Raw genomic sequence first — 227,419 nt, 5'->3', positions numbered from 1 at the left:
TGCGCATGGCGACCCTCGCAGGCGATCTGCGCGCGGAGTCGGGCGTCGCCGATCTCGTCAGTGCCGACCTGCGCCCGCGCGCGTACGGTCACGCCGCGGCCGAAGTGCTCGAGCGCGCACTGTCAGGGGGACCGGAACGGCTCGATCACGTCACTCACCGCGCCGAGATCGTCGGCCCCCTCGGTCACGGCCACTGAGTCCACGGGACCCCGGTCACGACGCCTGCTCCCCCGCCACCGCGATGAGGGCTCGGCGCAGCGCCGAACTCGACGTGTGGGCGGTGTACGGGAAGTAGACGACCTCGACACCGACCGTCGCGAACTCGCGCTCGAGCCTCACCCCTTTCTCCGTGCCCCGCCAGTCGTCGCCCTTGAAGAAGTGCGTGAACCCGACCTGCCGCCAGGCGTCGATCTTGTCGGGTGCGTCTTCGACGAAGACCTCGTCGACGAAGCTGATGTGACGCACGATCTCGGCACGCTCGTGGGTCGGGATGAACGGTTCGATTCCTTTCACGAGCCGCAGCATCTCATCGCTGACCACACCGGCGACGAGCACGTCGCACTGCTGCTTGGCGTGCCGCAGCAGGTTGAGGTGCCCGATGTGGAAGAGATCGAACGCCCCGGCGGCATACCCGATGCGCTGCATGCCGCGCGGGCCCATCACCGCTCACCCCCGTGATGCGAGCGATCGTGCGGGTGCGGTACGGAGAAGGCCTCACCGGTGCTGTGGGACCGCAGTCGACGTGCGGGGACAGCGAACGCGAGAAACAGCGCGGAGGCGAGGGGAAGCGCCCCTGCGACTGCCGCCCCGGTGAGGCCGGTCGGGAACCCGGTCGCCGGTGCACCGACGATCGGAAGATGGGGGTGGGGATCGACGGAACCCGTGCGAACGGGAACGCCGATGCGAGCGGAGCGGGACATCAGTACGCTCCCTTCGGTCGGAACATCACCTGGGCGGTGCGCCACATGATCTGCAGATCCTGCATGAGCGACCAGTTCTCGACGTAGCTGAGATCGAGGCGCACGCTCTGCTCCCAGGTCAGGTCGCTGCGCCCGCTCACCTGCCAGAGACCGGTGATCCCCGGTTTGATGAACAGACGGCGGTACACGGTGCCGTCGTAACTCGTGACCTCGTCGGGCAACGGCGGACGCGGACCGACGACGCTCATGGCACCGGTGAGCACGTTCCAGAACTGCGGCAGTTCGTCCAGTGACAGGCGGCGCAGCGTCCGCCCGACGCGGGTGACGCGCGGATCCTCGCGAAGCTTGAACAGCGGACCGGACCCCTCATTCTGCGCGAGCAGCGCGGCTCGCTGAGCCTCGGCGTCGACGTGCATGGTGCGGAACTTCAGCATTCGGAAGCGCCGACCATCGCGCCCCACGCGGTCCTGCCAGAAGAGCACCGGACCTCGGGAGTCGAGTTTGATGCCGAGAGCCACCACCGGAGTGATGAGCGCGATCATTCCGAGCGCGACGAGCGCCACCACGATGTCCAGCGCCCGCTTCAGCAGATGCTGCCCGCCCTCGTACCGGGGGATCTTGATCTGCAGGAGGGGCAGCCCGTCGATGGGGCGGAACGAGATGCGCGGACCCACGACGTCGGTCACCCGATGCGAGAGCACGAGCTCGGAGGCCGTGCCCTCCAACTGCCAGCTGAGCGCCTTCACGTAGTTCGGGGAGTTCGCCGGCAGGCTCGCGATGATGATCTTGTCGGCGCCGATGCGTGTCGCCGTGTCGGCGACGGCCTCGGGGGCTCCGAAGACCGGGTAGTCGTTCTCGCCGACGGCCAGGGTGCGACGTGCGGGCGCAGCGTTCGCGCCATCCACGAGCGCGGTCCCGCGCTCATCGGCGGCGAACAGACTGAGCCCGACCACGAAGATCGCGTTCTCGCCGCCCTCGCGCAACGCCCCGAGCACGTAGCGGACGTCGTCCTCGGTACCGACCACGAGCGTGCGACTCAGGAAGCGGCCGCGGATGCGTTGCCGGCGCAGCCACTTGCGCCACAGCCAGCGCCCGAGCAGCACGCCGAGGGTGCCGAGCGGTGCGACGACGATGAGCAGCAGGCGAAGGTCGATCCAGTCGACGAGGCTGCCGATGAGCGCGAAGACCCCGAGCGCGAGTCCGCTGGCGTGCATGACGCCGCGATACTCTGCGACGCCGGCGCCCATGATGCCTGGATCCCGCGTCCGCAGTGCCGCCAGCATCGCGAACCAGACCGCCCCGAGCACACCGGCCTGAGCCGCGGAGGCGGCGCTGCCTCCGGTGAGGACGACCACTGCGGCTCCGACCGCGGACACCGCGAAGACGATGGCGGCGTCGGTACCCACGAGTCGAGCGTGGTAGCGACGCTCCCAGCGTCTGCGGTACTCCAGCGCGGGAGTGGCTCTGGGCGTCAGAACCTCGGTGATTGAACGCAACGTTACCCCTTGAATGCGGCGATCGGATGCCTCATCGTAGGGACGCCGATCTCGCCTCCCGGGGGAAGTTACGCAAGCCGTACGTAGGGCACTTCGCGCGCCGCTTCGCCCCGCGGTCAGGCCGGTGCGCGGCCGCTTCTGAAGTACGCGCGCAGCTCGTCGCGGTTCGTCGTGCCGAGCTTCGTGAACACGTGCCGCAGGTGCGTTTCGACCGTGCGGGTGGAGAGGTGGAAGCGCTCGGCGATCCAGCGACTCGAATAGCCGAGTGCCGCGTGGAGTGCGATCTCGCGTTCGCGTGCGGACAAGAGCGACGTGCGCGGGAGGGGCAGCCACACCCCGAGATCGGCGAGCACTCGCGTGGCCGGGCTCTCCCACGCGGGCGTTCCGGCAGCGATCTCCTCGAACGCGGCGAGGAGGGCCTCCCCCATCGGCGCGTCCACTGCCGGCGCGATGGCTCTCACCCGCGACAGTTCGGCCTGCTCGATGTGCCCCTCCGCAGTCGCGACCACGCGGAAGGCGCGCAGCTCGATGAGCGGAAGCGATTCGGCAGCCGCCCAGGCGGCCAGTCGTGCAGCGTGATCTGCCGCATCCGGATCCCCGTTCCACTGCCGGGCCTCGACCGTGAGCAGCCGCACGAGACCGCGCAGCATCTGCCCCGTACCCGGCTGCGCGACCTCGGCGGCCCGGATCGCCTGCCGCGCACGCTCCCGCTCCCCGAGCGCGGCCTCCGCGAGTGCGAGGATCGCGGCCGAGAGCGGCCGCATGCCGAACCCGTCGTGCTGAGCCAACCGATCCCGGACACGCGTGGCGCGCTGCGCCGCCTCACGCCACTTGCCGTCGTTCAGCGCGAGCATGGCCATGCCGTTCTCGATGAAACCGGTCTGGTTGAGGTCGGTGATGGCGCGCTGCTGCAGGCTCTCGATCGTTTCTCGCGCGGCCTCGGTCGCACCTGCGAGCAGATGCGTCATGCAGGTGACGAGCGTCAGCAGGTCGGCCACGTGGTGCTGCGCGCGCTCGCCGAGCACCGCGAACATCCTGGCCTCGTCGGCGACTTGGATCGCGTCGTCGAACCGTCCCTGCTGAGCCAGCACGAGGGCGGACATCACTCGGGAGTTGCCGCGCACCCACTCGAGCTGCATGCGTCCGAGCGGCTCGATGGGCGGGCACTCGCGCATGGCGCGCGACAGCTGCCCCGTGCGCCCGAAGAGCTGCGCCCGCGCCGTGACGATCATCTCGCGCGAGAGGTCGTCGTCGGCGTCGACTTCTTGGTCGAGTCGCGAGATGATCTGGAATGCCTGACCGTACTGCTCCTGGTCGAGGGTGAGGTGCGTCACCAGTTCGAGGTGCAAAGAGACCCGCAGGGTCGCTGGGAGGTCGTCGATGTCGTCTCGGCGCAGGATGCCTCGGATCACCTCGGCCGACGCGAGGAGCGCGCTCCGATCGCCGAGGAGACGAGACGCCTGGCTCGCCCGCGCGCCGGCGACGGCAACCTCCCGCGGCGACGCTTCGTCGTGTGCGGCGACCGCGAGAGCGACCCGCATCGAGAACGTCAGGTCGCGCCCCCCGCTCAGATAGGCGAGCGCGCCGGTCAACCAGGCAAGCGGCAGTGATTGCCCGGCTTCGAGACCGAGCGACACGATCCGAAGCAACCGCTGCGGGCTGCCCGTCGGGTCCTCGCCGGCCAGGTCGGCCAGGAGCGCACGGAAGAAGTCATCGCTGATGCGCGTACGCTGCGTCTGCGGCAGTCGCGACGTGAGCGCCTGCGCGAGCAGCGGATGGCTCACGGTGAGTGCCGTCTCGCCGGTGCGCTGCCGACGGGCGACCACGAACCCGAGCGACTGCAGCGATGCGAGATGCTCGGTGTTGAGATTGCCGAGCAGCACCGACTCGGACACCGGCTCGGCGAGCGCCACCGACTCGAGGGTGAGCAGCTCCTCGGGCGAGCAGGTCTCGCTGAGGTAGGTGAAGAACTCTTCCGGAACGCCCGCGAACCCGATCTCCTCCCAGATCATGCCGCGGTCCCGCTTCACGAGCCCCTGGCGGTCGAGGGCCAGCGCCAAAACGGAGAGCGAGTTCACGTTCCCGCCCGTGATCGCGTACCAGCGCCGCAGGGTCTCGAACTCGACGCGCTCCCCGTCGAGCAGGCGCGAGAGGAATGACGCCGCCTCCGTGGAGGTGAGCGGCCCGACGGTGATCCGCTGCACCCGCGGGTGCCGCACGAGTCGCTCGGCACCTCCGCTCAACCGACGGGCAGTGGCGATCACGCGCACGCCGGTCGAGCGCACGAGACTCTCGATCACCTGTCCGGTGGCGGACGCGTAGCGATCGATCGCAGCAGCGATGATGATCGGCTCGGCGCCCTCGACTGCGGCCTCGGCGGCAACGGCATCGAGCACGCGGCGGGCCAGACCCGCATGAGACCCGAACCCCTGGCTCGCGGCCACCGACGACACCTCGGTGAAGAGGTCCGGAAACACCGCGCCGAAGATCTCCGTGGGCAACGCCTGCTCGCTCGTCGGTGCCGGGAGCACGATGACGGCGGCCGGCGCGTCCGCCCGATCGGCGACGGCATAGGCCGCTTCCTCGGCCAATCGCGTCTTGCCGCTGCCCGGCTCCCCGAGCAAGAGCACCGAGGCGCCGTCGGACTCCATCGCTGCGATGATGCGCTCGAGACGATCGGGCGCGCACTCGGCAGCGCTCACCCAGGTCCCTGGTTCCTCGCCGCTGCTTCGAGCAGAGACGCGATTCTCGTGCGTCTTCATGGTCCCCACACTCACTCACACTCGTCGCTCACTCCGCTGTGGGCGACTGATCGTGAGTGGATCATATCCCCGTCCTCTGGAGGTCGGACCGGCAGTTACGTGATCTTCACGTAGGTGTTTCCTACCCACAGCCGACGGAGGATGGACATCACGATCCTGTGCCGGGGGCCGCGAAGCGTTGGCGATTCATCGAGGCACGGCTAGCCTGAGTATCATGAGCGAGCTACGACTGGAAGAACTGTCCGCAGCGACGATCGTGCACGTGAACGCGCTCGGACTCAAACCGGGACAGGAGCAGTTCATCACGCCCGTCTCGTACGCCGCGGCGGCGGCGGTGACCCCCGCCGATTCGGCGTGGCAGCGCGTCGTGCTGCGCGGCGACCGCGTCGTCGGGTTCATTCACGCGAACTTCGACCCTGAAGCGACCCAGGAGGAGTTCCGGGCCGCACTGTGGCGCATCAACGTCGACGCCGATGAACAGGGGTCCGGCATCGGATCGTTCGCCGTGGAGGCTCTCGTGCAGGAGGCCGGCCGGAGGGGTGTCGATCGCCTGACGGTGCTCTGGGAGCGCGGCGAAGAGGGCCCGGAGGGCTTCTTCCTCAGGCAGGGATTCACTCCCGTCGGGGAGACTCCCTACGGTGAGGTCATCGGCGCCATCGAGGTCTCGCGCCCCTCCCACTGATACCCCTCGGGGGTGTATGATGCTCCCATGGAAGCGCCAGCTGAGACCCACGTCGGGCACGGGTACGTCAACCACAAGGACGACCTGTTGAAGCGCCTGCGCCGGGCCGAAGGCCAGGTGCGCGGTATCCAGCGGATGGTCGAAGAGGACACCTACTGCATCGACATCCTGACTCAGGTGTCGGCAGCGACGAAGGCGCTGGAACGCGTGGCGCTCGCGCTGCTCGACGACCACCTGAGCCACTGCGTCGCCGCCGCGGCCGAAGAGGGTGGCGCGGTGTCGCAGGAGAAACTCACCGAGGCCTCGAACGCGATCGCCCGACTGGTCGGCTGAGCGGGCCGCGCCCACTCCGCGCCGTCAGTCCTCGTCTGGCACGAGGACGGGCGTCTCGCGGTTCAGGCTCTCACCTCTGAAGAACGGACGCGATGCGGGCCGCAGCCACCAGATCCCCATGAGCACGAACCCGACGAGGATCGCCCCGATGCCGACGACGAACGCACCGCCGATGCCGAGGAGCACGGTCTCGCTGTAGTCGGTGCTGATCATGTCGAAGGCCGACTGCACGAACGCGTACCCCAGCATGAGCCCGCCCAGCGTCGGGAAGATTCCGCGCATCCACAGGTTTCTCGCGCTGTCCCGGAGCGTCGAACGGAAGTACCAGACGCACGAGAACGAGGTGATCGCGTAGTAGAGGGCGACGGCGAGCCCCATGGAGGTGAGCGAGTCGGCGAGCACGTCCTCCGAGATGATCGACATCGCGACGTAGTAGACGATCGCCGCCGCTCCCATGACGGTGGTCGAAAACCATGGGGTCTTGAATGTCGGGTGCAGCTCGGAGAACTTCGCCGGTAGCGCTCTGTACACGGCCATCGACAGCGTGCCGCGCGCGGTCGGCAGGATCGTGGTCTGGGTCGACGACGCCGCCGAGAGCATGACGCCCAGCAGCAGGAACCAGCCCCAGGGTCCGAAGAGCACCCCGCCCAGCACCGAGAAGACGTCGTCGAGATTCTCGGGGTTCGTGAGCCCGGTTCCTGAGCCGCCGAATCCCGCGAACATCATCACCGCCACCGAGACGCCGACGTACGCCACGATCAGCACGGCGATGCTCGACAGTGCGGCGCGACCAGGGGTCTTCCGAGGATTCTTCGTCTCCTCATTCAGGGCGAGGCACGTATCCCAGCCCCAGTAGATGAACAGTGCGAGCAGCACCGCCTCCATGAACCCCGACCACGAGGTGAGCTCGGCGGGATTGAACCAGTGCCAGTCGAAAGCGATCGAGTCGGGGTTCGATCCTGACAGCGCGTTGACGAGCGCCAGACCGCCGAACAGGGCCATCGCGACCATCTGGATCGTCATGAGCACCATCTGCAGGCGCTCGCCGATCTGCACCCCGATGGTGCTGATGAGCGTCATGATCGCCATGAAGATCACCGAGGTCACCACGACGATCACCCGGTCGTCGGCGAACTCCTCGTTGCCGAGCAGCAGCCAGAAGTACTGCCCGGTGATCTCGCCCACGTTCGCCAGGACCATGACGGAGGCGACCGCCACCGACCATCCGCCGATCCAGCCGACGACCGGACCGAACGCCTTGGTCCCCCACACGAACGTGGTGCCGCAGTCGGGTGCCTCCCGGTTGAGCTCCTGATACGCGAATGCGGCGAAGACCATGGGGATGCACGCCACGATGAAGACCAGCGGGGCCTGCGCACCCACGGCCACGATGACGTACCCGAGCGTGGCGGCGAGCGAGTAGAGGGGCGCCGTCGACGCCAAACCGATCACGGTCGATCCCACGACGCCGAGGGCGCCCGAGTTCAGACCTTTGCCGCTGTTCACGCGGGTCGGTGCGCTGCTGGTCTCCTGCGACATGAGCGTCTCCTGGGGTGAGTTCCGAGGTGTGCCTCGCCAGCATATCCCCGTCGACACCGCCCCTTCACCGGCACCACACCACCCGTCGCTCTTCGACTATGCCGTGTGACGTGTGAAATACTACTGACGCGTCCCGGTACCGATGCCGTGACGTGGAAGGAACCGGTTCACATGGATGTGACCTCGCTGCTGCAATCGATCTCAGACCACCTCTGGGAAGGCCTGGCCTATGGCGCACTCGCACTCGGGCTGCTCTTCTCGATCCTGTTCAAATTCACCCAGGTGCGCAGGATCCCCGACATGGTGCGGCTCATCGCCGGGAAGGGGCTGGCGCGCAAGCCTCGTACCACCGAGCACACCGACACCCCCGCCGCCTCCCGCGCAGAGTCAGCGATACCGACCACCGAAGACGACGACGGGGGCGTCTCGTCGTTCCAAGCGCTCGCGCTGACGCTGTCGAGCCGCGTCGGCGTCGGCGCGATCGCCGGTGTCGCGACCGCGATCGCCGCGGGAGGCCCGGGAGCGATCTTCTGGATGGCGGTCACCGGCCTGCTCGGAGCGGCGAGCTCGTACGCCGAGTCGGTGCTCGCGCAGGTGTACAAGCGCCGTATCGACGGCGAGCATCGAGGAGGCATCCCGTATTACATCAAGTTCGGTCTCGGGTGGGGCCCCGTCGCGGTCATCGCCGCGATCATCGCGTTCGTGGGGTACGGTTTCCTCTTTCCCGGCATCCAGTCGAACAACATCTCCTCGAGCGTGCAGCACGCCTTCGGCATCGAGCCCTGGATCACCGCGACCGTCGTCAGCGCCATTCTCGCGTTCGTCATCATCGGCGGAACCCAGCGCATCGTGAACGTCGCGCAGATGGTGATCCCATTCATGGCTGGCGGGTACATCCTGGTCGCGCTGATCGTGATCCTCGTGAACTTCGCGCGGATTCCCGACGCGCTCGTGCTGATCTTCTCGAGCGCCTTCGGCGCGCACGAGATCTTCGGCGGCATCTTCGGGTACGCGGTGGCCTGGGGCGTGCGCCGCGCCATCTTCACCTCCGTCGCCGGCATCGGTGAGGGCACGTACGGCGCCGCCGCGGCCCGGGTCAGTCACCCCAGCAAGCAGGGTCTCGTCCAGGCGTTCAGCATCTACATCGACGTGCTCTTCGTGTGCATGGCGACGGGACTGCTCATCGTCGTGACCGACTCGTACGACGTGATCCTCTCGACCGGCGAGGTGGTGAAGCAGTCCCTGACCGCCGGTATCCAGGCCGGACCCGAGTACGCGCAGATCGCGATCGACGCGATGATCCCCGGATTCGGATCCCCCTTCGTCGCGGTCGCGATCTTCCTGTTCGCATTCACCAGCCAGATCGCCTTCTACTACATCGCGACGTCCAACCTGCTCTTCCTCACGCACCAGCGCACGAACGCGACGGCGATGTGGATCCTGAAGATCGGCGCCCTCGCGATCTCCTTCTTCGGCGGCGTCGTCCCGGCGCAGGCGATGTGGGCCGCGGGAGACATCGGCTACGCGACGCTCGGCTGGGTGAACATGTTCTGCATCCTGATGCTGCTCCCGGTTGTCATCAAGGTGCACCGCGACTTCGAACGGCAGCGCAAACTCGGCATCGAGCCGGTCTTCCACCCGGAGGACCTCGGCATCGCGAACGCCGATTTCTGGCTGAATCCGAGCCTCACCACACCGATCCCCGTCGGCGAGCGTCGCGAACCGCGCGACTGATCAGGTCTCGGGGGTGACCCGGCTGCGGCACTGCACTACAGCTTGTCGTACCGCGCGCGGAACGCGCAGAACACCGCGTAGGCGAGAAAACCGATGCCCATCGCGGTGACGATGGCCGTGCCCGCCGGGAGATCCTTCAACAGGCGGATCGCCGCGTCGAGCGCGCCCGCGGCATCGGGATCCTGCTTGATCGCGGCGGTGATGACGAGTCCGCCGACCACGCCGAGCGACGCTCCCTTCGCCACGTACCCGAACGCGCCGAGCGCCTCGATGGCACGACCCGCTGGCCCCTTCGGCAGCTGGACCCGCTTGCGGAACCCGCGCCGCACCCCGATGACGACGAACACGATGCCCGCGATGCCGATGGCGAGACCGGCGGCGCCGAGCAGGACGGGGCCGCCGGGTACCTGCAGCAGGCCGCCGCTGGCCTGTTCAGCGCTGTCCTCACCGTCCGACCGGGATCCCGCTGCGAATTTCCCGGCGATCGATCCGAGAACGATGTAGATGACGGCCCGCCCCCACTCGGCGACACGCCACGACCAACGCTGCTTCGTGTCGCTGATGCGAATGGAGAACCCGTTGATCGCGTAGTAGATGCCCAGCGCCCCGAGCACCGCGGCGAGAAGCCAGAGCGCGAACGCGCCGAACGGAGCCTCGGCGATCGTCTGGAACGCCTGAGATTGGTCGCTCTGCCCGCTCCCCGTCCACGCGAGCATGAGGGCGAAGACACCGATGATCCCGTGCACCAGTCCGTTTGCGAGGTGACCGCAGCGCGCTGCGACCCTGAATGAGGGGTGCTGCTCCGCGCGCTCCGCTGCGGCCTTCAGACGTTCGTCCACACGGGAAGCGTATCGGGTCTCCCGGGCGAACGCGGCGCCGTCAGCCCTCCGCCGCGGGGACGAACGCTTCGGCGACGGCGCGGGCGGGGTCCGAGAGTTCGCACGCCGGGTCCGAGCAGTGCGTCACCCCGGGAATCACCACCGACGAGGTCTTCGGCATCGTCAGACCGTCGGGCGAGACGGTGACCGCGTCGGCCCCGCATTTCGAACACACATGCTGCTGAGACATGTCGCTAGGGTAGGCAGGCCGTCATCGACCCGCCCACCCCCTTGACGCACCCGCGGCCTCGCCGCGAACTGTGCATCTGCACGTTACTCGCAGGTCACCTTCACCTGGTCTGATGAGGGCATGAAGCACCTCATGGACACGGTCAGGAAGATGCCCGATCTCGTCATGTCGGCCCTCGTCACCGCGCTCGAAGGGACCACGGAGCGTGTGCGCATCTGCCCGTCATGCGGGTTCGAACTCGTCGACCCGTTCGCCGAGCCGTCACCCGACGGTGACGACTTCGGCTACGGACACGACATGGACTACGCGGAGTTCGACGAGTACGAGTGCCTCAACTGCGGCAACGGGTACTGACCGACGATCAGCGTTTCGGGGGCGTCTGCAACGACGACGCTTCCCTCGACCCCGACGTCGGCTCAGGGATCGGCTCGACCTCGGCTTCCGCCTCCGATGCATCGCCGTGCCCGTCACCGGACACCAGTGACTCGTCGAACGGGATCTGGCCCGACAGCACGCTCTGCACGCGCTCGATGTCGATCTGCTTCGTCCACCGTCCGATGAGCAGGGTCGCCACCGCGTTGCCGGTGAAGTTGGTGAGCGCGCGACCCTCTGACATGAACCGGTCGATGCCGACGATGACGCCGACGCCGTTCACGAGGTCGGGGCGATACGCCTGCAGACCCGCGGCGAGCGTCGCGAGACCGGCTCCGGTCACACCGGCCGCGCCCTTTGACGCGATGATCATGAAGACCAGCAGTCCGATCTGCTCGGGGATCGACATCGGCTGCCCGAGCCCTGACGCGATGAACAGCGAGGCCATCGTGAGGTAGATCGCGGTGCCGTCGAGGTTGAACGAGTATCCGGTCGGCACCGTGATGCCGACGACCGGCTTCGAGACTCCGAGGTGCTCGAGCTTCGCGATGAGGCGCGGCAGTGCCGACTCGGAGGACGACGTGCCGACGATCAGCAGGTACTCGCGCGCCAGGTACTTCATCAGGCTGAAGATGTTCACGCGGGTCACGACGTAGAGCAGGGTGCCCAGCACGCCGACGATGAAGACGATGCAGGTGATGTAGAACGCGATCATGAGCACCCCGAGGCTCCAGATCGCTGCGACGCCGGTCTTGCCGACCACTGCGGCGATCGCGCCGAACGCCCCGACCGGTGCCACCCACAGGATCATGCTGAGCACGCGGAACACCAGCGTCTGCAGGTGCTTGATGCCGGCCATGATGGGCGCGCCCTTGCTCTTCAGCCCCTGGAGCGCGAACCCGACGAGCAGGGCCACGAACAGCACCTGCAGCACGGACTCACCGGTGAACGCCGAGAAGAACGTGGTCGGGATCACCCCGAGCAGGAACCCGGTGGTCGTGCTCGCCTCGCCCTCGGCCTGGTATTCGGCACCCGCCATGTTGAGGCCCTCACCCGGGTGGATGATGTTGCCGACGACGAGTCCGATCGCGAGCGCGAAGGTGGACATCGCCATGAAGTAGAGCAGCGCGAGGCCGCCGATCTTTCCGACCGTCGCGGCCTTCGCGATGGACCCGATGCCGATCACGATCGTGCAGAAGATGATGGGCGCGATCATCATCTTGATGAGCGCGACGAACGCCTTGCCGAGCGGCTCCAGCTGTGTCGCGAAGTCGGGTGCGACGAGGCCGAGTACGGCGCCCGCGACGACCGCGAAGATGACGCTCATGTACAGCCAGGTGTGCTTGTCCCACCGCTTGCCTCTGCGCGGCAGTCCCGTCGCCGTCGTTCTGACTGGATTGGTACTCATCATCGCGCTCCTCTGCAACGCCCTTGTTACGTTCGCGGTGGTCACCGCCTGAACCACCTTGGCTCCGGAGTGCTCGCGCACCATGTTTTTGGTCGTATTGATCGCGGACGATCGAGGCATCCCTCGGTCGATTTCCGCGCTGATGAGCCAAAATGGATGCTGGATCACAAGGAGGTGCGATGTCACGGATCAACAGCCGGAGTACGGCGACGAAGGTGTTCATCGCCCTCGGTCTCACCGCGATCGTGCTGGCCGCTGCGGTCGCCGTCTTCCTCGTGCTCGATTCGCAGCGCACCGTCCGCGCGGAAGCGGAGCACGTCACCTCCGCCGTCGCCGGTGCCATCAGCGCCGACCCCGGCGTCGTCGCCGCGCTCGACAGCGATGATCCCACTGGAGCACTGCAACCGGTCGCCGAACGGATCATGGTGAGCAGCGACGTCGACTTCGTCACGGTGATGACGGTGGAGGGCATCCGAGTGACGCACGCGGAGACCGAGAACATCGGCAAACCCTATGTCGGCACCATCCCCGACGCACCCCGCATGCTCACCGAGGAGTACACGGGCACACTCGGGCCGTCCGTGCGCACCATCACCCCGGTCTTCGACGGCGACGAGCAGCGGGGGTGGGTGTCGGTCGGGGTGACCATCTCGAGCATCACCGAAACGGTCGCCGCGCGCTTGCCCATCGTCATCGCGTGGTTTCTCGGCCTCGTCGTCGCAGGCCTCATCGGGGCGCTGATCGCTCGTCGAGCCACGCGACGCGTGACCGGTGATCTCGAACCCGTGCGCGTGCAAGACGCCGTGCTCGCCTACGAATCCATCCGCACACTGGGCGAGGCGCTGCGCGCGCAGACCCATGAGCACGGCAACCGGATGCACACGGCGATCGCCCTCATGGAGCTCGGCCGCACCGATGAGGCCATCGAGGTGCTCGCGGAGACCTCGCGGCAGAGCCAGACGCTCGTGGATCACGCGGCGTCCGGCGACGGCGACCCGACCGTGGGGGCGCTGCTGCTCGGAAAGTCCGCGCAGGCGCAGGAGCGCGGGGTCGTGTGGATCTCGGACATCATTCCGAACACGCCGAGGTCCACGCTGCGCGCGATGGACGCGATCACCCTGCTCGGCAACGTCATCGACAATGCGATCGACGCAGCCGCCGCGGGCCCCGAGCCGCGCTGGGTCAATGTCCGCCTCGGTCCGGGCACCCCGAGCGGCGTGCGGTTCGTGGTGCGCGACAGCGGCACCGGGATCCCCGACGAACTCGCCGATCGCGCCTTCGACTTCGGCGTCTCCACCAAACCGTCCGACGCGGGCGGGCGCGGGGTCGGACTCGCGCTCGTCCGATCGATCGTCGACCAGGCCGGCGGACAGATTCAGATCTCGGGGTCGCCGACGACCGTGCTCATCACGCTGCCGGAGCAGGCGACATGATCCGGGTACTGGTGGTCGATGACGAAGCGCTCACCCTCGAGTTGCATCGCGGGTACGTCGAGAAGGTCGACGGATTCGCGGTCACGGGCGAGGCGAACTCGGCACGCGGGGCGTTCGCGACGGTGACGCAGCACCCGGATCGCTTCGATCTCGTCCTGCTCGACATGACCATGCCGGATGGGACGGGTCTCGACGTTCTGCGCCATCTGCGGAGCCGCGGCATCACGATCGACGTGATCGCGATCACTGCGGTGCGCGACTCCGAGATCGTGCGTCAGGTGCTCGCGCTCGGGGCCGTCAACTACCTCGTGAAGCCGTTCACGTTCGCCATGTTCCGCGATCGTCTCGAGGCCTACGCGCGCTTCCGCGCGCAGGCGGAGCAGTCGCGCGGGTCGAGCACGCAGGCGGAGATCGACGCGATGCTCGGGATGATGCATCCGGCCGTGCCCGCAGAACTCCCGAAGGGGCTGTCTGCTGAGACGCTCGCGCTCGTCAGCGCGGATGTGCGCGAGCACGGCCCGGTGTCCGCTCGAGAAGCGGGCGCCAGGCTCGGCGTCTCGCGCGTCGTCGTCCGACGCTATCTCGAGCAGCTGGTCACCGAGGGTCGGGTCACTCGCTCGCCTCGATACGGAGCCCCCGGTCGACCGGTCTCCGAGTACCATTGGGCGGGAATCGGAGCGGACGGAGACACCTGGTGAGTGCGTGGATGAACACCGAACTGCCGCTCGTCGCGGCCCCGATGGCCGGGGGTGCGACCACCGATGAGCTCGCCGCGGCGGCGACGAGTGCGGGGGCCTTCGCGATTCTCGCCGGCGGTTACCTCAGCGCCGCCGCGCTCGACGAGCGGATCCGGGCGGCTCGCGTCTGGGGCGACTTCGGCGTGAATCTGTTCGTTCCGGGAACCGACACCGTCGATGGGACCGCGTTCGCTCGGTACGCCGATGCGCTCGAGGGCGAGGCGCGGGCCGCAGGCGTCGAGCTCGACCCGGTCCCGCGCACCGATGACGATGCGTGGCACGAGAAACTCGCGCTGCTCTGCGCGCAGCCGGTGCCCGTCGTCTCTCTCACCTTCGGACTCCCCGACCGCAGCGATATCGGGCGGTTGCAGCGCGCCGGCACCGCCGTACTGGCGACCGTCACCACGTCGACCGAGGCGCGGGCCGCGGTCGAGGCCGGAGTCGACGGGCTCGTGGTGCAGGGCCCCTCGGCCGGTGGGCACTCGGCGACCTGGGATCCGAATCGCCGGATTACGGACGGCCAGACGGCGCCGCTCGTGTCGGCGGTGCGCGCGATCACGGCGCTGCCGCTCATCGCCGCGGGAGGGGTCGACGGACCGGCGTCCGTCACCGAGCTGCTCCGCGCGGGCGCCGACTCCGTCGCCGTGGGTACACTGCTGTTGCGCACCGATGAGAGCGGCGCATCGGCGACGCACCGCGCGGCACTCGCCTCTCCCGCGTACACGGACACGACGATGACGCGGACGTTCACCGGACGTCCGGCACGAGCGCTGCGGAACGGGTTCATCGCGCGCCATGAAGCGCACGAAATCACAGCGTACCCCGCGGTCCACCACCTCACGCGCGAGCTGCGACGACGCGCTGCAGAGGCCGGCGACGCCGATCGCGTGCATCTCTGGGCGGGCACCGGCTATCGGGCCGCCCAGACCGGACCGGCTGCGCACGTGATCCGCGCGCTGGCCGCGGCACTGTAGGCGGCGAGCGCCGAGGCTCAGACCGCGCGGTCTCCGGCGCCATCAGCGAACTGCACCGAGGCCGCGGGTCGCGTGTTGACACTGAGGGAAAAGACGTCAGGGCGCGAATAGTGCCCGACTGCGTCGAAGTCGAGGTGCGCCCGGGTCTTCACCGAGAGATCGACTTCGGCGTAGAGGACGCCTGATTCCCCGAATAGAGGACCGGCGAGAACAGTGCCTGACGGATCGATGATGACGCTGCCCCCGCGCATCAAGATGTCACCGTGCGGCGACTCGACATCCATGGGATGGTCGTCGGGGAGCATGTCTCTCGTCAAGAACTGGCACGCGGATAGGACGAAGACGCGTCCCTCCAGAGCGACATGCTGCATGGTCGCCTGCCAGCTCTCGCGGTCGTCTGCGGTGGGAGCGCAGTAGATCTCGACGCCCTGGGCGTACATGGCTTGCCGCAGGAGAGGCATGTAGTTCTCCCAGCAGATGACCGATCCCACACGGCCAGCTGTCGACTCCATCGTGTCGAGCGTCGATCCATCTCCGAAGCCCCAGACCAACCGCTCGGTACCCGTCGGCATGAGCTTCCTGTGGGCCCCGACGACCCCGGTTTCGGGGGAAAGCATGAGCGCGGTGCAGTACAGCGTTCGGCCGAGGCGCTCAATGACGCCGATGACGACCGAGACTCCGTGCTCTCTGGCCGCTTTCGCGAGCCTCTGCACTTCGGGGCCGTCGATCGCGACGGCCCCGTCGGCGTACCTTTCGTATTCACGCCGACCGTCCTCCGTGCGCAGACCGATCGCTGCACCGAACGCCGTTCCCTTGGGGTACCCGCCGATGAACGCTTCGGGGAAGAGCACGAGTTCAGCTCCGCCGTCACCCACTTCGGCGATGTAGCGCACTGCCCGTTCGGTCGACGCCTCCGCATCGAACGGAACACCTGCACTCTGCACTACTGCGACTCTGGTCACGTCCAGTTCTCCTCTTCTGTTCTCAACTCTTACGGGCTGGCCGACATCATCCGTGGGTGATGTCGACGTGGCGCGTCTCCTTGAGCAGCGGGACCAGCACAAGAAGGGCGACCACTCCCACGGCGATCACGTAGAAAGCGGGTGAGATCAGCGAGCCGGTAGTCGCGACGAGCGAAGCTGCAATGAGCGGTCCGGGGCCCGCGAGGATGGCGTACGCGACGTTGTACCCGATCGCTGAACCCGTGGAGCGGACCGAGGCAGGGAACACCTCTACCAGCAGCACATTGTTCATCACCGCGCAGCATGCGACGAAATATGAGAAGACCACGAGTCCGATGAAGGCGAGAAAGGCGCTGCCGGTGTTCATCAGCAGAAACGCTGGGATGCTCCAGACGATAAGGCCGATGATTCCGGTGAGGAGCACCGGCTTCCGGCCGATCCGGTCCGAGATCATACCGACAAGCGGGTTGAACGCAACGTAGATGACAATCGCCGCACCGGTCGCGAGAAGCGACTGCATCCGCTCCATACCGACGGCGCCCGTGAGGTGATTGTTCGCGTACGTGACGAAATAGTAGAGCGCCACACCGAAGATGCCGGAGAAGGCGAGGGTCATGAAGAACGCCCGCGCCTTCACTCCGGCGCTCGTCACCTCGACGGTATTCGCAGCTCGCTTGCGCTCGAGCTCTTGGTAGACGGGGGTGTCCTCAAGCTTCCGCCGGATGTAGACCGCGACGCCGGCCATCACGATGGAGAAAATGAACGGCACGCGCCATCCCCATGATGAGAGGGCCTCCTCGCTGATGACCGCCTGGAGTACTGCGGCGGTCAGTGTGCCCACGAGAAATGCCAAGCCTGCGGTTGCGGTGACGATACTGGCGAAGAGCGCTCGCTTCGCTTTCGGGGCGCTCTCGCCGATGTATGCCGCAGCACTCGTCCACTCACCGCCCACCATGGCGCCCTGGAGCAGTCGCAGCACTACCACGATGACCGGAGCCGCGACTCCAATCGCGGCGTATGACGGCGTCAACCCGATGAGCGCGGTGATGATCCCCATGCCAAGAACCGTGATGATGAGTACGGTTCTCCGTCCATATCGGTCTCCGATGGGTCCGAGGAAGAGGGCGCCGAGCGGCCGCGAGATGAAGCCGACCGCGAAGACCGCGAGAGATGAGAGCATCTCGGCGGTCGGATCGCCAGACGGGAAGAACTGTGCCCCGATGATCGCGGCGAAGTAGCCGTAGATGGCGAAGTCGAACCACTCCATGAAGTTGCCAATGCCCACCGCAGCCATCCGCTTCTGTCGATCGCGGCGGGGCAGGTCGAGGAGCTCAGTGTCGCTGCGCTGCGACGTCGACGTTTCTGAGTACTGCATGACGAGATCTCCTTTGTTCACGGTGCAGTCGCACGTATCCGCAACCAGATTGACAACGCCCTGGGATTTCGTCAAATTCATAATTAATATGAGTATTATGAACTCAATCGATCTAAGACGCATCGACCTCAATCTCCTGGTGGTCTTCCAGGCCCTCATGCAAGAGGGCAACGTCACCCGAGCGGCGGTGAAGCTCAGCCTGAGTCAGAGTGCGGTGAGCGCCGCACTCTCCCGTCTGAGAAAACTCTTCGGGGACCCCCTCTTCGAACGCTCACGGACCGGCGTGCTGCCGACCTGGCGCGCGCTTGAGATCTCGGCCAGACTCGCCCCCACCCTCGCATCGATCGCGGATGTGATCTTCGAGGAACCCGAGTTCGAACCCACATCGAGCACCCGGGTCATCCACCTTGCGATGTCAGACGACATCGAGATCGTGCTCGCACCCTGGCTGGCTCAGCGCAAAGCGGAGCGGGGGTGGACCGTGGAGTTCGCCATCCACCAGACGAACAGCACGCTGTGGGAGAGCAGCGTCGCAAACGATCGGACCGACATCGCGCTGGCAATGCCTCCGACCCACATCTCATCGACGTTCCAATCGGAGACGCTGTTCTCCAGCGGATATCTCTGTCTGTACAACGCGGATCTTCTCGCCGTCTCGAACCCCATCACCGCCGAGGAGTATGTGAATGCCGACCACATTCGCGTCTCATACGACGTGCAGCGCGGGTGGGTGGACGACCTGATGGCCGCGCGGGGGCACAAACGCAAGACGCTCTGCGCAATCAGTCACTTCTCCGGCCTCGCGGCCCTCTTGCCGACAACGCCTGCGATTGCGACGTTCCCGGCGTATGCGGCTCGAGCACTCGCACGGGTGACGGGACTGACTCTGAGCCCGGTGCCGATCCAAGCACCACAGTTCGCGATCGCGGCCATCTGGAGCACGCAGTCAGACGGGTCATCGGAGAACGTCTGGATCCGTCGGATTCTGGCCGAGTTCGCGCAGAGCATCTGATTCTCAGTGCGATGCGGCCCCACAAACGCGCGGCGAAACGTGCTTGTCTCCCGAGATTTTTCGTACTACCGTAATACGGCGAAGGGAGGTCAATCATGCTGAGACAAGCCGCGCCATTGCGCGAGCAGGCCGTGATCGAGCTCCGCCACCGGATCATTCGCGGGTCGTTCAGGCCCGGCACGCGACTGAAGGAGCGCGTACTCGTCGACGAACTCGCCGTCAGCCGAACGGTCGTGCGCGAGGCGCTTCGTCAGTTGGAGGCGGAGCGTCTCATTCGCATCGAACCTCAGGTCGGCCCGGTGGTCATTGAGATCGATGCTGAGGAAGCCAGGCAACTCTACGAAGTCCGCGCGGCACTCGAGAGCACCGCTGCACGGCTCGCTGCCACGCATCGCACTCAGGCTGAGCTGCGGTCCCTCTACGACGCACTTCGCTCAATCGACGATCGCCACACACCGTCGGACGACTTGCTCGAAGCGAAGCAGCAGTTCTACGAAGCACTCATCGCAGCGAGCCACAATCCCATCATCGGCGAACAGCTGGCCGGCGTCCAAGCACGCATCAGCCAACTCCGCCGAGTGACGCTCTCACAACCCGGTCGCGGCCGAGCAATGGTCCAGGAGTTGCAACGCGTCGTCACCGCGGTCGCCGAACACGATGCGGATGGCGCCTACGCCGCCAGCATCGCCCACGTCCACGCGGCGGCAAACATCGCCGCCGCCCACTTCCATCAGCACTCGGAGAACTCGTGAGCAGAACGTTATTCATCGGATTAGGCCGGATGGGGGCTCCGATGGCCCAGCACATCGCACGCCGATTCCCCACCGCGGTCAACGACATCTCGGCCGACAACATCGCGGCCGTCGTCGCGGACGGGTCGGCAGCCCCGCTTCACGACCTTGAGCGCATCGACGACTTCGAGACCGTGATCCTGATGCTTCCCACAAGCGCGCATGTCGAGGGGATTCTGTTGGAGAACGGGTTGCTCGAGCGCCTGCCGAAGGGCGCCCTCGTCATCGATATGGGATCGAGCGTTCCGGCGAGCACGCAGGCCATCGCTGAGCGCGCAGCCGCCCGCGGCATCGACTATGTCGACGCGCCCGTGTCGGGAGGTATCACGAAAGCGGCGTCAGGTGAGCTCGCGATCCTCGTCGGCGGAGGCTCCGCAGCGATCGAACGCGCCAGGCCGTACCTCGATACGCTCGGATCCGCGGTCGTGGTGGTCGGCGGAAGCGGCGCAGGTCACGCAGCGAAAGCCATCAACAACCTCGTGAGCGCCACCAACATCGCAGTCGCAACCGAGGCGGTGCTGCGCGGTCGGGCCGCCGGGATCGCCCCTGACCGAATGGTCGAGGTACTGAACTCCTCTACGGGCATGAGCCAGGCCAGTCAGGTGAAGTTTCCGAACCACATCCTCACCGGCACGTATGCCTCGAACTTCGCATACGACCTCATGCTGAAAGACCTGGGCATCGCCATGGGCATCTCGGTTCCCGATTCCGCGACACCGCTCACCCGATCGGCGTACACGCTGCTGAGCGAGGGCCGCACGCATCTCGGTGAGCACCCGGACCATACGGAGATCGCGCGGGTGTACGAAGCGCTGTCAGAGACATCGATCAATCAGGAGGAATCATGACCCAGCACGATCCACAGAGCTATATCGACGAGATGGCGCGCAAACGTGGGTATGTCCTCGACTATCACAAGGTGATGGCGAAGCAGGACTTCCCGGTGCTTGAGGCGGCCAACGGTCTCGTATCCGCGGCATACCTGGATCAGCGCACCCTCGATCGCAAGACGAAAGAGCTCATCTTCATCGTCTCGCTCACCGTCATGCGTGCGTCCAAGGGGCACATCCAGTCGCACATCAGGGTCGCCCTCGACCTCGGCGTCACTCCGCAGGAGATCCTCGAAGCGATCGAGATCTCACTCCCCGAGGCGGGGATCGTCGCCTTCCAAACCGGCTTCGAAGCCTGGCGTGAGGTCGTGGATGCAGACGGTATCGAGCCCAGCGTGCAGGTCCATCAGGGCGGTTCGGGTTCCGACTGATCGCGGCGATCACGGTGAGCGGAGGATACATGGCAGCGGACCAGTGGGAGATCGTCGTCGTCAGGCACGGCACGCGACACGCGAGGCGCAGCGACGTCTACATGAACTACGGGTTCTACGGCGAGGCGGACGACGACTTCACCGTCGACTACTACCTCTGGGTGCTGCGGAACGGTGAGCAGATCATTCACGTCGACACCGGCTACTCGCAAGCGGGTGCGGCGAAGCGCGGGCGCACGGTCTTGATCGACCCGCTCGAGGCGCTTCGTCGGCTCGGCGCGAGCGCCGAGAGCGGAAACCCGTTGGTCGTCACTCACGCGCACTACGATCACATCGGAAACGTGGCGGCCTTCGCGAACTCTCCGATCTACATGAGTGGCGCGGAGCTGGAGTTCTGGACGAGCGACATCGCCACGCGACCCTTGTTCTCGCACTACGGCGATCAGGATGAGATCGCGGACCTTCTGGCGGCGGAGCATGAGGGACGACTCGTCGCGTTCTCCGGGCGTCTAGAGCTCTCGCCCGGCGTCGAGCTCATCGAGATCGGTGGTCACACCCCAGGCGAGCTCGTCGTCAGTGTGCAGACCCGCGCCGGAGAGATCATTCTGGCCGGTGACGCCGCACATTTCAGGGAAGAGCTGGATCGGGACATGCTGTTCCAGTCAATGGCCGACGTTCCACAGTCGTACCGTGCGCTCGACTGGCTCCGTTCTCAGACGGATGCCTGCATCATCACCGGTCACGACGCGGGAGAGCTCGATCGCTTCACTCCTCTGGACGGAGCGCTGGCCGGACACGCGGCCGTCGCGGGGCGGGCGCCGTGATCAGCCGCCTGCGCCGCGCAGCAACTGCAGAGAGCGTCACAGTGCTCGCTCCGGGGAGCGACACCGCGTTCACACTCATCGGCGACGACTGGAGCGCTGGGTTCTCGGTCTCGGACGGGTCGGTCGTTCCGCACGACGACGTCATGGCAGAGTTCACGCTTGCCGCGACGGACGAGCTCTGGGACGCCCTGATATCTCCGCGTCCTCGTCGAGATGCGCACAGCCTGATTCAACTCGTGCGTGCGGGGAGCATTGCCGTGCGCGGTTCCGTACTCGCCTACGAACGTTCGATCCACGTCGTGCGCGCACTCATCGACGCGGCTCGCGCCACCGCCGGTCACGCGGATACTGGCGGGCCGCTGACCGCACGAGGCAGCTATCACCGTGTGACGACGTCGCTCGGCACGAGCGACGTGTATGTCGAGCGAGCCGGCTCGGGCGCGCCCCTGCTCACGTTCGCGACCGCGGGGAGCGACACCTCGCAGTGGCACGGAATGATGACTCACACGAGCATCACCGACCACTACGAACTGATCACCGCCGATCTGCCCTGGCACGGCAGATCGTCACCCGCGTGGGGGCGGCCGGTGGGGAGCTACGCACTCACTCCTGAGACGTATACCGAGTGGATCGTTGCGGTCGCCGACGCACTCGCACTCGAGCAGCCGATCATTGTCGGGGTGTCGATGGGCGGGGCTGCCGTCGTCCACGCGGTCGCCACGCATCCGCATCGCTTCGCCGGGGCGGTTTCGTGTCAGGCCGCGGTCTCAGTGGCCGCGCGGGCGCACAAACACCTGCGAAGCACCGAAGTGAACTCGTCGCTCTTCATTCCCGAGTGGGTATCTGGACTGATGAATCCGGCGTCGCCTCGAGAATTCACCGATCGGGTCTGGTGGGGGTACTCTTCGGGAGGTTTCGGCCTGTATGCAGCGGACATCGACTCATATTTGAGTTGGGACTTCGAGCACATCGAGCAGTCGCTCACCTCTGAAAGTCCGCACATCGCCGTGCTGAGCGGGGCCTTCGACACGAGTGTGCCGAGCGAGCGCTCCCGAGAGCTGGCCGACCGCATCCCGAACGCATCATTCGCGCTCATGCCCGAACTCGGGCACTTCCCTCACGCCGAGAATCCACCGGTCTTCGCGCAGCACCTCCGCGAAGCGCTTGGCCGCGTACTGGTCTCCCGTTCAAAGTGACGGCCCCTCAGCCGGCGGTGCGCTCGTCGATCTGCGTGTCGAACGTCGCACCGTCGAGCTCGAGGTAGAGCTGCCCTTCGGTGACGGAGACGGTGAGGTCGTTGCGCCGGCCGATCTCGGCGGCGACCGCGTCGACGAATCGGCGGTCGAAGGCGCGCAGCACGATCGCGTCCGCGCGATGGATCGTCTTCCCCTGCCAGGCGGCGAGCAGCTTCTCGGGATCGCGGTGGGTGTAGACGGCGGCGCGATCGGCGATTTTGCTGCCGTGGTGCAGACGCTGCGCATCGGGAGCACCCACCTCGATCCACGCCGTGATGCTGCCCGTCAGGTCGCGCACGAGCACCGCGGGCTCGTCGGTCGAGGAGATCCCACCGGCTCCGAACGCGATGCCCTCCGCGTACTCGAGGCAGTAGGCGAGAATCCGGGTCACCATGAACGGGACCGTCTCGGACGGGTGCCTGGCGACGCGCAACGACAGCTCCTCGTAGACGCCGCGATCCACATCGGCCAGGTGGATGTCGAAGGTGTGGATCGTCGCGCCGGTCGCCATGGATCACGAGCCTAGTCGAACGTCTCGGCGACGCAGGTGAACGGCGCGGCGCGGAGCGTTCACCCGGGACACACCTGCGCGTCGCCTGCGCGCTACCCGGCATCAGCATGATGAGTGCGCAAGGTATGCCCACGACAGGAAGACACTTCAGTGCCTCACACTCCCTCCCGTTCCATTCGTACCGTCGGCCTCCTCACGCTCGCGTTCGCGGGCCTCGGCCTCGTCGGCTGCGCCTCCGCCGGCGCGACCGCCGACTCGGACGCCGCGCTCGGTTCCTCGCTCGAAGAGATCACCGCCCTCGCCGAGGAGGAGGGGAAGGTCCACCTCATGGCCTACCCCGAGACCTGGGCGAACTACGGCGAGTCCTTCGACCTCTTCACGGAGAGCACCGGGCTCGAGGTCGAGGTCTCGAGCCCCGACGCGTCCAGCGCGGAAGAGCTCGAGGCGGTGCGCAACCTGCGCGGTCAATCCACGCAGCCGGACGTGCTCGACATCGGCGCCACGTTCACGCAGCAGGCGATCGACGAGGATCTCGTCACGCCCTACACGCCGTCGACGTTCGATGAGGTGCCCGACAACCTGAAGGATCCGGAGGGGAACTGGGTCGCCGCCTATTACGGCGTGATGAGCATCGGCGTCAACGCGAACGAGGTCGACGCTCCGGAGACCTGGTCCGACCTCAAGGATCCCCAGTACAAGGGCAAGATCTTCATCGGGGATCCCCGCTCGGGTGCCTCGCAGCTCGCGGCGGTCTTCGCGGCGAGTCTCGCCAACGGCGGTTCGACCTCGGACATCGGGCCGGGGATCGAGTTCTTCGCCGAACTGGCGGAGGAGGGCTACCTCGTCTCGGGTGAGTCGGGTGCGCAGGCGCTCGCGACGGGAGAGGCCGCCGTGACGCTCGACTGGAACTTCAACTACCCGGGCATCGTCGAGGACATGGATCAGGCGGGGGTCGACCTGCAGGTCACGACGCCGAAGGACGGCATCTTCGGTACGTACTACGCCCAGCCGCTCGCCGTCGACAGTCCGCAGCCGAACGCCGGTGCGCTCTGGATCGAGCACCTGCTGAGCGACGAGGGGGCGATCTCGTACGCGAAGTCGGGTGCGATCCCCGCCAGGTACCAGGCGATGGTCGACGCCGGAACCCTGCCCGACGACGTGACCGAAGCGCTGCCTCCCGCCGAGATCGTCGAGCAGATCACCTTCCCGACACCCGATGAGAACGATGCCGCCACCGAGGCCATCACCAGCGAGTGGGGTGCGAAGGTCGCCGGGAAGACCGGGTTCTGATCTATGACGATCAGCTCGCTCGACCGCGCTCCCGGGGGGCAGCATCCGAGTACCGGTGCTGCCCCCCGGGGCCGGTCCCCGCGACGCGATACGGGTGAACCGCGCCGCGGACGCTTGATCGCCGCGCTCGGCACACTCCCGTTCTTCGCGTTCATCGGCCTCTTCCTCGTCGCCCCGGTCGCCATCACGGTCGCCGGTGCCTTCACGAACGCGGACGGAGCGTTCACGCTGGAGAACTTCGCCGCCCTCGGGCAGGAGCAGTACGTCAACGCGTTCATGAACTCGCTCACGCTCTCGGCGGTCACCGCGATCATCGGTGGTGTGCTCGGCCTCGTGCTGGGCTGGGCGCTCATGACCGCGACGCGACCGGCCGCCCTGCACCGACTCGTCACCTCGCTCGCCGCGGTCGCGTCCCAGATGGGCGGGCCTCCGCTCGCGTTCGCGTTCATCGCCTTCATGGGCACGCAGGGACTGTTGACCGTCTGGTTGCAAGGCGCGTTCGGCTTCGAACTGAATCAGGTGCTCCCGATCTCATCCTTCTGGGCGATCGTGCTGGCCTACCTGTACTTCCAGGTACCGCTCATGGCCCTGCTCTCGCTCTCCGCACTCCACGGCGTGCGACGCGAGTGGCAGGACGGAGGAATGAGCCTCGGGGCCGGGCGAGTGCGGATCTTGGCCACCATCACGCTACCGATCCTGGCCCCGTCGCTCGTCGGCGGGGTGCTCCTCCTCTTCGCGAACGCCTTCAGCGGGTACGCGGCGGCGTACGCCATGGCCGGGAGCGGCGCGAACCTGGTGCCGATCCTGATCGGCTTCTTCCTATCGGGCAACGTGCTCGTCAACCAGGGCCTCGCCTCGGCGCTCATCACGGGCATGATCGTGGTCATGGTCGTGGCGATGGGCGCGCGTGCTCTGCTGCTGCGCCGGTCGGCGAGGTGGCAGCAGTGACCCGCGGCGCGACCCTGCAGCGGACCCTGCCGCATGCGGTACTCCTCACCTTCCTGGTCTGCGCGCTGCTGCCGCTCGCCTCGGTGGGCGTGTTCGGGTTCACGAACGTCCGCGACGGCTTCACGATCGAACCGGTGCTCGCGCTCCTCGCGAGCGATACGGCGGTCCGCCCGATCCTGAACACCGTTGTTCTCACGCTGCTCACGGTGCTCGTCGGATACGCGCTCGTGATCCCGAGTCTCGTCTGGATGCATTTGCGGGCGCCGCGCGCGCTGCCGATCGCGGAAACCGCGTCGCTGCTGCCCTACGTGATCCCGGCGATCGCGCTCGTGGGCGGCGTGAATCTTGTGCTCCGCCCCCTCGCACCGGGGTTCTTCGTCAGCCTGTTCAGCCTCGTGCCGTTCTACGTCTTGATCACGCTGCCATTCATGTTCCGCACCATCGACTCCGGACTCCGTTCCCTCGACCTCCGCACCCTCATGCGCGCGAGCGAGAGTCTCGGCAGCGGAGCGATCCGCACGTTCTGCGCGGTGGTGCTGCCGAACCTGTGGCCGGCGATCCTGTCAGGCGCCCTCCTCGTCATCATGATGGCATCGGGCGAACTCGTCATGGCGCAGCTCATGCTCCACCGCACGTTCCCGACGCTCCTCATCGAGCTCGGTCAATCGCAGGTGCGCCTCGCCGCCGCGCTGAGCTTCCTGTCGATCCTCGGCTCCTGGGCGCTGATCGGCCTGCTGCTCTGGATCGGTCGACGCCGCACCACCATCGACTCGACACCGTTCGCACTCTGAAAGGCTGATGATGCCGCATTCCCACGACCACGATCCGCGTGGCCTGATCCTCTCCGATCTCACCAAGACGTACGGAGGCAAGACCGTGCTCCACGGCGTCGACCTCGCGGTGCAGCCCGGTGAGTTCGTCAGCCTGCTCGGCCCCTCCGGCTGCGGCAAGTCGACCGCGCTCAAGATCATCGGCGGATTCGAACCCGCCACGGCCGGCTCCGTGCGCATCGGAGGCGTCGATCTGACCCGGGTTCCGGCGAAGCGGCGCGGCACCGGAATCGTCTTCCAGCAGTACTCGCTCTTCCCTCACTTGACCGCGGCTCAGAACATCGAGTTCGGTCTGAAGGTGCGCCGCGAGCCGAAGGCCGCGCGGCGTCGCACTGTCGACGACCTGCTCGCGCTCATCGGACTGGAGCCGCACGCTGCGCGGTACCCCCATCAGCTCTCGGGCGGACAGCAGCAGCGCGTGGCTCTCGCTCGAGCACTCGCGGTCGAACCGAACGTCCTGCTGCTCGATGAGCCGCTTTCGGCGCTCGACGCTCGCGTGCGCGAGCGTCTCCGCGACGAGATCACTCGCATCCACCGCGAGCGCGGCACCACGACCATCATGGTGACCCACGACCAGGAGGAGGCTCTGGCGATGGCCGATCGGGTCGCGGTCATGCACGAGGGGCGCATCGCGCAGTTCGCGACGCCCGAGACGATCTACTCGTCGCCGGAGGCGGGGTTCGTCGCCGGGTTCATCGGCGTCATGAACCGCGTCGCCCCCGATGAGGTGACCGCGGACACGGTTCACGTCTTCGGCAGCGGGATCCCCCGCGACCGGGTCACCCTCGACGAGTTCGGACAGGCACTCTTCCGACCCGAGAACCTCACGGTCGAACCGAGCACTGCCGGCCGCTCGATCATCACGGACCTCACGCTGCGCGGAGGGCTGACCAGCGCAACGGTGCTGCTGTCGGGTCTCGAGCAGAGCGTCCGCGTCGACCTCCCGACGGGGCAGGCCGCACGCCTGCAGCGCGGCGACCGCGTCGATGTCGGGATCGCGTCGCACGCACGACCGACGTCAGGTGAGCACCGCGACCTGCGGGTCTCGGCATCCGAGACCGACGCGACGGGTGGGGATCGCCGCGGACCGCAGGGAGGCGTCGCGTGACCGCCCCCACCGCCTCGCTCCCCCGACTGCTGCTCGTCGGCCTCGACGGCCTGCGCATGGACCGCGCGTTCGGCACGGCGCTCGCCCCGACGCTCGATCGTCTCCTGGCCGACGGTCACCTCATTCGGTCCGAGGTGGAGGGCCCGACGATCTCCGGGCCGAGCTGGGCGACGATCCTCACGGGAGCGCGCACCGAAGAGCACGGGATCACCGACAATTTCATGCGCGGTCACCGGCTCGCCGATCACCCGGACTTCCTCACCCGCGCCGCGGCGAACGATCCGACGGTCACCACCTATGCCGCGGCCGGCTGGCCCAACCTCACCGACCCGGCAGGACCCGGTCCCATCATCCGGCTGCGCCAGGACGACATCACCGACGGCCGGCATCATGTCGTGAGTCTCAACGGCGAGCTGTACGGCTATCGCGCGATCGATCCGGAGATCGCCGCGCGCGCTCGCCTGGCGCTGCGGCACGCCGGACCGGACCTCTCGTTCGTGTACTTCTGCGAGATCGACGACGCCGGTCACTACTTCGGTGTCGACTCCGACGAGTACGCAGCGGCGATCACCCACTCGGACCACCATCTCTCGACGCTGCTCGACGTCGTCGACGCGCGCGTGCGCGAATTCGGGGAGACCTGGATCGTCGCGGTGACGACCGATCACGGCCACATCGATGCGGGCGGGCACGGCGGGGATTCACCCGAGGAACGGCAGACGTTCCTGGTCACCGCCGCGCGCGGCACGGACCTTCCCGCGTCACTGCCGACCCGATTGCAGCCCGCCGAATTCGTCACCTGGCTGACCGGAGTGCGGCGGGAGCTCGGCGGGTAGCGGATTCCGGCCACGCCCCCGCAGCGTCGCCTCGGCTCAGACGCCCCGATCGACGGCTGCGATGATGGCGGTCAGCTCATCGCGGAGCGCCATCAGGCGTTCGACCGGCACCCCGAGCCGATCGACGACCGCGGGAGGCACCTCGAGCGCGCGCTCGCGCAGCGCCTGTCCCGCTTCGGTCGGGGCCAGGCTGAACGTCCGCTCGTCGCCCTCCACCGGGGTGCGCGAGACGTATCCGGCCTGCTCGAGTCGCTTGACGATCGGTGAGAGCGTTGCCGCATCCATGCGCAGCATCTCGCTCACCTCACGGAAGCGGAGGGGGGCATCGCCCCACAGCGCCAGCATCACGAGGTACTGCGGATGCGTCAACCCGAGCGGCTCCAGGATCGGGCGGTACACCCCGATCACGCTGCGACTGGCGACGGCGAGCGCGAAGCAGACCTGCCGGTCGAGCTCGAGCGCATCCTCTCGTTGTTGACTCACACCGGCATCCTATCTCGTTCGTGCACGAACAAACCATGCTAGGATTTCATTTGTGCGCGAACGAAAAAGACCTAAGCGTCATCTCTGGCACAAGACGCCGTGGGATGGACAGCCGGGATTCTGGGCCGCCGTGAACCGCTTCTTCTACCAGTTCGAGGGCCCCGCCCAGCTCGGCGACCGCAACGAACCCGCCTACGTTCCGCCGGCGGACCCGAAGTGCCCGATCTGCGGCACGTCGATGCGGGAGCATCGGATCGACCGCGGAGGCCCGGGCAAGCCGACCCACATGAAGTGCCCGCCTGCGGCGACCGAGCGCGATGACGAGGAGCATCCCGCCTAGGCTGAGAGGGTGCACGACGAGCAGGCGGCAGACCCGATCGCGATCCGAGCCCGACGCCGGGAGGCTCTGTCGGGACTCGCGCACGGCGCGCTGACCGCCCTGATCGGCGCCGGCATCTGCGCGGTGTTCGTGCTCGCTTGGACTCGCGCCACCGCTGCCGTCGCAGCGACCGACGCCGGCGCGTACGTCGCGTTCCCCACCGAGACCACGGACACCCCCGGCCGGATCGCCCTCGTCCTGGGCTGCGCGGTCGGCCTCGTGCTCGTGGCGGTCGGCCTCGCCGGCGTGATCCGTGGCGCGCTCGCGATCGCCACCGCGACGCGCGGACCCGCACGTCGCCGGACGACGAGGTCCGCCCCGCAGGCGGGCGGTTCGATCGCCTCGCACGTGCTGCTCGGCGTCCACCGCAGGCGGGGCATGCTGCCGCCACGCCTTGCCCGCGCCCTCTCCACGGCACTGCCCTGGGTGCTCATCGTCGCGGTGACGCTCGCCACCGAACCCCGCATGATGTTCGCAGCACCCCTGCTGGCATTCCTCGGTTCGCTGCTCGGCCGGGGACTGTACGCGGTGCGTCCCGCCGCGCGCTGGGCACGACCGCTGATCGTGACCGGCATTCCTGTCCTCCTCGCCGCACCGCTGCTGCTGGGATCACTGCGTCCGGGCCAGTGGACGATCCCCGTCGCCTTCCTCTTGGGTGCCGAGATCGGAGCGCACCTCGGCGAATTGCGCGAGCGCGTAGTCGGCGCGCGTCCCCGCATCCTGGCGCGTGAGTTCGCGGGCGTGACGCACGCCGGTGATCCGCGAGGGGTGCACTTCGACGTGCGTCCCCTGCTGCACACCCCGACGCGCGCCGAGCGGCAAGAGTTCCTCCGCTCGGCACCGCACCTCTCGCGCACCGACGACGTCGTCCGAGTGCGTCTCATCGGCGTCGTCACGGCGCTGCTGCCCATCGGCGCGCTCGCGATGGGCTACGGCATGGTGCAGGAAGTGCTCGAGGGCGGAGAGGATCGGGCCTCGCAGTTGCTCGGCATGTCGGCCTTTCTGTCGCTGATGCTGCTCGGCAGCGGGATCCTCATCTGGTGGACGACCCGGCAGCGCGCGCGACTCACGTCGGCGAGAGACCACTTCGCGTTCGCCCACTTCGCGGAGGCCAACGGACTCGACTACTCCGCGCGCCCCACCAGGTCGCCCGACGGAGCGGACACGCTCACCCGGACGATGCGCGCCCGCGACACTCCGCGCGAGCTGCTCTTCGCGAACCGCGAGTCATCGCAGTCGCGGGGCGTCGGCGACGGTCGCACCCACTTCGGCGGCGTGTGCCTGCTCGAGGTCGCCGCACCGCTGCCGAACATCCGCCTCCGATCGCGACGGCACCGCACGCCGGCGTTCTCCGCCTACGCGGCCCCCGCTCGCGATCAACGCCTCTCGCTCGAGGGCGACTTCGACCGCCACTTCGAGATGAGCGTGCCGAGGGGGTATGAGCGCGACGCCCTCTACCTCTTCACTCCCGATGTCATGGCGTGGCTCATCGATGACGTGCAGAGCTTCGATGTCGAGCTCATCGACCGCTCCGTCGTCCTCCACTCGCGCAGCGACGTCGTCACGCGGAACCCAGCCGACTGGAATCGTCTCGCGATCGCGCTCAGTGCGATCCGGCAGCGGATCGTGCAGTGGGAGCGGTGGCGCGACGATCGCGCCGCCACCTCGCCGGGCCCGCTCCTCGAAATGGAGACCCGGGGCCGAGCTACGACCGTCGGCGCCCGCGGCCGACGCCTCAGACTCGGCATCGGCGCCGGAACGATCTTCGCCGCCGCCTTCATCGGCGTGTACCTGATGCTCACCGTGCTCGCGAACACGCTCTGAGCCCACGTCGCATCGCCTGCGGACGACTCGGGCCAAACTCGCAGCTTACTCCGCACGAACCTGACCCTATAATCGCGCTATGAACGATCAGTCCAACGGTTCGGCGGTCCTCGCACGTGTCAGCGAGCGCGAGTACCAGATCATCCCGCCCGAGGGCCCGCGAGCGTGCACGGTCGTTCGCAACGACGCCGGCGAGTGGTGGATCGAAGTGCCGCCGAATACCCCGTGGCGCGGATCAGCACTCGGACCGCACGAGAGTCTCGAAGCCGGCATCGCGGCCACGGGCTACACCGTCGAGCGTTCGGAGTAACCCACCGCCAACGGGGCGAACCGGCCGACCAGGCACACAAAAGAACCCCCTCCATGTAGAAGCTAGGAGGGGGTTCAGTGGCTCCGACGGGCGTCGATCCCGTGACCTCACGATTTTCAGTCGTGCGCTCTACCAACTGAGCTACAGAGCCGGGCACTCACCGGATGGCGATCGCCGGAGACGAAAGAACCCTTCCGGAGAAGGGCTCTTCCACCTGGCGACCCTGACGGGACTTGAACCCGCGACCTCCGCCGTGACAGGGCGGCGCGCTAACCAACTGCGCTACAGGGCCATGATTATTCAATTATTGGTCCGCCGAAGTGACCCCAACGGGATTCGAACCCGTGCTGCCGCCGTGAAAGGGCGGTGTCCTAGGCCGCTAAACGATGGGGCCGAAACACTTTTCAGCGTTTGCTACCGAGAAAGATCATATGCTGCGCTCGGCACGCAACGCAAATCGGGGCGCCCCGACGGTGCGCTCGGCGTGTCGCGAGCGTCGACGCTCCTACGCCCCGATGGCGCGCTGCAACCGCCGCATCGAGATCTCCTCGTGCAGCATGACACCCGTGCTGGTGCGCTGCTCGAAGGTGTACCCGATCGCGCCCTGCCTGAGCACACCGATGAGGTACGGCTCCGTGGCGTTCCACAGGATCCAGGTCGGCTGCCCGTGCGTGTTGTTGCCCAGGAAGGTCACTTCGATCTCGCGGCCGCCGATACGCTGCACCCGCGGCACCAAACGCTGGGTGGAGAGCACAACGTTGCCGTCGACTGACTGTTGCATCTCACTCATACAGACGATCCTACTCAAATGCAAACCTCGGGTCTCGGGATCGAGACGAATTCGTCGCAGGAATGTGCGCGGGACGCTTAGGCTGAAGTGGTGCATCCGCTCGTTCGTCTCGCCCTCGTCTTCGTCGGCGGTACCTGCGGAACCGCCCTGCGTGCCGCGCTGCTCCTGATTCCGCACGATGCCGGGGCACGCGCCGAAGTCGTCGGCCTCACCGCGATCAATCTGGTCGGGGCGTTCCTGCTCGGCCTGCTGCTCGGGCGCGTCCGCGCCGCCGAACCGCGCTCGGACGGCCTCATGGCGCTTCTCGGCACCGGGGCTCTCGGCGGCTTCACGAGTTACAGCGCCCTCGTGCTCTTCACGCTCCCGACGGGCGGCGATCCGATGGTCGGCACGCTCCTGGCGCTCGCGTCGCTTCCGATCGGCGTCGCCGCCGCGATCCTCGGCCTGCGACTCGGCGGCCGCGGTCCACGGCCCGCGTCGACGACGGGCGGCATCGCATGATCGGCGGCCCGATCGACGTGCTGTTGCTCGCCCTCTCGGGCGGAGCGGGTGCGACCTGCCGGTACGCGCTCGACCGCGCGCTCACCCGCCGCCGCGACGCCGGCCCGATCGGCATTTTCGCCGTCAACGTGCTGGCGTCGATCCTCATCGGACTCCTCGCGGGCCTCGGCCTCGCCGGGGAGCCGGTCGACGCCGCTGCCGGATCGCTCGGTCCGATCCTCGCCACCGGCTTGATCGGCGGGTTCTCGACCTTCAGCACGGTCGCCGTCGACTCGGCTCGCCTGCTGCGCGCGCGACGGCTCGGATGGGTCGCCGCGAACACGCTCGGCATGCTCGTCATCTCGGTGGCCTCCTGCGCCGCCGCGATCGGCATCGCTCGCGTGCTCGCCTGAGCGCGGCGGACTAGGCGTCCCCGGGCGTCACGTACACCTTGCGAATGTGGTCGGGCACGACCCACCGCGTGCGCGTTCCCGCCACCAGACGCATCACGTCCCCCGCCTGCACCTCGACCGTGCGGCCCTCGTCGAGCAGCTCGATCGTCGCTTCGCCCGAGAGCACGATGAACAGCTCATCCGTCTCGGTGTCGATGACCGTGCCGCCGCGGAGCTCCCAGATGCCGGCGTCCGCCCCGCCGATGACCCCGAGGTCTTTGATGCCCTGCCTCGGGATCCCCGAGACGACCTCATCCGCCGGAACGGGCTCGAGCGGCACGATCGCGCCGCGCGCGTGCGCGAGTCGGTTCTCGCCCTCGGGGAGCAGTGCAGACATGGGGGTCTCCTATGAGTCGAAGCCGAGGCCGAGCGCGTCGAGCGTCTTCAGCAGGGGGTTGCGCTTGCCCTGGTTATGGTCCGCCTGGTCGAGGGACCACCGAGTGAGGTTGATGCCGATCGAAGCGAGGGGTTCGGGCGGGAACGGCAGCGGCACATCACGGACCATCTGCAGTTCGGTGCGCTCGGTGATCCGACCCTCGAGCCGGTCGACCATCACGTCCGCGGCGAAGTGGGTGGCTCCCACGCCGAGGCCCGTGAACCCGGAGACATACTGCACGCGACCGCCGTGCGCCTCGCCGAAGAACGCACAGAACCGCGTGCTCGTATCGATCACGCCGCCCCACCGGTGCGAGAACTTCACTCCGGTCAGTTGCGGGAACGTGGTGAAGAAGTGGCTCGCGAGCTTCCGGAAGCTCTCCGTGCGATCCTCGTACGCGCGCTTGATGCGGCCTCCCGCGTGGTACACCGCGTCGTACCCGCCCCAGAGGATGCGGTTGTCGCGGGTGAGTCGCGAGTAGTGGAACTGGTTCGCCAGATCGGCGAGCCCCTCGCGTCCCGCCCACCCGATCGACGCCATCTGCTCATCGGTCAACGGTTCCGTCACGAGCACATAGTCGTACACGGGGACCGTGTGGAAGCGGTAGCGCTTCAGCAGCGAGGGGAAGACGTTGGTGCACAGCGCCACGCGCTCCGCGACGACGCGACCGCCGGTCGTCTCGAGCAGGATGGGCTCGCGGGCATCACCCGACAGGTTCGTCACCCGACTGTCCTCGAAGATCTCCACCCCGATCTCGGTTGCATGGCGCCCGAGTTCTAACGCGAGCTTCGCCGGGTGCACGTTCGCGCTCTCGCGCGGCGCGAACTCGCCGCCGAGAAACGTCGGCGAGTTGATCCGGCCCCGCACGCCCTCGGCGTCGAGCGTCTCGACCGTCGGGTCGTCGCCATCGCCGAGCCACTCCACCTGATAGGGCTCGTTCGCCACCGACAGTTCACCGGTGCGCTCGAACTCGACATCGAGGTCGTGCTCGCGGACGAACGCTTCGATGGCGTCGAGGTTCTCGTACCCGAGGCGGGCGAGCGTGCCGGTCTCATCGGGCCATCGCGACTCGGCGTTCGGCTCGCCGTGCGTGATGCTCGCCTCGCAGAATCCACCGTTGCGACCCGACGCCGCCCAGCCGACGCGCTTCGCCTCGAGCACGACCACTCGGCGTTCCGGGTGCTCCGTCTTCAGCTTGATCGCCGTCCACAGCCCCGCGAACCCCGCACCCACCACGGCGTCGTCGACGGTCTGATCACCGGTGAGCGCCGGGTACCGCGCCGCCGACTCGGCGACATCCTCGATCCAGAAGCACGACAGTTTCGTGTCGGCCAGTGAGTGATCGATGATCTCCTCGGCGGGTCGGTGCGTCTCGAAGATGGTCGGTTCCATACAGTCCTCATTACCCGTGTGCGATGATCCTTCTTGATCTTCGCACACGCCACCGTGAGGCGGCTACGGCACTGCCGGCGAGCGGATCAGCGCTCTGGCGGCTTCATGATCGCGCCGGCGGCGAGCCCGACCGCGATCCCCGCGGGCAGCCACAACCAGAACTGGGTGAGGGCGCTGATCACGACCCCCATGACCACGCCCATGACGATGCCGACGATGATCTGCTTGCGCCGCGCTCCGGGGTCGGTCTCGCTCATGCGCTCCACGATATCGCGTGCACATGAGACCACGGTCTGACATCGACGGCACCGCGGGCCGATGCGACGTGTGCGCGGCCTCTGCAGAGTAGAAAGGTCGCCATCGCGACGCTCGCACGCCTCGACCAGAGAGACCACATGACGCTCCTCACCCGCGCCAGTCTGGCCAATCGTCTCATCGCCGGACTCGTCACCCTCGGCGTCGCCGCCTTCGGGCTCATCGCGATGACCTCACTGAAGCAGGAGCTGATGCCGCCGATGGCGATGCCGATGGCGTTCGTCTCGGCGCAGTCCGCGGGAGTGTCGCCGGAGGATATGGCGGACACCGTGACCGAGCCGCTCGAGCAGGCCCTCGAGTCGGTACCGGGCGTGACGGGGGTGACCTCGAACACTTCCGCCGGCACCGCCGACATCACGGCCGAGTGGCCGTTCGAGGCCGACGCGGACGAAACGCTGCGGGCGATCCGTGCGGCGACCGATACGGTGCGCTCGGGCTTGCCATCCGGCACCGAGGTCGAGGTCTTCTCGGGGTCGACCGACGAGACGCCCGCCATGATGCTGAGCGCGGGATCGACCGAAGACGCCGGTCACTTCGCCGATGCGCTTGCCGGCACCGTGGTCCCGGCACTCGAGAGCGTGCCTGGGGTGCAGCGCGTCGACCTCGCGGGACAGGAGGAGCAGCGGATCATCATCGATCTGCGCGCCGACGACATCGAGAAGCTGCGCGTGGATCCGTCGGCGGTCGCACCCGCCCTCGAATCGCGCGGCGCGGCGCTGCCCGCCGGGCAGGCCGAGTCGGACGACGGTCCCGTTGCCGTCACCGTCGGCGGGGGCATCGCGTCGGTCGACGCGGTCGCCGAACTCCCCATCGAGACGGAGCGAGGCGTGGTGCGCCTCGCGGATTTCGCCGACGTGCACGCCGAAGCGGAGCCTGCGGGATCGCTCTCGCGGGTGAACGGCTCCCCCGCCCTGACGCTCACGGTCATGCCGGCGTCGGGTGCGAACGTCGTCGAGATCTCTCACGGCGTCCAGCAGCAGCTCGATGAACTCGCCCCCGGCCTGCACGCGACGTTCGTGACCGTCTTCGATCAGGCGCCCTTCATCGAGCAGTCCGTGCACGATCTCTCGGTCGAGGGCGGTCTGGGTCTCGTGTTCGCGGTGCTCGTGATCCTGGCCTTCCTGTGGTCGTGGCGCTCGACGATCATCGCCGCCGTGTCGATCCCCCTGTCATTGCTCATCACGATGGCCGGGCTCTGGTGGACCGACAACACGCTGAACGTGCTCACGCTCGGCGCACTGACGATCGCGATCGGCCGCGTCGTGGACGACTCGATCGTGGTCATCGAGAACATCGCGCGGCGGAAGGGCGACGGCCCGTTGACGGTCGACGGCATCGTCGCCTCGGTTCGGCAGGTGGCCGGCGCGATCACGGCGTCGACTCTCACGACGGTCGCGGTATTCCTGCCGATCGCATTCGTCTCGGGCACCGCGGGGCAACTCTTCCGGCCCTTCGCGGTGACCTCGTCGATCGCGCTCCTCGCCTCGCTCGTCGTCGCGCTCACGATCGTGCCGGTGCTGGCCTACTGGTTCATGAATCGGCGCGCGCGAGGTTCAGGATCGTCGCTCCCCGTGACGGCTCCGAGCCGCACGGACCACGACGAACTCGACGAACTGGCGACACCGCAGGATCGTCTGCAGCGCACCCTCATGCCCGCGCTCGCGGCGACGCGGCGGCACGCCGTCTGGACCGTCGTCGGGGCGAGCCTGCTCCTCATCGCCACCCTGCTCATGAGCTCGATGATCCGCACCGACTTCCTCGGCGCATCGGGTGCGGCGAGCCTCGAGCTCACGCAGACGACGGAGACCGGAGCGACCGCCGATGAGCTCATCGCCGCTGCGGAACCCGTGGAGGGCGCCCTCGCGAAGGTCGACGGTGTCGACGACGTGCTCACCACCATCCCGGTCGCCTCGCGCGTCGCCGGAGAGCCGACGCGCATCTCGTACAGCCTGCAGCTCGCCGACGGCGCCGAAGTCGACGCGGTCGAGTCCGCCGTCGCGCGTTCATTCGACGATCTCGGCGATCCCGACCGTTTCACGATGTCGACGATGGATGCGGCGGTGAGCGACGGCGGCGGCGGGATCGCCCTGCAGATCCGCGGGTCGGACTCGGCAGCGTTGCGACAGGCGAGCGAACAGCTCGCCGATCGCCTCACCGGCGAGTCGGGCGTGAGCGCCGTCGAGAGCAGCATCACGGGCGAGCAGCCCATCGTGCGCGTGACGCTCGACGAGGCGCGGGCGGCGAAGCTCGGCTTCGACCGGACCAGCGTCTCCGTAGCGATCCAGCAGGCGCTCGCCGGCACGCCGATCGGGTCGATCGCGGTCGAAGGCCAGGAGCGCGACATCGTGCTGCGCACGGCAGGCGCCGACCGCACCGTGACCGGACTGTCCGACCTGCTGCTTCCGGTCACTCCACAGCAGAACGCCGAGGCCCAAAAGCGCGCGAGCGACGCGCTCGAGCGCGAGGCCGAAGCGGAAGCCGAGCAGGCACGGCTCGACCAGGCCGCCGAGTTCACCCGCCAGTTGGACGAGGCCGGAACCCAGCGCGCCGAGTTAGGCGCCCAGATCGGTGAGATGCGCCAGCAGCTCACCGCGCTCGAACAGGCACCGGTGGTGCCCGACCGCCCGCGCACGCCGAGCGAAGAGGCCGAGGTGCGGGCGCAGGAGGAGCGCGCCGAGCAGATCTCCGGACTGCGCGAGGCGATCTCGGCTGCGGAAGCCGGCATCACAGCGGCCGACGAGCAGGCCACGCAGGTGCGCGAGGCACAGACCGAAGCCGCTGACCAACTCGCCGAGCAGCAGGAGGCCGAGCAGCAGCAGCGCGAGGCCGGTGAAGCGCGCGCTGCGCCGGTCACGCTCGGGCAGGTCGCCGAGGTCACCGAGACGGAGACCGCGCCGAGCATCGAGCGTTCGGGCGGCGAGCGGCAGGTCGTGCTCACGGTGACGCCCGAGGACGGTCAGCTGGATCGGGCCAATGCCGCAGTCGCCGCAGCCATCGACGAGGAGTCCCTGCCCGCCGGGGTCAGCTTCGCGGTCGAGGGCGTGAGCGCAGAGCAGTCCGACGCGTTCGCCCAACTGGGTGCCGCGATGCTTGCAGCGATCGGACTCGTGCTCGTCATCATGGTCGCGACGTTCCGCAGCCTCCGGCAGCCGTTCGTGCTGCTGATCTCGATCCCGTTCGCGGCGACGGGCGCGCTGCTCGCCCTCTGGATCACGGACACGCCGCTCGGGCTCCCGGCGCTCATCGGGTTGCTCATGCTCATCGGCATCGTCGTGACGAACGCCATCGTGCTCATGGACCTCATCAATCGTCTGCGCGGGGCGGGCGCCTCACTCGAGGACGCGATTCACCACGGCACCCGTCTGCGCCTGCGTCCGATCCTCATGACCGCCGCGGCGACGATCTTCGCGCTGCTGCCGATGGCGTTCGGCCTCACGGGCGGCGGGGTGTTCATCTCGCAGCCGCTCGCCGTCGTCGTGATCGGTGGGCTCGTCTCGTCGACGGCGCTGACCCTGGTCCTCGTGCCGGTGCTGTACGGGCTCATGGAGCGGGGTCGGGAGCGCGGGCGCTGGCGTCGCGCCCGGCGCTCCGCACGACGCCGCATCCGTCGCGCGGAGCAGCGCTCGCTCGCCGGGCGCGCCTGAGCGCGGAGCGGTGGACCCATCGCTCAGCTTGCGGGCGGCGCGGCCGACACGAATCCGGCGATCGTGCGCAGCTCGTCGGAGCGCGCGCGGTCGCCGGTCGCTTCGAGTCGATCGGCCAGGTCGAGCACCGAGAGCGCGGCGAGCACCCGCGCGTCGGCCCCCGATTCCACGGCGAGCGGAGTCAATTGGCCGGTGGCCCTCGCGATCTTCGCGAAGCTGAGCGAGGTCGCCGCGCCGCGCGCCAGCAGGAGCGGCTCGATGAGGTCCAGCAGGCCGGGGTCGGCGTCACCGAGTCGCTCGGCCTCCCACTCGTGCCAGGCGCGGTCGATGCCGAGCGTATGATCGTTCGCGAGCACCCGATCGTCGGCCAGTTCGATGACCGCGATGCCGTCGCGGTCGAGACGCACGATCGTGCGTTCCGTCCGGAGCGAAGCGACGGGCTCGACCGCGTCTGCCGCTGCCGTTCCCACCCGCTCGCGCAGCGTCTCGCGCAGCGCTTCGGGAATCTCCTCGGAGACGGGCCAGGAGTACTCGCGCACACCCTCGCTGCGCCGTTCCTTCAGATGCCATCCCTCGTCCGCGCCGCCGAGACGCACGCGCATCGCCCAGCCCGCTTCGGCCAGCGCCCGATCGGCGGTGTCGAAATAGCTCGCGGCGAGGCGCACGAGCACCGGATCCGCCGCAGCGAACCCGAGCGAGGCGAAGGCTGCCGCGTCGGGCAGCGGAGCGTCACCGACCACCTCGTACTTGCGCTCGATCTCAAGGTTCTCGCGGGGCTCGTTGGCGCTCATCCCGTCAGCTTACGCCGTGCCGGAACGCGCCGCGCCGCGCACCGGCTACCCTGAGGGCATGGATGCGGAAGCCGAATCCGGCAACGCCGAACGCGAGGCGCACGACGCCTGTCGGCGCGCGGTCGAGCGGCTGCGCGCGGCCGACGTGCGCACCGAGGCGCTCGCGGAGTTCGTGCCGTCGGAGCGCAAGCTGCTGTGGCGGAAGGCCGCGACGATGCGGGAACAGGGCGAGGTGTGGCGCATCGGCCCGCTGCTCCTCGACACCGACGGGCGGCTCTACGTGGCCGGTCGCGCGACGCGGGCCGCCGAGCGACCGCGGCCGAGTTACCAGTCCGAGTCACGCGAGGAACGGCGCGACATCGCCGCCGCGGCATTGAAGGGCGGGTTCGCCGCGGGCACGGCCGTGGACTTCGACGCCGTGCCGATCCCGCTCGACGGCAGTCCGATGCCTCCCGATTCCCCCGTCGTCCGTGCCGGCGATGCGTACCGGGTGCGCTGGCACCCGACTGCGCCGATCGCCACGGCACCGACCCTCGCCGCATTCCTCGAGGATCGGGTCGGGCTGCTCGTGGACCCGCCGATCGGATCCACATAGCGCGATCCCGGCGCTCCGGTTACTCCTCGGCGTCCCGATCGCGTCGGCGCTCCGTCTCCGGCGGCGCGGTCGCGGCGCCCGGCCCGCCGGCGGGGGTCTGCGGTCCGTCCACGCCGTCGAGGGCGAGGATCTGCTCCTCGACGTCGCCGCCGTATCCTTCGCGCTGCGGATCGCCGTGCAGACCACCCGAGACCGCGTACTCCTCTTCCGGGGAGAGGATGAGCCGGTGTCGCCCGTACAGACCGAAGATGAGCAGGCCGATCACGTAGACGATGATGATCGCGATGATGGCGGGCTGGAAGGTTTCGTTCAGCAGGAAGCCGACGAACGTCACCGCCGCGATCGCCGCGGCCGCGTACGCTCCGAAGAGCCCCCACGGGCTGCGGTAGGGGCGCTTCGCGTTCGGGAACTTGCGACGCAGCACGATGAACGACACCATCTGCATGAAGTAGGCGAGCACGGCGCCCCAGACGGCGATGTTCAGCACGATGGCGCCTGCCACCCCGTCCGCGCCGCCGGCGAAGTCGACGACGACGAGCGCGGCGAACCCGATGAGGGCTCCGGCGGCGAGCGCGACCCACGGGGTCGAGCGCTTGCCCGTCAACGAGAGGAACCGCGGGTAGTACCCGGCGCGTGAGAGCGAGTACATGTTGCGGCCGTAGGCGAACATGATGCCCTGCAGCGACGCGAAGAGTCCGATGAGCGCGAAGAGCGCGAGCACGGCGGCGACCTGGTCGCCGACGATGGCGCGGAAGCCGTCGAGCAGGGGCTCTTCAGAGACGCCCATGGCTTCGGCGCCGATGACGCCGGTGTTCAGGAAGAGGACGAGCAGACCGGTGATGATGAGGGTGCCCCTGGCCCAGAGCCCGGCGCGCGGGATGTCGCGGACGGGGTTGTGCGATTCTTCCGCCGCGAGTGGCAGCTCTTCGATCCCGAGGAAGAACCACATGGCGAACGGCAGGGCGAACAGGATCGGCATGACGCCGTGCGGCAGGAAGGCGGTCTGCCCCGCATCCGGGGCGATGTCGAACAGCGAGTTCCAGACGAACTGACCGCTGAAGAGCGCCATCGCCGAGAAGAACAGGATGATGGCGATCGAGATGATCGAGACGATGATCGCGAACTTGAACGACACGTTCGCTCCGGCGGTGTTCAGGGCTACGAAGAGGGCGTAGAGGATCAGCCACCACGCCCACGCCGGGAGCGAGAATCCGAGCAGCTCGCTCGTGATGCTGTCGGCGTAGGACGCGGAGAAATACACGATGACGGCGGTCGTCGCCACGTACTCGATCGATTCCGCGAGGCCCGTGACGAACCCGCCCCACGGGCCGAGTGCCGCTCGGCCGAACGAGTATGCGCCACCCGTGTGCGGCATGGCCGACGCCATCTCGCCGATGGAGAAGATGAGGCCGTAGTACATGACCACGAGTACGGCGAAGGCGATGAGCATGCCGCCGAAGCCGGCCGCGTCGATCCCGAAGTTCCAGCCGGAGAAGTTTCCGGAGATCACGGCACCGACGGCGAGGCCCCAAAGGCCCCAGATGCCCGCGGCGCGTTTGAGCGTCCGCTTCTCGAAGTAACCGCTGTCGGCGGTGGTGTACGTGACCCCGCTCACGCGGAGGGTGTCCTTGGCCATGTGCAGTGAACCTTCCACATCGTCGTGAAACCGAGGGCCGAGGTCCTCGCGTGCGGTTCACGGGTGCAAGCCGCACGAGGTGACTATAACCCTGCAAAGGTAGGTTTGCGCAACCTTTTCTTGTTGATTTCACACGCGCGAAACGTGATTCTCGCTTCTGAGGCCCCTCAATGGCGGGGGGCTACGCACACGAAAGGATGGTCATTCGACCAAAGAAGCGCACTATACGACCTCCTCGTCCGGGTGCAGCCGGATCACCTGCGCGGTGTGCTGGGCGATCGCCTCGTCCGAGAACAGCAGCGGGAAGCTCTCGCCCTCCGCCCACCCGGCGAAGAGATCGCCGTAGTGCTCCGACCGCGGGTCGCCGCTCTGACCCGGACTGTTCATGGCCACGCTCCGGTCCCAGTCTCCGACATCGAGCACCATGCGGAACGTCGACCCGATCGACTGCCGGAACGCGGCGTCGTACCCCGCGTTGCCCACCGTGTCACCGCTCCCGCCGCGCGGGATCGGCCCCTGACGCACCCACTCCGCTGGCAACGTCGATGTCACCGCCAGAGCGGGATGGGTGACGGACGCGTGGTGCAGACGCCCCCAGGACCAGGGCGACGCCTCGGTCTCAGCCCCGAGCATCTGCTCCAGCTCATCGAGCGCAGCGCACAGGGTGCGCTCCACGATCGCGGCGACACGCGCGCCATCGACGTGCGCTCCCAGCCACGCGGTCACGCTGAGGTCGCCGCGCAGGTCGCCCCCGAACGACTCGTCCTTGAGCACGAGCGGCAGTACCGCGTCGATCCGCTCTGCAGGCACCCCTTCGGCGGCGAGCCGCTCCCGCATCGTGGCGGGCCTGAGATGCCTGCGCACCCAGATCTCGAACACGAGCGCCTCGCGGGAGTCGACACTCTCGACCCCGCTCCAGTCGCGCAGTCGCGTCAGCTCAGCGTCGACACGCGGGTCCTCGACGCGCACCGCTGCGAGGTTCGCGAGAACGGCGCGCGCGTGGACGCTGAGGAAGTCGTTCTGCATCCGGTCCGACGTGGCGACGCTCACCCGGTCGTCCGTCTCGAGCCATTCCCGCAACCGCAGTGCCCGGGCGTCCGAATACCAGTCGTGGGTCGCCGTGATCCCGCGATCGATCCAGTCCTCGGGCAGGTTGCACTCGTTCGCCGTCGCGATCCAGCCGCGCTCGGGCCGCCGCTCTCCGGGCAGCTCCGGCGCGCCCACGAGACCGCGCCACTCGTACGCGCCCGTGCCCGGCACCGGGAGACTCCCGTCCCACCCGTCGCGTCGCGGCACCTTCGCGGCGACCTGCCACCCCCAGTCGCCGTCCACCGTGGCGAACACCTGGTTCACGGCGGGAGCCCCCCAGTGCTCGAGTGCGGCGATGAAGCTCTCGCCGTCGGGGGCGTCGCCGTAGCCGAGGCTGGCGACGTACGGCGCCATGCCCGGCTCCAGCCACGCGGCGCGCAGCGCGATCACGATGCCACGATCGTGATCGACGTGGATCACCGGCCCGTGCACGGTGAACGCGAGGGTCACCGTCGCATCCTCGGCGCCGCGCACGCCGATCGTCTCCTCGACCGTTGCGAAGCGCGCGGGCCCGTCGGGGCCGACGTAGTCGCCCGCGCCGGTGTCGTCGCACCGGTACACGTACAGGTCCTCCACGTCGGCCGGCCAGATGGTGAGGCCGAAGGCGAGCGTCTCGTTGTGACCGATCGAGATGCCCGGCAGTCCGGGCTCACCCGCACCGACGACGTTGAGTCCCGGCGCGCGGAGGTGCGCGAGGTAGCGCAGCGACGGCAGCGTGATCGCACGGTGGGGGTCATTGGCCAGGATCGGGCGGCCCGTGCTGGTGCGCGATCCGTCGACCACCCAGTTGTTGCTGCCGCTCACGCCCTCGACCGCGGACTCCGGGGCCGCAGCCTCGGCGAAGGCGGCAGGAGCGAACGCCAGCCGGTACGTGCGCAGCATCTCCTCGGTGAACTCGGTCAGGTCGACGCCCTCCGGCACCTGTCTCGGGTGCGCGGGCTCCCGCTTCTGGCGGAGCTCATCGGCCACCTCCCCGCCGGCGACCAGCGTCTGCGCGCGGGCGATCTCCTGCTCCACGTTGTAGAAGAGCCCGTGGGTCCGGAATCGGACCACATCCTCGGCCTTCCAGAAATCGGGCAGGTAGTCGTGAACCGCGAACTCGGGCGGCAGACGATCCGTGTCGTCTCTGGCCCACGCGACATAGGCGTTGATGCCGACGACGAACGCCTCGATGGCCGCGCGCGCACCGGGTCCGTACGCGGCCCACTCCGCCTCCATCTCGCCGCGGTACAGCATGAGGCGGTTGGCGCGATCCTGCTCGACCGCTGCCGCACCCCACACCTCCGCGAGCCTGCCGTGCCCGCGTCGTCGCCAGAGATCGATCTGGAAGAGGCGATCCCGCGCGGCGTTGAACCCCTGTGCGACGAAGACATCCGCCCGGTCCTCCGCGACGATGTGCGGGATGCCCCAGTGGTCGATGCGGATCTCCACGGACGCCCGCAGCCCGGCAACCGTGAACGCGATATCCGACGTGTCCTGCGCTCGGGTCATGATCATCCTCGCTTCCGTGAGCGGATGACCGCGTCGACGGCCACCGCGGTCACCACGATGACACCCTTCGCGATGAGCTGCCAGTGCTGGGAGACGTTCAGACTGTAGAAGACGTTCGTCAGCGTCGCAAGGATGAGGAGGCCGACGGCGGACCGCCAGATCGCTCCCTCGCCCCCGCGCAACGACGTGCCGCCGACGACCACGATCGCGATCGCATCCAGCGCCATCGCCGCGCCGACGTCCGCCTGACCGACGCCGAGACGCGAGGCGTCCATCATGCCGGCGAGTGCCGCGAGCACCCCGGTCATCAGGTAGACGCTTCCGTTCAGCCCGCGCACGCGCAGCCCGGAGAGCCACGCCGCCTCGTAGTTGCCGCCGACCGCGTACACGTTGCGGCCGTAGGTGGTCTTCGCGAGGAGCAGCGCGGCGAGGATGAAGGCCACGATCAGCACCCAGATGGGCAGGAACACCCCGGCGATCCGCGTCAGCGCGAGGTCCTGGAACGCCGGATTGCCGTTGACGATGAACGGCGACGAGTTCGAGTAGATGTACGCGACACCGCTGAACACCGACGACGTGCCGAGCGTCGCGACGAACGGGTTCACCCCCAGCCTGGCGACGATGAACCCGTTGATCGCGCCCGCGATCAGGCCCGCGGCGAGCGCGCCGATGCCGGCGATGAACACGGATCCCGTCTGCAGCGTGAGGCCGGCGAACAGCGTGGCGCCCAGCGCGTACGTCGCGCCGACCGAGAGGTCGAACCCGCCGCTGATGATGACGAAGGTCATGCCGATCGCGATCAGCCCGACCGCGGCGTTCTGCGTGAGGATGTTCCCGATATTGGCGGGGTTCAGGAAGCCGGGATAGATGATGGTGGCCACGACGATGAGGGCGACGAGTGCGCCGAGCATGCCGTACTTCGCCGCGAAGGAGCCGATCGAGCGATTTCCGCCCGCCGAGCCGTCCGATACTTTCGGCGTGGCTCCGGTGGCCGGAACAGACGCCGTGCGCTGGTCATTCATGCTGCTGCTTCGCTTTCTTCGAATCCGTACTTGACGATCTGCTCGACCGAGTATTCGCTCGTCGCGGTGTCGAACTCGTGCACGATCCGGCCGTGCGCGAACACCAGGAGGCGGTCGCAGACCGCGAGCACCTCCTCGAGCTCGGAGGAGGTGACGATGACCGTCGTCCCCTCCGACGCGAGTCGCGTGAGCGACTCGAGCACCTCGACCTTCGCCCCCACGTCGATCCCCCGAGTGGGTTCGTCGACGAGGAGGAGCTGGGGCCGGCGGCCGGCCCACTTCGCGAGGAGCACCTTCTGCTGGTTGCCGCCGGAGAGCGTGCCGACCGGGTCCGCCATGCGTTTCGCGCTGAAGCCGAAGAACTCGCCGTACTCGGCCACCGCCGATTTCTCGCGTCGCGGGAACACGAGGAACGGCACCGGTGGCCGGCGGCCGAGCCAGTAGTTCGCGGCGCTGTCCATGCCCATGACGAGCGCCGCTCTGCGGCTCTCGGGCACCATCGCGATCCCGGCGCGGATGGCGTGCCGGGCCGACCTGGGCCAGCGTACGCGGCGTCCGCCGATCGTGATCCGGCCGCTGGAGCGCGGGATCATGCCGAAGAGCGAACGGAAGAACGTCGTCCGCCCCGAGCCGACCAGCCCCCACAGGCCGACGATCTCCCCCTCCCTGGCGGTGAGGGTGATGTCGTGCAGCGCGCCCTTCAGCTGCACATCGCTGATCTCGATGGCCGTCGATCCCAGTTCGTGGCGCGCATCGCGGCGGACGATCGCGGCATCCTTGCCGACCATCGCCCGCACGATGGACGCCTTGTCCCACTCCGCGCGAGCGCCGCTCGCGACGATCTCACCGTCGCGCAGTACCGTGACGTGATCGCTGAGCGCCAGGACCTCATTGAGGTTGTGGCTGACGAACACGATCGTCGTTCCGTTCTCCCGCAGCTGGTGCAGGATGCGGTACAGCACCTCGCGCTCCGATTCGGCCAGCGCCGCTGAGGGCTCGTCGAGCATGAGGATCCGGCCGTTCGCCTGCACCCCGCGCATGATCTCGACGATCTGCTGCTGCGAGATCGACAATTGACGCACCGGCACATCGGGATCGATCCGCACACCGAACTCCGCGCAGAGCTCGAGGTAGCGCTCCCGCATCTCGCGATCCGACTGCACCCCGAGCTTCGACTTCGACTGACCGAGGAACACGTTCTGCACCGTGGTCAGCGCCGGGATCATCGTGAGCTCCTGGTACACGACCATGAGCCCGTGATCCCGCGTGTCCCGCGGACCCGCGGCGCGCAGGTCGTCGCCGAAGACCGAGATGGTGCCCTCGTCGTGCGCGACCCGACCGGAGATCATGCCGAGGAGCGTCGACTTGCCCGCTCCGTTCTCGCCCACCAGAGCGTGGATGGTGCCGGCCCGCACGTGCAGGTCCGCCCGGTGCACTGCGTACTTGCCCGAGTACTTCTTCGAGACCGCCTGGCACACGATCGCCTCGTGCGTCTCACTGCTCATCATTCGTCCCTTACGTCGTCGTGGATCCGAGGGGCCGCGGATCGCGACCCCTCGGCTGCGTCAGGCTCAGTACTCCGCGGTGAACTCGTCGACGTTGTCCGGCGTCACGAACGGTGTGCCGCCCGGCAGCATGTCGAGCTCGGTGAGGTTCACGAACTTCGGCGTCTCCTCGCCGTTCACGAGATCGACGAACCCCTGCAGCGCGTACTTCGTCTCCTGCCGCGGCAGCATGATGATGCTCGAGGCGAGTTCGCCGGCCTTCACGTTCTCGAGCGCCCACTCGTCCCCGCCGAAGTCGTACACCGCGACGTCGGATCCGGCTGTGGCCTGCACGACTCCGCGGGTCATCCCGGAGAAGTTCGACATCACGATGTCGAGATCGGGGTTCGCCTGCATGAAGGTCTGCGCGGCCTGGAACGCCTGCGCCGTGGTGTAGTCGGTGCTCTGCTGCGCCACGATCTCCCAGGGCCCATCGCCGAATGCCTTCGCGGCCTCGAAGAAGACGATGCTGTTGGCGTTCAAGTCGGGGCCCGAGAGCAGTGCGATCTTCGCTCCGTCCGGGTAGTCCTGCTTCACCTGCTCCACCCACTGCTGATACACGTCAGCGGTCTGCCCGCCGACGTAGTTCACCGTGCCGGGCTCCCACGTCTCCTCGCCGAGGTTCTCGGCCCTGCCGCAGATCGGCAGGTTGAACACGGCGACCATCACGCCGGCGGCGGGGGCATCCTGCGTCAGCAGGTTGCACACGAGGTTGCCGTCGTTCGGCTCGACGGCGAACGCGTTGTACTTGCCGCTCGTCAATGCCGTCTGCATCTGGTCGAACTGCACCTGCGCGTCGAACTCGCCGTCGAACACGTCGAGGTCGAAACCCTGCTCGTCCGCGTACGTCTTCGCCTCATCGATGGCGGCCTGCAGATACTGGTTGCTGCTGCCCGCCGAGAAGTAGGCGACCTTCAGCTCATCGACGGACGCGATGGTCGTCTCGGGCTGCGCTCCCGAGGCTTCGGATTCGGTGCTCTCGGCGGCTTCCTGGCTCGGACTCGAGCAGGAGGTGAGCAGCAGCGCCCCCGCTGCCAGGAGCGCGAGCAGCGCTGATCGGGATCGGGTGTTCATGAAATACTCCTTCGTATTCAAGAGGGGTGGCGCGGACCGCTACTCGGTCCAGGTGTCGTAGATATCGCTGAGCGGCGCGAACCACGTGCCGGGGAACGACGCCATGTAATCGATGAGCTTCTCGAACCCGATCATGTGGTGCGCCCGGCCGATCGTCTGCGGGTGGACCGTGATCGACAGCACTCCGCCCGGAACGTGCTTGTAGGCGTAATCGAAGTGCTCCTTGAAACGCTGGAACATGACATCGCTCGAACCGAGTCCCGGGTTTGAGCCGGGAATGTACTCGCCGACCGGGAAGTCGTCGAGATACCAGGAGACGGGGAACTCGAGGATCGGGCTCGGCTCGCCGAACGTGCTGCCCTCCTCCCAGCCGATCTGGACGGGACGCGGGTGGTACGGCTCGAAATCGCGACCCATGAGCGACGAATCCCACTCGAAGCCGAACTCCTCGAGCAGACCCAGGGTGCTGTCGGTGAAGTCCCATGCCGGCGAACGGTAGCCGCGCGGCCGCTTGCCGACGAACTTCTCGTGGCTCTCGAGCGTCCGCTCCATGAGCCGACGCTCTTCGTCGGCGTCGAGCGTCGGCACCGGCTCGTGCCAGCAGCCGTGAGCCGCGATCTCGTGCCCGGCGTCGAGCACGCTCTCGAAGCGCTCCGTGAACGTCATCATGGTGTGCGCCGGCGTGCACCAGGTCGCGCGCACGGCGTACCGATCGAAGAGGTCGAGCAGTCGCGGAACGCCGACCTCGGCACCGAACTCGCCGCGCGACAGCACGCTGGGGCTCGTCTGCCCGAACGTCCCCATCCAGACGCTGTGGGCGTCGAAGTCGGCCCCGATGCTCACCGCGAGCGTCTTGCCTTCGGGAAGCTGCAAACTCATTGTGTCTCCTTTGCTGTGGTGTGGTCGTGCGGTTCAGACCGCGAGAAAACCGCCGTCGATCACGAGGTCGCTCCCCGTGACGAATCGGGCGTCGTCCGATGCGAGGTACAGGCACCCGAGAGCGATATCGCGGGGCTCCCCGCCGTGGCCGACGGGGGTCGACCCGACGACGCGCTCGTTCGCGTCCGCCGGCTGCCGGTCGGTGAGCGGGGTCCGGATCCAGCCGGGCACCACCGCATTCACGCGCACGCCCTGCTTCGCGTAGGTGACCGCCGCGTTCTGCGACATCGAGCGCACCGCACCCTTGGCCGCGTTGTAGGCGGCGACGCCCACGCCGCCGACGACGCCCCAGTCGGAGGAGAGGTTGATGATCGATCCGCTTCCCCGCTCGCACATGCCGGGCAGCACCTCGCGCATGCCGAGAAAGACGCCTGTCTGATCCACCGTGACGATGCGGTTCCACTCCGCGAGGGAGAGGGCATCGATGGCGTCGTAACCGATCACGCCGGCAGCGTTCAAGAGGATGTCGATGCGACCGTACGTGCCGAGCACCGACGAGACGACCTCGGCCCACGACGCCTCATCGCTGACGTCGAGACGCCGCTGATCGATGTACAGGGAGCCCGGCTGATCGAACGGAGCGACGTCGCAGGCGATGACCCAGGCCCCCGCGTCGGCGAACACTCTCGCCGTCTCGGCCCCGATCCCCATCGCCGCACCGGTCACGAGCGCGACCTTGCCTTCGAGTTTCTTCACGGTCGGCCTCCGATCAGCGTGCCAGGTAGCCGCCGTCGACGGGCAGGTCGACGCCGGTGATGAAGTCCGCCTCGTCCGAGGCGAGGAATACGACCGCTCCGGCGATGTCCTCCGGTGTTCCGGGTCGTGCGAGCGGTGTCGCGTTCAAGAAGACGTCGTTCACCGCGTCGCTCTGCCCCGCCGTCATCGGGGTGGCGATCCAACCGGGCAGGATCGCGTTCGCCCGGATGCCATCGGGTGCGTAGGTCACCGCCGCGTTCTTCGTCAGCGTGCGCACCGCGCCTTTCGCGGCGTGGTACGCGGCGATACCGGGCACCGCGACCGCCCCGCAGATCGAGGAGATGTTGATGATCGATCCTCCGCCCGCGGCCCGCATCTCGGGGATCACCGCGCGCATGCCCAGGAACACGCCCGTCTGGTCGACACCGGTGATGCTCTCCCAGAGTTCGAGCGAGGTCTCGGTGATGCTCTCGGGCGACGTCACTCCCGCGTTGTTCACGAGGATCCGCGGGGCGCCGTGGGTTTCGGAGACGGCGTTCACGAGGTCCATCCACCCCGCCTCGTCCGTCACGTCGAGCTGACGGCATTCGGCGAGCGCTTCAGAGGTGAACGCGTGGATGTCGCATCCGACGACCGTGGCGCCCTCGGCCGCCAGTGCGGTGGCGATCGCGCCCCCGATCCCGCGTGACGCCCCGGTGACGATCGCGACTTTCCCGTGCAGTCTGTTCATGTCCGCTCCGTTCGGTGCCCCCGCCCTGTTGAGGGGACTCGGGATCATGCTAGGAACGGAGCCCCTCGCGGGGGATCGTCAAAACTACGTATTCGTGCAGCGGCGAGATTCCGGGCGCTATCGACGCTCGACGACGGGCGTCATCCACGGCGGCAGGGTGAACGCCGCGTCCGCGTAGGGGGCCGGATCGATGATGCGCTGCTTGCCCTGCTGGATCTGGAACACCAGGTGCGCCTGCCCGAGCGACGGGTCGGCGGTGCGACCCGGGAAGGTCAGCGTCGTCTGGGACGCGTCACCGAAGTAGTACACGCCGTTCACTCCGCGGTACACGGTGTCTCGCAGGGTCTGCGAGACACGGCGCGGGTCTCGGGGGTTCTCGGCGAACGCCCACGCCTGCGTGATGAGGTGCACGCGGTCGTAGGCGATGCCCGCGTGCGATCGCCCGGGGTTGACGCCGAAGCGGGCGCGGTACCGTTTCGCGAATGCACGGGCCCGCGGATCGGAGTAGGTGCCGGTCACCGTCGCCCAGAGGATCCCGTCCCCGCGGGCCCCGATGCGCTCCCGGAATTCCGGCACGCTCGGAGAGTAGAGCGCGTACACGAGCGTGCGACTCGGACTCGACAGGAAGCTCTCGAGGAATGCGAGCGTGTCGTCGACGAGGTAGTTGCCGATCATGACGGCCGCCGGTTCCATCGCGGTCACCTGCTGCACGATCTGCGCCCATCGGCTCGCGTCGCCGTCCGGCAGACGGATCGTGACGAGTTCCCACCCGTCGCGTTCCGCGTCGGATGCCGCCGCGGCGAGACCGAGGTCGGTCGTCGTCCACCCCGACTGCAGCACCACGAGCTGACGAGATGCGGGCGCCCACTGCCGCCGATCGCGGAGCTGGCTCATCATCTCGACGAAGCGAGGGGCATAGTTCGAATCGTTCGCGCAGACCTGGAAGATGTTGCCGTACCGATCCGGATCCTCGCTCACCCGTCTGGCCATGACGTCGAGCGTCGCCGCGTGCAGGTAGGTGATGCCGCTGTCCGCGACGAGCTCGTGCGCGCGCTCCTGATGGGCCAGGTACCCGGAGGTGAGCACGTCCACGCCCCGTTCGATCAACGCGCTGACCGACCGGGAGACGCTCTCCGGTTCCATGATGTCGACGTCGACGACGTCCAGGGCCACGCGCCGACCGTCCACACCGCCCCTGGCGTTGACCTCGTCGATGGCGAGCTGGCTCGCGCGCACCATCTCGGCGCCGTCGGCGGCATTCGATCCGGTCACCGGGATCGCGGCTCCGATGACGAGCGGTTTGCGCGTCACACGAGTGGATGCCGCCGGCGGTGCCTGCGTGTCGCTCAGGATCCGGCCGATGCGGAGCAGCTCGGTCGAATCGTCCAGCAGATGAGGGAAGGGCACCCGCACCAGTCCCTCGTCCATCGCGATCGTCGCAGCGGCCGTCCGGCTCTGCGCACCCAGTTTGCGCATCACGCGGTCGATGTGCGTCGTCACCGTGCGCGTGGCGAGGAAGAGCTTCTGCGCGATGTGCGCGCTGGAGATGCCGAGGACCAGCAGGGTGAGCACGTCGAGCTCACGATCCGTGAGACCGAAAGGAAGGTTATCCACCCATTCACCCTGCACGTACGCCGTCGCGCCGCGGTCCACGAACGGGTTCGCCCGCGTGACCTGCACGATGCAGCGGCCGGTGCGCCCGTCGGGGTGCCAGATGAACTTCGCGCCGAACGCCCCGGAGTCGACGATCTTGCCCCCGACGGCCATGAGGGCACTCGGAACCCGCGCGATGTCTCCTGACTCAATGGAGACAACGGCACCCAGCGCATCAACCTCGACGAGGAACTGCTCCTCCATGGCGGAAGTATAACCCCGCGCCGATACCGCCTCTCAGAATCGTGACCGGACCGTGCGCCCCGCACGGTCTCGCATCCGCACTTCGCCCGAGCACCTTCCGTCACATCGGAACTCTGTGCTTTAATGGCCGAGTGGTCGTCCATTACGTCGACCACGATCTCGAAGGCGAGCGAGGAGACCAGAGCAGATGATTCCTGAGAGCGGCAACCTGACACCCGACGAGCTGCGGGCCGCGGCGAGCGCCGGTGACATCGACACCGTCATCGTGGCGTTCACCGACATGCAGGGCCGCCTCGTGGGCAAACGCGTCTCGGCACGCCTCTTCCTGGAGGAGGTCATGGAGGGCCACGCGGAGTGCTGCAACTATCTGCTCGCCGTCGATGTCGATCTGAACACCGTCGACGGGTACGCGCTCACCAGCTGGGAGAGCGGGTACGGCGATATGGCGATGATCCCTGACCTCGGCACGCTCCGCCGCACCCCCTGGATCCCGGGTACCGCCCTCGTGATGGCCGACCTCGTGCGCGCCACCGACCACACGCCGATCCCCGTCGCCCCGCGACAGATCCTCCGCGACCAGGTGAACCGCCTCGCCGAACTGGGGCTCTCCCCCGTCGTCGCCACGGAACTCGAGTTCATCGTGTTCGACGACGACTACCGGTCGGCATGGAAGCAGCGGTACCACGACCTCACCCCGGCGAGCGATTACAACATCGATTACGCGCTCCACGCGTCGACCCGAATGGAGCCCCTTCTTCGCGACATCCGCAACTCGATGGACGGCGCCGGCATGTACAACGAGGGCGTCAAGGGCGAGTGCAACTTCGGGCAGCAGGAGATCGCGTTCCGCTACGCGCACGCCATCAACACCTGCGACAATCACTCGATCTACAAGAGCGGGTCGAAGGAGATCGCCGACGCCCACGGCAAGTCGATCACGTTCATGGCCAAGTTCAACGAGCGCGAAGGGTCGAGCTGCCACATCCATGCGAGCCTGCGCGACTTCCACGGCGCTCCGGTGTTCGCCGATGATGACGACCCCGACGGCATGAGCCCCATGTTCCGGCACTTCATCGCGGGGCAGCTGAAGCTCATGCGCGAGTTCACCCTGCTGTACGCGCCGAACATCAACTCCTACAAGCGGTTCGTCGACGGCAGCTTTGCCCCGACCGCTGTCGCGTGGGGCTTCGACAACCGCAGCTGCGCACTGCGCGTCGTCGGCCGCGGCCACGGGATGCGCGTCGAGAACCGCGTGCCGGGCGCGGATGTGAACCAGTACCTGGCCGTGTCGGGACTGCTCGCTGCCGGCCTCTACGGCATCGAGCACGAGCTCGAGCTCGAGGACGCGCTCACCGGCAACGCCTACACGAGCGATGTCGACCGGGTGCCGACGACGCTGCGCGAGGCCGCCGACCTCTTCGATCGGTCCGCGATCGCCCGCGAGATCTTCGGCGACGAAGTGGTCGATCACTACGTGCACGCCGCGCGCATCGAAGTGGCGGCCTTCGATGCGGCGATCACCGACTGGGAGAGGATCCGCGGCTTTGAGCGTCTCTAGTGCGAGCGAGCGGCCACCGCTCATCGGCATCACCACCTACCTCGAGCAGGCGCAGACGGGGGTGTGGGACGTGCGCGCCTCGTTCCTGCCGAAGGTGTACATGGACGCGGTCACCGATGTCGGCGGCGTCGCGATCCTACTGCCGCCTCAACCGGCGACTCCCGACGTCGCGACGCACGTGCTCAGCGCGCTCGACGGCCTCATCGTCTCGGGCGGCGCAGATGTCGACCCCGCCCTGTACGGGCAGGATCCGCACCCGATGACCGGCGCCCCGCGCACGGATCGCGACGCCTGGGAGACGCTGCTGCTCGACGCCGCGATCGCGCTCGAACTGCCGTTCCTCGGCATCTGCCGCGGTGCCCAGATCCTGAACGTGGCGCTCGGGGGCGACCTGATCCAGCACCTCCCCGACATCGTCGGCGACACCCGGTATCAGCCGGGCGCCGCCGTCTTCGGCGCCTCCGAGATCGAGGTCGAGCCCGACACGATCATCGCCGCGATGCTCGGCGACGACCGTCGCGCCAGCGCACCTCTCTACCACCACCAGGCCATCGGCACCGTCGCGGACGACCTCGTCGTCACCAGCCGGACCCCCGATGGGATCATCGAGTCGGTCGAGCTCCCCTCCGTCCCGTTCGGTGTCGCCGTTCAGTGGCACCCGGAGGAGTACGCCGAGGATCGCCGCCTCTTCGCCGGCGTCGTCTCGGCCGCACGCGAGTACCGCGCCGCGCGCGACGGCGCCTCGGCCGGATCCCCGGCCGCCGCACCCACCGACCGTTCGCCCTCCGCCACGAGCACGAAGGAGCCCGCATGAGCTACACCGTCATCAACCCCGCAGACGAGACGCCCGTCATCGAGATCGCTCGTGCCGACGAGGCCGAGACCGATGCCGCGATCGCCCGCGCCGAGATCGCGCAGCGCGAGTGGGCCGGGTTCGCGCCGGCCGATCGCGCTCGACTGCTGCGCCGATTCGCTGCCTCCGTTGACGGCGACCTCGAGCACCTCGCACAGCTGGAGACCCGGAACTCGGGGCATCCCATCTCGTCGTCCCGCGGTGAAGCCGGCATCGCGCGCGACGTCATCGAGTACTACTCGGGCGCACCCGAGCGCCTCATCGGTCAGCAGATCCCCGTCTCCGGGGGCATGAACGTCACGTTCCACGAGCCGATCGGCGTCGTCGGCGTGATCACGCCGTGGAACTTCCCGATGCCGATCGCATCGTGGGGCTTCGCGCCCGCGCTGGCCGCGGGCAACGCGGTCGTGCTGAAGCCGGCCGAGTGGACGCCGCTCACGAGCCTCCGTCTCGGAGAGCTGGCGCTCGAGGCCGGCCTGCCCGAAGGACTCTTCCAGGTCATCACCGGGCGCGGGTCCGTCGTCGGCGAGCGCTTCGTCACCCACCCGGGCGTCGGCAAGGTCGTCTTCACCGGGTCCACGGCGGTCGGGTCGGGAGTCATGGCCGGCTGCGCGGCTCAGGTCAAGGACGTGACGCTCGAGCTCGGCGGCAAGAGCGCGAACATCGTGTTCGCAGACGCCGATATCGAAAAGGCCGCAGCGACCGCCCCGTACTCGGTCTTCGACAATGCCGGCCAGGACTGCTGCGCCCGCAGCCGCCTGCTGGTGCAGCGCTCGGTCTACGACCGGTTCATGGAGCGCTTCGAGACCGCCGTGCAGAACGTGGTGGTCGGCGACCCGACGAACGAGGCGACCGAGGTCGGTCCGCTCGTCACCGCGAGCCACCGCGACAGCGTCGCCGCGTTCCTCACCGACGACGTGCCGATCGCCTTCCAGGGGTCGACTCCCGACGGGCCGGGCTTCTGGTTCCCGCCGACCGTGGTCACGCCTGACCCGAGCGCCCCGATCGCCCGCGAAGAGGTCTTCGGACCGGTCGTCAGCGTGATCCCCTTCGAGGACGAGGCCGACGCCGTGCGCATCGCCAACGACTCGCCGTACGGGCTCAGCGGATCGATCTGGACCCGCGACATCGGTCGCGGCATCCGCGTTGCGCGCGGTGTCGAGGGCGGCAACCTGTCGGTCAACTCGCATGCATCGGTGCGCTACTCGACCCCGTTCGGCGGCTTCAAGCAGTCGGGTATCGGCCGCGAACTCGGCCCCGACGCCCCCTTCAGGTTCACCGAGCTGAAAAACGTCTTCTTCAGCGACGACTGAGCCCTCATCCCCTCTCCACCACACTCAGACCGAGGACACCCCATGAGCGACCTTCCCCCCATCGACCTCACCCAACGCCTTGCCGGCCGCGTCGCCGTCATCACCGGTGGCGCCAGCGGCATCGGCCTCGCCACCGCGAAGCGCATGCGCGCCGAGGGCGCCCGCATCGTGATCGGCGACATGGATGCCGCCAGCGGCGAAGCCGCAGCCGCCGCAGTGGACGGCCTGTTCGTCCAGGTCAACGTCACCGACGAGGCACAGGTGAACCACCTCTTCGACACCGCGGCAGCCGAATACGGTTCCGTCGACATCGCCTTCAACAACGCCGGCATCTCCCCGCCAGACGACGACTCCATCGAGACCACCGAACTGCCCGCGTGGGAGAAGGTGCAGGACGTCAACCTCAAGAGCGTGTACCTGTGCTCGCGCGCGGCGCTGCGGCACATGACGCGGCAGGGCCGCGGATCCATCATCAACACGGCCTCGTTCGTCGCCGTCATGGGTGCCGCGACCTCGCAGATCTCGTACACCGCGTCGAAGGGCGGCGTGCTCGCCATGAGCCGCGAGCTCGGCGTGCAGTTCGCCAAGCAGGGCATCCGGGTCAACGCCCTCTGCCCCGGCCCGGTGAACACACCGCTGCTGCAGGAGCTGTTCGCGAAGGATCCCGAGCAGGCGCAGCGCCGACTCGTGCACGTGCCGACGGGTCGCTTCGCCCAGCCGGAGGAACTCGCGTCGGCCGTCGCCTTCCTCGCGAGCGATGACGCATCGTTCGTCAACGCGACCACATTCCTGGTCGACGGCGGCCTGAGCTCGGCGTACGTCACGCCTCTCGACCCGGATACCCTGTAGAGCGGAGACGGGCCGCACGACACCGCGAGGAGGACACATGCCCACACGTGAGGGGATCGAACTGCTCGCGCACGCCGTGCGGCCCGCGAACGCCTACGAGGAGACGGTGCAGCGACTGCTGCAGTCCGTGCGGCTCGGCCTCATCATGCCGGGCGACCGGTTGCCATCGGAGCGCGACCTCTCGACCATGCTCGGCGTGAGCCGCGACACGCTGCGGGACGCGATCTCAACCCTCGCCGAAGCCGGATACGTGGTGTCGCGCCGCGGTCGGTACGGCGGCACATTCGTGCAGGACGAACTGCCGGTCTCCGACCGCTCCTCCGGCGCCGGAGCGGGCGCACCCGTCGACGACGCCGAGGTCGACGACGTCACGATCCTCCGCCGCATCGTCGAGGTCGGGGCCGCGCGCGAAGCGGCGGATCGCGAGCTCCCCGCTGCGGCCCGCGCCTCGCTCGCCACCGCGCTCGAGGACTGCGGCTCTGCCAGCCTCGCCGATTATCGGCGTCTCGACTCGCGGCTCCACCTCACCATCGCCGAAGTCTCGGGGGCGCCCTCACTGGTGCCCGTCGCCGCGAACGCGCGCACCCGCCTGAACGCGCTGCTCGACAGCATCCCCGTCCTCGCACCCAACATCGAGCACTCGAACCAGCAGCACGAGCGCATCGTCGCCGCCATCCTCTCCGGCCGCTCCGACGAAGCCGCCGCCGCGATGAACGAACACATCGCCGGCTCCGAGGCGCTCCTGCGAGGGTTCCTCACCGACTCGCTCTAATCGACGTTGTCCACCCCGAGCTCGGGCGGCTGTCTGCGGAATCCGCGGGTCACGAACCCGAGCACCACCACCCCGACACCGAGCCAGATCGCGCCGAGGGTGATGGCATGACTGTCGAGCTGCGACAGCAGCACCGCGATCACCAGCATCCCGATGACCGGTGCGACGACGTAGAGCAGGGGATTCAGGCGTTCGCTCGCCCGCCGCTCGCGGACCCAGTACACGACCACTGACAGGTTCACCATGATGAAGGCCACGAACGCGCCGAAGTTGATGAACGACGTCGATGTCGCGACATCCATGAACATCGCGATCAGACCGACGACCGCGATCGCGAGGACACTGAACACCGGGGTGTGTAAGCGCGCGCTCACGACACCGAAGACCCGTCGCGGGAGCACGCCGTCGCGTCCCATCGCATAGAGCAGACGGCTGCCCGCGGCCTGCGCCGCGAGTCCCGAGGTGAACTGCGCGATCACCAGCGCAGCGAGGAACACGGCACCGAACACATTGCCCCCGATCCGGAGCGCGATCTCCGCAGCCGCGGCGTCACCGTTCGCGAACACCCCACCCGGGTGGACCAGCTGAGTGACGTACGACACGAGTACGAAGATGCCGCCGCCGATGAGCGCAACGAGCAGGATCGCCTTCGGCACGGTACGCCTGGGTTCGATCGTCTCTTCCGTGAGCGTGGTCACGGCGTCGAATCCGAGGAACGAATACGCGGCGATGGCGGCGCCACCCGCGACGCCCGCGAACCCGGCATCGGTCCCGAGGAACGGGGCCGCGCTCACGAGGCCCGTTGCACCCTGACCGCGCAACACATCTGCCACGGAGAGCGCGACGAAGATCGCGATCACGAGGATCTGGAAGGTCATGAGGACAAGATTCGCCCGATCGGCGACCTTGATGCCGATGATGTTGAGGATGCTCGTGATGAGGATGAACCCCAGGATCCAGACCGGCATCGGGATACCGGGGAACTGCGCCTGCAGGTACGAGCCGCCGATGAGCCAGATCACCATCGGCAGAAAGAGGTAGTCGAGCATGATGGCCCAGCCGACCAGGAAGCCGACACGGCCGTCGATCGTGCGCCGGACGTAGGTATAGGCCGATCCGGCGACCGGGAAGGCTTTCGCCATCCGGCCGTAGCTGTTGGCGGTGAAGAGCATTGCCAGGAGCGCGATGAGGTACGCCGATGCGCTCGCGCCTCCGGTCTCCCCGGCGATGACCCCGAAGATGCCGAGCACGATGAGCGGGGTGAGGTACGCGAGCCCGAAGAGCACCAGCGACGGCAGCCTCAGGGTTCGGACGAGTGTCGGGAAGGGATGGGGTGATGACACGGTTGACTCCTCTGTCAGGTGGGTCGGTTCAGGGGAACTCAGGGGGTTCGCGGGTTTCGGGGCGCCCAGTTCGTCGGATCGATGCGGCCGGCATAGGCGGGGAGCGGGATCTCGGCATCTCCCGGCTGGAACTGGGACCATACGCGGTTGGTGCCCATCGTGCCCGCGGCGCGAATGGCGGCGATGCGATCCGAGTCCACCGTGGCGATGAGCGTCTCTGCGCCGAGGCCGGCCTCGGCCATGACGAATCCCTCAGGTCCGACGACGATGCTCCTGCCGCGTCCGATCGGGCCGGCGCAATTGACGCTCACCACGACGTTCTGGTTCACGATGGCGTTCGCCCGCGCCAGCACCAGCTCCTGTTCTCGATCGGGACTGGTCGTCTTGACGATGTTCAGGATCGTGTCCGCCCCCAGCCAGGCGAGCTGCCTGCTGTGCTCAGGGAACCAGGCGTCGTAACAGATCGACAGACCAAGCACACTGTCGCGACCGTCCATCGGTTGCACGACGAACTCGGTGCCCGGACGGTGCGGTTCGAACGGTCGCCACGGGAACATCTTTCGATATGCGGCGCGGAGTGTTCCGTCAGGGGCGAAGAGCAGCTGGGTGTTGGCGAAGGCTCCGTCTGGCGTGATCTCACCGATGCTCCCCGGGCACAGCCAGATGCCGTGCTGCCGAGCGATATCGCCGAGCGTTTCGACGAACACCGATTGCAACGGCACGGCCGCAGCTTCGAGCGCCACCGCACGATCCGCTTCGGCGAGGTGCTCGGTACCGGAAAGATGCAGCTCGGGATAGACCAGCACCTCGATCTCCGGGTGCGCGGCGAGCGTCGCCCGAACGTCCGAGGCGAACGGTTCGAGTGGATCCTCGCACGCCAACGGCGCGCGCTGCGCTGCTCCGACGATCAGCTGTCCCATGGAACCTCCTCGTTCTGCGATGCCCACCTCTATGAAGTGATCAATATGAACATGATCAACGTGATCACTATAAGTGGATCACTCGATAGACTCAACTCATGCCGCAGAAGGATGCCGAGCACGCCGCGCCCGAACTCGCGCTGCTCGACGCGCCGGGATCTGCCGCGCTCACGCGTCTCTCCGCCGTCGAAACCGTACGGGCGCGCGTGCTCCTCTCGATCGAGCACGGCCTGCTCGCCCCCGGCGTCCGCCTGCCGCGCACTGAACTCATCGCGTCGGGCCTCGAGGTCAGTCCGATCACTGCGCGTCGGGCGCTCGAGAGCCTCGTCGAGGACGGCGTACTCGTGCGCGTGCCCGGCCGAGGCGGCGGCACGTTCGTCGCCGAGCACCCCCCGCGGCTGCACGACTCATCAGTCACCGCCTACCGTGCCGACGCCGATGCAGTGCGCCGCCTCATCGACCAGCGCAGCCTCATGGAGAGCGCCATCGTGCACGAGGCCGCCCGTGTCGCGACCGCAGCGCAGTGCGACGAACTCGACCGCCTGATCGAACAGTCGCAGCACGCCGCCGACTGGCACGAGCACCACGTGCCCGATAGCCGCTTCCATCACCTGGTCGGCGAGATCAGCGGCCTCCCCGAGCTCCCCGCCTACCTCACCTCCTACGAGGCGCTGCTGCGCTACTTCGTGCCCTATCCGATGGACCAGCTGGAGCACGGGCGCGATGAGCATCGCGCCCTCGTCGCCGCATTCCGCGTGCACGATGCCGAAGCCGCGGTCGCCGTGACCCGCGCGCACGTCGACGCCCTGCGGCGCGAGATGTTCATCGCCCTCGTGTGAGGTCAGAATGGCCGCTCACTGCGCTGCCCCGTGCACCGCAGAACGCCGAGTCACCGAGCGACGCCGAACTCCGCCTCATACGCCGGCTGTTCGGGGCACGCCTCGAGGACACCGCGCATCGCATCGCGCTCGGCCGGAGTCACCCACAGCTCGTAGGCGGCCTTCACCGAGATCTGACGTGCGACGTACTCGCAGCGGAACCCCTTCTCGGGCGGCAGCCACGTCGCCGCATCACCGTCGCCTTTCGCCGAGTTCGTCGGGCCGTCGACGGCGATGAGGTTCAGCGGCTCGTTCGCGAGGTACACGCGCTCGTCCGCCGAAAGCTGCTGCGCACCTTTCTGCCACGCATCGGAGAGAGCGACGATGTGATCGATCTGCACTGCTTGCGAGGTCTGCTCACCGCGGACGAAGTCGATCCGATCACCCGTGTACCAGTCGTCGAGCGTGCCGGTCATGACCCTGCACTCCCCCTCAAGGGTGAACGCGACGAGGTCGCGCTGCAGCACGTCGTTCCGAGTGTCGCACCCGTTGCGATCCGCGTCGATCCACGCCGTGCCGAACTGTCCAGTCCGGTCGTACCCCGTCTTCGGCGACCGCCCCTTCACCTCCAAAGTCGCGAGCGTGGCCTCGGCGTCCAGCGCCGACACCCGCTCGTACTGCGCGCCGGCGGCCGGCGGACCAGCGACCCCGCCCCGGGCACCCCCAACGAAAAGCTCATCGAAGCCGCCGTCATCGAACGCCTCGACGGCCAGTCCGACGAGCACGGCAGCCGCAACCGCACCCCCGAGCCAACCTCCCACCGCTTTTCGACGCATAGAGTCGAGCCTAGCGTTGAGCGGCTGGGGACGTGCCCGTGCCGCGGCACCGAAATCGATCCGGTCTCAGTACGCGCCAACCGGCTTCACGACCGTCTTGGCCGTGCGCATCAGGATCAGCAGATCCCCGACCATGGACCAATTCTCCACGTAGTAGAGGTCGAGTCGCACGCTGTCCTCCCACGAGAGATCGCTGCGACCGCTCACCTGCCACAGACCCGTGATTCCGGGTTGACCAGCAGTCGACGATGCACCCAGCGCTCATACTGATCCACCTCGCGCGCGATGGGCGGACGAGGCCCGACCAGCGACATCTCGCCGCGCACCACATTGACCAGTTGCGGGAGCTCGTCCAGCGAATGCCGACGCAGGAATCGTCCCACCTGGGTGACTCGCGGATCCTGCGTGAGTTTGAACAGCACGTTCCCGCTGTCGGGGCGATCGAGCAGACCCGGAAGCTGGTCCTCCGCTTCCATCGCCATCGAGCGGAACTTGAGCATGGAGAACGGCCGCGACCCGAGACCCACCCGCTCCTGCCTGAAGATGACGGGGCCCCGGCTGTCCACGCGCACCGCGACAGCGACCGCCGCGAAGATCGGACTGAGGAGCACGAGGAGTAAGGACGCACCGACGAGATCGAACATGCGCTTCGCGAACTGCTTCCGACCCACGAACTCCGGGTACTCCACGTGAATGAACGGCAGCCCCGAGACCGGTCGCATGTGAATGCGCGGACCGGCGATGTCGGTCAGAGATGCGGTCACGATGAGGTCGATCTTTCTCGCCTCGAGCTCCCAGCCGATCTCACGCATGCGGACGGGATCGATCGCATCAGCACTCGTCATGATGAGCGTGTTGATGTTGAGAGAATCCACCGATTCGAGCAACCGGTCATAACTTGCGACGACCGGGACTCCAGGGAGCAGCTGACCGTCGACTCCGTGCTCCGTCACCGCGCCGAGGATCCCGAACCCTGAATAGCGGTTCTTCGAAATCTCGCGCGCCACATGCGCGCTCTTCACCCGCTCGCCGACGATCAGCGTGCGATAGATGTTCCGGTGCCTGCGGCGCTGACGGTGGAGTCGCTTTCGCCACATCCAGCGCGTCACCAGCAGGAGGAACAGGCCGAGCGGGAGTGCGAGGAACAGGTACCCACGGCCGATCCTCGCTTGAACTGCGAACGCGAGGATCGCGTAGACGCCGAAGGTCATCAACGTGAGATTGATGACTCGTTTGTATTCAACCGGCCCGAGTCCGATGATCTTCGAATCCCGTGAGTCCCCGATGCCGAGCGCGAGCAGCCACGCTGCGGCGAGCGACAGTGAGACGAGGGAATACGCGACCTCGAGGTCAGCCTGGCCGAAGAGCGGTATCTCGAGCTCCGTCGGCATCAGACCGAAGCGCACATACTGGGCGCCGAAGACGCTGAACACCACAATCACCGAGTCTGAGAGCAGCAGCTTCCAGGCGTACCTGCGCTCCCAGGCGGGCGTGCTGACGACCATGCGTCTCCCACACCCCCTCGCGAGTTCCCACCGGCGCGAACTGCCACTTCAGTTCCCGTTCCCCGCTCGCGGGGCTGCACTAAAGTCTAAGCGAACGATCAGGTTGCTCGAAGCGAATCCGACCCGAAATCTGTGCGAGCACGTTGCGCGCGCTTATTTTCGAACAACCCAGGAGGCGGCACCCGCACCGAGCCAGCCGCCGATCGAGTTCGCTAAGACATCGAGGAGAGTCGCGAAGCGGTGCTCGAGGAATATGAGCTGCGTAACCTCGACCGCGCCCGACGCGAGCGGAGGCACGATGAATGCGAGCCACCGCAAGCGGCGCGGCAACGCCAGCATCACGAAGAACCCGAGCGGCACGAACATGATGATGTTCGCGGAGAACTCCAGCTCTCCGTACCCGAACCAGGCGGGCACGCCCACCGCGTGCAAGGCTCCGAGCACACGCTCAACCGTGCCCTCTCTCCCCTGATCCACCGGGTGCGGCCAGAGAGTGATTGCGAGGATGATCGCGCTGAACACTGCGAGTCCGGCGAGCGCGATGCGCTGTGCGCTCCGCTGGCGCACACGCTGGGTCACATGGCGTTCCGGCTCGAGGGACTCGCGGTGCACTGCTCCCGCTGCGGCCGGCAAGGTCCGGTCGCCCTCGATGGTCCGCGAATCCGTCACCGACTCAGAGCCCTGAATACGCGTGGAGTCCCTTGAAGAAGACGTTCACGACGGTGTAGTTGAAGATGATCGCGGAATACGCGATGATCGACAGCCACGCGGACCGGGTCCCGCGCCATCCGCGCGTCGCACGCGCGTGGATGAAGCCGGCATAGAGGACCCAGATCACGAAGGTCCAGACCTCCTTGACGTCCCAACCCCAGTAGCGGCTCCACGCGGCCTCGGCCCAGATGGCTCCGGCGATGAGCGTGAATGTCCAGAAGACGAAGCCGATGATCGCCATCCGGTACGAGAGATCTTCGAGCCGCACGGCATTCGGCATCGTCGTCATCCACCGCATGCCGCTGTACGGTCCGTTGTCGGTTGCCGTCACGAGGCCCTCGCGACGCGTCTGCAGCAGCTGCAGGATCGAAAGACCGAACGAGAGCGTCAAGAACGCGATCGCGAGCACCGCGACGAGAATGTGGATGACCAGCCAGTACGAGTCGAGCGCCGGCATGAGCGGCACGATCTCGACGTAGTAGTTGACCTTCGTGACCGCGAGGAACAACACGGTCATTCCCGTGACGAGCGCACCGAGGAAGCGAAGATCGACGAAGAACTGCACCACCAGGAAGATCAGGATGATCGCGAGCGTCGCCGTCAGCGCGAACTCGTACATGTTGGCCCACGGCACGCGCTCGGCGCCGATGCCGCGCATCACCGTGGCGGCGAAGTGCAGCAGAAACCCGAGCACCGTGAGCGAGAACCCGATCCGCAGGGTGCGCGACCGGGCGCGATCCCCCGATCCGCCCTGGGCTGCCGCGGTTTTCGTCGCGGGGCGCGTCAGCACGTCGGTGCTTCCGGCCGTTCCACTCACCGCGGCGGACGGAGTCGTTTCCGCGGTTTCCGCGGATCCGACACGCGGCGCGGGCGTCGCGACAGCCGCAACGTCACCGCTGCGGTTCGCAAGATCGACGACGTAGAACACGAACGCGATCGCGTAGACGAGCATCGCCGAATAGAGCGACAGCGTTGAATATTCCTCGAGCACCACGGTTACTCAGCCTAACTGCTCTGAGACGAAAGTCGCTGGGAATCCGGCGGCGCCAAACGCTCGTCCGGGTGGGCGCACTGGGGCCGGTGTCGCGCCGCTCTCGCCCCGCTCTTGTCGAGGTTGCGCGAAGTCGCCTTTCACCTGCCCCGAAACAAGCGTTTCTGCGATCTCGACGCGGATCGGGGGCCGCGGGCGAGCGTCACGTGCCGGCCCGGCCGACCCCAGCGCACCGGGCGCGCCCGCCGCACCCGGCGCACCCGCCCTTCGACCCGTCGAGATTGCACTTATGCGTCTCTCACCCGCCTCGAAGGGTGATTTTGCGCAATTTCGACATGGGTGGCAGGCCGAGCTGGTGGCAGGCCGAGCGGGTGGGACGCGGCGCGGGCAAGGGCGCCACGAGGCCGCACGGACGCGGCGCGGGCCCGGGCGGAACCCCGCCCCGCCGAGCGCACCGCCCCTAGAGGCGGTCGCGGTGCCGGTCGCGGAGGTCGTTGACGGCGCGCTCGAGCACGGGGTCGTCGCCGCGGGCGAGGGCGGCGTACTGGAGGGCGATGCCGTCCTCGGTCTGCACCGCTTTCACCCACATGCGACGTCGGGGTACGAAGAGCGACCACATGAGTCCGCCGAGCGAGCTGAGCGCGAAGATCAAGACCCAGATCTGGGTGGGGTTCCGCATGACGTCGAACGAGGCGTATCGCGGGACCGCGTCAAAGGACACGGTGCCCATGCCGTCGGGCAGTTCGAGGGTGTCCCCGGGTGCGAGCTCGAGCGACTCGCGTTCGACGGCGCGGCCGGTGAGCTGCTCCATCTCGCCCGTTTCGAGCGTGTAGACCGACTGCGGCAGGCCGTCGTCGAGACCGAGGTCCCCGACGAATGCGTCGAGCGTGAGCACCGGGTTCTCGAGGTCGGGGTAGCTCGAGGTGTATGCACCGCTCTCGAGTTCGGTCTGTGTGGGGTAGAAGAATCCGCGCAGTCCGAGCTGGGTGTCGGAGCCGTCGGCGGTCGTGATGCCGTGCGGCACTTTGACGACGCCGAGGGAGGTCATGGTGTTGTCCTCCTGCGGAATGAACGGCATCGACTCGCTGTACACGATCTCATCGTCGGCGTTGCGCACCGTGATGGTGGGGGCGTAGCCGTTGGCGATGAGGTAGATCGGCGATCCGTGGGTGCGGAGCGGCTGGTTGACCTTGATCGTCTGCTCCGACGTGGATCCGTCGGTTTCGATCAGCGTCATCGAGGCGTCGAAGTCTTTGACCTGTCCGATGGCGTTGAGGTTGCCGTCCTCGGGGGTCATGTACGAGACGTCGAAGGAGTCGAGTTTGAGCGCGAACGGTTCGAGGGTCGAGTCGTCGAAGGATCGGCCCGAGTTCACGGTGTCGTAGTCGATCAGCTGGTTCACCATGGTTTCGCCTTCGACGAGCACTTTCTGCCCGTTGAAGGTGATGGCGGTGCCGATGCCGACGGCGATGAGCACGCCGAGCAGCGAGATGTGGAAGATCAGGTTGCCGGTCTCGCGCAGGTAGCCTCGCTCGGCCGACACCGAGACCTCGGTCACGCCGCGCCGGGTGACGCGCTGCACGGACGTCCGGTAGCGCTGCTGCTTCAGGATCCGTTCGGCCTCGGCGACGGCGCCCTCCGCGAAGGCTTCACGCTCCTCGGGCCCGGCACTCGGGTTCGAGATGCGGGTCTCCTGGAAGCCGACCATGCGCTGCAGGCGCGCCGGGGTCTTCGGCGGCTGACCGCGCCAGGCTTTCCAGTGGTGCATGATGCGGGGGATCACGCAGCCGATGAGCGAGATGAACAGCAGCAGGTAGATGGCCGAGAACCAGACCGAGCTGTAGACGCCGAACGCCTGGATCGGGAAGGCGTCGAGGATCGGGAAGAGGTCGGGGTGATCCTGCTCGTACTGCAGCACACCGTTGGGGTCGGCCGCGCGCTGCGGGAAGAGCGACCCGGGGATCGCGGCGACTGCGAGCAGCAGCAGCAGGATGAGCGCCACCCGCATGCTCGTCAGCTGCCGCCAGAACCAGCGCATCCAGCCGCGCCAGCCGAGGTCGGCTCCGCGCGCTTCGGCCGGGGCCGGAGCGCCCGATCCGTCGTCGTAATCAGAGGGCCGGGACAAAACCGTCAATCACCGCCTGCATCGCATACATCATCTTCGTCCAGAGACCGGTGGCCATGAGCGCTCCGATCAGTATGAGCAGCACGCCGCCCGTCACGTTGATCGCGCGGATGTGCCGTTTCATGAATCCTGTGGCCTGGGTCATCCAGCCGAACCCGAACCCGGCGAGCACGAACGGGAGGCCGAGCCCGATGCAGTACATGACGCCGAGGATCGCGGCCCGCCCCGCCGACTCCGACTGCAGGCCGAGCCCCATGATGACGGCGAGGACGGGCCCCATGCAGGGGGTCCACCCGATACCGAACACGATGCCGAGCAGGGGCGCCCCGGCGAGTCCGAGCCGGGGCTTCAGACGCAGCTTCGCGCTGCGCTGCATACCGCTGAAGAGTCCGATGAACACGAGTCCCATCACGATCACGACGATGCCGACGACTCGCGTGATGAGCTCCTCCCAGCGGAGCAACCAGACGGCGACGGTGCCGGCGAGGGTGATCATCGAGATGAAGACGGCGGAGAATCCGGCGACGAAGAGCAGCACACCGGCGACGGTGCGCCATTTCGTGCCGGCGGGTCGCACCACGGTCGCCGTGGCGTTCCCGCCCGCATCCGGAGTCGTGGCAGCGGGCGCCGAAGCCGGCACCGGGGTCGCGGTCGCCGAGACGTAGGCGAGGTATCCGGGCACGAGCGGCAGCACGCACGGGGAGAGGAAGGAGAGGAGTCCTGCGGCGAGCGCGATCACCGAAGCGACGAGCAACTGCCCGTCGGCGACGAGATCTTGGAGGCCCACGCGTGTCTACGCAGACTCGTCGAGCGTCTCGGTGATGAGCGTCCGCAGTTGCGACGCGTCTGCGAGCTGACCGAGTACGCGGTGCGCGACGCGGCCCTCGGTGTCGAGCACCAGCGTCGTGGGGACGGCGTTCAGCGGAACCTGGCCGGCGAACGCCTGCTGCACGGCACGCCCGCCTGCCGCATCGAGGATCGACGGGTACTCGATGCCGAACTGCTCGGCGAACTGCTCGGCCTGGGCCTGCTGGTCGCGGGTGTTCACACCGACGAACTGCACGCCCTCCGGGCTGAACTCCTCGTAGGACTCGACGAGGTCGGGGGCTTCGGCGCGGCACGGAGCGCAGCCCGCGTACCAGAAGTTCACGACGGTGACGCTGCCGATGGTGTCTGCGGAACTCAGGGTGCCGCCGAACTCGGTGTCGCCGTCGAACTCGACGGGCTCGGTGCGCTCGTCGGGCGCGATGCTGAGTGTGGAGCCGTCACCGGACACGTAACCCTTGTCACTCGCTTCGTCCCACTGCTGTGAGAGATCGTCGTTGCCGCCGCTGCACCCGGCGATAGTGATGGCGGCGACGAGTGCGACCCCGGCGGTCGCGATCTTGCGGTACTTCACACGGCTCCTACGTCGATCGAGTCTTCCAGCAACCCGGATGCGGGACTGCGGTAATCGACCTCGAACCAGCGCCCGCCGCGCCGTTCGAACGTCGTGATGCTCGACAGGTCGCAGCGCCGCTTAGACGGGTTGTGGGCGAGCGGTCGGCTCGCGATGTCGAGGTGGGCGATCCAGATGGGCGACTGATGGCTCACCATCACGATGTCGCCCTCCCGGGTCGCATCCCAAGCGTCATCCATCGCCTCGCGCACGCGCGACGCGATGCTGCGGTACGGCTCGCCCCAGCTGGGGCGCAACGGGTTCCAGAGACGGTGCCAGTATCGGGGCTGCTTGAACGCGGAGTCGTCACCCGAGTTCGGCTTGCCCTCGAAGAAGTTGGTGGGTTCGATGATGCGCGGGTCGGTGGCGATCTCGAGGCCGATAACGCTCGCGATCGGTCGCGCGGACTGCTGGGCGCGCTGCAGGGGCGAGGCGATGAGCTTCGTCACATCCCGGTCGCTGGCCGCGATCTCACGTGCGGCCGCTTCGGCCATCTCGTGTCCGCGTTCGGACAGGCCGAACCCGGGAAGACGCCCGTAGAGCACACGGTCGGGATTGTAGACCTCGCCGTGGCGCACCAAATGCAGGAGTTTGTCGCTCACGCCTCCAGTCTACGGGCGCGTTCTGGGGAAACCCCTTGGCACTCAGGCGACCGGCTGCCAGCCGAGTGCCGGGCCGATGCGCGTCGCCAACTGGTCGAGGATCTGCCGCCAGTCGGCGAGTGCGAACTCGAACGGCAGCTCGAACAGGTAGTCGTCCGCGGCTTGGAAGGCGGGGTCCGCCTCGATGAACGCGACGATGTCATCGAGCGAGCCGACGACATCGGGGGCGACGATCGTGTTGTGTCCGTGGATGCGCCCCACGCGGTCCGCGCGTCCATCGGCGTAGGCGCGGTAGCGGGCGACCTGATCGGCAGAGGCGCCGTCGGTGGGCACGATCACCCGCGCCACGGCTACTCGTCGCGCTCCGCCGTCGAGCGTCTCGGCCGATGCCGCGCGGAACGCCGCGATCTGGGCGCGCTGCACCTCGGAGAAGTCGGTGTTCCCGTCGGCGGTCGAGCTGATGTTGCTCACCAGCCAGTTGAGTCCGGCGCTTCCCGCCCACTCCGCCGAGCGCAGTGAGCCGCCGCCGTACCAGATGCGGTCGGAGAGGCCCGGGCTGTGCGGCTCAACCCGTTCCGAGTCGAGATCGCCGCCGATCCCGGCGTACGGCGGGACCCCGCGCACGCGATCCCCGGCCAGCAGGCTGCGCAGGCGCTCGATGCGCCCGTACCCGTAGTCCTCCTCGCGCCATCCGGTGTCATGCACGATGTCGTTCACCGCTGCGTCGTAGGCCGGCGGGTGCACGCTCACGCCCGGACTCACGCGCCCGCCGGAGAGCACATCGGCGGTGGCGAGATCTTCGGCCAGGCGGAACGGATTCTCGTGCCCGACCGGGATCACGGCGGTGCCCAACCCGATGCGTTCCGTGCTGCGGGCGAGTGCCCCGAAGAGCACGGCGGGTGACGGCAGGCCGTACTGCAGGTGCCGGGTGCGCAGCCAGCCGCTGTCGAGCCCGAGTTCCTCGGCGAAGCGGAACAGCTCGATCGTCTCGTCGAGACCGCGTCGCGGATGATCCCGAGACATCGGTCCGAGATGAATGAACCCGAGATGCTTCGGTGCCGTCATAGTGCGTCGCCTTTCGAGGTGGTCCGTCGAGACCACGATACGGTCCTCGTCGAAGGTTCGGCCGACCGTGTCGCACCGTGACATCCGACATCACTCCCCTGTCAAGATGCGACTCGAGCGCTGTGTGCCTGCCGACCGGCCACGCCACCGCGCAGATATAGACTGAAACGATGACTGAGCGAGTGATGATCAAGGATCTGGCCGCCCGTGAGGACGGCTCCGTCAGCGTGTCCGGGTGGGTCGAGAAGGTGCGCGACCAGCGGTACGTGCAGTTCGTCGTCCTGCGTGACGAGACCGGTGCGGTGCAGCTCGTGAACGGCGGCGTGCTGCGCGAAGCCGATCCTGAGAACCCGCGCTCCGACATCCTCCTCGAGCGGACCACCACCATCTCCGAGTTGTCGCACGGCAGCTTCGTCACGGTGAGCGGTGAGCTGCAGCACAACGAGCGGGTGAAGCTCGGTGGGGTGGAGATCCAGATCGAGCAGCTCGAAGTCGTCAGCCGCGCCCTGCCCGACACCCCGATCGCAAAGGACTCGGGCAGCGAGCACCGTTTGGACTGGCGCTTCCTCGACCTCCGGCGTCCTGAGCAGAACCTGGTGTTCCGGGTGCAGACGACCTTCTTGAACGCACTCCGTCAGGTGTGGGTGGAGCGCGACTTCATCGAGGTGCAGACCCCGAAGCTCATGGCGTCGGCCTCCGAGTCGCGTGCGGAGCTGTTCGAGGTCGACTACTTCGACGGACAGGCCTACCTCGCGCAGAGCCCGCAGTTCTTCAAGCAGATGGCGCAGGCGGCCGGCTTCGGCGGCATCTTCGAGGTCGGGCCGGCGTTCCGGGCCGACCCGTCATTCACCTCGCGCCACGCGACCGAGTTCACGTCGATCGACTCCGAACTCAGCTGGATCGACTCCCACGTCGACGTGATGGAGCTGCACGAGGAACTCATCGTCGCTGGACTCACCGCGGTCAAGGAGAAGCACGGCGAAGCGATCCAGAAGCTCTTCGGCGTCGAGGTGAACGTCCCCTCGCGACCGTTCCCGCGGATCCCGCTCGCCGAGGCGAAAGAGATCGTGAAGGCCGAGGGGTACGAGGTACCCCGCGCCGACGCCGACATGGACCCGGAGGGCGAGCGCCGCATCGCCGCGCACGTGCAGCAGAAGTACGGCAGCGACTTCGTGTTCCTCACCGACTACGACGCGTCGATCCGCCCGTTCTACCACATGCGTCACGACGACGATGCGCAGCTGACCCGCAGCTACGACCTCATCTACAACGGCACCGAGATCTCGACCGGAGCCCAGCGCGAGCACCGCATCGACGTCCTCGAGGCGCAGGCTCGCGAGAAGGGTATGGACCCGAAGGAGTTGAACTTCTACCTCGACTTCTTCCGCTACGGCATGCCCCCGCATGGCGGCTTCGGCATGGGCCTCAACCGCGTGCTGATGCTGATGCTCGGGCAGTCCTCGATTCGTGAGACCACGTTCCTCTTCCGCGGACCGAACCGTCTCACGCCGTAACGATTATCGGCGCTCCCGCGAGCGGGCGCGCGCACCCCCGTGTGTTTCCCCGCGCCCCCGCCCGCCGCGCCCCCCCTCTCTATGGGTCGGGGCCCCCCCCGCTCGCGTCTCTGCAGACCGATGATGCGCACGCATCGGATTCGCGACTACTGAGACCCTTCCGGCACCGCACTGAGACCCGGCGAACACCCTCCTGAGGCCCGGAATCATGCGGCTGAGAGACATTTGCGGCTGCGAAAACACCAGTGTTACTCTCCCGCTGCAGGGCCGGTGGTTATGGGGAGCACCGGCCCTCACACTCGGAGACATCAGCGTCACAGGGACGCTGCGGCACACACGCCGTTTCTCGTCTTCCGGGCGTCCAGGGGAGTAACGCAATATGTCGAATCAGAGCCAGCAGTCATCCGTCGCAGAGAGTCGGAACCGGAGAAACCGGAAGATCGCGGCGATCTCTGCCGGAGCCCTCGTCGTCGGACTCGGCGCCGCGTACACGCTCGCGTCGTGGAACGACTCAGAGTGGGTCTGGGGTGGCGCCGACGGGGATCCGAATGTCGGCACGAGCACGTTCGAGGTGAACCAGAACACCACATCACCCTTCTCGAACGACGCGGCGAACTGGGTGGACGCCGAGACCAATCCGGGCGGAGAGCTGACCTTCAGCCCGGGATCCCTCTCCCTCACCCCGGGCGACACGATCTACGCGCCCGTGTCCCTGCGTACTGAGGCAGACTCGGACGGTGCCGCGGTCGCACTGCAGGGCGCCGTGGCCGCTACCGGGATCACCGTGACCGATGCGGGGCAAGGCCTCTGGAACGCGATCCAGACGTCGGTGTACACCCAGTCGGGTGCCGCGGACTCCACCCCACCGGCCTGCACGGCTGCGGGCATCGGGGGATCGGATTGGTCGCAGGTGCTCGATACCGCCGCGCTCGGTACCGCGGCGACGGGACCGCAGAACCTGTCCGCCGACGCGGGATCGACCCAGCACTACTGCTTCGCACTGACGCTTCCGACGGGATCGAGTGACGAGCTCCAGGGACGCACCATCGCGCCGGCCTGGGAGTTCCGCGCAGAGTCGGTTTCCGACTAACGCTCCCTCACCCGGTTCGGGTCCGCTCGCATGGTCAGGAAGGTGCTCGGCACCGCCGTCACCACGGTGCTCGTGGTGACGGCGGTCGGTCTGGTCTCCTGGTTCGCGTACGCGCAGGTCGCGAACGCCACCCTCATCACGTTCCGCACCGGGTCGATGAGCCCATCCATGCCGCAGGGGTCGCTGGCCGTGACCCTGCCGACCGCCGCCGCGGCAGTCGAGCGCGGCGATGTCGTGACGGTGCAGCGCGTGACGGCGGACATGCCCGTCACGCATCGCGTCGTCGATGTTCGCGAAGCATCGCCGCGCGAACCGAACTCGGCCGACATGCGTGCGGCGGCTCCCGACGGTGCACCACCGGATCCGACGCAGCCGGGTGAGCCCGTCGACCCTGCCGCACGAGAGCTGGTGCTGCAAGGGGACGACAACGATACGGCTGACACCATGCCGTACGTCGCGAACGATGTGCGCACCGTCGTGTTCTCCGTGCCTCGCCTCGGCACCGCACTCATGCTGGTGCAGACTCCGCTCGGCATGGGGATCCTGGTCCTCGGCGTCGGCACGCTCGTCACCTGGGCGTTCTGGCCGAGACGCGCCGGCTCGGGATCGCCGGTCACGGACGCGGCAACGCACGAATCAACCGCCGAGCCGCCCCTCCAATCGCACCTCACGAAAAGCTGACATGACCCTCTCTCGCACGACCATCGCGCCTCGCCCCCTCCGGCGACCCCGGCGCACCATCGTGCGCGCCGTGCTCGCGACGCTCAGTGTCGCGGTGCTGGTGAGCGGGGCGCTGCTCTCGGTGACCCGGGCGTCCGCGATCTACGCCGAACTCACCGAGACCGGGGCCCCGGGCATGCTCCAGCTGCGGGCGGATTCCTCCATGCCGCTCTGGACGACGCTGGCGCCGGGCGAGTCCATGCAGTGGCTCGTCGAGGCTTCGCTCGCCGACGCCGACCGCGGCACGCTCGACCTCGAACTCCGCTCGACCGGATCCCTCGTCGACACTGCGGGCCTCACCGCGGCGGTCGTATCGTGCGAGCGGGCGTTCGCAACCGATCAGCCCGGAGAGCCGCGCTGCACGGCGGGCTCCCGAACCGAGCTGCCTCCGACGCCGCTTGCCGCGATCTCGACGATGGACGGGGGCACGCTCCACTCGCTCCTCGATCTCGATCGGAATCACCCCAGGCATCTGCTCATCACCCTCTCCCTCCCTCGCGGCGCCGCAGTCGACGACGGAGCGCAGGCAGTCGTCGGACTCGGGTTGCACGCTGCCGGGGACACCCCCGCGAGGCCACCCGAACCCGGAACACCGCCCGGCGATCCCGGCCCTCGCGGACCCCTCGCCATGACCGGCGACGATCTCCTTCCGCTGCTCCTGCTCGCTGCCGGACTCTGCGGTCTCGGCGCGCTCGCGCTACTGAAGCGCCGTGCCCCCGAACGTGTCGCCGGAGGATCCTCGTGAACCTCGCTCGGAGACGCCTCGCCGGCGGGACCGCCGCCGCCATGCTGGTCTCGGTGGCACTCCTCGCGCAGACGAGCGTCACCTCGGAGGCGACGTGGAACGACACCGAGTGGACGCACGGCGCGGCCATCGGCACCGTGGGCTGCGAAGATCCGGATGGTGCGTTCGCGACCCGGGCCGAGGGCCGAGCCCTGAGCGGCTCGATGCTCGGGATCGACCTCGACAGCGTCGCGGAAGCGGAAGGCGTCACCGTGACCAACAACGGCTCACGCGATCGCGCGAGCGCTGGGCGACCGGTGAGCGGACTCGAATCCGCATACGCCGACCCGCTCAGCGTGAACGCGCTCTCCGCGATCCAGGTGCCCCTCACCGGACTCGTCGAGCTGCCGACGAACAACAGTACAGGCGTTGTCGGCCAGTTCGGCCAGGCGCGCGACGACGGGCTGGCCCACGGTGCCGGCGGGTATGTGACCGACTCCGGGGGCATCGACCTCGCGGACGAGCAGACCGGGGCGTACCCCGACCTCGCAACGCTGAAGCTGTCCGACCTGCTGAACTCGCCGGCGCTCGGCAACATCGGTCTCGGCAACACGTTGAGCGGCGTCTCCGACCTCGAGCTCGAGGTCGGCGCGGTCGCGGCCGAAGCTCAGCTCGACGGATGCGCCTCGGCATGGGGCGACTCGGGCGCACCCGAGGCGCGAGCGATGGCCGCAGCCGCCGCGGATGACATCGTCGACGGGCTCGAACGTCGCTACCTCACCGCGTCGGCCGACCTGACCTTCCGATCACCCGCGGTCGGTGCGCTTGTCTCCGCGGTGGGAGGGGCCCCGGGTGAGACCTGCGCCAGCGCCAACCGGAGCACCGTGAAGACGCTCGAGTGCACGGTGAATGGTCTGGCAAGCCAACAGAGTCTTCTCTCCGCCATCCAACAGGGCGTTGTCAGGTCACTCGGCCAACTCACGGATGGGCTCGGACTCGGAACGATCAACGTCCAGCTCACCGCGACCGCGAATCTCTCAGCGATTCAGTCCCTGCTCACTGAGACGTTGACGGACAGCGGCGGTGTCATCGCCGTTCATCTGAGCGACGGTACAGTACGCATCAGCACTGACGCACTCCTCGCTGCGGCATACCCAGACGAGTATTCGGACGGCCTGAACGGTCTTCCACCAAACTTCAACCCGTTCGACGACCCCGTTGCACTGCAAGTGCTGACCGAACGTCTGACGGAGATACTCGCGGAGTGGGTCGACAAGGTTGCCACCGCTTTGGTCCAGAGCGTGAAAGACACCGTGGTCTCGGCGAACGTCACGGTCAATCTCACGCTCCGTGCTCTCGGATCAACGACACGCATCGGCCACATCGAGGCGATCGTCGGTTGCACGCCGGCGGGCTCCGCTCCGACCGGTTGTACGCTCGGCACGCTGCTCGACCCCTCGCGGAACGCTGGCGTCACTCAAGCCAAATTCGTTGTGCTGCCTGGACTGAAAGACATCCCCATACTCGGACCCGTACTCGACGGGCTCATCAACGGTGTGGTGGGAACGGTGATCGCGGGTCTCGTCCGCGTGCTCGTCACCGGACTCGGAAGCGTAGTGGGTACCGCGGTCGATACCGCTCTCGGAGCCGTGAAAACTGTTTCACCGACGGTCACTGCGCTCACGGAACCTATCATCTCGACGGTCTCGCGCCTGTACTCGGGCTTGTTCCTCTCGAACATCCTCTCCCTGACGGTGAATGCGCAGAACGCTCCAGCCTCCGGTGGTCCCCCTCCGCCCGACTGGCGTCCCGGCCAGCCTGGCGCGCCCCCGGAGGGGCAGTACGAGGTCGCTGCACTCAGGATCGGCGTGCTCGATGGACTCGGTCCCGCGGGCGTGCGCCTGTATTTGGGTCGCGCGTCCGTCGGGCCGGGCTGCTCGACTGCGACGTCGTCGCAGCCGGAGAGTGCGTGCATCCAGTATTGAGCGGAGTGGACGTGAACGGGGAATCGCGCGAGCTCGCGCGGGTCCCCGGTCTGCGCACCATGAACGGGCTCCGGGCCTCGGTGGTCAGGCGACGCGCTGCGCGACGACCACTGTGTCATCGAGCGTCGACGCCTGGCCATCGGGGCCGACCGCTTCGCGCGTGCGCACCTCCGCGGTGATGACGCGCCACCGGTTCGGGTCGAGGTCGAGCGTCGCGAGTTCCCCCTCGGGGCTCGGGAAGTCCCCAGGACCGTGCCGTCCCTCGGACCACGCCGGTGCCGCCGCGTGGGCGATGAGCACCAGATGACCGTCGACGCCGACGCGTGACGCCGCCGCGCGCAGCACCTCGCCCCGCGGAAACTCGACGGGTGACTGGAGGAAGCTCGCGGTCACCAAATCGAACGGCGCCTCGCTGCCATCGATTGTCGACGGATCGGCGGCCCACGCCCCCAAGTCTGCGGCCACGAACCCTGCGCGGCCGGGCACGCGATCCTCGGCGGTCTTCTTCGCCCGCTCGACCGCGGTCGATGACAGGTCGATGCCCGTCGCCCCCCACCCGTTCTCGGCGAGCCAGATCACGTCGCCGCCTTCACCGCAGCCGAGATCGAGGGATCGCCCGGGGGTGAAGTTCTGGACCACCTGGGCGAGCGAGGCATTGACACGGCCCGACCAGATGGCGGGCGCGTCCGCATACCGACGCTCCCAGAAGTCGGCGGGCGATTCGCCCGCACGGGGCTCGCGAACCGAGTTCGCGGGCGTATGGGCGTGGGCGGGCGTATCCGTGCGCGACGCGGCGGCGGGGCGATCCGCGACCGCTCGGGCGAAGTCCTCCTCGACCAGGATCGCGTTGACGGCGGCACCCGCCATCGTTCCGGCTCCCGCGACGATCGGCACGGACGCCATGGGGTTGGTCACGTTTCCGGCCGCCCAGATGCGCGGGTGACTGGTCGCACCCATGGCGTCGACCGCGATGAAGCTGCCCACCGGTGTGTCCGCGCGATCGAGGTTGAGCCCCTCCAGGAAGGCATCGTGTGGCACGGCGGCTCCCATGGTGAAGACGGCGTCCACGGCGTGCTCGTGGCCGCCCTCGGTCCGCAGCCGCATCGGGGCGTCGAGATCGTCCGCGTCGCCCGTCGAGTCGGCATGGCCGCTCACCTCGAGAACGCGACTCGGATCGAGCCGCACGTTGCGAGCCGCGAGCGCCGCCGCCGTGGCGTCATCGAGCGGCCCGAGGTCGGCGGAGCACACGAGCAGATCGTCGGTCCACTGCCGCAGCAGCTTGGCGTGGTGCATCGAGAGCGGCGAGGTCGCGAGCACCGCGATGCGTCGTCCGCGCACCTCCCAGCCGTGGCAGTACGGGCAGTGAAGTACGGTTCGTCCCCAACGTTCGGCGAGGCCGGGAACCGTCGGGAGCTCATCGGTGATGCCGGTCGCGACCACCACGGCTCGTGTCACGTGCACCTCGACCGCGCCCTCGTCGTCGGCGGATGCGCCCCGAACCTCGACGACCAGTCGCGGCGCTGCGGCGGGACGCTGCTCCGCGTCACGTACCGAGACCACGTGTCCCCTGGCGAACTCCACGCCGTACGCTTCGGCCTCGGCGCGTCCGCGCGCGACGAGTTCGAGCGGCGGGGTGCCGTCGATCCCGACGGCATTGTGCAGGTGCGCCGCGAAGCGGTTGCGGGGGCTGCCCCCGTCGATCACCAGGGTGCGTCGCAGCGACCGGCCGAGCGCCTGCGCCGCACTCAATCCGGCTGCCCCTCCGCCGATCACGATCGCGTCCCATACAGGTTCTGCTGTGTGTGTCATACCACCAGCATCCGCGTTGCCATGCTACATGCGCAATCGACCTTGCGCATTCAGCAAGATCATGCTGGGATCATCTCATGGATGAACTCGACCAGCTGGGCCCCCGCCTCCGGTCTGCCAGACAGGATCGCGGGTGGACCCTCGACCACCTGGCGGATCTCGCCGACATGTCGCCGAGCACACTCTCACGGCTCGAGTCGGGCAAACGGCAGGCGAGCCTGGAACTCCTGCTGCCGCTGACGCGTCAGCTCGGCATCACGATCGACACGCTGCTCGCACCGCGCGACCGCGACCCCAGGGTACGGCGCGCGACCGTGCAGCAGAACGGCATGACGGTCGCACCACTCACTCGCGAAGAGTCCGATGTGCGCGCATTCAAGATCACCTACTCCCCCGCCGCGCCCACGATTTCGCCGCGGACGCACGAGGGCCATGAATGGTTCTACGTGCTCTCGGGGATCATACGCCTCACGCTGGACGGGCAAGAGCACCTCTTCTCCGCAGGGGAGGCCGGCGAGTTCGACACCCGTCGACCGCACCTCATCCGCGCAGCGGGACCAGGCCCCGCCGAGGTCATCAGCCTCTTCAACATCGTCGGGGAGCGCATGCACCTGCACTCGCTCACGGCAGACCTCGACGAGGCGAGTGGCGGAGCGTCGTGACGCGCGTTACAGCGTGAAGTCGGTGGCGACCCTGCCGCTGGCGTTCGCCTTGATGACGGCGCCGGCCTCGACGTGATCGGGGTGGCTCGCGTACGCGGCGAGACCCTCCGCGTCATCGAAATCGGCGATGAGCGTCACGTCGAAGTTGTCCCCGTCGAACAGCTCGTTGCGATGCACGCTGAGCGCACGAAGACTCGGCACGGTCTCGCGGAGAGGCAGGAGCGCGGCGATCACGTCGGCGGCCTGCGCATCGCGTTCCGCTCGGTCGGCTCCGCTCATCTTCCAGCTCACGATATGGCGCAGGGTCACGGTGTCCTCCTCAACAGGCCGCGGCGTGACGCGGCCTTCTCGATGGCGGCGGCGAGCTTCGTCTCGTCCACCGTCCAGATGGCATGCTGCTTCTCACCCACGCGCACGACCGGGATCTTCTCCGAGTACCGGCGCGCCAGCGATGCGTCCTCGAGGATGTTCAATTCGCGAACCTCGACCTCGATCGGGCCGCCCGATCGATCGGCGCGCCCGACGTGCGCCACGACGCGCGAGACGGCCGCGCGCGCGTCGTCGCACAGATGACAGTCGGGCTTGCCGATCAGGGTCACGTGCACGGTCACCGGCTCAGTCTATCCCTGCCCGCGAACGACGAAACGCCGACCTCAGGAGATCGGCGTTTCCGGACACTGCGCAGCAGCGACTACTTCTTATTGCGACGCTGGTGACGCGTCCGACGCAGCAGCTTGCGGTGCTTTTTCTTCGACATCCGCTTGCGGCGCTTCTTGATTACTGAACCCACACTCACCTCACAAAGTCTCCCGGGTACACGCGTCGTGCCCCACAGATCCCCTATATTACCGCGGGTCTGCACGCAACGCGAAACGCTACCCGCGGAGTCGGAACCTCGCGACGAGTTCTTTGACCCGATGCTCGGCGATCGCGGCGGCTCGACCGATGCGACCGGCGGCCGCAGCCGCCTCCTCCGGCAGCACCTCGTCGTCCCCCGTGGCGTCGGGGTCGGGCAGCATGTTGCCGTGCTCGTCGCGGTACTCCACCGTCACCTCGGTTTCGAAACCGACGGAGAGGAACGGGATGACGAAGTCTTCGATCATCTCGAGCGGCTCGGGATCGAGCGAGTAGTAACGGTGCTGCCCCTCTTCGCGCACCGTGACGAGTTCGGCGTCGCGCAGCACCTTCAGGTGCTTGGAGACCGTCGGCTGGCTGATCTCCAGCTCGGTGACGATCTCGGAGACGCTGGCTTCGTCTCCGCGCTCGTGACGCTGCAACAGCACCTGCAGGATGTCTCGTCGGTTCGCGTCGGCGATGACCCCAAAAATATCAGGCATGTATGCCAGGGTAGCGATGTTCGGGTGATCCCCCTAGTCCTGAGGCGTAGGATGGTCGCGATCGCAGGCCGGACGGTCTGCACATGCTCCGAGGCGAATGCCTGAGAAACCCGGAAGGTGGAGAGGTGAGGACTGTTCGCGCCGCGCGCAGGACCGGTTTCTCGGGCCACCATCGGGGATGGTTTCGGGGTGCGGTGCAGTCGTCACCCGCGCGAACCGCTCTCCTCGTCTTCACTGCGCTGATCCTGGTCTGGACTGCGCTGCTGACTCTGCCCGTCTCCTCGCGGTCCGGATCGATGACGCCCCTCTCGGACGCGCTCTTCACGGCGGTCTCGGCGATCTGCGTGACCGGTCTCTCCACCGTCGACATGGGCACCCACTGGTCCCAGTTCGGCGACCTCGTGATTCTCGCGGGATTCCAGATCGGCGGCATCGGCGTGCTCACGCTCGCCAGCCTCCTCGGCCTCACGGTCACCCGGCGTCTCGGGCTGCGCCAGCGTCTCCTCGCCGCAACCGATTCGAACCCGCTCCGCACCGGACGAGAGGCGAGCGAGAGCCAGGCGGTCGGCCTCGGCGAAGTCGCGAGTCTGCTCCGCGCTGTCGCTCTCAGCCTCATCGTCATCGAGGTGGGACTCACGGCACTGCTCACTCCGCGCCTCATCGCCGAGGGGTACGGGTTCTGGCAGGCCCTCACGGACGGCTTCTACCTCGCCGCTTCGGCATTCACCAATACCGGCTTCGTGCCGCTCGAGACCGGTCTCGAGCCGTTCATCAACGACCCGTACACCTTGACGATCCTCGCGGGAGGCGTCTTCCTCGGCGCCATCGGTTTCCCGGTGATCTTCGCCCTCTACAAGTTCGTCGTCGGACGCGGGTGGCGCACGCACAAGCGTCTCGGCCTGCACGCGAAACTCACGCTCGCGACCACGCTCATTCTGGTCATCGTCGGGTGGATCGCAATCGCCGGACTCGAGTGGAACAACCACGGCACACTCGGCACCCAGGGGCCGGGTCAGAGCCTCATGAACGCCGGATACACGTCGGTCATGACCCGCTCGGGCGGCCTCGGGATCCTCGATACGAGCGAACTGCAGGGATCCACGCTGCTCGTTATGGACGTGCTGATGTTCATCGGCGGAGGTTCCGCCTCCACCGCCGGTGGCATCAAGGTGACGACGCTCGCCGTCCTCTTCCTCGCGGCGTACGCCGAAGCACGCGGGTTTCAGGACATGCAGGCGTTCGGCCGCCGGATCCCGATCGATGTGCTGCGCGTCTCGATCTCAATCCTCATCTGGGGCATCAGCATCGTGGTCACCGCCAGCGTGATCCTGCTGCAGATCACCGGCGAATCCCTCGATGTCGTCCTATTCGAAGTCATCTCCGCCTTCGGCACCTGCGGCCTCACCACCGGGCTGTCGGCCGAACTGCCCGACGCGGGCAAATACGTGCTCGCCGCCACCATGTGGGCCGGACGCGTCGGGACCGTTACGCTGGCCGCAGCGGTCGCGTCGACCAGTCGTTCCCGCATGTTCCGACTCCCCGAAGAAAGGCCGATCGTTGGTTAACATTCGCAGCGACGCCCCCGTGCTCGTCATCGGACTCGGACGCTTCGGCGCCGCGACGGCCGGTCAGCTCGACCGGCAGGATCGCGAGGTGCTCGTCATCGAGATCGACCAGATGCTCGTGCAGAAGTGGGCCGATCGTGTCACCCACGCGGTGCAGGCGGACGCGCGCTCCATGGAGGCGCTCGAGCAGATCGGTGCGAGCCAGTTCCAGGTCGCCGTGGTCGCCACGGGTGCATCGATCGAGTCGAGCGTGCTCATCGCGGCGAACCTCGTGGATCTCGGGATCCCCCAGATTTGGGCGAAAGCGATCTCGAGCTCGCACGGCAAGATCCTGGAGCGGATCGGCGTGCACCACGTGATCTACCCCGAGCGCGAGGCGGGTGAGCGCGTCGCGCACCTGCTCTCGGGCGCGATGCTCGACTTCATCCAGTTCGACAACAACTACGTCATCGCGAAGATGCACCCGCCCCGATCGGTGCGCGGCATGAAGCTCTCGGAGAGCGGGGTCCGCACCCGCTACCACGTCACGGTCGTGGGCGTGAAGTCGCCGGGCGAGCCGTTCACGCACGCCACGCAGGACACGGTGGTCTCACCGCACGACACCATCATCGTCTCGGGGACCGCCGAGAACGTCGAGCGGTTCGCCACGATCGGCTGAGGTCTACTCCCCCGCCGCGATCTCCTGCGAACGCCGCACATTCGCCGCGAGCGCCCGGTCGAACAGCTCGTCCCAGCCGCCCTGTTCCAGGACCAGGATCGCCTGCTCCGTGGTGCCCTTCGGGCTGGTGACCCGCCGTCGCAGCTCGGTGGGATCGTCGTCGCTCTGCCGCATGAGCTCGGCGGCCCCGGAGATGGTGCCCTGCACCAGGCGCCGCGCCTCGTCCGCGGTGAATCCGAGGCGCTCAGCCGCACCGGTCATCGCCTCGGCGAAGAGATACACGTACGCCGGACCCGACCCCGACACCGCGGCGACATCGTCGATCTGCGATTCCCGTTCGACCACGATGACATCGCCGACCGTGGCGAAAATGCTGCGCACCCGCTCGACGTCGGCCTCGCTCGCCGCGGGTCCGCCGTAGACGCCGGTCACGCCGCGCCCGAGATGGGAGGGGGTGTTCGGCATGGCTCGGCTGACGATGACGCCGTCGGGCACGAGCTCCTGCATCCCTTCCGTGAGCACCCCCGCCGCGACGCTCACGACGATGGTGCCGGGGTTCAGCGCCGATGAGAGCTCTCCGAGCACATCGTGCACCATCCAGGGCTTCACCCCGAGCACGACCACATCGGCATTCGCGACGGCGCGGCGATTGGCCTCGGAATCGTCCTCCTGCGCGTACGCGACGACTCGATCGTCGCCGGAGAACTGCTCAAGACTCGCCCGAGACCGCGTGGTCACCGCGATCGGACCGTCGCTCGACCCCTCGCTGACGAGAAGGCCCGAGAGAATTGCGCCGCTCATGGAGCCGACGCCCACCATTGCAATTCGAGGTGCTGCTGGTTTCGTTGCCATACCGTCCATCCTAAGGTTTGGAGGTTTCCTTACCCCTTCGGCCATCCATCGCGATCTAGGATGGGATCAATCACACACCGGCCAGCGGGACAGGCTGACGATTTCATGGAGGATCTCGGCATGAGTGCGAGCGGAGGGAGCAAGGCCGTCGTCGCCGCGCTCCTCGCCAATATCGGTATCGCGATCACCAAGTTCATCGCGTGGGCCTTCTCGGGCTCGGCGGCGATGCTCGCGGAGGGCGTCCACTCGCTCGCGGATTCGGGGAATCAGGTGCTCCTGCTCATCGGCGGGAAGCGCGCGCAGCAGGCACCGGACCGGGAGCACCCGTTCGGCCACGGCCGGGTGCGCTACGTGTACGCATTCGTCGTTGCCATCGTGCTCTTCACGATCGGCGGCGTGTTCTCCGTGTACGAGGGCATCGCGAAGATCCGAGAGCCGCATCCCCTCGAGGTGTGGTGGCTTCCGCTCGGCGTGCTCGTCGTCGCGATCGTGCTCGAGTCGCTGTCGTTGCGCACCGCCGTCCGCGAGAGCCGACCGCACAAGGGTGATTCGAGCTGGTTCGAGTTCATCCGCCGCTCGAAAGCCCCCGAGCTTCCCGTCGTACTGCTCGAAGACCTCGGCGCGCTCGTCGGCCTCGTCTTCGCCTTCTTCGGCGTCGGCCTCACAGTGCTCACGGGCAACGGACTCTTCGACGGCATCGCTACGGTCGCCATCGGCATGCTGCTCATCGCCATCGCCTGCCTCGTCGGTGTCGAGGTCAAGAGCCTGCTCGTCGGCGAGGGGGCGAGCGACGAGGACGTCACCCGGGTCGAGGCCGCGATCCTCGAGGGCAGCGACATCGATCGCATCATCCACATGAAGACGCTGTATGTCGGCCCCGACGAGTTCATGATCGGGGCGAAGATCAGTCTCTCACCGCAGTGCACCATGCACGAGGTCTCGGTCATCGTGAATCTCGCCGAGCGGCGCATCCGCGAGGCTGTGCCTGCGGCGACCTACATCTACCTCGAACCCGACATCTACTTCGATCCCGACGCGAAACAACCGACGACGAGTTCGATCGTCACGCTCTCCTACGACTGAGCATCGCGCCGACGCGCGGCGAAGAATTCGCGCAGCAGTTCGGCGCACGCGTCTGCGCTGACGCCGGCCACCACCTCGGGAACGGGGTGCGGCAAGCGTCCGTCGCGCAGCAGGTCGTAGACGCTTCCGGCTGCGCCGGCCTTGTCGTCCCACGCGCCGAAGACGACGCGCGACAGTCGGGCGGCGAGGATCGTACCGGCACACATCGCGCACGGCTCGAGCGTGACCACCAAGGTACAGCCCTCGAGGATCCGGTCTCCGAGCACGCGAGATGCGGTGCGGATCGCCAGGATCTCCGCGTGCCCCATGGGGTCGGGATCGCTCTCGCGGGCGTTCCGAGCCGCAGCGAGGATCTCACCCGTCGGTCCCACCACGACGGCTCCGACCGGGATCTCTCCGGCCGCCGCAGCGCTCGCGGCCTGGGCCAACGCGGCGTCCATCGCCGCACGGTCGCTCGCGCTCGGCGACGGGCCCGTTTCGCCGATCATGCGCGGTCCCCTCTCAGCCGAACTAGAATCGTGAGTATGCGTGTCTTCGTTGCCGACCACCCACTGATCACCCACAAGCTTACGGTTCTGCGCAACGCGGCGACCCCGCAGCCGACGTTCCGTCTGCTCATCGAAGAGCTCATGACGCTGCTCGCCTACGAAGCGACACGCGAGGTACGGGTCGAACCGCACCAGATCGAGACGCCCGTCGCCCCGACGACCGGCGTCAAGCTGTCGGAGCCCCTGCCCCTCATCGTGCCGATCCTGCGCGCGGGTCTCGGCATGCTCGAGGGCATGGTGAAGCTCGTGCCGACGGCCGAGGTCGGTTTCTTGGGCATGGTCCGCGACGAAGAGACCCTGCAGCCCACGACGTACGCGGAGCGTCTGCCGGATTCGCTCGCCGGCCGCCAGTGCTTCGTGCTCGACCCGATGCTCGCGACCGGGGGTTCCCTCGCGGCGGCCATCAAGTTCCTCTTCGACCGCGGGGCCGATGATGTCACCGCCATCTGCGTACTCGGCACCCCCGAGGGCGTCGAGGTGATCCGCGAGGCCGCGGGCGATCGCGACGTGACGCTGGTGCTCGGCGCGCTCGACGAGGGGCTCGATGAGAACGCGTACATCGTTCCCGGCCTGGGCGATGCCGGCGATCGCCTCTACGGCACCGCGTGAGTCGCGTGGCGGAGACTTGACACTCCGCCACTTTTACTATTAACTCATGCTTATGACTGACACCACGAGACCCCAGTCCGCCCTCGAGGTGAACTTTGGGAATCACGGCATGATGTGCCGTCGTGGTGTCATGCGCTGTCGAATGTGCGCCTGACGAGAATCTGGTACGCCGCGCCCTGTGCGCCCGCCCTCGCTCAGAGCGAGAGCTCCCGGCCCGCCTGCTCGCTCTGAGCAGCGTCGGCCTCATTCTCTGCGGCTCAGCCGCACACCCGCACCGCTCGCCCCGGCCCTGACCCGCGAGCCACGCACGTGAGGACACGCACCATCATGACCACCATCACCACCGCCACGAAGCCCGCAACCGATCTCGCATCGGCCCGCCCCGACCTGACCGCGAAGCTCCCTCAGCACAACGCACCCGTTCGCCGGGTGCCCGAAGGCACGGAGGTCAGGGGGTTCGCGTTGTACGTCGGGCTGTCGGAGGACCGGCTCGACGCAGCTCACCCGCGCTTCGGCGAGATCGTCGCTCAGATCAAGGATCTCGTCGGTCAGCTCGCACCCGCTGCCGACACCTACGCCGCCGTCGCCCTCGCACCGGAAGGCGCGGGCGGACGCGACATCGACGTGGTGCGTCTCGCGCTCGGGGAGCCCGCGGCCCACGCGCGCCAGAAGCAGGAGACCGTCTCCGAGCAGGACCGCGCCGCCAGCGGCGTCGTGATCGATCTCACGCGGAAGCGCGTCCTGCTCGACAACGTGTCGGCGGCGCTCACCTTCCGCGAGTTCGAGCTGCTGCAGTACTTCGTGCTGCGCGAGGGACGCACGGTCAGCCGCGAGGAGATCATCGAGACGCTGTGGTCGGATGCGCCCGAGGAAGAGGTGCCGAGCGAACGCACCATCGATGTCCACGTACGTCGCCTGCGCGTGAAGCTCGCCCATTACCAGGACATCGTTCGCACGGTGCGGGGCGTCGGCTACCGGTTCGACCGCCACGCCGATGTCGCGATCCTGCACTCGAACTCGCCGAGCCCCGACATCTTCTGATCGTCCCTGCCGAGCAGCCGGAGGGCGGCTGCGGTAATCTGGCTTGCAGCTGATTGGAGGAGGCATCATGTCGACACTGCCCCCTGAGGGAGCCCCGAACACCGATCCGGAAGATCCGCAGCGGAACGCCGAGCCGGGAGCCCCCGGTCCGGAAGACCCCGCGGCACCGGATGCGACCGACTTCGGCACCGCCGGACCGGGCGGCACCGAACCGCCCGCATACGCCCCACCACCCCCCGGCGCATACCAGCCGCCGCCCCCGGGCGCACAGGCTCCACCCGCCCCAGGGCAGCCGGGACCCGGGCATCCGCAGCAGGAAGCCGGGCATCCGCAGAACGGATACGCGCCGCCCGGGCCGGGTCAGCAGAACCCGAACGAGTACCCGCAGCAAGGGTACGCGCAGCCCGGGTACGGTGCGCCGCAGAACGGGTACGCCCCGCCGAACGGATACGCCCCGCCGAACGGATACGCGCCGCAGAACGGGTACGCCCCGCCGAACCCCGGCTACGCGCCTCCCGGTCAGCCCGGTCAGCCCGGACAGCCGGGGCAGTACCAGCAGCCCTACGCCTCAGATCCGGCGCAGAGCAACATCGTGCTGAACTACTGGCTCTCCGTGTTCTTCAGCTGGATCCCGGCGCTGATCTTCTACATCGTCGACCGTGACAAGCAGAATCCGCGCCTCTACGCGCTGCAGACCGCGAACCTGAACTTCTCGCTGCTGCGCATCGGCGTGGGGGTCGCCACGTGGATCCTGGCGCTCATCCCGTATCTCGGCGTCCTGGTCGCGGTCGTGGGGTGGCTGTTCTCGATCTTCCTGTTCGTCTGCCACATCATCGCGGCGACGAAGGCCTCCGAGGCCTACCGGAACGGTGATCCCGACCCGTTCATCTTCAACATCCCCCTGGTGAAGTAACCGGGTCGAACCCCAACGGGCGCGTGCCTCCATCTCGGAAGCACGCGCCCGTTGTCATGCGTAAGCACCGACCCGCGACCCTCAAAGACCCTCGCGGGCGATGCGCTTCGCGCGCTGCTTCGCCACCTTGCGCGTGCGACGGCGACGACGCCACGCGCGCCACCAGTACCAGAACCTCGCGAGCATCATGCGCAACCAACTCGTGAAGCGCCGCGCCCAGTGATACTCGGACCCGAGGATCGTCATACCGATGAACACGATGAGCCACCCGGGACCGGGCAGCGGGATCAAGATCACCCCGATGATCACGACGGCGACGCCGATGATCGTGATGAGGGTCTTGTAGACGATGTTGAGCCAGGGCCGCTTGCGAATCACCGTGCGCCAGCGCTCCATGAACCGGCCGATCGGGCGACCAATGCGGTGTGCCCGCTCCCAGTCGTCTCCCCCGTCGCTCATAGCGCAAGCGTACTGGAGAGTTCCCGGGGCGGAGCTGGGCTTGTGCATAGACTGGAACGGTGACAGCACGATGGAGCACCGTCGCCACCGCAGCCGGACTGGTCGCGCCCGACGGCAACACCAGGCCGACGATCTTCGCCGAGATGACGGCCCTCGCGACCGCCGCAGGAGCCGCGAACCTCGGGCAGGGGTTCCCCGACACCGACGGTCCGCTGTGGGTGCGCGAAATCGCGCGTGCCGCGATACTCGACGGCGCGAACCAGTACCCGCCGGGCCGCGGGATCCCGGAACTCCGCTCGGCGATCGCCGCGCACCAGCTCCGCCACTACGGCATCACGGTCGATCCCGAGAGCGAAGTGATGGTGTCGGCGGGCGCCACCGAAGCCCTCACCGCGACGCTGCTCGCGTTCGTCGGTCCGGGCGACGAAGTCGTCACGCTGGAACCGTTCTACGACTCCTACGCCGCGGCGATCGCCATGTCCGGAGCCGAGCATCGGACCGTTCCGCTCCGGGCAACCGCGGACGGGTTCCGCCTGGTCGAGGCCGACCTGCGGGCCGCAATGAGTGCTCGGACCCGGATCCTGCTCATCAACTCGCCGCACAACCCGACCGGCACGGTGCTTCGCCCCGATGAACTCCGCATGATCGCCGACGCCGCACAGGCATCTGACGCGATCGTCGTCACCGACGAGGTCTACGAGCACCTCACGTTCGACGGCGCCGTGCACACGCCACTCGCCACGCTGCCGGGCATGGCCGAGCGGACGATCTCCATCTCGTCAGCCGGGAAGACGTTCTCGCTCACCGGCTGGAAGATCGGCTGGGCCACCGGACCGGCCGACCTCATCTCGCACGTGCTCACCGTCAAGCAGTTCCTGACCTACTCCGGAGGAGCCCCGTTGCAGCCGGCGATCGCCCGCGCACTGAGCGACGGCGACGCCGACATTCGCGAGCTGCGCGATTCGCTCGCCGAACGCCGCGACGTGCTCGTCGCAGGTCTGCACACGGCGGGATTCCCCACATCGCAGACGGAAGGCACCTACTTCGTATGCGCGGACGCCAAACCGTTCCTCACCGACGCGACGCCCGATGGCGACGCCTTCGCCCGCGCGCTGCCCGAGCTGGCAGGCGTCGCGTGCGTGCCGCTCTCAGCATTCTGCGCGCCGGGTTCCGAAGCGGCACGGTCGGTCGCCTCATGGGTGCGCTTCACGTTCGTGAAGGATCGCTCTGTGCTCGACACCGCCATCGACCGGCTCCGCGCGTTCGCCGCCGAGTAGCGGACCGGCTCGCACTCGCCTCTCGCTCGCGTCTTACTCGGATCGCCCCCGCCCCGCTGCTCCACCTCTTCCCTGCCCCGCACTCACTCCGCCGAACGGAACCTCGCATGCACGCCGCATCTCTGCCCCGCACTGACACCCGCATCTCCTACCCCGACGGCGCGACCTCATCGATCGGACGCGTCGTGCACGTGGCCGGGCTCGCGGATGGACGGACCGGCGTGATCCTCGATCAGACCGCCTTCCACCCCGTCGACACGGCGTGGCCCGATCAGCCGGCGGACCGCGGCACCCTGCACTTCGACGGCACCGAGGCAGCGGTCGTCGATGCGGTCATCGGAGCCGTTCACGACGGTGCGCTGTACGTCGGCTCGGACGTGCCGGTACGGACGGGCACGGCAGACTGGACGTTCACGGTCGTCCATGTGATCGCCGAGGAGGGTCCGGCGGTCGGCACCGAGGTGCGCGTCGAGGTGGACACCGAATACCGGCGGGCGCTGTCGGCCGGGCACACCGCGTGCCACCTCGCCTCGCTCGCACTGGACGCCGCTCTCACCGACGCTTGGACCAAGACAGTCCCGCTCGACGCGCTCGGCGCACCCGCGTTCGACGCGCTCGCGATCCAGACGTCCCGCATCCACCCCGACGGTTCGGTGGACACCTACCGTGTCGGCAAGTCGCTGCGGAAGAAGGGCTTCGACACGTCGGCGTTCGACGACCTCGCGCCCATCGAGCAGCTCGCCAACGCTCAGCTCGCCGACTGGGTGGCGTCGGCAGCCACGGTCCGCATTGATCGCGACGACGAGGCCATCACCGCGCGCCGCAGGTGGGTGTGCGAGCTTCCCGATTCTGGCGCCTCGATTCCGTGCGGCGGCACTCACGTATCGAGCCTCTCCGAGCTCGGAAGCGTGACCGTCAGCCTGTCAACCCAGTCCGTCACCGGAGGGATCGAGCTCGAGATGCGCACGACGATCTCGTGAACGCTCGCGGCCCCCTCGTCGCTTCAGCAGACAAAAGGTCCTGAGCGGCGCCACGTTCGTGAACGTGATCGCTACTCAGGACCTGTGGCGGAGATAGGGGGATTTGAACCCCCGGTCGAGTAACCCCGACCCTTCATTAGCAGTGAAGTCCGTTCGGCCGCTCCGGCATATCTCCGTGAACCATCCTAGGGGACAAGGCCCCGCCTGTCGAAATCGGGCGCTCTCAGCACCCGCCGCGTTCGCACGCCGCCCCGCCGCGCCGCGCTCCGTCGCCCCGCCGCGCGACGCCCCGCGCCCCGTCGCCCCGCCGTCGCCCCCGTTGCCCCCGTTGCCCCGCGCCCCGTCGAGATTGCAGTTGTGCTGGCTTCACTGCGCACGAAGCCAGCACAACTGCAATTTCGGCAGCGTTCGGGCAGATCGAGGCAGGGCCGGTGGATGCCGCGAGTCCGTGCGACCTCGGCCACCCGGCGTCGACGCACGTCCCCCGCCACGACTCCGCCCAGGCCCCGCTCACGCTGTCGCTCGGGGCGCCGCTCATCGAGATTGCGCATGACCTGGTATCAGCGCCCCGGAAGCCAGTTAGAGCGCGCTCTCGGCGTAGGTTCGGCTCGGCGTAGGTTCGGCTCGGCGCAGGTCCGGCTCGGCACGAGCCGTGCAGGCCAACCCAGCACCAATCCAGCACCGACCCTGCGCTCACCTCAGACGGATCAGTACACGGTCCGTCCGGCCGAGCAGGTCTCGGCAGCGGCGCCCTGACCCGTGATGTTGTCGGGCAGCTGCACAGGCTCGTCGTTCGCCTCCTCGGTGGGGGCCGGCGTCTCCGTTCCGTCTGCAGGCGCCTCGGTCTCGGCCGGCGCCTCCGTCTCGGCGTTCTCGGCGACGGGGTCGTCACTCGCCTCTTCTTCGACGGCCTGGCCGCGCCCCGTCACTTCGAACGGCTGCCCGCTCTCGATGAGGTCGAGCACGATCTGCGCCGAGTCGCGGTCGGGCAGCAGACGCCCTTCCTGGTACGGGTGCTCCGTTGTCGGGTACTGCACGAAGTTGATGCGGTCGAGGTCGATGTCCTTCACCGTGCCGGCGAGCGCCTGCATGAACTGCACGGATGCCATGTTGCTCGAGAGCGTCATGTTCTCGACGCCGGCCTTCGCGAGGCCGTACACCTTCACCGGGTCGGCGAGGGTCTCTGCGCTCTTCAGCTGTCGGATGAGCGCAGACATGAAGATCTGCTGGTTGCTGATGCGGCTCACGTCGCCGCCGTCACCCACGCCGGCGCGCGTGCGCAGGAACTGCAGCGCCTCGGTGCCGACGAGCGACACGTCACCGGCGGGAAGGTCGAGATCCGACTTCGGGTCGACGATGGGCTGGGCGAGGCAGACGTCGACGCCGCCGATCGCCTTCGAGACACCGATGACGCCGTCGAATGTGACGAGGCCCGCGTAGTCGATATCGAGGCCGGTGAGACTTTCGACGACCTGCGCCGTGCAGGGCAGACCGCCGTACTGGAGCGAGCTGTTGAACTGCTGCTCGCTCATCGCCGGGTAGTAGCCCTCTTCGCCCTTCGGGCCGGGGCATGAGGGGAACGGCACCATCAAGTCACGGGGGAAACTCATGACGGTCGCGTTCTGGTGGTCCTCGGAGACGTTCAGGACGAGCGTCACATCGTTGAGCTCACCCTCTTCGCCGTCGTCGATGGACTGGCCGGCGCGCGAATCGGAGCCGACGAGCAGGATCGTGAACGCACCGTCGATGGACTGCTGGCCCGCACCGATCGCTTCGGCGCTCTCGGTGCCGAGATCGACGGTGTCGACGTCGCGCACGAGTCCCCACACGGCGTACGCCGCGACCGAGACGCCGCTGAGTACGCCGACCAGCGCGGTGGTCACGAGTACGCGGGCGACGTTGCGCCACGCGCTGGAGCGGCGCAGCCTGCCGTGGCGGCTGGTCACCCGCTGCGTGTTCTGCTCAATCTCCTGGTCGGTCATTCCGCCCCTTTAATACTTCGTGCGACCGCGGGTCGGACACCCGCAGCAGGGGCGTGCGCCCGCTCATATCTTCACGAATCTACCGGAAAGTGCTGGAGAAGGTCTTGGAAGGCCGTGAACGGCACCGTTCGAAGCTCGGCACCGAGCATCGTTCGCGCGCCTCGTCGAGTGAGAAAAATCTGGCGGTGAGTGCGGGATTCGAACCCGCGGGACGGGATTACCGCCCACTTGTTTTCAAGACAAGCTCCTTCGGCCGCTCGGACAACCCACCGCGGACCAGCCTAGCGGATCGCTTCCAGCTCGGGAAAACGCGCGACGAGCGCCGACAGCAGACCGCCCTCGGACACGGTACCCGTCACTCGAGACGCGACCGCCTGCACCGTCGCGTCGGCCTGCCCCATGGCCACGGCATCGCCGTGCTTCGCGGCCCACTTGAGCATGTCGATGTCGTTGTGGCCGTCGCCGGCGGCAAAGACGCGACTGCGATCGATGTCGACTCTGGCGGCGACGACCTCGAGCGCGCTCGCCTTGTTGACGCCGAACGGCGCGATATCGAGCCACGACGTGAAGCCAACCGAGTAGGCGACGTTGTCGAGTCCCATCGACTGGACGACGTCGAGGAAGTCTTGCAGGTGATGATCGGGCGAGACCACGACGACGCGGGTCGTCTGCACGCCGAGCAGATCCTCGAAGGCGACCCGCTTCTGACGGGCGGGCAGGGTGCCGGATTCGATCTCTTCGGTGTAGAGGAAGCTGCCGTCGGGGCGTTCGAGCGCGAACGCCGCCGTGACGAGGTGAGTGCGAATTCGCTGCAGCACCTCGGTCGGATCGAACGCCTCGATGTACTCGCGGCGATACGAGCGCTCGGCGAGCGGATCGCGCTGCAGGGTGACCGCACCGTTGCAGCAGATCACCCACTCGGGTCGGATGCGCAGCTCCTCGACGATCGGCAGCGTCGCGTCCACCGACCGACCGGTCGAGATGACCACCTCGTGACCGGCACGGTGGAGAGCCTGAACGGCTGCGGCGAGATCGGGAGCGATGAGACCCGCGCGCGATTCGGGATCGTGATCGAGCACCGTCCCGTCGAGGTCGAGCGCGATGATGTGCCGGTCGGCTCCGCGAACGCGCTGCACGGTTATGCCCGCGCGGCGGGGCCGGAGGTGATCGGCTCGAAGACCTCGAGTCCGCCGAGGTAGGGCCGCAGCACCTCGGGCACCGTCACCGAGCCGTCGGCACGCTGGTGCGTCTCGAGGATCGCGACGATCCACCGCGTCGTGGCCAAGGTGCCGTTCAGCGTTGCGACCGGCGCGGTCTTGCCGGTCTCGCCGCGGTATCGCGTCGACAGGCGTCGCGCCTGGTAGCCGGTGCAGTTGCTCGTCGAGGTGAGTTCGCGGTAGGTGCCCTGCGTCGGCACCCAGGCCTCGATGTCGAACTTGCGCGCCGCACTCGAGCCGAGGTCGCCCGCGGCGACGTCGATGACCCGGTAGGCCAGGCCGAGCGACTGCAGCATGCCCTCCTGCCAGGCGACCATGCGCTCGTGCTCGGCTTCCGCGTCCGCCGGGTCCGTGTAGACGAACATCTCGAGCTTGTTGAACTGGTGCACGCGCAGAATGCCGCGGGTGTCCTTACCGTGGGATCCGGCTTCGCGTCGGTAGCACGTCGACCAGCCGGCGTACCGGAGGGGACCGTGGGAGAGATCGAGGATCTCGTCGGCGTGGTAGCCGGCGAGGGCGACCTCGCTGGTGCCCGTGAGGTAGAGGTCGTCATCGTCGAGGTGGTAGACCTCGTCGGCGTGCTCGCCGAGGAACCCGGTGCCGCGCATGATCTCGGGCTTCACGAGTGTCGGCGTGATGAGGGGGGTGAACCCTGCGGCGAGCGCCCGATCGAGGGCGAGGCTCATGAGCGCGATTTCGAGGCGCGCACCGACGCCGCGGAGGAAGTAGAAGCGGGCGCCGGAGACCTTCGCCCCGCGCTCCATGTCGATCGCTCCGAGCATCTCGCCGAGTTCGAGGTGGTCGCGCGCGGCGAAGTCGAATGCGGGGATCTCGCCCACTTCACGCAGCGTGACGAAGTTCTCCTCGCCACCGGCAGGGACCCCGTCGATGACGAGATTCTCGATCGTCATCGCGAGCTCGGTGAACGTGCGGTCGGCTTCCTTGGCGCGGGCCTCCGCGTCTTTCACCCGTGCGGCGAGCTGCTGCGCCTGTTCGATGAGCGCCGCCTTCTCGTCTTTCGCGGCACCCTTGACCTGGAGGCCGAACTGCTTCTGCTCGGCACGGAGGGTCTCGAACTCGGCGAGTGCCGTGCGGCGGGCCTCGTCTGCGGCGAGCGCGCGATCGACAGCGGATTCGTCGCTGCCTCGTGCTCGCTGCGAGCGCTTGACGGTCTCGGGTTCGGTGCGGAGCAGAGCTGGATCGATCACCGCTCCAGTCTAGTCAGCCCCGACGGCTACCCTGTGGGTATGCCTGAGTCAGCGTCGCGGGTGCTGCCGAGCGCGGCCGTCGTCTTCCACCCGGGAAAGCCGGGACTGATCGCGGTCAGGCGTGCGGTCGCGCGGGCCGAACAGCTCGCCGGTTGGTCGCCGACGCGCTGGTACGAGACCGATGCCGTCGATGGCGGGGTGGCAGCGACGAATCGCGCGCTGGCGGACGGAGCGAGTGTGGTCTTCGCCGCGGGTGGCGACGGCACGGTGCGGGCGGTCGCGCAGGCGCTGCGCGGTTCCGGTGTGCCGCTCGCGGTGGTCCCGCTGGGGACGGGCAATATCCTCGCACGGAATCTCTGCATTCCGCTCGCGGATCCCGAGGCCGTCGCGCGCGCGGGTTTTCACGGAACGAATCGTGCGATCGATCTCGGGGTCGTCTCGATCGTGCGCCCTGATGAGACGGTGGATCGGCACGCGTTTCTCGTGCTCGCCGGGATGGGCCTCGATGCGCGTGCGATCAGCGCGACCCGTGCGACGCTGAAGCGCCGCCTGGGGTGGTTGGCGTATGTGGACGCGGGGATCCGGACCATGATGCGCGACGGACCGCTGCGCGTGCACTCCTCCATCGACGGCTCACCGTCGCGATCGATGTCGGTCTACACCGTGATGATCGGCAACTGCGGGCTCATGCCCGGCGGCGTGCTGCTGATCCCGGACGCGCAGGTGGATGACGGGCGGCTCGACCTCGTCGCGCTGCGGCCGCTCGGTGCGTTCTCGTGGCTGCGCATCTGGAACCGGCTCGGGTGGGAGAACGGCGTGCTGCGCCGGACGCGCGCGGGTCGCCGCATGATCGACCTCGCTCGCGACACCCGCAACGTCACCTACGTGCAGGCGAAGCGGTTCGCCCTCTCCGTCGACCGGCCGGAGCCGGTGCAGCTCGACGGCGACGACCTCGGGGTCGCCGTGGCCATCACCGGCGGCGTCGATCCCGGTTCGCTCATCGTGCGCATGCCCGTCGGGTAACCGTTCCTCGTTCGCGAGTCATCGTCGGACGCGCGACTCGGCGCGGGGTGACCGGGCTCAATCCTCCGCGTCGGGGCTGCCGTCGAGCACGCCGCGCAGCCAGTCCCTGGCATCCCGGAAGACGTCGTCGCCGTAGACCTTCTGGGTGGTGGCAGCGACACGGTCGGCACGCGGGTACGACCCGAGGAAGACGAGGCGCGGGCTGAAGCGCTTCACGCCGAGCAGGGCGTCGGCGACGCGCTCCTCTTTCACGTGCCCCTCGGCATCGATGACGAAGCGGTAGCGCCCCATGCGATCGCCGATCGGGCGCGAGGCGAGCAGGGTGAGGTTCACGCCGCGCGTCGCGAACTGCTCGAGCAGCTCGAGCAGCGCGCCCGCGCGATCGTTCGGCAGTTCGGCGACGACGCTCGTCTTGTCGGCACCGGTGGGTTCCCCGACTGCGGCTGTGCGGCTGACGAGCACGAAGCGCGTTTCGGCGTCGGGGTTGTCGGCCAGGTGCGACGCGAGCACCTCGACCGGGTAGTGGTCCTCGATGCCCGGGGGTGCGATCGCGGCGTCGACCGATGCCGCGGAATCCGGATCCGACGCGAGCAGATCGACGACCGCCTGCACGTTCGAGGTCGACGGCAGGTGCTGGTGCCGGGGTACCTGGTCATCGAGCCAGGCGCGGCACTGCCCGTAGGCGACGGGGTGCGCCGCGATCACGCGGATGTCTGCGAGCCGCACACCCGGCCGCACGACCAGCACGAAGTTCACCGGCACGAGGTACTCGCCGACGATGCGGAGCCCGGGAACGGTGGCCAGCGCGTCCTGCGCGACCGTGACGCCGCCGTCGATCGAGTTCTCGATCGCGATCATCGCGGCGTCGCTCACCCCCGAGGTGACGTCGTCGAGCGCCTCGCCGATGTTCGCGACGGGCGCCCAGTCCATCCCCGCCGCCTCGGGCACCTGCTTCAGTGCCGCTTCGGTAAACGTGCCCGCCGGACCGAGGTAGGAGTATCGGCGGAGGCGGGCGGCGGTCTCTGGCATGGATCCAGCGTACCGCCGCGCGCGGCACTTATTCGCTGAGCGCGCGGTCCACGAGGGCGCGGGCGGCGAGCTGCACCTCGGCGAGGTGCTCGGCACCGCGGAACGACTCGGCGTAGATCTTCATGACGTCCTCGGTGCCCGACGGTCGCGCCGCGAACCACGCGTGCTCGGTCCGCACCTGCAGACCGCCGATCGCGGCCCCGTTACCGGGGGCTTCGGTGCGCACCGCGGTGATGGGATCGCCCGCGAGTTCGGTGTCGGTGACATCCTCGGGTGCGAGTGCCGCGAGGCGCGCCTTCTGCTCCGCGGTCGCCGGTCCGTCGACGCGGGCGTACGCCGGATCGCCGAAGCGCGCGACGAGCTCGCGATACCGCTCAGATGGCGACTGGCCCGTGACGGCCTGGATCTCTGCGGCGAGCAGGCAGAGCAGGATGCCGTCCTTGTCCGTGCTCCACGCGGTGCCGTCGAACCGCTGGAAAGATGCGCCGGCGCTCTCCTCGCCGCCGAAGGCGACGGACCCATCCGAGAGACCCGGCACGAACCACTTGAATCCGACGGGCACCTCGAGCAGTGTCCGCTCGTGCGCGGCGACGACGCGGTCGATCATGCCCGAGGAAACGACCGTCTTGCCGATGCCCGCGGAGACCGGCCAGTCGGGCCGGTGGGTGAGGAGGTAGTCGATCGCGACAGCGAGGAAGTGGTTCGGGTTCATGAGCCCACCGTCAACGGTGACGATGCCATGGCGATCCGCGTCCGCATCGTTGCCGGTGACCAGCGGGAACTCGTCGCGGTACGCCTCGACCGTCGCCATGACGGAGGCCGAGGAGGGATCCATCCGGATCTTCCCGTCCCAGTCGAGATGCATGAACGCCCACTGCGGGTCGATGCCCGGGCCGAGCACCGTGATCTCCAGCGCGTAGCGATCCCGGATCGCCGCCCAGTACGCCGTGCTCGCACCGCCGAGCGGGTGGGCGCCGATGCGAATACCGGCATCCCGAATCGCCGCGATGTCGATGACGTTCTCGAGGTCGTCGACATAGTTGCCGAGGAAGTCGTAGCGACCGACCGCTTCCCCGCCCATGCCGTCCTCGGAGGCGCGGGGGATCTCGGCCACCCCGGAGGCGAGGAGCTCGTTCGCACGGTCGGCGATCCACGTCGTCGCCTCCGAACCGGCGGGTCCGCCGTGCGGTGGGTTGTACTTGAAGCCGCCGTCCTGCGGGGGGTTGTGGCTCGGGGTCACGACGATGCCGTCCGCGCGATTCGGGTCGTCGCCCGCCCGATCACGGTTGTGGGTCAGGATCGCGTGACTGACCGCCGGCGTCGGCACGTAGATCTCGTCTCCGCTGCCCGACCGCGCGAGTACGCGCACCCCCGCGGCGGACAGCACCTCGCGCGCGGTGAGCTCGGCCGGCCCCGAGAGCGGGTGCGGATCCGCACCGATGAAGAGCGGACCCGTGATGCCCTGGGCGGCCCGGTACTCGGCGATCGCCGCGCTGATCGCGACGATGTGTGCCTCGTTGAACGACCCCGCGAGCGCCGAACCACGGTGACCCGACGTGCCGAACACCACCCGCTGCGCGGGATCCGCCGGATCGGGCACCGTCTCCGTGTAGGCGGCGATCAATGCGTCGACGTCGATGAGGTCCTCGGAGGTGGCCAGACGGCCGGCGCGCTCGTGCATGGTTCCAGTGTGTCACGGGGGTGCCGCGGATGCACCGGGCCTCAGGAGCGGGCGGAAACACATTCGCAACGCCGGGTTCATGATGCCGGACTAGTGTGGGGCGTACGGCTACGAGAGAGGCGGTGGCATGACCGACATCGAATGCTGGCTGACCGACATGGACGGCGTACTCGTCCACGAGAACCATCCGATTCCCGGCGCGTCCGACCTGCTGCAGCACTGGCAGGAGACGGAGCGCCCCTACCTCGTCCTCACGAACAACTCCATCTTCACGGCTCGCGACCTGAGCGCGAGGCTCGCCGGGTCGGGGATCGTCGTGCCCGAGGATCACATCTGGACGAGCGCGCTCGCGACCGCGGCCTTTCTGAAGCAGCAGATGCCCGGCGGTCGCGCATTCGTGGTGGGCGAGGCCGGAATCCTGACGGCGCTGCACGAGGCCGGGTTCGTCATGACCGAGTCGAATCCTGATTTCGTCGTCGTGGGCGAGACCCGCAACTACTCGTTCGAGGCGATCACGAAGGCGATCCGGCTCATCAACCGCGGGGCGCGCTTCATCTCCACGAACCCCGACGCGACCGGACCGAGCGCCGAGGGTCCGCTCCCGGCGACCGGGGCGATCAACGCGCTCATCACGAAGGCGACGGGACGCGAGCCGTACGTGGTCGGCAAGCCGAACCCGATGATGTTCCGCTCGGCGATGAACCGGATCGGCGCGCACTCCGAGAACACCGCCATGATCGGCGATCGCATGGACACCGACATCATCGCCGGCATGGAGGCGGGACTGCGCACCTACCTCGTGATGACGGGCATCTCGGATCGTGAGGAGATCGAGAAGTATCCGTTCCGGCCCGACGTGATCCTGGACTCGGTAGCGGACCTGCTCCCCGATCGCTGAAGCGCATCACCGGCTGAATCGCATCACCGGCTGAGGGCGCGGAATCGCTCCAACCGGGCGACGTGACGACGGTCGGCGCGCTGCAGCACGAGACGCGCAAGCTCCTGCGCGATCGCATCGCCCATCCGCGTGCAGAACGCCGCAGACTCCGCCGCGGCATCCGGCTCCTCGACGACCACCCGATCGATGATGCCCGCGGCGCGCAACGCACCCGAGGCCACCCCCTGCTGCTCCGCGATCTCGGCCGCGTGCGCGGTATCCCGATGCACGATCGCCGACGCACCCTCCGGCGGCAGCGGGGAGAGCCACGCGTGCTGCGCCGCGATCGTCCGATCGGCCGGCAGCAGCGCGAGCGCGCCCCCACCCGTTCCCTCTCCGAGCAGCACCGACAGCGTCGGACCCTGATGCTTCACGAGATCGGCGAGGCAGTGCGCGATCTCGCTCGCGAGCCCGCCCTCCTCGGCCGCGCGCGACAGCGCGGCACCCGGGGTATCGACCACGCTCACGAGCGGCAGTCGCAGCTCCTCGGCCAGGTGCATCGCACGCCGCGCCGCGCGCAGCGCCCCCGGTCCGAGCGGGGCGAAGGCGCGCTGCGCGCGCCGATCCTGACCGACGACGATGCACGGGATCCCGCCGAAACGCGCCAGGCACAGGCTCAGTCCCGGATCGCGCTCCCCCTGCCCCGTGCCGCTGAGGGGCACCACATCGCTCGCCGCGGTGCGCAGCAGCTCGCGGAGTCCCGGCCGCCGTCGATCGCGCGACCGGGTGATCGAATCCCACGTGTCCGCCGACCCGGCAGGGTCGACCGCAGCGGTTCCCGGATCGTCGGCGCGTTCGAGCAGCTCGGCGTGCGTCGGCCGGTCGAGCAGGTCCAGGACACGGCGCACCACCCCCTGCAGCTCCTCCGGCGGCAGCACCCCGTCGATGATGCCGTTGCGCGCCAGGTTCTCCGCCTGCTGCACCCCCTCCGGGAACGACTCACCGTAGAGCGCTTCGTACACGCGGGGCCCCAAGAACCCGACGAGCGCGCCGGGCTCGGCGACCGTGACCTGCCCGAGCGACCCGAACGAGGCGAGCGCTCCTCCGGTCGACGGGTGCCGCAGGTACACGAGGTACGGCAGCCCCTCCGACTTGTGCGCGGCGACCGCGGCGGCGATCTTCACCATCGCGACGAACGCGACCGTGCCCTCCTGCATCCGCGTTCCGCCCGACGCGGTGCTGGCGAGCACCGGCAGGCGCTCGGCCGTGGCGCGCTCGATCGCCGCGACGAAGCGCTCGGCAGCAGCCGACCCGACCGAACCGGCGAGAAACGTGAACTCGCACGCGATGAGCGCCACGCGGCGACCGGCGATCAGCGCCTCCCCCGTGATGATCGACTCGTCGACGCCGCTCTTCTCGCGTGCCGCCGCGAGCTCGGCGCGGTACTCCTCACCCAGTTCGGGTTCGATCGGAGCGGTATCCCAGGAACGGTACGAATCCGCATCCACGAGCATGTCGATGAGTCCGCGCGCGTTCACCCGCCGCGGCCTCGACGGCGCCGCGCCGCTCACGCGTCGCCCCGCAACCACTCGCGGATCGCGTCGCCGTGCTGATCGAGCGTCGGGGGCGCCTGGTGCGCCTCGCGGGCGCGCTCCGTCTCACCGGTGCCGTCGACGTCGAAGAACCGGATCGGCGGCCCGGGCAGGCTGATGGTGCCGAGCGTCGCGTGGTCCACATCGACGACGAGACCCTGCGAGCGCACCTGATCCCAGGCGTACACCTCTTCGAGGGTGCGCACCTTGCCCGAGGGAATCCCCGCCGTACTCAATCTCGCGAGCAGATCCTCGGCGTCGTGGGCCGCGAAGGCGCCCTCCACGAACGCGATCGTCTCCGACCGGTGCGCCACCCGCTCCGGGTTCGATGCCAGTCCTGGAGTGGCCGGATCGAGGCCGAACTCGGCGCAGAACGCCTGCCACAACCGCTCGTTGCCGACGCTGATCTGCACCGCACCGTCGCGGCAGCGGAACAGCCCGTACGGGGCGATCGAGGGGTGGTGGTTGCCCTGCGGCTGCGGTGTCTCGCCCGCGACGGTGTATCGGGTGCCTTGGAACGCGTGCACCCCCACGATCGATGACAGCAGCGAGGCCCGCACCACCCGGCCGCGCCCCGTCCGCTCCCGCTCGTGCAAAGCGGCGAGCACCCCGACCACACCGTGGATGCCGCCGAGCAGGTCGGCGATCGGGGTGCCCACGCGCTGCGGATCCTCAGGACCGGACCCGGTCAGCGACATGAGTCCGGCCTCGCCCTGCACGATCTGGTCGTATCCGGCGCGGCCGCCCTCGGGCCCGTCATGACCGAACCCGGTGATGGACATCTGGATCAGGCGCGGGTTGAGTTCCGCGAGCGCGGCGGTACCGAACCCGAGCCGGTCCATGACGCCGGTGCGGAAGTTCTCGATCAGAATGTCGGCGCGCGCGAGCAGATCGCGCAGCACCGCGCGCCCGTCATCGCTCTTGAGATCGAGCGCGATCGACTCCTTGTTGCGGTTGCAGGAGAGGAAGTAGGTCGAGTACCGCTCGCCGTCATCCCCCTCCGCGAACGGCGGCCCCCACAAGCGGGTCTCATCGCCGTTGCCCGGTGCCTCGACCTTGATGACCCGCGCCCCCAGGTCGCCGAGCATCATGCCGGCGTGCGGCCCGGCGAGCGCCCGGCTGAGATCCACCACGAGCAGATCTTCGAGCGCCCCGCCGTGGGGAGTCGTCCCCTGCGGGCCGGTCTCATGCGTCGCACCGTCGCTCACGATGCCACCTCCGTTTCGTCATCGGTTCGCAGATGGGCCCGCGGGCGTGATCGCTCCGCGGAGATGGTCGAATCAGCGCCCATCCTATGCTCGGACGACCGGTCTCGTCGCGTGCAGTTGTCAAGGTGCAGATTTCGGCAGAGAATACTGCCATGAACGTCACTCCGGTGCTCGACCGCCTCGATCGCGACATCGTCGCCGCACTGCAGGTCAACGGTCGAGCCGGGTGGCGGCGCATCGCGACGGCGCTCGACGTTCCCGAGCGCACCGTCGCGGCACGCGGCGCGGAACTGCTGCGCACGAAACAGGTGCGGGTGACGGCGTTGACGGTGCTGCCTCAGGGCGGCATGCTCGACAGCTCGATCGTCAGCGTCCGCTGCGCGACCGGCATGAATCGCGTGACCGGGGCCGCGGCTGCCGAGCGGTCCGGATCGGTCTTCACCTACCTCACCACCGGCGAGATGGACTGCGTCTTCGAGCAGATCAACGCACGGGAACGCTCGCTGAACCTGATGCTCGACGAGATCCCCGGCCTCCCCGGCGCGGCGAGCATCGAGATCGCGACCGTGCTCCGCCTCTACAAAGCGACCCACGAGTGGCTCCCCCCGATCCTGGAGGCGGCGCAGATCGCGTCGCTGCGCGACGACCCCCACCCCGGCGTGCCGGGCGGTTCCGCCGAACTGCAGCCGCTCAGCCGCGAAGAGCTGGAGATCGCGCGAGTGCTGGCCGACGACGGCCGCGCGAGTTTCGAGGAGCTCGCGCGCGCCACGGCGCTCTCGACCGCATCGGTGCGCCGACGTCTCGCGCATCTGCAGGAGCGCGGCCGCCTGTTCATCCGCGCGGTCGTGGAGCCGGCTGCGCTCGGGTACTCGGTCGAGGCCACGCTGCGCATCCGGACGCTCCCGGGACGCACCGAGGCCGTCGCGCGAACGCTCGCGCAGGTGCCCGAGGTGCGCTACCTCGCCTTCACCACGGGCCGCACGCAGCTGTTCGTCGACATCGCGTGCGTCGACCACACGGCGCTCGCCGACTTCCTCATGCGGGCGGACTGGACCGCCGACGCGACCGAGACCGAGACGTCGATCGTGCTCGCGGCGCTGAAGCGCAGCGGCGTGAAGATGCGCTGAAGCCGCGTGCGCACCACCGACGCCGACCCGGGAGCCGTGCCCGGGCCGGAGCATCGGTGCCGCCGAGGTCATCGGACCGTCGCCACCGCGCGGTCATCGATATCCACCTGCGTCACGTCCGTGCCGCCGCGCGCGCGCCGGATCGCCTCGCCGATCACGACGATCGCGAGGTTCGGCGCGAGTGCGATGAGCCCCGAATCCCAACTTCCGATGGGGATCTCGGCGAACGTGATCACGGCGACGGTGAGCGTTCCGGCGATGATGCCGAGGCCGATCGGCCACGCACCGACGCGCACGCGCTTCGCCAGCGCCACGCACACGCCCGGCGCGAACTGCGTGGTCCCGCCGTAGGTCAGGAGCAGCAGAGCGGAGATGTCCGACCGCACGAGACCGAACGCGAGCGCGAGGCCGACCGCGGCGAGGATCACGACGTAGTTGAACGCCATGCGCCGTTCCGGTCGCACCCCGCCGAACACGTTGGTACTGACGAGCGTCGAGATCCCCATGACGATGGCGGCCGCCGGCACCATGGCCGCGGCCGCGCCGGCGACGGCGACGACACCGAGCAGCCACTCGGGCAGCAGCGCTCCCGCTGTGGTGAGCAGCACCTCGTTGCCCGCCGTGTCGCCGGGAAGCTCCAGCACCCCGGCCATGCCGACGAGAATCGGGATGAACAGCACCAGCTGGTAGATCGGCAACCACTTCGCGTTGCTGCGCAGCACCTCACCGCTCTTCGCCGCGAGGTTCGGGGGCCACAGGTGGGGCAGCGTCATGAATCCGGAGCCGATGACGGTCACCAGCATGGCGGTCACGAAGAAGGTCGTGTCGTACCCCTCGGCGTGGAGCGTCAGCAGCGACGGCGTCGACTCGGCGATCTGCGCGAAGATCGGCGGAATACCGCCGAAGCTGATCGCAACACCCGCGACGATGACGACCATCGCCACGACGAGCAGGATGTCCTTGAGGTAGGCGACGCGAGCGATACCCCGGATCCCCGACCAGGCGACGAAGACCGCGACGAGCACGCTCGCGATGACCATGCTCAACCCCCGCGCGCTCGGACTGCCGGTCGCCAGTTCGACGATGAGACCGAGGCCGGTGATCTGCAGCTGCAGATACGGGATCAGCGCCAAGGCGCCGACGATGGCGACGACCTTCGCGAGCCATCTGGCGCTGAACCGATCCTCGAAGAAGTCGGCCATGGTGAGGTAGCCCCGACGCTGACCGAGCTCGCGGATGCGCGGAGCGACGAAGTAGAGGAACGTCCACGACATCGTGAGGTAGCCGACGGCGAAGATCGCACTGACTCCGCCCCCGAACGCGATGCCGGCGAGACCCAGGAAGCTGAAGGTGGTGAGCGACTCGCCGGCCTGCAGGAACCAGGACGTCCACTTCGGGAGGTCGCGTTTGCCGACGGTCCAGTTCGACATGCTCCGCTGTCGGCGCCGACTCGCGATGCCGAGCGCCCCGATCGCGCAGATGCCGACGATGATAATGAGCGAGACGGTCATCGGATGCCCTCTTCCGTCTCCGCAGCGATGCGTTCGGCGCGGAGCACCTCGATCTGATGGGTGGCGAGCCGCTCGCGTTCGGCGGCGTCGCGCTCGCGTCCACCCCGGCGCAGATACATCGACTCGATGAGCTGCAGGCTGAGCACGGTCAGGATCACGAGCCCAGCCGCCCACCAGAGCGGCGCGGGCAGGCCGAGCCACAGGGTGGGCTCGATGGCGAAGGGCAGGAACGGCGTCGCGAAGAACCCGACCACCGGGACGGCCGCGATCACCGCCCGCCCGGGGGTGAGAAGGGGTGCGTGCATGATGCTCCTTTGCAGTTTTTCGCGGGAGGGAGTCAGGCGCCGGCCGGCGCGCGGCTCCCGAAGTCGGTGAGTGCTTCGTAGATGCGAGCGGTCCCGAGCAGACTCGCGTCCGTTCCGATGCGGGACGCGATCTGCAGCCCGACGGGCAGTCCGGCTGCGGTGAAGCCGGCGGGCACCGAGATCGCCGGCACGCCGAGCATCGTGATCGCGGTCGCGGCACGCATCCAGTCGAGGTAATGCTGCTGAGTCTGACCAGCGACCTCGTGCGGGTAGTCGAGCGTCACCGGGAAGGGCGCCACCTGCGCCGCGGGCGACAGGAGCACGTCGACGTCGGAGAAGAAGTCGGCACCCGCGCGGATGATCCGCGTCTGCTGCTCCTGGGCCCGCATCACATCCCGACCGGAGAGCTCACGGCCGCGTTCGATATTCCAGGTGATCCGGTCGTTGAAGTCTTCGGGGTCGCGGGCGAGCTGGTCTCCCCACTCCGCCTCGAACTCGGCCGCGCGCAGCGTGAGGAACGCCTCCGTCGCACCATCGAGATCGGGACACGCCTCGACCACTTCAGCACCCGCGTCGGCGAAGACCCGCACCGCGTCCTCGAGCACCTCGAGCACCTCCGAGTCGACCGGGATCCGACCGCCGAGCGTCGGCGCCCAGCCGACGCGCACACCACGGAGCGAGCCGTCCGTCGGTCGCTCGACCGGACCTGACGCCCAGGAGGGCGTACGCGAGTCGGGCCGTCCGATGACCGAGAGGAGCAGTGCGACGTCGTCGACCGTCCGCCCCATCGGACCGGCCGTGGTCAGCGGCGACAGCAGGTTCGCCGCATCCGACGCGGGAACGATGCCGGGCGAGGGCCGCAGACCGACGACGTTGCAGAACGACGCCGGATTCCGCAGCGAACCGCCCATGTCGCTCCCGTCGGCGAGTGCGACCTGGCGCGCGGCGAGGGCGGCCGCCGCCCCGCCGCTCGATCCGCCGGCCGAGCGGTCGAGCGCGTACGGATTGCGCGTCGGACCGAACACGCGATTGACGGTGTGCGAGCCCGCGGCGTACTCGGGGACGTTCGTCTTGCCGACGATGACGGCTCCGGCCTCGCGCATGCGACGAACGTGCGCGGCGTCGCGCGGCGGCACGTGCGCTCGATGCCGGATGGATCCGTATGTGGTCCGCACGCCCGCGGTGTCGTGCGTGTCCTTGACGCCGATCGGGAGGCCGAAGAGCGGCAGCTCGGGATCCGGCCCCTGCGCGTCGAGCTCGCGCGCTCGGGCGAGCGCACCCTCCGGATCGACCGTGACGACGGCGTTCACCGCCGCGCCGGCTTCGATCTGCTCCAGATGCGCCTGGACGACATCGACGACGCTGAGTGCACGATCGTCGAGCGCTCGGCGCATGTCGATCGCAGTGAGGTGAGTGATCTCGCGCATCGGATCCTATCGTCGTCGATGTCATGAAAACGTCAGTCAGTAAATCATGAATAATCGAATCAGACAAGTATTGTTCCTAAGAATACTTTTCCCGTCACCCTCGGCACGCGGGCAGGCCGGCGAGCGTCAGCAGCACCTAGACTGAGACCCCCACCCGATGCACGCGACGAGGAACCCACGCCGCATGAGCGACACACTCGATCAGACCGATCGCGAGATCTGCGCGGCCCTTCTGCGGAACGGTCGCGCATCGTGGCGACGCATCGCGCGTGCCACGGGAATCCAGGAACGCACGGTCGCCCGCCGCGGCGCCCGCCTGCTCGAACAGCAGCTCGTCCGCGTCAAGGCGCTCGCGCAACCGCACCTGGTCGGGCGCGGTGAGGCGACCTTCGCGCGCATCGCCTGCCGTCCGGGTGCCACCCCCCAGGTGGCGCAGTGGCTCGCGCATCGGGACGAGGCCCTCTGGGTCGCCACCGTCTCCGACGGCACGGCCGTCATCGCCGAGTGCTACCTGCGTCCCGAAGACCGGAGCGCATTCATCGAAGAGGCCATCGGGGAGCTCCCGGTGACGTCCTCATCGTTTCTCCCCATCGCCTACTTCCACCGCACGGTGCGCGGGTGGAACCCGAACATCCTTGTACCCGAACAGCTCGAGCAGCTCGGCGAGAACGAATCGCAGGCCCTCACTGCGGCGGACGATCCTCCCCCGCTCGACCCGACCGACCGTGACATCATCGCGTTGCTCGAAGTCGACGGTCGGCGGAGCATCGAGACCATCGCCGCCGAGCTCGGTCTGGCGAAACCCACCGTGCGCAAGCGCATCGACCACATGCAGCGCACCGACACCGTGAGCATCCGAGCCGTGCTCGAACCGGCACTGCTCGGGTTTCCGAACGAAGTGCTCGTCACGGCGCGGGCCAGGCAGTCGGCACTCGCCACACTCGGGGAGCGCATCGCCGAGAACTGGCACGCGCGGTGGGTCGCCGAGATCCCTGCCGCCTCCGAGGTACGCGCCACGCTCACACTCGGTGAGCGGACGGAGCTGCGCGACGTCCTGCGCGAGATCGACGCCCACTGCGAGGACGCGCTCATCGAGCTCACTGCAGCGCCGATCCTGCATCACGCGAAACGGAGCGATGTCGTGCTCACCCGAGCTTGAAGCGCCTACCGCTTCCGCCGGAGCACCCGCACGAGCATCTGGATCAGGATCAGGCCGAGCAGCACCGAGAAGGCGACGTTCGACCAGAACGGCGGGATCCAGGTCGCGATCACGGAGCCGAGCGGCGAGAGCACACTCGCCGCGATCCCGAGCACCGCGGCCGACCGGAGGTCGACATTGCGGCGACGCGAGTTGCCGATCGTCCCCGAGATCGATCCGGGAATCAGCATGATGAGCGAGGTGCCCTTCGCGATGAGGTCGCTCGCTCCGAAGAAGAACATCAGGATCGGGACGACGACCACGCCGCCGCCGACGCCCAGGAGTCCGGAGAGCACCCCGGTGAGGAGGCCGGTGAGCACGAGCAGCGTTCCCGTGAGCACGGTGATCTCGATGGTGTCATCGCGTTCGGGCACCACGAACCACAGGCTGACCGCGACGGCGAGCAGGAAGACCATGAACATCCAGCGCAGGAACCCGGTGGGCGTGCGCGAGAGCAGGAAGCTGCCGAGCTGTGCGCCGATCACGATGCCGATCGCGAGGAGCGGTGCGGCGACCCAGTCGACGTTGCCCTGCACGGCGTACCCGATGCCGCCGACGATCGCCGCCGGCAGAATCGCCGCCACCGAGGTTCCAGCGGCCAACCGCTGCTGGAAACCGAGGAAGAGCACGAGCATCGGCACGAGCAGCACGCCGCCGCCGATGCCGAAGAGCCCGGAGAGGAGCCCGGTGAGGGCGCCCATCAGGATGAGCGGGATGATCCCGGGGCGGGGGCGTTCGAGCTGGTCCATGGGCGATGAGGCTTTCGATTGCGCGTCTGAAGGGGGCAGGGGTGCTGCGGCGGCGGTCATGCGTCGACCACGATCGCCGAGCCGTCGGACCGGGGGTCGCTCGCGGCGTCGAACGCCTGGCCGCGGACGCGGATGAGGTTCGAGTGACCGAGATCCTCGGAGAAGCGGGGCACGATGTTCAGGGTGAAACCGGCGGCGGCGATCGCGTCGCGCGCGACCACCGGCACGTCCTCCTCGATCGTCACCGTGAGCCTCCGGTCCCCGCCGACCTCGTCGACGATCCACCGCGGCGCGTGCGTCGCGTCGTGCGGGATCGCCCCGTCGGTCGAGCGCAGCAGGAGCTGCGTGTGGATCTGCGGCTGCGCGGATCCGCCCATGGTCGATGGCACCCACGCCAATTCGCCGTCTCGGAGCACCATCACCGGCATCAGGGTGTGCCGCGGCCGCTGGTTCGGCGCGAACGCGTTCGGCAGCGACGGATCGAGTGAGAACGATGTGCCGCGGTTCTGGAAGATGACCCCCGTCCGCGGTTCGAGGATGTGCGCCCCGAAACTGCAGTAGACGGAGTTGATGAGCGACACCGCCCACCCGTCGGCCGTCACGGTGCTCAGTCCGACCGTGTCGCCGCTGCGCTTCGGATCGGCGACGTGCTCGCCCGCCGGCACATCGGCGTCCACCAGAGTCTGCCCGCTCGGCCCGACGTCCGGATCGGCGAGCAGCGCCGCACGGACCGTATTGGCATCGTGGAACGCCGCGGCAAGCGCCCCGGCTCCCGCGCCGAGCGGATCCTCGATGCCTGCGGCGACGGCGTTCAGCGCGCGCAGCAGCATGAAGCCCGAGGTGTTCGGCGGACCGGTGAGCACGCGGTGCCCCGCGAAATCACCGGCGAGCGCCTCAGCCCACTCGGGTTCGAAGGCCGCGGCGTCCTCCGGCGTGATCTGCGAACCGATCTCACGCAGCCCCGAGATCCAGGCACGCGCGAGATCTCCCGAGTAGAAGGCGTCCGACCCCTGCTCCGCGAGCGTGCGCAGCGTGGCGGCGAGCGCCGGCTGCATCAGCTGTTCCCCCGCGGCGAGCGGCGTCCCGTTCGGGTAGAAGACCGCGCGCGCACCGGGATCCTGCGCAAGCGATGCCTGCTCCTCGACGAGCGCTGCGGCCACCGATCGTGCGGTCGGGTGCCCGGTTTCGGCGAACGCGGTCGCCGGGGCGAGGTGCTCGGCCCAGGTGCGTGACGCCCCGAAGTCGTGCAGGGCGCGCCAGCCGCGCACCCCTCCCGGCACCGTGACGGTGTCGATGCCGCGCAGCGGCAGCGCGTCGCCGTGGCGCTCGCGCAGCGCGGCGAGTGTCAGCCCGCTCGGCGACCGACCCGTCGCGTTCAGGAAGTGCACTGCGCCGTCGGGACTGCGCACGAGTGCGACGAGGTCACCGCCGAGCGCCACGTTGTTCGGGTACACGACGCAGAGCGCCGCTGCCGCGGTGATCGCCGCGTCGACGGCATTGCCGCCCGCCTCGATCACGGCGGCACCCGCCTCCGTCGCGAGGTGGTGGGAGGTGGAGATGGCGCCACGCGCGCGCTGATCGGTGGTCATCTAGCGGTCTCCTTCATATTCGTCTTCCGCGCCGGTCGCGATGGCGATCTGCTGGCTGATCTCCAGAACGTGGGCGCGCGCCTCCTGTTCGGCGAGATCTCCGTCGCCCGCCGCGATCGCCTCGTAGATGCGGCGGTGCGCCTCGCGAGAATGGACGCGTCGCGCCTTGGTCTGGTAGCTGATCGACCGGCTGGGCGCGATCTGCGTCGCGATCTGCTCGTTGAGCAGCGCGAGCAGCGGATTGTGCGTGTACTGGGCGATGGCCTGGTGGAACGCGCGGTCAAGCTCGGCGTAACGCTGCCGGCTCACCTCGCCCTCCATCGACTGGACGAGCTCTTCGAGCTGGGCGAGGTCCCGGCCCGAGGCGCGCGCGGCCGTGATCCGTGCGATCGGCGGTTCGATGATCGCGCGGAGCTCCATGATCTGGGCGACGCCGCCCTCGGGTGCCGCGATCAGGCCGAAGCCCTGCTCGGCGAGCTCGGATTTCTCGCCGGGGGCGAGCACGATCGTCCCGCGTCCCGGCCGGCGATCGACCAGCCCGCGGTTCTCCAGCTCGTGCAGTGCCTGACGGATGGACACTCGAGACGCACCGAGGTGCGCGGCGAGTTCGCGCTCCGGAGGGATCCGCTCACCCGGCAGCAGCTTGCCATCGAGGATGAGTCTCTCCAGGTCGACGGACAGACGCTCCGGAACGGAGAGCGTCGTCGACCTCCCTACGGCATCCCAGTCCATGTCATCGACCTCGTTCCCTCTCGTCCATCGGTCAAGCGCGTCGCCGACCGGCCGCTCCCGCCGCGACGCGGTCTCGTCGCGGGAAGCGACCTCCAGTGAAGTATCGCCGAGAGGACGGCATCGTTTCGGCGATGTTTCCGCATTGACGATACACATCATCTCGGGGTAGTGTCCATACAGCTTAGTCAGTTGGTCCGACCATTAGCCACTGTCTGAGCGGAGTTCTTTCCGAAGAAGAGCCTGCTGGCACCGTCGCCCGAATGGAGAAACACCGTGACACGTTCAACCCGTCATCTTCGAACCTCTGCCGCCCTCGCGCTCGCCGGCGGAGTCATCGTCGCACTGGGCGGTTGCGCCCAGGGTGGCGACGCCAGCGAATCGGCTGCATCCGGGGACGCCGCGGTCTCGTCGCCGACCATCATCTCGGACGGCGCCCTGCGGATCTGCGCGAGCTACGGCAGCCCGCCCAACATCTACGTCGAGGACGACGGGGTGCCGATCGGCGCCGAGGTCGACATCGCGCACGCGCTGGCGGAGAACCTGGGGCTCGAGGTCGAGTTCTCGGAGTACAAGTTCTCCGGCCTCGTTCCGGCACTGCAGGCGAAGCAGTGCGACGTCATCATGTCGTCGTTGTACATCAAGCCCGAGCGCGAAGAGGTCGCGAACTTCGTGCCATACCTCCAGTCCGGCTCCGCCGTGCTCGTCACGCGGGACAACCCCGAGGACATCACCGGATTCGACGACTCGCTGTGCGGGACGAAGGTCATCGCCATCACCGGTGCGACCGGCGCGTTGAAGGCTGAGGAGAAGTCCGCCGAGTGCGAGGAGAACGGGGAGGCGCCGATCTCACTCACGCTCGCCGACGACATCACCTCGCTGCAGCAGGTGCTCGCGGGTCAGGCCGACGCCTTCATCGACACCGCCGAACTCGCGGGGTACTACGAGAAGCTCGGCGATTTCGAACTCGTCGGCGAACCGTTCGGCGACGTCACCATCGGAGCCGCCACGCTGAAGGACAACACCGAGCTGCACGAGGCCATGCAGGGCGCCTTCGACGAGATCGTCGACGACGGCACCTACGCGGACATCCTCGCCGAATGGGGCCTCGAAGCCCAGGACATCACCGCCCAGTAACACGATGGAACGTCGGTGGTCTGCACCGATGTACGAAGTGGAGAACAACGTATGACATTCGACTGGGTCTACTTCTGGGAGAGCCTCTTCCTCCCCAGCCCCAGGTTTCTCAGCGGGCTGGGCCTGACGATCGCGATCTCGATCGTCTCGATGGCGCTCGCGCTCGTGCTCGGGCTCATCATCGCCCTCATGGGACGCAGCAGATTCATCGTGCTGCGCATGTTCGCGAGCCTCTACATCTGGATCATCCGAGGAACACCGCTGCTCGTGCAGCTCGTGATCATCTACACCGGATTCGCCGCGGCGAACGTCTTCAGGTTCGAGGACATCACGATCGGCATCCTGGTGAAGGGCGCGGTGCAGGCATCGATCGTGGCGCTCATGCTGCACGAGAGTGCCTACATCTCGGAGATCGTGCGCGGCGGACTCGAGTCCATCGAGCGCGGGCAGACCGAGGCGGCCCTCTCGCTCGGTATGACCCCGCTCAGCTCGATGCGCTGGATCATCGTGCCGCAGGCGATCCGGGTCATGGTGCCCCCACTCGGCAACTCGTTCAACGGCCTCATGAAGAGCACGTCGATCCTGTCGATCATCGGCGTCTCGGAGATGTTCCAGGTGAGCACGAGCATGAGCGCCGCGACGTTCAAGGTCTTCGAGATCTACATCGTCGTCGCCCTGTACTACCTCCTGCTCACCACGATCTGGACGATCATTCAGACCGGGATCGAGAATCACCTCAACACGAAAGCCGGCCTGCCGCGCGCCGAATCGATCTGGAAGCGTCTCTTCGGGTTCCGCGCGAAGCGCGACCGCACCGCGCCGAAGAACCCCCTCGCAGACAAATTGGAAGGGGTCCCCGCATGAGCGAGAGTCCGTACACCACGCCGATCGGCGTGACCGATGGCCCGATCGTGCGCACCGTGGAGGTGAACAAGTGGTTCGGCGACCGGCACATCCTCACCGACGTCTCACTCGAGGTCTCGCGTGGCGAGGTCGTGGTGCTCGTCGGCCCCTCGGGCGCCGGGAAGACGACGTTCCTCCGCACCCTCAATCAACTCGAGCCGATCGACAGCGGCGAAGTGCACGTCAACGGAGAACGGATCGGGGAGCGGGTGCGCGAGGACGGCTCCGTGCGCCCCATGTCGGCGAAGGACCTCGCCCGACAGCGCGCGGACATCGGCTTCGTCTTCCAGCACTTCAACCTCTTCCCGCACATGACCGTGCTCGAGAACATCTGGCACGCACCGGTGCGGGTGAGCGGGGAGAAGCGATCCGACGCGATCGACTACGCCCGGGAGCTGCTCGACCGCGTCGGTCTGGCCGATCAGGCGGACTCGAGACCGCGCGCTCTCTCGGGCGGCCAGCAGCAGCGCGTCGCCATCGCCCGCGCTCTCGCCATGCGGCCGGCGCTCATGCTCTTCGACGAGCCGACGAGCGCGCTCGACCCCGAGATGGTGGGCGAAGTGCTGCAGGTCATGAAGGACCTCGCGCTCGCCGGCATGACCATGATCGTCGTGAGCCACGAGATGGGCTTCACGCGCGAGGTCGCCGACCGCGTCGTCGTCATGGACTCGGGGACGATCGTCGAGGAGGGGGATCCGGAGCTCGTCTTCACCGATCCCAGCCACCCGCGGACGCGGCAGTTCCTCTCGAAGGTCCTGTGAGACGTGTCCGCGCCCGCACCGGGCGCGGACACTCCGCTACTGGGGGTCGAGGCCGAGGTCGGCGAGCCCGATGGCGAAGCGGTACTCGTACCCCTCGGCCTCGATCCGCGCTTTCGCCGGCGCCTGCCGGTCGACCACCACGGCGACCGCGGCGATCTCGGCACCGACCTTCTCGAGCGCCGCGATGGCCTGCAGCGGGGACCCTCCGGTCGTCGACGTGTCCTCGACCACGACGACCCGCTTGCCCTCGAGGTCGGGGCCTTCGACCTGGCGGCCGCGACCGTGATCCTTCGGCTCCTTGCGCACGACGAACGAGTCGTACGTCTTGCCGCGCCCGGCACCCTGATGCATGATCGCCGAGGCGATCGGGTCGGCGCCCATGGTCAACCCGCCGACGGCGACGACGCCGTCGATGTCATCGATGAGGTCGAGCATGACCTGTCCGATGAGCGGGGCCGCTCGGTGATCGAGGCTCAGCTTGCGCAGGTCGATGTAGTAGGTCGCCCGCTTGCCGCTGGTGAGCGTGAAGTCGCCGTGAAAAACGGCTTCGGACGTGATCAGGTCGATGAGCTGGCTGCGCGCGTCGGTCATGCGCCTCATCTTACCGGCGACGCTCGCACGCATCGCCCGACGGCTCCCCCGTCGCGACCGCTAGAGTGGCGGTCGGGAGGCACCATGCAGACGGAAGGTTTCACGGACACCGACATCACTGCGCTCGCGGCACTCTTCGCCCCCGGCCCCGCGGTCATTCTGACGGGTGCCGGGATCAGCACGGACTCGGGCATTCCCGACTATCGCGGTGCCGGGAGTCCACCCCGCACACCGATGCGCATTCACGAGTTCATGGACGACCTCCGCTACCGGCAGCGCTTCTGGGCCGGTGCCGCAGTGAACGCCAGGCGCGCGCCCGTCATCGATCCGAACGCCGGCCACCTCGCGGTCGCCGCGTTCGAGCGCGCCGGTCGCCTGAACGGAGTCATCACGCAGAACGTCGACGGCCTGCACGGGCGCGCCGGCGCGCGCGAGCTCGTCGAGCTCCACGGCAACGGCGATACCATCCGGTGCACCGGCTGCGACCGCCGCTGGTCCCGCACCGAAGTGCTCGGCTGGTTCGAGAAGCTGAATCCCGGGTTCGTCGAGCAGCATCGGAACGCCGCCGTCAACCCGGACGGCGACGCCGAGGTCGGCGATGTCAGCGCCGTTCAGGTGCCGCAGTGCCCCCAGTGCACGGGCATTCTGAGACCCGACGTCGTGTACTTCGGCGAGTTCGTCCCCGTGCCGGTCTTCGCGCGGGCCGAAGCCCTCGTCGAGTCGGCTCACGCCCTCATCATCGCCGGGTCGTCGCTCGCGGTGAACACCGGGATCCGGCTCGTGCACCGCGCCGAGAAGCGCGGGATCCCGATCGCCGTGATCAACCGCGGCCCCACAGCGGTCGACGCGCGCGCCGATCTGCGCATCGAGGGCGGTACGACCGAGCACCTCGTCGCCCTTGCCGCTGCGCTCGGTGTGCGCGCCTAGCCCCGAACGCAGGAACGCCCCGGAGCCCGTCGGTGTCGGGCCCGGGGCGTTCCCGCGTCGCGTTCAGGACTCGCGAGAGATGCGCGTCATCTCGTCGCGCGGGACGACCTTCACGCGGGTGCGACCTGCCTGCTCGCCGAGCGACAGCTCGTGCTCATCGAGCCTGCGCCACCCGTCGATCGTCGTGAACGGCACGTCGCGAGACGACAGCAGCTCGGGGATCGCATCCGAATCGGGTTCCTCCGGCGTCCACCAGTGCTCACGGTCCGCGAGCAGGCATTCGAGCGTCTCCATGGCGTCGGACTTCGTGTGACCGATGAGGCCGACGGGACCGCGCTTGATCCACCCCGTCGCGTACACTCCGTGCAGCCGCTCGCCCGACGCGTCGATGACGCGACCCTGCTCGTTCGGGATCACGCCTCGGCGCTCGTCGAAGGGGATCTCGTCGAGCGGCGATCCGAAGTAGCCGACCGCGCGATAGAGCGCCTGCATCGGGACGACCTCGAACTCGCCGGTGTCGACGACGCCGCCCTGCCCATCGGGCGCGGTGCGCTCGACCTTCAGACCGACAACGCGTCCCTCCTCCGTCACGACCTCCACCGGCTTCGACCAGAAGTGGAAGTGCAGTCGGCGCGAGGCGTGCTCGCCGGACTCCTCGCGCGCCCGCTGCTCGTCGCGCCACTTGTTCATGACGCGCTGCATGACGATGATCTGCTTGTTCTTCGCGAGCGTCTCGTCCGCGTAGGTGTCGTCGATGTCGAAGTCGCGCTCGTCGATCACCATGTCGACATCGTTGACCTCGCCGAGCTCGCGCAGCTCGAGCGGCGTGAACTTCACGTAGGCGGGCCCTCGCCTGCCGAAAAGGTGCAGCTCTTGGATGGGATTCTGCTTCAGCCCCTCGTACACGTTCTCGGGAATCTCCGTGGGCAGCAGGTCGTCGGCGTGCTTGATGAGCATGCGCGAGACATCGAGCGCCACGTTGCCGTTGCCGACCACACCGACCTGCTCCGCCTCGAGCGGCCAGGTGCGGGGCACATCGGGGTGGCCGTCGAACCAGCTGACGTAATCGGCTGCGCCGTACGAACCCTCGGCGTCGATCCCGGGAATGTTGAGATCGGCATCGCGAATCGCACCCGTCGAGAAGATCACGGCGTGGTAGTGGCGCTTCAGATCATCGAGCGTGATGTCGGTGCCGTAGCGCACGTTGCCGAAGTAGCGGATGTCGCCCCGGTCCAGCACATCGCGCAGCGCCGTGATGATGCCCTTGATGCGGGGGTGATCGGGCGACACGCCATAGCGCACGAGTCCGTACGGTGCGGGCAGCTGCTCGAAGAGATCGATTTCGACGCCGAAGTCGCGTTCGGCCTTCAGCAGCAGGTCCGCGGCGTAGATGCCGGCTGGGCCGGCTCCGACGATCGCCAGTCGCATGTTGGTCATGGGTGCGTGCGTTCCTTCCGGGGTGGGCGGTGCGAGGGGGCGGTCGGTCACTCCGACCGCGATCAGCCCTCGCGGTTCACGATGGAGTCGGCCATGCGCTCGAGCGCGCGCTTGACCGATGATGCGGGGAGCGGCGCGAGCGCGCTGACGGCGTCGGTCGCCCAGCGATGCGCGGCGGCCTCGGTCTCACGCGTCACCTCGTGCTCGCGGAGCGCCTCGACCTCGCGGTCGAGCAGCTTGCCGTCTTCGCCTGCCGCGATGCGCTCGACACCCGCATCGATGCGCTCGAGCAGCAGTCGCGCGTCCGCGTCGCCGGCATCGGCGCGACGGCGCAGCAGCAGCAGCGGCAGCGTCGATACGCCGGCGCGCAGATCCGTGCCGGCACGTTTGCCCGTGCGATCGGCCGCCGGAGACAGGTCGATGACGTCGTCGATCAATTGGAAGGCCACACCGATGCGCTCGCCGTACTCGGTGACCGGGTCCGCGAACTCACGCGGACTGCCGCTGAACATCACGCCCATGCGCGCCGCCGTCGAGATCAGCGCACCGGTCTTGTCGGCCAGCACCTGCAGGTAGTGATCCACGGGATCCTCGCCGTCCTGCGGGCCGATGGTCTCGTGCAGCTGACCGAGGCAGAGCCGTTCGAAGGTCTGCGCCTGCAGCAGGATCGCCTCCTCGCCCATGCCCGAGACGAGGGTCGACGCCCGCGCGAAGAGCAGGTCGCCCGCGAGGATCGCGACGGAGTTCGACCAGACCGTCTGGGCGGCGGGAACCCCACGACGCAGACGGGCGTCGTCCATCACGTCATCGTGGTAGAGCGAGGCGAGGTGGGTGATCTCGATCGCCTGAGCGGCACGGCGCACGAAGGGGTTGGGCCCCTCACCGAGCTCGCTCGTGAGCAGGGTGAGCATCGGCCTGATCCGCTTGCCCCCCGCCTCCATGAGGTATCGGGTCGGCGAATCCGCAACACCGGAGGTGAAACGGAGGTGCTCGAGCAGCTCGGCCTCGACCACGGCGAGCTCATCCTGTAGCCGCTTGGCGTGCCTGCGATCTTGCGCGCCACGGAAGAGGCGCATGGGCAGCGCCTGCGTCGCGGTGTCTTCGGCGATCGGGTGAGTCATGCGTCGTCCTCAACAGTCGAATCGTTCTGTCCGACGGTGGCCGTCGGCACGGTGAAGGGGACGAACCCGCGGTGCAGGGCGACGATGCCCCCCGTGAGGTTGCGGTAGCCGACACGCTCGAACCCCGCATCGCGCACCCACTGCGCCAGTTCGTTCTGCGCCGGCCAGGTCTCGATCGACTCGTTGAGATAGCGGTAGGCTTCGGCGGCATCGTGATTGATGGCCCCGGCGATGCGCGGCAGCACGTGCCGACCGTAGAAGGTGTACGGAACACGGACGAGCGCCGACGCGGGTCGCGAGAACTCGGCGATGACGATCCGACCGCCCGGCTTCACCACGCGGCGCATCTCGCGCAGCGCCTGACGCGGATCCTGCACATTGCGCAGTCCGTACGAGATCGTGGCGGCGTCGAAGGCGTTGTCGTCGAACGGCAGCGCGGTCGCGTCGGCCTGCACGAACTCGAGCAGCGGGTTCCCCGCGTGACGTCGCTCCCCCTCATCGAGCATGCCGCGCGAGAAGTCGGCCACCGTCACGGATGCGCCGTGCTGGGCGAGCGCCGCAGCCGAGGACCCGGTCCCACCGGCGACATCGAGAATGCGCGCGCCCGGGCGCGGATCGACGGCCCGCGTCGTCGCGATGCGCCAGAGCCGGGAGTTGCCTGCGCTCAGCACATCGTTGATGAGGTCGTATCGCGGCGACACGGCGTCGAACATGTTCGCGACGTCGGAAGCGAGCTTGGTGGAGGTGTCAGCGCGGGTCACCCCACTATGCTAGCCCGTTATCCTCAGTGGTCTCGGGTCTGATCCCACGTTCGCAGCGAGGCGGAGGGGTAGATTGTCAGGGTGTCCAGCGAACCCCAGGTGCCCCGCCTCGTTGCGGTGACCCGTCCCCTGGACCGCATTCCCGACATCATCGCCCTCGCGGACCCCGAGAATCCGCTCGTCTGGACGCGAGGCGATCGCGGGTGCGTCTGCATCGGAGAAACACTGCGTCTGACGTTCACTGGCCCCGACCGCTACGCGGAGGCGGCCGCCGAGTGGCGTCGGATCGCCGAGCTGACGACCATCGACGACCCCGTGCGGCTGCCGGGAACGGGGCTCGTCGCGCTCGGCACCTTCGCCTTCGCCGCGGAGAGCGGAACCACGAGCGTCCTGGTCGTGCCGCGCACGTTGATCGCGCGACACCGCGGGTCGGCGTGGATCACCGAGATCCGCGTGACCGATGCGGACGGTGCGGAGAGCTCCATCGAACAGCTCGCCGGCGCCATGCCGCAGCTGCCCGAAGCCACCCCGCTGCGCCCCTGGACCGGCACCGCACTCGGCACCCGCGCCGCCGAGGGCGCTCCGGGCGTCGCGGCGTACCTCGACGGTGTCGATCGTGCGGGAGCACTCATCGCAGAGGGTGCGCTCGAGAAGGTCGTGCTCGCGCGCCAGGTCGCCGGCACTATCGAGGGCGATGCGGACCTGCGCACCCCGATCACCCGCCTCGCCGTGAGCTACACCGACTGTTGGACCTTCGCCGTCGACGGTCTGATCGGTGCGAGCCCCGAGACGCTCGTCCGATCCACCGACGGCGCCGTCTCCGCGCGCGTCCTCGCGGGGACCAGGCGTCGACACCGCGACGACGAGCCGGCCGACCTGCGCGCGCGCAACGAGCTCCTCACCAGCCCGAAAGAGCAGCACGAGCACGCGTTCGCCGTGCAGAGCGTGGTGACCGCGCTCGCACCGCACGTCCGCTCCCTGCAGACGAGCGAGGAACCGTTCCCGCTGCGACTGCCGAACGTCTGGCATCTCGCCACCGACCTCGGAGCCACGCTCTCGGAGAACAGTTCAGCGCTCGAGATCGTGGGCGCGTTGCACCCGACCGCGGCCGTCGCCGGCACGCCCACTGCGGCCGCGATCGCCGCGATCGCCGAACTCGAGCCGTTCGACCGCGGCCGCTATGCTGGCGCCGTGGGATGGATCGACGCCGCAGGGGACGGCGAGTGGGTCATCGCGCTGCGCTGCGCGCAGGTGGATCCCCCGTCCTCAGGCGAGCGAACCGTTACGGCGAGCGCGGGAGGCGGCATCGTCGACGGTTCGAACCCGGAGCACGAGCTCGCCGAGACGGTCTCGAAGTTCCGCCCCGTCACCGACGCCTTCGCGTAACCGTCGAGCGCGAGCCGCTCACCGGGCGACCGGCACCTCGACGAGGGTCGGTTCCGTCACCGGGGAGGTGCAGAGTCGGTCGAGTTCGACCCGCGACTCCACGCGCACGTACCGCCAGCCGTAGGCCTGCGCGAGCGCCTCAAGCCGCACGGCCTGCGGGGTGTACATGACCCGGTCGAACGCTTCGGCCCCGGCGGTGCCCGCGACCTCGAGTCCGTCGAAGATGGTGCCGCCCCCGTCGTTCGCGACGAGCAGCTGCACCCGAGGGCGCGTTTCACTCGGGGGCAGGAACAGGGATCCGGCGTCGTGCAGCAGCGCCAGGTCCCCGAGCAGCACACGGGTGGTGCCCGCGGCGCGCGCCGGATCCTCATCCGCCTGACTCGCCGCCGCAATGCCGAGCGCCGTGGCGATCGTCCCGTCGATCCCGGCCACGCCCCGGTTGGCGTGCACCGCGACACGGCGCGGTGCCGCGAGACCGTCCAGCACGCGGACCAGTCGTGACGCCGCGAGCACGAGGCGGTCGTGCGGCCACGTGGCCCGCCACACCGACTCGGCGAGCATCTCACGGGTCAGCGGCTCGCGCATGCTCGCGACCTCGGCTCTGGCGTACGCGTTGCGGTCCTTGTACCCCTGCGCCGTCGCGGCAGTCACGTCGGGCTCGTGCACGGTCGATCGCTCGGCCACGATCTCGCGATCGCGCACCACCCACGCGCCGAGCCACCGGCGCATGCCCCGAGGATCGTGATCGTCGGCGACCACGGCACCCCGCACCACCCGAGCACCGCGCGACGGGTCGTAGTGCTCGGCGTCGGCGTGCGGATCGATCACGACGACCTCGACGTCGTCTCGCTTGAGCAGCGCCGGAACCTGCCGCGTGAGCGTGGGGTGCCCGAACACGATCGCCCGCTCGACGAGTCCGCCGACCGACGGGTCGTCGAGGAGGGTGGCGTACGCGGCGATGGCTTCGCGCCCGAATCGCGCTCCGCTCACGACTTCGGCCAGGAGCGGCAGGCCGGCCGCGCGGGCGAAGGCCTCGGCGCGCTCCCCCGCACCCGATCCGGCGATGACCACGGTGAGCGCATCGTCCCCGTGCACGTACACGTCGGACGTCTGGGCCTCCTCCGCGGTCTCCCCAGCGCCGGCGGGGACGGGCGGTCGCATCTCGTCGTCGTTCCCGGTGGCCCGACGGCCACCGTCTGCGGCAGCATCATCGACACCGGCGCCCTCCACCTCTTCCGGCCCCGAAAGGGGTTCCCGGAACGCGAGGTTCAGCTGCACCGGACCCGCCGCGGACCCGCCGTCCATGCCGGTCGCCGCATGCACCGCCCGGCGGGCGAGCGCACCGACCGCAGCGCGGCCGCTCTCCGCGTCCTCCGGGGGAGGTGCGTCACATGACCAGCGCAGCACGTCGCGGAACAGCCCGGACTGACGCGTCGTCTGATTGCTGCGAATACCGCGCAACTCCGCCGGGCGATCAGCGGTCAGCAGGATCAGCGGCACCCGGCCCTCGGCGGCCTCGACCGCCGCCGGCGCGAGATTCGCGACCGCCGAACCGCTCGTCACGACGACCGGCGCCGGCATGCCGGTTTCACGTGCAACACCGAGCGCGAAGAACGCGGCAGACCGCTCATCGATGCGGACGTGCAGGCGCACCTCGCCCCGCGCCTCAGCGCTCGCCGCCGCGAGCGCCAGCGCCTGCGACCGGGACCCCGGGCACACGACGATGTCGCGCACACCTTCCGAGACGAGCGCGCCGATCAGACGTGTCGCGAACGCCTGCGCCGGCGACGCCCCTGCGGGACTCCCGTTCACGAGCTACGAGCGCCCGGGTGCCGTGCCGTCGTCCTCCGCACCGGTCTCCGGCCCGTCGCCGGGCTGCTGGCGGGGCTGCGGGTCCGGCGCGGATTCCGACTGCGCACCCGGTTCGGGTCGCGCGGACGCGGATCCCGCGTCCGTTTCTCGCGGCGCTTCGCCCGGGTACACCTCGTCGTCGAGTTCGCGGAGTCGATCCTCGAGCTCGCGCATGTGGTCGTCGAGCTCGGAATCCGAGAGTCGCGTACCGGTGAAGCGCGGATCCTCGTCAGGAGCGGCTCGGCGCTGCGCGGCGAGGTTCTCCGACCGAGCGCCCTTGCCGATCGTGAACCAGAGAATGCCGCCGATGACGGGCAGCACCACGATGAGGACGACCCAGACGGGCTTCGACACTCCGCGCGACCGTGCGGAATCGGTCACGGCTGCGTCCACGAGGGAGTACAGCGTGAAGGCGGTCGCGAGGACGACGCCGATGATAATGAACCGCACCATAGGTGTATCGTACCGGCGGACCCTGGTATCCAGATCAGCACCACATGATGAGCACTCAGGCGCGCTCGGTAGAATCGGGGCCTGTGAGCACTCGCACCGCCTGGACCGTCTACACCATTCTGCGTCTCGTGTTCTTCGCGGTGCCGTTCACGATCCTGTACTTCGCACTCGGGTGGAGTTGGTGGCTCGCCGCGGTCATCGCCACGATCATCGCATTCTCGCTGTCGATCATCTTCCTCAGCCGCCAACGCGAGACCGCGTCCGAGAGCATTCACGACTGGCGGCAGCGCACTCGAACCGCCGACGACATCATCGAAGACGATGCGGTCGACGAGGCGTCGCTCCGCCAGCGCGCCGAGCCGGATGCCGGTGAGCCTGCGTCGGATACCGATCAGCCGCGATGAACGCGCAGGCGCTCGAGACGCTGCACGTCGACCAGATCGTGGTCGGGGGCGGTGCCATGGGGCTGGCCACGGCGTGGCAGCTCGCGGCGCGCGGTACGCGGGTACTGCTGCTCGAGCGATACGCTCCCGGTCATCTGCGGGGCGCATCGCACGGTGCGACCCGGAACTTGAACAACGCATACGACGAAACGCACTACCTCGACCTGTTCGATGAGGCGACCCGCCTCTACGCCGATCTCGAGCGGCGCTCGGGCGAGCAGCTGCTCACCCGCTGCGGCCTCGTCACCCACGGCGCCGGCGAGATCGTGCACGGCGCCCATGCACAGCTCACCGCACGCGGCAGTCGAGCCGAGCTCGTTGCGAACGCCGACGCCCGCGACCGCTGGCCGGGCATCGCATTCGAGGGCGCCGAGGTCCTCTTCGCGGCCGACGCCGGACGCGTGCACGCTGCCACAACGCTCCAGACGCTCGTGGCCGTCGCCCGTGCGGACGGTGCCGACCTGCGGTTCGGGTGGCAGGTCACCGGTATCAGCGAGCGCCCCGACGGGGTGACGGTGACCGCGACGGACCCCGATGGAGACACCCGACGTTTCGGCGCCGATGGCGTGATCGTGACCGGCGGCGCGTGGAGCGAACAGCTGCTCTCCGGCCACGTCACGCTGCCGCCCCTGCGCGTCACCGAGGTGCACCCCGCGCACTTCGCGTTCCGCGGCACGCACGCCCACCTCGAGGCCGACTGGCCGTCGTTCAATCATTTCCGCGGCGGAACCGCGACCGACCCGCGCGAGGGCGCGGCGTACAGCATGCTCACCCCGGGGGAAGGCGTCAAAGTCGGTCTGCACGTGACCGGGGAGGCGATCGATCCGGATCGCCGCGCCTTCCGAGGCTCGGACGCCTGGCGCACGCGCCTGGCCGAGTACGTCGCCGAGTTCGTTCCGGCGCTCGACCCGACGTCGGGCGTCGAGCTCAGCTGCACCTACACGTCGACGCCGACCGGCGACTTCGTGCTCGATCGGTCAGGTCGCATCACATTCGGCGCCGGCTTCTCCGGGCACGGCTTCAAGTTCGTCCCGGCGATCGGCCGCATCCTGGCGGATGCCGCGACGGGAGTCGCGCTGCCGCCCGCGCCGTTCCGGCTCCCGGCGCACGGCGCGTAAGGTCTCATCGTCCGATGAGAACGGCGCCGGCACTCAGAAGGCGAACGCCGCCCCGATGAGCGCGGCGTAGGCGAGCGACGCGAGACTCGTGAGGGCGAGCGCGCCGATGAGCTCCTTCGCCGTCTTCGCGAGCAGCACGATGAGACAGCAGGGAATCACGGCGAACAGCACGAGCCAGACGAGCACCATGCCGGGGTACACGAGACCGTAGAGCGCCGGAACCGCGAACGGCAGCAGCACGCACACGACGTAGAGGATGCGCGACGCGCGATCCCCGAGGATGACCGCGAGGGTGCGCTTGCCCGCGAGCTTGTCGGTCTCGATGTCGCGCACATTGTTGGCGATGAGCACCGCCACCGCGAAGAGTCCGACACCGGTGCCGGCGAACCAGACCTCCTGCGTCTGAATGTCGGTCTGCAGCCACGTGGTGCCGACGGTCGCGACGAGACCGAAGAAGATGAACACCATGACCTCGCCGAGCCCCGCGTAGCCGTAGGGTCGCTTGCCCCCGGTGTAGAACCACGCGGCGAGAATGGCGACGACGCCGAGCGCGAGGAACCACCAGCGCTCGCTGAGCACGACGGCGACCAGGCCGCAGACGGCGGCGAGCGCGAAGAACGCGAGGGCGACGGCGAGCACGCGCTTCGGGTTCACCAACCCCGACCCGGTCAGGCGAGCCGGGCCCACCCGGTATGCGTCGGTACCGCGGATGCCGTCGGAGTAGTCGTTCGCGTAATTCACACCGATCTGCAGGAACACCGCGACGCCGAGAGCGAGCAGCGCGAGCGGCCACGAGAAGTCGCGCACGAGGTGGGCGATGCCGGACCCGGCCACGACCGGTGCGATCGCGAGCGGGAGCGTCCGCAGGCGTGCACCGCTGATCCAGTCGCGAGCGGTGACGCGAGGCCGAGCGCCGGCGTCCACCTGTTCTTCGGCTGCGGCGCGCATCGCCGGGTTTCCGGATCGACGTCCGTCACGCGACTTCGACTGGTTCACGCACTCTCCCCATCTCGTCCCTCGATCGGGGCACCCGCCTCACCGGCCGATGCCCACCCTCCAGGGTACCGCGCCCGGGTCGGGCCTCAGCTGTGCCGAGCGGACTGGCGGAAGCTGTCCCGGAGCATCGTGATCCGCTCGCGCACCCGCTGCAGGTCGGGCTTCCCATTCGCGAGCCGCGGCATCTCATCGATCTCGGTCGCCCACGCCGGTACGGCGGCGACGCCGAGTTCGCCCCGCACCCGCTCCTGGAGGTCCGCGAACCCCACCGACTCATCTGTGCCGTCGGCGATGGCGCGGACGAGTCCTGGGCGCTCGCCCCACTCCGCGTCGGCGACCGGAACGGCGACGGCTTCGCCCCACCCGTCGTGCTCGCGTACGACCCGCTCCACCTCGTCGAGCGAGACATTGATGCCGCCTGAGATCACGACGCGGTCGAGTCGTCCCGTCACCGTCAGCATGCCGCCGAGCAGCTCACCGGCGTCGCCGGTGCGGTACCAGCGGGCGCCGCGATCCTCGATGAATGCCGCGTCCGTCAGTGCCGCGTCGCCGAGGTACCCCTCGGCCAGCACCGCGCCCGCGATCTGCACCTCGCCCTCGCGGATGCGCACGCGGGTGTCGCCGATCTCGACGCCGTCGTAGACGCAGCCCCCGGAGGTCTCGGTCATGCCGTAGCTGCGGCGCAGCTCGAGTCCGAGTGCGTGCGCGCGGCGGCGCGACTCGAGCGAGACGCCCTGACCTCCGACGAGGATCGCCGCGAACCGGCGCAGCGTGTCGGCCGCGCCGCGATCCTGCTCGGCCAGGTCGAGCACCCGCGCAAGCTGCACCGGCACCAGCGAGGCGTACCGTCGCTCCGCGTCCATCGACTCGGCCCGCTGCACGAACACCTCCGGATCGAAGCGCCCGTCCGGTCCGTCGCAGAAGACCGGATCGGTGCCGGCGACCAGGCTGCGGATCAGCATCTGCGCGCCGGCGATGAGGTGCACGGGAAGCGCGACGAGCCACTGCCCCGGACCCCCGAGCGCTTCGTGCGTGGCCACGGCCCCGGCGCGCAGCGCCTCGGCTGAGATAGCCACCGACTTCGGAACACCCGAGGACCCGGACGTGCGGATCACCAGCGCGGTCCCCGCAGGCAGCGGCAGCTGCAGCACCTCGTCGACATCGGCGGGATCCGCCCCCGGTGCGAGCGGAAGAACAGCCGGGCCGTCCGAGAGCGCATCGGCCAGTGCCGCGAGGAGCCAGGCTCGGTCATCGGTCGGGACAGCGCGGAGCGGGGTCGAAGAACTCACCCGACCAGGGTACTGCGGACCCGGTCGCTATCGGAGCGGAATGTTGCGGGTCGGGATCGACGGCCGCTGCTCCTCGGGCGGCGTCCGCGGGATCACGAACGTGAGCACGGTCGCAATGGCGGCGGCCACGATCGCGATCCAGAAGCAGGTCTGGAAGGCCGCCGTCGTCGGCACCGCCACGTCGCCCACCTGCACCGACATCGAGGCGAGCACGCCGCCCATCACGGCGGACGCACCCGACGTGCCGACCGAGCGGAACAGGGCGTTCAGCCCGTTCGAGACGCCCGTCTCCCGCGCGGGAACGGCGTTCATGATGATCATCGGCATCGCCGCGAAGGCGAAGGCGATGCCGACGCCGATGATCGCGTTCGCGACCACGATGTGCCATACCTCCGACGACCACAGCAGCACGAACGTGTACGCGATCACGATCGACGCCGTGCCGATCGAGAACAGCGGGCGCGCGCCGAACACCCGCTCGAGCATGCCCGAGAGCGGTGACAGGAACATCATGATGAGGCCGGCCGGCATGATGCACAGCGCCGCCTCGATCATGGTGAGACCGAACCCCACGCCCGATTCCGTCGGCATCTCGAGGAGCTGGGGGAACGTCACGTTGGAGGCGAAGAGCGCGAAGCCCATGCCGATGCCGGCGAGGTTCGTCAGCAGCACGGGCGCCCGCGATGCGACCCTGAGGTCGACGAGGGGCTCCGCGACGCGCAACTGGTAGACGCCCCAGCCGAGCATCGTGACGACACCGACGATGACGGATCCGAGTGCGAGCGGCGAGGTCCAGCCCCAGTCGGCTCCGCGCGACACGAAGAGCAGCAGACCGGTCAATCCGATCGCGAGGCCGATCGCACCCGGGATGTCGAGTCGGCCCGGGTAGACGAGGGTGTCCTCGGGGACGAGGAACAGGTTCGCGACGATGCAGACCACGCCGAGGCCCGCGGACATCCAGAACAACGCGTGCCAGTCCGCCGTCTGCGCCACATATGCGGCGAGCGGCATACCGATCGCACCGCCGACGCCCATCGTCGCGCTCATCAGCGCGACGGCGGTGCCGAGCCGCGCGGGCGGCAGCACATCCCGCATGATCGCGATGCCGAGCGGGATCACGCCCGTCGTAATCCCCTGCAGCCCCCGGCCGATGATCACGCCGATGATCGACTGCGACAGCGCCGCGACGAGCGACCCCACGATGAGCGCCACGAGCAGCACGAGCACCACGCGCCGCTTGCCGTACATGTCGCCGAGACGGCCCGAGATCGGGGTCGCGACGGCGGCGACGAGCAGCGTGATCGTCACCACCCAGGTCGTATCCTCGCGAGACGCGTCGAGCAGGCGCGGCAGCTCGGCCTGCAGCGGCACCACCAGCGTGAACATGAACGCCGAGGTGAGCCCCGTGAATGCGAGAGCCGTCACGACGGCCCAGGAAGGAGGTCGTCGCGTCAGATTCTTCATCACCGGCCCATGCTAGTCGATCGGCGTCGGGCCGGCTCGGGGTTGCGCGATCCCGGGTCGATGTCTGCGCGGTCAGAAGTGGTACGGGAAGGCCGACCAATCCGGATCGCGCTTCTCGAGGAACGCGTCGCGCCCCTCGACCGCCTCATCCGTGCCGTAGGCGAGGCGTGTCGTCTCACCGGCGAAGAGCTGCTGACCGACGAGTCCGTCGTCGACGGCGTTGAAGGCGTACTTGAGCATGCGGATCGCCGTCGGCGACTTGCCGAGGATCTCCCGCGCCCACTCGATGCCGGTCGCCTCGAGCTCGGCGTGCGGCACGACGGCGTTCACGGCGCCCATCTCGTAAGCGCGCTGCGCCGAGTACTCGCGGGCGAGGAAGAAGACCTCGCGCGCGTTCTTCTGACCGATCTGCTTAGCGAAGTAGGCGCTGCCATACCCGGCGTCGAAGGATCCGACGTCGGCGTCCGTCTGCTTGAACTTCGCGTGCTCGTCGCTCGCGATCGAGAGGTCGCAGACCACGTTCAGAGAGTGCCCGCCACCCGCAGCCCACCCCGGAACGAGCGCGATGACGACCTTCGGCATGAAGCGGATGATCCGCTGCACCTCGAGGATGTGCAACCTCCCGGCCCGAGCGGACTCCTCGGGTGCGACCTCGGACTCGGACTCCGCGTACTGGTACCCGCTGCGCCCGCGGATGCGCTGATCGCCGCCCGAGCAGAACGCCCACCCCCCGTCGCGCGGAGACGGACCGTTGCCCGTCAGCAGCACCACGCCGATGCGCGGGTTCACCCGCGCCCGCTCGAGCGCGTCGTACAGCTCGTCGACGGTGTGCGGGCGGAACGCGTTGCGCACCTCGGGCCGGTCGAACGCGATGCGCGCGATCCTGCCGTCGAGACTGAGGTGCGCGGTGATATCGGTGTATGCGGTGTCTGGGGCGACGACCCACGATGCCGGATCGAAGATGTCGGAGACCTGCTCTGTCATGTGCTTCAGGCTACCGGGAACCGGCGCGCGACCTACTCGACGAGCTTTCCGGCGACCGAATCGTCCGCGGCCGCTTCGGCGAGGAGGCGGAACTCCTCGGGCGCGTCGGCGAGCGGCTCGAACGCTACGCCTCCGGTGGGGGTCCAGACCATGTTGCCGGTGAGATCGTTGTTCTGCTCGGGGTGATCCGAGCGGTTGTGGCACCCGCGCGTCTCGCGGCGCTCGATCGCGCACTCGAGCGTCGCTCGGGCGGCGAGGAGCGATCCGGCGAGGTCGAAGGCGTGGGCGAGATCGTCGAAACCGGCGATGTCGGGGTGGGCGGTGACGCGGGTGGCCCGATCCTCGAGGTCGGAGAGCTTGTCGAGCCCCTCGGTGAGGCCCGCCTCGTCGCGCACCACGCCGGCGTGCGCGGTCATCACGTCGCGCAGCGCGCGCTGCAGTCGTCGCGGCGTCTCGTGCGCAGCCTCAGGACTCGCGCCGTCGGTGAGCAGACGCTGCATCTCGTCGCGCGCGGCGCGGACGACCTCGGGATCTCGACGGACGGATCCGATGCCCCGCACGTACTCGGCGGCGTCGGTGCCCGTGATCCGCCCGTAGACGAGCAGCTCGATCAGCGAGTTGCCGCCGAGGCGGTTGGCGCCGTGCAGACCGGACGACGCCTCGCCGATGGCGTAGAGGCCGTCGACGCCGGTGCCGTGATCCTCGGGACGCACCCAGACGCCGCCCATGGAGTAGTGCGCGGTCGGCGCTACCTCGATGGGCTGCTCCGTGATGTCGAGCATCTGCAGGTCGATGAGATTGCGGTACACCCGGGGCAGGCGACTCAGGATCTGCTCGCGCGGCAGGTGCGACACGTCGAGCGTCACGGCGCCGTTCGCGGTACCGCGTCCCTCGGCGATCTCGGTGTAGCTGGCAAGGGCGACGCGGTCACGGGTCGAGAGCTCCAGGCGTTCGGGATCGTAGCGCTCCATGAATCGCTCGCCGAGCGCGTTGCGCAGGATCCCTCCCTCTCCGCGCGCCGCCTCGGAGACGAGGGTGCCGGCCACATCGCTCGGCTCCACCAGCCCGGAGGGATGGAACTGCACGAGCTCGGCATCGCGGATCTTTCCGCCGGCGAGCGCCGCGAGCCGGAAGGAGTCGCCCGTGTTCTCATCGCGGCGCGATGAGGTGTTGCGCCAGATCCGCGTGTGACCGCCCGCGGCGAGGATCACGGCATCGGCGTGGATCACGACGGGCGTCCCGTCGACGATGTCGAACCCGTAGGCGCCGAAGATGCGGCCGTCGGAGGTGAGCAGGCGGGTGATGTAGATGGTGTCGACGATCTGCACGCGGAGCTCGGAGGCGCGGCGCATGAGCGTGCGCTGGATCTCGAGTCCGGTGTAGTCGCCGGCGTAGCAGGTGCGCCGGTACCGGTGCGCGCCGAAGAAACGCTGGCTGATCCTGCCGTCGTCTTCGCGGGCGAAGGGCATGCCCCAGGCGTCGAGTTCGGCGATGCCCTGCGCTGCACCGCGCGCCACGACCTCGACGATGGCGGGATCGGCGAGGAAGTACGACTCGCGCAGGGTGTCGGCCGCGTGCTGCTGCCAGGTGTCCTCCGGATCCATGGTGCCGAGCGCGGCGTTGATGCCGCCGGCGGCGAGCGTCGTGTGGGCGTCGTGGGCGCGGCGCTTGCCGACGGCGAGCACCTGGACGCCGCGTTCGGCGAGTTCGATGGAGGCACGGAGTCCGGCCCCTCCGGTGCCGATCACGAGAACGGAGGTGGCGAGCAGTCGCTCGGGAGCGTGTGTCGAAGTGGTCATGCGCCCACGCTAAAAGTTCGCTCTCGATTACTCCAATGAATAGTGCTGATCATCTCGATGCGTTTACGCTATCGTTCATGAACCTCGAACAGCTCCGCAGCTTCGCCGAAGTCGCGCGCATCGGCCACTTCACTCGCGCGGCCGAACGACTGCACGTCGCGCAACCATCGCTGAGCCGTCAGATCGCCGGCCTCGAGACCGAGTTCGGCGTCGACCTCTTCCATCGCGCGCGCGGTCGCGTCACGCTGACGGCGGCAGGCGAACGGCTGCTCCCGCTCGCACGTCGCATGCTCGCGGATGCCGAAACCGCGCGGGGCGAGATGGCCGAACTCGTGGGACTCGCCCGCGGCCGAGTGCGGTTGGGCGCGACCCCCACACTCTGCACCACGCTCGTGGCCGAAGCGCTCGCCGTGTTCCGATCCCGCTTCCCCGACATCGATGTGGAGATCGTCGAGCGGGGTTCGCGATCCCTCATCGAGACGCTCGGTGAGGGCGGACTCGATCTCGCGCTGATCGTCACCAGCGCCTCTTCAGGCACGGGCCGCGCAGCTCTGACACTCGACCCGCTCTTGCGGGAGCGGCTCGTCGCAGTCTCTGCCGCGGATGCGCCCGACCCGTTCGCGGGCGACACCGACCCGGGGGCGCCCATCACCGCCCTCTCGCTCGCGAGACTCGCCGACACCCCGCAGATCGTCTTCCCGGAGAGCTACGACCTGCGCGTCGCCCTCGACGCCGCGTTCGCTGCAGACGGCCTCACCCCGAAGGTCGCCGTCACGGGGGCCGAGATGGATGCGACGCTCAGTTTCGCCGAGCGCGGCATCGGCGTGGCCGTCGTACCGGCGATGGTCGCCCTCGAACGACCGAACCTGCGCATCACCCCGCTCGCGGACCCTGACCTCAGCCGCACCATCAGCGTCGCCCGCCGCGCCGACATGCCGGCCACCCACGCCAGCGCGGCGTTCCGCGCGGTCGTCGGCGAGGTCGCGGCGAACCTCGCGCAGACGCACCCGCGGCAGCCGCGCTACCTGGAACGCGTCCGGTCGACGTGAACGCGCCCGTGGCATGATCGAGGCATGCACCGCGCTCGCCCGTCTCTCGCCGCGCTGCTCGACGCTGCCCACGTCGTCGCGATCCCGACACGCACGCGCTTCCGCGGAATCTCCGTGAGAGAGGCCGTCGTCTTCGAAGCACCGCAGGGGGCGACCGAGTTCTCGCCGTTCCCCGAGTACACGGATGCTGAGGCGGCGACCTGGCTGCGTGCGGCGATCGAGTTCGGGTGGGATGCGGCCCCCGGAGTCGTACGCGACCGGGTCCCGGTGAACGCGACGGTCCCGGCCACCGATCCCGACCGCGTCCCCGAGATTCTCGCGCGGTTCCCGGGCTGCGACACCGTCAAAGTGAAGGTCGCCGAACGCGGGCAGTCCCTCGCCGACGACGTGGCCAGAGTGTCTGCGGTCCGCGCCGCCCTCGGACCATCGGGACGGCTCAGGATCGACGCCAACGGCGGATGGTCGGTCGCGGAGGCGCGCACCGCGCTCGACGCACTCGCCCCGTATCGCCTGGACTACGTCGAACAACCTTGCGCGACGGTGGCGGAACTCGCCGAGCTCCTTCCCGACGCCCACGCTCGGGGCACGCGGATCGCGGCCGATGAGAGCGTGCGCAAGGCGAGCGATCCGCTCGCCGTGGCGCGCGCCGGTGCCGCCGACCTGCTCGTGGTGAAAGCGCAACCGCTCGGCGGCGTGCGCCGAGCGCGCGACATCGTGGTCGAAGCCGGGCTCCCGGTCATCGTGTCGAGCGCGCTCGACACCTCCGTCGGCATCTCGATGGGTCTGCACCTCGCGGCCTCACTGCCCGATGAGCTCCTCGCCGGAGCCTGCGGACTCGGCACGGTCGCGCTGCTCGACGGCGACGTCACGGCCGAGTCGCTGCTGCCCGACGCCGGGACGCTTCCGGTGCGTCGCCCGCCGCTCGACCCCGACCGACTCGCGGACTTCGCGGCACCCCCGGAGCGCGACACCTGGTGGCGCGAGCGCCTCGCACGGTGTTACACCGCGCTTCCTGCTTCCGATTCGTGACCCGCTCACGGGTGCGGGACGCGGCGCGAGACGTCCCCGATTTCCGACCAGTGAGATGCACCGTTGCGCATTCGTCGCTCTCCCACTTCACTGAGTGCAGAACCGTGTTCGCAGTCAGAAAGGGACAATGATGTCCGATCTTCACACCGCTCTGTTCATCGATGGCGAGGAGCGCACCACTGCCGACGTGCTCGAGATCGCCGACCCGGGCAAGCCGGGTCGCATCGTCGGCACCGCCGCTGCCGCGAGTCCCGACGACGTCGCCGACGCCGTCGCCGCGGCACGGCGCGCATTCCCCGCATGGTCGGCGCTGTCCGGCGCGGAGCGCGCAGCGCAGATGACTCAGGCCATTCAGGGCATCGCCGATCACCGCGATGACGATGCCGCGATCCTCTCGCAGGAGAACGGCAAAGTCGTCCACGAGGCCTGGGTCGACTCGCTGGTGTTCGAGCTGCGCTGGAACCTCGCCCTCACGCACGCGGACGACGTGGATGCGACCGAGCATCTCGCTCCCGTCCCCGGTGCGATCCCGAACTCCACCCGCATCTCCTATCAGCCGATGGGCGCCGTGACGATCATCGTCCCCTTCAACTGGCCGATCGCGATTCTCGGCGCGGCGCTGCCTCACGCCCTCCTCGCGGGGAACACCGTCATCGTGAAGCCCCCGCTCACCGCGCCCCTGGCCACCGCCCGCGTCGTGCAGCGCGTCGCCGAACAGCTCCCCCCCGGCGTGCTGCAGGTCATCACCGGACGCGACGAACACCTCTCCGGTCTGATCTCGAACGAGCAGATCGCGAAGGTCGGCTTCACCGGCAGCGTGAACGGCGGCAAGAAGATCATGGAGATGGCCTCGCGGTCGCTCACGCCGGTCACCCTCGAGCTCGGAGGCAACGACGCGGCGGTGTTCCTCGCGGATGCGCCGCTGGACGACGCGCACCTCGACAAGCTGTTCGGCGCGGTCTACGACACCACGGGCCAGATCTGCATGAACGCGAAACGCCTGATCGTGCACCGTTCGCGCATGGACGAGCTCGTCGCGGGGCTCGAGTCTCGGCTCGCCCGGGTGCAATTGGGCTACGGTCTCGACGAGCCGAACGGCACGACGATGGGCCCGCTCCACTCGCCGGCCCAGAAGGCCTTCGTCGACGATCTCATCCGCGAGGCCAAGGATGCGGGGGCCGACGTGCGCGAGTTCGGCGAGCTGCCCGGCGGGGAGCTCGCCGGCGGTAACTTCGTGCGCCCGGCGATCGTCGTCGATGCGGATCCGGCGCTGCGCGTCGTCACCGAGGAGCAGTTCGGCCCCGTGATTCCCGTCATTCCGTTCGACAGTGAGGAGGAGGCGATCCGCCTGGCGAACGATACGTGGGCGGGGCTCGGCAATTCCGTGTGGACCGCAGACGCCGCTGCAGCCGATCGCGTCGCGCCGCAGTTGCAGTCGGGGTACGTGTGGGTCAATGACCACGGGGCCACTCGCCTGGATCTTCGGGCCCCGTTCGGCGGGGTGAAGCAGTCCGGCATCGGACGCGAGCAGGGCATCCACGGCATCCGCGATTTCCAGGAGGCGCACGCCGTCTCCGTGATCGCCGACTAAGCACGGACGACGCTCCTCGGCGGTGGGACCGACGCACCAGCACGACGATCCCACCGCCGCTTTCGAGCATCCCCCATTTCCCTATAGACATTCCCTAAGCGCATAGGTAAGCTTGCACACACGGATGCAAGGACGCGCCGCGAAAGGAAGACTTGGATCATGACCACTCCTGCTGCTCGCAAGCTGCTCGACGGCTTCTCGCTCGAAATGACCGGCAAAGACATTCCTGGGCTCAATGAGGCGCATCACACGATCCCTCAGGGGACGAAGATCAACGTCACTTTCCTCGGCAACGAAGATCTGGAGATGCGGATCGCAGCGTCGAAGGCTGTGAAGGACTTCGGCTTCGTTCCCGTCCCCCACATCTCCGCCAGGCGCCTGCAGTCCCAGGAGCAGCTCGAAGAGTTTCTCGGCCGCCTCCAGGACATCGGCGCTTCGGAGCGCATCTTCTGCGTCGGTGGCGATCCCGCCACCCCCGAAGGGCCGTATCCCGACTCCCTGACGGTGATCCAGTCGGGTGTGCTGCAGCGCTACGGCGTGCGCGAGGTGTCGATCGCCGGCTACCCCGAAGGCCACCCCGACATCCCCGACGAGGTGCTCTGGCAGCACCTCGAAGAGAAATCGGCGGCACTGGCGACGCAGGGACTCGACGCCGTCGTGCTCACGCAGTTCGCGTTCGACGCGGAAGCCGTGCAGCAGTGGGTGCTCGATGTGCGCTCGCGCGGCATCGAGTCCGAGATCAGGATCGGGACGCCCGGCCCCGCCGGCATCAAACGCCTGCTCGGCTACGCGCGCCGCTTCGGCGTCGGCGCCAGCACCGGCATCGTGAAGAAGTACGGGTTCTCACTGACCAACCTCATGGGCACGGCCGGCCCTGACCGCTTCATGGAGGAGCTCGGCAACCTGCTCGAAGTCGCTCCGGCCAGCGGAAACGTACGCACGCACTTCTATACTTTCGGTGGCCTGCTCGCGACCGCCGAGTGGGCGCACGAATTCGCCGCTCAGCACTAGGGAAGAGACTCGTCAATGTCCAAGACCATCGAGACCCGCCGTGACCACGCCTGCCTGATCGTGCACGGACCGGACCAGCGCGGACTGGTCTCCGCCGTGACCACGCTCATCACGCGCAACGGCGGCAACATCGTTTCACTGGATCAGCACTCCGACGACCCCGAGGGCGGCGCGTTCTTCCAGCGCGTCGTCTTCCACCGGCCGAGCCTGTCCGCGGCGATCCCCGACATCGAGGCCGATCTCGCGCAGACGCTCGACGCGTTCCAGGTCGAGTGGAACCTCAGCGACATGTCCGTGCCGAAGCGCATGGCGGTGCTCGCATCGACGAGCGACCACTGCCTGCTCGATCTGCTCTGGCGCGAGCGACGCGGCGAGCTGCCGGTCACGATCCCGATGGTCATCTCGAACCACACCACCATGGTCGAGGACGTCCGGAGTTTCGGGGTTCCCTTCTTCCACGTCCCGTCGCAGGGACCCGACAAGTCGGTCGCCGAAGCCAAGATTCTCGAACTCCTGCAGGGCAACGTCGATTTCATCGTGCTGGCGCGGTACATGCAGATCATCTCTCCCGAATTCCTGCAGCAGGTCGGCGTGCCCGTCATCAACATCCACCACTCCTTCCTCCCCGCCTTCATCGGAGCCGCCCCGTATCGCAAGGCCAAGGAGCGCGGCGTCAAACTCATCGGCGCGACGAGCCACTACGTCACCGAAGAGCTCGACGAGGGCCCGATCATCGAGCAGGACGTCATTCGCGTCACGCACGCCGAGACCGCAGCGGACCTGCAGCGCATGGGAGCGAACGTCGAGCGCGCCGTGCTCAGCCGCGCCGTGCAGTGGCACGCCGAGGATCGCGTGATCCGGCACCACAACCACACCATCGTCTTCAATTAGCCCCGCCCACCGGTGCCGAGGCACCACCCGACAGAAAACAGAGAGGTTCTCATCGTGGCGAACAACCTGCAGGAACTGCTGGACCAGAAGAACCCGGTCGAGCTGCTGCGCAACTCCCAGATCGGCTCGTACATCTACCCGGTCGTTCCGGCCGACTTCGCGAACTGGATCAAGGAGCAGCGCGCGTGGCGCGAGACCGCGGTGCTCTACGACCAGTCCCACCACATGGACAACGTGTTCCTGAAGGGTTCGGACGCGATCAAGCTCATCTCGGACACCGCCATCAACTCGGTGGCGAACTTCGCGGTGAACAAGGCCAAGCAGTATGTGCCGACGACGTCTTCGGGCCACGTGATCGGCGACGGCATTCTCTTCCGCGAAGCGGAGGACGAGTACGTGTACGTCGGTCGCGCACCGGCATCGAACTGGCTCATGTTCCACGGTGAGACCGGCGGGTACCAGAACCTCGACATCGAGGTCGACCGCCGCTCCCCCTCGCGCCCGTACGGCCACTCGGTCGCGCGCAAGTACTACCGCTTCCAGATCCAGGGCCCGAACGCCTGGGCCGTGATCGAGAAGCTGAACGGCGGACCGCTCGAGAAGCTCGGCTTCTTCAACATGTCGACCATGCAGATCGCCGGCAAGCAGGTGCGCACGCTGCGTCACGGCATGGCAGGAGCGCCGGGACTCGAAGTGTGGGGACCGTACGAGGACCACGATCACATCCGCGACGCCATCGTCGAGGCCGGCGTCGAGTTCGGCCTGCTGCCGGTCGGCTCGCGCGCCTACCCCTCGAACACGCTCGAGTCGGGGTGGATCCCCTCACCGCTGCCCGCCATCTACACCGGCGAGGCGGAGCGGGCGTACCGCGAATGGCTCGGCGTCGACAGCTACGAGGCCACCGGCACCCTGGCGGGCTCGTACGTCTCAGACAACATCGAGGACTACTACCTGAGCCCCTGGGAGCTCGGCTACGGCTCGTTCGTGAAGTTCGACCACGACTTCATCGGACGCGACGCTCTGGAGCGGATGGATCCCGCTGCGCAGCGCAAGAAGGTCACGCTCGCGTGGAACGCGGACGACCTCGGCAAGGTCTGGACCTCGTTGCTCAACGTCGACGGCCCGAACTACAAGTTCTTCGACCTGCCGCTCGCGAACTACGGCTCGGCGAACTACGACTCCGTCGTCGACGCCGACGACAACGTCGTGGGCTTCTCGATGTTCACCGGCTACAGCGCGAACGAGCGTCGCGGCCTCTCCCTCGCCACGATCGACCCTGCCGTGCCCGAGGGCACCGAGCTGCGCGTGGTGTGGGGCGAGCCGGGCGGCGGCACGTCGAAGGCCTCCGTCGAGTCGCACGAGCAGACCGATGTGCGGGCCGTGGTCAGTCCGGTCCCGTACTCGACGGTCGCGCGCAAGGAGTACCAGGGCGGCTGGCGCACCGGCTACGACGCCTGAGCGAGACGGAAGATTGTACGCTGAGAGGGGTCGGGGCATGCCCCGACCCCTCTTCCGGCTCCTGAATCGAACGAGGAGGGCATCATGAGCCTCCGCAGTGCACTGCTCGCACTCCTGCGCGTCGGTCCGATGTCGGGGTACGACCTGCAGAAGCAGTTCTCGCAGTCGGTCGGCCACGTGTGGCACGCGGCCGACTCGCAGATCTACCCCGAACTGCGGAAGATGGCGAACGAGGGGCTCGTCGTCGCCGAGGAGCAGCCGCGCGGCGAGCGCGGTGTTCGCCGCATCTACCATGTGACCGATGCCGGAGATCAGGCGTTCCTCGCGTGGATGAACAGTCCCCCCGAGTACCAGCGCACCCGTGACGCCGCCCATCTGCGCGCGGCGTACCTCGAGTCCGCGGAGCCCGACGCCGCGCGATCGTTCTTGCGCGCCCACATCGAGCACTGGACGTACGAGCTGTCCTGCTGGGACGGGGAGCTCGCGCACATCGAGGCCCTCGACAATCCGATGCTCGTCAATCGCCTGCGCGTGACCGACGAGCGCGATCACGAGCGCACCATCGCCTACAAGCGCTTCGCCTACGAGGGGCTCGCCGCGCGCGCACGATCGGAGATCGCATGGGCGCAGCACGGACTCGAGACCGTCGACCGGCTGGAACGCGGTCGATCCGAGAGGAGCTGATGAGACCATGAGTATCGATCGTGAACGTGCGATGCGCGCCGTGACGGAGTTTCTCGCGGCGATGGGCGTCGATCCCGAGGTCGCCGAACTCCGCAGAACTCCTGAGCGCGTGACCGACCTCGCGGCAGGAATGTTCGCGCAGGCGGGCGCCGACCCCGCGGAGGCACTCGGTACCCCCATGGAGGTCACGGAGGACGAGTCGCACGGACAGGTCGTCTCGGTCACCGATGTCTCGTTCCGTTCGATCTGCCCCCACCACCTGCTGCCGTTCGAGGGGCGCGTCGATGTGACGTACGCGCCGCGCGCCCGGCTCGCAGGGTTCAGCAGGATCGTGAAGCTGGTCTCGAGCACCGCCCGTCGCCCCCAGCTGCAGGAACGTCTCGGCGAGCAGATCGCAGACGCACTCGTGCGCGTGCTCGATCCCCGTGGCGTCACCGTGCGCATCGTCGCGACGCACGGATGCGTCGAGGCGCTGGAGCCGCACGGGAAGGGGACGCAGATGGTCACGGTCTGCACCCGGGGCGAGCCGCTGAACTGAGCACGCTGCACGATCGTTCTGCGCCGCTTCCCGTGCCACAATGGTCCGATACCGGTGCGACAAAATTGTCGCCAAGATGATCGGCGATAGGGGAACGCAGTGTCCGAGCAGTCGACCGTACGAGCCAACTCCGAGAGCGTGGCCCACCACGTTCGCCAAGCCATTCTGAACGGGGAGTTCGTCCCGCGGCAGCGCCTGATCGAGGCCGATCTCAGCACCGAGTTCGACGCGACCCGCGCCTCGGTGCGTCACGCCCTCATGACGCTCGAGGGAGAAGGCCTCATCGAGCGGATGCCGAACCGCGGCGCCCGCGTCCGCGCCATCTCACCGAACGAGGCGATCGAGATCGTCGAGGTGCGCGTCGGGCTCGAGGTACTGGTCGCTCGACGCGCAGCCGAACGCATCGACGCCGACCGCAGCACGGCGCTCGCAGATCTGCGCGACGGCATGCGCACCGCCGTCGAATCGGGAGACCTCGTGCGCTACGCGGCGTTGAACCAAGAGATGGACGCCGTCTTGCGCGAGATCTCGGACCACGGGGTCGCGAACCAGCTGCTCGAACGGCTCCGCGCCCAAGCCGCACGGCACCAGTTCAGGCTGGCCTTCGACCCGCAGCGGGCGAGCGCCTCCGTCGAGGAGCACGCCGCGATCGTCGACGCCGTGATCGCGCGCGACCCCGATGCCGCCGCGACCGCGACGGAGACGCACCTCGCCGCCATCATCCAGGCCATCTCGCGCACGCACACCTGACACACGACGACGCCGACGCCCCGGTGCAGTCCGGAACGCCGGCGTCGGCTCGTGCGCGGTGCTACTCCAGCTGATCGACGGTGTCGAACCCCTGGCCGTTGTACTTCTGCACGACGACCGTCGAGACGGCCGGCTCGCCGTCCTCGGTCGTGTTCACCGTTGTTCCCTCCAGCATGAGCGGCGCTTGGAAGTCTTCGATACTGCGCAGCGATTCCATGAAGCTCTCGCGCGTCGGCTCCTCCATGTCCTGGAACACCTGCTCGAGCGTGGCGCCGAGCATGTAGCTCCACATGCAGTGCGGGAACGCCGGCACGTCGGAGTAGTCCGCGTACTCGTCGAGATTCGCGAGGAACGTCTGCACGTCTTCGTCATCGGAGAACTCGGGAGACGCGGGCGCCTTCGCGAACGCGACCGAGTACACACCGGGGTACGCACTCGCTCCGCCCGGCTCCAGGATCGCTCCCGGGCTCGAGGTGTTGGACGGGAGGAACCAGCTGGGCTCCCACCCGATGCTCTGCGCCCGCTCGAGCGAGGAGATCACGAGCGGCGTGATCGACATCGCGTTGAAGAACACGTCGGCATCGGTCGCCGCAAGCTCGGTGAGCTGCGCGTCGACGGAGGTGTCGGTCGCCTCGTAGGTGAGTTCCCCGACGACCTCGATGTTGTCGGACCCTGCGATCGCCTCCTTGAAACCCTCGACATACCCTTCGCCGAAGTCGTCGTTCTGCGAGAGGATCGCGACCTTGTGATCCTCGGAAGACGAGGCGAGCATCTCACCGAACGCCTCGCCCTCGTTCTGATAGACCGGCACCCACCCGAGGGACCAGGGGCTCTCCTCCTGGTCGCTGAAGATGGGGTCGCCCGTCATGACGAGCGCCTGGGGCACCTCGTCCGCGGTCGCGGCCTCGCGCCACGCGAGGTTGGTCGGCGTGCCGAGACCCGAGGTGATGGCGAACGCCTCGTTCTTCAGCGTCTGGAAGTTGGAGGAGGCCTTCTGCGGATCGTAGGCGTCGTCGAGCGCTTCGATCTGCACCTCCCGGGTCTTCCCATCGCCGAACTCGATGCCGCCGGCGGCGTTGGCGGCCCCCATGTACGCGCGGAGCCCTGCGACGGTGCAGGTTCCGGGTCCGGCGGTGCCGCCGCTCAACGGCGTCGTCACGCCGAGCGTGATCGTCTCATCCGTGATGCCGGGACTCGCCTCGCCCCCGCCGTCGCGCGCGCACGCGCTCAAGACGAGGAGCGCAGCGGCCGACAGCGCCACGGCGCCGAGGACCCCCCGTTTCCTGATGTTCCTCTTCATTCTTCTCACCTTTCTCATGAACTACTGCGAACTCTGGGTGCGGGCTTCGGGCGACGGAGCGCCCGCGTCCGCGGGTGGAGCACCGGGTCGGGACCCGGACGACTTTCGGAGTCCGGCGAGGGTGCGGGGCAACGACGCCAGACCGCCGGGAAGCAGGAACAGGACGAGCAGCAGGATCGCGCCCTGCAGCGCGGCCGTCAGGTTCGGGTCGATCGCATTCGTCAGCACCGGTACGAAGACGTAGTAGACGCCGCCGATGACCGAACCCACCATGGTCGCGGCGCCGCCGATCACCATCGAGGCGACCAGCGTGATCGAGTGGTGGAACGAGAGCGTCTCGGGCGACGTGTACTGCAGCACGGTCATGTAGAGGAAGCCGCTCACGCCACCCACGAGCGACGCGATCGTGAAGGCGAGCACCTTGGTCCAGTACGGGGAGATGCCCATCGACGAGGCGACGGCAGGGTTCTCCTTCACGATGGCGAGCGCGCGGCCGAACTTGCCGCGCACGAAGTTGCGCACGAGTGCGAACGTCACGGCGGCGATGACGATCACGAGGTAGAGCTTCCACTGATCGTTATAGAGGCCGGTCCACTCGGGGGCGTCCGAGAACCGCGACGAGACGCCCTGCGACCCGCCCGTCCAGTCGCTCAGTCGTTTCGCGAGCGGCAACCCGACGATCGGCAACGCGATCGTCACCATCGCGATGGCGAGGCCCCCGAGACGCGCGGCCGCCAACGCGATGAGCAGTCCGGCGAGCGCCGGAATGATGAGGGCGAGCACGAACGTGAGCACGATGTTCCAGTCGTGCGTGACGCCGTACGCGGTGACGTACGCACCGAGACCCAGGAAGAAGATCTGTCCGAGCGACACCTGCCCCGCGTACCCCATGACCACGTTCAGGCCGAGCACCGCCACTGCGAAGACGATGATGCGGGCGATGGTATCGTTCGCGATCTCGGGCAGCACGAGCGGAAGCACGACAGCGAGCACGATCAGCACACCGAGAGCGGCCCAACGAATTGCGGGCTTCTTGAGCAGAGGCGACATCAGACTCTCACCACCGTTTTCCGGCCGAACAGGCCCTGGGGTCTTACGACGAGGACCACGAAGATCAGGATGAAGGGGACCGCGACCTTCAGGTCGTGACCGATGAAGGGGACGTAGACGGCTGCGAGATTCTCGAGCACGCCGATCAGCGCCGCCGCCACGACGACCCCGACCGGGCTCGTCAGCCCGCCGAGGATCACGGCGGCGAGCGCGTACACCAGGGCCGTGTCCATCATGCCGGGCGTCAGGGTGAGCTGCGGGGCGACCAGCACGCCCGCGACGGCGCCGAGCGCGGCCGCGAGTCCCCAGCCCACCATGAGCAGCCTGCCGACGGGCATGCCGGCGAACGCCGCCGACTGCTGGTTGATCGACACCGCACGCAGGGCGAGCCCGAGTTTCGTACCGACGAACATGAGCTGCAGCAGGCCCATGATCGCGAGGATCACGATGATGGTGCCGAGCGAGCGCACGCTCACCGAGGCCCCGAGCAATGCGATGGTCTGGTTCGGGAAGAGCGACGGGAACAGCTGGTTGTTGTACGACCACAGCCATGCGCAGATGCCGGTGATGAGGGTCAGCAAGCCGATCGTCACCACTACCGCGGTGTCGGGGTTGCCCTGCTCGAACTTGCGGATCAGCACCCGCTCGACGATCGCACCGACGAAGAACGAGATCACGACGGTGATGAGGATCGCCAGGATGAGGGGAACGCCGAAGCCCAGGAAGGTGAACGCGATGTATCCGGAGAGCACGGCCATCGCGCCCTGCGCGAAGTTCACCATGCCCGTGGCCTGGTGCACCAGCACGATGGCGAGCGCGAGTGCCGCGTAGATGGAACCCGTGGAGAGCCCGTCGATCAGCAGTTGGATGAAGGTGCCCATGTCTCAACCTCCCAGGTAGGCGCGTCGGATTTCGTCCATGGTGCGCAACTCTTCGGTCGGTCCTGAGAGCACGCTCCGTCCCGTCTCGAGCACGACCGCCTCGTCGACCAGCGAGAAGGCCAGGTTCGCATTCTGCTCGACGACGAGCATCGAGATGCCCGACTCGACGCGGAGCCGTTTGATCGCCTGGTAGACGGACTTCGCGGTGCCGGGAGCGAGACCGAGTGAGGCCTCGTCGAGCAGGAGCAGCTTCGGTTTCGCCATGAACGCTCGCGCGACCGCGAGCATCTGCTGCTCGCCGCCGGAGAGCGTCGACCCGTTCGCACTCACCCGCTCCTTGAGCTGCGGAAAGAGGTCGAGGCAGTAGTCGATGTCGGACGCGATGCCCGCTCGATCCTTCCGCAGATACGCGCCGACCTTGAGGTTCTCGCGCACGGTGAGGTCGCCGAGCGTACCGCGCCCCTCGGGCACGTGCGCGATTCCGAGCGCCGCGACCTGATCGGGCCGCAGACCGCGAATATCGCGCCCCAGGAACCGGATGGATCCTCCGGCCCTCACCACGCCGGTGATGGCGCGCAGTGTGGTCGTCTTGCCCGCGCCGTTCGCCCCGAGGACCCCGACGGCACCGCCCTCGGGCACCGACAACGAGATCCCGTCGAGCACCTGAACCGACGCGTACGAGGCGGTGACATCCTGCAGTTCAAGCAGCGGCATCGGCGTCGTCCTTTCCGATGTAGGCCTCGATGACGCGCGGATCGGACTGCGCCTCGGCCGCCGTTCCCTCGAGGAGTTTCGCCCCGTGGTCGAGCACGACGACCCGGTCGGTCAGTGCCGCGATGAGCCCCATGTGGTGCTCGACGATGACAATGGTGACGTCGGACTCGCGTCCCAGACGCCGCACGGTCTCGATGAGCTGCTCGACCTCCGAGTGGGGCAGCCCGGCCGCGGGCTCATCGAGCAGCAGGAGGCGCGGTCGACTCATGAGCGCTCGGCAGAGCTCGACGCCCTTGTGCAGCCCGTGCGACAGCTCATCGGCGCGACGATGGGCGGCCCACCCGAGACCGTTCTCCTCGAGCAGCTGCAGTGCTTCCGCACGCAGTGCGCTCTCGGACCGGGTGACTCGGGGGAAGCGCAGCGACCACGACAGCGGGCCGCCGGGCAGCCGCGTGTGGGCACCGAGCATGACGTTCTCGAGCACGGTCTCGCGCAACTGCAGTGCGGGGTGCTGGAAGGTGCGCGCGAGCCCGTGACCGGCCATCTGCGCCGGGCGCGAGCCGCGCACCTCGGTGTCATCGATCCGAATCGATCCGGAGCTCGGCCGGTAGTGCCCGCTGATGCAGTTGAAGAGCGAGGTCTTGCCGGCTCCGTTCGGGCCGACCAGTCCGAACACCTGGCCGGGCTCGACCGCGAATCCGACATCGCGCAGCACCGTGACACCTCCGAACCGGAGGTCCACTCCCTGCAAGGTCAATTGAGCCGCCATAGCCTCAGCACTCCCTGTTCATCACCATTGATTCAACGGGTCTTCCAGATCCGCGCCAGAAGCAGTTCCGACACTAGAAATCCTCGCGCGGATTGTCAACAATTTATCTGACAAAGTTGCAGACACGTTGTCCGCGCATGTTCATTATGGTGCGCGGCGCACACCCTCGACGCCCGAAATTCCGTTCAACGGAATTGATTGGACGAGAGGGCGACGCGGCCGATTCAGACGGTCACGAGCGTCGATAGTCCTCGCGAGCGAATCGCGAGTACGGCGCCTCGGCGACGGTGGCGCGCACCCGCACCTGCCGGTGGCGCTCGGCAGCCGGCTTGCCCGTCGCCGGATCCTCGCCCCACACCACCTCCACCTGCGTCCCGGGTGCGGCGAACTCCGGATCCACGCTGGCGAGGGAGAGGAAGGCCTGCTCGTTCACGCTGTAGCCCACGTCGTGCGACAGGCCGACGGTCGCCTCGCCGATGCGCACGCGGTCCACCTGGTGCTGGCCGTAGCGGGCCTTCGGGAACTCCAGGAACTTCGCAGGCACCCCCGGCTCGTACGCGGAGCGCTGGATCGAAGCCACATCCTCCGCATCCCAGAGCAGCGACACCTTCACCCGCCCACCCGCTGCCGCACGCTGCTCGAGCGCGGCGCGACCGATGAAGTCGTGGTCGAACTTCACACTGCGCCCGTAGCCGAGTTCGAACGGCGACAGGTAATACTCCTCGATGCCTTCCGCCTCGAACGATCCGGCCAACGAGCCGAGTCGTGCCGCCGGCAGCCATTCGAGGTACGCGGCGCTTCCCTCGCCGGTGAAGATTGCGGGAAGCGGCGAGGGCACCCAGGCCGACTCGAGGTTCGCCGATGAGTACGCCCGTGAACCGACGAGCGTGAGACCGAACTCCGCGCCCGCCTCGATGATCGCATCGCGCACGCGCTCCCCCTCGACCCACGGCCCGAAGAGCTCGAAACCGGGCATCCCCGCCATGCCGTGCCGCAGCGATCGGACCTCGACGCCGGCGATCTCGAAGGTCTCCATACCGAAGAACCGCGTCTCGGGTGCCGGTCGACCGGTCACCCGCTCCAGCAGCTCCAGGGCCTGCGGACCCTGGAGCTCATATCGATACAGCTTCGGGTCTCCTCCGCCCGCAGCGGCACGCGCGATCGAGTTGGGGTCCCGCTCGAAGCGCACGTCGTAGTTCCCGGTCTCGCCGTGGTACTCCACCCAGTCGAGCACCATGTGCCAACCGACCAGGTCGTAGGTGTCTCCTGTCGCCCCCGCCTCACCGTCGAGATGGAAGAGGATTGCATCGCCGATGAGGTACCCCTCGTGGTTCACCGCGATGAACTGCTTGGCGGAGTCGCGCGGGAACCGGGCGAAGCTGTTGACGCCGACATCGCTGAGCAGACGCGCGGCATCCGGCCCGGTGATGAACAGGTCGCTCATGTGGTGCGATTGATCAAGCAGCGCCACGGACTCTCGCCACGCGCGCTGCTCGGAGATCCAATTGGTGAACTCGGGTCTGACCGGGAACTGCGTCGGCAACGCCTGCGCGTTGCGCAGGTAGGCGACGGGTCCGCCGGCGGCGGCGATAGCGGTGGCGGCTGACTGCTGCATGTGAGCTCCTTCGATCACGATCCTGCGGGGATACGCCCACCGTACGGTTCGCGGGCGCACTTTCACCCCTGTACTGCTTCATGAAAAGTGAATCGGGATACAGTAAACCTTCATGGACCTCTCCCTCGTGCGCGTCTTCGTCTCGATCTACGAAGCGCGAGGCATCACCGCTGCGGCCGCGCGCCTATTCGTCACCCCACCCGCCGTGAGCCAGGCGCTCACCAAGCTCAGGCAGCAGCTCGACGATCCGCTCTTCGAGCGCGTCGGCCGCACCATGGAGCCCACGCATGCGGCCCACGCGCTCTACCCGGAACTCCGGGGTGCCCTGCTGACCATCGATCGCGCCGTCGACGGACTGCACGGCTTCGATCCGGCGGAGTCGGACCGTCACCTCAGAATCGCGCTCTCCGAGCTCGGCGAGATCGGCTGGCTCCCCGCGATCCTGCGGGCGGTACGGGCTCGAGCCCCACGCATGCGCCTCGAGGTCGTGCCGGCGCACCCCGACCACCTACCCGAGCAGTTGTCGCGCGGCAGCATCGATCTCGCCATCACCCCGGCGGCGCTCCCGGCCGCGTTCGAGAGCACCGTCATCAAGCGGCAGGGATACGGTGTCGCGATGTCCGCCGACAACCCGCTCGCCCGCGGGCGCCTCACACGCGAACGCTACGCCGGCGCCGCGCACCTCCGAGTGTCAGGAGACTCCGGCATCGGTCCGCTCGACGCGGCGCTCGCGCGCGCCGGCATCGCACTGACACCCCGCGTCGTCGTCCACCGCATCGCCGCACTCCCCGTCGCGCTCGCCGGTGACCCCGAGCTCGTCGCCACGGTGCCAGACACCATCGCCGAAGGATGGGCGGCCACGTGGCCACTGACCGTGCAACCGCTCCCCTTCGCCATGGATCCCGTTTCGGTGCGACTGTACCGGCGTCACTCAACGCAGCACTCGGCCGCACTCGACTGGTTCTCGGCCACCGTCACGCGCGCGATCAGCGGCTCATCGGGCCAGTTCTCCGTCATCCACGGCGACGGGTGACGGGCGCCGGCCGCGGTCAGCGCGTGCCGCTCGTGCGCCAGCCGCCCTGGTACTCCTGCCGCGCCGTCTCCGCGTACGGCACCGGGCTCACCACCGCACGCACTGCGAGCTGCTCGTGCGGCTCGACCGTCGTCTTGCCGGAACCGCCGTCCGGCTCGCCCCACACCACGCGCACTTCGGCACCGATCGGGACATCGCGGTCGACCGTGGCGAGCGACAGCCCGCGCTTCTCATTCGCCGTGACACCGGTGAAGAGCGACAGTCCGATGTGATTGCCGTCCGCGTCGATCACCGCGTCGAAGTTCGACGAACCGTAGTTCGCATTCGGCAGGTCGAAGAACTGGTACCCGGGCCCTTCGCGGTCGATCACCGTGGTGAGCAGCTTCGCGAGATCCTCGTCGTTCCAGGCGAGCGTCACCTTGGTGCGTTGCGTCGCGCCGTCGATCCGCTCGAGCGCGTCGCGGCCGATGAAGTCGTGGTCGAACTTCACGAACGAGCCGTACCCCAGCTCCCAGGGGTTCAAGTAGTAGTCCTCGATGTTATCCGAGACGAACGAGCCGGCGATCGCGTTGATCGCTTCGTAGCTGTCGGTGCCCAGCCACTCGCGGTACGGCCGCTCGGCCTCGCTCGAGTAGATCGCGGGCAGCGGTGAGGGGATCCACCCCGATTCGAGCGTGTTCGACGAATATGCGCGCGACCCGCACGGCTCGATGCCGAACTCCGCACCGGCCTCGAGGATCGCGTCGCGGATCTTGCGGTGGTGCGCGTAGGGGCCCCAGATTTCGAGGCCGGGTGCTCCCGCCATGCCGTGGCGCAGCGTGCGCACTGTCTCGCCGGCGATGGTGATCGTTCCCATCCGGAAGAACTTCACCTGCTCGACCGGCCCGCCGTGCACCCGTTCGATGACGTCCCAGGCCCGCGGCCCCTGAATCTGGAAGCGGTAGTACTGACGATGCACGGCCTCGCCGTACGGCCGGGAGGGCGACCGGTCGTCATACAGCGTCTCGAGGTCGTATCCACCGGTCTCGGCGTGGAACTGCAGCCAGTTCGCACCGGGTGCGCGGCCGACGTACACGTACTCGTCTTCGGCCTCGTGGAAGAGGATGCCGTCGCCGATCACGCCGCCGTTGGAGGCGACCGGGACGAACTGCTTCGCCATGCCGACCGGGAAGTTCGCGAACGAGTTGATGCCGGTGTCGCTGAGCAGCTTGAGCGCGTCGCGGCCCGTGATGAACAGGTTCACCATGTGATGGGTCTGGTCGAACAGCACCGCGGTCTCGCGCCAGGCCTTCTGCTCGCGCCGCCAGTTGCTGAACTCCGCCGGCACGACCGGGTAGATGTAGGTGCCGAGGCGGGAATTGCGCAGCGTGTCCACGACACTGCCACGCTCTTCGATCAGTTCCTGGAGGTTCTTCGCCATGATGTTCTCGACTTCCTTGTCTGCATCGCTCGCCCGGTTTCGGGTCGAATCAGGCCCCTCGCGCGACGAGGGAATTTGCCTACAGCCATAGTGCTTTTCGGCGACAGAATTGTCAACAATAATCTTGACGAAGTCTTCACGGGTGTGCTTCTCTGGTCTCCAACCGAGAGGACCCCCATGACTGCTCCCACCCCGTCCCTGCTCGTCGTGAGCGCCCACGCCGGCGATTTCGTGTGGCGCGCCGGCGGCGCGATCGCCGCAGCGGCGCAGCGCGGAGAACGCGTCACCGTGGTCTGCCTCTCCTACGGTGAACGCGGCGAGTCCGCGAGCCAGTGGCTCGCCGGCAAGTCACTGGACGAGATCAAGGCGGTCCGCCAGTCGGAGGCCGAGGCAGCTGCAGCGGCACTCGGCGCCGACATCGAGTTTCTCGACCTCGGCGACTACCCCCTCGTCGAGAGCCAGGAGTCGGTGCACCGGCTCGTCGACGTCTTCCGTCGCTCCCACCCCACCGAAGTCCTCACGCATCCCCTCGCCGACCCCTACAACGGCGATCACCCGGCGGCGGCGCGCATGGCGCTCCAGGCGAGGGTGCTCGCCCAGGCGATCGGCGTGGCGAACTCGGATGGATCACTTCCCGGAAGGGATGACATCATCGGGGCGCCGCCCGTGTTCTTCTTCGAACCGCATCAGCCCGAGCAGTGCGGTTTCGTACCGAACGTGCTGCTCGACATCACCGATGCGTTCGACCGGAAGCGCGCTGCGATGGAGTGCCTGCCGGCGCAGAAGCACATGTGGGAGTACTACACCCACCTCGCCATTCGACGCGGCGTACAGGTGAAGCGGAACGCAGGCCCGAACCTGGGCCTGCCCCACGAGACGATGGGTGAGGCCTACATGCGCTACTTCCCGCAGGTGACCGGAGAGCTCAGGTGACCGCCACGCCTGCGCCGGCGGAGGGCGTCGGCAGGACCGGGGTCGTCGTCACCGACATCGCACGGGCCGACGCCGCGACCATCGACGCGCTCGGGGTGCACGGCGTGGCGACCGTCCACGAGGCGTTGGGACGGGAGGGGCTCGTCGGTCACGGCGTCACTCCTCGGCAGCGCGACGCGCGCATCGCGGGCTCCGCCGTCACGGTGCTGTGCTGGCCGGGCGACAATCTCATGATCCACGCCGCCATCGAGCAGTGCGAGCCGGGCGACGTGCTCGTCGTCACGACCACATCCCCGTCGCTCGACGGTGCGTTCGGCGACCTCTTCGCCACAGCGCTGCACGCGCGGGGCGTACGGGGAATCGTGACCACGACCGGAGTCCGCGACACCGCCGACCTCCGCGACCTCGACTTCCCGGTCTGGTCCGGGGCGGTCCATGCCCAGGGCACCGTCAAGGCCACGGCCGGTTCGGTCAATGTGCCGATCATCGTCGAGGGGGCGCTCATCCGCCCCGGAGACGTGATCGTCGCCGACGACGACGGTGTCGTCTGCGTGCCCCGGGCCCTCGCGGGAGCGACCCTGCAGGCGGCGGATCAGCGCGCCGAGAAAGAGGAGGCCGACCGGCGGGCGTACGCCGAAGGCGCATTGAGCCTGGATCGCAAGGGCCTGCGCACCCTGCTCGCCGACCTGGGCGTGCGCACGCTGACGCAGGCCGAGTTCGAGGGTTCTGCGCCGCGATGAACACCGCGCGCCGGCCGGACACCGATGGACTGCCCTGCATGCTGATGCGGGGCGGCACGTCCAAAGGCGCGTTCTTCCTGGCCGAGGACCTTCCGGCGGAGCGCCCGTCGATCGATGACCTGCTGCTGCGCGTCATGGGCAGCCCGGACGAACGGCAGATCGACGGCCTCGGCGGCGCGCACCCGCTCACCAGCAAGGTGGCGATCGTCTCGCGATCGGAGGCTCCGGGCATCGATGTCGACTACCTCTTCTTGCAGGTCGGCGTCGCCACAGCCGAGGTGGCCGACCGGCAGACGTGCGGCAATCTGCTCGCGGGCGTCGGTCCGTTCGCAGTTGAGCGCGGACTCGTACAACCGGGCGAGGGTCGCACGTCGGTCACCATTCGACTCCTCAACACCGGCGACGTGGCCACGGCGACCTTTCCGATACGATCCGGTGCCGTCGCGTACGACGGAGACCAGGCGATCGACGGAGTTCCGGGCACCGCAGCTCCGATCGAGATCGAGATGACCGGGAGCGGCTCACCGCTCCTGCCGACCGGGAACACCGTCGATGACATCGATGGGCGACGGGTGACAATCGTCGACTGCGGCATGCCCGTCGTCGTGCTCGACGCGGCCGATTTCGGTCTGTCCGGCGATGAGGAGCCAGCGACACTCGAGGCGAGCGCCGCACTCACGACGAGCCTCGAAGCCATACGGCTGCAGGCAGGACCGCGCATGGGGCTCGGCGACGTCGCCGCGCAGACGGTTCCGAAGATGATCCTCGTCTCACCGCCGCGTCACGGAGGCACGCTCACCGCGCGGGCGTTCATTCCGCACCGCGTCCACCCCGCGATCGGTGTCCTCATGGCGGCGTCCGTCGCCGCAGGGGCGCGGATCCCCGGCTCGATCGCCCACGAGATCGCCGAGCTCTCCGATGACCGTCGCGTGACGATCGAACACCCGAGCGGTCGCTTCGACGCGCTCGTGCGGGTCGAAGACCGCCCGGGCGTCGGCGCCGTGGCCGCCTCCTCCGTCACCCTGCGCACCGCGCGCAAGATCTTCGACGGGCTCGTCTTCCCGAGACCGCACCGCTGACCACGCACCGCACCCGAACCCCGCCCGAGAGGACCAGACCATGACTGATTCGACCGCCTTCGACGTCGCTCACCTGGCGAACGTCGAACTCCTCACTCCGAAATTCGACGAGAGCCTCTGGTTCTTCCGAGATCTGCTGGCCATGCGCGTTGTCGAGCAGACGGACGGGGTGGCATTCCTGCGCACCTGGGACGAGTACGAGCGCTACACGATCAAACTCACCGCCTCCGATGCGGCCGGCGTCGGCCGCACTTCCTTCCGCGCCGCGAGTCAGAGGGCGCTCGAGCGTCGGGTGGCCGCCATCGAGCGCCTCGGCCTCGGAGAGGGGTGGGTCGATGGTGAAGTCGGCACCGGCTCGACGTTCATGTTCCGCGACCCCGACGGGCACTCGATGGCGATCTACTACGAGACTGAACGCTATGTCGCGGGAGACGAGGACCGACCGGCGCTGAAGAACCAGGCGTCGGCGTTTCCGGGGCGAGGCATCAACGCGCGGCGCATCGATCACATCAATTTTCTCGGCAAGGATGTCGAAGCGAACGGCGCCTTCCTCGCCGATGCGCTCGCCATGCGCGAGAGCGAGCGGATCCGTCTCGACAGCGGCAAGTTCGCCGCCTGGTGGTTCCACTTCGGGCTGAAGTCGTACGACGTCGTGTACAGCGACGATTGGACGAAGCACGGCAATCGCCTCCACCACATCGCCTTCGCCCCGGACACGCGCGAGGACATCCTCAAAGCTGCCGACATCTTCCTGGAGAACGGCATCTACATCGAGTCCGGACCGCACAAGCACGCGATCAACCAGACGTTCTTCCTGTACGTCTGGGAGCCGGGCGGCAACCGCATCGAGTTCGCCAACGCCGGTGCACGCCTCCTCCTCGACCCCGACCAGCCGGTCGTCGAGTGGAGCGAGGAGGAGCGGAAGAAGGGTCAGGCGTGGGGCATGAAGACCATCGAGAGCTTCCACACGCACGGCACCCCGGTGGTCTGAAACGACATCGCCGTCAGGCCGCCGTCCACCGCATCGGCAGCGACTCGAAGCCGCGCAGCGTGTTGTTGAGGTGGCGTCGCTCGGGTCCGGCGGATTCGAGTGCGACCACTCGGTCGAGGAGCGCGTCGAGCACCGAGACGGCTTCGAGCCGTGCGATGTGCTGGCCGACGCACTGGTGCAGTCCCATCCCGAAGGCGACGTGACCGGAGGGGTCGCGATCGAGGTCGAACACGTGCGGATCGCTCCATCGGCGTCGATCCCGGTTCGCCGCCCCGAGGAACATCAGCACCTTCTCGCCCGCCGGAATCGGGACGCCGGCGATCTCGACGGGTGCCGTGGTGGTGCGGAAGAAGGTCTGCACGGGGGACTCGAGGCGCACGGCCTCCTCGAATACGCGCGGCAGGAGCGAGCGGTCCTCGCGGACCCGCCGCCAGTCCTCCGGCCGATCGGCCATGGCGCGGAGCACCGCGGCGATGCCGGTGACGGTGGTGTCGACGCCGGCCGTGAGGAGCGAGCGGACGACGAGCGGTGCCTGCTCCTGCGTGATGTCGCCGCGGTCCGCCGCCTCCCAGATCTGCGCGCCGATGCTCCCCGCCGCGAGTCGATCGCGTCGGCACTGCTCGCCGACCCACGTCACCGAGGGGCCGATTCGCTGCTGCGCCTCGGTGACGAGCCGGTTCTGCGGGCCGAACGCGTTGAAGGCGAAGTCGCCGTACGGGAGCAGGTGCTCGCGGCCGTCCTCCCCCAGCCCCACCGCATCCGGGAACACGCGCAGCGGGAACACCTCGGCGAGGTCGGTGACCGCGTCGAACTCTCGCCCGTGGGTGAGCAGGTCGTCGACGATCGCATCGGCGTCGGCACGCCACTGCGCCGCGAACGTCTGCAGGCGTCGGGGCGATAGCAGTCGCTGCAGTACCGCGCGGGGCGCGTCATGGCGCGGCGGGTCCGCTTCGAGCAGCACGCTCGGCGCACGCCACGGCTCCTCGTGCGTGAAGTTCGCGAGTCCGACGCCGGCGGCGGACTGGAGCCCCTGCCAGTCCGTCAGCGCCCGGTGCACGTCGTCGTAGCGGGCGACCGCGTACACCCCGTACGGTTGCAGGATCGTCACGGCCGCCGTCTCGCGGAGCCGCTCGTGGTACGGCATCGGGTCGGCGAGGAACGCTTCGGAGAAGGGGTCGATGTCGATCACGGGTGCGTCGTGCACCGGTGGCGCGGGCATCGCCCGGGGGGTCGCGGTCATGGCTGCCTCCAACGGCTGCGTGCGGTCGGGGTGGTCGTTCGGGATCAGAGGTCGAGGACGAGTCGTGGTCCGCGGCTGCGCGAGACGCAGGGGAACATGCAGGTACCCGATCGGCGCTCGTCGTCGTCGAGCAGCGAGTCGCGGTGGTCGGGTTCGCCCGCGAGCACCCCGGTCTCGCAGGTCCCGCAGACCCCCTGGGCGCACGACGTGATCACGTCGACGCCCGACCGGCGCAGGGCGTCGGCCACGCTTTCGACGGGATCGACGACGGTGGAGACGCCGCTGCGCGCGGCCACCACCTCGAACGCGGTCGCGGCTGCACCGCCCTGAGCGTCTGCGGTGAAGCGCTCGACCCGCGGCGGCAGGCCGCCGGGAGCCGCACCCCAGCTCTCGACCGCATCGAGCAGTCGCGCGGGGCCGCAGGCGAACACCCGCACCCGCGGATCTGCGGGGCGCCAGTCGGCGAGCCGCGCTCGCCCGGCGCGACCCGCGTCGTGCACGGTCACTCGCCGCCGCCCGCCGTCGAGTCGTTCGAGCTGCGCGCGCGCCGCGAGCCTCGCGGCGCTGCGTCCGAGGTACAGCAGTCGCCACGGCAGGTCGAGTCGCCGCGCTTGATCGACCATCGGGATCAGCGGGGTGATGCCGATGCCGCCGGCGACGAAGAGGTACTCCTCGGCCGGTGCCATCCGGAAGTGATTGCGCGGCCCGCCGAACTCGAGGGTGTCACCGACCTCGACCACGTCGTGCAGCTCCGCTGACCCGCCCCTGCCGTCGGGCTCCCGCTGCACCATGATCGTGTAGGCGTCCGCCCGCCAGCGATCGCCGCAGAGCGAGTACTGCCGCATCGTGCCGCTGCGCGGCAGCGCGAGATCGATGTGTGCGCCGGGCGCCCAATCGGGCAGGCGCCGGCCGTCGGCGCTGCCGAGGACGAACTCGACGACGTCCTCGGCGACGACGCGCTTGCTCGTCACGGTGAGCGTTGCAGGAACAGCGGTGTTCATGCACTCAGTGTGGGTCGCCTCGCTCACCGCGTGGGCTAGTATTCCATTGAACGGAATCCGAGCGGAGAGCCCCGGATTCCCGCACTGGCGATGGAGCCCGGAGGCCCGAATGGCGAGACGATCCGACGGCGAATCGGTGCTCCGCAAGCACCTGCGCATTCTCGATGCGTTCGAGCCGCAGCGGCCGGAACTCACCCTCTCCGAGATCGTCGCCATTACCGGCCTCGCCACCTCGTCGACGCACCGGCTCCTCGCCGAGCTCCTGGACGAGGGCCTGGTCGAGCGCGCGCCCGGACGGCTGTATCGGCTCGGCACCCGGCTCTGGGAGTACGCATCGCGCACCCCGGGCGCCCTCGGCCTCCGCGAGCTCGCGCGACCGTGGCTCGACGCGGTCCACGTGCGGGTGCGACAGCACACCCAGCTCGCGGTGCTGCGCGGTCACGAGGTGCTGTTCATCGACCGGCAGTCCACGCGCGACGCGGTCATCAACGCGACGCTGATCGGCGGCCGCATTCCCGTCCCGTTGAGCTCGAGCGGCATCGTGCTGCTCGCGCACGCGGAGGAGAGCCTCATCGACGCCGTGATCGCCGAGGGCTGGCCGCGCACCACCCGCGAGACGCCGGCGGACGGGGCGGAACTCCGTCGGCTCATCCGCCAGGCGCACGCGCGCGGGCACGCCGTGTGCGACGGGTTCATCCATGTGCAGTCCCGCGGCATCGCGGTGCCGGTCATGGGGCCGTACGGGGTGCCGGTGGCCGCGCTCGGCGTCGTGGTCGCCCGCGATGACACGCCCGTGCTCGGCACAGTCGAACTGCTCAAGGGCGCGGCACGAGGCATCTCACAGGCGCTGCTCTCGACCGAGACGGGCATTCAGCCGCTGCTCACGACGTCGCGCGCCTCCCTCGAGTACTTCGCGACGCTCGACACGGACGAGGACGCCGAGCATCGGCGCATGCACCGGGAGCGGCACTCGGAGAGTCCTCACACGCGCTGAGCCGCGCGCCGCGCCCCCTCGCCCAGCGACTCGAGCTTCGCCCACGCGATCTGCTCGTGCACGCGCCCGCCGAGACCGCAGTCCGTGGCGGCGATGACCCGCTCGGAGCCGACGATGCGCGCGAAGCGTTCGATGCGCTGCGCCACGAGATCGGGATGCTCGACGAGGTTCGTGGAGTGGCTGATCACGCCGGGCACCAGCACGAGGTCGTCGGGAATGAGGTCGCGCTGCTCCTCCCAGACCGCCCACTCGTGCTCGTGGCGCGCGTTGGCGGCCTCGAACGAGATCTGCCCGACTCGAGCACCGAGCACGGTCTTCAGCAGGTGCCGCAGCTCGATGTCGGTCGTGTGCGGGCCGTGCCAGGATCCCCAGCAGAGGTGCAGTCTGACCTGCTCCTTCGGGAGATCCGTGATCGCCTCGTTGATCGCGTCGATCCGGATCTGAGTGAACGCCAGGTAGTCCTCCACCGAGGGCTCGGGGGAGATCTGGTCCCAGTTCTCGGCCAGTGACGGATCGTCGAGCTGCACCACGAGGCCGGCGTCGGTGATGGTGCGGTACTCCTGCCGCAACGCCGACACCCAGGCGTCGATGTGCTCCTGGTCCGAGCCGTAGAAGTCGTTCTGGATCCGGGCGGCCGATCCCGGAGCGATCGCGGTCAGGAAGCCGGTCTCACCCGCTCGCAGCGCGGCGCTCAGGTGCTGAGCGTCCGACGCGACCGCATCCTGTCCGATGTAGCTGATCTCACCCGTGGTGCTCGGGAAGTCGGTGGCGGTGCTGCCGGTGCCGATACCGCTGTCGGGATCCGCGTAGGCGGCGGCGAAGCGCGTCCAGTCGCGGCGGTCCGGGAAGCTCGTGAGCCTCACCTGCCCCGGTTCCGACCGCACCGGCTGCTGCGAGAAGATGTTCTCTCCCGTGAGGGAGAGCCCGCTCACCCGCTGGAACGAGTAGCTCCACCACGCACCGTAGTCGACCGCGCTCGACATCGCCTTGCCGAACTCGCCGTCGCCCGGCTGCGTGATGCCGATCTCGCGCTGCCGGTCGACGACGTCGCGCACCGCCTCAGCGAGCAGGCTCCGGTACTCCGGCGTCGACTGCAGCGTGAAGCCGTCCTCAGCGAACTCGCGCGCGGCATTCGCGGCGATGAGGGCATCGGTGCGGGGCAGGCTTCCGGCGGTGGTGGTCTCGATCGTGGTCATGCAGGCGAGACTAGTGAGGATCGCGACGAGACCCCAATCGGGTGACCGCGTGTGACGCGCCGCGACCCGCGCCGACTCAGCCTTTGAGCCCGGGGAAGTCCTCTTCGCGCCACTCGGCCTCGATCCGCCGACCCGCTGCGTGCGCCTCCTCCTCGCGGATGCGCAGCTCGACGCGACGGATCTTGCCCGAGGTCGTCTTCGGCAGCTCGAAGAACTCGACGCGGCGCACGCGCATGTAGGGCGGCAGCGTCTCGCGGGCGTGGGTGAGGATCGCGCGGGCGGTCTCACCGTCGGCGGCGACTCCGGCGGCGAGCGCCACATACGCCTTCGTGATGTTGAGCTTCGTCTCGTCGGGTGCACCGACGACGGCGGCTTCGGCGACGTGGGCGTGCTCGAGGAGCGCGCTCTCGACCTCGAACGGCGAGACCTTGAAGTCGCTCGACTTGAAGATGTCGTCGGTGCGACCGATGAACGTGAGCACACCGTCGTCGTCGCGGCTGGCGACGTCACCCGTGTGGAAGAACCCGCCCGCGGTCGCGCGAGCGGTCGCGGCATCATCTCCGAAGTATCCGGGCATGAGATTGGCCGGCCGGTCCCCGTGGGCGCTGGGCGAAGACATGCGGAGGCAGATCTCGCCCTCGGCGGCTTCGGCTCCGCTCACGGGGTCCACGAGCGCGACGTCGACGCCGGGAAGCGGCCGACCCATGGCTCCGGCGACGAGCGGATCCCCCGGGATCGTCCCGACCAGCGCTGTCGTCTCGGTCTGCCCGTACCCGTCGCGGATGTCGAGGCCCCACCACTCCTGGATACGGGCGATGACCTCGGGGTTCAGCGGTTCGCCCGCGGAGACCACTTCTCGGAGCGCCCGCGGCTTCCGGTCGAGACGGTGCTGGATGAGCATGCGCCACACCGTCGGCGGGGCACAGAAGGTGGTCACTCCGGCCCGGTCGAGCTCGGAGACGAGGTGCTCGGCGTCGAACCGCGCGCTGTTCACGACGAAGATGGTGGCGCCGACGTGCCAGGGCCCGAAGAAGCTCGACCAGGCGTGCTTCGCCCACCCCGGCGCGCTGATCACCGAGTGGACGTCACCGGGACGCACTCCGATCCACGAGAGCGTGGTGAGGTGGCCGACGGGGTAGCTCGTGTGGGAGTGCACGACGATCTTCGGCAGGTTGGTGGTGCCCGAGGTGAAGTAGAGCAGTGCCGGATCCTGACTCGTCGTCTGCTTCGGCACGCGCGCGTGCGATGCCGCGCTCGACTCCTCGTAGCGCAGCCAGTCGAAGAGGAGGGCGCGCTGGTCGCGCGATCCCGCATCGAGCCCGACGCCGATGCCGCGGTACGCGCCGGGAACGCTGCGGAACTTCACCGCGTCCTCCGGTGCGGCGAAGACGAAGTCGACGCGTCCGCGCTCGACCCGATCGGCCAGCTCGTGCTCGCCGAGCACGACCGATGTCGGCAGCAGCACGACACCGATCTTCATCGCCGCCAGCATGATCTCCCAGAGCTCGACGCGGTTGCCGAGCATGAGCATCGCGACGTCGCCCCGCTTCGCCCCGACGCTGCGCATCCAGTTCGCGACCTGGTCGGATCGCCGCTGGAGATCGGCGAAGGTGCGCGTGATCTCGGTTCCGTCGGCTTCGACGATCCAGAGCGCGGTGGTGTCATTGCCCTCGGCGATGGCGTCGAAGACGTCGTGCGCCCAGTTGAACGTGTCGCCCACCTCTGGCCAGACGAACTCGCGACGTGCGCGATCGGGGTCGCCGGCGAGCTCCAGCAGCTGGTCGCGTGCGGCGAAGAAGGGTGCACTGGCGTGCGCGGGGTACTCGGTCATGGTGATCAGTCTCTCGTATTCTTCCGGAACCGCGCCGAATCTGCGGGTGATCGGCGCATGCGGCGTGCCACGATCACGAACTGCGTCGTCACCGCGGCCCACATCGCGGCCCCGAGCCAGAGCGCCCACGCGCCGGCCGCGTTGCCGCCTGGCATGGGCCCGACGACCCACCAGCACACGATGCTCTGCCCGACCGCCGCGAGCGGAACTGCCGCGAACGCGATGGCGGCGATCGATGCCCGCGAGCTGCGTCGGGGGCGCCGCACGAGCAGCAGTGCGGCGGCCGCGGCTGCCGTCACGACCCCGCCCAGCACCAACGTCGCCGTGTAGGGCAGCCAGTAGGCGGTCTGATGTCGGTCGAAGTCGCCCGACTCGACATCGGCGAACGTGCCGCCGGGGAATCGGAGATCCACTCCGAGGTCGTCGGAAAGGTCGAGCTCGTACTGTTCGAGCCCGGCGTTGACCTCGGGGTCGACCACGAACCGCCCGACGGGCTCGCCCGTCTCGCGATCGACCGCGCGCGACTCGGCCGCATCCGCGTCGATGGTGACGGTGACGGTTCCGTCTGCGGCGCGTTCCTCGGAACCGACCCGCAGCTCGTACGGGCGACTCGCGTCGTCGTAGAGTCGGGACTCGACCGTCCACGGCTTGAAGGTGTTGCCGTCTTCGTACGGCACCCGCGGCAGATCGACATCGGTGTCGATCCAGCCCCCGGATGTCAGCTCGGCCGCTATTTCGGGAGCGATGTCGAGCGACACCCGGAGCGGCCGCACCGGGGCGGAACCGTCGAACGCGTTGTCGATGTCGGTGTAATACGTGTCCTCCCAGAAGCCGAGCCACGCCGTCCATCTGAGCTGCTGCGACGCGTCCGACCCGCCGCGAGCATCGACGACCGGGGAGGTCAGCGAGTACGCGACCTCGACCTCGTGCACGCCGTCGAGCACCTCGGTGAGCTGCGTCACCACGGCCGTGGTCCGCTCCCCCTCACGCTGCTGCACCGGCACCGGGGCGCCATCGACGGTCATCTCGCCCACCTCGAGCCCGAGGTCCTGCCCGAACCGTTCGCGCGGCCACTCCCGACCGAACTGGGGCACCCGCCCGCCGCTCGGCGTGAACCCCACGTCGATGCGCTCCACCACGTCGATGCGCGCCGTGCCATCCGCGTCGCGCACCAGTTCAGCGTCGACCGCGAACCCTTCAACCTGCGAGAACGTGAGCGCGGGGATATCGCGGTGGTACTCGGTGATGAACTCGCTCTCGCCGTACGGGGCCGGACGCACCGACGCCGTCACGATGGCCCCGGCGAACACCGCGATGGCGGCGGCGAGCGCGAGGAGCGCCGGTGCCGACAGGAAGTGCTCGGTGCGCCACCCGCGACCGGGTCGTGCGTCGCCCGTCTCGCGCGAGGCGAGCTGCACGATGCGCCGACCCGCGCGTCTCGGCCGTTCGAAGAGCACGGCGTACGGCATGAGGTCGTCGTCGGCCGGGCCACGATCCACCAGCCGCGTGGTCGTCGCCCAGGCGTCGATGCCCTTGAGCTCCTGCATCGCGAGCGCGCCCTCGTGCGTGAGCGGACGCGGACGGCGCACGGCCCAGCACACGAGCAGTGCGAGCAGCGTCGATCCGAGCACGAACAGCGCCGGCCACCAGACGATGGTGAGGATCACCTGGTGCGACAACTGCCGCAGCACCCCCCACTGCAGGAGCACGAGCGCGACGGAGCCCCAGATGAAGCTGTCGCGGAGATAGCTGTCCGGCACCCAGCGCAGCCCGCGCTCGACGGGCACGTCGTGCTGCGCCCAGGCCATGCGGCGCCGCAGCACACTCGGGGCATTGCCCCACCGGCCCGCACGCATACCGGCCTGCGCCACGCTGCGGAACCAGCGCGCGCGCATTCGGCCCGTGAGCGCCCGGCGCTGCGCTGGCGCCGGGCGACGCCTCCCCCACCTGCGCCGTTTCGTGTCGGCGGTCACCGGTGCGCGCGAAGCGTCGGCGAGCGCCGCGACGAGTTCGGCGTGCCTCGCCCGGCCGGTGAACTGCGCCGCCTCATCGGGGGTCAATCCGCTCGGCGGTTCGGCGCGAGCGACGTACCAGGGTGCTCCCGCGCTGTCCGCCCACACGACGCGGCGCGCGACGAATGCGAACAGCGTGAAGACGCCGAGCAGGGCGAGGGGAATCAGCGGGCCCCACGTCTGCAGCCAGAACAGCGGTGTCGTCGGGGGTTGCGCGAACGTTCCGGATGCGAAGCTGACGGTGAGATCGAGGTCGGGGTGCGGGGGCAGCGTGTCGTCGTTCGAGAAGGCGTACCGCACGCCGTCGGCGGTGGTCGCTTCCGCCTCGAGCCAGCTGGTTCCCGACACGAGCAACCACCCGATGTACGCGCGGGGGGCGCGGACCAGCGCGTCGTCGAGCTCGGGAGCGAGCGTCAGCGACACCTCGACGCCCTTCGTCGCCTGCGGCCAAGCCGGCCCGAGCAGGGGCCATCCCCACTGCTCGACCTCGTCGCCGGTCGCCTCGTCCTCGACCGTAGTGACGAGGTCGTGGAACTCGTACGAGAGCGCGATGTCGTGCGTGCCGTCGAGCGCCTCGCCGTCGGCTCGCGCGATCGTGACCCGGGTCGTCGCGGCACCGCGGTCCACCTCGACCTCGGCCGGAGTGCCGTCGATCGTCGCCTCGCGCAGCTCGAACCGGGCGTCGTGACCGCGGAACTCCGTTACGAACGCGCGCTCGATTCGACGCTCGGGGCCGTTCGTGAAGTTGGCGGTGTACCGCTCCTCGGCGTCGGCGGCGAAACGACCGTCGCCGTCGCGAGACACCACGTAATCGATGGCGACATCGGTGGCGATCCAGTCGACCTCGTCGATCTCGGCCGCATCGATGACGTCGTCGAAGTCGAGCGGCTGGTTCAGGATCGGACCGCAGAGCAGGAACACGCCCACGGCGGCGATGAGCGCCCAGAAGATGCGGATCCCGGCCCGCAGCCCGCGTCCGCCGCGCTCGCGGAGCTTCGCCTCGACCGCGGTGAACATCCTGGCGAGCCAGCGGAACAGTGCGGTGTGCTCCGGCTGCGGATCGGGGATGCGACCCGAGTTCCGGGGCTGCGACGCGGTCATCGGCTCAGCTGTGGAAGACGGTGTGCAGACCCGGATCGTTCACGAACTCACGCCCGCCGAGCCCCTCGATCTCGAAGAGCACCGCGACGCCCGCGACGGCGTACCCGAGCTGCCGCAGCAGGTCGCGACCGGCCACCAGGGTGCCGCCTGTCGCAAGCACGTCGTCGAGCAGCAGGACCCGACTCCCCTTCGGCAGGTCGTCGTGCGCTTCGACAGTGGCACTGCCGTATTCGAGGTCGTACTCGACCGACACGGCGGGACGCGGAAGTTTTCCCGCTTTGCGGATCGGCATGAGCCCGGCACCCGTCGAGTATGCGGCGGCGCTCGCCAGGAGGAAGCCGCGGGCCTCCAGCCCCGCGACCACGTCGAACGAGCCGAGGAACGGTGCGATCAGGGCGTCGACGGTGGCACGGAGGGCCGGCCCATCGGCGAGCAGCGGCGTGATGTCGCGGAAGACGATGCCCGGGGCCGGGTAATCCGGCAGCTCCGCGATGAGCGACGCGGCGCGGTCGAGGTCCGTCGAGAAGTCTGCGGAAAGCTGCGGATCAGGCGTTTCTGGCACGCGAACAGCCTACCCGCCGGGCACGCCGACGGTGCGCCCGCATCGATTTCCGTTTCGCCTCGAACTGCTGTAATGTTTCTCTGGTTGGAAACAACGGCAAGCGCCCCTAGCTCAGCTGGATAGAGCATCTGACTACGGATCAGAAGGTCGGGGGTTCGAATCCCTCGGGGCGCGCCACCGGAACCCCCGTCGCATGAGCGGCGGGGGTTCTTTCGTGCGCGGTGCCGGTCGCCCGCCTTACCCGGCGTAGAGCTCCATGAGACCGGCGATCCCCGCAGATGCGAAGCGATCGAGCTGCTCCTGCGCGGGGCTCCCGACCGCGAGGCGGTGCTCGAGATACTCGGTAACGCGGGCCGTGTCGCCGGTGCGCTCGAGTCCGGGCGCCGCGTACGCGGCCATGCGGCGCACGAGGTCGCGCGCCGGCAGGGTCTCGGCCGTCGCCGGATCGATGAGCGTTCCGGAGAGCCCGTCGCGCGCCGCCATCCACAGCGCGCCGTCGATCATGTCGGCACGCGCCGGCCACGTCACCGGCTGGCCGGCAGACCACTCCGAGAGGCTGCGCTCCACGATGCCGCGCACGAGGAGCGCGAAGCTCACCGCCTGCGTGTGGTCGAGCTGTGCATCCGCGATACGCAGCTCGACCGTGGGGTACTGCTCGGAGAGCCGGGCGACCCACGTGAGCATGCCCGCATCGATGATGACGCCGGCAGACACGAGCCGCTCCACCCCTGTCGCATACTCGTCACCGGTCGTGAACCCGTGCGGAAAACCGGCGAGCGGCCACGACAGCATGAGCATGTGCCGCCAACTCGCGAACCCGGTCGGTTCGCCGTCCCAGATCGGCGAGTTCGCCGTGAGCGCGAGGAGAGCCGGGGACCAGCGCGAGATCGCGGCGATCGCGGCGACACCGGCATCACGATCCGGCACCTCCACGTGCACGTGCGTCCCCGAGACGTACTGGTGCGCGGCGGCATGCCTGAGCATCTCGGCGATCTCGCGGTAGCGCGGTTTCGGGGTGATCGTCCCGGCGACCTCCCCGCCGACCGGCGGGAGTCCGGTGCCGACGATGCGGGTGCCCTGCGCCGCGGCAGCCTCGCCCGCGCGGGCACGGAAGTCGGCGAGTGACTGGTCGGCCTCCGCTCCCGTGGTGCAGATCGGGGTCGCGGTCTCGATCTGACTGCAGAAGAACTCCCGATCCGCGCGTCGCTCGAGTTCGGCGTCCGACCAGAGGAGCGCAGCTGCGCGATCCTGGGGCTCGCCGGTAATGCGGTCGAGGATCAGATACTCCTCCTCCACACCGAACGAACGTGGTTCGGTTTGTCCTGCTGCGCTCATACATGGCTCCGTTTCGACGGGGTGGGTGAGACCACTGTAGAGGCCCGTCGTCACTGCCGTCGACGGGGGTGACGATCCAGGGCTCGCGTACCACCCGGGCGTCGCGAGCTGCAAGGCCCTCCTCACCGAGCCGGATTCGGCGCCTAATGGGATCCATGAGGATCTATGCGCAATCGTGAACCGATCGGACCGATCCGGTCCGCCCTGCTCGAGCGCGATCGCGACCCTCGCACTCCGCGCAGCATTCGTGTCGCCTCCGTTCCTGCGGACCACGTTTACGTGCACCACCTGGCGCCCGTGGATGAGCTTCCCGGTGTGCCGGTGATCGAGCGACTCGCCGACCCCGATCCCGACGACCCCCTGCGCCCCGCGCAGTCGAAGTGGTGGCCCCCGGTCATGCTCGAACCCGACTGGGTGCGCGAGCACCCCGAGTTCGATGTGATGCACCTGCAGTTCGGGTTCGACGCCCGCACGCCCGAGCAGGTGCAGGAGTGGATCGACGCGTTGCGCGAGACGGGACGCCCCCTGGTCTACACCGTGCACGATCTGCGGAATCCGCACCATCTCGATCGCCGTCTGCACGACGCGCAGCTCGACGTCATCGTGCCGCAGGCGGACGCCCTCGTCACGCTGACCCGAGGTGCCGCCGCTGAGATCCGCGAACGGTGGGGATGCGACGCCCACGTGCTGCCGCACCCCCACGTGGTCGACTTCGCCACCATGGCCGACCTCGCCGAGCGCTCCCGCCCCGCGCGACCGTTCCGCGTGGGGGTGCACGTGAAGAGTCTGCGGGCGAGCATGGATCCGCTCCCGGTGATCCGCGTGCTCTGCGACCTCGCTGAGCGCATGCCCGACTGGGTCGTGCAGGTCAACGGGCACCGCGATGTGCTCGAGCCGCGAGGCGACCGGTACGACGCCGAACTCGCCGACTTTCTGCAGACCGCGGCGGCGCGGGGTGCGCTCGACCTCCGCATCCACGATTTCTTGAGCGACGCGGAGCTCTGGGAGTACTTGGCATCGCTCGACGTATCGGTGCTCCCCTACCGGTTCGGCACCCACTCCGGATGGCTGGAGGCCTGCCGCGATCTCGGGACGGCGGTCGTCGCACCGAACTGCGGGTACTTCAGCGACCAGGGGCCCGTGTTCGCCTACGAACGTGTGGAGGACTCCTTCGACACCGCGTCGCTCGAGCGCGCCCTGCAGCGCGCTCATGATGCCGGACGCCGGGAGCCCCTCTCGATCCGCGCGCGACGAACGGAACGGGAGGGCGTCGCCGCGGCGCACGCGCTGCTCTACGAACGGCTACTGCGGTGACCCCACTGCGCATCTGCATCATCGCCTCGAGCCGTTTTCCGATTCGCGAACCGTTCGCCGGCGGACTCGAAGCGCACACGCACGCTCTGGCAACCGGCTTGCTCGACCGCGGGCACGATGTCAGCGTGTTCGCCGCACCCGGTTCGGATTCGCGACTCCGCGTGACCACGCTCGACGTCGCCCCCTACGCGTCCTCCGCGCACGCCCGTGCCGATGTGGGTGCGCCGCCCGAAGTCTGGATGCGGGAGCATCACGCGTATCTCTCGCTCATGCTCGCGCTGGGTGCGGGTGCCGCCCGGTTCGACGTCATCCACAACAACAGCCTGCACCACCTGCCCGTGGCGATGGCCACCTCCGTCGGCATTCCGATGGTGACGACGCTGCACACGCCCCCGACCCCCTGGATCGAGTCGGCCATGCGTTTCGCGTCGCCCGATGCACGCTTCGTCGCTGTGAGCCGCGCTACCGCAGATCTCTGGCGTCCCGTTGTGCAGCCCGACGTCATCCACAACGGCGTCGACACCGAGCAATGGGCTGCTGGCCCCGGCGGCGAGCGCGCGGTCTGGCACGGGAGGCTCGTTCCCGAGAAGGCGCCGCACCTCGCGATGGACGCCGCGCGCCGGGCGGGGATCCCGATCGATCTCGCGGGGCCGTCGTACGACCGCGAGTACTTCGCGGCCGAGATCGCTCCGCGCCTCGGTCACGACGCGACGTATCTCGGGCACCTCGGTACCGAGGACCTGTGCCGACTCGTCGGCCGTTCGGCGGTCGCCCTCGTCACGCCCGTCTGGGATGAGCCGTACGGCCTCGTCGCCGCCGAGGCGATGGCGTGCGGAACGCCGGTCGCGGCATTCGCCCGCGGTGGTCTCGGCGAGATCGTCGCCCCTCCGGGCGGTCTGCTCAGCCCTCCCGGCGATGTGGACGCGCTCGCCAGCACCCTGCGGCGCGCCCGTCGGATGCCGCGCGCGGCGGTGCGCGCGTACGCCGAGGACCATCTCTCGATCGCGCGCATGATCGACGACTACGTTGCGACGTTCGCCCGCGTCGCCGGCGCCGCGCAGGCCGCATGATCGGCTATTACGTGCACCATCACGGCGGTGGTCACGCGGCGCGGGCGACGGCGATCGCTCGAGAACTCGAGGCGCCCGTCACCGGCATCTCGTCACTGCCACGGCCGGACGGCTGGCCGGGCGAGTGGCTGCAGATCCCGCTCGATGAGGGCGACGAGCAGAGCGATGCGGATGCGCACGGGCAGCTGCACTGGGTGCCGCTCGGGTCGACGGGACTGCGCGAGCGCGCCGCAGTGATCTCGGCGTGGATCGCCGCCGCTGAGCCGCGCGCGATGGTCATCGACGTCTCCGTCGAGGTCGCGCTCCTCGCGCGCCTGCACGGGGTGCCCGTCGCGGTGTTCGCGCTGCCGGGAGCGCGCGGCGACGCCGCGCACCGTCTCGGGTTCGAGATCGCTGCGGTGATCCTGGCGGCATGGCCGCCGCAGGCGACCGGGCTCGTCACCGGCTTGACGGCAGCCGCGGAGCGGAGGCTCGCGCCGGTCGGAGCGATCGGTCGGCTCGCTCCCTTCCCCGACGAGCGCAGCGCGGAAGATCCGCATCGCGTGCTGGTGCTCGCGGGACGCGGCGGAGACGAGTTCTCGCCCACCGCACTGGACCGCGCCCGCGCAAGCGCACCGCACTGGACCTGGGAGCATATCGGCGGGTCGGGCACCTGGGTCGACGATGTCGGACCGAGTCTCTCGGCGGCGAGCGTCGTGATCACGCACGCCGGCCAGGGCGCTCTCGCCGATGTCGCGGCCGCGCGGAAGCCGGCCGTCGTGGTGCCGCAGACGCGTCCGCACGACGAGCAGCACGCGTCGGCTCGGGTGTTGGCGGCGGGCGACTGGCCGGTGATCGTGCGCGATCGTTTCCCCGACGGCGGGTGGGAGACGCTGCTCGAGCGCGCGAGCGGACTCGACGGCGCTCGGTGGGAGCAGTGGAACGACGGGAACGGCGCCGCCCGCGCTGCAGCCGTGATCGACGAGCTCGCGGGGCGGAGGTCGCGCTGATGCGCACCGCCGTCGTCACGATCGCGCACGGTCGACATGCGCACTGGAGACGTCAGCGCGCGGGTCTCGCGGCCGGGTTGCGTCCGATGCTCGCGGACCGTCACGTGCTCGTCGCGATCGCGGACCCCGATCTGCCCGGCGACGGTGCGGCCCCGGCGCTCCGGACGATGCATCTCGACGGCGATCCGGACCGTCTTCCGCTCGCGCGCGCCCGCAACGTCGGTGCCGCGGCAGCGATCGACGACGGCGCGGAACTCCTGATCTTCCTCGATGTGGACTGCATCCCCGGTGCGTGGCTCGTGTCAGGATACCGGGCTGCGGCTGCCGCTCCTGAGACACGGGGGCATCTGCTCTGCGGTCCCGTGACCTACCTGGATCCGCCCGGACCGGACGGGTACGATCTCGCCGAACTGCCCGCGCTCGATGCTCCGCACCCGGCCCGACCGGCACCGCCGCCCGGACGGATCGTCACGGGTGGCAGCCACGAACTCTTCTGGTCGCTCTCGTTCGCTCTCGACGCCGCGACCTGGCACCGCATCGGCGGGTTCGATGAGCGCTACGACGGGTACGGCGGAGAGGACACCGACTTCGGACAGCGCGCGCGCAGCGCGGGCGTGGACCTCGCTTGGGTGGGCGATGCCCGCGCGTTCCACCAGCACCACCCGGTGCAGGATCCGCCGGTCGGACATCTCGACGACATCCTGCGCAACGGGTCGATCTTCGCCGAGCGGTGGGGGTGGTGGCCGATGCGCGGGTGGATCGACGCGTTCATCGAGCTCGGCCTGGTCGCGCCCGACGGCGCGGGCGGCTACCGACGCACGCCGTGAACGATCATAGGTGGATCGTGATGTCGGCGCCGTCGCGCAGCTGCTCGACGATGCCCTGCGCGGCCTCGTTCTCCTGCTGCATCTTGGCCTGGTCGGCGAGCTGGTCCTTCACGTCCTCGAACGGCGGGATCTCGCCGCCGGCGTCGGCTGCAGCGCTCTGCTGCTCGACCAGCGCGTCGTACTGCTGCTGCAGTTCTTCATCGCTCGGCGCGGCGATGTCGGCCTCCTGCTCGATGTAGGTGCTCACCTGGAACTGGGTGGCGAGGTCGGCGCGGACCTCGTCTTCACTGAGCCCCTGCTCCTTGAGCGCGGCCAACACGTCGTCACCCGACTCGAGCCCGTTCTGCTCCGCGAGTCCCGCGAGCTCGTCATCGATATCCGACTCGGACGGCTCGATGCCGGCCTTCATGGCGGCCTGCGTCAGCAGATGGTTGTCGACGAGCAAGCCGGCGACCTGCTCCTTGAGCGCATCCTGATCGACGTCTTCGCCGGTGGCCTGCGACTGCATCGCGGCCTGCTGCAGCTGACCCTCGTAGTTCCGCGTGAACTCGGCGAGCGTGATCTCATCCCCGTTCACCTCGGCGACGACATCGGGCAGACCCTCGAGGTCTGCTTCGGGCACACCGGTTTCGGCTCCGGCAGACGTGTCGGTCTGATCGGATTCGCCGTCTGCCGAGGAGCATCCGGCGAGCGCCAGGGCGGCGACCAGAGAGACAGCGGCGAGCACGCGCTTGATCGGCATAGACAAATGACTCCTCACGAGGTTGGAACCCGCGACGCTACACCATCAGGCCGAACGCACCGTCCAGACACCCACGATCCTCTCAGCGCACGGTCAGATGTGACGCGGCGTCACCCCGGCATGTGATGCGGCGGGACTACACGGCATGCAGCGTGTTCGGGAGACTCGAATCGTCGCAATCACGAGCCCCTGGTGCGCGACCCGACACGCGCCGGAAGAACGGAGGATCCGCATGTTCGCCGACCTGATCATCCGATTGCAGGAGTTCGTCGACACGCTTCCCTTCGTCCTTCAGGTTCTGTCGGTCCTGCTCATCGGCTTGGTGCCTGCGCTCGAGGGCGATGTCGCGGCAGCCGTGGGCATCGTCGCGGGTGTCCCCTGGTTCGTGACCGTGATCATCGGCGCCGGCGGCACCGTCCTCACAACGGTCGGTGCGGTCGCGTGGGGGTCGCGCATCGGCGACCGGCGCAGCAAGGGCGATCGCGAGCGCAAAATCCTGGCGCGCGCGGAAAAATGGGGGATTCCGATCGCCATGTTCATCGGTGGTTTCCTCGTGAGTGTGTCGATCAACGCGTTCGTGATGAGCGCGGCCGGCCTGAACCGCACGATCGTGCTCGCTGCAGGCATCGCGACCGCGGTGTTCAACACCCTCTTCGTCGCGCTCGTCGCCGCGGGAATCCTGCAGGCGGTGCTCTGACGTCCGTGCGGTCAGGCCGGCAGCATCGCCCGCAGCTTCGGGCCGATGCCGGGAGCACCGGTCAGAAACCCTTGGATCTCATCGAAGCCCTCCGTTCGCAGCAGGTCGCGCTGCTGCTCCGTCTCCACGCCTTCGACCAGTACCGACGCGGTGAGCGCGTGCCCGAGCGCGAGAATCGCGCGCAGCACGTTGCGCGTCCGGAGAGGCTGCAGACTCGACTGCAGCACCGAACGGTCGATCTTCACACGGTCGAAGTTGAACGCGAGCAATGTGTCGAGCGAGGAGAACCCCGAACCGAAGTCGTCGAGCGCGATGAGCGCTCCCATCGCCTGAATGGCCGCGAACTTCTCGATCACATCGCGACGGTGCGCGATGAGGGTCGATTCCGTGATCTCGAGCTCGAGTCGGTGCGGCTCGAGTCCGCTGTCGGCGAGCGCACGGGCGACGGTCGGCACGAAGTCGGCATCCACGAGCTGGGCTGCCGACACGTTGACCGCAATGCGCGCGGGCTCCTGCCACTGCGCGGCGTCGTGGCAGGCGTGGCGCAGCACCCATGTGCCGAGTTCGACGATCGTCCCATTGGCTTCGGCGATGGGGATGAACGCGTCGGGCGCCAGGAGTCCGAGCACGGGATGCCGCCACCGGACGAGCGCCTCCCATCCGACCACGGCTGAAGATCTGAGCGAGGACTGCGGCTGGTACTGGAGCTCGAACTCGCCGCCCGCCACGGCAGCGGGAACGCGACGGCCGAGGTAGCGCCGCGAGCTCGTCACCTCCAGCAGTCCCTCCGAGTACAGGACGGCGGCCTCGGAGGACTGCTCCTTCGCCGTGTACATCGCGGCATCCGCGCGCATCAGGAGCTCGGACACCTCGTGCCCGTCGACCGGGTACCGAGCGACGCCGACGCTGGCGGCGATCGGGCCACGGTGCTCGCCGAGTCCGAGGGGTTCGCGCATGACACCGGAGACCCAGTGCATGAACGAGGTGAGCGCCTGCTGATCCGGGGTCAGGGCGGCGACGGCGAACTCGTCTCCGCCGAGCCGAGCCACGACGACTCCGTGGTCCTCGCCCCGGCGCAGATTCATGGCGGACGCCCGCAAGAGTTCGTCGCCCACCGAGTGCCCGTGGGTGTCGTTGACGCGCTTGAAGTCGTTCAGGTCGATGAGGCTGACCGCGAATGGGGCCGACGAGTCGACCCAAGCTTCGAGCGCGGCGAAGAACGTGGTCCGATTGCTGAGACCGGTGAGCGCGTCGGTCGACGCGGCGCGGTGCAGCGCCGACGTGGTCTCCCTGGCCACCGTCACATCGCGGGTGATCTTCGCGAAGCCGATGAACACACCCTGCTCGTCGGTGACCGCGTTCACCGTCACGTGCGCCCAGAATCGGGAGCCGTTCTTCCGCACGCGCCAGCCCTCGGTTTCGAACCGTCCGTGCGCTCGCGCGGCGGCGAGGATCTGCTCCGGCTCCCCGTGCGCACGATCCTCGTCGGAGAAGAACGTCGCGAAGGATCGGCCGACGATCTCTGCGGCCGCGTACCCCTTGATGCGCTGGGCGCCGCGGTTCCAGGTCTGTACGATGCCGCTCGGGCTCAACAGATAGATCGAGTAGTCCTCGACGGCATCGACGAGATAGCGGAAGAGCGCCACATCGTGATCCATCGAGATCCTCACTTTCAGCGCCTCGCACCTGATCGACGCCCCTGAGGACCACCTTAGTCCTCGCTCGGACGATCCGAATGCCCCTGGATCGACCCGTGATCACCGGTCAGCGATGAGTCGCTTCCCGAGCACGGCGACCTCATCGACCCCGTACCCATCCGCCCGGTAGTAGTCCGTGACGGCGGTGTTCTCGGTTCGCACCATCAGCATGACCTTCGGGCAGCCGAGCGCGGTGAGCCGCGCCTCCGCCTCGGCGACGAGCGCGCGCCCGATGCCGGACCCGCGACGTGCCGGGGCACTTGCCAGGTAATACAGCCAGCCTCGGTGCCCGTCGTACCCGGCCATCACCGTCCCGACTACGGCACCGTTCTCAGTATCCGCAGCGACGAGCAGCAGGTCGGGCCACGCGGCGCGCGCCCGACGGATGTCCGCCTCGGGGTCGTTCCACGGTCGGGTGAGTCCGACGTCATGCCAGAGCCGGACGGCGTGCGGCACATCGGCGTCGACCAGCGGGCGGATCTCGATCGGCATGCTCTCGAGCGTAGCAACGGGACAACGCTCCCTGAACGCGCGGTCGCGCCGAAACCCACATGACTGCGGCCCGGGCGATCCGATTCGGGTCGTCCGGGCCGCATGCCTCGCTCGGGTGTTACGCCCAGGCGACGGCGTCTGCGACGGCGACGCGGGGCAGACGCGGGAACCACGGGTTCTCACCGGGGTGCCCGAGGTTCACGACGAGGTGACTCTTCCAGGTGGTCCCGGCGAAGAACTCCTGATCGATGCCCTCCGTGTCGAACCCGGCCATCGGGCCCACTGCGAGCCCGTGCGCGCGCACGGCGAGGAAGAACTGACCGGTGGCAAGGGCGGCGCTGTACTTCGAGATCGGCTCGCGCGCCTCGACCGGCATGCTGCCGAAGTTCTCGCGGTACATCTCTCCACGGTCGGGGAAGGTCACGGGGAACTGCTCGTGGAAGTCGGTGTCGTACGCGAGCACGGCGACGACGGGCGCGGCCTCCGCCTTGTTCCGGTTGCTGCCCTCGGCGATGTGCGGCAGCAGGCGCGACTTGCCCTCCTCGGTACGCACGAAGAGCACGCGCAGCGGCTGGCCGTTCGCCATGGTGGGCGCGTAGCGCGTGAGTTCCCAGATGCCCTGCAGTTCGGCATCGGTCACGGGCTCGTCGGTGAACGAGTTCGCCGTCCGCGCGTCGGTGAAAAGCAGTTCGCGAGACGCCGAGTCGAGCGTCTCCAGTGCGATGGGTGCGGTGGTGGTCACAGGTGTTCTCCAGTTCTCAGAGCGCTTCGTGTAGCTACTGATTCCAATGCTACTCCGAAAACCGGAGTTACCGTCAAGTTCGAAGTCGAGTATCATGAGATTCATGGCGACCGCCGGCGAACCGCTCGAGCCCGTCGCGAAGGACCACCGGGCCTGCGACGGGTCGCTGACGCGCGCGTTCCAGTTTCTGGGCAAGCGCTGGAACGGCATGCTCATCAGCGTCCTCGCCGACGGACCCACGAGCTTCAGCACGCTCAAGCGCGCGCTCGGTATCAGCGACTCGATGCTCTCCGACCGCCTCACCGAGCTCGCGCGCGCCGGACTGATCGAGCGCAGCGTCGATCCGGGCCCCCCGACCGTCGTCGCCTACGGACTCACCGTCTCCGGTCGCGCGTTGCTCCCCTCACTCCTCTCGCTCGGCGACTGGGCGCGGGAGAATCTCAGCGACGAGCAGTGCCGCGCGTAGCACTTCCGGAAACGAAGAAACCCCCTCGGTGAGGGGGTTTTCGTGACTCTCTGTAGCTGAGGCGGGGCTCGATCCCGCGACCTCACGATTATGAGTCGTGCGCTCTAACCAGCTGAGCTACTCAGCCAAACTGGCCCGCACGCGGCGAGCCAGAGAGTCAGAGCCCCGAGCCAGGATTGAACTGGCGACCCCTTCCTTACCATGGAAGTGCTCTACCACTGAGCTATCGGGGCGCGGCTTCCCTGCGGAAGCAACCGTTCGAGAGTAGCAGTTTTCGCGACGCCGCGCGAATTCTGGTTGGCTAGAGAATGTCCCCCCAAGCCGCCGCCCCCACCGCAGAGGAATCCGTCCCGTGAAACCCCCACTGGTCACCCTGATCGGCATCGTTCTCGCGCTCTGGATGACCCTCGGACGCTGGCTCTTCGGCATCGGCGGACCGCTCACCTACTGGTATGTGCCGACCATCGGCGTCGGGTACGTCTGGCTGCAGTGGTGGACCGCGCGACGCATGACGCTCGCGCACCGAAAAGGGCGCCGCACCCGCCCGCGCGTGTTCGTCACGCTGATCCTTTCGTGGGCGAACGCGATCGCATTTGGTCTCACCGTTCCCGATCTGTCGACGCAGGGACTCGTGTCGCTCGCCGGCCTCTGGGGCGGCCCCGTCTGGAACGAGATGTCGATCGCCCTCTGCAATCCGTTCGGGATCCTCGCCTTCGCCCTCACGATCGCCTCCGTCGCGTTCGCCGCGGTCGACGGACGCGAGCCGCGCCCCAGTGAGGACGACATCGACGACGCGCGCCGCAGCATGGTGGAGCACCCGCTCGCCTGACCGCGGGGCGGTCGCACTGTATGCGGTGTGCGCTGCGCCGCGCAACAGGCTAGGATGGATGGCGCTGGCTTTTTCGAGCCGGCTCAGGAGCATTCGCCTAGCGGCCTATGGCGCACGCCTGGAACGCGTGTTGGGTTCACGCCCTCGTGGGTTCAAATCCCACATGCTCCGCCCAGTGTCCCGAGCGGCAGCAACGTCCACCGACGTGCTGCGGCTCGGGACTTTTTCGTGCACAGGATCACCCTTCGGGTGCGCGGACATCGTCGACGGACTGATCTGTGCGCCATCCGCGCCACACCGGCTGTCGGAAGCGTCCCTCATCGGTGAACTCGCGGAACGACACGTCTCCGACGAGCTTCGGAGTCACCCACCGCGCATCGCGTCGGTCGGCCGGCGGCACCGAGTCGACCGGCGGAGTCTGCCGCTCGACGCGTGCCAGCCGATCCCGAATTCGCCGGCGCTCAGCATTCGAGAACCCGGTGCCCACACGACCCGCGTAGGTGAGACCTGATTCGCCTGGCACGGCGAGCAGCAGGGAGGCGATGCCGTCAGGATCCGATTCGCTGACACGCCACCCGACGACGATGACCTCGGTCGCCGTGCCGTGCGGGAACTTCAGCCAATCGCTGGTGCGCGTGCCGGGCCGGTAGACGCTCGTGAGCCGCTTCGCCATCACCCCCTCGCACCCCAGCTCACGACTGGTGCGTTCGGCAGCCGCGGCGTCGCCTTCGAACGCCGGCGGAGCGAAGATCGGCACTCCGGCAACCTCGTCCACGACCTCCTCGAGCAGTTCTCGGCGGTCCCGGTAGGGCAGGGCGGTCGCGTCCTGGCCGTTGAGACCGAGCACATCGAACGCCGCGAACCAGACGGGGATGGAGCGCCGGAGTTCGCGGATCTCCCGGTCCGAGGTCACATTCATGCGCCGCTGCAGTCGTGAGAAGCTCGCCGCTCCTCGCGCATCGAATGCGACGATCTCACCGTCGAGCACCACCCCATCAGCGCCGAGCGCGGCGCCGAGCGATGCCAGCTCAGGGTACGTCTCGGTGACATCCTGACCGTTCCGACTCGTCACGCGCACGCCGTCCCCGGTCACGGCGATGACGGCGCGCATGCCGTCCCACTTCATCTCGAACGCCCAGTCGTTCGGCTCGAGCGCCGACAGCTCGCCCGATCGCCCCCGCGTCGCGAGCATCGGCGCGACGGCGTGCGACGTCTTCGAGCTCGTGGTTCGCCCGCCGCTGCTCTCCGACGTGCGCGGAGCCGTGCGTCGGGATGCACGGCTGTCGCCGCGCCGCGACGCACCCGGAGACGGGTCGCTGCCCTGATCCTGCATCAGGTGGATCATCCACTGCGGTTTCTTCGGATCATTCCGCGTGCGGAAGAGCGCGTACCGTCGACGTCCTCCGAGACCGCCATCATCGGCACCCGTCAGCGTGACGATGACCTCATCGTCGCGCCACTTCTCGATCGCAGCCGAGCCCGTGTCCCAGATCTCGACGGTACCTGCGCCGTACTCGCCCTTCGGGATCGTGCCCGAGAAGAACCGGTAGTCCATCGGGTGGTCCTCCGTGGGCACCGCGAGGCGGTTCTGCCGCGAGTCGGTGGGCACCCCTTTCGGCAGCGCCCAACTCACGAGCACCCCGTCGTGCTCGACGCGGAAGTCGTAGTGCAGGCGACTCGCGTCGTGCTTCTGGATCACGAACACCGGACCGGTGTCCGACTCCGCCGACACTCCCGACCCCGCCGACGCCACGGCATCCGGGATGGGCTCGCTCGTCTTGCGACGATCCCGCTTGGATCGATAGATCTCGAGGCGATCCCGCGAGACGTCACCCCCGTCCGCTCGCCCGGTCGCCTCCGCGACCGTCGCCATCGGGTCGCCGCGTCGCGCGATCCGCTCGAGCACCTCCGAGTATTCGAGTTGGCGCAGGTGCCGCGATCCCAACTCTCGCCAGGTGCGCGGCGCGGCAACTGTGGGCCTGGCACGGCCGCGCAGCGAGTACGGGGCGATCGTCGTCTTGCTCGCGTTGTTCTGACTCCAGTCGATGAGGACACGCCCCTCGCGTTTCGAGCGTTTCATGGAACTGACGATCTCGTTCGGATGGTCGGCCTCGAGTGCGCGTGCGAGCTCACGGGCGACCCGCGAGACGTCATCGGAACTCTGCGCCCCGTCGAGGGCGGCGTAGACGTGGATCCCCTTGCTGCCGCTCGTCACCGGCACGGCTACGAGACCCATGTCGTCGAGAATGTCGCGCACGAGCCTCGCGACGTCGGCGCACTCGATGAGGGAGACGCCCGGACCCGGGTCCAGGTCGAGCACGATCCGATCCGGGTGCCGCGGCTCATCGCCGCGGCCGAACCTCCACTGCGGCACGTGCACCTCGAGCGCGGCCAGCTGCCCCAGCCACACGAGGCTCGGAAGATCGTTGACGAGCGGGTAGCGGTTCGCGTGGTCGCTGTGCTGAATCGTGCGCAACTCGAGCCAGTCGGGCGCACCGTCGCCGATGTCCTTCTGGAAGAACATCTGCCCCTCCACGCCATCGGGCCAACGCTTGCGCGTGGCCGCGCGATCCCGGCAGTGAGGCAGCATCGCGGGCGCGGCCGCCTGCAGGTACTCCAGTACGTCGCGCTTCGTCGTGCCGGTCTCGGGGTAGAGCACCTTCTCGAGGTTCGACACCCGCACCCGACGACCCTCCACCGTCACGATCTGCTGTTTCGACGCCACGCCCCCATCGTCGCCGCGCGACGCTCGCGGACGCAAGGGGGTGGCGGGGGATGTGCGCCTCGCGTTCTACTGGTCGCATGAGAGCCATCTGGAACGGTGCGGTGACGTTCGGACTCGTGAACGTACCCGTGAAGCTGTACAGCGCGACCGAAGATCACGATGTGAGCCTGCATCAGGTGCACGACGAAGACGGCGGTCGGATCCACTACGAGCGGCGCTGCGACGTGTGCGAGCGCGTCATCCCGTTCGACCACATCGAGAAAGCGTACGTCGAAGACGACGAGACGGTCGTGCTGACCCGGGACGAGCTCGATGCGCTTCCGCAGGAGCGCAGCAAGGAGATCGAGGTCGTGGAGTTCGTGCCGAGCGATCAGATCGACCCGATTTTGTTCGACCGCACCTACTACCTCGCGCCGGCGGGCAAGTCCACAAAAGCGTACGTGCTGCTGCGGCGCACGCTCGAGAAGACCGACCGCACCGCCATCGTGCAGTTCGCGCTGCGGCAGCGCACCCGCCTCGCCGCCCTGCGCATTCGCGACGATGTGCTGACCGTGCAAACCCTGCTCTGGGCCGACGAGGTGCGCGAACCGTCGTTCTCGGCACTCGAGGAGTCGGTGCGCATCTCCGCCAAAGAGTTGGAGCTCTCCGCCGCACTGGTGAAGAGCTACTCCTCGGATTTCGCGCCCGAGCAGTACCGCGACGAGTATCAGCAGGAGCTCAGAACGCTCATCGACGCGAAACTCGATGAGGGCGACGCGCTCGACACGGATGCGACGTTCGGGGAGACCGACGAGGACGACGGCGGCGAGGTCATCGACCTCATGGAGGCGCTGCGGGCGAGTGTCAAGAAGTCTCGTGCATCGCGATCCGGATCGGGGTCGTCGGGGTCGAAGGCGACGTCGGGATCGAAGTCAGGATCCGATGGGCAGAAATCGAAGTCCGCGGCTCAGGGGTCGAAGTCCATGAAGTCGTCGAAGGCGTCGAAGGCGTCGAAGGCTGCGAAGTCCGCGAAGTCGACGCAGTCCGCCACATCGTCGAAGTCCGCGAAGTCGTCCGGTTCGGGCGGGACGCGTTCGACCCGCCGCGCCTCCTGAGCTGCGCCCCGGCGCTCACCGCCCGGTGCACTATGCTGCACCCATGGCATCGGAGACCGAAGCGCTCGCCCGCGCCATCGGTGCACGAGTGAAGCAGCAGCGCAACGCCCGCCGGTGGACCCTTGATCGGCTCGCTGCGGCCGCGGCCGTGAGTCGGCGCATGCTCGTGAACGTCGAGCAGGGCACCGTGAACCCGAGTGTGGGCACGCTGCTCAGATTGAGCGACGCCCTCGGCGTCGGACTTCCGGAGCTGGTGGAGCCGCCGGCACCCCGATCGATCCGGGTCACTCGTTTCGGTGACGGACCGCAGCTCTGGTCGGGTGCGCACGGGGGACACGGATCCCTCGTCGCCAACGTTCCCACACCGGACACCCTCGAGCTCTGGGACTGGACGCTCATGCCCGGAGAGGCGCACGAGAGCGACCCGCACGCGCGCGGCACTCGTGAACTCCTCCAGGTGATCGAGGGGACGCTCGTCGTGGAGTGCGACGGCGAGTGCTCGACGCTCGGCTCGGGCGACGCGCTCGCGTTTCCGGGAGACGAGCCGCACGCCTACCGGAATACGTCCACCGCGGCGGTCCGCTTCGCGCTCACGGTGTTCGAGCCGCTCGCCCGCTCGGACGACTGAGCCGGATCAGCGGGGCGCCCGGGTGCCAGACGCCCGACCGCACACCCTCCCTCGCGGGAACGGGTGTGCGGTCGGGCGTGCAGTGCGCGTCGGCGTCCGACCGGCCTCCGGTGCTTATGAGCGGGTGCCGGTGCCGATCGTTGTGGCGTCCGCGGCAGTGGGCGAACCGGATCCCTCGACGCTCCCGTCGCTCACGGTCTCGGCGTCCGAGGGAGCCTCCGCGACCGCATCCTCGTAGCTGAACGCCTGACCCTTGCGCGGAGCGTCGTAGAGGTCCAGGTCGAGGATCCCCTCGCGCTTTGCGACGATGGTCGGCACGAGCGCCTGGCCCGCGACATTGACCGCCGTGCGCCCCATGTCGATGATCGGGTCGATGGCGAGCAGCAGACCGACGCCCTCGAGCGGCAGGCCGACGGTGGAGAGCGTGAGCGTGAGCATCACGGTCGCACCGGTCGTGCCGGCGGTCGCTGCCGAACCGACGACCGCGACGAGCGCGATGAGCAGGTACTGGAAGACCGTCAGCTCGATGCCGAAGAACTGGGCGACGAAGATCGCGGCGACGGCCGGGTACACCGCGGCGCAGCCGTCCATCTTGGTGGTCGCGCCGAACGGTACGGCGAACGACGAGTAGCCGCGGGGCACGCCGAGGTTGCGCTCCGTCACGCTCTGGGTCAGCGGAAGCGTACCGATCGACGAGCGGCTCACGAAGCCGAGCTGCACGGCCGGCCAGACGCCCGAGAAGTACTGCTTGATCGACAGTCCGTGCGTCTTGATCAGGATCGGGTAGACCACGAAGAGCACCAGCGCGAGGCCGAGGTAGAGAACCGCGACGAACCGCGTCAACGACCCCATGGTGGCCCAGCCGTAGGAGGCGACCGCGTTGCCGATGAGGCCGAGCGTACCGATCGGCGCGAGGCGGATGATCCACCACAGCACCTTCTGGATCACGGCGAGCACCGATTCGGTGATGCGAATGAAGGGCTCCGCCTTCTCACCCACCTTCAGCGCGGCGATGCCGACCACTGCCGAGATCACGATGACCTGCAGCACGTTGAAGCTGGGGCTCGCCGAGACGTCGCCGTCGACGACCTGCGTACCGACCTCGAGGCCGAGGAAGTTGCCGGGAACGAGGCCGATCAGGAAGTCCCACCAGCCGCCGACGCTCGAGGGGTCGCCGGTCTGCAGATCGGAAGACCCGGATGTGCCGGCACCCGGGCGCAGCACCGTGCCGAGCACGAGACCGATGGAGACGGCGATCAGTGCGGTGATAGCGAACCAGAGCAGCGTCTGTCCGGCGAGACGCGCGGCGTTCGTGACCTTGCGCAGGCCGACGATGCTCGACACGATCGCGGTGAAGATCAGGGGAACGACGGCGGCGCGCAGCAGACTCACGTAGCTGGAGCCGATCACCTGCAGTGTGGCGTGGAGACCGTTCGGGTTATCGGGATCACTGCCCATCCACAGCACGATCGCGCCGAGCGCGATACCCAGGACCAGAGCGATCAGGATCTGCCACCCGAACGAGGTCATCCACTTCGGCAGGACTCTCCGCTTCTCGTCGGGGTTCTGCGAAGCAGGCGTCTCAGTTGCTGTCATTCTTCCGTCATTCCTCTCAGGCACAAGCGTTCAGAATAGCACTGACATTCACCAACGTGATGCCAGCCATAACTATTCCGAGTCGCCTTCGGTGAAATCCGACACGCCGATGAGATCCGCTCGTAGACTCGGTCGACCATCGTTTTTTCCCGCCCGGGTTGCAAGGTAACGGATCAGTAACGCATACTGAATTGGTTCGTTATCAGTTCGAGATGCGTTGAAATCATGTTCGCCGCTCGTTCACGATTTCGTGAGTTTTGTCCCCGATCCAGGAGAAGCCCGAGTGCAGATCCCCGCGAAGACCTTTATTGTGGCGCTGATTTCCGGCGTAACGTTCGCCCTCACCGCCACCCCGGCGCACGCAACCGCACCGGTAGAGGACTTCTCAGCACCCGCAGCAGTGGCTCCGCTCGCGAATATCTCGCAGACGCTCGATACGAGCGACGCGGACAGCGTCGAGGTGCTCGACGCCATGCTCCAGACGAGCAGCGCCGGTTCGACGCCGGCGGGCTTCGATGTGGAGTCCGCGATCGCCGCAGCCGAAGAAGAAGTCGGCACGAGCCGCCCGACCGGGTGGAGCCAGCCGGGCGAGTGCATCATGTCGGCGCAGCGCTGGATCAAGGCCGGCGGTGGAGCCTGGAACGGCAGTGGCAACCCCGTGTCGAACTACGAGGGTGCGACCCGCCTCTCCGTCGAAGACGCGCAGCCGGGCGACATCATCCAGTACGAACACCTCGCCTCCCCGACCTCGTGGGTCACCGGTGTCCACACGCTGATGATCACCGGTGTCAACGATGACGGCACGTTCGAGATCATCGAGTCGAACAACCCGGGCGGATCCGGACTCGTCAGCAAGGATGACAACTGGACCCCCAAGCCCCCCGAGGGCTTCCAGGCCGTCGCCTGGCGCTTCTGAGCTGCACACCCTTGCGGCCCTGAGCCCGTGAGGCCCTGAATCCGTGCGCCCTGAACCAGCGCAGAATCACGCCGCGCCGAACTCCTCGCCCCGCGCCGTGCGCAGCAGCTGCTGAGCGGTGCGCTCCCAGGAGAAGCGCCGCGAGTGCTCCAGCCCCGCAGCGATCGTCCGCGCCCGCGTGACGGGATCCTCGAGCTGGGTCACCGCGCTCGCGAAGGCGCTCGGGTCGGTGGCCGGAACGTAGAGCGCCCCCTCGCCCGCGACCTCGCGGAAGATCTCCGAGTCGCTGACGACCGCGGGGACCCCGAACGCGAGTGCTTCGGCGATCGGCAGGCCGTATCCCTCGTCGAGGCTGAGCGTCGCCAGCAGCGCGCGATCGTCGAGCAACGCCGCGTAGGCCTCGTCGCTCACGCCGCGGTGGAAGACCACCGCGCCGCCCGTTGCGTCGCGCACCTGCTCGAGCTCCCGCTCCCGCTGCGGTGAGATGCGACTCAACAGGTGCAGCGTGTGCTCCGGCAGGTGCCGCATCGCGCGCACGAGCGTCTCGACGTTCTTGTAGGGCATGAACGAGCCCATGTAGACGATGTTGCGGGGCGCCGCATCCACGCGCTCGCGCGCCGCTCGGTCGTCGCCGCGATCCGCCTCGCTGCTCGCGGGCAGCAGTTCGGCCAGCCGCTGCGGCGCGTTCGCGAGCACCACGACGGGGCGCCGCGTCAGGCGCACACGCGCGAACTCGCGCGCGCTCGTCTCACTGACCGTCGCGACGACGTCGGCGCGGTTCAGCACGAGACGCTGCGGCACGTAGCTCCAGTGGAACACCCGCCACCCGAGGCGCACGGCCCACCCGAGATCGCGCGGCGGGGTCCGGTGCCGGTAGTAGATGGTGTCGTGCAGCGTCAGGATCAGGCGGAAGCGCTTGCCGAGCGATCCGATCGTCTGCATCGGCGAGAAGACCGCATCGGGCCGATACCGATTCAGGATCAGCGCCGTGAACGGCTCCTTCACCGACGTCGGCGCATGAATGGTGAGCGTGCGCGCACCCGCCGGCAGCAGTCCGCGCTGCGCCTCGTCGTGGATGACGAACGCGAGCTCGACCCCCGCAGCCGGGGCGGCTGCAGCGACCGCTCGCGCGAGCTCGGCGGAGAACCGGCTGATGCCGTCGTGGAAGTCGGTGCGGATGTACCGGGCGTCGAAGATGAGGCGCACGGTCACTCCGGCAGGGGTTCGTCGCGGTACAGCGCCTCGAAGGTGTCGAGCGTGCGGGTGATGTCGTGCACCGCGGCTCCGTCGAGCGACGCGCGCTGCATCCGCTGCCACTCCTCATGGGGAGCGGTGAGTACGTCGGTGATCCGGGCGGCGAGCTGCTGATCGTTATCGGGCTCGAAGAGGTAGCCGTTCTCGCCGTGCTGCACCAGGTGCGGGAGCGCGACCGCGTCTGCCGCGATGATGGGCAGGCCCGACGCCATCGCCTCGAGCGTGGCGATGGACTGCAGCTCCGCGATGGAGGAGATGACGAACACGGAGGCGCGACGGTACGTCTCGACGAGCTGCGCGTCATCGATGCGGCCGAGGAAGGTGACGCGATCCTGCAGACCCAGGCCCTCGGTGAGCTGCTCGAGATGCTTGAGCTGATCACCGCCGCCCACGATGTCGAAGTGCACGTCGAGTGTCGGGGCGAGACGCTTGATCGCGCGCAGTGTCACATCGACGCGCTTCTCGCTGGTGAGGCGGCCGACGAACAGGATGCGGTGCTCGGCGCGCGGGGCCGGATCGGGGCGGTAGTGCGACCGGTCGATACCGCAACTGATCGGGATCACACCCCGGATACCGCTCGTCCCCTCCAGGAAGTCGGCGGCCCGACGGGTCGGGGTCGTGACGGCGCGCGCCATGCCGAGCGTGTGCGTGACGTCCGCCCAGAGCCCCTTCATCACGAGCTTGTCCATGAGAGGCGGCATCACGGTGAAGTCGAGGATGTTCTCGGCCATCACGTGGTTCGTCGCGATCATCGGGATCCCCCGCTTGCGCGCGACTCGCGAGAGTCCGCGACCGATCACGAAGTGCGACTGGATGTGGATCACGTCGGGCCGCACCGCATCGACGACCTTGCGGGCGTAGTGCTTCGCCCGCCACGGCCAGACGAAGCGCAACCAGTCGTGCGGAGGCCAGCGCACCGACGGGGGTCGGTGCAGCATCACGGGCTGTCCTTCGATGGTCTCCACCGCGGCCGGCGTGCGCCGATACCGTCGGCCAGGTGCCATCACGTGCACCTCGTGGCCGCGCTCGACCAGGCCGGCGGCCAGTCGCTCGGCGAATCGAGCGGCACCGTTGACGTCGGGAGAGTACGTGTCGCACCCGATCAGGATGCGCAGCGGTCGGTGGGAGTCACTCGAAGTCACGGCGTGTGCGGGTCCTTTGTGTCGGGAACAGGCACTTCCAGCTTATGACGATGGTTTCGGGAAAGCCTGCACGGCCGGCGGGTTCCGCGGGAGCCAGCGCCAGAAGCCCGCCGCTCCGCCGAGCGCGAGCACGCCCGCGATCACGCACGCCGCGGGCAGCGACAGTGCCGCGACCGCCGACACCGCGACCGGCGTGAGCGCCCCACCGGTATCGACGAGGGTGCGCCACGCGGCGAGGAAGGACGCGGGGTGATCCATCGGTGCAAGGTCGGCGCCGACGGTCATGATGATCCCGCTCGACATCCCGTTCGCCAGACCGAGACCCGCGGCGCAGCCCACGAACCAGGCGAACGCGCTCGGAACGTCATGCGTGCAGGCGAGGGTGATGAACGCCGCGGACATCGCGACGAGCGAGGGCACGGCGGCCCAGAGCCGGCTGAACCGGTCCATCACCTGTCCGCTCACATAGAACAGGGCGAAATCGATCGCAGCCGAGACGCCGACGACCAGGGCGATCTGCGTCGCATCGGCACCGATCGAGACACCCCACAGCGGCAGAAGCACGTCCCGGGCCGTGCGGGCTCCCGAGAGGAGCGCCGCTGACACCCCGACCGTGGCCAGGGTGCTCCGGTACGCGCTCGCGGTGCGCCACACGCCCGGGCGCGGCGCGAGACGATCGGCCCCGCTTGCGGCACCGCCAGGCTCGGTCTCGCTGCGCTGCAGCACCCGCTCGGGATCGGGCCCGAACCCGATCAGCGCACCCGCGAGCGCGAGCGCGATCGCGAAGGCCCAGGCCGCGCTCCGCGGGTCTCCCGTGAGCGCGATCATGCCGGCTGCCACGAACGGGCCGGTGAAGGCGCCGAGGCGGAACGTGCCGCCGAGCAACGAGAGCGCCCGCGCCCGGAACGGAACCGGCACCCGCGTCGTCATGAACGCGTGCCGCGCGAGGTTGTATGTTGCGGTGCTCACGCCGATGCCGAACACGCAGACCGCGAGCAGCACCAGGTTCGCGCCCAGCGCGACCCCGACGGCGCCGGCGAGCGCCACGACGGAGGCCAACAACATGCCGATGCGCTCCCCGGCGCGGGCAACGATCCAACTCGCCGGGAGGTTGCCGACGAGTTGACCGACGACCAGCAGAGACGCGATCACTCCCGACTGACCGAGGTCCGCACCGAGCGACGTCGCCACGACCGGCACCATCGGCACCACGCACCCCTTCCCGAGGCCGAACAGCGCCGACGGCCCGTAGATCATGGGGGCGAGCCGCAGCAGCAGCCGTCGTGAAGAGTCAGTCATGGCGCCTTTCACTCTACGCTCAGGCTCGGCATGCAGACGTCGCGCGCCTTCTGGGGCCCGGAATCGGCGACCCGCGATTCGCGTCTGCTCGGATCCGCTCCCGATCCCGATCCCGATCCCGATCCCGATCCCGAGAATAAAAGCATAAGGTTTTGGAACTTTATGCGCGCGGCGCCTGGCGCTCGAGGACCCCTGCCTGCACGCTAGAGTCGTGCCCCGAATTCACTCTGAAGCCGCTCGCCTCATCGGGCAGCGCATCCGCCGCGCGAGACAGGACCTCGGCATCTCCCTCGAGAACCTGGGCGAACTTGCCGAGGTGAACTGGACGAGCGTTGGCAAGATCGAACGCGGCGTTTCCAGTCCGACCACGGAAACCCTCATTCGGATCGCTACGGCCCTCGAAGTCGACGCCGGTGACTTTCTGCACGGCATCACCGCGGACGCCTACAACGCGCGCCACCATCAGCTCACCGCAAGGGAGTTCATCGAGGCGCGCACCCATGCCGGTCGCCGCGGACTCTGAATAGGTGCGGTGCGACGGGTACGCGCCCGCGTCCCCATTCCGGCGCCACGTCGCCCCATATGGCGCCACCTCGCCCCGCCCCGCCACGCCCCCGCCACGCCCCGCCCCGCCACGCCCCGCCGAGATTGCAGTTGTTCACGCTTCGGGTCCCGTGAAGAGTGAGTAAGTGCACTCTCGGCGCAGATGTGGTGGACGGGCGCCCGCACTTCTCCCGCCACCGCACGTCGAGATTGCAGTTTCTCTGGCTTCGATACCCCCGAAAGGAGAGAACGTGCAATCTCGGTGGGCACAACAGGCGCGGGCGCGACAGGCGCGGGCGCGCACCCGCGACGGTGCGAGTGCCCGGCGGGCATCAAGGGCGGGCCTCTAGGGTGGGCGGAGCACCTGCGATCATCCGCGAACGGAAGGAGCACGAATGTCGCACACCAGTCAGCAATGGCGACTCCGGTCCCGCCCCCACGGCACGCCGAAGCGCGAGGATTTCCAGTGGGACGAACAGCCGGCGCGTGCCCCGGATGACGGTGAGGTTCTGTTGCGCACGCGGTACCTGTCGCTCGACCCGTACATGCGGGGGCGCATGTCGGATGCCGAATCGTATGCCGAGCCGGTCGAGCTCGGCGAGGTGATGGTGGGGGCGACGGTGTCCGAGGTGGTGGAGTCGCGGTCGCCCGATTTCGAGCCGGGGCAGACCGTGCTGGGGTACGGCGGTTGGCAGAGCTTCAGCACTGAACCGGCGCGTTCGCTTCGCGCCCTCGATCCCGACGTGGCGCCGGTCACCACCGCCCTGGGGGTGCTCGGCATGCCGGGGTTCACGGCGTACGCGGGTCTGCGGGCGATCGGAGCCCCGCAGGCGGGCGAAACGGTGGCGGTCGCGGCGGCGACCGGTCCGGTCGGCAGCGCAGTGGGCCAGATCGCGAAGCTCATGGGCTGCCGCACCGTCGGCATCGCGGGTGGCTCCGAGAAGGTGGCGTATCTGGAGCAGCTCGGGTTCGACGCCGCCCTCGATCACCGTTCAGGGGACCTGTCGGAGCAGCTGCGACAGGCAGCGCCCGAGGGTATCGACGTGTACTTCGAGAACGTCGGCGGACCCGTGCTCGAGGCGATCCTGCCCCATCTCAACACGTTCGCGCGCGTGCCCGTCTGCGGTCTGGCCGCGACGTACAACGCGACCGAGCCTCCGGCCGGCCCCGACCGGGCGCCCGCCCTCGTGGGACTGATCCTGCGCAAGTCGCTGACCCTCCGCGGCTTCATTCAGACGGAGTTCGTGCCGACCATGTTCGAGCAGTTCCTCACCGACATGAGCGACTGGGTGCGCGACGGGAAGATCCAGTACCGCGAAGACATCACCGTCGGCCTCGACCAGGCGCCCGAGGTGTTCGCGCGCATGCTCGATGGCGGCAACTTCGGCAAGACGATCGTGGAGGTCGCGGGCTAGACCGCGTCGTTCTCGCCGGCGGGCGGGCCGCGACCTCAGCGGGTCGTGCGCGCGCGCGCCGCGAGCACGATGAATGTGCGGGTGCGCGCCACCTGGTCGACCGGGCCGATGACCCGTTCGACGAGGGGACGGTAGGCGAGGTGCGCGTTGTGCACGAGTCGCAGCTCTCCCCCTGGCGCGAGCGCGCGGGCGCACGAGCGAATCAGGCGGCGCGCGACCTCGGCGTGCACCGTCGCGCCCGAGTGGAAGGGCGGGTTGAGCAGGATCAGGTCCGCCCAGCCGTCGGGAACGGCCTCCGTCGCGTCCGCGCGACAGACGCGCACCCGACTCGACACGCCTGCCGCCTCGGCGGTGAGGCGCGTCGCGGCGACGGCGGCCGCCGATTGGTCGGTGGCGATGATTTCGGCGTTGGGATTCGCACGGGCCGCAGCGGTCGCGATCACGCCGTTGCCACACCCCAGGTCGACGATGCGGTCCGCTGCGGCGATGGCATCGGTGGTGCCGTGAGCGGCGAGCAGCAGTCGGGTGCCGTGGTCGAGGGTGGCTCCCCCGAACGTGGCACCGAACGCGGCGACCCGGAAGTCCAGATCGGGATCGTCGCCCCAAACCGGGAAGCGCGCTGCGACGGCGCGCGGCCCGGTCGCGTGCAGCACTCGTGACTTGCGCCGCGCGAGTCCGGCGGTCACGTGCGCGAAGGATCGCCCGAGCACCTCGTTCATGGCGAGTGTCATGTGCTTGACGCGCCCGCCGGCGAACACCTGCACGCCAGGATCGGCTTCGGCGGCGATCGCGCGTGCGATCTCGTCGAGCGCGTCGAGGCTCCGCGGAAGTTGCAGCAGCACGACTCGGGCACCCGCGAGCAGCGAACGATCGAGCGGCAGCGACGTGAACCCCTCGATCCCCGCGCGTTCCGCGTTGGCGGCGAGCGCGCGCTCGCCGAGCAACGGGTCCTGGAAGACGCGCACGCGCGACGCTCCGAGCACGGCCCGGGCGCCGAGGGTCAGTGCGCCGTGACGATCACCGATGACGACGAGTTCATCCTCCCCGAGTGCGGCGATGGCGTCTGCGGCGGTCTCCAGCAGCAGGCGGTCGGTAGCGTCGAACGCTTCCAGTTCCACCGCGTCGAAGTCGGGGTGGCGCGAGAGCGCCCCGAAGACCTCGTCGAGGCTGCGGTCACCCGCCACGGTGCTCGCCGCCGTCGCCGCGGCCGAGGGGCCGCCAGACGACCACGTCGGCGTTGCGTCGCACGCGGGTGCCGCGCTTCAACGTCACGACCTCGCCGGCGGCTCCCGCGGCGAACACGCGCCGATCCGGTCGGTTCAGCATCTCGGTGGAGAGCGCGCGCTCGAGCTCTCGGACGCGCGCATCGAGTGCTCGCACGCGGTCTTCGAGCTCGAGCACGCGCCGGATGCCTTCGAGGCTCAGCCCTTCGGCCGAGAGCCTCGAGACCTCGCGGAGGCGCTCGACGTCGTGGAGGGAGTAGCGACGCGTGTTGCCACTCGTGCGCTGCGGGGAGACCAGGCCGATGCGGTCGTACTGCCGCAGCGTCTGCGGGTGCATTTCGGCGAGGTCGGCGGCAGCCGCGATCGCGAAGACCGGCGTGAACCGGTCCATCTGCGGTCCTCGTACCATCGCTCTCCCTCCTCTCTGACGGTGCTACCGGAGCCCGCGGTCAGTTCCTGGCTCGCGCCATCAGGTCGTCCCTCGGGTTCTCCTTCGGTTCGACCTCCCTGAACGCCTCGAGCGCTGCGCGCGCGTCGTCGCTCAGGTGCGTCGGAACGACGACCTGGACCTCTGCGAGCAGGTCGCCCACCCGCTTCGGCGTCTGGACGCCGCGCCCCTTGACGCGCAGCACGCGTCCGCTCGGCGTGCCTGGCTGCACCTTCAGCTTGACGGTTCCGCCGCCGAGCAGCGGGACCTCCACCGTCGCTCCGAGTGTGGCTTCGGTGAAGGTCACGGGCAGGGTCACCCGCAGGTTGTCCCCGTCGCGCTCGAACACCGGGTGCTTGCGCACGTGCACCGTCAGGATGATGTCGCCCTGCGGTCCGCCGTTCGGGCTGGGTTCGCCTTTGCCGCGCACCTTGATGCGCTTCCCGTCGCTCACCCCGGCAGGGATCTTCACCTTCACGTTGCCGGACGGCGTCTGGAGCGTGATGGTGTTGCCCTGCACCGCGGTCTCGAAGTCGAGCGTCGTCGACGCCTGAATATCGCGACCGGCCTGCGGACCCCTCGGGGCGCCTCCGCCGCCGAACATCCCGAAGATGTCCTCGAAGCCCGTGGCGCCGCCCTGCTGGTAGGTGAACTGCTGGCCGCCGCGCCCCGCGCCGCCGCCGAACATGCCGCCGAAGACGTCGTCGAAGCCTTGACCGCCGCCGCCGCCCGCCGAGAAGCGCGCGCCGCCGGCTCCCATGGCCCGGATCTGGTCGTACTCCTCGCGCTGCTCGGGATCGGAGAGCACGGAGAACGCTTCGCTGATCTCCTTGAACCTCGATTCGGCAGCCGTATCCCCGGGATTCGAGTCGGGGTGGTACTTCCGCGCGAGCTTGCGGTAACTCTTCTTGATCTCCGCCTCGGAGGCGTCTTTCGACACCTCGAGGGTGCGGTAGAAGTCTTTCTCCAACCAGTCCTGACTAGCCATCTGCCCCCACCGCCACCGCTACCTTGGCGGGGCGCAGCTCGACATCGCCGATGCGGTAACCCCGCTCCACCACATCGAGCACGGTGTCACGCTCGGTGCCGGGCGTGGGCACCTGGGCGATGGCTTCGTGCTGCGCCGGGTCGAACGGCTCTCCGGCCTCGCCGAAGCTTTCGACGCCGAGGCGCTGCAGTGCCGTGCGGATCTTCTGAGCGATCGTCGCGAACGCGGTGCCCTCGACGAGGTCGCCGTGCTTCTCGGCGCGGTCCAGGTCGTCGAGCACGCCCAGCATCGGCATGACCGCGGAGGCGGTCGCCCGGAACTTGTCGCGTTCGGCGTTGGCCTCGGTGCGCTTGCGGTAGTTCGCGTACTCGGCGCTCAAGCGGCGCAGATCCTCGAGGTGCGGGTTGTCGGCGTCCGCCGCTGCCGCATCCCCCGTCTGCTCCGCATCGAGAATGTCGTCGACCGTCAGGCCCTCGCCCTCGGATGCGTCGACGTGCGCCGTGCCCTCCGTCTGGTCCCCCTGCGGCTCGGGGCCGGAGTCTGCCGACTCCGGCCCCGAGTGCGGAGCACCGTTCTCGGGGAAGTCTTCACCCGAGTCCTTGTGCTCGTTCGTCATGGTTACTTCTTCTCCTCGTCATCGTCGACCACTTCGGCGTCCACCACGTCGTCGTCTTCAGACTGCTCCGCTGCGGGCTCGCCCTCGGGGGCGTCCTGCTGCGCGGACTGGTAGATCGCCTCGCCGAGCTTGCCCTGGCTCTCGCCCAGCTTGTCGGCTGCGGTCTTCACGGCGTCGTCGTCATCACCGGCGAGCGCCTGCTTCAGCGCGTCGAGGTCGTTCTGCACCTCGGACTTCACGTCCTCGGGCAGCTTGTCCTCGTTCTCGCTGATGAGCTTCTCGACGGAGTAGGCGAGCTGCTCGGCGTTGTTGCGCTGCTCGGCGCCCTCGCGGCGCTTCTTGTCCTCGGCCGCGTGCTCTTCGGCGTCCTTGACCATGCGCTCGATGTCCTCGTCGGACAGGCTCGAGCCGCCCGAGATGGTGATGGTCTGCTCCTTGCCGGTGCCCTTGTCCTTGGCGCCGACCTGGACGATGCCGTTCGCGTCGATGTCGAAGGTGACCTCGATCTGCGGGATGCCCCGCGGCGCCGGCGCGATGCCCGTGAGCTCGAAGGTGCCGAGGTTCTTGTTGTCGCGGGTGAACTCGCGCTCGCCCTGGAAGACCTGGATCGCGACCGAGGGCTGGTTGTCCTCGGCGGTGGTGAAGGTCTCGCTGCGCTTGGTGGGGATCGCGGTGTTGCGCTCGATGAGCTTCGTCATGATGCCGCCCTTGGTCTCGATGCCCAGGGAGAGCGGGGTGACGTCGATCAGGAGCACATCCTTGCGCTCGCCCTTCAGCACGCCGGCCTGCAGCGCAGCGCCCACGGCGACGACCTCATCGGGGTTCACACCCTTGTTGGGCTCGCGTCCTCCGGTGAGCTTCGTGACGAGCTCGGCGACCGCGGGCATGCGGGTCGAACCGCCCACGAGGACGACGTGCGCGATGTCGTTGACGCTGACGCCCGCCTCCTTGATCACGTCTTCGAACGGCTTGCGCGTCCGCTCGAGCAGGTCCTTCGTGAGGTCCTCGAACTTCGCGCGGCTGATCGTCTCATCGAGGTTCGCCGGACCGTTCTCGGTGAGCGAGAGGTAGGGCAGCTGGATGTGCGCGCTCGTCGAGGTCGAGAGCTCCTTCTTCGCCTGCTCAGCGGCTTCCTTGAGGCGCTGCAGGGCGATCTTGTCCTTCGCCACGTCGACGCCGGTCGAGCTCTTGAACTGCTGCACGAGCCAGTCGACGACGCGCTGGTCCCAGTCGTCGCCGCCGAGGCGGTTGTCGCCCGCGGTGGAGCGGACCTGGATCGTCGAGAAGTCCTCGTCCTTGCCCACCTCGAGGAGGGAGACGTCGAAGGTGCCACCACCCAGGTCGAAGACCAGGATCAGCTCGTCTTCCTTGCCCTTGTCGAGTCCGTACGCCAACGCGGCGGCCGTCGGCTCGTTGATGATGCGGAGCACGTTGAGGCCTGAGATCTCGCCGGCTTCCTTCGTCGCCTGGCGTTCGGCGTCGTTGAAGTAGGCGGGGACGGTGATGACGGCGTCCGTCACCTTGTCGCCCAGGTAGGTCTCGGCGTCACGCTTCAGCTTCTGCAGAATGCGTGCGCTGATCTCTTGCGCCGTGTACTTCTTGCCGTCGAGCTCGGTCGTCCAGTCGGTGCCCATGTGGCGCTTGACCGACGAGATCGTGCGATCGACGTTGGTGACGGCCTGGCGCTTCGCGGTCTCGCCGACGAGCACCTCCCCGTCCTTGGTGAACGCGACGATCGACGGGGTCGTGCGGAGCCCCTCGGCGTTCGCGATGACGGTGGGCTCTCCACCTTCGAGGACCGAGACCACCGAGTTGGTGGTTCCGAGGTCGATGCCGACTGCACGTGACATGTGTTCTCCTTGCTCTCTGCGTATTGCGACGGGGTGGTCGCTCGGCGACGCCCCTGGCGTGTCAGCCCTGCCTCGGCCGATGTAGCCGAGTTGAGCCTGATGCACTCAAGTTTACTCCGCGGATATGCTCCGTCAAGTCGAGGGATTGAAAGTTGAGTCAAACTCACTCAACTCTCAGCTGGAAGGCATGGACGCTAACATGGGCGCGTGCCCAGACCCGAACTCAGCCCCGAGCAGCTCGCCGTCTACGAGCGCATCGAGCACACGCGGGAGCACCTGTTCATCACCGGTCGCGCCGGCACCGGCAAGTCGACGATCCTGAACCACCTTTCGTGGAACACGAGCAAGATCATCGCGGTCTGCGCCCCGACCGGCGTCGCGGCGCTCAACGTCGGGGGCCAGACCATCCACTCGCTGCTGCGTCTGCCGACCGGGGTCATCGCCGACCACGACCTCGACCAGCCGAGCGAACTCAAGAAGATGCTCGCGGCGATCGACACCCTCGTCATCGACGAGATATCGATGGTCTCCGCCGACCTCATGGACGCGATCGATCGTGCGCTCAGGCAGGCGAGGGGCAAGAAGCACGACCCGTTCGGCGGGGCGCAGATCATCATGTTCGGCGATCCGTATCAGCTGCCCCCGGTACCGCCGCGCGACCCGCACGAGCGCGCGTTCTTCGCCGACACCTACCGGTCGCTGTGGTTCTTCGACGCCAGGGTCTGGAGTCAGGTGCCGCTCACGGTGGTCGAGCTCACCGAAGTGCACCGCCAGCGCGACGATCGCTTCAAGCAGATCCTCGGAGCGGTCCGGTTCGGCGAGGTCACCGCCGACATGGCCGAGGAGCTGAACTCGGCGGGAGCCCGAACGCCCCCCGAAGACGTGCTCACCCTCGCGACGACGAATGCGACGGTCAACCGCATCAATCAGCAGCGACTCGCGGGGATCGGCGGGTCCTCGCTCCGCGCCGTCGCCGACATCACGGGCGAGTTCCGCGAGAACATGTACCCGGCCGACGAGGTCCTCGAACTGAAGCCGGGCGCTCAGGTCATGTTCCTCAGGAATGACTCGGACGGACGGTGGGTGAACGGCACGATCGGCACGGTGTCGCGGATCAAGGACACCGTCTGGGTCGAGGTCGGCGACGAGGAGTTCGAGGTCGAACCGACGGTGTGGGAGCGGTATCGCTACCGCTACGACTCCGACACGAAGAAGCTCGAGAAAGAGGTCGTGGCCGAGTTCGAGCAGTTCCCGCTGCGGCTCGCCTGGGCGGTCACGATCCACAAATCGCAGGGGCACACCTACGACGCCGCCACCGTGGACCTCGGACCCCGCGCGTTCAGCGCCGGCCAGACCTATGTCGCCCTCAGTCGGGTGCGCACCCTGGACGGACTGTTCCTGCAGCGCCCGCTGCAGCCGCGCGATGTCATCGTCGACCCCAACGTGACGCGCTTCATGCAGTCGCGGTTGGCGTCGCTCGGCGCGTAGGGGCGCGCTGCGTCCGATCCCGGCTGCCCGCCCGGCGATCGCGGAGCGTCAGGCGCGCTCGGCCGCCCGCGCGAGGTCGACGAACGCCTCGGTGTTGAACCGATACGCGTCGCGCACCTCGGCGATCATGCGATCCCGCTCCTCCGCGGTGAGCCGGTCTCCGAGCTGATCGAGGGCACGGCGGTAGCGCTCCTTGAACTCGGTGAGCTCGCCCAGCAGGGGGAACGCGTAGAACTCGACGCCGGGCCCCGCGAACCCGTGCTGCTTGGCGACGCGGCGGGCGATGTACTGACCGCCCGACAGGTCGCCGAGGTAGCGGGTGTAATGGTGCGCCACGTAGCCGGGGAACCACCCGGCGTCCGCGACCTCGCGAATCCGGTCGGCGTAGCGGGCGACCGCCGGGAGCGCGAAGATACGGTCGCGCCAGTCCTCTCCGATGAGGTGCCGCAGATCGGCCTCGACCGCTTCCATACGGGCGAGGCCCACCGGGTGGATCACGGCGAGCGCAGGCTCATCCGCGAAGTTCCCGGCCGCCGACTCGATCGCCTCGTACATGAAGTAGTGCTGAGCGACGAGCGCGACATAGTCGTCGAGCGACCCCTCGCCGCGCATGATGCGTTCCATGAAGCCCGCACCCTCGCTGTCGGAGTGATCCGCCCACGTGCTCTCGCGCAACAGCCGGGAGAACGGGGGAATCTCGTCGGGCGCGCCGGACGCAGCGGTGGCGTCGGGTCCCGTAGCGTCGGCGGATCCCGCAGCGGCGGCTCCGGACGCAGTGGACATCGCAGCAGCGGGCACCGCGGCCGACGCCGGCGTCGCCCCGTGCTCGTCTCGCGGTTCGACGCCGAGCTTCGCGCAGGCATCCTGGTACAGCCGCACGACCTCGGTGCGAATCTGGGGGCGCTGCGTGATGCGTCCGCTCGGCCAGGCGACGCGGAGCTCGCGAGCACCGGTCTCATCACTGATGCGCCAGACACCGGCGGATTCTTCGACACCGATCATCTCGCTGCCCACCGCCTCGGGAGCGCCGAACGCTCGAGCGATCAACAGGTTGTCCTCCGGGTGGTCGCCGTTCATGTGGCCCGTCACACCCGCGACAATGGTCGGGTCAAAACTCTTCACGGCTCCACTGTAGTGTCGCGCGGGCCCGCGCGGGGCGAAAATTTTCACCTGTGACGCAGTAGACTCACGGGAGTCCATACCCTGTTGACGATTGGCGGTTCAGTGATCCCTCGGCTCGGACGACGCGCGCGCCTCGGAGCGATCGGCGCGATCGCCATCACGGGACTCGCCCTGACAGGGTGCACCGGCGGTGACGGAGGCGGCGGTTCGACCGACGTCGCGACGGTCAGTGACGGATTCTCGGGCAGCGTCGACGACGCGATCGCCACGGCGATGGAGCTCAGCCGGTCCGACAGCGCCATCGTGGGCGTGTGGACTCCGGAGAGCGGCGAGTACGTGCGCGCGTACGGCGATGAGGAGCTCGACTCCAGCGCACGGTTCCGCGCCGCGCAGACCTCGCAGCCGATGATGTGCGCGCTCCTGCTCTCGCACGTCGCCGATGGCAACGTCGCGCTCGAGGAGCAGGTGGCCGACGATCTCACCCGCCAGGTCGGCATCGGCGAGACGACGTATGAACAGCTCTGCAAGCAGACGTCCGGCCTCGCCGACTTCAAGGGCGCGTTCCGCAACATCAACGTCGACAACCCGACTCGCCCCTGGACCGACCGCGAGCTCCTCGCCCAGTCGCTCGTGAACTCCCCGCTGTCATGGCCGGGACTCGACATCCACCGCTCCGATGCCAACGCGTTGCTGCTCGGCCGGGCGCTCAATGTCGGGCAGCACGAGAGCGTCGCCAACATGATGCGCGACCGCGTCTTCGAGCCGGCGAGCATGGGCGCCAGCTACGTCCCGGCGAACAATGAGCTCGAGGTGCGCGGCGACGCGCTGATCGGCAAGTCCTACCCGCTGTCGGGCAGCGATCCGGTCTGCGACGTCGACCCGGTCGATATGACGCAGGTCTCGCCCACCATCTTCGGCACCGCGTCGTCGACGGTCACGACCGTCACCGACATGAAGAACTTCTACGACCAGTACTTCGGTGGAGCTTTCGGCACCGAAGAGACCACGCCGCTGCTCACCGATGCCGTGCCGACGGAAAACCCCGAGCGCGACGAGAACGGTGAGCCCGTCGGCGACGAGCCCGAGGCCAGCCCCACGCAGGAGCGCTGGAGCTTCGGCGTCGAGAACGTCGGCCCCCTGTACGGCATGGCGGGCGCGGTTCCCGGCACGATCAGCGCGGCGTACCAGGACCCCGAGACCGGCTACACCGTGGTCGTCGCTCTGAACAACTCGAGCGCGGGCGGAGGCTTCGCCCGGAACCTCGCGTTCCAGCTCGCATCGATCAGTGCCGAGAACGGCGTCGCCATGGAGGTTCCGTGGACGGTCGACGGTCAGGCCGAAGCGCTCAGCGAAGCGGCCGTCTGCCAGTAGACATGGGAACCTCGGCGACGCCGTCGGCGCTCACGCAGCTGTTCGGCCTCGGCGGCAGACGAGCGCTCGTCACCGGAGGCAGTTCGGGGATCGGCCGCGCCATCGCGCTGGCCCTCGGGTCGGCCGGTGCCGACGTCGTCGTCGCTGCACGCACTTCCGGTGCGCTCGATGAGGTCGTCGCGGCGGGTACCGATGCGGGATCCCGTATCGCGGCGCAGCCGGCCGATCTGTCGACCCGGTCCGGGGTCCACGCGCTCGCCGATGCTGTCGGCCCCGTCGACATCCTCGTCAACTCCGCGGGGATCAATCTGCGACCGCCGCTGCCCGAGCTCGACGAGGCGACCTGGGACGCGACGATGGCGGTGAACCTCACAGCGCCCTTCATCCTCGGGCAGCGTCTCGCGCCGGGAATGGCCGAGCGGGGTGCGGGCCGCATCATCCACATCAGCTCGCAGCAGGCGCATCGCCCCTTCGCCGCGAGCGGAGCGTACGGGGTCTCGAAGGCCGGGGTCGAGGCGCTCGCCCGCTCGCAGGCCGAGGCCTGGTCGTCGCGCGGCGTCACCGCCAACGTGCTGATGCCGGGATTCGTGCAGACGCCCCTCAATGCGCGGCTCTCGTCCAACCCCGCGACGGTCGAAGCGCTCGCGGCGCGAACGCTCGTCGGCCGCAACGGGGTGCCCGACGATTTCGCGGGCGCGGCCGTCTTTCTCGCCGGACCCGCCTCGGCGTACATCACGGGCCAGACCCTCGCGGTGGACGGCGGCTTCTCGGTGCACTGAGTTTCGCCGATCGCGGGTTCTGCTAGTGTGGAGACGTCGGCGGCCGCACGCGCCGGCACCCCATCGCGGGGATGTAGTTCAATGGTAGAACTTCAGCTTCCCAAGCTGATAGCGCGGGTTCGATTCCCGTCATCCCCTCCAGCACACGGGCCCTTCCTGATCGTTCAGGAAGGGCCCGTCGTCGTTGCGGGAGCTGCAGCGCATCCGCGTCGGTTACGCCGCGGACTCCTCGCGGTGCACCGGAACTCCATCGATGACGGTCATGAGCACGGGGATGTCGGTGAGACCGTCGCTGTCGCTCGTCACGGGGTCGTCGCCCCAGAGAGCGAGGTCGGCGACCGCGCCGGGTGCGATGACGCCGAGATCGTCTCGCCCGAGCGCTTCAGCCGCCCACCGGGTGTACCCGAGGAGGGTCTCCTCGGCGGTCAGTCGCTGCTCGGGCTCGAAGACGGGGGCATCGAGATCCCCGGGCAGCCGCCGCAGGCGCGACCACGCCATGCCGAGTCTGGCGTCGTTCTGGGCGACCGGCCAATCCGATCCGAGCACCACGTGTCCGCCGCGGTCGATGACGTCGCGCACGCGGAACCCGTGGCTCATGCGGTCCGGACCGAGTCGCACCGCCCACGAGTCCGAGCCGTCGCCTTCGCGCCACTGCATGTGGAGGGGCTGCATCGACGCGATCACCCCACTCTCGACGACGGCGTCGACATCGCCATCGGTCATGGTCTCGAGGTGCTCGATCCGGTGCGGAGCGCCGTTCGCCGCCGGCCCGCCGAGCGAACGGTAGACGTCGACGACCGCGGCGACTCCGGCGTCGCCGCAGGAGTGCGTGGCCACCTGGTAGCCGGCGTCATGATAGGCGCGGACCACCTCGGCGTAGCGGTCCATCGACCCCCAGAAGGGCACCTGCGACTCACCCGACGAGTCGGGCTCGTGCAACCACGCCGTGCCGGTGTCGATGACGCCGTCGATGAAGATCTTGATCATCGAGACGGCGTAGCGATCTCCGCGGCGACCGTACATGCTCTTCAGCGTCTCCACGCGGTCGTCGCCGTCGCCCGGCTGGTGCCACATCGCGATGTGCAGGCGGACGGGCAGACCGTCGAGGTCGCGCTCGATCGTCTCGAGGACGTCGAGTGTCGACTCTCTCCCGTCCATGACCGCCGCGCCGGTGACCCCCGTGGCGGCCATCGCCGAGAGAACGCCCCGGGTGCGCTGAGCGATCGTCGATGCGTCGGCTCCCGGGATGCGGTCGAGGAGCATCATGTACGCCGGAATCTCGCTGAGTTCCCCGGTCGGGGCACCCGAGGCATCGGTGACGACCTCGCTCGCGTCGGCGAAGCGCTCCGATCCGTCGATGCCCGCTGCGGCGAGCGCGGCGGCGTTGCCGACACCCGTGTGCAGGTCGTAGCAGACGAGCGCCAGCGGGCGGCCGTCCACGGCGTCGTCGAAGAGGTCGCCGCGAATGCTTCCGTCGAGTCCTGCGCTGCTGAAGACCTTGTAGTCGAGGTTCCACCCGCGCACCCACTCGTCCGGTCCGCGTCCCTCGGCTTCGGCCGCGAGCGCGCGTCGCGCCTCGGAGATGTCGGTGATACCGCCGAGGTCGACGCCGACGGTCAGCTCGGCACCCCACACGGGGTGGAGGTGGGAGTCGATGAGGCCGGGGGTGAGCGTGGCACCGCGGGCGTCGACGACCTCGAGCGCACCGCTCTCGAGGCTGAGGATCTCGGCGTCACTGCCGAGAGCCGAGATCTTCCCATCGGCGATCGCGACGGCGGTGTGCTCGGAGACACTCGCGTCGGGCGCCATGGTGCGGATGCGCACGTTGTGGATGATGAGGTCCGTCATGATCTCATCGTAGAGCCAGCTCGGCCGGCTCGTGGTGGCCGCGCGCAGACGCGCCAGACAGAATGGGGGCATGAGCGCACACTTCACCTACACCGACGCGCACGGCGTCGAGATCTGGACGCGCGAGTGGGCCGCGCAGGAGCCGATCGGCGTCGTGCAGATCGCGCACGGCGTCGGGGAGCACTCGGGCAGATACGCGGCCTTCGCGGAGCAGCTGCGGGCGGCGGGATTCACGGTGTACGCCGACGATCACCGCGGCCACGGTGAGACGGGGAAGCGGCAGTGGAACGGCGACCTCTCGCGACTCGGGAGGCTGGGGCCGGGTGGGCTCCGCGCGACCGAGGCCGCGATCCGTCAGCTCACGGCACTCGTTCGGGATCGCCACCCCGGCCTGCCGATCGTCATGTTCGCGCACTCGTGGGGTTCACTGATGGCGCAGCGGATCCTGAATCATCACCCCCGCGAGTGGGACGCGCTCGTCCTCTCGGGCACCGCGCATCGCACCCCGCGGGGCATGGAGAGCGGCAAGCTCAATGCACGATGGGCCGCGGAGGACGAGACGGGATTCGCGTGGCTCAGCCGGGATCCCGAGGTCGCACGGTCGTTCGCGGCCGACCCGCTGTGCTTCGAGGCGAACCTGGTGAAGCTGTTCGGCGTCTCCGACGCGCTGCGACTGTTCGGCGTGCCGGCCGCGGGGCTCGCGACCGACGTGCCGATCCGCATCGTCTCGGGCGCCGATGACCCCCTGCATCGCGGCGAGCACCACCTGCAGTCGCTCGCCGACGCCTACCGGGCCCGGGGCGTGCGCGACGTCACGGTGAAGGTGTACCCGGGATCGCGTCACGAGCTGCTCAACGAGCTCGAGCGCGCAGAGGTGACCGCCGACCTCATCACCTGGATGGAGGATCGAATCGGCGAGGACTGAGCGCCGCTGGCGGAGTACGCTGGGGGAAACAGAGTGCGGGAGGCGAGCATGCACGGCGAATACAAGGTCCCGGGTGGAAAACTCGTGGTCGTCGACTTCGAGATCGTGGACGGAGTGATCCAGGACTTCCAGCTCTCGGGCGACTTCTTCCTCGAACCGGACGAGGTGCTCCTCGATATCAATCGTGCGGTCACCGGGCTCACCCCGAACAGTACGCTCGAGCAGACCGCGGCCGCGATTTCGGCCGCACTGCCCGCCGACGCGCACCTGCTCGGGTTCACCCCCGAGTCGGTCGCGATCGCGGTACGGCGCGCCGTGACGGGCGCCGCGCACTGGCGCGACTACGACTGGCAGATCCTGCACGAGCCGCCCGTGGCCCCGGCGCTGAACGCTGCGCTCGACGAGGTGCTCGCGACCGCGGTCGGCGAGGGCCTCCGTGGCCCCACGCTGCGCATCTGGGAGTGGAATGCGCCCGCCGTCTTCATCGGCAGCTTCCAGTCCGTCAAGAACGAGGTCGACGAGGAGTCCGCCGCCGAGCACGGCTTCGGCATCGTGCGTCGCATCTCGGGCGGTGGCGCGATGCTCATGGATCCGGCCGAGTGCATCACCTACGCCCTCTACGTGCCGGGCGAGCTCGTGCGGGGCATGAGCTTCGCCGACTCGTACGCGTACCTCGACGAGTGGGTGCTCGAAGCGCTGAAGGCACTCGGCATCGACGCCGTGTACAAGCCGCTCAACGACATCACGAGCCCGCACGGCAAGATCGGCGGAGCCGCGCAGAAGCGGCTGGCGTCGGGCGCGGTCCTGCACCACGTCACCATGGCCTACGACATGGACGGTGAGAAGATGGCGCGCGTGCTCCGCATCGGACGCGAGAAGCTCTCGGACAAGGGGACGGCGAGCGCCCAGAAGCGGGTGGACCCGCTCCGCAGCCAGACGGGGCTGAGCCGGGAGGACATCATCGCGAAGATGATCGAGGTGTTCCGCGCGCGCCACGGCGGGGTCATGAGCGAGGTCACCGAGACCGAGTACGATGCCGCCGAACGTCTCGTCGAACGCAAGTTCAGCACGGAGGAGTGGATCCGCCGGGTCCCCTGAGCGACCCGGCGGACGGCCGGAGGCCGGCGGCCCCTACGGTTCGAGGATCACCTTGCCGGTGGTCCGGCGCCCCTCAAGGGCGCGGTGCGCCTCGGCGGCCTCGGCGAGCGGGAATCGCGCGCCGATCCGCACCTGCAGCTGCCCCGCCTGCATCGCGTCGAAGAGCTCGGTGTAGCGCCAGGCCCGCTCCTCGGGCGTCCGCAGGAAGTGCCCCATGGAGGGGCGCGTCAGCGTGACGGATCCCGCCGCGTTCAGGCGCTGCGGGTCGAGGGCCGGTACCGGTCCGCTCGCCGCGCCGAACAGCACGAGCGCACCCCGCACCCGCAACGCGCTGAGCGAGTCGTCGAAGGTCCGCGCTCCGACGCCGTCGTAGACCACGGAGACGCCCTCCCCGTTCGTGAGCTCTCGGGCCCGCTCGGCGAAATCGTCGTAGCCGAGCACCTCGCTGGCACCCGCACCGAGGCTCAGTTCGGCCTTCTCGGGGGTGGAGACCGTGGTGAGGACCCGGACGCCGCGTGCCGACAGCAGCTGCGTGAGCAGCAGTCCGACCCCGCCGGCACCGGCGTGTACGATCACGGTCTCGTCGGACTCGGGGTGCGCCGATGAGTTCGCCAGGTAGTGGGCGGTCACGCCCTGCAACGGCAGCGCGCCGGCCGCGTCGAGAGCCAGGCCCTCCGGAACGCCGACGGCTTTCGTCGCGTCGACCACGAACTGCTCGGCGTACGTGGCGGATGCTTCCGCCGTGGTCACGCGGTCGCCGACCGAAAACCCGGTGACGCCGTCACCGACGGCGATGACGGTTCCCGACGCCTCTCCGCCCGGGGTGAACGGGAGCGGCACGTCGTAGGTGCCCGACCGCTGGTACGTCTCGATGAAGTTCACGCCCGTCGCGGCGGTGCGGACGAGCAGCTGGCCGGCGCCGGCCGACGGCTCCTCCCGCTCCTCGACACGCAGCACCTCGGGGCCGCCGATCTCGTTCGCAACAATCGCTCGCATGCTCATACTCCGAGCCTAGGGAATTCGGACGGCGACGGCATCCCCCGGTTCACCAGGATCGCACCCCGTCGGTCTCAGACGGGGCGCGTCGTCCGACGCTCGCGCACGACGGCGAATGCGGTCAGCACGATGCCGGAGAGCCCCCAGAGCACGAGCAGGAAGACCGCGAGCCCGGTGCCGGAGGCGCCGGTGGCGACCGCACCGAATCCGTCGAGGGCCGCCCCGACCGGGCTCGCCCCGCCGATCGTCTGCAGCGGTCCGGGTACGGTCGCCACCACCCCGACGGCGAAGGCGACCACGAGCAGCAGGAAGGCGATGAAGCGCCCGAACCCGCCGAGCAGCGCCGAGAGTCCCTGGTTGACGAGGCCGAAGACGACGCCGGCGAGCAGTGCCAGTCCGGCGAATCGCAGCGCCTGACCGGGCTCGTACCCGAGCGCGACGGGCAGCACGATTCCGGCGATCGCACCCTGCGCGGCGCCGAGCGCGAGTGCCGGGACGATGCTGTGCATTGTGATCCGGCCCACGCCGAGCGCAGCCTCACGTGTCCGTCGCCAGAGCGGCGCGAGCAGGAGGAACATCGCGAGCCCGCCCGCCCACAGGGCGATACCGGCGAAGAGCGGCGCTCCGGCGGCGGTGAACAGGTCGCCGCTCTCACCCTCGGCGGACACCGGGGTGATCGCCGTCTCGGCGATCCGGTCGCGCTCGGACTCCGAGTAGTCGGGAATCTGCTGGCGCGCGTCGACGAGGCCGTCGGCGAGATCGCCGGCACCGTCGGCCGAGGCGCGCGTGCCGGTCGCCAGCTGCGAGGCGCCCGCGGCGAGTTCGGGCGTCTGGGAGGCGAGCTGCGATGTGCCGCCGGCGAGCGCTCCCGCACCGCCCGCGAGCTGCGACACGCCTCCGGCGGCGGTCTGCGCTCCGGCCGAGAGTTCGTGCGCACCGCCGGCGAGACCCTCGGCCGCAGTCGCGAGTTCGGCCGAACCATCGGCGGACTGCTGAGCCGCAGTCGCGAGCTGCTCCCCCGAGGCGCGCAGCGTGCCGAGCTGTCCGATGCCGTCGCCGAGCCCGGACTGGGCCGCTCGCAGTTCCACGAGCACCTGCTCCCGCTGCTCATCGGGCACCGGGATCGCGCCGCCCTCGATCGCGGCGATGAGTCCGCCGAGCTGCTCCTGCACCTCGGCTGCGCCGGGCGCGATGGCATCGATCGCCTGATTGACGCCGCCCGTGTACTCCCGTACGCCGTCCGCGAGCTGCTGCTGCCCCGTGGCGGCCGTGCGCGCGCCCGCCGCGAACTCACCGACGCCGCCGGCGAACGCGGCCATACCGCTCGCCAGCTGCTGTACGCCCGATGCCGCCTCGTTCGCACCCCCCGCGAGTTCGTTCGCGCCGCGAGAGAGCTCGTCGGTGCCGGTCACGAGCTGTTCGGTTCCGTCGGCGAGCTGCGAAGCGCCGCCGGCGAGCTGGGTGCCCCCGTCGGCGAGCTCGCGCGCGCCGTCCGCCGCTGCGCCGACGCCGTTGCCGATCTCGGTCATGCCGACGAAGACGCCGCCGACGAACTGCTCGCCGAGCTGCTGATTCAGCAGGGAGGTCGCGGTCGCGGTGACGACACCGGTGAGCGCGTTGTCGATGAGCCGGCCGCGGTCGCTCGAGTCGACCGTGATGCGGGCCTGTTCCGGGTTCTCGGGATCGGAGGAGAGCGAGGTCGCGGCGCTCGAGAAGTTCTCGGGGATCGTCACGACCGTCGCGTACCGGCCCGCGTCGAGACCGGCGGCCGCCTCGCTGGCGTCCGTGAGCTGCCAGCTGAAGTTCTGCGCATCGTCGTCGCTGCCGTCCCCGATGAGTTCACCCGCGAGGAGCCGCCCGAGCGGCACGGTCTGTCCGTCGACCTCCGCGGGCTCGTCGAGGTTCACGACCGCGGCCGAGACGGTGTCGAGCCGGTCCTGCGGGTTCCAGAGCCCCCAGAGCAGCACGCCCGCGATCGTGAGCGGCACGAGGATCACGCCCAGCACGGTGCTCCATCGGGCTGGTCGGCCGCCGCGGCGCTGCAGGTGGAAGGGGGTGCGTGAGGTCATCGGACGACTTCCTGCTTCTCGGTGACGGAGGTGATGCGGGTGCCAGACGGGAGGATCTGCTCCGCGAGCTGAGAGGTGCCGACGATGACGATGGTCACGGGCGGTGCGCTGCCGCGCTCTGCCTCGACCGCTCGGCCCTCGAGTGCCGAGCGCATCGCCGGGATGCCGGCGATTTCGGGTGCGGCGAGCGCCGAGCGCAGGTCGAGCACGATGAGGGACGGCCGGTCGTGCAGCGCGGCGCGCAGCGTCATCGGATCGGCGTCGGCGGCACGCGATCGCAGTGTGGCCGCGCGTTCGGGCAGGATCAGACCGGTCACGGTGAGCGTGCCGGACTCCGGGGCACGCCGGCCCGTGAGCGCCTGCGTCAACGGTGCGGTCGCGCGGCTCGCGGGATCGAGCACGAGCGCCTCGCCCGATCCGAGACGGATATCGGGGATCCTATGTCCGGCGACGATCAGATCCTTGGAGGCGATGCGCGCGTCCGGCATGTCGACCGGCCACCCGCGATGAGCGAGCTCTCGGGCGATGCCCTCACCCTCGACGTCGAACGAGGGGAGCACGCGATCCAGCCAGCGCGGCATCCGCCACGCGCGTTCTCCGAGCAACGCGAGTGCGGCGGGCACGAGAGTCATGCGCACGATGAACGCGTCGACGAAGACGCCGACGGCGAGGCCGAGTGCGATGACCTTGATGGAGGGATCTCCCTCGGGCACGAACGCGGCGAAGACGGCGAACATGATGAGCGCGGCCGCAGTGACGACGCGCCCCGATCCGATGAAGCCGCGCCTGATCGCGGTCTGCGCGTCCGCGCCGTGCACGTGCTCCTCGCGGATGCGCGAGACCAGGAACAACTCGTAGTCCATCGCGAGTCCGAAGAGCACGCCCATCAAGATAATCGGCATGAAGCTGAGCACCGGTCCCGTGGACGGCACGTGCAACAGGTCTTGCAACCACCCCCACTCGAAGACCGCGACGACGGCGCCGAACGCGGCGCCGACCGAGAAGAGGAACCCCAGGGTCGCCTTGATGGGCACCCAGATCGACCGGAAGACAATGGTGAGGAGGATCAGCGACAGTCCGACCACGAAAGCGCCGAACGGGATGAGCGCGTGCAGCAGCATGTTCGAGACGTCGATGCCGACCGCCGTGAATCCCGTCACGGCGAGGCTGACCCCGAACTCCTTCTCCCACTCATCGTGGTGATCGCGAAGCGTCTGCACCAACTCGGCTGTGCTCTCGGCGTGCGGGCCCCCGTCGGGCACGACCTGCACGATGCCGGTGTCGGCACCGGGGTTCGGTGTCGCGAGCGGGACATCGGCGACGCCAGGCACGTCGCGCACCGCATCGGCGACGTCGACCATGAGCCCGACCGGGTCCTCGCTCGTGATGATCGATCCCGTGAGGATGAGCGGACCGTTGTAGCCCTCGCCGTAGTGCTCACCGGTGAGCTCGTAGGTCACTCTGGCCGGGTCGTCCTCGGGCAACGATGTCGCGTTCGGCAGCGCGAGCCGGAGATCGAGTGCCGGAATGGCGGCCACGATGAGCAGCGCGAGACCGGCGAGCAGCGTGATGAGGGGACGCTTCGTCGCACCGTCGACCCAGCGCCCGAAGAATCGTTCGGCGAACCCGGCGCGGGGCGTCGTCTGCGGCGCGGCCTCACGCTGCTTGCGTGGGAGGATCCTGCGGCCCGCCATACCGAGGATCGCGGGGGTGAGGGTCACCGCGATGAGTACCGCGATCGCGACGGCGGCGGCTGCGGCGACGCCGAGCGCCGTGAGGAACGGGATGCCCGCGACCGAGAGTCCGACGAGCGCGATGATGACCGTCACACCTGCGAAGACCACGGCGGACCCGCTCGTCGCGGTCGCACGCGCGATGGATTCGTCGACCTCGAGTCCCGCCCGCAGCTGCTCTTGGTGGCGGCTCACGATGAACAGGGTGTAGTCGATACCGACCGCCAGTCCGAGCATGAGCGCCAGCATCGGCGTCGTCGAGGTGAGCTCGATGAACGCGGTGACGGTGAAGAGGGCCGCGATCGAGACGCCCACCCCGATGAGCGCGATGAGAATCGGCATGCCCGCGGCGATGAGCGAGCCCAGCGTCAGGATCAGCACGACGAACGCGATCACGACTCCCACCGCTTCGGTCGGCGAGACCCCGGGCACAGCAACTGAGAACGCCTCGCCGCCGAAGGACACCTGCGCACCGGCCGGCAGCGCGTCGGTGAGCGTCGTGCTCGCCGACTCGATCACCTCGAGTGTGGAGTCGGGGACGGAATCCGACGTCGCATCGATCTGAATCGTCAGCAGTGCCGCGTTTCCGTCGTCGGAGAGACCCACCGGGGGTTCGGAGAACGGCGTCGTGACCGCCGTCACCCGGTCGGCCGCCTCGAGGTCGTCGACCACGTCGAGGATGGCGCCGCGGTACGGATCGGCGTCCACGCGCGCGGCATCCGCTCCCACGACGATGATGGTGGCGCTGGTGCCGCTGACCTCCTCGAAGGTGCGGCCCAGGGTGTCGAGCGCCTCCTGGGACTCCGTGCCGGGAATGGAGATGCTCGCGTTGGCGCCCTGCCCGAACACGGCGGCACTCGTGCCGAGCAGCGCGAGCACGGCGATCCAGATGATGAGCACGAGCTTGCGCGCGCGCACCGCCCCCTGTGCCAGGGCGTAGAGGAACGTCGACATCGGGGCCTTCCGGTCGAGAGGGACGGGTGACGCGCTGCAGCTCAGTTCTGCTGGACAAGCGTGTTCGATACATCAGTGTATCCGACTCGATACACTGATGTATCGAGAAGGCTCCCAGGTACGCGAGTACGGCGCTGCGGCGTGCCAGAATGATCGAATGGAGGATTCCTCGATCACCGAAGCAGCGCACGACGCAGCTCCGACCGCGCGCCGGCGCGAGACCCGCGCACGCCTGATCGATGCGGCGACCGACGTGTTCGTCGAAGAAGGCCTGCAGGGGGCGTCCGTCGAGTCGATCTGCACGCGCGCCGGCTTCACGCGGGGCGCGTTCTACTCCAACTTCTCGAGCAAGGAGGAACTCTTCCTCGCTGCGCTCACGCATGAGCACGAGAAACGGCTCGAGAACCTGCGCACACGCGCCGCCGAGCTCGAGCCCCGCTTGCACACCCTGGAGACACCGCTCGAGCGACAGACGCTCGCCGCGTACGTCACCGACTTCGTCGCTCCCACCGAACCGACCCTCGACTGGTTCCTCCTCGAGACCGAGTTCGTGCTCCTGGCCACCCGGGACGCCGCCCTCGCCCCGGGGTTCGCGGAGTTCCTGCAGCGCTTCGAGGGCGCCATCGCCGCCATCGTCGAAGACCTCGTCGCAGCCGCGGGCCGCCGATTCCTCATCCCGGTCGATCAGGCGGTCGCGACCTTCAGTGCGCTCTACGAACGCTCCTATCGTCTCCGCGCGCTCGACCCCGGGCAGACCACGGTGACGGCCGACCTCGGCGGGCGCATCGCCGAGCTCCTGTTCATCGTCACCGGCCCGATCGATGGCGCGACGGACACCTGCGAGATCTGGTCCACCGCCACGTTCGGAGACACCCAGTAGACTGTCACGGTGCTGCTCTCCGATCGCGATATCACCGCCGAACTCGAGTCCGGCCGCGTCGCCCTCTCCCCGAGTGACCTCTCGATGGTGCAGCCATCGAGCGTCGACGTGCGTCTCGATCGCTATTTCCGGTTGTTCGACAACCACAAGTACGCCGTCATCGACCCCGCTGAGGAGCAGCCGGAGCTCACGCGTCTCATCGAGGTCGATCCCGCCGAAGGCTTCATTCTCCACCCGGGCGAGTTCGTACTGGGGTCGACCTTCGAGCAGGTCACGCTGCCCGATGACATCGCGGCGCGCCTGGAGGGCAAGAGCTCCCTCGGCCGTCTCGGTCTCCTCACCCACTCGACCGCCGGGTTCGTGGACCCCGGGTTCGAAGGGCACGTCACCCTCGAGCTCTCGAACATGGCGACGCTGCCGATCCGCCTCTGGCCCGGAATGAAGATCGGGCAGCTCTGCTTCTTCCGCCTGTCGTCGCCCGCCGAGCGCCCCTACGGCTCCGGCGCTACGCACTCGCGCTATCTCGGACAGCGCGGCCCCACCGCGTCGCGGTCGCACCTGAACTTCCATCGCATCGACGTCACGGGCACTGACGCCGGCCATACCGGCGGGTAGCGCTCTCGCCACGAGCCGCCGTCGCGGGTAGGCTCGAACGCATCGACCACGCTGAGGAGGTCGGAGCGTGACAACGGTGTGGCAGGCTCTGCGTCCGGGCGAATCCCCGCTCGAACGACGACGCGTGATCGAGCGCGCCCACGAGCGCTTCATCTCCGAATTCGCGCAGGGTCCCGGCGTGTTCGATCCGCCGATCGTGGAGCGCCCTGGCACCCTGCTGCCTGGCTTCTCCACTCCGGACGCCCCGCGGCGGATCGTCCTCGACTCCTGGTTCCGGTCGCGCGGTGTCGATCCGGATCGCGGAGCGGTGCACTCGATCGTGGACACCGATGAACTCGCCGAGCTGCGCCGCACCCATCCCCTCGACCGCGTACTGCCCGTCCTGCAACGTCTGCTCTTCGAGCAGGCGTCCGAATCGGGGTTCATCGTCGCGATCGGCGACGCAGAGGGACGGCTGCTCTGGGTCGACGGCGACCCCGGACTCCGGTCGCGTGCCGAGGACATGGGATTCCGCTCCGGCGCCGACTGGTCGGAACGCGCGGTGGGCACGAGCGCGCCGGGCAGCGCGCTGGCGCTCGACCACGCGATCCAGGTTCTCGGACCCGAGCACTACTCACGCGCCGTGCACGAGTGGAGCTGCACCGCGGCACCGGTGCACGACCCCGAGAACGGCGCCATCATCGGCGTCGTCGACATCACGGGCGGAGACGCCGCCGCGGCCCCGCACCTGCTGCCCCTCGTCGAGGCCACCCTCGCCGCCGTCGAAGCCGAACTGCGCATCGCGGCGCTGACGGCGCGCATCGAGCAGGCGAGAAGCGCGAGACCCGCCGCAGACGCGGCCCCCCGCACGCGCACTCCGCGTGATCCCGAATCGCCTGCGCCCCGCCTGCTGACACTCGGCCGCCACACACCGGTGCTCGCGTGCGTCTCCGGCACCCACCGGCTCACCAGTCGGCACGCCGAGATCCTGCTCGCCTTGGCTGAGACGCCCGCCGGCCTGTCCGCCGCCGCACTGGCCGAGGTCGTCTACGGCGATCGGGGCAGCGCCGCCACCCTACGCCCCGAGCTCCTGCGACTCAGGCACTGGCTCGACGCCCACGCGGTCGGTATCGAGATCAGTACGCGTCCCTACCGCCTCAGCGGGGCCCTCCGCATCGATGCGCGCGAGATGCTCGCCACACTCGGGCGCGGGGCGCACCGCATGGCCCTCGCCTCCTACGAGGGTCCGGTCGTTCCGGGATCGACCGCGCCGATCGCGATCCACCTGCGGAACGAGGTCGACGCGACCCTGCGCGAAGCCATGCTGCAGAGCGCCGCCGTCGACGCGCTGTTCGATTACGCGGAAGCCTGGGCGCCCGACGACCGCGAGGTGTGGGAGACGCTCCTCCAGATCCTTCCGCCGCACTCTCCGCGCCGTGCCCGCGCCGTCGCACGCCTCGAGGCCCTCGAGTCCCTCGGCTGACCCGAGCAACCCGGGCAACCCGTGCAACGTCGGTGCAACCTCGCACCGCATAGGCTCTCCGGCACCTGACAACGACGTCGAAGGAGATCGCAGATGACCACCTACGCAGCACCCGGACAGCCCGACTCGCTGGTCCAGTTCAAGAGCCGCTACGACCACTACATCGGCGGCGAATGGGTCGCCCCCGCCTCCGGGCAGTACTTCGAGAACGTCACCCCCGTCACCGGCAAGGCCTTCTGCGAGATCGCGCGCGGCACCGCCGCGGATATCGAGGCCGCCCTCGATGCCGCGCACGCCGCGGCGCCGGCCTGGGGCAAGACGGCGGTCGCCGAACGTGCGCAGATCTTGAACCGCATCGCCGACCGCATCGAGCAGAACCTCGAAATGCTCGCCGTCGCCGAGACCTGGGACAACGGCAAAGCGGTGCGCGAGACCCTGAACGCCGACCTGCCGCTCGCCATCGATCACTTCCGCTACTTCGCCGGAGCGATCCGCGCCCAGGAGGGCGGTCTGTCGCAGATCGACGAGGATCTCGTCGCGTACCACTTCCACGAGCCGCTCGGCGTCGTGGGCCAGATCATCCCCTGGAACTTTCCGATCCTCATGGCGACCTGGAAGCTCGCCCCGGCGCTCGCCGCGGGCAACGCAGTGGTCATCAAACCCGCCGAGCAGACGCCCGCATCCATCATGGTGCTCGCCGAACTCATCGGCGACCTCCTGCCGGCCGGCGTGCTCAACATCGTGAACGGGTTCGGCGCCGAAGCCGGCAAGCCGCTCGCCTCCAATAAGCGCATCAAGAAGATCGCGTTCACCGGCGAGACGACCACCGGGCGCCTCATCATGCAGTACGCGTCCGACAACATCATTCCCGTCACCCTCGAGCTCGGCGGCAAGAGCCCGAACATCTTCTTCGAGGACGTCATGGCCCAGGACGACGGCTACTTCGACAAGGCGAAAGAGGGCTTCACGATGTTCGCCCTCAACCAGGGCGAGGTGTGCACCTGCCCGTCGCGCGCACTCATCCAGGAATCGATCGCCACCGACTTCCTCGACGCCGTTGTGGAACGGACCAGCCGCATCACGCGCGGCAACCCGCTCGACACCGACACGATGATCGGCGCGCAGGCGTCGAACGACCAATTCGAGAAGATCAAGTCGTACCTCGACATCGGTCGTCAGGAGGGCGCCGAGATCCTGATCGGAGGCGGGGTCGACGACCTCGGCGGCGAATTCGCCGACGGTTTCTACATCCAGCCGACGATCTTCCGCGGCGACAACTCCATGCGCATCTTCCAGGAGGAGATTTTCGGTCCCGTCGTCTCAGCGACGACGTTCACCGACTTCGACGACGCGATCCGCATCGCGAACGACACGCTCTACGGACTCGGGGCGGGTGTCTGGAGCAGGACCGGCAACATCGCCTACCGTGCCGGGCGCGCCATCGAGGCGGGCCGCGTCTGGGTGAACAACTATCACGCCTACCCGGCGCACGCGGCGTTCGGCGGCTACAAGTCCAGCGGCATCGGACGTGAGAACCATCTCATGATGCTCGACCACTACCAGCAGACGAAGAACCTGCTGGTGAGCTACCGGGAGACGGCGGATGGCTTCTTCTGAACCGATTGCGGCACGGCCGGAGGTCGCCGGCGAGACGGAGAGCCGCCTCGCCTTCACTCCGGAGGCGCTCGCCCTCATCGACCGACTCTGGCAGCTGCACGGTCCGCTGATGTTCCACCAGTCCGGCGGGTGCTGCGACGGCAGCTCGCCCATGTGCTACGCGGCGGGCGAGTTCCGCACCGGCGGGCAGGACGTGCTGCTCGGCACGCTCGAGCTCGATCCGCTGAACCTGCCCGACGGGTCGTCCTCCGGCCCGCGTGAGATCGCGTTCTGGATGTCGTCGGAGCAGTTCACCCTCTGGGCGCACACGCACCTCACCGTCGACACGGTGCCGGGGCGCGGCAGCGGGTTCTCGCTCGAGGCCCCCGAGGGTCAGCGGTTCCTCATCCGATCCCGACTCCTGCACACCTGAGCCGCGAGCCGAGCGCGACGTCCGCCCCTACCGCAGGCGGGCGTCGCGCTTCGCCTGCGTGGCGAGCATCTCGTTGTAGGCGTGCAACTCGGCATCGCCCGAGCGATCCTCGGCGCGATCACGGCGCTTCTGCTCCTTGGCGTCGGTACGAGACCACTGCATCGCCACGATGAGCGCGAGCGCGAGCGTCGGCAGCTCGCCGATGCCCCACGCGATGCCGCCTCCGGTGTTCTGATCCTCGAGCGGCGGAGCGCCCCAGGTGCGGCCCATCGCCCCGTACCAGTCGGCGAGGATCAGGTTGTCGCCCGTCATGATCGTGACCCCGAAGAACGCGTGGGACGCCATGGTCGCGAAGAGCGTGACGATGCGCAGCGGGTATGGGAAGCGGTACGGCACGGGATCGATCCCGATCATCGACAGGCTGAACAGGTAGCCGGAGATCAGGAAGTGGATGATCATCCACTGGTGACCGAGATGCTCGACGGCCGCCCACCGCACGATGCCGGTGAAGTAGAAGAGCCAGAGTGATCCGGCGAAGTTCACGGCCGCGAACGCGGGATGCGTCACGAGTTTCGAGAACGGGGTCTGCACGCCCCACATGATCCATTCGCGACCGCCCCACGAGCCGTCGCGTCGCTTCTCGGTGCCGCGGAGCGCCAGCGTGACCGGCGCGCCGAGCACCAGGGCGAGCGGGATCAGCATGGTGAACATCATGTGCCCGAGCATGTGCACGCTGAACAGGTACTGCTCGTAGGCGTTGAAGGCACCGTTGGTCGTGTAGAACAGCAGCGCCATGCCGAGCAGCCACGCGATGGTCCGGCCCACGGGCCAGGCATCGCCGCGGCGGCGCAGCCGCCACACGCCGGCGAGGTAGAGCGCGGCGCCGAAGACGCAGACGAGCGTCCACGCGAGATCGAACTTCCACTCGGTGACGTAGCTCATCGCGGTGAGCTCGGGCGGCAGCGGGTCGCCGGTGAGCCACTCGGCGGGGCTGATGGTCGATCCCTGATCACGCGCCGGTTCGAGCGACACCGGGGTCTCGGTGCGGCCGAGGGCGCCCGCGACGCCGCTCGCGACGCCCATGACGGCGAGCTCGATGGTCACGAACCAGGCGAAGGCCCGACTCCCGTTCGTCGTCGCGATGCGGGGGATCAGCCGGCGCCGCTGCACTGCGCCGAGCACACCGAGCACGAGCAGCGACCCGGTCTTCAGCATGACGAGCTGACCGTACCCGGTCGTGAACAGTTCGCTCGGCTGCCCGAGACGGAGCCATGCGCTCACGACGCCGGAGGCCGCGACCCCGACGAAGGCGAACAGTGCGAGCGTCGAGTACCGCGCCACGATCTCGGCGAGGCGCGTGCGCTCCACGGCGAACGCGATGAACACCAGCACGAGCAGTCCGCCGAGCCAGACCGACGCCCCGACGAGGTGCACGAGCAGCGAGTTCACCGCCTGCGCGTGCCCGGAGGCACCGGCCGCGTGCCCCTGCTGCGCGAGCGGCAGGGCCGTGGCGAGCGCCGCGACGAGCACGACGAGCGTCAGTCTGCGCTCGCGGATCGCGAAGCAGAGCACGGTGGTCACCGCGGCGAGCAGCAGCTCGATCAACCACAGCGATCCGAGCTCGACCTCGGTGACGAATTGGGCGAGACCCGCACCGAACGCGGCGTCGCCCGAGAAGCTGAGTCCCGAGATGTCGACGTAGGTGAGCATCAGCACTGCGCCGCTCGAGATCGTCAGCGCTGCGGCTGATCCTGCGGCGAAGTCCATCGCGATCCGCGTCTCCCGCTTCTCGGACGCGAGCGCCCACACGGCCATCACGAGCGAACCGATCAGCCCGGCCATGGACACGTTGACCAGGGTGCGCGCGATCGGGTTGCCGTACCGGACCACGGTTCCGGGGTCGAGCAGGGCGCGCTCCGCTCCGGCTCCACCGATCGACAGACCGGCGATCAGCGCGATCAGGGTAGCCGTCAGCAGCGCGGCGGGCGCGAGGATGCGCAGATGACGAGGCACGGTCTCCAGCCTACGGCGTTCCGGGTGGACGCGCGCTGCGCGCGGTTCGTCGACCCCCGCAAACGCAGCACCCCCCGGCCGGCTGACGCCGACCGGGGGGTGCTGAACAGGGAGAGGTCTTACTTGACCGCGCTCTTGAGCTTCGAGCCCACGGAGACCTTCACGCGCTTGCCTGCGGGGATCTCGATGGTCTCGCCCGTGCGGGGGTTGCGGCCCGTACGTGCAGCGGTGGTGGCGGTCTCGAAGGTCAGCCAACCCGGGATCGACACCTTCTCGCCTGCGGCGACGGTCTCGGACACGGCGGCGAAGAGGCCGTCGACAACGCTCGAAACGGCTGCCTGGCTCTGGCCGGTCTCAGCGGCGATCTTGGCGACGAGCTCGGTCTTGTTCAGTGACATCTCTGGTCCTTTCAAGGCGGCGACCGCGTCGGGTCACGCCTCTGATCGTGTTCTACTGCTCCCCCGGGTGGGCGGAGCGATCGGTTGATCGGTACGAATCTACCTCACACTGGCGGAATTCTGCGGATTTCATTCACACATTTCTCAGGGAGACCGCTCAGTCAGCTACTGCGACGCTTGCCCCCGATGAGCTGTTCGCCCTGCGCGCGCCGCAACGCGTCGTCGCTGCCCGGCACCACGTTGCCGCGCAACGAGCGGCCCGCGGTCTCGTTGAAAGTCAGGATCGACAGGAAGCCGATGAGTCCGGCCGCTGCCAGATACCAGCCCGGGATCAGGACATTTCCGGTCGCATCGATGAGCGTCTCGTTCACGGCGCCTGCAGTTCCGCCGAAGATGGCGGTGGAGAGGTTGTACCCGATCGCGAACCCCGAGTAGCGGACGGAGGTCGGGAAGAGCGCCGGAAGCGTCGCCGAGATGTTCGAGATCACCATGACGAGGAAGAGCCCGAGCAGGCCGATGCCGGCCAGCTGCGCCCAGAGCGTGTCGATCTGGATGAGCATGATCGCGGGCACGGAGAACACCGTGAACCCGAGGCTCGCGACGAGGAGCAGCGGCTTGCGTCCGATGCGGTCGGAGAGCGCCCCGAACGGCACGATCACCGCCATCATGATCAGCTGGATGATGACGAGCGCGAAGTTCGCCTCGGCTGCGCCGTGCCCGAGCGTGCTCGACAGGTAGCTCGGCATGTAGGTGAGCACGAGGTAGAAGGCCACGTTGATGAGGATCACGAATCCGCCGAGCTTTAGCACCTGAGCCGGGAAGTTCTTGAGCAGGCTGCCGAGCGCTGCGCGCGCCGTCTGGGCCTGACCGGACTGCGCGCCCGCGACGTCCTCGGTGAAGGTGTCGGGTTCATCGGTGCTGCGTCGCAGCCAGACCGCGATCAGTCCGAGCGGCAGCGTGAGCAGGAACGGCAGCCGCCACCAGCCGTCCATCATGCCGTCCTCGCCGACGACGAGCGTCAGGGTGGTGACGAGGATCGCCGCCCCCGAGAAGCCCGCGAGCGTGCCGAATTCGAGGAAGGAGCCGTAGAACCCGCGGCGGTTGTCCGGAGCGTGCTCGGCCATGAAGACCGCGGCGCCGGCGTACTCGCCTCCGGCCGAGAACCCCTGCACCATCCGGCACAGCACGAGCAGCAGGGGCGCCCAGGCTCCGGCTGTCTCGTAGGTGGGCAGGATCCCGATCGCTGCCGTGGAGACGCTGATCATCAGGATCGTCGCCATGAGCACCGTGCGACGACCGACCCGGTCGCCGAGCGGCCCGAGGATGATGCCACCCAGCGGACGCACGAGGAATGAGATGGCGAACGTCGCGAACGCGAGGATCCGCGGCATCGCGCTGCCCTGGTCGCCGCCGAAGTCGAAGAAGAGCGCCGAGACGTAGATGACGAGATACCCGTACACCCCGTAGTCGAACCACTCGATGGCATTGCCGATGGCCGAACCGGCGACCGACTTCCGGGTCCGACTGCGCTGCATCGGCGTGAGGTCGATATCGCGCGTGATGGGCGGCAGCTCGCCGGGTCGTTCGTTCATGATGCCTGCACCTCTTCTCCCCGCGCCCGAGTCCGAGCGCTCGATGCGTTGGAGACTAACGCACCTGCGCCTGCTCCGACAGCCTCAGTACCGTCAGCACGTAGGCCTTCGCCGCGATGTCGAGGTGGGCGACGGGCACATACTCGTCGGGCTGGTGCGCCTGAGTGGTCACGTCTCCCGGGCCGAGGATGATGGTCGGCACCCCGAGGTGCTCGGCGATGAAACCGCCCTCGCAAGCGGCGGTCCACCCCGTCGTGCGCCCGGGCGCGCCGAAGCGCTGCACCGCGGCAGCCGCACTCGTCGCGACCGCCGCCTCCGGCGAGGTGCGGAACCCCGGCATGGCCATGTCGACGCGCCCGGTGAGCGTGATGCGCTCGGCGCCCGCGATCCCGGACGCGGCGAGGTCGGCCCTGGCGTCGTCCAGCAACTCGGCCAGGATCGCCTCCGGATCCTCGCCGGGCATCGTGCGGCGGTCGACCGTGACGGTGCACTGTCGCGGAACCATCGAGGTGCCGCTGCCGCCCGTGATCGTACCGACGTTCCAGCTCGCGCTGCCGAGCAACGGGTCGGGATCGGCCGCGCGCGCGTCGGCGTGCCGCGCGTCGACGAGCTGGACGAGACGACTCGCAGCCGAAATGGCGCTCGCACCCTCCTCCGGTCGACCCGCGTGCGCCGAGGCCCCGACGAGGTCGACGATCAGGTTGCTCGCTCCGCGACACGCGACGACGACGTCGAGGTCGGTGGGTTCGGCAACGATGCAGGCGATCGCGTCGGGCATGTCGAGCTCGGGGAGGGCCGCGTGGACCCCAGTCGCCCGGTCCTCCTCGTCCACGGTGCAGAGGAGCTCGAGACGGATCCCGGGCACGACTCGCGAAACTGCCGCCATTGCAGCGATCACCGCCGCGAGTCCGCCCTTCATATCGGTCGACCCGCGGCCGACGATCCGGTCATCCGCGACGCGCGGCTCGAACGGTGCGCCGGACCATCCCTCCCCCGCGGGCACGACATCGCTGTGCCCGAGGAACAGGATCGTCGGAGCGCCTTCCGGCCCCATCGCCGCCCGCAGGTTCTGCCGGCCGGGAGCGACCTCCTGCAGCGTCACCGCGGCACCGGTGCGCTCGGCGATCCCGCGCAGCGCGGCAACGGACCGCTCCTCGGTGTCGCCCGGATTCTCACCGCCCGCGCGGATCAGATCGCAGGTGTCGGCGATGATCCGATCGAGATCGAGAGACGCCAATGCCTCAGCCTCAGCGGCGTGCGCGACACCCACTCAGGCACCCCGCACGATGAGGCGTCGCGGCGCATCCGTCAGCACTTCCACACCGTCAGCGCTCACGCGGATCGTCTCCGACAGCTCGTACCCGTATCCGATCATCCACATGCCGGCGATCATGTGGAACGTCATGTTCTCCTGCAGCTCGGTCGTGTCGTCGGCGCGCAGGCTCACGGTGTGCTCGCCCCAATCCGGCGGGTAGCCCACCCCGACCGAGTAGCCGAGGCGCGAGCGCTTCTCGAGTCCGTGCTGCGCGATCACCCGCTCCCACGCGAGCACCGGGTCGGCTGCCGTCGCCCCCGGGCGCACGGCGTCGAGCGCCGCCTGCAGACCCTCGACGGTCACCTTCGCGACCCGGTCGAGCTCGGCACTGGGGGTGCCGAGCGCCACGGTGCGCGCCAGCGGCGCGTGATAGCGGCGGTAGACGCCGGCGAGCTCGATGGAGACGCCCTCGTTGCGCACGAGCGGTTTGCCCGTCCAGGTGAGGTGCGGCGTATCGGCGCCCTCCCCGATCGGGAGCATCGGCATGATGGCGGGGTAGTCGCCCTCACTGCCCGGCACTCCGCGCGCCTGCTGCGCGAGGATGAGCGCCGCGAGCTCCGCCTGCGAGACGCCCTCGTCGATCGCCTCGATCCCCACCCGCATGGCCTCGCTCGCGATGACCCCCGCCCGGCGCATGATGTCGATCTCGGTGTCCGACTTCACGACCCGCACCCAGTTCACGAGCTCGTGGCTGTCGACGAGTTCGATACCCGGCATCGCCGCCGTCACCGCGTCGGCGAATGCCCGGAAACTGCGCGGGGAGAAGAAGTGCGCGTCGCCCTCGTAGGCGATGCGCCGCGTACCGGGAAGGATCCGATGCGTCGCCACGAGCTGCTCCGCGCACCACGTCATCGGGTGGCGATCCTGCTGGTGCACATAAGTCTCGGGGTAGCCGAGCACCCAGCTCGCACCCACCACGGCGGTCCGGTGCGCGCCCACCGCGTCCATCTCGCGCATCATCAGCGTCACGTCACCGCCGACGGGCACGTACAGCGCTTGCGGCATGTAGAAGGACCAGGCGTTGTACCCCGTGAGGTAGTACAGGTTCGCCGGGTCGACGACGAGGATCCCGTCGAACCCGTCGCGCACGAGTGCTTCGCGCACCCGATTGATCCGCGACTCGTACTCCGCCCGCTCGACCACGATCTCCGCCACGAGACGCCCCCTTGTTCCTGCCGTTCACCGCTCTGTCATCAGCACTGATCTCACGCTATCTGCGCGCGGGGCGCGCACACAATCCTGCACGCGCGGTCGACCCGTCGATGCCGTGCGCACACAGCACAGCGGGCGCACCCCCGAGGGGATGCGCCCGCTGTCAGGAAAGCGGTGGGCTTACCAGCTGGACTTCGTGATGCCCGGCAGTTCGCCGCGGTGCGCCATGGCGCGGAACCGCACACGGCTGACGCCGTACTTCGTCAGGACACCGCGGGGGCGGCCGTCGATGACGTCGCGGCTGCGCACGCGCACCGGCGAGGCGTCGCGGGGCAGCTTCTGCAGACCGACGCGTGCGGCCTCGCGGCTCTCATCCGATCCGTTCGGATCGATGAGGGCCTTCTTCAGCTCGGCGCGACGCTCCGCGTAACGGGCGACGACAGCCTGGCGCTGCTTGTTCTTGGCAATCATGCTCTTCTTCGCCATGATTAGCGCTCCTCTCGGAAGTCGACGTGCTTGCGGACCACCGGATCGTACTTCTTGAGCACGAGGCGGTCGGGGGTGTTGCGACGGTTCTTCTTCGTCACGTACGTGAACCCGGTGCCCGCCGTCGAACGGAGCTTGATGATGGGACGGACGTCCTGCTGCTTCGCCATTAGATCTTCACCCCGCGCTTCTGGAGGTCGGTGACGACGGACTCGATACCCCGAGCGTCGATCACCTTGATGCCCTTAGCCGACAGGGTGAGGGTCACCTTGCGGCCGAGCGAGGGCACGTAGTAGGTCTTCTTCTGGATGTTCGGATCGAACCGACGCTTCGTGCGACGGTGCGAGTGTGAAATGTTGTGACCGAAGCCGGGAACGGCGCCGGTCACCTGGCACACTGCTGCCATGGTGTTTCCTCTCATACCGTGGGATCGGACGACCCCACCCAAGATTTCTTGTCTGCAAGCGCCCGTACTGCATGCGCTCGCGGTCTGCGCGATGGGACTTCGCACAGCCAAAGAGCAATCTTAGCGAGGGACACGCCCGGGCGCAACCCGCGTCACGACGCGCTCACGCACCCGCGTCGTCCGTCGCTTGGACCGCACGAACGACGCGGGCGGCGTGACCCTCGGCCCACCCCTCCGCGAAGGGCCGCGTGCGCAGTAGCCAGCGATGAAAGATCGGTCCCACGAAGAGCTCCGCGGCCGCATCGGGGTCGGCGACGTTCGCTGCCCGGAAGCGCTCGGCGATGCCGCGCAACTGCGGGTGCAGCAGGTGCTCCCGCACCTGACTGCCGAGCGCGTCGTCCGACAGCACTTCGGCGGTGACGGCGCGCAGCAAGGGACCCTGCTCGCGATCCGTCAGCTCCTCGACCATGGCCAGAGCCAGGAACCGCAGGTCGACGTGCAGGTCACCCGAATCGGGGACGACGACCGCGCCGCGCGCATCGACGCTGCGGGCGAGCAATGCATCGCACAGAATGGCACCCGTCGAAGCCCAGCTGCGGTAGAGCGTCTGCTTGCTCACCCCGGCTCGCTCGGCGATGCCCTCCATGGTGATCGCCGCAACCGGCGCCGAGCCGACCATATCGACGACCGCCCGATGCACTTTCGTCGCTGTCGACCGTCTCGCCATGCCTCCACTGTACCGTCAAACGAGACGCAGCGTCCAGTTTGAGATACGCTGGCCGCATGACTCACGCAGCTGTCTGGATGATCACCGGCGCGAACGGCGGTCTCGGCCGAGCCCTCACGCGCGCCGCCCTCGATGCGGGGCACACCGTCGTCGCCACGATGCGGGAGGGACACGAGCTGCCGGCGCACGAGCGGCTCACGGTCGAGCACCTCGACGTGCGCGATCGCGCCGCAGCCCACGCCGTCGTCGCAGACATCGCCGCACGCCATGGGGGCATCGACGTGCTCGTGAACAACGCCGGCACCGGCTTCATCGGCGCTGCCGAGGAGATCACGGAAGACGCGGCCCGCTCCATCGTCGACACGAACCTGCTCGGGCCGCTCTGGCTCAGTCAGGCGGTCATCCCGCTCATGCGCGACCGCGGCGCGGGTCACATCGTACAGATCTCCACGGTGGGGGCGGTCGGCACCATGCCGACGCTCGGCACGTACAACGCCACGAAGTGGGGGCTCGAAGCGTTCAGCGAGGCCATGGCCGCCGAGGTCGCGGAGTTCGGCATCACGGTGTCGCTGATCGAGCCGGGGGCACTCGATACCGAGTGGGCCGGATCGAGCATGCGCTTCTCCACGCCGATGCCGCACTACGATGCACTGCGCACCCGCCTCTTCGGCACCGCACGCGTGCCCTGGCCCGAGACCGATGCGGTCCGAGGAGCCGATCCGCACAAGGCCGCCCTCGCGATCCTGGACCACGTCGCAGCCGCTGACGATGAACGACTGCGCGTCATCGTCGGCGATGACGCACCCGCGCAGGTGGCGGCCGCACTCGCCACACGTCGCGCGGATTACCGACGAGACCCGCGCTTCATTGCCGCGGAGGCTAGCCTGGAGGAGTGAGTGCGCTGCCCCAACCGGACCCTCGGACGCCGCGCGGTGGCGCACCGGACGCGAGCCGTCGAGGCCGCCGCCGGAGAACCGTCGCCGCCGGAGCGCTCGCTGCTGCGCTGACGGGCGCGTACGCGGGCGCGGTCGGTCTCGCACCGTTGCCCGACATCGCACCGGTGCTCGAGATCGATGCGGAGCAGGAGGTGGCCGCCGACGAGCGCGCCCTTGCGGCGATCACCTCCGAGGCAGCGGATCCCACGGCCGTCGGATTTCTCCACGGCGAGTCAGTCTGGGCGAGCGACGGCGCGCCGATCGGGATCGCCAGCCTGACGAAGCTCGTGACCGCGCTCGTCGGCCTGGAGCGCCGACCGTTGCAGACGGGAGAGTCCGGCCCCACCTACACCGTCACCGCGGCCGACGATGCGGTGCGCGAGCGCGTGCTGGCCGAGAACGGGGTCGTGGCGGACGCCCCCGCCGGGCTCGAGCTCACCGAACGTCAGATGCTCGAACTCGTGCTGATGCCCTCCGCCAACAACTATGCGATCCTCTACGCCGAGTGGGTGTTCGGCAGCGAGGCCGCCTTCGCCGATGCCGCATCGGCCTGGGCCGAACGTGAAGGACTGGAGAGTCTGCGCGTCATCGAACCCACCGGGCTCTCACCCGAGAACACGGCGACCGCAGCGGACCTCGTGCGGCTGGGCTCGCTCGCGCTGGAGCACCCGGTCATCGCCGAGATCGTTCATCAGTCGTGGGTGGACATCCCGGGCATCGGTCCGATCGAGAACAGCAACCCGATCCTGGGTGAGGAAGGCGTGATCGGGGTGAAGACGGGAACGTCGACCTTCGCCGGCTTCCATCTGCTCGCCGCGCGCACCGCGGTCGTCGACGGCCGGCCGGTCACGGCCATCTCAGCGGTTCTGGGTCGCACTGGTGACGAGGCTCGCGCCGCGGACTCCCGCGCCGTGCTCGATGCCGCACTCGCCACCGCGCGCATGACGGAGCTGCTCGCCCCGGAGACCGTGGTCGGGAGTGCGGTGGCCTGGGACGGGAGCGAGGTGCCGCTCATCGCGGACGGCGGTGCCGCCGCCGTGCTTGTGCCGGGAGAGGTCGCGCACCTGTCGAGCGCGGTCGGCGCGGTATCGGCCGGCGATGCCGGCAGCGTCGTCGGCGCCGTGACGGTCGCCACCCCGAGCGGCACCGAGCAGGTGCGCGTCGTCACCGGAGCGGCGATCACCGAGCCGAGCTTCTGGTGGCGGTTCGGGCACCCGGCGATCGTGTTCGGCTGGGCCGATCCCGGTGCGTAGTCCGCTCTGGCGATCCCGAGTCGAGGTGTCTACGCTCGAAGCATGAGCGACCTAGCGACACCGAACCTCGAGCCCTTCGACACGGATGGCGTCCGGCGCGTGCTGGTCGTCGTCGCCCATCCGGACGACGCGGAATACGGAACTTCGGCGGCCGTCGCCCACTGGACCGCGCAGGGCATCGAGGTCGCCTATCTGCTGCTCACCGCGGGTGAGGCTGGTATGCAGCGCCCGCCGGAGGAGGCGGGTCCGCTGCGCGCCGACGAACAGCGGCGCGCGTGCGCGACGGTCGGAGTCGAGCGGCTCACGATCCTCGACTTCCCCGACGGCACCCTCGAGGCGAGCCTCGAACTGCGTCGCGCCATCGCCCGCGAGATCCGCACGTTCGAACCGGACGCCGTCATCACCGGTTCCGGGGCGCTCTTCGTGCCGTGGGGCATCGATCACGCGGATCATCGCGCGGCCGGCATCGCGACGATCGACGCGGTGCGCGACGCCGACAACCGGTGGGTCTTCCCCGAGCTGCTGCACGATGAGGATCTCGCGCCGTGGGGCGCGACCTGGCTGCTACTCACTGGCACCGCCCCCACGCACTTCGTCGAGCTCGCGGAGACCGACGTCGAGCGCGCCGTGGCCTCTCTCGGATGCCACGAGGCGTACCTCGCCGACCTGCCGGACCACCCTGCGCCCGAAGACTTCATTCCGCCGATGCTCGCAGGTCAGGGAGAGGCAGCCGGCGTCGCACGCGCGTACGGGTTCGCCGCTCACCGGCTCCGCTGAGCACGCTCACCCGCCCGTGTCGCAGCGGTCACGCTTCGCGCGGTCGATCGAGCGGTTCCACGACTTCGTCCTCCGCGTCTTGGGCCTGTGCGCCCAGGCGGCCGCGAGAAAGCTTGTTCAGGATCATCGCGAGCGCACCGTCACCGGTCACGTTGGTCGCCGTGCCGAAGCTGTCGAGCGCGATGTACGCCGCGAACATCAGGCCGACCTCGACCTCACCGAACCCGAGCATCTGCACGAGCAGGCCCGCCGCCGCTGCGATCGCCCCACCGGGCACACCGGGTGCGGCGACCATCATGACGCCGAGCATCAGAATGAAGGGGAAGTAGCTCGCGAAGGACACATCGCCGCCGGTAAGCAGCAGGACCGCGATCGAGAAGCATGTGATCTTGACCATCGACCCGGAGAGGTGGATCGTCGCGCACAGGGGCACGACGAAGCCGGCGACGGCGTCGGACACCCCGTTCTTCTTCGTCGAGGCGAGGGTGACCGGGATCGTCGCCGCCGAAGACGAGGTGCCCAGTGCCGTGAAGTAGGCGTCGCGCATGTTCCACAGTGCCCTCAGCGGGTTGGTGCCCGACATCGCACCGGCGATGGAGTACTGCGCGAGCAGCACGACCAGCGTCAACGCGAACGAGACGACCACGACGAGCAGGAACTTCGTCACCACCTCGACCGCGGCCCCGCTGTGGGAGAGATCCATGAAGATGCCGAAGATGAAGAGCGGCAGCGCCGGCACGATGATGCGACGGATCAGCGCCTCGATGATCGTGCGGAACTCGACAGCTCCGCGGAAGATGACCCGACTGCGGAACGCCGTCAGGCCGATCCCGATCACGAATGCCAGCACGAGACCCGACATCACGTCGACCACGGGCGACAGCACGATCTCGGTGGCGGAGTCGCCGGCCTCGGCGACCACCGTGACGTAGGGCGAGAACGTGGACGCCTCATTGCCGCTGAGGGACACCATGCCCCCGCCCGACAGCGGAGCTGTGAAGAGCCAACGGCCGACGAAGTAGGCGAGTACTCCGGCGAGGATCGTCGAGCCATAGGCAATGCCCGCGGTGATCCCGAGCCACTTGCCGGCACCCTTGCCGAGCTCGGCGATCGCCGGGGTGACGAGCCCGATGATGATGAGCGGCACCGCGAAGCCGAGGAACCCCGAGAAGATCGAGCTGTAGGTGAGGAACGCATTGCCGAGCCACTGCGGCATCACCGGGCCGGTGACAATACCGAGGATGATGGCGACGATGACCCACCCGAGCAGGGGGATCTTCCGGAGGAGATGCATGCGAGCCCTTCGTTGCGGCGCAGGTTCGAGGCGGTGCCTCGCGCCTCGGCCATGGTAAGCGAGGGGCATGCCGCTGGCCAATCGCCCCGCGTTCCCGAGTTAGGGTGGAGAGGTGTCAGAGGATCGCAAGCGGATCAGGTTCGTCGCCATCGGCGACAGTTTCACCGAGGGTGTCGGTGATGAGCAGCCGGACGGTTCGGTGAGAGGCTGGGCCGACCTCGTAGCGCAGGGCATCGCCGACGCAGAAGGTGAAGCGATCCAGTACGCGAACCTCGCGATCCGGGGCAAGCTGCTCGGACCGATCATCGCCGAACAGCTCGAACCCGCAATGGCTCTGCAGCCCACTCTCGTGACGCTCAACGGCGGTGGGAATGACCTGCTGCGGCCGGGAACGGACATTCCGCAGATCTGCAACGCCGTCGAACTCGCGCTGCGCCGCATCATCGACGGGGGTTCGCGACCGGTGCTGCTTGCAGGCCCCAACCCGACCGGCGGGCTGCCCCGGGGCGACACGATCCGCACCAAGGGCGATGCACTGCTGCGCGCCACCGCCGACCTCGCCGAGCGCCTCGGCGTGACCTACATCGACAACTGGAGCGACCCGCACCTGCCGCAGCGGCAGTACTGGTCGACTGACCGCCTCCACCTCGCCCCCGTAGGTCACCACCGCGTCGCGGCGAACGTGCTCCGCGGACTCGGCTACGCCCATCCCGAAGACTGGCTGCTCGACGCCGATCCCACCCCGCCGCCGACCCGCCGCGATCAGTTGCGCTACACACGCGAGCACGTATTGCCGTGGGTGAAGCGGCGGCTCACCGGACGCTCGAGCGGCGACGGACGATCGGCGAAGTTCGCGAGCTGGTCGACCGTCGAGCCCCGCACGCTGCGGTAGACCGCACGCGCAGGGGTGACACGGCTCCTCAATCGCGGGTCGAACGGCCCGTAGACAGCGACTGCTGGCCGAACTACGATCCGGTGCATGAGCATCACACTGGCGAACGTCGGGATCGCCGTGCGCGACCTCGACGCCGCGATCGCGTTCTTCACCGACCTGGGCCTCACCGTGCTTGGCCGCGACACGGTGCAGGGCGAATGGGCGGACACCGCGGTCGGTCTCGACGGCAATCACGCTCGGATCGCGGTACTGCAGACTCCCGACGGTCACGGCCAGATCGAGCTCTTCGAGTACCTGCACCCTGATGCGATCGAGACCGATCCCACCCTGCCGAACGAGATCGGCATGCACCGCGTCGCCTTCGCGGTCGACGACATCGATGCCGCACTCGCCATCGCGGCGAAGCACGACTGCCACCCGCTCCGCGGCGTCGCCAACTACCGGGACACCTTCAAGCTCACCTACCTCCGCGGCCCCAGCGGCATCATCGTGATGCTGGCCGAGGATCTGACGGGACCGTAGGTCGACGAGCCGCCTCTGCGCCAAAGTACGACACCAACGCAGAAATTTCAGTCGTACTGGTGCACCGTCCCGCGGATGTGATCGGCGTATCGATAGATTTCTTCGAGACCATCGATCGGGTGGCGCGTCTCGGTCTTGTTTTCATCGAACAGTCCGAGGTACTTCTGAGAGGTGTTGAACCAGAGACGCACGATCGGCTTCCGGTTGTTGTCGTCGAGGAGGACACCGAAGTAGGTCTGTCCGTCCCGGTGAGCGATCCGGGACGGTGCGACCTCACTGCACGCAATGGCTCGGACGATCTGATACCCCTCGAGCTCCTCGAGGGTCGTCTCGATCCCATCTTTGCGCTCCGAGGTTGCAGCATCGACGGACGCTTCGGCAACATGTTCGCTCGCATCGGCCGAGGTCACCGACGTGTTGTCAGCGCTCAGCCCCAGCGGACCACCCAATGCCGCCTTCAGGCGATCATTGACTCGATCGCCGAGGAACTGGGTCATTGCCTTCGACACAAGACCGGAGAACTGCTCCCGCACACGTTGGGTGATCGCGCCTTCGTAGACCCGCCCCGTGAGAGCCTTCACCCAGTCGGCATCCGGTGAGGCGAATTGCGCCGAGAGGACGCGCTTCAGTTCACCGACATATTTGAGCTCTTCCGCCGCGTTGATGATCGAGTCGAGATCGAACGCGTCTTTCGCGAGCTTGTTGAGCTCGGGGACGAGCGCCGTATCGAGGTCGGAGACCTTGATCATCAAGAACGGTTTCTCATCCATCTTGTTCGGCGCATCGAGGTCGGTGAAGAAGTGGTAATCGTCCCCGTTGGTGAGCACCGCGATACGCGCATGAGCGACCGCGAAGTACCGAAAGAGCTGAGAGGCGTGCTTCACGTCCAACTTCGCGCCGACATGCTTGCACTCGATCAAGATCTGTACGTCACCGTCCTTCACGATGGCATAGTCGATCTTCTCTCCTCGCTTGATACCGACATCCGCTGTGAATTCAGGGATTACCTCATTGGGGTTGAAGACGTCGTACCCCAGCACGAGCGATATGAACGGCATCACGAACGCGTTCTTCGTAGCCTCCTCAGTCTCAATGCTCGCTCGCTGTTGCTCGAGTTTCATCGCCAAGCTGGTCAGTCGCTCACGGATCTCCGCAGACATGCACACTCCTTCGTGTGGGGTGAAAACGCGGTCTTCTCAAGCCTAATGGAAATGCTTTACGCGACAAGCGCTGCTGAGTAACCGATCGATCACAACGACAGCGAGGCCCCCGCTACGCTGGACCCATGCGCATCGCCACCTGGAACGTGAACTCCATTCGCACTCGCGTCGGTCGCGTCGTCGACTGGTTGGTGCGCGACGATATCGATGTGCTGGCGATGCAGGAGATCAAGTGCCGGCCCGACCAGTTTCCGGTCGAGGAGTTCGCTCGTGCCGGGTACCAGGTCGAGATTCACGGGCTCAACCAGTGGAATGGCGTCGCGTTCGCGAGCCGCCACGAGATGTCGGATGTCGCGACGAGCTTCGACGACATGCCGGGCTTCGGCAAGCCGATCAAGGGCCAGGAAGGCGTGCAGGGTGTCGACGCCGCCGGCGAGCCCCTCGAGGCTCGTGCGCTCGGCGTGACGGTCGGCGATCTGCGGTTGTGGAGCCTGTACGTGCCCAACGGACGTTCGCTCGACGACCCGCACTTCGACTACAAACTGCGGTGGCTCGAGGCCCTCCGAGCGAACGCGGAGTCGTGGCTCGATGAGGATCCCGATCTCCCGCTCGCCCTCATGGGCGACTGGAACATCGCCCCGCTCGCGAGCGATATGGCCGACCCGAGCTTCGAGGTCGGGCGCACCACCCACGTCTCCCCCGACGAGCGCTCACTGTTCGCCTCGTTCGAGGCGACGGTGACGGACGTCGTCCGGCCGATCGTGCCCGACGGGTACACGTTCTGGGACTACAAGGCGGGGCGCTTTCAGAAGAACGAGGGCATGCGCATCGACTTCATCATGGCGTCACGCGACTTCGCCGACGCGGTGACGGGCGCCGAGATCGCACGCGACGAGCGGAAGGGCGACGGCCCCAGCGATCACGTTCCCGTGGTTGCCGCCATCGATCCGTCGCTGCTCGCCGACACGTTCGATGATGACGACGACCGGCCCATGGTCTTCTAGTCCTCGAGCACGACCGGCACGCGGTCGCGGCGGTACGTGATGCTGGAGTACCCGTGCGGTGCCGGCACCCCGTCCGGTCCGATGTTCACGAACACGATCTTCTCGATGGTCAGGATCGTCTTCCGCGTGATCATGTTTCGCACGACCGCCCGCATCGTGATCGAGGTGCGACCGAACGCCACGGCCGTGAGCCCCATCTCAAGCAGGTCGCCCTGCAGCGCCGAGGACTCGAAGCTGATCTCGGAGATGAACTTGGTGACGACCTTCGGGTTGCCGAGCTGCAGGATCGCGTAGATCGCGGCCTCCTCGTCGATCCAGCGCAGCAGACTGCCCCCGAACAGGGTGCCGTGGGCGTTGAGATCCTCCGGCTTCACCCACTTCCGCGTGTAGAAGTTGATGCCGTTGTCATGGTTCGATCGCGGTTCGCTCGTCACAGCACCGAGTGTACGTGGCGCATGTTTCACGGTCGCTTCGCGAGAGTAGCGGGAGTGTCTCGCCGCAGGAGTAGGCTGGGAATCTCGTGACACCTCTGAATCTTCTGCTCGCGGCACTGCCGATCCTGACGCTCATCGGACTGCTCGCGTTCCGCGTCGCACCGCTCCCGTCGGTCCTCATCACGCTCGCGGTGACCGTCGTGTTGAGCTTCCGCTTTCCGCTCGGCCTCAGCGAGGTGTCCGAGCTCGGCGGCAGGTTCGGCGGCGTCACCATCACGCTCGCCCTGATCATGCTCGGCGGCATCATCCTCTCCGAGATGCTACGGGCTTCCGGAGCACAAGAGCTCATCAGCCTCTGGCTCAACGGAGCCGCGCACTCGCGCGAGCGTGCGATCCTGCTGCTCGGATTCGCCGTCACCCCGTTCGTGGAGTCGATCATCGGCTGGGGCGTCGGCATCATCGTCGGGGTCCCACTGCTCATGCGCGCCGGCCTCGACACCACGCGCGCCGCGACGGTCTCCCTGCTCGGGCTCACACTCTGCCCCTGGGGGTCTCTCGGACCGAGCCTGCTGCTCATTCAGAGCATGAGCGGACTCCCCATGCATGATCTGGGATTCTGGATCGCGCTCTGCAACCTGCCCGTCCTCATCGTCATGGGTGTCACGATCACCCTCGTCGGCGTACAACGCGGTCGGCGCGGACGGACCTTCGCGGAGCTCGCCGTCACGATCGCGGTGATGTGGCCGGTGCTCCTCGTCACCAACCTGTGGCTCGCCCCCGCCCTCGGCGGCGTCTTCACGGCAGGCGCCGGAGTCCTGACCCTGCTCGCGCTCGCTCGCCTCACGGGACCGCTGCCGCGCATGTCGCGGGCGACCCTGCGATCGTTCTCGCCGTACGCGGTGCTGGTGGGCGCCATGCTCACGGTCATCGGCCTGGCGAACATCGTCGACCTCGGAGCCGTCGAGACCGTGCTCACGAATCCTGGCCTGTGGCTCGTCGTCACCGCGCTCATCGCCCCGCTGCTCGTCAAACTCTCGCGTTCCGAGATGCTTCCGGTGCTGAGCCGCGGCCTGCGCACGTTCGCGCCGGTCTGCCTGGTCACCGTGCTCTTCGTGCTCTTCGGTGGTCTGCTCTCGGTGAACGGCATGGGCGATACCCTCGCCGAGGGAGCATCCAGTCTCGGGTTCGGCTTCCTCCTGCTCATGCCCGCCCTCGGCGCGCTGACCGGGTACCTCACCGGATCGAACACCTCCGCCGCGGCGATGCTCGCCCTCGGCACCACCCACGCCACCACCGCGATCGGGGCCAATCCGCTGCTCGCGCTCGGCGCCCAGACCGCCGGCGTCGGCGCCGCCGTGATGGCCTCGCCCGCCCGCGTCGCGCTCGCGGTCTCACTCGCGAACTCCATGCGCACGGTCGAAGAGCCCGCCGCGAACCTGCGACGCGCCGCGGGCATCACGATCCTCGCGAACCTCGGCGTGGTCGTGCTGCTCACACCGGCGGTGGCGCTGCTCGCCTGACCGCACCGGCCCGCGCGTCAGCCCTCGTGCTCCTCGAGGA

Annotated in this window: 217 protein-coding genes and 10 tRNA genes (2 of these 227 only partly in view); 104 read left to right on the top strand and 123 right to left on the bottom strand. The window is 68.5% G+C overall.

Annotated features, from left to right (window positions below; translation table 11 throughout):
* Window positions 1–197: the final stretch of a LacI family DNA-binding transcriptional regulator gene (locus J4H85_RS04095; protein WP_208237056.1), read on the top strand. Its footprint begins 805 nt before the window's first position; only the last 197 of its 1,002 coding nucleotides appear in the window; its start codon lies off the left edge, out of view; the stop codon is at window positions 195–197.
* Between the two features lie 16 nt (window positions 198–213).
* Here the strand turns inward: J4H85_RS04095 and J4H85_RS04090 are convergent, their stop codons facing one another.
* From J4H85_RS04090 to J4H85_RS04075, 4 genes are all read right to left on the bottom strand, one after another.
* Window positions 214–645, bottom strand: a complete 432-nt coding sequence (locus J4H85_RS04090; protein WP_208237378.1) for an FAD synthase family protein — start codon at window positions 643–645, stop codon at window positions 214–216.
* A 14-nt stretch (window positions 646–659) separates the two neighbouring features.
* Window positions 660–920 (bottom strand): hypothetical protein, encoded by a 261-nt coding sequence (locus tag J4H85_RS04085; RefSeq protein WP_208237053.1) that lies wholly within the window; start codon window positions 918–920, stop codon window positions 660–662.
* The gene (locus J4H85_RS04080; protein WP_307863389.1) at window positions 920–2,326 is read right to left on the bottom strand and encodes a sugar transferase; all 1,407 of its coding nucleotides are present in this window, start codon (window positions 2,324–2,326) and stop codon (window positions 920–922) included. The genes J4H85_RS04085 and J4H85_RS04080 overlap by 1 nt, the downstream gene beginning before the upstream one ends.
* Window positions 2,327–2,532: 206 nt before the next feature.
* Window positions 2,533–5,118, bottom strand: a complete 2,586-nt coding sequence (locus J4H85_RS04075) for a LuxR C-terminal-related transcriptional regulator (RefSeq protein WP_208237051.1) — start codon at window positions 5,116–5,118, stop codon at window positions 2,533–2,535.
* Window positions 5,119–5,392: 274 nt separating this feature from the next.
* Here J4H85_RS04075 and J4H85_RS04070 point away from each other — a divergent pair, with 274 nt between their 5' ends.
* Together J4H85_RS04070 and J4H85_RS04065 are read left to right on the top strand one after the other, a co-directional pair.
* Window positions 5,393–5,860, top strand: a complete 468-nt coding sequence (locus J4H85_RS04070; RefSeq protein ID WP_208237049.1) for a GNAT family N-acetyltransferase — start codon at window positions 5,393–5,395, stop codon at window positions 5,858–5,860.
* Between the two features lie 27 nt (window positions 5,861–5,887).
* Window positions 5,888–6,193, top strand: a complete 306-nt coding sequence (locus J4H85_RS04065; RefSeq protein ID WP_208237047.1) for a metal-sensitive transcriptional regulator — start codon at window positions 5,888–5,890, stop codon at window positions 6,191–6,193.
* A gap of 24 nt (window positions 6,194–6,217) precedes the next feature.
* Here the strand turns inward: J4H85_RS04065 and J4H85_RS04060 are convergent, their stop codons facing one another.
* The gene (locus J4H85_RS04060) at window positions 6,218–7,732 is read right to left on the bottom strand and encodes an APC family permease (RefSeq protein WP_208237044.1); all 1,515 of its coding nucleotides are present in this window, start codon (window positions 7,730–7,732) and stop codon (window positions 6,218–6,220) included.
* Between the two features lie 171 nt (window positions 7,733–7,903).
* Here J4H85_RS04060 and J4H85_RS04055 point away from each other — a divergent pair, with 171 nt between their 5' ends.
* Window positions 7,904–9,466 carry an alanine/glycine:cation symporter family protein gene (locus tag J4H85_RS04055; protein ID WP_208237042.1) on the top strand — a complete coding sequence of 521 codons (1,563 nt, stop codon included), beginning with the start codon at window positions 7,904–7,906 and terminating at the stop codon, window positions 9,464–9,466.
* A 35-nt stretch (window positions 9,467–9,501) separates the two neighbouring features.
* Here J4H85_RS04055 and J4H85_RS04050 read toward each other — a convergent pair whose 3' ends face one another.
* Together J4H85_RS04050 and J4H85_RS04045 are read right to left on the bottom strand one after the other, a co-directional pair.
* Window positions 9,502–10,305, bottom strand: a complete 804-nt coding sequence (locus tag J4H85_RS04050) for a DUF1206 domain-containing protein (RefSeq protein ID WP_307863387.1) — start codon at window positions 10,303–10,305, stop codon at window positions 9,502–9,504.
* Between the two features lie 40 nt (window positions 10,306–10,345).
* The gene (locus J4H85_RS04045; RefSeq protein WP_208237041.1) at window positions 10,346–10,534 is read right to left on the bottom strand and encodes a hypothetical protein; all 189 of its coding nucleotides are present in this window, start codon (window positions 10,532–10,534) and stop codon (window positions 10,346–10,348) included.
* A 120-nt stretch (window positions 10,535–10,654) separates the two neighbouring features.
* On the opposite strand from J4H85_RS04045, the gene J4H85_RS04040 reads away from it, so the two are divergent.
* On the top strand, window positions 10,655–10,888 hold the full coding sequence (locus tag J4H85_RS04040) for a hypothetical protein (protein ID WP_208237039.1): 234 nt from the start codon (window positions 10,655–10,657) through the stop codon (window positions 10,886–10,888).
* Between the two features lie 7 nt (window positions 10,889–10,895).
* On the opposite strand, the gene J4H85_RS04035 is transcribed toward J4H85_RS04040, so the two are convergent.
* Entirely contained in the window at window positions 10,896–12,317 is a 1,422-nt protein-coding gene (locus J4H85_RS04035; protein ID WP_372440181.1) for a cation:dicarboxylate symporter family transporter, read from the bottom strand.
* 176 nt (window positions 12,318–12,493) lie between these two features.
* Here J4H85_RS04035 and J4H85_RS04030 point away from each other — a divergent pair, with 176 nt between their 5' ends.
* Genes J4H85_RS04030 through J4H85_RS04020 form a run of 3 tightly spaced genes read left to right on the top strand, consistent with a single transcriptional unit; the run spans window position 12,494 to window position 15,458 of the window.
* Entirely contained in the window at window positions 12,494–13,747 is a 1,254-nt protein-coding gene (locus tag J4H85_RS04030) for a sensor histidine kinase (RefSeq protein ID WP_208237035.1), read from the top strand.
* Window positions 13,744–14,445 carry a response regulator gene (locus tag J4H85_RS04025; RefSeq protein WP_208237033.1) on the top strand — a complete coding sequence of 234 codons (702 nt, stop codon included), beginning with the start codon at window positions 13,744–13,746 and terminating at the stop codon, window positions 14,443–14,445. Before J4H85_RS04030 ends, J4H85_RS04025 begins: the two co-directional genes overlap by 4 nt.
* Window positions 14,442–15,458 carry a nitronate monooxygenase gene (locus J4H85_RS04020; RefSeq protein WP_307863386.1) on the top strand — a complete coding sequence of 339 codons (1,017 nt, stop codon included), beginning with the start codon at window positions 14,442–14,444 and terminating at the stop codon, window positions 15,456–15,458. The genes J4H85_RS04025 and J4H85_RS04020 overlap by 4 nt, the downstream gene beginning before the upstream one ends.
* A 17-nt stretch (window positions 15,459–15,475) precedes the next feature.
* Here J4H85_RS04020 and J4H85_RS04015 read toward each other — a convergent pair whose 3' ends face one another.
* Complete coding sequence (locus J4H85_RS04015; RefSeq protein ID WP_307863385.1) at window positions 15,476–16,402, bottom strand: carbon-nitrogen hydrolase family protein; 927 nt, start codon at window positions 16,400–16,402, stop codon at window positions 15,476–15,478.
* Window positions 16,403–16,466: 64 nt separating this feature from the next.
* Entirely contained in the window at window positions 16,467–17,795 is a 1,329-nt protein-coding gene (locus J4H85_RS04010) for an MFS transporter (RefSeq protein WP_208237028.1), read from the bottom strand.
* Between the two features lie 97 nt (window positions 17,796–17,892).
* On the opposite strand from J4H85_RS04010, the gene J4H85_RS04005 reads away from it, so the two are divergent.
* The 6 genes from J4H85_RS04005 (at window position 17,893) to J4H85_RS13900 (ending at window position 22,879) form a co-directional block, all read left to right on the top strand.
* A complete protein-coding gene (locus J4H85_RS04005) occupies window positions 17,893–18,807 on the top strand; it encodes a LysR family transcriptional regulator (RefSeq protein ID WP_208237026.1) in 915 nt (304 codons plus the stop codon).
* A gap of 95 nt (window positions 18,808–18,902) precedes the next feature.
* A complete protein-coding gene (locus tag J4H85_RS04000; protein ID WP_208237024.1) occupies window positions 18,903–19,559 on the top strand; it encodes a GntR family transcriptional regulator in 657 nt (218 codons plus the stop codon).
* Window positions 19,556–20,446, top strand: coding sequence for an NAD(P)-dependent oxidoreductase (locus J4H85_RS03995; protein ID WP_307863384.1), 891 nt, complete (start codon window positions 19,556–19,558; stop codon window positions 20,444–20,446). Before J4H85_RS04000 ends, J4H85_RS03995 begins: the two co-directional genes overlap by 4 nt.
* Window positions 20,443–20,859, top strand: a complete 417-nt coding sequence (locus J4H85_RS03990) for a carboxymuconolactone decarboxylase family protein (protein WP_208237020.1) — start codon at window positions 20,443–20,445, stop codon at window positions 20,857–20,859. Before J4H85_RS03995 ends, J4H85_RS03990 begins: the two co-directional genes overlap by 4 nt.
* Window positions 20,860–20,888: 29 nt before the next feature.
* Window positions 20,889–21,683, top strand: a complete 795-nt coding sequence (locus J4H85_RS03985) for an N-acyl homoserine lactonase family protein (protein ID WP_208237018.1) — start codon at window positions 20,889–20,891, stop codon at window positions 21,681–21,683.
* Window positions 21,680–22,879, top strand: coding sequence for an alpha/beta fold hydrolase (locus tag J4H85_RS13900; protein ID WP_208237017.1), 1,200 nt, complete (start codon window positions 21,680–21,682; stop codon window positions 22,877–22,879). The genes J4H85_RS03985 and J4H85_RS13900 overlap by 4 nt, the downstream gene beginning before the upstream one ends.
* A gap of 7 nt (window positions 22,880–22,886) precedes the next feature.
* Here the strand turns inward: J4H85_RS13900 and J4H85_RS03975 are convergent, their stop codons facing one another.
* On the bottom strand, window positions 22,887–23,429 hold the full coding sequence (locus tag J4H85_RS03975) for a YaeQ family protein (RefSeq protein WP_208237015.1): 543 nt from the start codon (window positions 23,427–23,429) through the stop codon (window positions 22,887–22,889).
* 150 nt (window positions 23,430–23,579) lie between these two features.
* On the opposite strand from J4H85_RS03975, the gene J4H85_RS03970 reads away from it, so the two are divergent.
* The 5 genes from J4H85_RS03970 to J4H85_RS03950 are packed head-to-tail and all read left to right on the top strand — an operon-like array spanning window position 23,580 to window position 28,441.
* On the top strand, window positions 23,580–24,719 hold the full coding sequence (locus J4H85_RS03970; protein WP_208237013.1) for an ABC transporter substrate-binding protein: 1,140 nt from the start codon (window positions 23,580–23,582) through the stop codon (window positions 24,717–24,719).
* A gap of 3 nt (window positions 24,720–24,722) precedes the next feature.
* On the top strand, window positions 24,723–25,667 hold the full coding sequence (locus J4H85_RS03965) for an ABC transporter permease (protein WP_208237011.1): 945 nt from the start codon (window positions 24,723–24,725) through the stop codon (window positions 25,665–25,667).
* Window positions 25,664–26,458: an ABC transporter permease gene (locus J4H85_RS03960; RefSeq protein WP_208237009.1), complete on the top strand. Its 795-nt coding sequence runs from the start codon at window positions 25,664–25,666 to the stop codon at window positions 26,456–26,458. Before J4H85_RS03965 ends, J4H85_RS03960 begins: the two co-directional genes overlap by 4 nt.
* A gap of 10 nt (window positions 26,459–26,468) precedes the next feature.
* Complete coding sequence (locus J4H85_RS03955) at window positions 26,469–27,605, top strand: ABC transporter ATP-binding protein (RefSeq protein ID WP_208237006.1); 1,137 nt, start codon at window positions 26,469–26,471, stop codon at window positions 27,603–27,605.
* Window positions 27,602–28,441: an alkaline phosphatase family protein gene (locus J4H85_RS03950; RefSeq protein WP_307863381.1), complete on the top strand. Its 840-nt coding sequence runs from the start codon at window positions 27,602–27,604 to the stop codon at window positions 28,439–28,441. Before J4H85_RS03955 ends, J4H85_RS03950 begins: the two co-directional genes overlap by 4 nt.
* Window positions 28,442–28,477: 36 nt before the next feature.
* Here the strand turns inward: J4H85_RS03950 and J4H85_RS03945 are convergent, their stop codons facing one another.
* On the bottom strand, window positions 28,478–28,924 hold the full coding sequence (locus tag J4H85_RS03945; protein WP_208237004.1) for a MarR family winged helix-turn-helix transcriptional regulator: 447 nt from the start codon (window positions 28,922–28,924) through the stop codon (window positions 28,478–28,480).
* Window positions 28,925–28,976: 52 nt separating this feature from the next.
* Between J4H85_RS03945 and J4H85_RS03940 the strand changes: the two genes are divergently transcribed.
* From J4H85_RS03940 to J4H85_RS03930, 3 genes are all read left to right on the top strand, one after another.
* Entirely contained in the window at window positions 28,977–29,264 is a 288-nt protein-coding gene (locus tag J4H85_RS03940; protein ID WP_208237002.1) for a hypothetical protein, read from the top strand.
* 9 nt (window positions 29,265–29,273) lie between these two features.
* On the top strand, window positions 29,274–31,127 hold the full coding sequence (locus tag J4H85_RS03935; RefSeq protein WP_208237001.1) for a hypothetical protein: 1,854 nt from the start codon (window positions 29,274–29,276) through the stop codon (window positions 31,125–31,127).
* Between the two features lie 79 nt (window positions 31,128–31,206).
* Window positions 31,207–31,437 (top strand): hypothetical protein, encoded by a 231-nt coding sequence (locus J4H85_RS03930; RefSeq protein WP_208237000.1) that lies wholly within the window; start codon window positions 31,207–31,209, stop codon window positions 31,435–31,437.
* A 78-nt stretch (window positions 31,438–31,515) separates the two neighbouring features.
* Here the strand turns inward: J4H85_RS03930 and J4H85_RS03925 are convergent.
* From J4H85_RS03925 to J4H85_RS03910, 4 genes are all read right to left on the bottom strand, one after another.
* A tRNA-Phe gene (locus J4H85_RS03925) sits at window positions 31,516–31,588 on the bottom strand.
* Window positions 31,589–31,652: 64 nt separating this feature from the next.
* Window positions 31,653–31,729: transfer RNA gene (locus J4H85_RS03920), tRNA-Asp, on the bottom strand.
* A 29-nt stretch (window positions 31,730–31,758) separates the two neighbouring features.
* A tRNA-Glu gene (locus J4H85_RS03915) sits at window positions 31,759–31,831 on the bottom strand.
* A 111-nt stretch (window positions 31,832–31,942) separates the two neighbouring features.
* Window positions 31,943–32,227, bottom strand: a complete 285-nt coding sequence (locus tag J4H85_RS03910) for a hypothetical protein (RefSeq protein ID WP_208236999.1) — start codon at window positions 32,225–32,227, stop codon at window positions 31,943–31,945.
* A 90-nt stretch (window positions 32,228–32,317) separates the two neighbouring features.
* Between J4H85_RS03910 and J4H85_RS03905 the strand changes: the two genes are divergently transcribed.
* Both J4H85_RS03905 and J4H85_RS03900 read left to right on the top strand, forming a co-directional pair.
* Complete coding sequence (locus tag J4H85_RS03905) at window positions 32,318–32,728, top strand: fluoride efflux transporter FluC (protein WP_208236998.1); 411 nt, start codon at window positions 32,318–32,320, stop codon at window positions 32,726–32,728.
* Window positions 32,725–33,120 (top strand): fluoride efflux transporter FluC, encoded by a 396-nt coding sequence (locus J4H85_RS03900; protein ID WP_208236997.1) that lies wholly within the window; start codon window positions 32,725–32,727, stop codon window positions 33,118–33,120. Before J4H85_RS03905 ends, J4H85_RS03900 begins: the two co-directional genes overlap by 4 nt.
* 10 nt (window positions 33,121–33,130) lie before the next feature.
* Here J4H85_RS03900 and J4H85_RS03895 read toward each other — a convergent pair whose 3' ends face one another.
* The 3 genes from J4H85_RS03895 to J4H85_RS03885 all read right to left on the bottom strand — a co-directional run bounded on the left by J4H85_RS03895 (window position 33,131) and on the right by J4H85_RS03885 (window position 35,184).
* Entirely contained in the window at window positions 33,131–33,496 is a 366-nt protein-coding gene (locus J4H85_RS03895) for a cupin domain-containing protein (protein WP_208236996.1), read from the bottom strand.
* Between the two features lie 9 nt (window positions 33,497–33,505).
* Entirely contained in the window at window positions 33,506–34,927 is a 1,422-nt protein-coding gene (locus tag J4H85_RS03890; RefSeq protein ID WP_208236995.1) for an NAD(P)/FAD-dependent oxidoreductase, read from the bottom strand.
* A gap of 86 nt (window positions 34,928–35,013) precedes the next feature.
* The gene (locus J4H85_RS03885) at window positions 35,014–35,184 is read right to left on the bottom strand and encodes an HPP family protein (RefSeq protein ID WP_208236993.1); all 171 of its coding nucleotides are present in this window, start codon (window positions 35,182–35,184) and stop codon (window positions 35,014–35,016) included.
* 138 nt (window positions 35,185–35,322) lie between these two features.
* Here J4H85_RS03885 and J4H85_RS03880 point away from each other — a divergent pair, with 138 nt between their 5' ends.
* On the top strand, window positions 35,323–38,886 hold the full coding sequence (locus J4H85_RS03880) for an efflux RND transporter permease subunit (RefSeq protein ID WP_208236991.1): 3,564 nt from the start codon (window positions 35,323–35,325) through the stop codon (window positions 38,884–38,886).
* Window positions 38,887–38,909: 23 nt separating this feature from the next.
* Here the strand turns inward: J4H85_RS03880 and J4H85_RS03875 are convergent, their stop codons facing one another.
* Window positions 38,910–39,677, bottom strand: a complete 768-nt coding sequence (locus J4H85_RS03875; RefSeq protein WP_208236988.1) for a CYTH domain-containing protein — start codon at window positions 39,675–39,677, stop codon at window positions 38,910–38,912.
* Between the two features lie 16 nt (window positions 39,678–39,693).
* Here J4H85_RS03875 and J4H85_RS03870 point away from each other — a divergent pair, with 16 nt between their 5' ends.
* On the top strand, window positions 39,694–40,272 hold the full coding sequence (locus J4H85_RS03870; protein WP_307863380.1) for a hypothetical protein: 579 nt from the start codon (window positions 39,694–39,696) through the stop codon (window positions 40,270–40,272).
* Between the two features lie 19 nt (window positions 40,273–40,291).
* On the opposite strand, the gene J4H85_RS03865 is transcribed toward J4H85_RS03870, so the two are convergent.
* The 9 genes from J4H85_RS03865 to J4H85_RS03825 form a co-directional block, all read right to left on the bottom strand.
* A complete protein-coding gene (locus J4H85_RS03865; RefSeq protein WP_208236986.1) occupies window positions 40,292–41,908 on the bottom strand; it encodes an amino acid permease in 1,617 nt (538 codons plus the stop codon).
* Between the two features lie 222 nt (window positions 41,909–42,130).
* The gene (locus J4H85_RS03860; protein ID WP_208236985.1) at window positions 42,131–44,488 is read right to left on the bottom strand and encodes a penicillin acylase family protein; all 2,358 of its coding nucleotides are present in this window, start codon (window positions 44,486–44,488) and stop codon (window positions 42,131–42,133) included.
* A gap of 2 nt (window positions 44,489–44,490) precedes the next feature.
* Entirely contained in the window at window positions 44,491–45,510 is a 1,020-nt protein-coding gene (locus J4H85_RS03855; protein ID WP_208236984.1) for an ABC transporter permease, read from the bottom strand.
* Window positions 45,507–47,015, bottom strand: coding sequence for a sugar ABC transporter ATP-binding protein (locus tag J4H85_RS03850; RefSeq protein WP_208236983.1), 1,509 nt, complete (start codon window positions 47,013–47,015; stop codon window positions 45,507–45,509). The genes J4H85_RS03855 and J4H85_RS03850 overlap by 4 nt, the downstream gene beginning before the upstream one ends.
* 66 nt (window positions 47,016–47,081) lie before the next feature.
* Window positions 47,082–48,128 carry a sugar ABC transporter substrate-binding protein gene (locus tag J4H85_RS03845; RefSeq protein WP_208236982.1) on the bottom strand — a complete coding sequence of 349 codons (1,047 nt, stop codon included), beginning with the start codon at window positions 48,126–48,128 and terminating at the stop codon, window positions 47,082–47,084.
* Between the two features lie 39 nt (window positions 48,129–48,167).
* Window positions 48,168–49,007, bottom strand: a complete 840-nt coding sequence (locus J4H85_RS03840; protein WP_208236981.1) for a polysaccharide deacetylase family protein — start codon at window positions 49,005–49,007, stop codon at window positions 48,168–48,170.
* A 33-nt stretch (window positions 49,008–49,040) separates the two neighbouring features.
* Window positions 49,041–49,763, bottom strand: a complete 723-nt coding sequence (locus tag J4H85_RS03835) for an SDR family NAD(P)-dependent oxidoreductase (protein WP_208236980.1) — start codon at window positions 49,761–49,763, stop codon at window positions 49,041–49,043.
* 13 nt (window positions 49,764–49,776) lie between these two features.
* The gene (locus J4H85_RS03830; protein ID WP_208236979.1) at window positions 49,777–50,493 is read right to left on the bottom strand and encodes an SDR family NAD(P)-dependent oxidoreductase; all 717 of its coding nucleotides are present in this window, start codon (window positions 50,491–50,493) and stop codon (window positions 49,777–49,779) included.
* A 117-nt stretch (window positions 50,494–50,610) separates the two neighbouring features.
* A complete protein-coding gene (locus J4H85_RS03825; RefSeq protein ID WP_208236977.1) occupies window positions 50,611–52,350 on the bottom strand; it encodes an ABC transporter substrate-binding protein in 1,740 nt (579 codons plus the stop codon).
* Between the two features lie 187 nt (window positions 52,351–52,537).
* On the opposite strand from J4H85_RS03825, the gene J4H85_RS03820 reads away from it, so the two are divergent.
* From J4H85_RS03820 to J4H85_RS03800, 5 genes are read left to right on the top strand one after another with little or no spacing between them, the layout of a single operon-like run.
* Window positions 52,538–53,908, top strand: coding sequence for a glutamine synthetase family protein (locus J4H85_RS03820; protein ID WP_208236975.1), 1,371 nt, complete (start codon window positions 52,538–52,540; stop codon window positions 53,906–53,908).
* Window positions 53,895–54,722 (top strand): gamma-glutamyl-gamma-aminobutyrate hydrolase family protein, encoded by an 828-nt coding sequence (locus tag J4H85_RS03815; protein WP_243893317.1) that lies wholly within the window; start codon window positions 53,895–53,897, stop codon window positions 54,720–54,722. The genes J4H85_RS03820 and J4H85_RS03815 overlap by 14 nt, the downstream gene beginning before the upstream one ends.
* Window positions 54,719–56,074: an aldehyde dehydrogenase family protein gene (locus J4H85_RS03810; protein ID WP_208236971.1), complete on the top strand. Its 1,356-nt coding sequence runs from the start codon at window positions 54,719–54,721 to the stop codon at window positions 56,072–56,074. The genes J4H85_RS03815 and J4H85_RS03810 overlap by 4 nt, the downstream gene beginning before the upstream one ends.
* Window positions 56,075–56,116: 42 nt before the next feature.
* Window positions 56,117–56,923: a 3-oxoacyl-ACP reductase gene (locus J4H85_RS03805; RefSeq protein WP_208236969.1), complete on the top strand. Its 807-nt coding sequence runs from the start codon at window positions 56,117–56,119 to the stop codon at window positions 56,921–56,923.
* 37 nt (window positions 56,924–56,960) lie between these two features.
* Window positions 56,961–57,695 (top strand): FadR/GntR family transcriptional regulator, encoded by a 735-nt coding sequence (locus tag J4H85_RS03800; protein ID WP_208236966.1) that lies wholly within the window; start codon window positions 56,961–56,963, stop codon window positions 57,693–57,695.
* Here the strand turns inward: J4H85_RS03800 and J4H85_RS03795 are convergent.
* Window positions 57,692–59,038 (bottom strand): APC family permease, encoded by a 1,347-nt coding sequence (locus J4H85_RS03795; RefSeq protein WP_307863376.1) that lies wholly within the window; start codon window positions 59,036–59,038, stop codon window positions 57,692–57,694. The genes J4H85_RS03800 and J4H85_RS03795 overlap by 4 nt on opposite strands.
* 38 nt (window positions 59,039–59,076) lie before the next feature.
* A complete protein-coding gene (locus J4H85_RS03790) occupies window positions 59,077–59,958 on the bottom strand; it encodes a carbon-nitrogen hydrolase family protein (protein WP_208236963.1) in 882 nt (293 codons plus the stop codon).
* Window positions 59,959–60,056: 98 nt separating this feature from the next.
* On the opposite strand from J4H85_RS03790, the gene J4H85_RS03785 reads away from it, so the two are divergent.
* Window positions 60,057–60,797, top strand: coding sequence for a FadR/GntR family transcriptional regulator (locus J4H85_RS03785; RefSeq protein WP_208236962.1), 741 nt, complete (start codon window positions 60,057–60,059; stop codon window positions 60,795–60,797).
* A gap of 50 nt (window positions 60,798–60,847) precedes the next feature.
* Here J4H85_RS03785 and J4H85_RS03780 read toward each other — a convergent pair whose 3' ends face one another.
* From J4H85_RS03780 to J4H85_RS03740, 10 genes are all read right to left on the bottom strand, one after another.
* Window positions 60,848–61,612 (bottom strand): HNH endonuclease family protein, encoded by a 765-nt coding sequence (locus J4H85_RS03780; RefSeq protein WP_208236961.1) that lies wholly within the window; start codon window positions 61,610–61,612, stop codon window positions 60,848–60,850.
* 66 nt (window positions 61,613–61,678) lie between these two features.
* Entirely contained in the window at window positions 61,679–61,819 is a 141-nt protein-coding gene (locus J4H85_RS14370; RefSeq protein ID WP_502552227.1) for a sugar transferase, read from the bottom strand.
* Window positions 61,816–63,117, bottom strand: a complete 1,302-nt coding sequence (locus tag J4H85_RS03775) for an exopolysaccharide biosynthesis polyprenyl glycosylphosphotransferase (RefSeq protein ID WP_502552226.1) — start codon at window positions 63,115–63,117, stop codon at window positions 61,816–61,818. The genes J4H85_RS14370 and J4H85_RS03775 overlap by 4 nt, the downstream gene beginning before the upstream one ends.
* 153 nt (window positions 63,118–63,270) lie before the next feature.
* Entirely contained in the window at window positions 63,271–63,786 is a 516-nt protein-coding gene (locus J4H85_RS03770; RefSeq protein WP_208236960.1) for a VanZ family protein, read from the bottom strand.
* Window positions 63,787–63,790: 4 nt separating this feature from the next.
* Window positions 63,791–64,780, bottom strand: coding sequence for a c-type cytochrome biogenesis protein CcsB (ccsB, locus tag J4H85_RS03765; RefSeq protein WP_208237365.1), 990 nt, complete (start codon window positions 64,778–64,780; stop codon window positions 63,791–63,793).
* 499 nt (window positions 64,781–65,279) lie between these two features.
* Window positions 65,280–66,944 carry a cytochrome c biogenesis protein ResB gene (gene resB, locus J4H85_RS03760; RefSeq protein WP_208236959.1) on the bottom strand — a complete coding sequence of 555 codons (1,665 nt, stop codon included), beginning with the start codon at window positions 66,942–66,944 and terminating at the stop codon, window positions 65,280–65,282.
* Window positions 66,928–67,731, bottom strand: coding sequence for a cytochrome c biogenesis CcdA family protein (locus tag J4H85_RS03755; protein ID WP_208236958.1), 804 nt, complete (start codon window positions 67,729–67,731; stop codon window positions 66,928–66,930). Before J4H85_RS03755 ends, resB begins: the two co-directional genes overlap by 17 nt.
* A gap of 6 nt (window positions 67,732–67,737) precedes the next feature.
* Entirely contained in the window at window positions 67,738–68,343 is a 606-nt protein-coding gene (locus J4H85_RS14150; RefSeq protein ID WP_208236957.1) for a TlpA family protein disulfide reductase, read from the bottom strand.
* Window positions 68,340–68,984 carry a histidine phosphatase family protein gene (locus J4H85_RS03745; RefSeq protein WP_208236956.1) on the bottom strand — a complete coding sequence of 215 codons (645 nt, stop codon included), beginning with the start codon at window positions 68,982–68,984 and terminating at the stop codon, window positions 68,340–68,342. Before J4H85_RS03745 ends, J4H85_RS14150 begins: the two co-directional genes overlap by 4 nt.
* Window positions 68,985–69,026: 42 nt before the next feature.
* Window positions 69,027–70,049, bottom strand: a complete 1,023-nt coding sequence (locus J4H85_RS03740; protein ID WP_208236954.1) for an LLM class flavin-dependent oxidoreductase — start codon at window positions 70,047–70,049, stop codon at window positions 69,027–69,029.
* Between the two features lie 170 nt (window positions 70,050–70,219).
* Here J4H85_RS03740 and aspS point away from each other — a divergent pair, with 170 nt between their 5' ends.
* From aspS to J4H85_RS03715, 5 genes are all read left to right on the top strand, one after another.
* The gene (gene aspS, locus J4H85_RS03735) at window positions 70,220–71,563 is read left to right on the top strand and encodes an aspartate--tRNA(Asn) ligase (RefSeq protein ID WP_243893316.1); all 1,344 of its coding nucleotides are present in this window, start codon (window positions 70,220–70,222) and stop codon (window positions 71,561–71,563) included.
* A 379-nt stretch (window positions 71,564–71,942) separates the two neighbouring features.
* A complete protein-coding gene (locus tag J4H85_RS03730; protein WP_208236952.1) occupies window positions 71,943–72,653 on the top strand; it encodes a SipW-dependent-type signal peptide-containing protein in 711 nt (236 codons plus the stop codon).
* A gap of 30 nt (window positions 72,654–72,683) precedes the next feature.
* A complete protein-coding gene (locus J4H85_RS03725; RefSeq protein WP_208236950.1) occupies window positions 72,684–73,334 on the top strand; it encodes a S24/S26 family peptidase in 651 nt (216 codons plus the stop codon).
* Window position 73,335: 1 nt separating this feature from the next.
* On the top strand, window positions 73,336–74,118 hold the full coding sequence (locus J4H85_RS03720; RefSeq protein ID WP_208236948.1) for a hypothetical protein: 783 nt from the start codon (window positions 73,336–73,338) through the stop codon (window positions 74,116–74,118).
* Complete coding sequence (locus tag J4H85_RS03715) at window positions 74,115–76,082, top strand: choice-of-anchor G family protein (RefSeq protein ID WP_208236947.1); 1,968 nt, start codon at window positions 74,115–74,117, stop codon at window positions 76,080–76,082. The genes J4H85_RS03720 and J4H85_RS03715 overlap by 4 nt, the downstream gene beginning before the upstream one ends.
* 84 nt (window positions 76,083–76,166) lie before the next feature.
* On the opposite strand, the gene J4H85_RS03710 is transcribed toward J4H85_RS03715, so the two are convergent.
* Window positions 76,167–77,891, bottom strand: a complete 1,725-nt coding sequence (locus tag J4H85_RS03710; protein ID WP_208236946.1) for a bifunctional NAD(P)/FAD-dependent oxidoreductase/class I SAM-dependent methyltransferase — start codon at window positions 77,889–77,891, stop codon at window positions 76,167–76,169.
* A gap of 77 nt (window positions 77,892–77,968) precedes the next feature.
* Between J4H85_RS03710 and J4H85_RS03705 the strand changes: the two genes are divergently transcribed.
* Window positions 77,969–78,553: a helix-turn-helix domain-containing protein gene (locus J4H85_RS03705; protein WP_208236945.1), complete on the top strand. Its 585-nt coding sequence runs from the start codon at window positions 77,969–77,971 to the stop codon at window positions 78,551–78,553.
* 6 nt (window positions 78,554–78,559) lie between these two features.
* On the opposite strand, the gene J4H85_RS03700 is transcribed toward J4H85_RS03705, so the two are convergent.
* The 4 genes from J4H85_RS03700 to J4H85_RS03685 form a co-directional block, all read right to left on the bottom strand.
* Window positions 78,560–78,862, bottom strand: coding sequence for a Dabb family protein (locus J4H85_RS03700; protein ID WP_208236944.1), 303 nt, complete (start codon window positions 78,860–78,862; stop codon window positions 78,560–78,562).
* Window positions 78,859–79,164, bottom strand: coding sequence for a glutaredoxin family protein (locus tag J4H85_RS03695; protein ID WP_208236943.1), 306 nt, complete (start codon window positions 79,162–79,164; stop codon window positions 78,859–78,861). Before J4H85_RS03695 ends, J4H85_RS03700 begins: the two co-directional genes overlap by 4 nt.
* Window positions 79,165–79,244: 80 nt before the next feature.
* Window positions 79,245–79,343, bottom strand: coding sequence for a 30S ribosomal protein bS22 (locus J4H85_RS03690; RefSeq protein WP_109274628.1), 99 nt, complete (start codon window positions 79,341–79,343; stop codon window positions 79,245–79,247).
* 85 nt (window positions 79,344–79,428) lie between these two features.
* Window positions 79,429–79,890 (bottom strand): ArsR/SmtB family transcription factor, encoded by a 462-nt coding sequence (locus J4H85_RS03685; RefSeq protein WP_208236942.1) that lies wholly within the window; start codon window positions 79,888–79,890, stop codon window positions 79,429–79,431.
* 194 nt (window positions 79,891–80,084) lie between these two features.
* Between J4H85_RS03685 and J4H85_RS03680 the strand changes: the two genes are divergently transcribed.
* Both J4H85_RS03680 and J4H85_RS03675 read left to right on the top strand, forming a co-directional pair.
* The gene (locus J4H85_RS03680; RefSeq protein ID WP_307863374.1) at window positions 80,085–81,455 is read left to right on the top strand and encodes a TrkH family potassium uptake protein; all 1,371 of its coding nucleotides are present in this window, start codon (window positions 80,085–80,087) and stop codon (window positions 81,453–81,455) included.
* Window position 81,456: 1 nt separating this feature from the next.
* On the top strand, window positions 81,457–82,113 hold the full coding sequence (locus J4H85_RS03675) for a potassium channel family protein (RefSeq protein ID WP_372440185.1): 657 nt from the start codon (window positions 81,457–81,459) through the stop codon (window positions 82,111–82,113).
* Between the two features lie 3 nt (window positions 82,114–82,116).
* Here J4H85_RS03675 and proC read toward each other — a convergent pair whose 3' ends face one another.
* Window positions 82,117–82,965 carry a pyrroline-5-carboxylate reductase gene (gene proC / locus J4H85_RS03670; protein WP_243893314.1) on the bottom strand — a complete coding sequence of 283 codons (849 nt, stop codon included), beginning with the start codon at window positions 82,963–82,965 and terminating at the stop codon, window positions 82,117–82,119.
* Between the two features lie 120 nt (window positions 82,966–83,085).
* Between proC and J4H85_RS03665 the strand changes: the two genes are divergently transcribed.
* On the top strand, window positions 83,086–84,048 hold the full coding sequence (locus J4H85_RS03665; RefSeq protein WP_208236939.1) for a cation diffusion facilitator family transporter: 963 nt from the start codon (window positions 83,086–83,088) through the stop codon (window positions 84,046–84,048).
* On the opposite strand, the gene J4H85_RS03660 is transcribed toward J4H85_RS03665, so the two are convergent.
* A complete protein-coding gene (locus J4H85_RS03660) occupies window positions 84,039–84,536 on the bottom strand; it encodes a nucleoside deaminase (RefSeq protein WP_344186062.1) in 498 nt (165 codons plus the stop codon). The two genes, J4H85_RS03665 and J4H85_RS03660, sit on opposite strands and share 10 nt — an antisense overlap.
* 36 nt (window positions 84,537–84,572) lie before the next feature.
* Here J4H85_RS03660 and upp point away from each other — a divergent pair, with 36 nt between their 5' ends.
* The 3 genes from upp to J4H85_RS03645 all read left to right on the top strand — a co-directional run bounded on the left by upp (window position 84,573) and on the right by J4H85_RS03645 (window position 87,159).
* Window positions 84,573–85,205 (top strand): uracil phosphoribosyltransferase, encoded by a 633-nt coding sequence (gene upp, locus J4H85_RS03655; RefSeq protein WP_208236937.1) that lies wholly within the window; start codon window positions 84,573–84,575, stop codon window positions 85,203–85,205.
* Between the two features lie 327 nt (window positions 85,206–85,532).
* Window positions 85,533–86,246, top strand: a complete 714-nt coding sequence (locus J4H85_RS03650; RefSeq protein WP_208236936.1) for a winged helix-turn-helix domain-containing protein — start codon at window positions 85,533–85,535, stop codon at window positions 86,244–86,246.
* Window positions 86,247–86,313: 67 nt separating this feature from the next.
* Window positions 86,314–87,159, top strand: a complete 846-nt coding sequence (locus tag J4H85_RS03645; RefSeq protein ID WP_208236934.1) for a DUF4870 domain-containing protein — start codon at window positions 86,314–86,316, stop codon at window positions 87,157–87,159.
* An 81-nt stretch (window positions 87,160–87,240) separates the two neighbouring features.
* Here the strand turns inward: J4H85_RS03645 and J4H85_RS03640 are convergent, their stop codons facing one another.
* Window positions 87,241–87,618: a TIGR02611 family protein gene (locus J4H85_RS03640; protein WP_243893313.1), complete on the bottom strand. Its 378-nt coding sequence runs from the start codon at window positions 87,616–87,618 to the stop codon at window positions 87,241–87,243.
* A gap of 59 nt (window positions 87,619–87,677) precedes the next feature.
* Between J4H85_RS03640 and J4H85_RS03635 the strand changes: the two genes are divergently transcribed.
* Together J4H85_RS03635 and J4H85_RS03630 are read left to right on the top strand one after the other, a co-directional pair.
* Complete coding sequence (locus tag J4H85_RS03635) at window positions 87,678–88,895, top strand: aminotransferase class I/II-fold pyridoxal phosphate-dependent enzyme (RefSeq protein ID WP_307863372.1); 1,218 nt, start codon at window positions 87,678–87,680, stop codon at window positions 88,893–88,895.
* A gap of 107 nt (window positions 88,896–89,002) precedes the next feature.
* The gene (locus J4H85_RS03630; RefSeq protein WP_208236931.1) at window positions 89,003–89,875 is read left to right on the top strand and encodes an alanyl-tRNA editing protein; all 873 of its coding nucleotides are present in this window, start codon (window positions 89,003–89,005) and stop codon (window positions 89,873–89,875) included.
* An 85-nt stretch (window positions 89,876–89,960) separates the two neighbouring features.
* Here J4H85_RS03630 and J4H85_RS03625 read toward each other — a convergent pair.
* From J4H85_RS03625 to serS, 5 genes are all read right to left on the bottom strand, one after another.
* A tRNA-Ser gene (locus J4H85_RS03625) sits at window positions 89,961–90,050 on the bottom strand.
* Window positions 90,051–90,582: 532 nt separating this feature from the next.
* Entirely contained in the window at window positions 90,583–91,857 is a 1,275-nt protein-coding gene (locus J4H85_RS03620) for an LCP family protein (protein WP_208236929.1), read from the bottom strand.
* Between the two features lie 180 nt (window positions 91,858–92,037).
* Window positions 92,038–92,128 (bottom strand) — tRNA-Ser (locus J4H85_RS03615).
* A gap of 10 nt (window positions 92,129–92,138) precedes the next feature.
* Window positions 92,139–92,993 (bottom strand): HAD-IIB family hydrolase, encoded by an 855-nt coding sequence (locus J4H85_RS03610; RefSeq protein ID WP_208236927.1) that lies wholly within the window; start codon window positions 92,991–92,993, stop codon window positions 92,139–92,141.
* 2 nt (window positions 92,994–92,995) lie between these two features.
* Window positions 92,996–94,282, bottom strand: a complete 1,287-nt coding sequence (serS, locus tag J4H85_RS03605) for a serine--tRNA ligase (RefSeq protein ID WP_208236925.1) — start codon at window positions 94,280–94,282, stop codon at window positions 92,996–92,998.
* Between the two features lie 39 nt (window positions 94,283–94,321).
* On the opposite strand from serS, the gene J4H85_RS03600 reads away from it, so the two are divergent.
* Window positions 94,322–95,305 carry a diacylglycerol/lipid kinase family protein gene (locus J4H85_RS03600; protein ID WP_208236923.1) on the top strand — a complete coding sequence of 328 codons (984 nt, stop codon included), beginning with the start codon at window positions 94,322–94,324 and terminating at the stop codon, window positions 95,303–95,305.
* 57 nt (window positions 95,306–95,362) lie between these two features.
* Here J4H85_RS03600 and pheA read toward each other — a convergent pair whose 3' ends face one another.
* The gene (gene pheA / locus J4H85_RS03595; RefSeq protein WP_208236921.1) at window positions 95,363–96,334 is read right to left on the bottom strand and encodes a prephenate dehydratase; all 972 of its coding nucleotides are present in this window, start codon (window positions 96,332–96,334) and stop codon (window positions 95,363–95,365) included.
* Between the two features lie 28 nt (window positions 96,335–96,362).
* Window positions 96,363–98,015: a phosphoglucomutase (alpha-D-glucose-1,6-bisphosphate-dependent) gene (gene pgm, locus J4H85_RS03590; RefSeq protein WP_208236919.1), complete on the bottom strand. Its 1,653-nt coding sequence runs from the start codon at window positions 98,013–98,015 to the stop codon at window positions 96,363–96,365.
* Between the two features lie 127 nt (window positions 98,016–98,142).
* On the opposite strand from pgm, the gene J4H85_RS03585 reads away from it, so the two are divergent.
* Window positions 98,143–98,913, top strand: coding sequence for an HAD-IIA family hydrolase (locus tag J4H85_RS03585; protein WP_208236917.1), 771 nt, complete (start codon window positions 98,143–98,145; stop codon window positions 98,911–98,913).
* A 23-nt stretch (window positions 98,914–98,936) separates the two neighbouring features.
* Here J4H85_RS03585 and J4H85_RS03580 read toward each other — a convergent pair whose 3' ends face one another.
* Window positions 98,937–100,406, bottom strand: a complete 1,470-nt coding sequence (locus J4H85_RS03580; RefSeq protein WP_208237350.1) for a carboxyl transferase domain-containing protein — start codon at window positions 100,404–100,406, stop codon at window positions 98,937–98,939.
* A gap of 53 nt (window positions 100,407–100,459) precedes the next feature.
* Entirely contained in the window at window positions 100,460–101,623 is a 1,164-nt protein-coding gene (locus J4H85_RS03575; RefSeq protein ID WP_243893427.1) for a CaiB/BaiF CoA transferase family protein, read from the bottom strand.
* Window positions 101,624–101,844: 221 nt separating this feature from the next.
* Between J4H85_RS03575 and J4H85_RS03570 the strand changes: the two genes are divergently transcribed.
* The gene (locus J4H85_RS03570) at window positions 101,845–102,819 is read left to right on the top strand and encodes an Lrp/AsnC family transcriptional regulator (RefSeq protein WP_208236913.1); all 975 of its coding nucleotides are present in this window, start codon (window positions 101,845–101,847) and stop codon (window positions 102,817–102,819) included.
* A 68-nt stretch (window positions 102,820–102,887) separates the two neighbouring features.
* Here the strand turns inward: J4H85_RS03570 and J4H85_RS03565 are convergent, their stop codons facing one another.
* The 3 genes from J4H85_RS03565 to J4H85_RS03555 are packed head-to-tail and all read right to left on the bottom strand — an operon-like array spanning window position 102,888 to window position 106,062.
* Window positions 102,888–104,330 (bottom strand): sodium:solute symporter family protein, encoded by a 1,443-nt coding sequence (locus J4H85_RS03565; protein WP_208236911.1) that lies wholly within the window; start codon window positions 104,328–104,330, stop codon window positions 102,888–102,890.
* On the bottom strand, window positions 104,327–104,635 hold the full coding sequence (locus J4H85_RS03560; RefSeq protein ID WP_208236909.1) for a hypothetical protein: 309 nt from the start codon (window positions 104,633–104,635) through the stop codon (window positions 104,327–104,329). The genes J4H85_RS03565 and J4H85_RS03560 overlap by 4 nt, the downstream gene beginning before the upstream one ends.
* Window positions 104,636–104,667: 32 nt before the next feature.
* Window positions 104,668–106,062, bottom strand: a complete 1,395-nt coding sequence (locus J4H85_RS03555) for an amidase (RefSeq protein WP_208236908.1) — start codon at window positions 106,060–106,062, stop codon at window positions 104,668–104,670.
* A gap of 184 nt (window positions 106,063–106,246) precedes the next feature.
* Between J4H85_RS03555 and J4H85_RS03550 the strand changes: the two genes are divergently transcribed.
* The gene (locus tag J4H85_RS03550) at window positions 106,247–107,221 is read left to right on the top strand and encodes an Lrp/AsnC family transcriptional regulator (RefSeq protein ID WP_208236907.1); all 975 of its coding nucleotides are present in this window, start codon (window positions 106,247–106,249) and stop codon (window positions 107,219–107,221) included.
* 5 nt (window positions 107,222–107,226) lie between these two features.
* Here J4H85_RS03550 and J4H85_RS03545 read toward each other — a convergent pair whose 3' ends face one another.
* The 3 genes from J4H85_RS03545 to J4H85_RS03535 are packed head-to-tail and all read right to left on the bottom strand — an operon-like array spanning window position 107,227 to window position 110,330.
* A complete protein-coding gene (locus J4H85_RS03545) occupies window positions 107,227–108,009 on the bottom strand; it encodes a sulfite exporter TauE/SafE family protein (protein ID WP_208236906.1) in 783 nt (260 codons plus the stop codon).
* 56 nt (window positions 108,010–108,065) lie between these two features.
* Window positions 108,066–109,598, bottom strand: coding sequence for a gamma-glutamyltransferase family protein (locus tag J4H85_RS03540; RefSeq protein ID WP_208236905.1), 1,533 nt, complete (start codon window positions 109,596–109,598; stop codon window positions 108,066–108,068).
* A complete protein-coding gene (locus J4H85_RS03535; RefSeq protein ID WP_208236904.1) occupies window positions 109,599–110,330 on the bottom strand; it encodes a FadR/GntR family transcriptional regulator in 732 nt (243 codons plus the stop codon).
* Between the two features lie 273 nt (window positions 110,331–110,603).
* Here J4H85_RS03535 and J4H85_RS03530 point away from each other — a divergent pair, with 273 nt between their 5' ends.
* Genes J4H85_RS03530 through J4H85_RS03520 form a run of 3 tightly spaced genes read left to right on the top strand, consistent with a single transcriptional unit; the run spans window position 110,604 to window position 113,128 of the window.
* The gene (locus tag J4H85_RS03530; protein WP_208236903.1) at window positions 110,604–111,464 is read left to right on the top strand and encodes an ABC transporter substrate-binding protein; all 861 of its coding nucleotides are present in this window, start codon (window positions 110,604–110,606) and stop codon (window positions 111,462–111,464) included.
* Between the two features lie 51 nt (window positions 111,465–111,515).
* Window positions 111,516–112,328: an amino acid ABC transporter permease gene (locus J4H85_RS03525; protein ID WP_208236901.1), complete on the top strand. Its 813-nt coding sequence runs from the start codon at window positions 111,516–111,518 to the stop codon at window positions 112,326–112,328.
* Window positions 112,325–113,128 (top strand): amino acid ABC transporter ATP-binding protein, encoded by an 804-nt coding sequence (locus tag J4H85_RS03520; protein ID WP_243893312.1) that lies wholly within the window; start codon window positions 112,325–112,327, stop codon window positions 113,126–113,128. The genes J4H85_RS03525 and J4H85_RS03520 overlap by 4 nt, the downstream gene beginning before the upstream one ends.
* A gap of 36 nt (window positions 113,129–113,164) precedes the next feature.
* On the opposite strand, the gene pyrE is transcribed toward J4H85_RS03520, so the two are convergent.
* Window positions 113,165–113,719 carry an orotate phosphoribosyltransferase gene (gene pyrE, locus J4H85_RS03515; protein WP_208236898.1) on the bottom strand — a complete coding sequence of 185 codons (555 nt, stop codon included), beginning with the start codon at window positions 113,717–113,719 and terminating at the stop codon, window positions 113,165–113,167.
* Window positions 113,720–113,803: 84 nt separating this feature from the next.
* Here pyrE and J4H85_RS03510 point away from each other — a divergent pair, with 84 nt between their 5' ends.
* Entirely contained in the window at window positions 113,804–114,646 is an 843-nt protein-coding gene (locus J4H85_RS03510) for a Sir2 family NAD-dependent protein deacetylase (protein WP_208236897.1), read from the top strand.
* Window positions 114,647–114,709: 63 nt separating this feature from the next.
* Here the strand turns inward: J4H85_RS03510 and J4H85_RS03505 are convergent, their stop codons facing one another.
* The 3 genes from J4H85_RS03505 to ubiE form a co-directional block, all read right to left on the bottom strand.
* A complete protein-coding gene (locus J4H85_RS03505) occupies window positions 114,710–116,083 on the bottom strand; it encodes an FAD-dependent oxidoreductase (RefSeq protein ID WP_208236895.1) in 1,374 nt (457 codons plus the stop codon).
* Between the two features lie 62 nt (window positions 116,084–116,145).
* The gene (locus J4H85_RS03500) at window positions 116,146–117,204 is read right to left on the bottom strand and encodes a polyprenyl synthetase family protein (protein ID WP_208236893.1); all 1,059 of its coding nucleotides are present in this window, start codon (window positions 117,202–117,204) and stop codon (window positions 116,146–116,148) included.
* The gene (gene ubiE / locus J4H85_RS03495) at window positions 117,201–117,965 is read right to left on the bottom strand and encodes a bifunctional demethylmenaquinone methyltransferase/2-methoxy-6-polyprenyl-1,4-benzoquinol methylase UbiE (protein WP_208236892.1); all 765 of its coding nucleotides are present in this window, start codon (window positions 117,963–117,965) and stop codon (window positions 117,201–117,203) included. The genes J4H85_RS03500 and ubiE overlap by 4 nt, the downstream gene beginning before the upstream one ends.
* An 81-nt stretch (window positions 117,966–118,046) precedes the next feature.
* On the opposite strand from ubiE, the gene J4H85_RS03490 reads away from it, so the two are divergent.
* Window positions 118,047–119,351 carry an isochorismate synthase gene (locus J4H85_RS03490; RefSeq protein ID WP_208236891.1) on the top strand — a complete coding sequence of 435 codons (1,305 nt, stop codon included), beginning with the start codon at window positions 118,047–118,049 and terminating at the stop codon, window positions 119,349–119,351.
* 18 nt (window positions 119,352–119,369) lie between these two features.
* On the opposite strand, the gene menD is transcribed toward J4H85_RS03490, so the two are convergent.
* Together menD and J4H85_RS03480 are read right to left on the bottom strand one after the other, a co-directional pair.
* Window positions 119,370–121,163: a 2-succinyl-5-enolpyruvyl-6-hydroxy-3-cyclohexene-1-carboxylic-acid synthase gene (menD, locus tag J4H85_RS03485; protein WP_208236890.1), complete on the bottom strand. Its 1,794-nt coding sequence runs from the start codon at window positions 121,161–121,163 to the stop codon at window positions 119,370–119,372.
* A gap of 3 nt (window positions 121,164–121,166) precedes the next feature.
* A complete protein-coding gene (locus J4H85_RS03480) occupies window positions 121,167–121,655 on the bottom strand; it encodes a PLDc N-terminal domain-containing protein (RefSeq protein WP_208236889.1) in 489 nt (162 codons plus the stop codon).
* An 83-nt stretch (window positions 121,656–121,738) separates the two neighbouring features.
* Here J4H85_RS03480 and J4H85_RS03475 point away from each other — a divergent pair, with 83 nt between their 5' ends.
* Together J4H85_RS03475 and J4H85_RS03470 are read left to right on the top strand one after the other, a co-directional pair.
* Complete coding sequence (locus J4H85_RS03475) at window positions 121,739–122,059, top strand: DUF4229 domain-containing protein (RefSeq protein WP_208236888.1); 321 nt, start codon at window positions 121,739–121,741, stop codon at window positions 122,057–122,059.
* Entirely contained in the window at window positions 122,056–123,216 is a 1,161-nt protein-coding gene (locus J4H85_RS03470; protein WP_208236887.1) for an FAD-dependent oxidoreductase, read from the top strand. Before J4H85_RS03475 ends, J4H85_RS03470 begins: the two co-directional genes overlap by 4 nt.
* A gap of 33 nt (window positions 123,217–123,249) precedes the next feature.
* On the opposite strand, the gene J4H85_RS03465 is transcribed toward J4H85_RS03470, so the two are convergent.
* From J4H85_RS03465 to J4H85_RS03445, 5 genes are all read right to left on the bottom strand, one after another.
* Window positions 123,250–124,164 carry a 1,4-dihydroxy-2-naphthoate polyprenyltransferase gene (locus J4H85_RS03465; protein WP_208237346.1) on the bottom strand — a complete coding sequence of 305 codons (915 nt, stop codon included), beginning with the start codon at window positions 124,162–124,164 and terminating at the stop codon, window positions 123,250–123,252.
* Between the two features lie 134 nt (window positions 124,165–124,298).
* Window positions 124,299–125,501, bottom strand: coding sequence for an AMP-binding protein (locus J4H85_RS03460; RefSeq protein WP_208236885.1), 1,203 nt, complete (start codon window positions 125,499–125,501; stop codon window positions 124,299–124,301).
* A 27-nt stretch (window positions 125,502–125,528) separates the two neighbouring features.
* Window positions 125,529–126,965: an MFS transporter gene (locus J4H85_RS03455; RefSeq protein ID WP_208237344.1), complete on the bottom strand. Its 1,437-nt coding sequence runs from the start codon at window positions 126,963–126,965 to the stop codon at window positions 125,529–125,531.
* Window positions 126,966–127,037: 72 nt separating this feature from the next.
* On the bottom strand, window positions 127,038–127,949 hold the full coding sequence (locus tag J4H85_RS03450; protein WP_208236883.1) for a 1,4-dihydroxy-2-naphthoyl-CoA synthase: 912 nt from the start codon (window positions 127,947–127,949) through the stop codon (window positions 127,038–127,040).
* Between the two features lie 32 nt (window positions 127,950–127,981).
* Window positions 127,982–129,748 (bottom strand): FAD-binding protein, encoded by a 1,767-nt coding sequence (locus tag J4H85_RS03445; RefSeq protein WP_208236881.1) that lies wholly within the window; start codon window positions 129,746–129,748, stop codon window positions 127,982–127,984.
* 77 nt (window positions 129,749–129,825) lie between these two features.
* On the opposite strand from J4H85_RS03445, the gene J4H85_RS03440 reads away from it, so the two are divergent.
* The 9 genes from J4H85_RS03440 (at window position 129,826) to J4H85_RS03400 (ending at window position 138,749) form a co-directional block, all read left to right on the top strand.
* Window positions 129,826–130,797, top strand: a complete 972-nt coding sequence (locus tag J4H85_RS03440) for a LysR family transcriptional regulator (protein WP_208236880.1) — start codon at window positions 129,826–129,828, stop codon at window positions 130,795–130,797.
* A 24-nt stretch (window positions 130,798–130,821) separates the two neighbouring features.
* Window positions 130,822–131,826 carry an o-succinylbenzoate synthase gene (locus J4H85_RS03435; RefSeq protein ID WP_208236879.1) on the top strand — a complete coding sequence of 335 codons (1,005 nt, stop codon included), beginning with the start codon at window positions 130,822–130,824 and terminating at the stop codon, window positions 131,824–131,826.
* A gap of 130 nt (window positions 131,827–131,956) precedes the next feature.
* The gene (locus tag J4H85_RS03430; RefSeq protein WP_243893311.1) at window positions 131,957–133,417 is read left to right on the top strand and encodes an aldehyde dehydrogenase family protein; all 1,461 of its coding nucleotides are present in this window, start codon (window positions 131,957–131,959) and stop codon (window positions 133,415–133,417) included.
* Between the two features lie 159 nt (window positions 133,418–133,576).
* Window positions 133,577–134,428: a methylenetetrahydrofolate reductase gene (locus J4H85_RS03425; RefSeq protein ID WP_208236877.1), complete on the top strand. Its 852-nt coding sequence runs from the start codon at window positions 133,577–133,579 to the stop codon at window positions 134,426–134,428.
* Window positions 134,429–134,443: 15 nt separating this feature from the next.
* On the top strand, window positions 134,444–135,319 hold the full coding sequence (purU, locus tag J4H85_RS03420) for a formyltetrahydrofolate deformylase (protein ID WP_208236876.1): 876 nt from the start codon (window positions 134,444–134,446) through the stop codon (window positions 135,317–135,319).
* 54 nt (window positions 135,320–135,373) lie between these two features.
* Entirely contained in the window at window positions 135,374–136,777 is a 1,404-nt protein-coding gene (gene ligM, locus J4H85_RS03415; protein WP_208236875.1) for a vanillate/3-O-methylgallate O-demethylase, read from the top strand.
* Between the two features lie 84 nt (window positions 136,778–136,861).
* Complete coding sequence (locus J4H85_RS03410; RefSeq protein ID WP_208236873.1) at window positions 136,862–137,461, top strand: PadR family transcriptional regulator; 600 nt, start codon at window positions 136,862–136,864, stop codon at window positions 137,459–137,461.
* A gap of 7 nt (window positions 137,462–137,468) precedes the next feature.
* Window positions 137,469–137,999, top strand: a complete 531-nt coding sequence (folE, locus tag J4H85_RS03405; protein WP_208236870.1) for a GTP cyclohydrolase I — start codon at window positions 137,469–137,471, stop codon at window positions 137,997–137,999.
* 99 nt (window positions 138,000–138,098) lie between these two features.
* Window positions 138,099–138,749, top strand: a complete 651-nt coding sequence (locus J4H85_RS03400; RefSeq protein ID WP_208236868.1) for a GntR family transcriptional regulator — start codon at window positions 138,099–138,101, stop codon at window positions 138,747–138,749.
* A 61-nt stretch (window positions 138,750–138,810) separates the two neighbouring features.
* Here the strand turns inward: J4H85_RS03400 and J4H85_RS03395 are convergent, their stop codons facing one another.
* From J4H85_RS03395 to J4H85_RS03370, 6 genes are all read right to left on the bottom strand, one after another.
* Window positions 138,811–140,049, bottom strand: a complete 1,239-nt coding sequence (locus J4H85_RS03395; protein WP_208236866.1) for an ABC transporter substrate-binding protein — start codon at window positions 140,047–140,049, stop codon at window positions 138,811–138,813.
* 21 nt (window positions 140,050–140,070) lie between these two features.
* A complete protein-coding gene (locus tag J4H85_RS03390; RefSeq protein WP_208236864.1) occupies window positions 140,071–141,099 on the bottom strand; it encodes a branched-chain amino acid ABC transporter permease in 1,029 nt (342 codons plus the stop codon).
* A complete protein-coding gene (locus J4H85_RS03385; RefSeq protein ID WP_208236862.1) occupies window positions 141,099–141,980 on the bottom strand; it encodes a branched-chain amino acid ABC transporter permease in 882 nt (293 codons plus the stop codon). Before J4H85_RS03385 ends, J4H85_RS03390 begins: the two co-directional genes overlap by 1 nt.
* Window positions 141,981–141,983: 3 nt before the next feature.
* Entirely contained in the window at window positions 141,984–142,694 is a 711-nt protein-coding gene (locus tag J4H85_RS03380; protein WP_208236860.1) for an ABC transporter ATP-binding protein, read from the bottom strand.
* A complete protein-coding gene (locus tag J4H85_RS03375; RefSeq protein WP_208236859.1) occupies window positions 142,681–143,463 on the bottom strand; it encodes an ABC transporter ATP-binding protein in 783 nt (260 codons plus the stop codon). Before J4H85_RS03375 ends, J4H85_RS03380 begins: the two co-directional genes overlap by 14 nt.
* Before the next feature lie 232 nt (window positions 143,464–143,695).
* Complete coding sequence (locus tag J4H85_RS03370) at window positions 143,696–145,078, bottom strand: aminomethyl transferase family protein (protein ID WP_208236857.1); 1,383 nt, start codon at window positions 145,076–145,078, stop codon at window positions 143,696–143,698.
* Window positions 145,079–145,190: 112 nt separating this feature from the next.
* Between J4H85_RS03370 and J4H85_RS03365 the strand changes: the two genes are divergently transcribed.
* Window positions 145,191–146,111, top strand: a complete 921-nt coding sequence (locus J4H85_RS03365; protein WP_208236855.1) for a LysR family transcriptional regulator — start codon at window positions 145,191–145,193, stop codon at window positions 146,109–146,111.
* Between the two features lie 16 nt (window positions 146,112–146,127).
* On the opposite strand, the gene ligM (J4H85_RS03360) is transcribed toward J4H85_RS03365, so the two are convergent.
* Entirely contained in the window at window positions 146,128–147,531 is a 1,404-nt protein-coding gene (ligM, locus tag J4H85_RS03360; RefSeq protein WP_208236853.1) for a vanillate/3-O-methylgallate O-demethylase, read from the bottom strand.
* A 177-nt stretch (window positions 147,532–147,708) separates the two neighbouring features.
* Here ligM (J4H85_RS03360) and J4H85_RS03355 point away from each other — a divergent pair, with 177 nt between their 5' ends.
* From J4H85_RS03355 to J4H85_RS03340, 4 genes are read left to right on the top strand one after another with little or no spacing between them, the layout of a single operon-like run.
* The gene (locus tag J4H85_RS03355; protein WP_208236851.1) at window positions 147,709–148,464 is read left to right on the top strand and encodes a PIG-L deacetylase family protein; all 756 of its coding nucleotides are present in this window, start codon (window positions 147,709–147,711) and stop codon (window positions 148,462–148,464) included.
* Complete coding sequence (locus J4H85_RS03350) at window positions 148,461–149,204, top strand: 4-carboxy-4-hydroxy-2-oxoadipate aldolase/oxaloacetate decarboxylase (RefSeq protein WP_208236849.1); 744 nt, start codon at window positions 148,461–148,463, stop codon at window positions 149,202–149,204. The genes J4H85_RS03355 and J4H85_RS03350 overlap by 4 nt, the downstream gene beginning before the upstream one ends.
* Window positions 149,201–150,283: a 4-oxalomesaconate tautomerase gene (locus J4H85_RS03345; RefSeq protein ID WP_208236847.1), complete on the top strand. Its 1,083-nt coding sequence runs from the start codon at window positions 149,201–149,203 to the stop codon at window positions 150,281–150,283. The genes J4H85_RS03350 and J4H85_RS03345 overlap by 4 nt, the downstream gene beginning before the upstream one ends.
* A gap of 40 nt (window positions 150,284–150,323) precedes the next feature.
* On the top strand, window positions 150,324–151,274 hold the full coding sequence (locus tag J4H85_RS03340) for a VOC family protein (RefSeq protein WP_208236845.1): 951 nt from the start codon (window positions 150,324–150,326) through the stop codon (window positions 151,272–151,274).
* A gap of 13 nt (window positions 151,275–151,287) precedes the next feature.
* Here the strand turns inward: J4H85_RS03340 and J4H85_RS03335 are convergent, their stop codons facing one another.
* Together J4H85_RS03335 and J4H85_RS03330 are read right to left on the bottom strand one after the other, a co-directional pair.
* The gene (locus J4H85_RS03335) at window positions 151,288–152,514 is read right to left on the bottom strand and encodes a cytochrome P450 (protein ID WP_208236843.1); all 1,227 of its coding nucleotides are present in this window, start codon (window positions 152,512–152,514) and stop codon (window positions 151,288–151,290) included.
* 44 nt (window positions 152,515–152,558) lie between these two features.
* Window positions 152,559–153,515, bottom strand: coding sequence for a PDR/VanB family oxidoreductase (locus J4H85_RS03330; protein ID WP_208236841.1), 957 nt, complete (start codon window positions 153,513–153,515; stop codon window positions 152,559–152,561).
* Window positions 153,516–153,624: 109 nt separating this feature from the next.
* Between J4H85_RS03330 and J4H85_RS03325 the strand changes: the two genes are divergently transcribed.
* Window positions 153,625–154,509, top strand: a complete 885-nt coding sequence (locus J4H85_RS03325) for an IclR family transcriptional regulator (RefSeq protein ID WP_208236839.1) — start codon at window positions 153,625–153,627, stop codon at window positions 154,507–154,509.
* Here the strand turns inward: J4H85_RS03325 and J4H85_RS03320 are convergent.
* The 4 genes from J4H85_RS03320 to J4H85_RS03305 form a co-directional block, all read right to left on the bottom strand.
* Entirely contained in the window at window positions 154,497–155,705 is a 1,209-nt protein-coding gene (locus J4H85_RS03320; protein ID WP_208236837.1) for a cobalamin-independent methionine synthase II family protein, read from the bottom strand. The genes J4H85_RS03325 and J4H85_RS03320 overlap by 13 nt on opposite strands.
* Before the next feature lie 76 nt (window positions 155,706–155,781).
* Window positions 155,782–157,536, bottom strand: a complete 1,755-nt coding sequence (locus tag J4H85_RS03315; protein ID WP_208236835.1) for an AMP-binding protein — start codon at window positions 157,534–157,536, stop codon at window positions 155,782–155,784.
* Window positions 157,537–157,541: 5 nt separating this feature from the next.
* Window positions 157,542–160,649, bottom strand: coding sequence for a DUF2207 domain-containing protein (locus tag J4H85_RS03310; RefSeq protein WP_208236833.1), 3,108 nt, complete (start codon window positions 160,647–160,649; stop codon window positions 157,542–157,544).
* Window positions 160,650–160,653: 4 nt separating this feature from the next.
* Window positions 160,654–161,211, bottom strand: coding sequence for an adenine phosphoribosyltransferase (locus J4H85_RS03305; RefSeq protein ID WP_208236831.1), 558 nt, complete (start codon window positions 161,209–161,211; stop codon window positions 160,654–160,656).
* Window positions 161,212–161,311: 100 nt separating this feature from the next.
* On the opposite strand from J4H85_RS03305, the gene J4H85_RS03300 reads away from it, so the two are divergent.
* A tRNA-Arg gene (locus J4H85_RS03300) sits at window positions 161,312–161,388 on the top strand.
* A gap of 60 nt (window positions 161,389–161,448) precedes the next feature.
* On the opposite strand, the gene J4H85_RS03295 is transcribed toward J4H85_RS03300, so the two are convergent.
* Complete coding sequence (locus J4H85_RS03295; RefSeq protein WP_208236829.1) at window positions 161,449–162,546, bottom strand: carboxylate-amine ligase; 1,098 nt, start codon at window positions 162,544–162,546, stop codon at window positions 161,449–161,451.
* Between the two features lie 165 nt (window positions 162,547–162,711).
* On the opposite strand from J4H85_RS03295, the gene J4H85_RS03290 reads away from it, so the two are divergent.
* The 4 genes from J4H85_RS03290 to J4H85_RS03275 are packed head-to-tail and all read left to right on the top strand — an operon-like array spanning window position 162,712 to window position 166,746.
* Entirely contained in the window at window positions 162,712–163,860 is a 1,149-nt protein-coding gene (locus J4H85_RS03290) for a glycosyltransferase family protein (protein ID WP_208236827.1), read from the top strand.
* Window positions 163,857–164,930 (top strand): glycosyltransferase, encoded by a 1,074-nt coding sequence (locus tag J4H85_RS03285; RefSeq protein WP_307863363.1) that lies wholly within the window; start codon window positions 163,857–163,859, stop codon window positions 164,928–164,930. The genes J4H85_RS03290 and J4H85_RS03285 overlap by 4 nt, the downstream gene beginning before the upstream one ends.
* Window positions 164,927–165,919, top strand: coding sequence for a glycosyltransferase (locus tag J4H85_RS03280; protein WP_208236825.1), 993 nt, complete (start codon window positions 164,927–164,929; stop codon window positions 165,917–165,919). Before J4H85_RS03285 ends, J4H85_RS03280 begins: the two co-directional genes overlap by 4 nt.
* Complete coding sequence (locus J4H85_RS03275; RefSeq protein ID WP_208236823.1) at window positions 165,919–166,746, top strand: glycosyltransferase family 2 protein; 828 nt, start codon at window positions 165,919–165,921, stop codon at window positions 166,744–166,746. The genes J4H85_RS03280 and J4H85_RS03275 overlap by 1 nt, the downstream gene beginning before the upstream one ends.
* A gap of 4 nt (window positions 166,747–166,750) precedes the next feature.
* Here the strand turns inward: J4H85_RS03275 and J4H85_RS03270 are convergent, their stop codons facing one another.
* Entirely contained in the window at window positions 166,751–167,506 is a 756-nt protein-coding gene (locus tag J4H85_RS03270) for a SurA N-terminal domain-containing protein (RefSeq protein ID WP_307863362.1), read from the bottom strand.
* A 214-nt stretch (window positions 167,507–167,720) separates the two neighbouring features.
* Here J4H85_RS03270 and J4H85_RS03265 point away from each other — a divergent pair, with 214 nt between their 5' ends.
* Window positions 167,721–168,185 (top strand): hypothetical protein, encoded by a 465-nt coding sequence (locus tag J4H85_RS03265; RefSeq protein WP_208236818.1) that lies wholly within the window; start codon window positions 167,721–167,723, stop codon window positions 168,183–168,185.
* 11 nt (window positions 168,186–168,196) lie between these two features.
* On the opposite strand, the gene J4H85_RS03260 is transcribed toward J4H85_RS03265, so the two are convergent.
* The 3 genes from J4H85_RS03260 to J4H85_RS03250 form a co-directional block, all read right to left on the bottom strand.
* Window positions 168,197–169,843, bottom strand: a complete 1,647-nt coding sequence (locus J4H85_RS03260; protein WP_208236816.1) for a putative bifunctional diguanylate cyclase/phosphodiesterase — start codon at window positions 169,841–169,843, stop codon at window positions 168,197–168,199.
* Window positions 169,844–169,942: 99 nt separating this feature from the next.
* Entirely contained in the window at window positions 169,943–170,374 is a 432-nt protein-coding gene (locus J4H85_RS03255; protein WP_208236814.1) for a GNAT family acetyltransferase, read from the bottom strand.
* A gap of 118 nt (window positions 170,375–170,492) precedes the next feature.
* Entirely contained in the window at window positions 170,493–171,116 is a 624-nt protein-coding gene (locus J4H85_RS03250; RefSeq protein WP_307863361.1) for a malonic semialdehyde reductase, read from the bottom strand.
* 103 nt (window positions 171,117–171,219) lie between these two features.
* Here J4H85_RS03250 and J4H85_RS03245 point away from each other — a divergent pair, with 103 nt between their 5' ends.
* The gene (locus J4H85_RS03245) at window positions 171,220–171,582 is read left to right on the top strand and encodes a winged helix-turn-helix transcriptional regulator (RefSeq protein ID WP_208236812.1); all 363 of its coding nucleotides are present in this window, start codon (window positions 171,220–171,222) and stop codon (window positions 171,580–171,582) included.
* Window positions 171,583–171,635: 53 nt separating this feature from the next.
* On the opposite strand, the gene J4H85_RS03240 is transcribed toward J4H85_RS03245, so the two are convergent.
* Window positions 171,636–171,709, bottom strand: a tRNA-Met gene (locus tag J4H85_RS03240).
* Window positions 171,710–171,743: 34 nt separating this feature from the next.
* Window positions 171,744–171,815: transfer RNA gene (locus J4H85_RS03235), tRNA-Thr, on the bottom strand.
* 119 nt (window positions 171,816–171,934) lie between these two features.
* On the opposite strand from J4H85_RS03235, the gene J4H85_RS03230 reads away from it, so the two are divergent.
* Window positions 171,935–172,411, top strand: a complete 477-nt coding sequence (locus J4H85_RS03230; RefSeq protein ID WP_307863360.1) for a hypothetical protein — start codon at window positions 171,935–171,937, stop codon at window positions 172,409–172,411.
* Between the two features lie 86 nt (window positions 172,412–172,497).
* Window positions 172,498–172,582, top strand: a tRNA-Ser gene (locus tag J4H85_RS03225).
* A gap of 67 nt (window positions 172,583–172,649) precedes the next feature.
* Here the strand turns inward: J4H85_RS03225 and J4H85_RS03220 are convergent.
* Complete coding sequence (locus J4H85_RS03220) at window positions 172,650–175,136, bottom strand: ATP-dependent DNA ligase (RefSeq protein ID WP_307863359.1); 2,487 nt, start codon at window positions 175,134–175,136, stop codon at window positions 172,650–172,652.
* 77 nt (window positions 175,137–175,213) lie between these two features.
* Here J4H85_RS03220 and ku point away from each other — a divergent pair, with 77 nt between their 5' ends.
* Both ku and J4H85_RS03210 read left to right on the top strand, forming a co-directional pair.
* Window positions 175,214–176,230 carry a non-homologous end joining protein Ku gene (gene ku / locus J4H85_RS03215; protein ID WP_208236810.1) on the top strand — a complete coding sequence of 339 codons (1,017 nt, stop codon included), beginning with the start codon at window positions 175,214–175,216 and terminating at the stop codon, window positions 176,228–176,230.
* A gap of 43 nt (window positions 176,231–176,273) precedes the next feature.
* Entirely contained in the window at window positions 176,274–176,858 is a 585-nt protein-coding gene (locus J4H85_RS03210; protein ID WP_208236808.1) for a helix-turn-helix domain-containing protein, read from the top strand.
* A 114-nt stretch (window positions 176,859–176,972) separates the two neighbouring features.
* Here J4H85_RS03210 and J4H85_RS03205 read toward each other — a convergent pair whose 3' ends face one another.
* The gene (locus J4H85_RS03205) at window positions 176,973–178,454 is read right to left on the bottom strand and encodes a dicarboxylate/amino acid:cation symporter (RefSeq protein WP_208236806.1); all 1,482 of its coding nucleotides are present in this window, start codon (window positions 178,452–178,454) and stop codon (window positions 176,973–176,975) included.
* A gap of 283 nt (window positions 178,455–178,737) precedes the next feature.
* Between J4H85_RS03205 and J4H85_RS03200 the strand changes: the two genes are divergently transcribed.
* A complete protein-coding gene (locus tag J4H85_RS03200; protein WP_208236804.1) occupies window positions 178,738–179,370 on the top strand; it encodes a CHAP domain-containing protein in 633 nt (210 codons plus the stop codon).
* 66 nt (window positions 179,371–179,436) lie between these two features.
* Here J4H85_RS03200 and J4H85_RS03195 read toward each other — a convergent pair whose 3' ends face one another.
* The 3 genes from J4H85_RS03195 to J4H85_RS03185 are packed head-to-tail and all read right to left on the bottom strand — an operon-like array spanning window position 179,437 to window position 183,065.
* A complete protein-coding gene (locus J4H85_RS03195; RefSeq protein WP_208237335.1) occupies window positions 179,437–180,576 on the bottom strand; it encodes a glycosyltransferase family 4 protein in 1,140 nt (379 codons plus the stop codon).
* Window positions 180,577–180,578: 2 nt separating this feature from the next.
* Window positions 180,579–181,766: a glycosyltransferase gene (locus J4H85_RS03190; RefSeq protein ID WP_208236802.1), complete on the bottom strand. Its 1,188-nt coding sequence runs from the start codon at window positions 181,764–181,766 to the stop codon at window positions 180,579–180,581.
* A 42-nt stretch (window positions 181,767–181,808) separates the two neighbouring features.
* Window positions 181,809–183,065, bottom strand: coding sequence for an MFS transporter (locus J4H85_RS03185; RefSeq protein ID WP_208236800.1), 1,257 nt, complete (start codon window positions 183,063–183,065; stop codon window positions 181,809–181,811).
* Between the two features lie 211 nt (window positions 183,066–183,276).
* Here J4H85_RS03185 and J4H85_RS03180 point away from each other — a divergent pair, with 211 nt between their 5' ends.
* Window positions 183,277–183,588: a helix-turn-helix domain-containing protein gene (locus tag J4H85_RS03180; RefSeq protein ID WP_208236798.1), complete on the top strand. Its 312-nt coding sequence runs from the start codon at window positions 183,277–183,279 to the stop codon at window positions 183,586–183,588.
* Between the two features lie 415 nt (window positions 183,589–184,003).
* Window positions 184,004–185,023 (top strand): NADPH-dependent curcumin/dihydrocurcumin reductase, encoded by a 1,020-nt coding sequence (gene curA / locus J4H85_RS03175; protein WP_208236796.1) that lies wholly within the window; start codon window positions 184,004–184,006, stop codon window positions 185,021–185,023.
* 35 nt (window positions 185,024–185,058) lie between these two features.
* Here the strand turns inward: curA and J4H85_RS03170 are convergent, their stop codons facing one another.
* The 5 genes from J4H85_RS03170 to dnaK are packed head-to-tail and all read right to left on the bottom strand — an operon-like array spanning window position 185,059 to window position 190,127.
* Window positions 185,059–186,207 carry a class I SAM-dependent methyltransferase gene (locus J4H85_RS03170; protein ID WP_208236794.1) on the bottom strand — a complete coding sequence of 383 codons (1,149 nt, stop codon included), beginning with the start codon at window positions 186,205–186,207 and terminating at the stop codon, window positions 185,059–185,061.
* Complete coding sequence (locus J4H85_RS03165; protein WP_208237334.1) at window positions 186,197–186,637, bottom strand: heat shock protein transcriptional repressor HspR; 441 nt, start codon at window positions 186,635–186,637, stop codon at window positions 186,197–186,199. The genes J4H85_RS03170 and J4H85_RS03165 overlap by 11 nt, the downstream gene beginning before the upstream one ends.
* Before the next feature lie 58 nt (window positions 186,638–186,695).
* Window positions 186,696–187,661 carry a DnaJ C-terminal domain-containing protein gene (locus J4H85_RS03160; protein ID WP_208236792.1) on the bottom strand — a complete coding sequence of 322 codons (966 nt, stop codon included), beginning with the start codon at window positions 187,659–187,661 and terminating at the stop codon, window positions 186,696–186,698.
* Window positions 187,654–188,277 (bottom strand): nucleotide exchange factor GrpE, encoded by a 624-nt coding sequence (locus J4H85_RS03155; RefSeq protein WP_208236790.1) that lies wholly within the window; start codon window positions 188,275–188,277, stop codon window positions 187,654–187,656. The genes J4H85_RS03160 and J4H85_RS03155 overlap by 8 nt, the downstream gene beginning before the upstream one ends.
* A gap of 2 nt (window positions 188,278–188,279) precedes the next feature.
* Entirely contained in the window at window positions 188,280–190,127 is a 1,848-nt protein-coding gene (dnaK, locus tag J4H85_RS03150; protein WP_208236788.1) for a molecular chaperone DnaK, read from the bottom strand.
* Between the two features lie 207 nt (window positions 190,128–190,334).
* Here dnaK and J4H85_RS03145 point away from each other — a divergent pair, with 207 nt between their 5' ends.
* A complete protein-coding gene (locus tag J4H85_RS03145; RefSeq protein ID WP_208236786.1) occupies window positions 190,335–191,615 on the top strand; it encodes an ATP-dependent DNA helicase in 1,281 nt (426 codons plus the stop codon).
* Window positions 191,616–191,663: 48 nt separating this feature from the next.
* On the opposite strand, the gene J4H85_RS14235 is transcribed toward J4H85_RS03145, so the two are convergent.
* A complete protein-coding gene (locus J4H85_RS14235; protein WP_307863357.1) occupies window positions 191,664–192,737 on the bottom strand; it encodes a biliverdin-producing heme oxygenase in 1,074 nt (357 codons plus the stop codon).
* Window positions 192,738–192,839: 102 nt separating this feature from the next.
* Between J4H85_RS14235 and J4H85_RS03135 the strand changes: the two genes are divergently transcribed.
* The 3 genes from J4H85_RS03135 to J4H85_RS03125 all read left to right on the top strand — a co-directional run bounded on the left by J4H85_RS03135 (window position 192,840) and on the right by J4H85_RS03125 (window position 195,028).
* Window positions 192,840–194,108, top strand: coding sequence for a serine hydrolase (locus J4H85_RS03135; RefSeq protein ID WP_208236784.1), 1,269 nt, complete (start codon window positions 192,840–192,842; stop codon window positions 194,106–194,108).
* A 2-nt stretch (window positions 194,109–194,110) separates the two neighbouring features.
* Entirely contained in the window at window positions 194,111–194,887 is a 777-nt protein-coding gene (locus J4H85_RS03130) for an SDR family NAD(P)-dependent oxidoreductase (protein WP_208236782.1), read from the top strand.
* A 67-nt stretch (window positions 194,888–194,954) separates the two neighbouring features.
* A tRNA-Gly gene (locus tag J4H85_RS03125) sits at window positions 194,955–195,028 on the top strand.
* 72 nt (window positions 195,029–195,100) lie between these two features.
* On the opposite strand, the gene J4H85_RS03120 is transcribed toward J4H85_RS03125, so the two are convergent.
* The gene (locus J4H85_RS03120) at window positions 195,101–196,807 is read right to left on the bottom strand and encodes an amidohydrolase (protein ID WP_208236780.1); all 1,707 of its coding nucleotides are present in this window, start codon (window positions 196,805–196,807) and stop codon (window positions 195,101–195,103) included.
* Between J4H85_RS03120 and J4H85_RS03115 the strand changes: the two genes are divergently transcribed.
* Both J4H85_RS03115 and lplAB read left to right on the top strand, forming a co-directional pair.
* The gene (locus J4H85_RS03115; RefSeq protein WP_208236778.1) at window positions 196,806–197,660 is read left to right on the top strand and encodes an alpha/beta fold hydrolase; all 855 of its coding nucleotides are present in this window, start codon (window positions 196,806–196,808) and stop codon (window positions 197,658–197,660) included. The genes J4H85_RS03120 and J4H85_RS03115 overlap by 2 nt on opposite strands.
* Window positions 197,661–197,708: 48 nt before the next feature.
* Entirely contained in the window at window positions 197,709–198,758 is a 1,050-nt protein-coding gene (gene lplAB, locus J4H85_RS03110; RefSeq protein WP_208236776.1) for a lipoate-protein ligase LplAB, read from the top strand.
* Between the two features lie 33 nt (window positions 198,759–198,791).
* Here lplAB and J4H85_RS03105 read toward each other — a convergent pair whose 3' ends face one another.
* The 3 genes from J4H85_RS03105 to J4H85_RS03095 form a co-directional block, all read right to left on the bottom strand.
* Window positions 198,792–199,754 (bottom strand): quinone oxidoreductase family protein, encoded by a 963-nt coding sequence (locus J4H85_RS03105; RefSeq protein ID WP_208237332.1) that lies wholly within the window; start codon window positions 199,752–199,754, stop codon window positions 198,792–198,794.
* Between the two features lie 74 nt (window positions 199,755–199,828).
* Window positions 199,829–201,823 carry a YhgE/Pip family protein gene (locus tag J4H85_RS03100; RefSeq protein ID WP_208236774.1) on the bottom strand — a complete coding sequence of 665 codons (1,995 nt, stop codon included), beginning with the start codon at window positions 201,821–201,823 and terminating at the stop codon, window positions 199,829–199,831.
* Window positions 201,820–204,510, bottom strand: a complete 2,691-nt coding sequence (locus tag J4H85_RS03095; protein WP_208236772.1) for an MMPL family transporter — start codon at window positions 204,508–204,510, stop codon at window positions 201,820–201,822. Before J4H85_RS03095 ends, J4H85_RS03100 begins: the two co-directional genes overlap by 4 nt.
* Window positions 204,511–204,667: 157 nt before the next feature.
* On the opposite strand from J4H85_RS03095, the gene J4H85_RS03090 reads away from it, so the two are divergent.
* From J4H85_RS03090 to J4H85_RS03070, 5 genes are all read left to right on the top strand, one after another.
* Window positions 204,668–205,390: a TetR/AcrR family transcriptional regulator gene (locus J4H85_RS03090; protein ID WP_208236770.1), complete on the top strand. Its 723-nt coding sequence runs from the start codon at window positions 204,668–204,670 to the stop codon at window positions 205,388–205,390.
* A 9-nt stretch (window positions 205,391–205,399) separates the two neighbouring features.
* Entirely contained in the window at window positions 205,400–206,005 is a 606-nt protein-coding gene (dcd, locus tag J4H85_RS03085) for a dCTP deaminase (protein WP_208236768.1), read from the top strand.
* A 67-nt stretch (window positions 206,006–206,072) separates the two neighbouring features.
* Window positions 206,073–207,467: a sigma-54-dependent transcriptional regulator family protein gene (locus tag J4H85_RS03080; RefSeq protein ID WP_208236766.1), complete on the top strand. Its 1,395-nt coding sequence runs from the start codon at window positions 206,073–206,075 to the stop codon at window positions 207,465–207,467.
* A gap of 93 nt (window positions 207,468–207,560) precedes the next feature.
* Window positions 207,561–209,084, top strand: coding sequence for an acetaldehyde dehydrogenase ExaC (gene exaC, locus J4H85_RS03075; protein ID WP_208236764.1), 1,524 nt, complete (start codon window positions 207,561–207,563; stop codon window positions 209,082–209,084).
* Window positions 209,071–209,496 (top strand): DUF779 domain-containing protein, encoded by a 426-nt coding sequence (locus J4H85_RS03070; protein ID WP_208236761.1) that lies wholly within the window; start codon window positions 209,071–209,073, stop codon window positions 209,494–209,496. Before exaC ends, J4H85_RS03070 begins: the two co-directional genes overlap by 14 nt.
* A 27-nt stretch (window positions 209,497–209,523) precedes the next feature.
* Here the strand turns inward: J4H85_RS03070 and J4H85_RS03065 are convergent, their stop codons facing one another.
* The 9 genes from J4H85_RS03065 to J4H85_RS03025 all read right to left on the bottom strand — a co-directional run bounded on the left by J4H85_RS03065 (window position 209,524) and on the right by J4H85_RS03025 (window position 217,585).
* Entirely contained in the window at window positions 209,524–211,509 is a 1,986-nt protein-coding gene (locus tag J4H85_RS03065) for a bifunctional copper resistance protein CopD/cytochrome c oxidase assembly protein (RefSeq protein ID WP_208236759.1), read from the bottom strand.
* A gap of 119 nt (window positions 211,510–211,628) precedes the next feature.
* Window positions 211,629–211,907 carry an HU family DNA-binding protein gene (locus tag J4H85_RS03060; RefSeq protein ID WP_208236757.1) on the bottom strand — a complete coding sequence of 93 codons (279 nt, stop codon included), beginning with the start codon at window positions 211,905–211,907 and terminating at the stop codon, window positions 211,629–211,631.
* 161 nt (window positions 211,908–212,068) lie between these two features.
* Window positions 212,069–213,499: an MFS transporter gene (locus J4H85_RS03055; protein ID WP_208236755.1), complete on the bottom strand. Its 1,431-nt coding sequence runs from the start codon at window positions 213,497–213,499 to the stop codon at window positions 212,069–212,071.
* Window positions 213,500–213,554: 55 nt separating this feature from the next.
* Window positions 213,555–214,736, bottom strand: coding sequence for a M20 family metallopeptidase (locus J4H85_RS03050; protein WP_243893309.1), 1,182 nt, complete (start codon window positions 214,734–214,736; stop codon window positions 213,555–213,557).
* Between the two features lie 33 nt (window positions 214,737–214,769).
* A complete protein-coding gene (locus J4H85_RS14230; RefSeq protein ID WP_208236751.1) occupies window positions 214,770–215,969 on the bottom strand; it encodes a M24 family metallopeptidase in 1,200 nt (399 codons plus the stop codon).
* Between the two features lie 177 nt (window positions 215,970–216,146).
* Window positions 216,147–216,452, bottom strand: coding sequence for a 30S ribosomal protein S14 (rpsN, locus tag J4H85_RS03040; RefSeq protein WP_208236749.1), 306 nt, complete (start codon window positions 216,450–216,452; stop codon window positions 216,147–216,149).
* Window positions 216,453–216,454: 2 nt separating this feature from the next.
* Window positions 216,455–216,622: a 50S ribosomal protein L33 gene (rpmG, locus tag J4H85_RS03035; RefSeq protein ID WP_200114837.1), complete on the bottom strand. Its 168-nt coding sequence runs from the start codon at window positions 216,620–216,622 to the stop codon at window positions 216,455–216,457.
* Window positions 216,622–216,858 (bottom strand): 50S ribosomal protein L28, encoded by a 237-nt coding sequence (rpmB, locus tag J4H85_RS03030; protein ID WP_208236747.1) that lies wholly within the window; start codon window positions 216,856–216,858, stop codon window positions 216,622–216,624. The genes rpmG and rpmB overlap by 1 nt, the downstream gene beginning before the upstream one ends.
* Window positions 216,859–217,021: 163 nt before the next feature.
* On the bottom strand, window positions 217,022–217,585 hold the full coding sequence (locus J4H85_RS03025) for a TetR/AcrR family transcriptional regulator (protein ID WP_208236745.1): 564 nt from the start codon (window positions 217,583–217,585) through the stop codon (window positions 217,022–217,024).
* Between the two features lie 56 nt (window positions 217,586–217,641).
* Here J4H85_RS03025 and J4H85_RS03020 point away from each other — a divergent pair, with 56 nt between their 5' ends.
* The 3 genes from J4H85_RS03020 to J4H85_RS03010 are packed head-to-tail and all read left to right on the top strand — an operon-like array spanning window position 217,642 to window position 220,550.
* The gene (locus J4H85_RS03020; protein ID WP_243893308.1) at window positions 217,642–218,481 is read left to right on the top strand and encodes an SDR family NAD(P)-dependent oxidoreductase; all 840 of its coding nucleotides are present in this window, start codon (window positions 217,642–217,644) and stop codon (window positions 218,479–218,481) included.
* Complete coding sequence (locus tag J4H85_RS03015; RefSeq protein WP_208236743.1) at window positions 218,478–219,773, top strand: D-alanyl-D-alanine carboxypeptidase family protein; 1,296 nt, start codon at window positions 218,478–218,480, stop codon at window positions 219,771–219,773. Before J4H85_RS03020 ends, J4H85_RS03015 begins: the two co-directional genes overlap by 4 nt.
* A 42-nt stretch (window positions 219,774–219,815) precedes the next feature.
* Window positions 219,816–220,550, top strand: a complete 735-nt coding sequence (locus tag J4H85_RS03010; RefSeq protein ID WP_208236741.1) for a PIG-L deacetylase family protein — start codon at window positions 219,816–219,818, stop codon at window positions 220,548–220,550.
* Between the two features lie 28 nt (window positions 220,551–220,578).
* Here J4H85_RS03010 and J4H85_RS03005 read toward each other — a convergent pair whose 3' ends face one another.
* A complete protein-coding gene (locus tag J4H85_RS03005; protein ID WP_208236739.1) occupies window positions 220,579–221,844 on the bottom strand; it encodes a dicarboxylate/amino acid:cation symporter in 1,266 nt (421 codons plus the stop codon).
* 112 nt (window positions 221,845–221,956) lie between these two features.
* Here J4H85_RS03005 and J4H85_RS03000 point away from each other — a divergent pair, with 112 nt between their 5' ends.
* Window positions 221,957–222,736, top strand: a complete 780-nt coding sequence (locus tag J4H85_RS03000; protein ID WP_307863353.1) for an SGNH/GDSL hydrolase family protein — start codon at window positions 221,957–221,959, stop codon at window positions 222,734–222,736.
* 87 nt (window positions 222,737–222,823) lie between these two features.
* Window positions 222,824–223,261, top strand: a complete 438-nt coding sequence (locus tag J4H85_RS02995; protein ID WP_208236736.1) for a VOC family protein — start codon at window positions 222,824–222,826, stop codon at window positions 223,259–223,261.
* 47 nt (window positions 223,262–223,308) lie between these two features.
* Here the strand turns inward: J4H85_RS02995 and J4H85_RS02990 are convergent, their stop codons facing one another.
* Window positions 223,309–224,421 carry a type I restriction endonuclease gene (locus J4H85_RS02990; RefSeq protein ID WP_208236735.1) on the bottom strand — a complete coding sequence of 371 codons (1,113 nt, stop codon included), beginning with the start codon at window positions 224,419–224,421 and terminating at the stop codon, window positions 223,309–223,311.
* Window positions 224,422–224,546: 125 nt separating this feature from the next.
* On the opposite strand from J4H85_RS02990, the gene J4H85_RS02985 reads away from it, so the two are divergent.
* Window positions 224,547–225,425: an exodeoxyribonuclease III gene (locus J4H85_RS02985; RefSeq protein ID WP_208236734.1), complete on the top strand. Its 879-nt coding sequence runs from the start codon at window positions 224,547–224,549 to the stop codon at window positions 225,423–225,425.
* Here J4H85_RS02985 and J4H85_RS02980 read toward each other — a convergent pair.
* Window positions 225,422–225,859, bottom strand: coding sequence for an acyl-CoA thioesterase (locus tag J4H85_RS02980; RefSeq protein WP_208236733.1), 438 nt, complete (start codon window positions 225,857–225,859; stop codon window positions 225,422–225,424). The genes J4H85_RS02985 and J4H85_RS02980 overlap by 4 nt on opposite strands.
* An 86-nt stretch (window positions 225,860–225,945) precedes the next feature.
* On the opposite strand from J4H85_RS02980, the gene J4H85_RS02975 reads away from it, so the two are divergent.
* A complete protein-coding gene (locus J4H85_RS02975; RefSeq protein WP_208236732.1) occupies window positions 225,946–227,379 on the top strand; it encodes an L-lactate permease in 1,434 nt (477 codons plus the stop codon).
* Window positions 227,380–227,396: 17 nt separating this feature from the next.
* Here the strand turns inward: J4H85_RS02975 and J4H85_RS02970 are convergent, their stop codons facing one another.
* Window positions 227,397–227,419, bottom strand: partial view of a helix-turn-helix domain-containing protein gene (locus J4H85_RS02970; RefSeq protein ID WP_208236731.1) — the final stretch only. Its footprint extends 1,471 nt past the window's final position; the window shows 23 of its 1,494 coding nt (coding positions 1,472–1,494); its start codon lies off the right edge, out of view — the gene reads right to left on this strand; the stop codon is at window positions 227,397–227,399.

This window comes from Leucobacter tardus, assembly GCF_017583045.1.
Classification (GTDB): domain Bacteria; phylum Actinomycetota; class Actinomycetes; order Actinomycetales; family Microbacteriaceae; genus Leucobacter; species Leucobacter tardus.
The sequence above is the reverse complement of the archived record's forward strand: the minus strand, read 5'-3'. Positions and strand labels throughout refer to the sequence as shown.

Excerpts from the sequence above, each read along its gene's own strand:
- J4H85_RS03395 (WP_208236866.1), bottom strand. The coding sequence starts at position 140,049 with ATGAAGAGGAACATCAGGAAACGGGGGGTCCTCGGCGCCGTGGCGCTG.
- J4H85_RS04085 (WP_208237053.1), bottom strand. The coding sequence starts at position 920 with ATGTCCCGCTCCGCTCGCATCGGCGTTCCCGTTCGCACGGGTTCCGTC.
- pyrE (WP_208236898.1), bottom strand. The coding sequence starts at position 113,719 with ATGACCGACGCGCGCAGCCAGCTCATCGACCTGATCACGTCCGAAGCC.
- J4H85_RS03280 (WP_208236825.1), top strand. The coding sequence starts at position 164,927 with ATGATCGGCTATTACGTGCACCATCACGGCGGTGGTCACGCGGCGCGG.
- J4H85_RS03780 (WP_208236961.1), bottom strand. The coding sequence starts at position 61,612 with ATGCGTCGAAAAGCGGTGGGAGGTTGGCTCGGGGGTGCGGTTGCGGCT.
- J4H85_RS03730 (WP_208236952.1), top strand. The coding sequence starts at position 71,943 with ATGTCGAATCAGAGCCAGCAGTCATCCGTCGCAGAGAGTCGGAACCGG.
- J4H85_RS03210 (WP_208236808.1), top strand. The coding sequence starts at position 176,274 with ATGGCATCGGAGACCGAAGCGCTCGCCCGCGCCATCGGTGCACGAGTG.
- J4H85_RS03335 (WP_208236843.1), bottom strand. The coding sequence starts at position 152,514 with ATGACCGCGACCCCCCGGGCGATGCCCGCGCCACCGGTGCACGACGCA.
- J4H85_RS03435 (WP_208236879.1), top strand. The coding sequence starts at position 130,822 with ATGCACCGCGCTCGCCCGTCTCTCGCCGCGCTGCTCGACGCTGCCCAC.
- J4H85_RS03955 (WP_208237006.1), top strand. The coding sequence starts at position 26,469 with ATGCCGCATTCCCACGACCACGATCCGCGTGGCCTGATCCTCTCCGAT.
- J4H85_RS04030 (WP_208237035.1), top strand. The coding sequence starts at position 12,494 with ATGTCACGGATCAACAGCCGGAGTACGGCGACGAAGGTGTTCATCGCC.
- J4H85_RS03660 (WP_344186062.1), bottom strand. The coding sequence starts at position 84,536 with ATGATCGGCGAAACGGGCCCGTCGCCGAGCGCGAGCGACCGTGCGGCG.
- J4H85_RS03555 (WP_208236908.1), bottom strand. The coding sequence starts at position 106,062 with ATGCGCGAGATCACTCACCTCACTGCGATCGACATGCGCCGAGCGCTC.
- J4H85_RS03375 (WP_208236859.1), bottom strand. The coding sequence starts at position 143,463 with ATGGCGGCTCAATTGACCTTGCAGGGAGTGGACCTCCGGTTCGGAGGT.
- rpmG (WP_200114837.1), bottom strand. The coding sequence starts at position 216,622 with ATGGCGAAGCAGCAGGACGTCCGTCCCATCATCAAGCTCCGTTCGACG.
- J4H85_RS03380 (WP_208236860.1), bottom strand. The coding sequence starts at position 142,694 with ATGCCGCTGCTTGAACTGCAGGATGTCACCGCCTCGTACGCGTCGGTT.
- J4H85_RS03545 (WP_208236906.1), bottom strand. The coding sequence starts at position 108,009 with ATGGACCAGCTCGAACGCCCCCGCCCCGGGATCATCCCGCTCATCCTG.
- J4H85_RS03880 (WP_208236991.1), top strand. The coding sequence starts at position 35,323 with ATGACGCTCCTCACCCGCGCCAGTCTGGCCAATCGTCTCATCGCCGGA.
- J4H85_RS03505 (WP_208236895.1), bottom strand. The coding sequence starts at position 116,083 with ATGACCAACATGCGACTGGCGATCGTCGGAGCCGGCCCAGCCGGCATC.
- J4H85_RS03930 (WP_208237000.1), top strand. The coding sequence starts at position 31,207 with ATGAACGATCAGTCCAACGGTTCGGCGGTCCTCGCACGTGTCAGCGAG.
- J4H85_RS03320 (WP_208236837.1), bottom strand. The coding sequence starts at position 155,705 with ATGACCACGATCGAGACCACCACCGCCGGAAGCCTGCCCCGCACCGAT.
- J4H85_RS03785 (WP_208236962.1), top strand. The coding sequence starts at position 60,057 with ATGCCGCAGAAGGATGCCGAGCACGCCGCGCCCGAACTCGCGCTGCTC.
- J4H85_RS03510 (WP_208236897.1), top strand. The coding sequence starts at position 113,804 with ATGCAGACGGAAGGTTTCACGGACACCGACATCACTGCGCTCGCGGCA.
- J4H85_RS03480 (WP_208236889.1), bottom strand. The coding sequence starts at position 121,655 with ATGGTGCGGTTCATTATCATCGGCGTCGTCCTCGCGACCGCCTTCACG.
- J4H85_RS03560 (WP_208236909.1), bottom strand. The coding sequence starts at position 104,635 with ATGCACGCACCCCTTCTCACCCCCGGGCGGGCGGTGATCGCGGCCGTC.
- J4H85_RS03205 (WP_208236806.1), bottom strand. The coding sequence starts at position 178,454 with ATGACAGCAACTGAGACGCCTGCTTCGCAGAACCCCGACGAGAAGCGG.
- J4H85_RS03160 (WP_208236792.1), bottom strand. The coding sequence starts at position 187,661 with ATGGCTAGTCAGGACTGGTTGGAGAAAGACTTCTACCGCACCCTCGAG.
- J4H85_RS03310 (WP_208236833.1), bottom strand. The coding sequence starts at position 160,649 with ATGACCGCGTCGCAGCCCCGGAACTCGGGTCGCATCCCCGATCCGCAG.
- J4H85_RS03265 (WP_208236818.1), top strand. The coding sequence starts at position 167,721 with ATGTTCGCCGACCTGATCATCCGATTGCAGGAGTTCGTCGACACGCTT.
- J4H85_RS04040 (WP_208237039.1), top strand. The coding sequence starts at position 10,655 with ATGAAGCACCTCATGGACACGGTCAGGAAGATGCCCGATCTCGTCATG.
- J4H85_RS03540 (WP_208236905.1), bottom strand. The coding sequence starts at position 109,598 with ATGACCACCGATCAGCGCGCGCGTGGCGCCATCTCCACCTCCCACCAC.
- J4H85_RS03740 (WP_208236954.1), bottom strand. The coding sequence starts at position 70,049 with ATGACGGCACCGAAGCATCTCGGGTTCATTCATCTCGGACCGATGTCT.
- J4H85_RS03650 (WP_208236936.1), top strand. The coding sequence starts at position 85,533 with ATGACCACCATCACCACCGCCACGAAGCCCGCAACCGATCTCGCATCG.
- J4H85_RS03165 (WP_208237334.1), bottom strand. The coding sequence starts at position 186,637 with ATGGACCGGTTCACGCCGGTCTTCGCGATCGCGGCTGCCGCCGACCTC.
- J4H85_RS03020 (WP_243893308.1), top strand. The coding sequence starts at position 217,642 with ATGACTCACGCAGCTGTCTGGATGATCACCGGCGCGAACGGCGGTCTC.
- J4H85_RS03705 (WP_208236945.1), top strand. The coding sequence starts at position 77,969 with ATGGATGAACTCGACCAGCTGGGCCCCCGCCTCCGGTCTGCCAGACAG.
- J4H85_RS03070 (WP_208236761.1), top strand. The coding sequence starts at position 209,071 with ATGGCTTCTTCTGAACCGATTGCGGCACGGCCGGAGGTCGCCGGCGAG.
- J4H85_RS03830 (WP_208236979.1), bottom strand. The coding sequence starts at position 50,493 with ATGAACAGACTGCACGGGAAAGTCGCGATCGTCACCGGGGCGTCACGC.
- J4H85_RS03685 (WP_208236942.1), bottom strand. The coding sequence starts at position 79,890 with ATGCCTGATATTTTTGGGGTCATCGCCGACGCGAACCGACGAGACATC.
- J4H85_RS03025 (WP_208236745.1), bottom strand. The coding sequence starts at position 217,585 with ATGGCGAGACGGTCGACAGCGACGAAAGTGCATCGGGCGGTCGTCGAT.
- pgm (WP_208236919.1), bottom strand. The coding sequence starts at position 98,015 with ATGCACGAGCGCGCCGGCCGTCTGGCCACCTCCGAGGACCTCATCGAC.
- J4H85_RS03890 (WP_208236995.1), bottom strand. The coding sequence starts at position 34,927 with ATGGAACCGACCATCTTCGAGACGCACCGACCCGCCGAGGAGATCATC.
- J4H85_RS03095 (WP_208236772.1), bottom strand. The coding sequence starts at position 204,510 with ATGTCGACGTTCCTCTACGCCCTGGCACAGGGGGCGGTGCGCGCGCGC.
- J4H85_RS03565 (WP_208236911.1), bottom strand. The coding sequence starts at position 104,330 with ATGACCGTCTCGCTCATTATCATCGTCGGCATCTGCGCGATCGGGGCG.
- exaC (WP_208236764.1), top strand. The coding sequence starts at position 207,561 with ATGACCACCTACGCAGCACCCGGACAGCCCGACTCGCTGGTCCAGTTC.
- J4H85_RS03290 (WP_208236827.1), top strand. The coding sequence starts at position 162,712 with ATGCGCAATCGTGAACCGATCGGACCGATCCGGTCCGCCCTGCTCGAG.
- J4H85_RS03630 (WP_208236931.1), top strand. The coding sequence starts at position 89,003 with ATGCACGCCGCATCTCTGCCCCGCACTGACACCCGCATCTCCTACCCC.
- J4H85_RS03465 (WP_208237346.1), bottom strand. The coding sequence starts at position 124,164 with ATGCGCGCCGCAGCCGAAGAACAGGTGGACGCCGGCGCTCGGCCTCGC.
- J4H85_RS03805 (WP_208236969.1), top strand. The coding sequence starts at position 56,117 with ATGAGCGACCTTCCCCCCATCGACCTCACCCAACGCCTTGCCGGCCGC.
- J4H85_RS03500 (WP_208236893.1), bottom strand. The coding sequence starts at position 117,204 with ATGACTCACCCGATCGCCGAAGACACCGCGACGCAGGCGCTGCCCATG.
- J4H85_RS04070 (WP_208237049.1), top strand. The coding sequence starts at position 5,393 with ATGAGCGAGCTACGACTGGAAGAACTGTCCGCAGCGACGATCGTGCAC.
- J4H85_RS03990 (WP_208237020.1), top strand. The coding sequence starts at position 20,443 with ATGACCCAGCACGATCCACAGAGCTATATCGACGAGATGGCGCGCAAA.
- J4H85_RS03820 (WP_208236975.1), top strand. The coding sequence starts at position 52,538 with ATGATTCCTGAGAGCGGCAACCTGACACCCGACGAGCTGCGGGCCGCG.
- J4H85_RS03060 (WP_208236757.1), bottom strand. The coding sequence starts at position 211,907 with ATGTCACTGAACAAGACCGAGCTCGTCGCCAAGATCGCCGCTGAGACC.
- J4H85_RS03550 (WP_208236907.1), top strand. The coding sequence starts at position 106,247 with ATGAGCGACACACTCGATCAGACCGATCGCGAGATCTGCGCGGCCCTT.
- aspS (WP_243893316.1), top strand. The coding sequence starts at position 70,220 with ATGACTGAGCGAGTGATGATCAAGGATCTGGCCGCCCGTGAGGACGGC.
- J4H85_RS03865 (WP_208236986.1), bottom strand. The coding sequence starts at position 41,908 with ATGGCCAAGGACACCCTCCGCGTGAGCGGGGTCACGTACACCACCGCC.
- J4H85_RS03010 (WP_208236741.1), top strand. The coding sequence starts at position 219,816 with ATGAGCGACCTAGCGACACCGAACCTCGAGCCCTTCGACACGGATGGC.
- J4H85_RS03275 (WP_208236823.1), top strand. The coding sequence starts at position 165,919 with ATGCGCACCGCCGTCGTCACGATCGCGCACGGTCGACATGCGCACTGG.
- J4H85_RS03910 (WP_208236999.1), bottom strand. The coding sequence starts at position 32,227 with ATGAGTGAGATGCAACAGTCAGTCGACGGCAACGTTGTGCTCTCCACC.
- J4H85_RS03850 (WP_208236983.1), bottom strand. The coding sequence starts at position 47,015 with ATGAGCAGTGAGACGCACGAGGCGATCGTGTGCCAGGCGGTCTCGAAG.
- J4H85_RS03315 (WP_208236835.1), bottom strand. The coding sequence starts at position 157,536 with ATGACCGAGTACCCCGCGCACGCCAGTGCACCCTTCTTCGCCGCACGC.
- J4H85_RS03860 (WP_208236985.1), bottom strand. The coding sequence starts at position 44,488 with ATGACCCGAGCGCAGGACACGTCGGATATCGCGTTCACGGTTGCCGGG.
- J4H85_RS03345 (WP_208236847.1), top strand. The coding sequence starts at position 149,201 with ATGAACACCGCGCGCCGGCCGGACACCGATGGACTGCCCTGCATGCTG.
- J4H85_RS03385 (WP_208236862.1), bottom strand. The coding sequence starts at position 141,980 with ATGGGCACCTTCATCCAACTGCTGATCGACGGGCTCTCCACGGGTTCC.
- J4H85_RS03825 (WP_208236977.1), bottom strand. The coding sequence starts at position 52,350 with ATGGAGGAGCAGTTCCTCGTCGAGGTTGATGCGCTGGGTGCCGTTGTC.
- J4H85_RS03120 (WP_208236780.1), bottom strand. The coding sequence starts at position 196,807 with ATGCCCCCATTCTGTCTGGCGCGTCTGCGCGCGGCCACCACGAGCCGG.
- J4H85_RS03005 (WP_208236739.1), bottom strand. The coding sequence starts at position 221,844 with ATGCATCTCCTCCGGAAGATCCCCCTGCTCGGGTGGGTCATCGTCGCC.
- J4H85_RS04060 (WP_208237044.1), bottom strand. The coding sequence starts at position 7,732 with ATGTCGCAGGAGACCAGCAGCGCACCGACCCGCGTGAACAGCGGCAAA.
- folE (WP_208236870.1), top strand. The coding sequence starts at position 137,469 with ATGAGTATCGATCGTGAACGTGCGATGCGCGCCGTGACGGAGTTTCTC.
- upp (WP_208236937.1), top strand. The coding sequence starts at position 84,573 with ATGCGTGTCTTCGTTGCCGACCACCCACTGATCACCCACAAGCTTACG.
- J4H85_RS03090 (WP_208236770.1), top strand. The coding sequence starts at position 204,668 with ATGGAGGATTCCTCGATCACCGAAGCAGCGCACGACGCAGCTCCGACC.
- J4H85_RS03535 (WP_208236904.1), bottom strand. The coding sequence starts at position 110,330 with ATGGACTGGGATGCCGTAGGGAGGTCGACGACGCTCTCCGTTCCGGAG.
- J4H85_RS03425 (WP_208236877.1), top strand. The coding sequence starts at position 133,577 with ATGACCACTCCTGCTGCTCGCAAGCTGCTCGACGGCTTCTCGCTCGAA.
- J4H85_RS04045 (WP_208237041.1), bottom strand. The coding sequence starts at position 10,534 with ATGTCTCAGCAGCATGTGTGTTCGAAATGCGGGGCCGACGCGGTCACC.
- J4H85_RS04005 (WP_208237026.1), top strand. The coding sequence starts at position 17,893 with ATGAACTCAATCGATCTAAGACGCATCGACCTCAATCTCCTGGTGGTC.
- J4H85_RS03295 (WP_208236829.1), bottom strand. The coding sequence starts at position 162,546 with ATGAGCGCAGCAGGACAAACCGAACCACGTTCGTTCGGTGTGGAGGAG.
- proC (WP_243893314.1), bottom strand. The coding sequence starts at position 82,965 with ATGGCAACGAAACCAGCAGCACCTCGAATTGCAATGGTGGGCGTCGGC.
- ligM (WP_208236853.1), bottom strand. The coding sequence starts at position 147,531 with ATGGCGAAGAACCTCCAGGAACTGATCGAAGAGCGTGGCAGTGTCGTG.
- J4H85_RS04010 (WP_208237028.1), bottom strand. The coding sequence starts at position 17,795 with ATGCAGTACTCAGAAACGTCGACGTCGCAGCGCAGCGACACTGAGCTC.
- J4H85_RS03325 (WP_208236839.1), top strand. The coding sequence starts at position 153,625 with ATGGCGAGACGATCCGACGGCGAATCGGTGCTCCGCAAGCACCTGCGC.
- dnaK (WP_208236788.1), bottom strand. The coding sequence starts at position 190,127 with ATGTCACGTGCAGTCGGCATCGACCTCGGAACCACCAACTCGGTGGTC.
- J4H85_RS03580 (WP_208237350.1), bottom strand. The coding sequence starts at position 100,406 with ATGCTCGTGGATGCGGATTCGTACCGTTCCTGGGATACCGCTCCGATC.
- J4H85_RS04090 (WP_208237378.1), bottom strand. The coding sequence starts at position 645 with ATGCAGCGCATCGGGTATGCCGCCGGGGCGTTCGATCTCTTCCACATC.
- J4H85_RS03445 (WP_208236881.1), bottom strand. The coding sequence starts at position 129,748 with ATGACCACTTCGACACACGCTCCCGAGCGACTGCTCGCCACCTCCGTT.
- J4H85_RS04065 (WP_208237047.1), top strand. The coding sequence starts at position 5,888 with ATGGAAGCGCCAGCTGAGACCCACGTCGGGCACGGGTACGTCAACCAC.
- J4H85_RS03875 (WP_208236988.1), bottom strand. The coding sequence starts at position 39,677 with ATGAGCGCCAACGAGCCCCGCGAGAACCTTGAGATCGAGCGCAAGTAC.
- J4H85_RS03645 (WP_208236934.1), top strand. The coding sequence starts at position 86,314 with ATGTCGACACTGCCCCCTGAGGGAGCCCCGAACACCGATCCGGAAGAT.
- J4H85_RS03845 (WP_208236982.1), bottom strand. The coding sequence starts at position 48,128 with ATGAACACCCGATCCCGATCAGCGCTGCTCGCGCTCCTGGCAGCGGGG.
- J4H85_RS03260 (WP_208236816.1), bottom strand. The coding sequence starts at position 169,843 with ATGGATCACGATGTGGCGCTCTTCCGCTATCTCGTCGATGCCGTCGAG.
- J4H85_RS03340 (WP_208236845.1), top strand. The coding sequence starts at position 150,324 with ATGACTGATTCGACCGCCTTCGACGTCGCTCACCTGGCGAACGTCGAA.
- J4H85_RS03440 (WP_208236880.1), top strand. The coding sequence starts at position 129,826 with ATGAACCTCGAACAGCTCCGCAGCTTCGCCGAAGTCGCGCGCATCGGC.
- J4H85_RS03100 (WP_208236774.1), bottom strand. The coding sequence starts at position 201,823 with ATGACCTCACGCACCCCCTTCCACCTGCAGCGCCGCGGCGGCCGACCA.
- J4H85_RS03055 (WP_208236755.1), bottom strand. The coding sequence starts at position 213,499 with ATGAACGAACGACCCGGCGAGCTGCCGCCCATCACGCGCGATATCGAC.
- lplAB (WP_208236776.1), top strand. The coding sequence starts at position 197,709 with ATGCACGGCGAATACAAGGTCCCGGGTGGAAAACTCGTGGTCGTCGAC.
- J4H85_RS03665 (WP_208236939.1), top strand. The coding sequence starts at position 83,086 with ATGAGTGCGAGCGGAGGGAGCAAGGCCGTCGTCGCCGCGCTCCTCGCC.
- J4H85_RS04000 (WP_208237024.1), top strand. The coding sequence starts at position 18,903 with ATGCTGAGACAAGCCGCGCCATTGCGCGAGCAGGCCGTGATCGAGCTC.
- J4H85_RS03810 (WP_208236971.1), top strand. The coding sequence starts at position 54,719 with ATGAGCTACACCGTCATCAACCCCGCAGACGAGACGCCCGTCATCGAG.
- curA (WP_208236796.1), top strand. The coding sequence starts at position 184,004 with ATGTCGCACACCAGTCAGCAATGGCGACTCCGGTCCCGCCCCCACGGC.
- purU (WP_208236876.1), top strand. The coding sequence starts at position 134,444 with ATGTCCAAGACCATCGAGACCCGCCGTGACCACGCCTGCCTGATCGTG.
- ccsB (WP_208237365.1), bottom strand. The coding sequence starts at position 64,780 with ATGCTCGTCTACGCGATCGCGTTCGTGTTCTACGTCGTCGATCTTGCG.
- J4H85_RS03965 (WP_208237011.1), top strand. The coding sequence starts at position 24,723 with ATGACGATCAGCTCGCTCGACCGCGCTCCCGGGGGGCAGCATCCGAGT.
- pheA (WP_208236921.1), bottom strand. The coding sequence starts at position 96,334 with ATGCCAGAGACCGCCGCCCGCCTCCGCCGATACTCCTACCTCGGTCCG.
- J4H85_RS03115 (WP_208236778.1), top strand. The coding sequence starts at position 196,806 with ATGAGCGCACACTTCACCTACACCGACGCGCACGGCGTCGAGATCTGG.
- J4H85_RS03725 (WP_208236950.1), top strand. The coding sequence starts at position 72,684 with ATGGTCAGGAAGGTGCTCGGCACCGCCGTCACCACGGTGCTCGTGGTG.
- J4H85_RS03900 (WP_208236997.1), top strand. The coding sequence starts at position 32,725 with ATGATCGGCGGCCCGATCGACGTGCTGTTGCTCGCCCTCTCGGGCGGA.
- J4H85_RS03640 (WP_243893313.1), bottom strand. The coding sequence starts at position 87,618 with ATGAGCGACGGGGGAGACGACTGGGAGCGGGCACACCGCATTGGTCGC.
- J4H85_RS03130 (WP_208236782.1), top strand. The coding sequence starts at position 194,111 with ATGGGAACCTCGGCGACGCCGTCGGCGCTCACGCAGCTGTTCGGCCTC.
- J4H85_RS03855 (WP_208236984.1), bottom strand. The coding sequence starts at position 45,510 with ATGAATGACCAGCGCACGGCGTCTGTTCCGGCCACCGGAGCCACGCCG.
- J4H85_RS03365 (WP_208236855.1), top strand. The coding sequence starts at position 145,191 with ATGGACCTCTCCCTCGTGCGCGTCTTCGTCTCGATCTACGAAGCGCGA.
- J4H85_RS04035 (WP_372440181.1), bottom strand. The coding sequence starts at position 12,317 with ATGATGAGTACCAATCCAGTCAGAACGACGGCGACGGGACTGCCGCGC.
- J4H85_RS02990 (WP_208236735.1), bottom strand. The coding sequence starts at position 224,421 with ATGTCTGCGGAGATCCGTGAGCGACTGACCAGCTTGGCGATGAAACTC.
- J4H85_RS04055 (WP_208237042.1), top strand. The coding sequence starts at position 7,904 with ATGGATGTGACCTCGCTGCTGCAATCGATCTCAGACCACCTCTGGGAA.
- J4H85_RS03975 (WP_208237015.1), bottom strand. The coding sequence starts at position 23,429 with ATGGCGACCGGCGCGACGATCCACACCTTCGACATCCACCTGGCCGAT.
- J4H85_RS03430 (WP_243893311.1), top strand. The coding sequence starts at position 131,957 with ATGTCCGATCTTCACACCGCTCTGTTCATCGATGGCGAGGAGCGCACC.
- J4H85_RS03255 (WP_208236814.1), bottom strand. The coding sequence starts at position 170,374 with ATGCCGATCGAGATCCGCCCGCTGGTCGACGCCGATGTGCCGCACGCC.
- J4H85_RS03800 (WP_208236966.1), top strand. The coding sequence starts at position 56,961 with ATGCCCACACGTGAGGGGATCGAACTGCTCGCGCACGCCGTGCGGCCC.
- ku (WP_208236810.1), top strand. The coding sequence starts at position 175,214 with ATGAGAGCCATCTGGAACGGTGCGGTGACGTTCGGACTCGTGAACGTA.
- J4H85_RS03710 (WP_208236946.1), bottom strand. The coding sequence starts at position 77,891 with ATGACACACACAGCAGAACCTGTATGGGACGCGATCGTGATCGGCGGA.
- J4H85_RS03570 (WP_208236913.1), top strand. The coding sequence starts at position 101,845 with ATGAACGTCACTCCGGTGCTCGACCGCCTCGATCGCGACATCGTCGCC.
- J4H85_RS03155 (WP_208236790.1), bottom strand. The coding sequence starts at position 188,277 with ATGACGAACGAGCACAAGGACTCGGGTGAAGACTTCCCCGAGAACGGT.
- J4H85_RS03470 (WP_208236887.1), top strand. The coding sequence starts at position 122,056 with ATGAACGCGCAGGCGCTCGAGACGCTGCACGTCGACCAGATCGTGGTC.
- J4H85_RS03600 (WP_208236923.1), top strand. The coding sequence starts at position 94,322 with ATGCCTGAGTCAGCGTCGCGGGTGCTGCCGAGCGCGGCCGTCGTCTTC.
- J4H85_RS03520 (WP_243893312.1), top strand. The coding sequence starts at position 112,325 with ATGAGCGAGAGTCCGTACACCACGCCGATCGGCGTGACCGATGGCCCG.
- J4H85_RS03390 (WP_208236864.1), bottom strand. The coding sequence starts at position 141,099 with ATGTCGCCTCTGCTCAAGAAGCCCGCAATTCGTTGGGCCGCTCTCGGT.
- J4H85_RS03985 (WP_208237018.1), top strand. The coding sequence starts at position 20,889 with ATGGCAGCGGACCAGTGGGAGATCGTCGTCGTCAGGCACGGCACGCGA.
- J4H85_RS03585 (WP_208236917.1), top strand. The coding sequence starts at position 98,143 with ATGACCGACATCGAATGCTGGCTGACCGACATGGACGGCGTACTCGTC.
- J4H85_RS03245 (WP_208236812.1), top strand. The coding sequence starts at position 171,220 with ATGGCGACCGCCGGCGAACCGCTCGAGCCCGTCGCGAAGGACCACCGG.
- J4H85_RS03370 (WP_208236857.1), bottom strand. The coding sequence starts at position 145,078 with ATGCAGCAGTCAGCCGCCACCGCTATCGCCGCCGCCGGCGGACCCGTC.
- J4H85_RS03885 (WP_208236993.1), bottom strand. The coding sequence starts at position 35,184 with ATGAGCGAGACCGACCCCGGAGCGCGGCGCAAGCAGATCATCGTCGGC.
- J4H85_RS03355 (WP_208236851.1), top strand. The coding sequence starts at position 147,709 with ATGACTGCTCCCACCCCGTCCCTGCTCGTCGTGAGCGCCCACGCCGGC.
- J4H85_RS03185 (WP_208236800.1), bottom strand. The coding sequence starts at position 183,065 with ATGACTGACTCTTCACGACGGCTGCTGCTGCGGCTCGCCCCCATGATC.
- J4H85_RS03105 (WP_208237332.1), bottom strand. The coding sequence starts at position 199,754 with ATGCGAGCGATTGTTGCGAACGAGATCGGCGGCCCCGAGGTGCTGCGT.
- J4H85_RS03790 (WP_208236963.1), bottom strand. The coding sequence starts at position 59,958 with ATGGGACAGCTGATCGTCGGAGCAGCGCAGCGCGCGCCGTTGGCGTGC.
- J4H85_RS02995 (WP_208236736.1), top strand. The coding sequence starts at position 222,824 with ATGAGCATCACACTGGCGAACGTCGGGATCGCCGTGCGCGACCTCGAC.
- J4H85_RS03775 (WP_502552226.1), bottom strand. The coding sequence starts at position 63,117 with ATGGTCGTCAGCACGCCCGCCTGGGAGCGCAGGTACGCCTGGAAGCTG.
- J4H85_RS03330 (WP_208236841.1), bottom strand. The coding sequence starts at position 153,515 with ATGAACACCGCTGTTCCTGCAACGCTCACCGTGACGAGCAAGCGCGTC.
- J4H85_RS03895 (WP_208236996.1), bottom strand. The coding sequence starts at position 33,496 with ATGTCTGCACTGCTCCCCGAGGGCGAGAACCGACTCGCGCACGCGCGC.
- J4H85_RS04025 (WP_208237033.1), top strand. The coding sequence starts at position 13,744 with ATGATCCGGGTACTGGTGGTCGATGACGAAGCGCTCACCCTCGAGTTG.
- rpsN (WP_208236749.1), bottom strand. The coding sequence starts at position 216,452 with ATGGCGAAGAAGAGCATGATTGCCAAGAACAAGCAGCGCCAGGCTGTC.
- J4H85_RS03455 (WP_208237344.1), bottom strand. The coding sequence starts at position 126,965 with ATGAAGAATCTGACGCGACGACCTCCTTCCTGGGCCGTCGTGACGGCT.
- J4H85_RS03840 (WP_208236981.1), bottom strand. The coding sequence starts at position 49,007 with ATGAGTTTGCAGCTTCCCGAAGGCAAGACGCTCGCGGTGAGCATCGGG.
- J4H85_RS03410 (WP_208236873.1), top strand. The coding sequence starts at position 136,862 with ATGAGCCTCCGCAGTGCACTGCTCGCACTCCTGCGCGTCGGTCCGATG.
- J4H85_RS03620 (WP_208236929.1), bottom strand. The coding sequence starts at position 91,857 with ATGACCGACCAGGAGATTGAGCAGAACACGCAGCGGGTGACCAGCCGC.
- rpmB (WP_208236747.1), bottom strand. The coding sequence starts at position 216,858 with ATGGCAGCAGTGTGCCAGGTGACCGGCGCCGTTCCCGGCTTCGGTCAC.
- J4H85_RS03720 (WP_208236948.1), top strand. The coding sequence starts at position 73,336 with ATGACCCTCTCTCGCACGACCATCGCGCCTCGCCCCCTCCGGCGACCC.
- J4H85_RS02985 (WP_208236734.1), top strand. The coding sequence starts at position 224,547 with ATGCGCATCGCCACCTGGAACGTGAACTCCATTCGCACTCGCGTCGGT.
- J4H85_RS03525 (WP_208236901.1), top strand. The coding sequence starts at position 111,516 with ATGACATTCGACTGGGTCTACTTCTGGGAGAGCCTCTTCCTCCCCAGC.
- J4H85_RS03450 (WP_208236883.1), bottom strand. The coding sequence starts at position 127,949 with ATGACAGAGCAGGTCTCCGACATCTTCGATCCGGCATCGTGGGTCGTC.